Origin of the sequence: Terribacillus saccharophilus (assembly GCF_000725365.1) — a bacterium.
Lineage (GTDB): Bacteria > Bacillota > Bacilli > Bacillales > Amphibacillaceae > Terribacillus > Terribacillus saccharophilus.
In genome coordinates this window covers 3296950-3488643 of the sequence record NZ_CP008876.1, presented here as the reverse complement: position 1 = coordinate 3488643, position 191694 = coordinate 3296950, and the positions used below count along the sequence as shown (strand labels likewise).

The window sequence follows — 191694 nt, the reverse complement described above, 5'->3', positions numbered from 1 at the left end:
CCTATCTACCTCATCGTCTCTGAGGGATCTTACTCATTTAAAATGATGAGAAGTCTCATCTTGAGGGGGGCTTCATGCTTAGATGCTTTCAGCACTTATCCCTTCCGCACGTAGCTACCCAGCTATGCTCCTGGCGGAACAACTGGTGCACCAGCGGTGCGTCCATCCCGGTCCTCTCGTACTAAGGACAGCTCCTCTCAAACTTCTAACGCCCACGACGGATAGGGACCGAACTGTCTCACGACGTTCTGAACCCAGCTCGCGTACCGCTTTAATGGGCGAACAGCCCAACCCTTGGGACCGACTACAGCCCCAGGATGCGATGAGCCGACATCGAGGTGCCAAACCTCCCCGTCGATGTGGACTCTTGGGGGAGATAAGCCTGTTATCCCCGGGGTAGCTTTTATCCGTTGAGCGACGGCCCTTCCATACGGCACCGCCGGATCACTAAGCCCGACTTTCGTCCCTGCTCGACTTGTAGGTCTCGCAGTCAAGCTCCCTTCTGCCTTTGCACGCTACGAATGATTTCCAACCATTCTGAGGGAACCTTTGGGCGCCTCCGTTACTCTTTGGGAGGCGACCGCCCCAGTCAAACTGCCCACCTGACACTGTCTCCGAACCGGATAACGGTTCTGGGTTAGAATGTCAATACAGCCAGGGTGGTATCCCACGGATGCCTCCACCGAAGCTAGCGCTCCGGCTTCTAAGGCTCCCACCTATCCTGTACAAGCTGTACCAACATTCCATATCAGGCTACAGTAAAGCTCCACGGGGTCTTTCCGTCCTGTCGCGGGTAATGCGCATCTTCACGCATAGTATAATTTCACCGGGTCTCTCGTTGAGACAGTGCCCAAGTCGTTGCACCTTTCGTGCGGGTCGGAACTTACCCGACAAGGAATTTCGCTACCTTAGGACCGTTATAGTTACGGCCGCCGTTTACTGGGGCTTCGGTTCACAGCTTCGGGACGAAGTCCCTAACCATTCCCCTTAACCTTCCAGCACCGGGCAGGTGTCAGCCCCTATACTTCGCCTTACGGCTTTGCAGAGACCTGTGTTTTTGCTAAACAGTCGCTTGGGCCTTTTCACTGCGGCTTCTCCTTAAAAGAAGCACCCCTTCTCCCGAAGTTACGGGGTCATTTTGCCGAGTTCCTTAACGAGAGTTCTCCCGATCATCTTCGGTTACTCACCGTGCCTACCTGTGTCGGTTTGCGGTACGGGCACCTATTTCCTCACTAGAGGCTTTTCTTGGCAGTGTGAAATCAGGAACTTCGGTACTAAATTTCCCTCCCCATAACCGCCTGGAATTAGTGTTGAGTGGATTTGCCTGCTCAACTTCCTCACGGCTTGGACGCGCATAACCAGCAGCGCGCTTTCCTTATCCTCCTGCGTCCCCCCATCGTTCAAGCGGATTTAGGTGGTACAGGAATATCAACCTGTTGTCCATCGCCTACGCCTTTCGGCCTCGGCTTAGGCCCCGACTAACCCTGAGCGGACGAGCCTTCCTCAGGAAACCTTGGGCTTTCGATGAAAGAGATTCTCACTCTTTTTTCGCTACTCATACCGGCATTCTCACTTCTAAGCGCTCCAGCCGTCCTCACGATCGACCTTCACTGCCCTTAGAACGCTCTCCTACCACTGACATCGTAGATGTCAATCCGCAGCTTCGGTGGTGTGTTTAGCCCCGGTATATTTTCGGCGCAGCGTCACTCGACCAGTGAGCTATTACGCACTCTTTCAATGATGGCTGCTTCTAAGCCAACATCCTGGTTGTCTAAGCAACGCCACATCCTTTTCCACTTAACACACACTTTGGGACCTTAGCTGGCGGTCTGGGCTGTTTCCCTTTCGACCATGAACCTTATCACCCATGGTCTGACTCCCAAAGTAGATTGATTGGCATTCGGAGTTTGACTGAATTCGGTAACCCGATGAGGGCCCCTAGTCCAATCAGTGCTCTACCTCCAACCATCATCCTTTGAGGCTAGCCCTAAAGCTATTTCGGAGAGAACCAGCTATCTCCGTGTTCGATTGGCATTTCACCCCTACCCACACCTCATCCCCGCACTTTTCAACGTGCGTGGGTTCGGGCCTCCAGTCAGTGTTACCTGACCTTCACCCTGGACATGGGTAGATCACACGGTTTCGGGTCTACGACCACCTACTATATCGCCCTATTCAGACTCGCTTTCGCTGCGGCTCCGTCTATACAACTTAACCTTGCAGGGGATCGTAACTCGCCGGTCCATTCTACAAAAGGTACGCCGTCACCCATTAACGGGCTTCGACTACTTGTAGGCACACGGTTTCAGGATCTATTTCACTCCCCTTCCGGGGTGCTTTTCACCTTTCCCTCACGGTACTGGTTCACTATCGGTCACTAGGGAGTATTTAGCCTTGGGAGATGGTCCTCCCGGATTCCGACGGAATTTCACGTGTTCCGCCGTACTCAGGATACACTCCGGAGGAAACCACATTTCAAGTACAGGGCTCTTACCTTCTATGGCGGGCCATTCCAAGCCGCTTCGTCTATATGGTTTCTTTGTAACTCCAAAGGAGTGTCCTACAACCCCAGAAGGCAAGCCTTCTGGTTTGGGCTAATTCCGTTTCGCTCGCCGCTACTCAGGAAATCGCATTTGCTTTCTCTTCCTCCGGGTAATGAGATGTTTCAGTTCCCCGGGTCTGCCTCGTATTACCTATGTATTCAGTAATACGTACTATCCAATAACGGATAGCGGGTTCCCCCATTCGGAAATCTTCGGATCAAAGCTTACTTACAGCTCCCCGAAGCATATCGGTGTTAGTCCCGTCCTTCATCGGCTCCTAGTGCCAAGGCATCCACCGTGCGCCCTTCTTCACTTAACTAATAACGCATGATAAATCTATAAATCGCGACAATAAATTGCCGGCTTTAAAGTTTGATGTTTTGGCATTGTTGTTTCTTATCTAGTTTTCAAGGTTCACATAAAAAAAATGGTGGAGCCTAGCGGGATCGAACCGCTGACCTCCTGCGTGCAAGGCAGGCGCTCTCCCAGCTGAGCTAAGGCCCCAGTAAAAATATAGATGGTGGGCCTAAGTGGACTCGAACCACCGACCTCACGCTTATCAGGCGTGCGCTCTAACCAGCTGAGCTATAGGCCCATCTAAAGGATATGCTATTTACAGCTTGATCCTTCAAAACTGAACAAACAACCAATCACGATATCTACTACGAAGTAGTAGTTCCAATTATCCTTAGAAAGGAGGTGATCCAGCCGCACCTTCCGATACGGCTACCTTGTTACGACTTCACCCCAATCATTGATCCCACCTTCGGCGGCTGGCTCCTAAAAGGTTACCTCACCGACTTCGGGTGTTACCAACTCTCGTGGTGTGACGGGCGGTGTGTACAAGGCCCGGGAACGTATTCACCGCGGCATGCTGATCCGCGATTACTAGCGATTCCGGCTTCATGCAGGCGAGTTGCAGCCTGCAATCCGAACTGAGAATGGTTTTATGGGATTTGCTTAGCCTCGCGACTTTGCTGCCCTTTGTACCATCCATTGTAGCACGTGTGTAGCCCAGGTCATAAGGGGCATGATGATTTGACGTCATCCCCACCTTCCTCCGGTTTGTCACCGGCAGTCACTCTAGAGTGCCCAACTTAATGCTGGCAACTAGAATCAAGGGTTGCGCTCGTTGCGGGACTTAACCCAACATCTCACGACACGAGCTGACGACAACCATGCACCACCTGTCACGCTGTCCCCGAAGGGAACGTCTTGTCTCCAAGATTGTCAGCGGATGTCAAGACCTGGTAAGGTTCTTCGCGTTGCTTCGAATTAAACCACATGCTCCACCGCTTGTGCGGGCCCCCGTCAATTCTTTTGAGTTTCAGCCTTGCGGCCGTACTCCCCAGGCGGAGTGCTTAATGCGTTAACTTCAGCACTAAGGGGCGGAAACCCCCTAACACCTAGCACTCATCGTTTACGGCGTGGACTACCAGGGTATCTAATCCTGTTTGCTCCCCACGCTTTCGCTCCTCAGCGTCAGTTACAGACCAGAGAGTCGCCTTCGCCACTGGTGTTCCTCCACATATCTACGCATTTCACCGCTACACGTGGAATTCCACTCTCCTCTTCTGCACTCAAGTTCCCCAGTTTCCAATGACCCTCCACAGTTGAGCTGTGGGCTTTCACATCAGACTTAAGAAACCGCCTACGAGCCCTTTACGCCCAATAATTCCGGACAACGCTTGCCCCCTACGTATTACCGCGGCTGCTGGCACGTAGTTAGCCGGGGCTTTCTGGTTAGGTACCGTCAAGGTGCGAGCAGTTACTCTCGTACTTGTTCTTCCCTAACAACAGAGCTTTACGACCCGAAGGCCTTCATCGCTCACGCGGCGTTGCTCCGTCAGACTTTCGTCCATTGCGGAAGATTCCCTACTGCTGCCTCCCGTAGGAGTCTGGGCCGTGTCTCAGTCCCAGTGTGGCCGATCACCCTCTCAGGTCGGCTATGCATCGTCGCCTTGGTGGGCCATTACCCCACCAACTAGCTAATGCACCGCGGGCCCATCTGTAAGTGACAGCCGAAACCGTCTTTCCATTTCCAATCAGGAGAAAGGAAATACTATCCGGTATTAGCTCCGGTTTCCCGAAGTTATCCCAGTCTTACAGGCAGGTTGCCCACGTGTTACTCACCCGTCCGCCGCTCATTCCGCCAGAATCACCCCGAAGGGGTCATCTGGTTTCCTGCGCTCGACTTGCATGTATTAGGCACGCCGCCAGCGTTCGTCCTGAGCCAAGATCAAACTCTCCATGAAAGTTTTGATGCTTTTGCTCGTTAGAGCTGACGTTGATCTTACGATCTTGTCGTTTAATTCGTAATTGGTTGTTTTGTTCAGTTTTCAAGAATCAAGTTGTTGTCGCTTGTTTCGGCGACTAGAACATCTTATCATGTCTCGGTTGTTTCTGTCAACAACCTTTTTTAAAAAACTTGATAATCTGTTTGGCGTGTTTTTTCGTCTTATCTTAGCGCCGTTTAACAGTATACGATCTATTTCGATATACGTCAACATCTTTTTTCTATTAAAATTCAAAAGCCACCGAGAGACCCTTCTACGGGGCTCTCAAGCAACGGATCGCAGCCTCGTTCCAGGCACACATTAACCCATTTTATCACAAAGAAAAGCCCCGTTTAGAACGGAGCTTTCCTAGTTATTATCTTCTATTACGTATAGCTTTTATAATCTCCATCAATATGACAGCCGCTAGAGCAAGCCCAGTTGCGATGGACCAGTCTCTCCAACCAAATGCATCCGGAATGGAAAAGATACTGCGTACTCCTGGCAATACTGTGACCCCATAAAGCAGAAAACAAATTGCCACTGCACCGAGTACATATTTGTTAGTAAGAAAACCAACTTTGAAAATGGTCTGCGTATTGGACCTCGCAGAAAACGTTTGTAGTGTTCTGGCTAAGATAAGTGTCGTAAAGGCCATCGCTATTCCCATTTCGGTAGAATGCTGCAATCCAATATAGAAGGAAACAATGACTGCCGCTCCTATCAGCACTCCTCGAACGATTACACTTTGCAGCGTGCCGCCAGAGAATATTCCCTCGTTTATATCACGAGGTTTTCGTTTCATCACATCTGGCTCTTCCTTCTCCATACCAAGAGCTAGTGCCGGTAAAGAGTCATTGATTAAGTTAATGAACAGCAGCTGCAAAGCTGTGAATGGATTTGGCATATTGAGAAAGACAGCGAAAAGGATAGCGATAATTGCACCAAGGTTCCCAGCAAATAAATAGCCTATCGCCTTTTTGATATTATCAAACACCGTGCGTCCTACTCCGACAGCATTGACTATAGAGACAAAATTATCATCTGCAAGTACCATGGCAGATGAATCTTTAGCTACATCCGTTCCGCTTCCCATAGCTATTCCTATATCTGCTTGCTTCAGTGCAGGTGCATCATTCACACCGTCTCCGGTCATCGCAGTAATAGATCCTTTATTCTGCCACGCTCGGACAATTCTGATTTTGTTTTCCGGTGATACACGGGCATAGACAGAGATTCGACCAAGCTTCTCATCCAATTCTTCTTCAGATAATTTATCCAGCTCCTTACCCGTAAGAGCAAGATCTCCTTCTTCCATCAATCCGATTTCTTTCCCGATTGCCTGAGCTGTAGTTTTATGATCACCGGTAATCATGATACTGCGTATACCCGCACTTCTTGCTTCCGCAATGGATGCAGGAACAGCTTCGCGCGGAGGGTCAATCATAGCCGTAAGTCCAACTAGTACAAGATCTTGTTCATCCTGTTCCTCCAATGAATGCTTATCGTCAGGTATCTTTTTGTAACCATAAGCCAGTACACGAAGCGCATTATCGGAGAATTTTTCGTTTTGATCCATTACTTCTTTAAGACGCGTCTCATCCAATGATTGTTCTTCTCCATCAATTAGGATGTGGGTGCATCTTTCGAACATCACATCCGGTCCGCCCTTAGTCAGCATCAGCCTATCTCCATCTAAACGATAGACAGTGGACATCATTTTTCGATCCGAGTCGAAGGGCAGCTCCATTTCCCGCTCCTTCTCTTTTCGCAGCCGAGCTGGGTCCAGCCCCATCTTCTTTCCAAAGTGGATCAACGCTGTTTCGGTCGGATCTCCGATTTCCGCGCCTTCCTCACTGACACTAGAGTCGTTGCAAAGAACAGCGATATTTAGAAGTAACTGCTCCGATTTGCTCCGTGCTGATTCATCTTCTGATATCCCTTCACTTTTACCAGGGACGAATGTATCTGTTACAGTCATCTTGTTTTGCGTCAGAGTTCCTGTCTTATCTGTACAAATTACACGAGTAGAGCCTAGTGTTTCTACTGCCGGCAGCCTGCGAATGATTGCTTGTTGCTTAGCCATCTTGGTCGTACCTACTGCCATGACGATCGTAACTATAGAAGATAGTGCTTCTGGAATTGCGGCCACCGCCACTGCTACAGAGAAAGTAAAGGCATTAAGAAAGCCTTGGGTCATATCAGCCTGACCATCTCCAAACCAAAGGCGCGCGGCTTGAGCTGCAAAGATCAAGATACACAGCACCAAGACACCAATTCCGAGTCTTTTACTGAATTCATCCAGCTTTTTCTGTAAAGGCGTCTGCTTGGATTCTGCTGTCTCGATCATATTGGCAATCTGTCCAATTTCAGTTTCCTGGGCAATCGCTGTCACGATGAAGCTTCCTCGACCGTTCACCACCAGCGATCCGCTATGTACCATATTGATACGATCTCCAATAGAAGCTTCTTCCTCAATCACTTCTATCTTCTTATCCGCAGCCTCTGACTCTCCTGTCAGCATCCCCTCGTTGATCTTTAGAGATTCGCTGCTGATTAGTCTACCATCTGCTGGTACATAATCCCCTGCATCCAGCTGCACAATATCTCCTTTTGTCAGTTCCTTAGCCGGCACCGTCTTACTCTCTCCGCCACGCACCACTTTAGCTGATGGAGCTGACATCTCCTGCAATGCCTCTAATGAACTTTCCGCCTTCTTTGTCTGAACAACACTGATAACACTATTGAGCAAAATAACCAGAAAAATAATAATGGATTCTACCACTTCTCCAAGTGCCAGTTGAACAGCTGCCGCTACAAGCAGAACAATGACCATAGCATCCTTGAAAGTGGCAAGAAATAGCTTCCACACTGGATCCTTTTCCTTACTTTTCAATTCATTGTATCCATCCGCTTCTAGTCTCCGCTGAGCTTCTTCCTGCGATATACCGTCGTGTGAGGTCCCCAGTTCCTTTAAAACCTCTTCTGCATCCATGCGGTAAGCCTTCACTCCACGCGCCCCTTTCCAGATTCTTTCCTAATTGGTTTCCCCCAAATAAGCATAATGGAATCAGTTTTTTTGTAAAAATGTTGTCATTTCTATTAACAGATAACAGACAAGCATCATGTTCACGGACAGGCATGCATAGAATGGAACTACATTACGGAGACAGCGAAGGGAATGATAAGCATGCAGCACTTTTATGTATTCCGTTTCAACAAATGGAAAAGGTGGGCATTTGTCGTAGCAGCAGCAATGTTCACAGCCTTGATCATCTGGATGGAGACGAGCAGCTCGCTTTCCGTCTTTTCCTCAAAGGAAAAACCAGCAGCATTGACACAAGGGAGTAAGGAAGCTCCTAATATTGCACTCACCTTCAATATAAGCTGGGGAGATACGCAAGCTATTCCTATATTGGATGAATTGAAGGAACAAAATGTAAAAGCAACCTTCTTTGTGAGCGGCGAGTGGGCCGAACGCCATCCGCAAATCATTGACCGGATTGTCGAGGATAAGCATGAATTGGGAATGATGGGCTACCGGTATAAGAGCTATATCGATCAAGAGCCTGCTCAAATAAGAAAAGACCTCTCTTATGCAAAAGAGATATTCCGTAAACTCGGTCATGAAGATATTGAGCTGCTCCGAGCGCCGACAGGAGATTTTAATACTGAAATCATCCAGTTATCAGAGACACTCGGATTAAAAGTCATTCAATACAGCGTTAATCCGCAGGACTGGCGTAACCCAGGAACACAGCTTATCGTAGATGAAGTCATGGAAGAAGCAAGTAATGGCGACATCATCCAGCTGCACGCTTCCGATTCAGTCAAACAAACGGAAAAAGCTCTAGAGACTATTCTGCCCGCACTGAAGAACAAAGGATATCATTACGTAACTGTCAGTGAACTGATTGCTGGAGGAACCCCTGAATTGAATGAAGTGAATTAATGCATAAACACTGCTCCTTCTGCGCAAAGTAAGGGTACTTAATACAGTGGAAGGAGCACATGTTTATGTTTGTACGGTTAGTGCCGATCTTGTTATTATCCCTATTCGTGCTTACTTCATGCACGGGCGGGCAAGCCGCAGAAAGCAGTCAGCCGGATTATGATACGACCAAACAAATGGTCGCCGATATATTGAAAACAGACGAAGGCAAAAAAGCCATCTCGGAAGTAATGTCTGATGAGACAATGCAGGATTTGGTCTCCTTGGATGCCAGCAAAGTAGAAGATGCTATCAATAAATCATGGACTTCAGGAGAAGGACAGAAATTCTGGAAAGAGCGTTTTGAAGATCCGGATTTCGTCGCAGCCTTCGCGAAAAACATCGGACCTGAGCAGAAAAAGCTCGTTAAAGATCTGATGAATGATTCCGATTTCCAAAAGCAGATGCTGCAGCTCTTACAGGATCCAAAGGTACAAGAGCAAATGCTCAATGTCATGAAAAGTCAGGATTTCCGCAAGGAGCTGGAGAAAACAATCCAGGAATCTGCGGAAACACCAATGTTTGAGCAAAAGCTAATGCAGACTGTCCAAAAAGCATTGGAAGAAGCCCAGTCCAAACAAAAAGAAAAGTGATTCTAAAAGCCCTGTAGCAGCAAGCTCGCTCAGGGCTTTCTCTCTTTTCTATTCGCTCAAGCCAGAGTGACTCAATACTCCATCTGCTGTGTCAATTCTTCCCAACGAAATGATTGAATGTGCGAATCACTTCTATATTTGGAGGAAAATTGCCCTGCCTCTTGTGAAGCCGGCACTGGCAACAGTAGCCATCTTCTCCTTTAACGGTGCATGGAATGACTTCCTCGGTCCTTTACTATACGTGAATGATGAAAGTCTTTATACGCTGCAAATCGGATTGCAAGTATTCAAAGAGCAGGCGAGCACGCAATGGAATTACCTGATGGCTGGTTCCTTGCTTGTATTGCTGCCTGTAATTATTCTATTCTTCGTCTTCCAGAAGTACTTTATCAAAGGTGCGAATATTACAGGATCAAGCAGCTTCGACAAATAGAAAAAGCTGAGAGCAAATGCTCTCAGCTTTTTATTGCATGTATTTCTCTAAAATCGCTCTTGCCAAGTCATCATACGCATCTCCGAGCGGATGACTTTCTTGATAAACAGCGGGAGCAAAGACTCCTTCTTCTTTATATGGCTGTGCGAGCGGCAAGCGTCCGATAACTTCTGTTTCAAGTGCATCCGCTAGCTTGTCTCCCCCACCTTGGCCGAAGACGTATTCTTTCTCACCAGTTGCCTGTACCTCGTAGTACGCCATGTTTTCTACAACACCAAGGATTTCATGCTCTGTGCGAAGCGCCATTTGACCAGCACGCGCAGCAACAAACGCTGCATTAGGATGCGGCGTTGTGACGATAATTTCCTTAGAGGATGGCAGCATTGTGTGGATGTCTAAAGCCACATCTCCTGTTCCCGGCGGTAGGTCGACAAGCAAGTAATCCAAATCATCGCCCCATTGTACTTCTTTGAAGAAGCTTGTCAGCATTTTACCGAGCATTGGTCCGCGCCAGATGACTGGTCCGTTATCTTCCACGAAGAAGCCCATCGAGATAATCTTCACGCCAAAACGCTCTACCGGTGTAATTTTGTCATCAACCACTTCCGGCCGTTTCTCGATACCCATCATTTCGGGAACACTGAAGCCGTAAATATCCGCATCAATGATACCGACTTTGAAGCCGATACGCGCAAGCGCTACTGCCAAATTGACTGTAACAGTTGATTTACCGACACCGCCTTTACCGCTGGCGATGTTGATGAATTTCGTCTTTGTATCCTTGTCCAGTAAAGATTTCTGTTGCTTACCGGAGGATTGTGTCTGGCTGTAGCGGTCCACAATCTCCTGCGGCAGCTGATCAAAGCGCAATCCTACTGTTGCAGCCCCTGCACTCTTCAGGACATTGACAATTTCTTGCTGCAGCTGCATCTGTTCTGCAGTATTCGTCTTACCAACCAAAATCTTCACGCTGACATGCCGTTTCTCTTCCTTGATCCGGATGTCCGCGATAGCGCCAGTTTCTCCTAGCGTCGTATGTAGAAAAGGATCTTCGATTTCATTCAGAAGCTCCCGTACTTTTTCTTCTGTTACCATGTGAACGCCCCCTACCTAGCTTGTTCCGGAAAACGTTTTCCAGATTGCTTTTACCGCTAGTATAACACATTCTCAAGACAGCTAGGCAAGCGGCGCTCGGTCATTCATCTTCCGGTATCTTTTCGGTTGTATAACGAAGGATTCCCTCATAAATACTGAAAGCCATCTGGTCCTGATAAGGGGTATCTTTCAAGAGCTCAAGCTCCCGCGGATTTGACATGAATCCAATTTCGACAAGCGCGCCGGTCGGCTTCGTATGCTTCAGCAGATACATCGTATTCAACGCCAGCGGTACCCGCGTCGTATTTTCCAAGTTACGTTTGATTTCATCCTGGATAAAAGTTGCTAATGCTTTACTGCCTGCATTATCTTCATTGAAAAACGTCTGAGCTCCGGACCATCTGGAAGAAAGCAATGCGTTCGTATGAATGCTAATATAAAAGTCTGCTTCCTTTTCTTCTATGAAGGCTACCCGATTCCTTATGTCTTCTGATTTCCGACGGGAAAGCCCTTTTGTCTCTTCATCCGCCAGATCCACATCCTCTTCACGTGTTAGATAGACGAGTGCACCTGCCTGCTGCAAATAGTCCCGCAGCATTTTTGAGACTGCTAATGTAATTCCCGCTTCCTGTGTCCCATCAGAACCTTCCGCCCCACCATCGACACCACCATGCCCCGGGTCTATTACAATCGTCTTGCCAGCTAACGGCAAGGACCAGGAATGAGAAGATTCCTGTGTGGTGACAATCTTCGGTACGTAGTAAGCGAGCAGCATAATAAACAGCGCAGCTGCTATTGCTCCTGCAATCCATCTTCTAGTCATTCGTGCTTCCTCCCATACCGCGCATTTGTACACTATATGGGACAACCAATCCGGATATACGCTCTTCTTTTGAATTTATGCGAGCACTGGTATAATGAAGCTAGTAATACAATTAGAGCTAATAATACAATTAAAGCTAGCAATACGATTAAACATAGCTATACAAAGTATGACAGAAAAGGACGTACAAAATGAATTTCGATAATCAGACGAAACGCTTATATTTGAATGTTGGTATTTATATCGTGCTGGGTGGAATAAGCGCACTGCTATATTTGCTTCATCACAATCTAATCATTATTGGCATCTGCTTACTCGTCAGCTACTTGATCAGCTACGGTATCTCCAATACTCTTTTCCCTCGCAGCAAAGATACCTTCTACCCGAAGGATGAAAGGAAGTAATACGTTGGCCAACTATATTATGGACTTACGTGAAACAGTCGGAACCCGCCCGCTAGTCATGGCTGGTGCCGGCGTCATTGTACGGAATGAATTCGGCCATCTGCTCTTACAGCTCAGAGCAGATACAAAAGATTGGGGACTTCCAGGCGGCGCTTTGGAGCTCGGAAAATCACTGGAAGACACAGCCAGACGAGAGCTTTTTGAGGAAACTGGACTGCATGCAGAGCGCTTCAGCTTCCTGCGTATGTGTTCAGGATCTGAGTTCTATGCCAAGTATCCAAATGGTGACGAGGTGTATAATGTCATCTCTGTTTATGAGGCTTACGACGTTTCAGGAGAATTCACTATGCTTGATGGGGAAAGCCTGGATTTGCGGTACTTCCCTCTAGATGAACTGCCCGAACTCAACCACATCACCCAGAAGATGCTTTCTGGCCTACTTATTCCATAAAGGGGCACGATTATGACAAGAAAAACCTGGATGTACTTATTCATTATGCTAACCGGCTTATCCATTGGAGTGTACAACAATTTCACCAATATAGGTACGTTGCTGCTGATGACCGTCCTTATTGCGGCTGCAGTGATAATGATCCTCTTCAACCTCAGCGTATGGCTCAAAAACCGGAGTCGAAAAAAACAATAGGAGTGTGTGCCGAAATGAACCAGATCAATTTAATTTGCTTAGGTGTTAACGACATGCAAGCATCACTTGCATTCTATCGCGATGGCCTGGATTTCGAGACGAGCGTAAAAGAGAACTCACCGAATATTGTCTTTTTCAACAACAGAGGAACGAAGCTGGAGCTGTTCCCGCTTGATGCATTACGCAAGGATATCAATGCGGATAATCCGCCAGAAACAGGAACCGGATTTCCTGGATTTACACTCGCTTATAATGCCAAGACGGCACAGGAAGTCGATTATGTAATCGAAAAAGCGGCACGAGCTGGTGCTACAATCGTCAAACAGCCGCAGCGTGTCGATTGGGGCGGCTACAGCGGTTATTTCACTGATCCTAACGGCTATTATTGGGAAGTAGCGTTCAGTGAGCATTGGAAATTCGATGAAAACAACATGCTCATCATTGAGTAAAGCAAAAAAGCCAGAAGCATTCGCTTCTGGCTTTTTATTGTGGTTCAACATGGACATTTACCCAATAGACGTCATGCTCTCGCTTCAGCGTCTTCTCGACAGTTGTTGCTACATCATGGGCTTGCCGGATGTCCAGCGTGGAATTGACCAAGATCTCTGTATCGACGATGGCATTATTGCCATAGCTTCTCGCTTTCATCGTCTTTATACCTTTTACACCTTGGATTTGCATTATCGTCTCCGTATACGAAACCATTAGTGTTTCGTCAAATCCATCGGTCAGCTGATGGGAAGAAGAAGTGAAGATTTCCCAAGCTGTTTTACAAATAATCAAACCAACAATGATTGCTGCCAGCGGGTCCAGCCAAGGCAAACCGAGCTGAGAGCCAACGATACCAACTACAGTACCAACACTTACAAGTGCATCTGATAGATTATCCTTTGCTGCAGCTTTTACAGATTGACTGTTTATTTTCGTACCCAGCCGCATATTATATCGATAGACAAAAAACATAACGATTGCCCCGAATACGCCTGTCCAGGCTGCCATCATATCTGGTGCCTCATTAGAACCATCAAATACATTCAGCACAGCCGTATACAGTACTTGCAGACCGACTGTCATCATTATGAAGGAAGCAATAAGACTTGCGACCGTCTCTGCTTTCCAATGACCGTATGGATGATCTGCATCAGGTGGCTTCCTCGCCAGTTTCAGCCCAATCAGTACAGCAACAGAAGCGACGATATCTGTAGCATTATTTAAACCGTCTGCCCGTAAAGCAGCCGATCCACTTAAAAATCCAACAATTAGTTTCAAAGAGGACAAGACAAGATAAGCACCGATACTAATATAAACTCCGCGCTCTCCCATCTTCAGTTCCTTGTATTTTTCATTCTCCAACGCCTCGTCAGCCCTTTCATTCCAGTTCCATCATCATATCAGCCCAGCATTGGGTGGGTCTACAGCAACGTTTTTTCAAGATGCCATATGAATAGCCGCAAGCTAATAGTTTTTCCCTGAGCAAAAGCGCAGATAATTCACAAAAGGGAAGCTAATCAAACGATTGATCAAGATAGGCACCATCCGCCCATAGGTGCATAAGCTAGCGTGAGGAAGGAGCGATGATAAGTTGAATAACTACAATAACAATAACAACGATGCTGTCATTGTCGAAGAGGAAAGATATGAGTTCATCGCCACGGTGATATCTTATATAGGTCTAATTCTATCCCTGATCGGAGCAACAATTGCACTTTACATTTCTTACACATCCTATAAAAGATCTATACAGAATGCTGGAAGCGGAAACGGATATGGCGCTGTTACAGCTGCTGTTATTGCATAAGCATGAAAAAGCCTCTGGGTTACTACAATGGTACAGAGGCTCTTTTATTAAGAGTTCTGAAGACAAGCCTAAGGAGGATGATGGATGAAAGAAGATCTGGATCAGCGCATCCGACTGCTCGAGCTGGAAGTGGAAAAAATAAAAGAGGAAAACAAACGATCCGGACACAGCTGGATATGGGCTTTCGTTCCGATACTTGCGTTGCTTATCCCGATAGCAGCCATCCTTCGCGATACATTCAATTAAAAAAACCTAATTATTTTAGGCTGCTGTCCTGCGCCTTCCGCTCTTGCCCGTCATACACTGGCACAGAAAGGAAGGTGTTTTTCATGCAAGAACAAAATCAACATCTTGTACCTTACCAAGCTGACGAGCAAGTTCAATATTCTTATCCTGTTTATACGGATGAATACCGACGCCGTCCTGGATTTGGCTTCGGCGGCATCGGTCGCCCTGGATACGGCTATGGCCGCCCTGGGTTCGGCTACGGCGGCGCACCATTTCTTGGAGGTGTCGTCGGCGGACTGATCGGCAGCAGTTTACTTTATCCGCCTTATTATAACCGTCCTCGACCTTACCCATACCCATATTATCCTTATCCGTACTATCCGTACTATAACTATCCTTATTACGGTTACGGGTATTAATATACGAAGAGGGATGACAATCCCTCTTTTTTAGTTTTGTGTTGTGTTTATGACTTTGTCCAAGACATGCCCCACGTTATTTAATTCCCTAATAACGAATAGATGATCTGCCTCATCTGCAGAAGGTTCCTCCATCCTACCTATCCTCAACTGTCTATCCAGGACCTGTTCAAAACTAGAAGATGTCCGGAGTATGCCCATATCCCTATTCCCTATAGCAATCCGCTTTCTTAACAGACTTTCAGGCAGGTCAAAGTAAACAATTATACTGGTGAAGCCCCGATCCAGATAATAATTAAGGAGTCTTGTACGTGATGAGCGGTTAAGGTTAGCGTTGCTTAGTATAAGATGAGCGTCTGTATCATTTACAGTGTAATCGACTATAGTTTGAGTGATTGCATGTTTTAGATCATTTGGTCCTGTCTTAGGAACCAGTTTTTGATAATGATCTTGCAGGAATAAAGCATGTGTATCTTGGTCAATCATAACAGCCTGCTCTACCCTATCTTCTAATTCTTTCGCAAATGACGTTTTACCACTATGTGTTTTTCCGACCATCATGATGACGAATCGTTTCATATGTCACCCTCTCTCAATCCGGACTTATTATCCACTATTTGGTTTTTAATGATATATTTAGTGTATCAGAGAGGGGAACACCTATGAAACGATTTCTACTATTCTTTATTCCATTATTCTTGCTTGCCACGTACTTAGGTATTGGCAGCCAAGATCTTGCATACTGGATGCAAGACCATGTATATGATACATGGCCTCTTTATTACGTAACAGCTTTCAGTATTATGAGTATTGCTTTGTATTTAATCACAATGCTTATTGTAATTTTATTCTCGCGCAAAAAGAAAGGCGATACACCTGCTTACATAGTATTAATGTTATTCATAGCCGGACCTGTCTCTCTATGGTCTACCTTTGTAACCCTAATGTGGTGGGGATAAGGCCATGCAGCAGCTGTTTATCAACTTTGATTTCAGATCGGATTTTAAGCATCTATCTGCCCGAGAGAGAAGACAGTTTGGTAACTTCCTTTATGTAGAAGGCTTGTTGGAAATTAAGATAAATGGTGCCACTTATTTTTATGAGGAGGCTTGTCCTCTATTGGAATTTTATCTTCAATTAGAAAAGTGGCTAAAGAAGCCTTTTTCGAAACGTGGGGACTTTCTTTATCATACTTTGGAGCTTGATGAAGAGGTACCTTTTTTAGCTGTTCTCCACTTTCAAGATCTCGCCCGTCTGCGTGTCATTTGGCCAGAAGCTGAATTGTACAATGTTTTTCCTGTTGGTTATCTTCATAAGAAACTGGAAGAACTTCGAGACCGACTCGGGCCCGCAATAGAGCAGCATTATCAACTCAAATTAAAGCATTTCTACTAAAGAAAGCACACCGCGGATAGCGGTGTGCTTTCTTTAGTAACGGCTTCCTTTGCGCGTCATTTTGACAAATGCAGCGATAAGCATCAGTACACCGGGTAAGAGGAAATATAATAGCACTGCATATATACCTACTGCTGCCGCTACAATGAGGAGAACACTAGCAAGCTTTGATTTCCGGTCAAGCAAGAATGCAGCAACAATACCTAGGATACCAGCTGCAATTCCAAGTAATCCGAAGTTCCCGACTGTATACGTATTTTCAATTAAGGTAAAGAACATAGCTAGAAGTGAGGCAATGATACCAAAAATGCCTCCTACAATTGCGATTGTTTTCATAGTTAAAACTCCCTTCATTGCTGCATTGACTTCTTATCTCTATATCACCCCAGCATGAAGCTAAACATTTGGACGCAAAAAAAGGAATATATCACTAGTTGTGATTACTCCTTCTTCTCCACTTTACTTGCCAAAAAGGCCGGATCATCTGAGAAAATGCCATCCACTTCATATTGAAGCATCTCCTCTGTCCATTTCCTTTCATCTCCTCGGTAATAGGCATGGATTTCGAGATCACGATGTTGTATCTGATTTACCGTTGTTTCTTCTAAAATGCCAGCGTAGATACCTACGCCCATCGCTATATCTTTTATTTCCTGAAGATCTTTCTCATCCAGCTTCTCCACATTTTTCTTCTTCAGCAATTGGACCAATGTAAGGTCGGGATCTAATTTGTGCAGTGCACGAATGCTGTCTTTGCTGAATGATTGCAGTATGACTTGTTCCTTCGGGATAGCATACTGCTTTAGCAATTGCAGTAGTTGCTCCTCCATGACAAGCTCTCCCTCATCATCTTCGCGTGTCTCGATATAATAATGTACTTCGCTGCCATACCGTTTCAGAATCTCTTCCATAGTAGGTACTGTCTGCCCTTTTCCAGCATCAAGTGCCTTTACCTTCTTCAAAGTAAGCTCTTCGACCAATCCCTTTCCCTCAGTTGTCCGATCCACCGTATCATCATGCATTGCAACCAATTCACCATCCGCTGTCCTGCGCAAATCGATTTCAATATAATCCGCTTCATCATCCAATGCTTTATCATAGGAAAGAAACGTATGCTCAGGTTCTACAGCTGATGCTCCTCGATGGGCGATGATTAGTGGGCTATAGTCAGAACCATTGGCAGCTTCTGTATGGATTGATGAGCAGCCCGCCAGCAACAGCATACATACCAATAAAAATGTAATAGATTGTCTCATACAGCTAACTTATAGGAGGTAGATATAGATTACCATGCAGCTATTGTTAAGAATAAAAGCAAAGATCGATTGCCTATTTACACTGTCTTTATGTTTGGATGGTATGTATCGACCCATGGGGAGAACATGGTGCAAATTCCCCCTAACTTCTTCTGGTCTGTCATGACCAAATCGAACACATCCGCACTTATATATAAAATACGATCCTCTGTGCAGAACATAAGATTGGAACATCTCCAGCCCTGAGCAGTTTGTTTACACAATGCAAACACATCCTGTGATGTAATATCCTTCACCGTCATGGCCATGTATTGTGTTCCTTCCTCGTCCACCAAATATGTTTCCTTCCAATTAGAAAGTCTGACCACACCCTTCAAGTGCTGCTTATCCCAAATTCGTGTCGAGCCAATATAGTAACCAATAATGCCTGTCATAGTTATTTGTGAATGTACAGGAAAGATAGAATGAACAAATTCCCGTAGAGTAGGCAAATTCAAATTATTTTCGAAATCGGAAGTCAGTAGCCGCAGCCGGTGAGAAGCTGGTGTTTGGAAATAAATTGTAGAATCAGTATTGAATAAATCCAGTTGTTTGATGGAAAAGTTCATATAGGACTCCTTGTTAAAGTAAAATATATTATGTTGCTAGTAAGGGAGAAATGATCCTGACCACGTCCGAATGCTGCAAGCTCAAGGGCTTAATCTGAGACTGTGATAGCGCTATGAACAAGGTTTGTTGAATGAGGAACAGTTATTGATACTAATGCATAAGCATTTTCCTCAGAAAATTTACCGCACTTCTTCAGAGCTGACACTGTACAACTTCAATAAACTTCTTAAAGACAACATTATTAGCATTGATGGCCGAGAAATCATCCGCCGATACAAAGATCAGGGATTTTGCATAACATTTACTTCTACACCCCTTTGAGATAAAATTTTCGGCCTGAGAAAAGACATCTTTTTAGACTGCTTCAAAAGAAAGCCGTCAAACAATCGGTCGACAGCTTTCTCAGTCCCTTCATCATATTAATATGTACACCAAAATACACTATCAGCTCTTGGATGTTCCGATGTAGACTTCGATACCTTTTTGAAAATCAGCTGTATGTCTACATCACTCCGCCCTGTATATTCGTCATTATCAACATCATAATATTGCACAACTTGCACTCTGTAATTGCCCTTTTCAATAGGGATGTGGTATCTTCTGCAATTCTTATCGGGTACTTTATGTTGTCGAAATTGTGCAGCCATTGTAAGACAATCATAATCAACTAAGTATAGTTCATTACCGGTCACTTCCATGTAACCATCGGCTGTTCTATAACAGTCTGGATATACCAATTCTTTATTTACTTCTACATCCACTTTCCAGGAATGTTCAATACCTTCCTCAGTCATTTGAAATATTAAAGCATTCCCGCGTCTCATCTCTTCCCCGAAGTGTTTTAAAAGGGCATCAAATTCCCAATCCTGATCCACAAATGAGTTGTATTGTTCTGCATTTGCTACTCCAATGAAATTGGTATCGCCAAAATTCATCAAGTATTCCATCTTCATCCTCCTTAAAAGTAGTTATAGTACCGTACTCCCCCATATTTAGGATGGCATAGCGACTTTATCACGTCCAGCAAGCAGCCTTAGCCTCAATAATGTTGCTAGCTGTTTAAAAATACAAAAATGCCCTACATCCTAATATGTTATATGGGTTATTAATTAAATACTTATATTACGTTGAAAATCCTATTGACTATTCAGTTCAACTGTATTACCTTATTATTAAGTTGAACTATATAGTCGAACTGAATAAAGGATGAGAATATGAAACACAAATTACTACCGTTGTCTGAAACCATGCACTATATTTTATTAGCTCTGCGTGAGCCGCTCCATGGCTACGCTGTAATGCAGAAGATAGAAAAAACAAGTGACGGTTCAGTCATTTTAGCAGCTGGAACGTTATACGGCGCAATTGAGAACTTGCATAAGCATGGTTGGATTGAACCTGTTGGAGAGTCAGGCCGGAGAAAAGTCTATATGATAACTTCAGAAGGACGTAATATTTTGAAAATGGAACAAAACAGGCTATTGCACATTTTATCTCTTTACGAAAGAAGTGAATAGAATGAAGAAATTCAAGATGTTTTTAGATATTGAAAAAGCAGAACAATGGCTGAACAAGCAGTTACAAAAAGGATATCGTTGTACCCATATTAGCGGATTAGGAATATACACGTTTGAGAAAACCGATAAGAGATATGTAATACGACTGGATTATCAAGACCACTTATCAAAGAAAAAGTTTAAAGATTATAAAGGGTTATATGAAGACTTTGGTTGGGAGTATATAGGTGGCTCTTGGCTTGGTGATCGGTATTGGCAAAAAGAAGATGGTAACCAAAATGAGATTTTCTCGGATCGCCAATCATGGAGTAATCATTATAGAAGGTTGATGAACTATTCAGCTAGCTTTGGTTTAATGTTTCTATTCATTTCTTATTTAATCTACAATGATTCAGGATTATATTTAACCGAGGGTCTTTGGAGTATGGAAGGTGCATTATTTTGGTTAGCGTTATTATTTGAAACACCATTTGTGCTCTTGAGATCGCTTCCCTTCCTGATGGCTGTTTTATTAGGCTGCAGTTTCTTTAAAGCTTTTCGAAAGTATTCTATGTTAAAAGAAGCATGATGCAATAAATTAGTTAAGCACGCATTTTTTTGGTTCTCGTTGTATTAAAAAAAGACTCCCAACCAATAGGTTGAGAGTCTTTTGTAAGTGCCCAAAATTAACGTTTTGAGAACTGTGGAGCGCGACGTGCACCTTTAAGACCGTATTTTTTACGTTCTTTCATACGTGCGTCACGAGTTAGGAAGCCAGCTTTTTTAAGTGTTCCGCGGTATTCTGGATCTGCTTCAAGAAGCGCACGAGAGATACCGTGACGGATAGCACCTGCTTGTCCTGTGAATCCACCACCCTGTACAGTTACAAGAACGTCGTAGTTGCCTGCAGTTTCTGTTGCAACTAGAGGTTGGTTGATGATTGTACGAAGTGTTTCGTATGGGAAGTAATCTTCCGCACTACGGTTGTTTACTGTTACTTGACCTGTGCCTGGTACTAGACGTACGCGGGCAGTAGAGCTTTTACGGCGACCGGTGCCGTAGTATTGTACTTGTGCCACTATCGTTTACCTCCTTTTTAATTAACCGCGAAGTGTGTAAACTTCTGGTTGTTGTGCTTGGTGTTTGTGCTCAGCGCCACGGTATACGTGAAGCTTTTTGATCATTTTACGTGCAAGTGGTCCCTTAGGAAGCATGCCTTTAACAGCAAGCTCAAGCATTTGCTCAGGGTATTTTGTACGCATTTCGTCAGCTGTACGTTGTTTCAAACCACCTGGGTGGTTAGAGTGACGGTAGTAGATCTTGTCAGCAAGTTTGTTACCAGTAAGTTCGATTTTCTCAGCGTTGATGATGATTACGTTATCACCAGTGTCGGCATGTGGAGTGTAAGTTGGTTTGTGCTTACCACGTAGGATAGCAGCAACTTCACTTGCAAGACGACCAAGAGTTTGGCCTTCTGCATCCACAACAAGCCATTTGCGTTCGATATTGCTTTCGTTCGCCATGAATGTTGTACGCATGTCATTTCCTCCATTTTTTCGATTGAATCGTTCATTTATTATTCTACACAATTAGTCTTCCGGGGCTAATCGTGGTATAGAAATAAAATGCCATAAACCATAGTATATCATCATAGACCCTCATGTCAAGAGCATGTAACACCCGAATGCGTTGTTTTACAAAAAAGTTTTCAGTAGTCCACTTTCCAAAGGCAAAGTCCGCTCGCAGCAGCGGTTTTACTCGCCAGCTTCCGGTCCTTCGACTCTAGTATTCTAGCCATATCTTCTGGCTCCTTGCGTGCGTTTGCAATGTCGATTAGTGTACCAACAAGTATGCGCACCATATTATACAGAAAGCCACTTCCCGTGAAGGTAAAAACAAGCATGTCGTCCTGCTTTTCACACACAGCTTCATAGATGGTCCGGATCTTGTCGCCTTTGACTCCTGTACTTGCGGAACAAAAAGCGCTGAAGTCATGCGTCCCCTCAATAGCTGTGATAGCTTGCTGAATCCTATCTAGCTCAAGATTATAAGGTACATGATGCACATAATGACGCTTGAACACATCTTGTTCAGGAGCATTGAGGACAAAGAACTTATACTGTTTCCGCTTTACACTATATCGTGCATGGAAATCTTTATCCACTTGTGCTATGTCTATTATCCGCACATCATCCGGCAGCAAGGCATTGAGCGCCTTACGCCAATTATACTCTCCCATACGAAGTTCCGTATCAAAATGAATAATCTGCCCTCTGGCATGCACGCCTGCGTCCGTACGACCCGAGGCTTGAATCCTTATTGTCTGTCCTTTATGAATCGTCATAAGTGCCTTCTGCAGCTCTCCTTGGACTGTTCGTTGGTTGTCCTGGACCTGGAAGCCAAAAAAGCGTGTCCCGTCATAGCTGACAGTCGCTTTTATACGTTGCGTCATCTTTGTAACTCCTAACTATAATCTCTCGTTATCAAGGCTGCTGCAACCACTATAATGAAGATGACGAGTGCCGCAACATCCCGCCTCATCACTTGCAACTCCCGAAGCTTCGTACGTCCTTCTCCGCCACGATAGCCTCTTGCTTCCATCGCCATAGCAAGCTCCTCTGCCCGTTTAAAGGCGCTGACAAATAAAGGCACCAGCAATGGAATTACAGCCCGTACACGCTCCCTGAATGGCCCTGTACGGAAATCCACACCTCTGGAAGCCTGTGCGTTGGAAATTTTCTCGGTTTCCTGGAGCAAAGTCGGGATAAAACGTAATGATATAGACATCATCAGCGCCAGTTCGTGTACAGGGAACTTGAATCGGCGCAGTGGTCCGAGTAGGGACTCAACTCCGTCTGTGATTTCTATCGGTGTAGTCGTTAACGTCAGCAGAGATGTCAAAAGGATAAGCAAAAAGAAACGCAACGAGATGACAGCTCCTTGTTCCAGTGCTCCGCTGTAGATCGGCAATCCGAATACATTTACCAATACAGTGCCTTCCTTTGTAACGAATAAGTGCAAGATAAACGTAAACACAATCAGAAACCATACTGGTGTCAGCCCCTTGGCGATAAACCGCCACGGTACTTTCGTCAGAAGTGTACCTCCAACCGCAAACACTGTGAACAGCGCATAACTGACGATGTTATTGGCAAAGAAAATGAAAATCACATAAAAGAAGATGATCAGCATTTTGATTCTCGGATCCATCCGGTGAACGATGCTATTGGTCGGAACATACTGACCGACAATCAGCAGATTATTCATGTTTATCACCTGCCAAATCTGCCAGCTGCTCAGCGAGCCTGTCAACGTTCTCTCCCTCATAAGCTACCTGTTTGCCGAAGCGCTCGGATGTCTTCTGAAGAAACTGGAATATCTCCGGCACATCAAGCTGAACTTGCTGAAGAGCTTGCCGATCTTGAAAGACTTCAACAGGAGTTCCTTCCATATACTTTTCCCCTTTATCGAGTACAAGCATATGATCGGCATAAGTCAGCGCATCCTCCATACTGTGTGTTACCAATATAGTTGTCAGCTGCTGTTCTTTATGAAGCCGGTAAAACATATCCATAATCTCCTGCTGACCGCGTGGATCTAACCCTGCTGTCGGTTCATCCAGAACAAGTACACGAGGTCGTACAGCAAGCACACCTGCAATCGCAACACGACGCATTTGCCCCCCACTTAACTCAAATGGCGATCTACTTAATAAAGATAGATCCAAACCTACCGCCGCTGCGCTTTCTTTAACACGCTTGGCTATCTCTTTCTCTGCTACACCGAAGTTACGCGGGCCGAAGGCGATATCCTTCTCTACTGTTTCTTCAAATAGCTGATGCTCAGGGTATTGGAATACAATGCCTACTTGTTTACGCAGCTCTTTTGCTTGCTTAGGCTTCTTCTTTGGCTCCAACGTATGCTCACCAATCTGTACATTTCCGCTTGTAGGTCTGACTAGTCCGTTCAAGTGCTGCAATAGAGTAGACTTACCGCTGCCAGTATGACCGACAATAGCAGTGAAGCTCCCTCCTGGCAGATGGAATGACAGATTCTTTAACGCTTTATGCTCAAACGGGGAGTTTGCCTGATACGTATAATCTACTTGTTTGAATGTAATGTCCATAATGCATCTAACAACTCCTCGTGATCAATCGGCTGCTCATCCAGGGTAATACCTTGTCTTTCCAAAGCATGAGCAAGCTGCGTTACAAATGGCACGTCTAAACCGATCTGCTGCAGTTCGGTCTGCCTTTTCACTAATTCCCTCGGTACAGTAGTCGTCCATATTTCTCCATCATTCATAACCATCACCCGATGCGCCTGCATCACTTCATTCAAGTCGTGAGTAATAGTAATTAGACCAAGCTGCTGCGCTGCTTGAACACGATGAACAGTATCAAGGATTTCTTTCCTGCCAAGTGGGTCCAGCATCGCTGTTGCTTCATCCAGGATAATAACACTAGGAGATATAGCAAGTACACCTGCTATAGCCACACGTTGCTTCTGACCGCCAGATAGTCGGTATGGTTCATGTAGCAAGTAATCCTGCATACGTACCTGTTCTAATGAAGAAGTAATTCGATCCATCATTTCCGCACGAGGCACACCACAGTTCTCCAAGCCAAAAGCTACATCATCACGAACAGTCGTACCAACGAATTGATTGTCTGGGTTTTGAAAAACCATGCCTACTTGGCGTCGTATCTCCCATATATTCTCTTCGTTCAGTGGTATGCCGTTAATAATGATTTCCCCTTCAGTTGGAAACAGCAGTCCATTCATCAGCTTGGCAATCGTCGACTTGCCTGAGCCATTGTGACCGATGATTGCCAGCCACTCCCCCGCTTCTACTTGGAAACTGACATTGCGAAGTACATAGGGCTGCTCTTCCTCATATCGGAAAGAAACATTCTTAAATTCAATCGCGTACATGCTTTTCGAGCTCCTTCGTCATTACCCGACTATTTCCGGGGAAATACTAAACGTGTTTGTCCGTTCCTGTCATTTCTATAGCTAGTATAAAGAATCCAGACAAAAAAGAAAAGCAAGCGCTAGTAGTGGCGCTTGCTTTATCTGCAAAAGAAAAAGGGCCGGAATACACCTCGTGGTAGAGATTTTCCTGCCCTTGTTAATACATTATACTAGTTCAATGATTGCCATAGCGGCACCGTCACCACGACGCTGTCCAAGTTTCAACACGCGTGTGTAACCTCCTTGACGTTCTTCATAACGTCCGGCGATATCGCTGAATAGTTTTTGAACTGCATCTTGGTTCTCGTCCGCTTTAGTACCGTACAAGAATGAAGCAGCTTGACGACGAGCGTGAAGATCTCCACGTTTGCCAAGAGTGATCATTTTTTCAACTGCAGAACGAAGCTCCTTAGCTTTCGCCTCCGTTGTTTCCAATCTTTCGTGAACGATAAGATCAGTTGCAAGGTTACGCAAAAGCGCCATACGAGCATCCGTAGTACGTCCTAACTTTCTAGCCATAGGTTATCCCTCCCTTTCCTGGTGTCAAATGCTCCGCTAGGCGGGATCAGTCTTCTTTACGAAGACCAAGTCCTAAATCGATTAGTTTCTTTTTAACTTCTTCTAATGATTTACGTCCTAGGTTACGCACTTTCATCATGTCTTCTTCAGATTTATTAGCAAGTTCTTGTACCGTGTTGATTCCAGCACGTTTCAGACAGTTGTAAGAACGAACAGACAAGTCCAATTCTTCGATAGTCATCTCAAGAACTTTCTCTTTTTGGTCTTCTTCTTTTTCAACCATGATTTCGGCATTCTGTGCTTCATCAGTAAGACCTACGAAGATATTTAAATGCTCCGTATAAATCTTAGCACCAAGAGACACTGCCTCTTCAGGTCGGATACTGCCGTCAGTGAATACATCTAACGTCAGTTTGTCGAAGTTAGCCAACTGGCCAACACGCGTGTTTTCCACTTGATACGTCACTTTTGAAACTGGCGTAAAGATGGAGTCAATTGGAATGACACCAATCGGCTGATCTTCATGGTTATTCTGATCAGCTGGACGGTAGCCACGGCCGCGTTCTGCCGTAAGCTTCATATGCAAGTGAGCATTCTTGCCCAAAGTTGCAATATGAAGATCCGGATTCAGCACTTCTACATCACTATCGAAAGTGATATCAGCAGCAGTTACTTTCCCTTCACCTTGTACATCGATCTCTAATGTTTTTTCTTCATCAGAGTAGATTTTAAGAGCCAGTTTCTTCAAGTTCAAAATGATGGTTGTCACGTCTTCTACTACGCCTTCAATCGTAGAGAATTCATGGAGCACGCCATCAATTTGAATGGAAGTTACAGCAGCGCCAGGAAGTGAGGATAATAGGATACGACGCAAGGAGTTTCCTAGTGTAGTACCATATCCACGCTCAAGCGGTTCTACAACGAACTTTCCAAATGTAGCATCATCGCTGATCTCAACCGTTTCAATCTTTGGTTTTTCAATTTCGATCATTATAAAGCCCTCCTTTAAAACGTCGAAACCCCGGTTAGAATTACTCCTAACCGAAATTCCCCATATTGGTTCCCGTTTCTGCATCTTGACGATACGTTTCTTACTGTATGACCTGATCGCTTTTAAGCTATCATAACCCATTATAGACAGGGATACAAATTCTATACAGCAAGCAGGAAAAACTTATACGCGACGACGTTTAGGCGGACGGCAGCCGTTATGTGGAACTGGAGTGACGTCACGGATCGCAGTTACTTCAATACCTGCAGCTTGAAGTGAACGGATCGCAGCTTCACGGCCAGCACCAGGGCCTTTAACTGTTACTTCCAAAGTCTTCATGCCGTTTTCTACAGCAACTTTGGCAGCAGCTTCAGCAGCCATCTGTGAAGCGAATGGAGTAGATTTACGGGATCCTCTGAAACCAAGGGAACCTGAGCTGCTCCAGCTGATTACGTTACCTTGTACATCAGTAATCGTAACGATTGTGTTGTTGAAAGTAGAACGGATGTGAGCAATACCAGTTTCGATATTCTTTTTCACACGACGTTTACGAGTTTGTTGTTTACGAGCCATGTTTGTTTACCTCCTTACTTATTTTTTCTTGTTAGCGATTGTACGGCGTGGGCCTTTACGAGTACGAGAGTTGTTCTTCGTTTTCTGACCACGAACCGGCAATCCACGACGGTGGCGAAGACCACGATAAGAACCGATTTCGATTAGACGCTTGATGTTAAGAGATACTTCACGGCGAAGATCCCCTTCAGTAGTGTAGCTGTCAATTGTTTGACGAATTCTGGATAGTTCGTCTTCTGTAAGATCACGAACACGTGTATCTTCAGAAACGCCAGCTTCTTTTAGTACCTTTTGCGCTGTGTTTTTTCCAATTCCATAGATGTATGTTAGGGAAATAACAACGCGTTTGTCACGCGGAATATCAATACCTGCTATACGTGCCATTAGCTACGTGCACCTCCTTGTATTATCCTTGTTTTTGCTTATGCTTAGGATTTTCACAGATTACCATTACTTTGCCTTTACGACGAATGACTTTACATTTTTCGCAAATCGGCTTTACAGATGGTCTTACCTTCATCATCTATTCCTCCTTTAGTATCGGAGCTAGTCAAATTATTTATAACGGTACGTAATACGTCCTTTAGTTAAGTCATAAGGGGAAAGCTCTACCGTTACTTTATCTCCAGGAAGAATTCGAATAAAGTGCATACGAATTTTACCGGAAACATGTGCTAAAACGGTGTGGCCATTCTCTAACTCCACCTTAAATTGCGCATTAGGCAATGTATCGGTGACAGTTCCTTCTACTTCAATTGCATCATCTTTCGCCATCGGTCTATCTCCCTTCTTCAAATCTCTTCACGGTATGATTGACATAAGTAGATATCGCAAATCGCAGTTTACCATTGGTTACGCGACCAGCTTCTAGAAGGCTGCGGCGAACTTCCGGTGATACATACGGCAGTGGATCCACATGACGCAATGCTTTGCGCTTCGGTGAATCAAACTTTCGTTTCTCTCCGTCAGCAAGCAACACAAAACGACTGTCAATTTTTCGAATGACAATCGCAAGCTCACCTGCTTCTCGCCCATGTGCGATACGAACAACCTGACCAATCCGTGGACTTGTATCCGTTTCGCTCAAACATGATCACCTTCATCATAGCTTATTTCGAAGCTGTGCGTAAGTTAGCATTCTATGCTGCAAACAAGGAGCATATTCTACCACTTTTCTGTCTGAAAGTCCAGGTTAGAAAAGCTGCATGTTAGGGAATCTATATTAAGTCCACAAATTGAGTCACAATTTGTTTCATGATTGTTCATATTCAGCCTTGTCAATTAGCGTCAGGATATCAGTAAGGCACGGTTCCGATGATGGAAGCTTGAACGAATTGCGAAAGCAAACTCGTTTCAACTCTACCACGAGGTCTATTATACTCTATCAAGGGATAGAATGCATCCTTACGCTATCTCGAGCCTAAAGAGCAATTCCACCCGTACTAAAAGAGTATAGCTTGCACACCTGTATCAGCGAAGATTATTCAAGCGCTGATCGATGTCGTGGAAGACCTGATCGATTGCTTGGTCACCGTTCACTGTTACAAGATAGCCCTTATCGTTGTAGAAGTCCAATATCGGTTTCTGTTGCTCGATATTGACTTCCAAACGTTTTTTCACCGTTTCCGGCTTATCGTCGTCTCGCTGGATCAGCGCAGTACCATCCTTGTCGCATACCCCTTCTTCTTTCGGAGGGTTATAGACGGTATGATACGTAGTGCCGCATGTCGGACAAACCCATCTGCCAGATAAACGCTCCACCAAATTCTCCTGCGGAACTTCTACATGTAAGACGTAATCTACATTAGCATCCAAATCGTCCAGCAATGCGTCAAGCGCTTCTGCCTGAGCAAGCGTACGAGGAAAACCGTCAAGTAAAAATCCGTTGTTGGTGTCATCCTTACCTAAACGGTCACGGACTATACCAATTGTTACTTCATCCGGAACTAGTTTCCCCTGATCCATGAAAGCTTTCGCTTCACGGCCAAGTTCCGTTCCTTCTTTTATTGCAGCTCGGAACATATCTCCTGTTGAGATATGAGGGATGCTATATTTATCTACAATCTTCTCTGCCTGTGTACCTTTACCGGCACCCGGCAGACCCATAAGAATTAAGTTCAACGAAATTCCCCTCGCTCTCGTCTGTTTGTAGACTGTTCTCTATTTCATGAAGCCTCGGTAATGACGCTTCACTAACTGGCTTTCTAGCTGTTTCATCGTCTGCAACGCTACCCCTACCACGATCAGCAGGCTCGTTCCTCCGATTTGGACAGAAGTCGGCAAGTTGGCAATAGAGCCTAAGATAATAGGCAATACAGCTACAGCAGCCAAGAAGAGAGACCCAACGAAGGTTAAACGATACATCACACTGGTGAGGTACGTTTCCGTGCTTTTCCCTGGGCGAATACCCGGGATGTAGCCACCTTGCTTGTTTAAGTTCTCTGCCATTTGTTCCGGATTAACCTGAACAAATGTATAGAAATAACTAAATGCAAGAATCAGGACTACATAGATTACCATCCCAATTGGTTGCGTATAATCGAATACGTTCTCGATCGTAGTTGCTACATTTCCTTCAAAGAAACTCGCGATTGTACGCGGAGCATAGATAAAGGAAACTGCGAAAATTACAGGGATTACTCCAGCAGCGTTTACTTTAATCGGCAAGTGAGTGGATTGACCGCCTACTTGTGAACGACTAGTGGTACGCTTCGAATACTGGATTGGAATTTTACGAAGTGCTTGTGTGATATAAATCACACCAACAATTACGGCAATGATCACGATAGCGATAATTGCAACGATCACGACATTTAGGAATAAATCATCACCAGGATTGCTGAAGTACTGCTCCCAAAGCTGGTTTAAACCATTTGGAATTGCTGCAGCGATACCGGCGAAGATAATAATGGAAATACCATTACCTACACCATGAGCTGTGATCTGTTCTCCTAACCACATCAAGAATGCTGTTCCTGCAGTCAATACGATTGTAATGACAGCGAACTTATAAAAACTTGGATCGGAAATGAGCATACCGCCGGATAACTGATTGAATCCGATGGACATACCTACCGCCTGAATTAACGCTAGCACGATAGTGGCATAACGAGTCACCTGTGCCAACTTACGACGTCCCATCTCTCCTTGCTTTTTCCACTCACTGAATGTCGGAATGACATCCATTTGCAGAAGCTGCATGATGATCGAGGCAGTGATGTACGGCATAATACCCATCGCAAGGATGGAGAAGTTCTGCAATGCACCTCCGCCAAAGGTATTCAGAAATCCGAATACGTTCTGCTGATTCATAAAGTCGATCGCGGAACGATCGGTAAATGGAACAGGGATGAACGTACCGAGTCTGAAAATGATCAGCATAAGCAATGTAAAGATGATTTTATTTCGTATATCTTTTACACGCATAAAATTGGAGATTGTACGAAACATTAGATCACCTCTGTTTGACCGCCCGCTGCCTCAATCGCTTCTTTAGCAGAAGCAGAGAACTTGTGAGCTTTAACAGTAAGTTTCTTTTCGATGTTTCCGTTTCCTAGAACTTTAATACCGGCTCTCAATTTGCTAACAACTCCGCTTTCAAGTAGAAGCTCTGGAGTTACCTCTGTACCCTCTTCAAAGCGGTTAAGGGTTTCAAGGTTAACAATTGAGTACTCAGTACGGTGGATGTTTGTGAATCCACGTTTAGGAAGACGTTGGAATAGTGGCATTTGGCCACCTTCGAAACCTAGACGTACACCGCCGCCAGAGCGTGCATTTTGTCCTTTATGTCCACGGCCGGATGTTTTACCGTTACCTGAAGACATACCACGACCTACACGATTGCGAGTTTTACGTGTTCCTTCTGCTGACTTCAATTCATGAAGTTTCATAATGGCACCTCCTCTTTTACATTTAAATCATTATACTTCTTTAACTGATACTAGATGAGAAACTCTGTTGATCATACCGCGAACAGTTGGATTGTCTTCCAAAACAACTGACTGACGGATCTTTCTAAGGCCTAGAGCTTGAACAGTTTTGCGCTGTTTTTCTAGTCTTCCGATCGTACTGCGCGTGAGGGTGATTTCTAATTTGTTAGCCATGTGCTTTCCCTCCTTATCCTAACAGTTCTTCTACAGACTTTCCACGAAGTTTCGCAACTTCTTCTGCACGTTTCAATCTGCTAAGTCCGTTAAGTGTTGCACGAACCATGTTGATTGGAGTGTTAGAACCAAGTGATTTAGAAAGGATGTCTCCGATACCACCAAGCTCAAGTACGGCACGTACAGGTCCACCGGCGATAACTCCAGTACCTTCTGCAGCTGGCTTCATCAAGATGTTGCCGGCGCCGAATTCACCGATGATTTCATGTGGAATAGTTGTACCAACGATAGGTATAGTAATAAGATTTTTCTTCGCGTCTTCGATAGCTTTACGGATCGCTTCTGGTACTTCTTGTGCTTTACCAGTACCGAAACCTACATGGCCGTTTTTGTCGCCTACTACTACAAGAGCAGCGAAACGGAAACGACGACCACCTTTTACTACTTTAGCAACACGGTTAACCGTTACTACGCGTTCTTCAAGATCAAGTTTGTTCGGGTCAATTGTTGTACGCAAGTTGTGTCCCTCCTTTTTAGATTAGAATTTAAGACCAGCTTCACGAGCTGCTTCAGCCAATGCTTTAACACGTCCGTGGTAAAGGTAGCCTCCACGGTCAAATACAATAGTTGTTACGCCAGCTTCTTTTGCACGGTTAGCAACTGCTTCTCCGACCTTTTGAGCTGCTTCAACATTGCTTGTAGATTCTAGGCTAAGGCTAGCATCCTTAGTAGAAGCACTTGCAAGTGTTTTACCAGTTGTATCATCAATCAACTGTGCGTAAATGTGCTTGTTAGAACGGAAAACGTTCAAACGTGGACGCTCAGATGTTCCTGAAATGCTTTTACGAACACGATTATGTCTTCTCTTACGCGATTCGTTTTTTGCAACTTTTGTAATCATTCAGGTCACTCCTTTCTGGTTTAACGAAAACCTTATTTCGCTGTTTTACCTTCTTTACGACGTACGAATTCGCCTTCGTAACGGATTCCTTTACCTTTATAAGGCTCTGGAGGACGGATTGCACGGATGTTAGCAGCTACTGCGCCAACAGCTTCCTTATCGATACCTTTAACAACTACACGAGTGTTAGAAGGAACTTCGATTTCAATACCATCACGGTGTTCAACTTCAACTGGATGAGAATAACCAGCGTTGATCACGACTTTGTTGCCTTGTTTAGTAGCACGATAACCTACACCGATGATTTCAAGAGCTTTCTCATAACCAGCGTGTACGCCTTGTACCATGTTTCCAAGGATAGAACGAGTAGTTCCGTGAAGAGCACGGTGTTCCTTGCTGTCAGTTGGGCGTTCAACAGTAAGAACGTTCTCTTCAACTTTGATCACCATATCTTGGTGGAATGTACGAGTCAATTCACCTTTAGGACCTTTTACAGTCACAGTGTTGTTTTCATTTTTGAATTCAACGCCTGCAGGGATTTCAAGAATCTTTTTACCTACGCGGGACATATGTGCACCTCCTTACTAATTGTTGGGAATTACCAAACGTATGCTAGCACTTCGCCGCCGACAGCTTGCTCACGTGCTTCTTTATCAGACAATACGCCTTTAGAAGTTGAAACAACTGCGATACCAAGTCCGTTAAGGACACGTGGAATTTCAGTAGATTTCGCGTAAACACGAAGACCAGGTTTACTGATACGTTTGATACCAGTGATAACACGCTCGTCGTTTTTACCATATTTCAAAAAGATGCGTAGAACACCTTGTTTATCATCTTCAACGAATTCGTAATCGCGAATAAAGCCTTCACGTTTAAGGATATCAGCAACATCCTTTTTCAACTTAGAAGCAGGAAGCTCCAGTTTTTCATGACGAACAGTGTTTGCATTACGAATACGAGTTAGCATATCTGCGATAGGATCTGTCATAACCATTAATCATTACCTCCTTCCCTGATTTAGGGGATTACCAGCTTGCTTTTTTAACGCCAGGAATTTGACCTTTATAGGCTAGTTCGCGGAAACAAATACGGCATAGCTTGAATTTACGTAGTACAGAGTGTGGACGTCCGCAACGTTCGCAGCGTGTATACTCTTGTACTTTAAATTTCTGTGGGCGTTGTTGTTTCACGATCATAGATTTTTTAGCCACAATATTCCCTCCTTTTTACCTTTATTTTTGGAAAGGCATGCCTAGCTGAGTAAGTAGCTCACGAGCTTCTTCGTCAGTGTTGGCTGTAGTTACGATAACGATGTCCATTCCACGTACTTTGCTTACTTTATCGTAATTGATTTCTGGGAAGATTAGCTGTTCTTTAACACCTAGTGTATAGTTACCACGACCATCAAACGCTTTGTTTGAGATACCACGGAAGTCACGTACACGTGGAAGGGAAACTGCGACTAGTTTTTGAAGGAATTCATACATACGCTCTCCGCGCAATGTAACTTTCGCTCCGATTGGCATACCTTCACGAAGACGGAAACCTGCGATAGATTTCTTAGCTTTCGTGATGATTGGCTGCTGACCAGCAAGCAAAGACAATTCCTCTACTGCAGAATCAAGTGCTTTAGAGTTTTGAACGGCGTCACCGACACCCATGTTAATAACGATCTTTTCGATCTTTGGTACTTGCATTACAGATTTATAGCTGAATTTTTCCATTAGAGATGGAGAAATCTCGCCTTGATATCTTTGTTTCAATTCATTCATCGAGTAGCCCTCCTTTCAGAAGAAATTATTTATCGATAGCTTGACCGGATTTCTTAGCGATACGGACTTTTTTGCCGTCTTTCACTTCGTAGCCTACGCGAGTTGGCTCTCCAGTTTTAGGATCGATCAGCATTACGTTAGAAACGTGAATCGCTGCTTCGATTTCAAGGATTCCGCCCTGCGGGTTATCCTGAGAAGGTTTCGCGTGTTTTTTGACGATGTTTATTCCTTCGACAAGAACACGGTCTTTCTTCGGATAAGCTTCAAGGATGGTACCTTCTTTACCACGATCTTTACCAGTGATTACTTTAACTTTGTCACCTTTTTTAACATGCATGTGTACTGCACCTCCTTAACAAGGCATTGAGAGTTTTTACAATACTTCAGGAGCAAGGGAAACGATCTTCATGAACTTAGCGTCACGCAATTCACGTGCAACTGGTCCGAAGATACGAGTTCCTCTTGGGCTCTTGTCATCTCTAACGATAACAGCTGCGTTTTCGTCGAATTTGATGTAAGAACCATCTTTACGACGAACACCGCTTTTCGTACGTACGATTACAGCTTTAACAACTTCACCTTTTTTGACAACGCCACCAGGTGTTGCTTGTTTCACCGTACAAACGATTACGTCACCAATGTTAGCTGTTTTACGACCAGATCCGCCTAGCACTTTAATTGTTAGGACTTCACGAGCACCAGAGTTATCAGCGACTTTCAAACGAGTCTCTTGTTGAATCATACGAGTGGTACCTCCCTTCGGAATCCTTCCGAGCGATCTTAAATTAGATAATTACTGCTTCTTCTACTACTTCAACCAAACGGAAACGTTTCGTTGCAGATAAAGGACGAGTTTCCATGATACGGACCAAGTCACCAGTTTTTGCTGTACCGTTTTCATCATGCGCTTTAAGTTTTTTAGAATACTTAACACGCTTGCCGTACAGCTTGTGAGTTTTGTAGGTTTCAACAAGAACAGTGATTGTTTTATCCATTTTATCGGATACAACACGTCCAACGTAGACTTTACGATTGTTACGTTCACTCATGTCGCGAACCTCCTCTCGGAATTTAGTTATTTACGCTTAATTCTCTTTCACGAACAACTGTCTTCATGCGAGCAATTGTCTTACGGACTGTGCGAATACGTGCTGTATTCTCAAGCTGTCCAGTAGCTAATTGGAAGCGCAGGTTGAAAAGTTCTTCTTTAAGAGACTTAACTTTTTGTTCAATTTCGGCAGTGGTCAGTTCTTTGATTTCATTAGCCTTCATTGATTTCACCACCAATTTCTTCACGTTTTACGATCTTAGTTCTAATTGGCAGTTTATGAGAAGCAAGACGCAATGCTTCGCGAGCCACCTCTTCAGATACTCCAGCAATTTCGAACATGATCTTACCAGGTTTCGTTACAGCAACCCAGCCTTCAGGAGAACCTTTACCGGAACCCATTCGGACTTCTAGAGGTTTTTTAGTGTATGGCTTATCTGGGAAGATTTTAATCCATACTTTACCGCCACGTTTCATGTAACGAGTCATAGCGATACGAGCAGATTCGATTTGACGGCTAGTGATCCAAGCTGGATCAAGAGCTTGTAAACCCCATTCACCAAATGCGACTTCTGTACCGCCTTTAGCACGGCCATTCAATTTACCACGGTGTTGTCTACGATATTTTACGCGTTTAGGCATTAACATAATGCTTTTCCCCCTTCCTTATCGGTTGTTTTTAGTTGGAAGGACTTCGCCACGATAGATCCATACTTTAACGCCAAGCTTACCATAAGTTGTATCAGCTTCAGCTGTGCCATAGTCGATGTCAGCACGTAGAGTATGAAGTGGAACTGTTCCTTCGCTGTAAGATTCTGCACGAGCGATATCTGCTCCGCCTAGACGACCGGAAACTTGTGTACGGATACCTTTAGCACCAGCACGCATTGCGCGTTGCAATGTTTGTTTCTGTGCACGACGGAATGAGATACGGTTTTCAAGTTGACGAGCGATGTTGTCTGCTACCAATTTAGCATCAAGATCTACACGTTTCACTTCAACGATGTTGATGTGAACACGTTTGCCAGTCAGGCTGTTCAATGCTTTACGAAGTGCTTCTACTTCGGAACCGCCTTTACCGATTACCATACCAGGTTTACCAGTGTGAATAGAGATATTTACACGGTTAGCAGCACGTTCGATCTCCACTTTAGAAAGTGCAGCATCTTTCAAACGTTGTTCTAGATAATCACGAATTCTGATATCTTCATGTAGTAAATCAGCGTAATCTTTGCCACCGTACCACTTGGATTCCCAGTCACGGATGACGCCGACGCGAAGACCTATCGGATGTACTTTTTGACCCACTGCTTAACCCTCCTTCTTTTCTGTAACAACCACTGTAATGTGGCTAGTACGTTTGTTGATTTGGCTTGCGCGGCCTTGAGCGCGTGGACGGAAACGTTTCAATGTAGCACCTTCGTTAACGAATGCTTCAGAGATAACAAGGTTATCCGTATCCATTTCATAGTTGTGCTCTGCGTTAGCAACTGCAGAACGAAGTACTTTTTCTACTGCCAATGATGCACCACGCTGAGTGTGACGCAAAATCGCAACAGCTTCTCCGACATTTTTTCCTCGAATTAAATCAACAACTAAGCGGACCTTACGAGGAGCAATGCGAACTGATTTTGCCATAGCTTTTGCTTGCATTTAGGATTGCCTCCCCTCTTAGCGTTTTGTTTTCTTGTCGTCCGCTGCGTGTCCTCTGTACGTGCGAGTTGGCGCGAATTCACCAAGTTTATGACCTACCATATCTTCAGTAACATAAACAGGTACGTGTTTACGGCCATCGTACACAGCGATTGTGTGTCCAACGAATGTTGGGAAAATAGTAGAACGACGGGACCAAGTTCTGATAACTTGTTTCTTGTCGTCTTCGTTCAATTTGTCGACTTTCTTAAGCAAATGATCATCTGCGAAAGGTCCTTTTTTCAAACTGCGACCCATACATAAACCTCCCTTTGCGATATCGAGACGGGTGATAATCCCCGCCTTGCTACCACATTATTTTTTACGCTTACGTACGATAAATTTATCGGACTGCTTATTACGTTTACGTGTTTTGTAACCAAGTGTTGGTTTACCCCAAGGAGACATTGGTGATTTACGTCCGATTGGAGCGCGTCCTTCACCACCACCGTGTGGGTGATCATTAGGGTTCATTACAGATCCGCGGACAGTTGGGCGTTTGCCTAACCAGCGAGAGCGTCCTGCTTTACCAATTACGATTAGTTCATGTTCCAAGTTACCAACCTGACCTACTGTAGCACGGCAAGTACCTAGTACTAGACGCACTTCACCAGAAGTTAGTCTTACAAGAACATATTTACCTTCACGGCCAAGGATTTGAGCTTGTGCACCAGCAGAACGAGCTAGCTGAGCACCGCGGCCTGGTTTCAATTCGATGTTGTGGATGATCGTACCAACTGGGATTGTAGCAAGCTCCATAGCGTTACCCACTTTGAAGTCAGCACCTTCACCAGAAATGATCTCAGTTCCTACTTCCAAGCCTTTTGGAGCAAGGATGTAGCGTTTTTCACCATCAACATAGTGAATTAGAGCGATGTTCGCAGTACGGTTTGGATCGTACTCGATTGTAGCAACGCGTCCTGGTATTCCATCTTTGTCGCGTTTGAAGTCGATAATACGGTATTGACGTTTGTGTCCACCACCTTGGTGACGTACAGTCAATTTACCTTGGTTGTTACGTCCGCCACGTTTGTGAAGCGGTGCAAGCAATGATTTCTCAGGCTTGTCAGTTGTAATTTCGGCAAAATCCGATACAGACATGTTACGACGTCCGTTAGTAATCGGTTTATACTTTTTAATCGCCATCGTTGTTTCCCTCCTTCTCTATTATTTCTTAAACACCTTCGAAGAAGTCAATTTCTTTGCTGTCTTCTGATAGTGTTACTACTGCTTTTTTACGATCTGGGCGGTATCCGCCGTAACGACCTTGACGTTTGAATTTACCTTTAAGGTTTTGAGTGTTCACTTGTTCCACTTTTACACCAAAGATTACTTCAACCGCTTGTTTGATTTCGATCTTGTTAGCACGTTTGTCAACTTCAAACGTGTACTTCTTATCAACCATTAGGTCGGAAGAATGTTCCGTAATTACAGGGCGCTTAATAATATCACGTGGTTCTCTCATTATGCAAGCACCTCCCCTGCTTTTTCAGCTGCCTCTTTCGTTAAGATCAGCTTATCATGCGTAAGCAAGTCAAGAACGTTAACTTCGCTTTGTTTCAACACTTTAACATTTTTAAGGTTGTTTGCAGAACGTACAACAGTTTCGTCTTTATCTGCAGTAACGATCAACACCTTTTTATCAACGTTAAGTGCATTAAGCATAGCAACGACATCTTTTGTTTTAGGAGCATCAAATGCAAGGCTCTCTAGAACTACGATGTTTTCTTCTTGTACTTTAGAAGATAGTGCTGATTTAAGCGCTAGACGACGAACTTTTTTAGGTAGTTTGTAGCTGTAGCTGCGTGGAGTCGGTCCGAAGACTGTTCCACCGCCAACCCATTGTGGTGAACGGATGGATCCTTGACGTGCGCGGCCAGTACCTTTTTGACGCCATGGCTTTCTTCCACCGCCTCGTACTTCAGAACGTCCTTTAACTTTATGCGTACCTTGACGCATAGAAGCACGTTGCATTAGTACTGCTTCGTGTAATACATGTGTGTGTGGCTCGATACCGAAAACGGAATCGTTCAATTCGATTTCTCCGACTTGAGATCCGCTCTGGTTGAATAGTGCTACTTTAGGCATGATATATCCTCCCTTCGTATTGTGAATTAGTTACCTTTTACGGCACCTGATACTTTCACGTAAGATTTTTTCGCACCAGGTACGTTACCTTTAACAAGGATAAGGTTGCGCTCAGCGTCAACTTTAACGATCTCAAGGTTCTGAACAGTGATTTGCTCTCCGCCCATTTGTCCTGGTAGTGCTTTACCTTTGAAAACGCGCATAGGGTCAATTACACCCATGGAACCTGGTCTTCTGTGGTAACGTGAACCGTGTGACATAGGTCCGCGGGATTGGTTGTGGCGCTTGATAGAGCCCTGGAATCCTTTACCTTTAGAAGTACCTGTTACATCCACTACGTCTCCAGCTGCGAAAATCTCTACGCTAACCTCTTGTCCAACTTCGTGTTCGTCAAGAGCAGCGTCACGGATTTCACGAATGTAGCGCTTAGGTGTTGTGTTTGCTTTCTCAGCATGGCCTTTAGCAGGTTTGTTAGCGTTGTTTGCTTTCTGATCAGCAAATCCTAGTTGCAATGCGTTGTAACCGTCAGTTTCAACAGTTTTCTTTTGAAGAATTACGTTTGGTTCAGCTTGGATAACTGTTACAGCTTGAAGTTCACCACTTTCAGTGAATAGCTGTGTCATGCCGATCTTGCGTCCCAAGATTCCTTTCGTCATCCGTTACACCTCCTATTTTGTGTAAAATTATAGTTTAATTTCGATGTCCACACCGGACGGTAAGTCAAGTCTCATCAATGAATCAACTGTTTGCGGTGTAGGACTAACGATATCGATAAGACGTTTGTGAGTGCGCATTTCGAACTGCTCACGAGAGTCTTTGTATTTGTGCACCGCACGTAGAATTGTGTATACAGATTTCTCTGTAGGAAGCGGAATCGGACCTGATACGTTAGCACCAGAACGTTTCGCTGTATCTACGATTTTTTCTGCAGACTGATCAAGGATTCTATGATCGTATGCTTTTAGACGGATTCTGATTTTCTCTTTTGCCATTATTTTCCCTCCTTTATCGCCCTTATTCTTTAGGACATTCTCAGCGGAAATTAACTTGACCACCCTGCCATGGCAAAGGGGCCTGGTGTGCCAACAACCTCCCGCATCATCGCCTTTAAATGACCAACATTATAATTATATAGAAAAAATGCGGTCAATGCAAGTCTTATCTAGTTTTACAGCTTAAAAGTCTGTATTCCTTCATAAGATGACACTTTATGTATTATACATAGGCTTTATACTGTTTTCAAGTCATTTCAGCTTTTTTTACAATTTACTGGCGCTGCCAATCTTTGGGACTAAGTATATAAAAAAACAGACAGCACGTCTGCTGTCTGTTTCTTCTATATTGTTATATCAGCTTACGCTTCGATAACAGATACAACGCCTGATCCAACAGTACGTCCACCCTCACGGATAGAGAAGCGAGTACCATCTTCGATAGCGATTGGAGAGATAAGCTCAACAGACATCTCTGTGTTATCGCCAGGCATGATCATTTCAGTACCTTCTGGAAGGTGAACTACGCCAGTTACGTCAGTTGTACGGAAGTAGAACTGTGGGCGGTAGTTAGTGAAGAATGGAGTGTGACGTCCACCTTCTTCTTTAGAAAGAACATAAACTTCAGCTTTGAACTTTGTGTGTGGAGTGATTGTACCTGGTTTAGCAAGTACTTGTCCACGGCTGATGTCATCACGGGATACACCACGAAGTAGAGCACCGATGTTATCGCCAGCTTCAGCGTAATCAAGAAGTTTACGGAACATTTCTACACCAGTAACGATTGTTTTCTTAGGAGCTTCGTTAAGACCGATGATATCAACTTCGTCTCCAACTTTAACTTCTCCACGCTCAACGCGGCCTGTAGCTACAGTACCACGACCAGTGATAGAGAATACATCCTCAACTGGCATCATGAATGGTTTTTCTTTGTCGCGTTCTGGAGTTGGGATGTACTCATCAACAGCGTCCATAAGTTCGAAGATTTTAGCTTCGTAATCAGCATCACCTTCAAGAGCTTTAAGAGCAGAACCTTTGATAACTGGTACATCGTCACCAGGGAAGTCGTATTCGCTTAGAAGATCGCGAACTTCCATTTCAACAAGTTCAAGAAGTTCTTCATCGTCAACCATGTCGCATTTGTTTAGGAATACAACGATCGCAGGAACACCTACGTTACGAGAAAGAAGGATGTGCTCACGAGTTTGTGGCATTGGACCATCAGCAGCAGATACTACTAGGATAGCTCCGTCCATTTGTGCAGCACCAGTGATCATGTTTTTAACATAGTCAGCGTGACCTGGGCAGTCAACGTGTGCATAGTGACGAGTATCAGTTTCGTACTCTACGTGTGCAGTAGAGATAGTGATTCCACGTTCTCTTTCTTCTGGAGCACCATCGATTTGATCGTAAGCCATAGCTTGACCAGAACCTGATTTCTTATGAAGTACAGTTGTGATAGCTGCAGTTAGTGTTGTTTTACCATGGTCAACGTGTCCGATTGTACCAACGTTAACGTGGGATTTGGAGCGGTCGAATTTTTCTTTACCCATTAGTAATTCCTCCTTAAATATGGAAATATCTCATGTATTAGATAGTATGTTTCTTGTACTGCAGAAGCATGCGTGCACGCACGCTTCCAATACAAGTTATACTCGATTACTGGCCAAAAATCAATTATTGTCCAGCGTTTTTCTTGATAATTTCTTCTCCAACGCTTTTCGGCACTTCTTCATAGTGGTCGAATGTCATTGTATAAGTTCCACGGCCTTGTGTGTTGGAACGCAACGCTGTTGCGTAACCGAACATTTCAGCAAGTGGCACAAATGCATTAACTACCTGAGCAGGTCCGCGTGTATCCATACCTTCAACACGTCCGCGACGGGAAGTGATATCGCCCATGATGTCTCCCATGTATTCTTCTGGGATAACAACTTCCACTTTTACAAGTGGTTCCAAGATGACAGGGTTACATTTGTTCTTAGCGTTTTTAAGCGCCATTGAAGCAGCAACTTTAAATGCCATCTCGTTGGAATCGACATCGTGATAGCTTCCATCAAATAGTGATGCTTTAACGTCGATCAGCGGATAACCAGCCAATACACCGTTTTGCATTGATTCTTTGATTCCAGCTTCAACAGATGGGATGTATTCACGAGGAACTACACCACCAACGATTTTATTCTCGAACTCGAAACCAGCGCCTTCTTCGTTTGGCTCGAATTTGATCCAAACGTGTCCGAACTGACCGCGACCACCGGACTGACGTACGAATTTACCTTCGACTTCAGCAGATGCACGGAATGTTTCACGGTATGCTACCTGTGGAGCACCTACGTTAGCTTCTACTTTGAATTCGCGACGCATACGGTCAACGATGATATCCAAGTGAAGCTCACCCATACCGGAGATGATAGTCTGACCAGTTTCTGGGTTAGTTTCAGTTCTGAATGTAGGATCTTCTTCAGCTAGTTTACCAAGTGCAACGGACATTTTATCTTGGTCCGCTTTTGTTTTTGGTTCGATCGCTACAGAGATAACTGGCTCTGGGAATACCATAGACTCAAGGATAACTAGTGATTTTTCATCACATAACGTATCACCAGTCGAAGTATCTTTCAAACCAACTGCTCCTGCGATATCACCAGCGTAAACTTTGGAAATCTCTTCACGAGTGTTTGCGTGCATTTGTAGGATACGGCCTACGCGCTCACGCTTGTCCTTCGTAGAGTTTTTCACGTAAGAACCTGCTTCCAATGTACCAGAGTACACACGGAAGAAAGTAAGTTTACCTACGAACGGGTCAGTTGCAACTTTGAAAGCAAGTGCACTGAATGGCTCGCTGTCGCTGGATTTACGTACGATCTTCTCTTCAGTACCAGGAACGATACCTTCGATAGCTGGTACGTCAGTTGGTGCCGGCAAGTAATCAACAACACCGTCGATTAGAAGCTGAACACCTTTGTTTTTGAATGCTGAACCACAGAATACTGGGTAGAATTCAACACTTAGAGTAGCTTTACGAACAGCTTGTTTAAGCTCTTCGTTAGAGATCTCTTCCCCTTCAAGGTAGCGTTCCATAAGATCTTCATCTTGTTCCGCTACTGCTTCGATAAGGTTTGTACGGTACTCATCCACAAGATCTTGCATATCTGCAGGGATCTCACGAGTCTCGTACTTTTGTCCAAGATCATCAAGGTAAAAATGAGCTTCCCCAGTGATTAGGTCGATGATTCCTTCGAAATCATCTTCTGCACCGATTGGGATTTGTACTGGGTGCGCGTTAGCGCCCAGACGCTCATGCATCGTCTTAACTGAATAAAGGAAGTCTGCACCTGTTTTATCCATTTTGTTGACGAATACGATACGTGGTACACCGTAAGTTGTAGCCTGACGCCAAACAGTTTCTGTTTGAGGCTCAACACCAGACTGTGCATCAAGCACAGCTACCGCACCATCAAGTACACGTAGGGAACGTTCTACTTCAACAGTGAAGTCTACGTGTCCTGGTGTATCGATGATGTTAATACGGTGGTTTTTCCATTGAGCAGTTGTTGCAGCAGATGTGATAGTGATACCACGCTCTTGCTCCTGCTCCATCCAGTCCATTTGAGAAGCACCTTCGTGAGTTTCTCCAATTTTGTGGATACGTCCTGTATAGAATAAAATACGCTCTGTTGCAGTTGTTTTACCGGCATCGATGTGAGCCATGATACCGATATTACGCGTATTTTCTAAGGAGAACTCTCTAGCCATACGGTCTTTCTCCTTCCTAGAGTGAATTTAAGATATATTTTACCAGCGGTAGTGAGCAAACGCTTTGTTTGCTTCCGCCATTTTATGCATATCTTCACGTTTCTTAACAGCAGCACCTGTGTTGTTAGACGCATCAAGAATTTCGTTAGCAAGACGCTCTTCCATTGTTTTTTCACCGCGTAGACGGGAATAGTTAACAATGTAACGAAGACCTAGTGCTTGACGACGCTCTGGGCGTACTTCAACTGGTACTTGGTAGTTGGAACCACCAACGCGGCGTGCGCGTACTTCAAGTACAGGCATAACGTTCTTCATGGATGTTTCGAAAACCTCCATTGGATCGTTTCCACTACGTTCTTTAACTAGTTCGAATGCTGCATAAAGAATCTTTTGAGCTTTACCGCGTTGTCCGTCAACCATGATTTGGTTGATCAAACGAGTTACCAATTTAGAGTTGTACAACGGATCTGGCAACACGTCACGTTTAGCTACAGGACCTTTTCTTGGCATATATTCTCCTCCTTTCTGATGATGGTTATATTATGTTAGTCTTATTTTTTAGGGCGTTTAGTACCATATTTAGAGCGACCTTGTGCGCGGCCGTCAACACCTGAAGTATCAAGCGCACCACGTACGATATGGTAACGTACACCCGGTAAATCTTTTACACGTCCGCCGCGGATCAAAACAACACTGTGCTCTTGCAAGTTGTGTCCGATACCAGGAATGTAGGCAGTAACCTCGATTCCGTTTGTCAAACGTACACGTGCATATTTACGCAATGCGGAGTTTGGTTTCTTCGGAGTCATTGTACCAACACGAGTACAAACACCACGTTTTTGTGGAGAAGACTGGTTAGTCAAAGATTTCTTGAAACTGTTGTACCCTCTGTTCAATGCTGGAGAGTCAGATTTCTTTGTTTTGCTTACGCGACCTTTGCGTACTAATTGGTTAATAGTAGGCATGTTTTTTCCTCCTTTCAAAGCTTTTTCGTAATACCACACATCCAGGTGGTTCATTTTTGGGCAAAAAACAAAGCTTTCACGAGCTGAGCTAGCATCAGCTTCGCCAAAACTATCTTTTAATTGCCACAGTAGCTGTCCCTACATCTATGCCACAAGCTTCACCTAAGCGTTTCATAGAATCCACTTGGATCGCTGGTATGCCTAATTCTTCTGCCAGCTTTCTTACCTGGCTGGTAATATGCTCGGCAGCGTCATTTGCAATGACAACTGAGTTCACTTGGCCTTGCTTCATGGCCTTGAGTGTTTGTTTGGTTCCGATAACGATTCCCGTATTAGCTTGCGCTACTTTTTCATAAGACATATGCATATCCTCCAAAGTAAACAAGGAGAATCGGAAGCACCTTGATTATAGTATCACTCTAGTAAGCTGATGTCAATCACCTTAACAAGAGATTTACAGTGCTTCCGACAAATTATTTTGTTTCCTTGTGTATTAGGGTCACCGTTATGGTGTTACAGATTCGATTTCCTGACCTTCTGTTACTTCTTCAGGTGTATCAAGTTTCGCTTTGATTTTGCGATACTGCGGCATACCAGTACCAGCAGGAACAAGCTTACCAATGATAACATTCTCTTTCAAGCCGAGAAGTTCATCGCGCTTACCTTTGATAGCTGCATCGGTAAGGACACGAGTTGTTTCCTGGAAGGAAGCGGCAGACAAGAAGGAATCCGTTTCTAGAGAAGCTTTCGTAATACCAAGCAATACTGGTTTACCACTTGCTGGCTGGAAGCCTTCTCTTAGTACTTCACGGTTTGCTTCCCGGAATTGATGGATCTCAAGAAGTGAACCTGGCAATACATCTGTTTGACCAGAATCGATAACACGTACTTTACGAAGCATCTGGCGAACCATTACTTCAACGTGTTTATCGCCGATTTCTACCCCTTGCATACGGTATACTTTCTGCACTTCTTTTAATAGATACTGCTGAACGCCAGCTACACCACGAACTCGAAGAAGTTCTTTCGGATCTACAGAACCCTCTGTCAGCTCTTGACCAGCTTCGATTGCGTCACCTTCTGCAACACGCAAGCGTGCACCATAAGGAGCTGTGTAAGTCTTCGTTTCAACTGTACCTTGAATCGTAACTTCTTGTTTCTCTTTAACATCATTTACTTCAATAACTGTACCTTTGATCTCGGAGATGACAGCTTGACCTTTAGGGTTACGCGCCTCGAACAACTCCTGGATACGCGGCAAACCTTGTGTGATATCGTCACCGGCTACCCCACCTGTGTGGAACGTACGCATTGTAAGCTGTGTTCCTGGTTCACCGATGGATTGTGCAGCGATGATACCGACTGCTTCGCCGACTTCGACGTCACTGCCAGTTGCAAGGTTACGGCCGTAACATTTCTTACATGCACCATGCTTCGTGTTACATGTGAAGACAGTACGGATCGCCACTTCTTCGATACCAGCATCTACGATTAGTCTTGCTGTATCTTCGCCAATCAATTCGTTCTTAGCAACGATTACATCACCTGTTTCAGGATGTTTGACATTCTCGAACGCTGTACGTCCTACAAGGCGGTCATACAAAGGCTCGATCATTTCAGTTCCTTCAGTCAGGGCACGGACTCTTAGGCTGCGGTCAGTACCACAATCTTCTTCACGGATGATAACATCCTGTGCTACGTCAACAAGACGACGAGTCAAGTAACCGGAATCGGCAGTTTTCAGTGCTGTATCGGCAAGACCTTTACGCGCACCGTGTGTAGAGATGAAGTACTCGAGTACTGTCAGACCCTCACGGAAACTGGACTTGATCGGCAACTCGATGATTCGTCCAGCCGGGTTGGCCATTAGACCACGCATACCAGCAAGCTGAGTGAAGTTAGATGCGTTACCACGGGCACCGGAATCACTCATCATGAAGATAGGGTTACGGTTGCTCAAGGATTTCATCAGGCGCTCCTGAATATCATCCTTCGCTTTAGACCAGATAGAGATAACACGGTCATATCGCTCTTCTTCCGTAATCAAACCACGACGGAACTGTTTCAACACTTTATCCACGCGGGATTGTGCTTCATCAAGAATCTCTGTTTTCTCTTTCAATACGACGATATCAGAGATACCAACCGTAATACCTGCTTTAGTGGAATAACTGAATCCAAGATCCTTCATGCGGTCAAGCATTTTGGACGTTTCACTGATCTTGAAGCGTTTGAACACTTCTGCAATGATGTCGCCCAGGAAGCCTTTCTTGAACGGGGAGATAATGTCGCGTTTTGCGATCTCCTCTTTGATATTCGCACCCTTCTCAACGAAGTAGTGAGCAGGTGTTTTTTCTTCTAAGTTCTCACGAGTCGGTTCGTTCATGTAAGGGAACGAGCTCGGCAAGATTGTATTGAAGATAAGTTTACCTACTGTTGTAAGCAGGATTTGGTTTTTCTGTTCTTCTGTGAATGTTTCATTGTTCAATGAACCGGCATCTACTGCTACACGAGTGTGCAAATGTACATAACCGTTCTGATAAGCAAGCATTGCTTCGTTTACATCTTTGAAGACTTTACCTTCGCCGATAGCATCTTCACGCTCAAGTGTAAGGTAGTAGTTACCTAGTACCATATCCTGAGATGGAGTTACGACTGGTTTACCGTCTTTCGGGTTCAAGATGTTTTGTGCAGCAAGCATAAGGATACGAGCCTCTGCCTGTGCTTCTGCTGATAAAGGAACGTGGACAGCCATCTGGTCACCATCGAAGTCAGCGTTATAAGCTGTACATACTAGCGGGTGAAGACGGATTGCGCGACCTTCTACCAATGTCGGTTCGAATGCCTGGATACCTAGGCGGTGAAGCGTAGGTGCACGGTTTAAGAGTACCGGATGCTCACGGATTACTTCTTCAAGCACATCCCAGATTTCCGGATGCAGACGTTCGATTTTCCGTTTTGCAGATTTGATGTTATGAGCAAGGCCTTTTTCCACCAATTCTTTCATGATGAATGGTTTGAATAGCTCAAGCGCCATTTCTTTCGGAAGACCACACTGATACATCTTCAAATGCGGACCTACGACGATTACGGAACGTCCGGAATAGTCTACCCGTTTACCAAGCAAGTTCTGACGGAAACGTCCTTGTTTACCTTTCAGCATGTGAGAAAGAGATTTCAATGGACGGTTACCAGGACCTGTAACAGGACGACCGCGACGACCGTTATCGATTAACGCATCAACAGCTTCCTGAAGCATACGTTTTTCGTTTTGTACGATGATGCTAGGTGCACCAAGGTCAAGCAAGCGTTTCAGACGGTTGTTCCGGTTGATCACTCGACGATAAAGATCATTCAAGTCAGATGTAGCGAAACGTCCACCATCAAGCTGTACCATTGGACGAAGCTCAGGAGGAATGATTGGAAGTACATCCAACACCATCCAAGAAGGTTCGTTTCCAGAGTGACGGAATGCTTCCATTACTTCCAAGCGCTTGATCGCACGCGTTCTGCGCTGACCTTGTGCTGTTTTCAATTCTTCGCGAAGTGCTTCCACTTCTTTCTCCAATTCGATATCTTGAAGAAGTTTACGAATTGCTTCCGCACCCATTTGAGCTTGGAACGTATTACCGTATTTTTCACGATAGAGGCGATATTCTTTCTCAGAAAGAAGCTGCTTCTTCTCAAGTGCTGTATCACCAGCATCTGTCACGATGTACGCTGCGAAGTAGATAACTTCTTCCAACGCACGAGGAGACATATCCAGTACAAGACCCATACGACTCGGAATACCTTTGAAGTACCAAATGTGAGACACAGGAGCTGCTAGCTCGATGTGTCCCATACGCTCACGGCGTACTTTGGCTTTGGTAACTTCTACGCCGCAACGATCACATACAACGCCTTTATAACGAACGCGTTTGTATTTACCGCAATGACATTCCCAGTCTTTTTGCGGACCGAAGATGCGCTCACAGAACAAACCGTCTTTTTCAGGCTTTAACGTACGGTAGTTGATCGTTTCTGGCTTTTTAACTTCTCCGTAAGACCATGAACGAATCTTATCAGGTGAAGCCAAACCTATTTTCATAAACTCAAAATTATTTACATCTATCAAGGGGCCTACCTCCCTTTTAGTATCCCGTTACTGCTATGCAGTCGATGTTGTGCCGCCTTAGCCTTCCTGTACATCAAGATTGATGCGGTCAGGTGCTTGCGTCTCGTCTTCATCTTCGAGTTCTCTTAATTCTACTTCTTCTTCTTCACCGTTGAGGATTTTAACATCCATACCAAGACTCTGAAGCTCTTTGATTAATACTTTGAATGATTCTGGTACACCTGGTTCTGGTACATTATCACCTTTAACAATAGCTTCATAAGTCTTCACACGACCAACAACGTCATCGGACTTAACTGTAAGAATCTCTTGCAAAGTATATGCCGCACCATAAGCTTCAAGTGCCCAAACCTCCATCTCACCGAAACGCTGTCCACCGAATTGTGCTTTACCACCAAGCGGCTGCTGCGTTACTAGTGAATATGGACCTGTAGAACGTGCATGCAGCTTGTCATCAACCATGTGCGCAAGCTTGATCATGTACGATACACCGACAGAAACACGGTTATCGAATGGTTCACCGGATCTTCCATCATAAAGAACTGTCTTCGCGTCACGCGGCATACCAGCTTCTTCGAGCGTTTCCCAAACATCTTCCTCACGCGCACCATCAAATACTGGTGTTGCAACGTGGATGCCCAGCGCACGAGCTGCCATACCTAAGTGAAGCTCAAACACCTGTCCGATATTCATACGAGATGGTACCCCTAGTGGGTTAAGCATGATATCAACTGGTGTGCCATCTGGCATGAATGGCATATCTTCTTCTGGAAGTATCTTAGAGATAACCCCTTTGTTACCGTGACGTCCAGCCATCTTATCCCCTTCAGAAATCTTACGTTTCTGAACGATATAAGCACGTACAAGCTGGTTTACGCCTGGTGGTAATTCATCGCCATCTTCACGGTTGAAGATCTTAACATCCAATACGATACCGCCGGCACCATGAGGTACACGAAGAGAAGTATCACGGACTTCACGAGCCTTCTCACCGAAGATCGCATGCAATAGACGTTCTTCTGCTGATAGCTCAGTTACACCTTTAGGCGTTACTTTACCAACAAGCAAATCACCATCGGAAACTTCGGCACCAACACGGATGATTCCACGCTCGTCAAGGTTCTTCAGTGCGTCTTCCCCTACGTTAGGGATATCGCGTGTGATTTCTTCTGGTCCTAGCTTCGTATCACGTGCTTCAGACTCATATTCCTCGATATGGATAGATGTGTAAACATCATCTTTCACAAGGCGTTCGCTCATGATGATAGCATCCTCGTAGTTGTAACCTTCCCATGTCATGAAGGCAACAAGAACGTTACGTCCAAGTGCAAGCTCTCCATCCTGCATGGAAGGTCCATCAGCAAGGATTTCACCTTTTGTCACACGGTCGCCTACGCTGACGATCGGACGCTGGTTATAGCAAGTTCCTTGGTTGGAACGATTGAATTTCTGCAGACGATAACGATCTGTATCGCCTTTCACTTCACTGCCGCCTACTTCAGTTACACGGCGTACAATGATTTCTTTTGCTTCAACGCGCTCTACAATACCTTCTGCGCGGCAGATAACAGCTGCACCGGAGTCTTTTCCGGATACATATTCCATACCAGTACCTACGATTGGTGCTTCTGGCTGCATCAACGGAACTGCTTGTCGCTGCATGTTCGCACCCATCAATGCACGGTTGGAGTCATCGTTTTCCAAGAACGGGATACATGCTGTCGCAGCAGATACAACCTGCTTCGGTGATACGTCCATGTAATCGATACGTTCACGAGCTACGATTGTGTTCTCCTCACGGAAACGAGCAACGACTTCTTCGTTTGCGAAGCCGCCATCTTCTGTTAGCGGAGAGTTTGCCTGTGCGATAACATAGTTATCCTGCTCATCAGCAGTAAGGTAATCAATATGTTCCGTTACAAGGTTCGTCTCCGGATCAACGCGACGGTAAGGTGTCTCGATGAAACCGAATTTGTTCACTTTCGCATATGTTGAAAGGGAGTTGATCAAACCAATGTTCGGACCCTCTGGCGTTTCGATCGGACACATTCTTCCATAGTGGGAGTAGTGTACGTCACGCACTTCAAAGCCAGCACGTTCCCGAGTCAAACCACCAGGTCCCAAAGCAGAAAGACGACGTTTATGCGTCAATTCACCAAGCGGGTTTGTCTGGTCCATGAACTGAGAAAGCTGGGAGCTTCCGAAGAATTCTTTAATAGATGCAATCACTGGTCGGATATTGATCAGCTGCTGCGGCGTGATAGCTGACGTATCCTGAATAGACATACGCTCACGTACCACACGTTCCATACGGGATAGACCAATACGGAATTGGTTTTGCAGCAATTCACCTACAGAACGTAATCTTCTGTTACCAAGGTGATCGATGTCATCTGTGTCGCCAACTTCATACAATAGGTTAAAAAAGTAGCTGACTGCTGCCACAATATCGGCAGGGTCCAGATTCTTCACACTGTCATCTACTGTAGCATTACCAGTGACACTTAGTGTACGTTCGCCTTCTGGATCAGTTGGGTCGACAATTTTAATTGTTTGCACGACGATTTGATCTTGTACTACGCCATCATGCGGCTCCAAAATATTCTCGCCGAACTTGCCGTTTGAACCGTCAAGATAAGGAAGAATCTTATCAAGCAGACGACGATCTAACTTGTCGCCTTTTTGTGCAAGAACTTCACCAGTCTCTTCATCAACGATTGGCTGTGCCAATGTTTGGTTGAACAAACGGTTTTTAATATGAAGCTTTTTGTTCATTTTGTAGCGGCCTACATGTGCTAGGTCATAGCGTTTTGGATCGAAGAAACGGGAAACAAGCAAGCTTTTCGCGTTCTCTACAGTAGGCGGCTCTCCTGGACGAAGACGCTCGTAGATTTCAAGCAATGCTTTTTCAGTAGTTTCCGTGTTATCTTTCTCCAATGTGTTACGCAAGTACTCGTTTTCACCGATCAAATCGATGATTTCCTGATCACTTCCGAATCCAAGCGCGCGAAGCAGGACAGTGATAGGAAGCTTACGCGTACGGTCGATACGGACGTGGACTACATCCTTCGCATCCGTTTCGAACTCAAGCCATGCACCACGGTTCGGAATAACAGTTGCCGTATGGCCACGTTTTCCGTTCTTGTCGAATTTCTCACTGAAATAAACACTAGGGGAACGAACAAGCTGTGATACGATAACGCGTTCAGCACCGTTGATGATGAACGTTCCTGTATCTGTCATCAATGGGAAGTCACCCATGAATACTTCCTGTTCTTTTACTTCGCCTGTCTCGTTATTCAATAAACGGACTTTAACACGAAGCGGAGCGTTATAGGTAACGTCTCTTTCTTTTGCTTCATCTACTGGATATTTCGGTTCGCCAAGGCTATAGTCGACAAATTCCAGCGATAAATTACCCGCGAAATCCTCGATCGGGGAAATATCCTGGAACATCTCTCGTAATCCTTCTTCTAAGAACCATTCATAAGAAGCGGTTTGAATCTCGATAAGATTCGGTAACTCTAGCACTTCACTAATACGTGCATAGCTTCTGCGCTGGCGGTGTCGTCCATACTGAACTACTTGACCTGTCAACAGCTTCACCCCTCAAATCAAACATTAGTAATGTATTCAAGCTGCAATCCGTAGACTGCAGTAAATCAACATCCTGCAGCAGAAATCTCCTGCTGTGAGTCTCTCACTTGACCAACCTTTTTCGGATAAAGGTCTGCCTGAATTGCCGGAATGCCGATTGACTTTCCAGGCAATAAATTATATATTGTAGCTAACATAAATGAATCGCCACAATATTTGCATTGTTCACATCTTCTGTTTACATAGAAAAGCATTCGCATAAATACGAATGTGATGTGAATGTTGTAATGAAACGGGCTTCCCTTCCTGTTTAACAAAAATCAGAAAGTGGTATAGTTCCAACAGCGTAACTCTCCTATTGTCCTTCCTGCGCCGCCTTCAAGCTAAAAACGAAAAAGGTTTTTACATAAAAACCGTTAAAAATTCAGCTTGCTAGCTCCTCCGAATGGCGACATAACCCTGATCATACATATTTAGATAAAATCGACGAAGGCAAAAACATAATAATGATAGCAGTCTTGCCAAGCGGCCGACAGTTTAAACACGATTCTCTAAGAAAATTATAATCTTCTCCGAGTATCGTTATCTATTGGCATTTTACAATACTACCACAAGCTTTTATGCGAGTCAATCTTTTTTGGCTACTAGAATATAATAGCCTTTTTCCTTCTTGACGATTTCACACGAGCCGAATAGCTGATTCAATTTTTCCTGAGCAGATGGGGCACCTTGTTTCTTTTGAATAACAACCCAGAGCTCTCCTTGAGGAAGCAGCGCTTGGTAACTTTCTTCAAATAACTGATGTACAACCTTCTTGCCTGCTCGGATTGGAGGGTTAGTAGCAATTGCCGCGAACTTCCGGTCCGAATAAGCGGTTAAGCGATCACTCACATAAAAATGCGTGTTATCTGCTCCATTCGCCTCAGCATTCTGTTTCGCAAGTGATACTGCGCGCTCATTGACGTCACTCATCACAATCGCGCGATTTGCGAATGCTTTCGCAAATGAAATGCCGATCGGTCCATATCCACAGCCAAGATCCAGTATGTCCCCTTCTATTTCAGGCTCCCTGAAGACATCAATCAAAATCCTGGAACCGAAATCCACTTCTTTCTTGGAAAATACCCCGGTATCCGAAGTGAAAACAAGTTCATTGCCTTTTAAAGTGAATCGCCATGTAGTAGGAGCACTTTTAGATTGCGGCTGATTGGTATAATAATGATCCGACATAATTGGTCACCTTCTTTATTCAGGATCCATTCACGATTGCCATGGAGAATAGATAAAAGGAAAGCTCGCCCGAAGGCGAGCTTTCTTTTTATTACTTAACTTCTACAGAAGCTCCAGCTTCTTCAAGTTTAGCTTTAAGTTCTTCAGCATCAGCTTTAGAAACGCCTTCTTTGATGTTTCCAGGAGCGTTATCTACAAGATCTTTAGCATCTTTAAGACCTAGGCCAGTTGCTTCGCGTACAGCTTTAACAACTTTGATTTTAGAAGCGCCAGCGCTTGTAAGAACAACGTCAAATTCAGTTTGCTCTTCAGCAGCTTCAGCAGCACCGCCACCAGCAGCAGCTACAGGAGCTGCAGCAGTTACGCCGAATTCTTCTTCGATAGCTTTAACAAGATCGTTCAATTCTAGAACGGACATACCTTTAATCTCTTCAATGATTGTCTCTTTAGACATGATATTTCCTCCTTGGGGAATGTTTTATTTTGTTTTGAAGCCTCAGGCAGCCTTAAGCGCCTTGCTCTTCTTTTTGTTCTGCGATTGCTTTCGCAGCGTAAGCGAAGTTGCGAACTGGTGCTTGTAGCACGCTAAGCAACATAGAAAGCAAACCTTCGTAGTTCGGTAGATCTGCAAGTTCTTTAACTTGTTCTACAGAAGCCACGTTGCCTTGGATGACACCAGCTTTGATTTCTAGTGCTTCGTTCTTTTTCGCGAAGTCGTTCAAGATCTTAGCAGGAGCAATTACATCTTCATTACTGAAGGCAATAGCAGTTGGGCCTGTCAAGTTCTCGTCTAGTTCTGTCAAACCAGCAACTTCCGTAGCACGGCGAGTCAATGTGTTTTTGTAGACTTTGAAATCCACACCAGCTTCACGAAGCTGTTTGCGTAGTTCAGTCACCTCAGAAACAGTAAGACCACGGTAGTCTACTACGATTGTAGATTGGCTCGCTTGGAATTTCTCAGCGATTTCAGTTACAACCTGTTGCTTTTGTTCGATGATCTTGGACATATGTTCCACCTCCTGTTAGCTTGTTCACCATTATACCTGGAGTTAACATGAAAAATGCCTCCATTCGACATGGAGGCATGATCACAAGGAACAGTCGGAACAGACTGCCTTTATATCTCACACACCTCGGCAGGAGATTAAGCCCTAGGGCACCTGCTGTCTTAGGTATAACGTTTATTAGGTTTTAACCACAGTTGATTATATAGTGTTTCCAATTAGATGTCAACAGACAATTAACGGAATGGTGCTACGTCAACTTTGATTCCAGGACCCATAGTAGAAGCGATTGCTACGTTCTTCATGTAAAGGCCTTTGGAAGCTTGTGGTTTAACTTTAATAAGTTGTTCAATCAATGCAACAAGGTTTTCTTCCAATTTCTCTTCAGAGAAGGAAGCTTTACCGATTGGTACATGGATGTTGGACTGTTTGTCAACGCGGTACTCAACTTTACCAGCTTTGATTTCCTGGATAGCTTTTTCTACGTCAAATGTAACAGTTCCAGTTTTAGGGTTAGGCATAAGACCTTTTGGTCCTAGTACGCGGCCCAATTTACCAACTTCAGCCATCATGTCCGGAGTTGCAACGATAACGTCGAAATCGAACCAGCCTCCGTTGATTTTCGCGATTAGATCTTGTTCGCCTACGAAGTCAGCGCCAGCAGCTTCCGCTTCTTTTGCTTTATCGCCTTTAGCGAATACTAATACGCGTTGAGATTTACCAGTACCGTGTGGCAATACCATTGCTCCACGAATTTGCTGGTCAGCTTTCTTAGGGTCTACTCCCAAACGGAAAGCAGCTTCGATTGTTTCGTCAAATTTAGCAGTAGCTGTCTTTTTGACAAGCTCAACAGCTTCTTTTACTTCGTACAAGTTCGTACGATCAACAAGCTTAAGTGCTTCTTGTTTCTTTTTGCTTTTTACAGCCATTTCCTTTTCCTCCTCGGATTGTGGTTTTAACGGTAGGACCTCCCACTTGTTAAAGCGGAGCGGACGAGTGTCCGCTGATAGCCGGGAAATGCCGGCTTTTAAAAAGGCTGCGAAATGGTATACTCCATTCACGCAACCTCGTCAGTTTCTATGATTGAATCAGAATTAGTCTTCGATGACAATTCCCATACTGCGAGCAGTACCTTCAACCATACGCATTGCTGATTCAACGTTTGCAGCATTCAAGTCAGGCATTTTAGATTCCGCAATCTCTTTTACTACATCGCGTTTAACTGTAGCAACTTTGTTACGGTTCGGTTCGCCTGAACCTGATTCGATACCAGCTGCTTTCTTAAGCAAGACTGCAGCAGGCGGAGTTTTAGTGATGAATGTAAATGAACGGTCTTCGAATACCGTGATTTCTACTGGAATGATCAAGCCAGCTTGCTCTTGCGTGCGGGCGTTAAATTCCTTACAGAATCCCATGATGTTCACACCTGCCTGACCTAGTGCCGGTCCAACTGGTGGAGCTGGATTCGCTTTAGCTGCAGGGATCTGCAATTTTACAACTTTGATTACTTTTTTAGCCACGAGACACACCTCCTTAAGTCCGTGATGTGGTAATAGGGTTTTTCACCCTCCCACTCAACATGTCTGTATAGCTATATATTATAGACTATAGTCATTAACATTAAGATTCTAGCATTTATCTATAAACAATGCAAGGGGCTTCCAAATAAATTCCGATTACCGGATTATAATTTTTCGATTTGGGAGAAATCAAGCTCAACTGGAGTTTCCCGCCCGAACATATTAACATGAACTTTCACTTTCTGTTTATCCATGTCGATATTTTCGATTGTTCCAGTAAAGTCGTTGAACGGTCCATCAGTAACACGAACACTTTCCTTCTCTTCGAAATCGAATTCTGTAAGTGTCTCTTCCATGCCCATACGTTTGAGGATTACTTCGACTTCTTCCTCCAAAAGCGGTGTCGGCTTGGAACCTGAACCGGTGGATCCGACGAAACCAGTTACGCCCGGTGTATTACGAACAACATACCAGGAATCATCCGTCATGACCATTTCAGTCAATACGTAACCAGGGAAGACTTTCTTCATCGCTGTCTTACGTTTACCGTTCTTGATTTCTGTCTCTTCATCCTCAGGAACAACGACGCGGAAGATTTTATCTTCCATTCCCATGGAGTCGAGTCTTTTCTCAAGGTTGGCCTTTACTTTATTTTCATATCCAGAATAAGTGTGTACGACATACCATCTTTTTTCCATGATTTCAGGACAAGCGCTTGTCCTTCCCTCCCTTTGGTTTAGTTATTGTCGATGCTGGGCAAAAAGACCAATTTAAAAAACCCGTACGGAACGGGTTTTTTTCTACGAGCAATATTTAATACCATTATAGCATATATCAGCGGGCATTATTCAAAAGAATAAATTTAAAATCTCAGAGATCCCTAAATCAACTAAACCGAAGAATATAGCAGCGAACACAACTGTTAAAACTGTCACGATCGTATAGCGATATAGTTCTTTACCGGTTGGCCAACTGACCTTCTTCATCTCTTTAGATACATTTTTCAAAAACGTAACAGGATTCATGGTACTACCCCCAAACTCTCGCCGACAGGCATTGTTGTCTATTTCGTCTCCCGATGGACAGTATGCTTGTCGCATCGTTTGCAGAATTTCCTAGTCTCTAAGCGTTCTGATTGATTCCCACTTTTTGCTGTGGAATAATTACGGCTCAAACATTCCGAGCACGCTAATGTAACTGATTTACGCAAAAATCTCCACCCTCTCGGGTATTTTGACACAATTTTACTGTAGCACGCATGAAAAGGCTTGTCAACGAAGCTTATAACGTTACTTCACTGATTTCTAGATATCGCTCAAGCTTTCGCTTTACACGCTGGAGGGCATTATCAATCGATTTGACATGCCGCTTCAATTCCTCAGAAATCTCTTGATAAGATCTGCCGTCCAGATAGAGAGCCAATACCTGTCTCTCTAGTTCACTGAGCAGCTGTGCCATCTTCTCCTCCATATCAAGGAACCGCTCTTGATTGATCAAGACGTCTTGCGGATCACCTGCTTTGGAGCTGACTATGATATCAAGCAGAGTCCTATCGGATTCCTCATCATAGATTGGCTTGTCCAACGATACATAAGAATTAAGCGGAATATGCTTCTGTCTTGTCGCCGTCTTAATTGCTGTAATAATCTGCCTGGTTACACAAAGTTCGGCAAACGCTTTGAAGGAAGCGAGCTTCTCTCCATTAAAATCACGAATGGCCTTGTAAAGGCCAATCATCCCTTCCTGGACAATGTCTTCCCGGTCGGCTCCAATCAGAAAATACGTACGAGCTTTCGCTCTGACAAAGTTTCGATACTTGTTAATCAGAAAATCTAGGGCATCAACATGACCTGCTTTAACTAAATCTACAAGAACACTATCTTCCATCACTGCGTAATCCTGGCCTACCGTCCGCTGTTTGACAATTGTCACTTAAGGATTCCCCCTGACCATATATACCGCGAATTTATAGGGTCATTATACAGGCGGTCTAAATAACCGTCAATATACTACTTTGGCTATTTCTTCCTTCTGCGCCATGCTTCGAGTGTTTCCCTCACTTCGGGTTTTAAGGGGATTTTTGGCGGAAATTGTCGAGTATTGTACTCCCTGATTTCCTGGTCTATCTCCCGCTCGATTTGCTTTATCTCCAGATATAGTTCTCTGGATGATTTACGAAGTGCCCCTTGCCCAAATATAGTACGCTGTTCTGCATAATCAGAAGTTGCAACGTAAACTTGCGTCTTGACATTTTTCAACGTTTTAATCAGTTTTTCGATACGGTCATCTGCGGTCTCTTTTTCTTTTGTATAAAGAACTTCTACTTTATAATTTTCGTATTTTTTCTCCAATCCCCTCACATGGTAGGCATCGAATACGACAATTACCCGATGACCTGTGTAAGCCTGATACTCGGCCAGCTTCTCAATCAGCAGCTGGCGGGACTGTTCAAAATCTTTATCGCGGAGTGCATGCAGTTCTTCCCATGCCCCGATGACGTTATAGCCATCGACCACTAATATGACCATCCTTATTCCCCTAGAGGATGACGCTGACGGTTTACTTCATACATGAGAAGACTTGCCGCGACACTTGCATTAAGGGAAGTGACTTTACCATGCATAGGAAGCGAGACTGTCCAATCACATTTCTCCCGGACAAGTCTGCTGATACCTTTTCCTTCATTTCCGATTACAAGGGCAATTGCTCCGACTGCATCCAGACGGCGATAATCAATCGCACCTTCTGCTGCCGTACCAGCAACCCATACATTCCGTTCCTTCAAATGATCAATTGTCTGCGCCAGATTCGTCACGCGGGCTACAGGAATATACTCGATAGCTCCTGCAGACGTCTTGGCTACCGTAGCTGTCAGGCTGACTGAACGCCGCTTCGGAATGATAACGCCATGAGCTCCGACTGCATCTGCTGTACGCAGTATGGATCCAAGATTGTGTGGATCCTCCATTTCATCAAGGATGATGAAGAACGGCTGCTCTCCCCGTTCCTCCGCTACACGGAATAGGTCATCCACTGAGCTGTATTCATATGCTGCAACCGAAGCAACAATGCCTTGATGAGCTCCCTCGATCAACTGATCTAATTTACGTTTCGGTACTTTCTGTACGATTGTACCGCTTGCTTTTGCAAGTTCCTGTATCGACTGCCATGTTTTTGGCTGCAAATGCTCCGAAACCATGATTTTGTTAATTGAACGGCCAGACCGCAATGCTTCCGTTACAGGGTTTTTCCCGATTATCCATTCATCTGCCATGCTGCTGACTCCTTCCTTCTACATGTTTGATAGCTGCTTGTATAAGGGTTTCCAGACGATCTGTATCTTCTAGCAGATAGTGATACCCAATAAGTGCTTCAAAGCCTGTGCTGTATTTGTAAGTCTGTACATCCGTATTTTTAGGCACTGTACCGGACTTGGCATTACGCCCTCTCCGAAAGACCGCCTGTTCTTCCTCTGACAGCATGTCATGCTCAAGCCAATCCCGGACCACCTTAGCTTGTGATTTTGCAGAAACGAAGGTGACCGCTGCGTGATGCAGCTGATTCGGTTTTACCTCTCCTTTTTGAAGGAGATGCCGGCGAACATAGATCTCATAAACAGCGTCTCCCATATAAGCGAGTGCCAGACTTTTCATTTGTTTCACGTCCATGAGTTATCCTCTTTTCCAGCGCGTACCCTGCGATGTATCCTCAAGGATGATATTTTTCTCCTTAAGCAAATCACGAATTCGGTCTGCTTCCTGGAAGTCACGATTCTTACGGGCTTCCACACGCTGCGTGAGCAAGCCTTCAATTTCATAATCCAGCAATTCTGCCTCTGCAGCGAATTTGATACCAAGTACACTGCCAAGCTCTTCGAATACTTTTATAAAAGCTTCGATAACCTGCTCGGATGTTTGCTCCTGCTGCAAGTAAACATTTGCTTCTTTAGCTAAATCGAATAAAACGGAAATAGCGTTGGCAGTGTTGAAATCATCATCCATTTCTTCCTCGAAGCGAGTTCTAAGTTCCTGGATCGTTTCCATTACACCATTCGCATTATTATCTTGATTTGTGCTCGCTGCTTTTCTGTGCTGCAGATTATCATAAGCATTTTTAATTCGTGCCAAGCCAGTCTTTGCGCTTTCCAATAATTCATCTGTGAAATTGATTGGGTTGCGGTAATGAACGCTTAGCATGAAGAATCGCAATACTTGCGGATCATGCTTTTTGATCAAATCATGAGCAAGGATGAAGTTTCCCAGTGACTTGGACATTTTCTCGTTATCAATGTTGATGTGCCCATTATGCATCCAATAGTTCGCAAATGACTTCCCATTAAGGGCCTCTGATTGAGCTATTTCATTTTCATGGTGCGGGAAAGTAAGATCAGTTCCGCCTGCATGAATATCAATTGTGTCACCAAGATGCTTTTTAACCATCGCGGAGCACTCGATGTGCCAGCCCGGGCGCCCTTCGCCCCATGGCGTTTCCCAAGAAATCTCTCCCGGCTTTGCATTTTTCCATAGAGCAAAATCAAGAGGATCGTCCTTCTGCTCACCAACACGGATGCGTGCACCTGAGCGCAATTCATCGATGGACTGATGCGACAACTTACCATAACCATCAAAGGAACGGGTGCGGAAGTAGACGTCACCTTCGGATACATACGCATACCCTTTATCGATCAAGCCTTGCACAAAATCTATAATCTCTTCCATACTCTCTGTTACACGAGGGTGGAGCGCACCTTCTTTGACTCCAAGTGCAGATGTATCTTCTTGATAAGCCTGGATGAATTTCTCTGCAACCGCGTAAACATCTTCGCCCATCTCTTTCGCTGCATTGATGATTTTGTCATCAACATCTGTGAAGTTCATGACATATGTGACATCAAAACCGCGATATTCAAGATAGCGGCGTACTGTATCAAATACGATCGGTGGTCTTGCGTTACCTATATGAATATAGTTATAAACAGTTGGGCCGCAAACGTACATGCTTACCTTTCCTTCTTCAAGCGGAACGAATGGCTCCTTCTTACGGCTCAATGTGTTATAAATTTTTACCGACATGCTGCTTCTCTCCTTTTGCTGCGGCTAATTCCCGCTGTAATTCTTTAATTTCCAGATCCATTTTCCTTAGCTTCTCCGCAACTGGGTCCGGCAAATCCTGATGATTTAGATCTCTTCTAATACGTTCACCGTCTTTGATGACGACACGTCCAGGGATTCCGACTACAGTCGAACACTCCGGAACATCATGCAGGACAACAGAACCTGCACCTATCTTTGAGTTTGCGCCAATCGTAATCGAACCTAACACTTTAGCTCCTGTCGCGATTAGTGCATTGTCTTTGACGGTTGGATGTCGTTTGCCTTTTTCTTTCCCCGTACCCCCTAAAGTCACGCCCTGGAAGATCGTTACATTATCACCGATTTCGCACGTTTCACCTATGACAACACCCATGCCATGATCGATGAAAAATCGTCTGCCGATCGTAGCTCCAGGATGTATTTCGATACCGGTAAAGAAACGGCTCACTTGTGAAACAACACGGGCAAGGAAATAGAATTTATGCTTGTAGAATTGGTGTGCAATTCGATGTGCCCAAATGGCATGCAAGCCGGAATACGTTAGGATAACTTCCAGATAAGAGCGAGCAGCTGGATCCTGGTCGAAGACTACCATAACATCCTCTTTCAGCATCTTAAAAAATCCCATTTTCCCCTTCCTTTCCGCTTCTACCGTTTCACGAAAAAAAGCGCCCCTGTACAATGACAGAGACGCTTTTTGCGCGGTTCCACTCTATTTGGGCGAGCCCATATGGCTTCCCCAGCTTCACTCAGATAACGGTGAGAACCGCTTTTACCTACTGTTATTTCGGCAAAAGACTCCGAGGCGCATTTCAGCAAAAGCTCTCCAAAGCCGCTCGCAGCGTGTGCGGCTCTCTCTGAATGGAAAGGCAGATGCATACTTCTCCTCTTCTACGTTCGAATGTGTAGTACTACTATATTATATTTCAGCAAAAAAGTGAATATTTTACTTTGTCAGCTGTTCGATTGCTGCAGAAAGACGATTTTGGACAACTGTCTCGCCAAGCAAGTGAATGGAGTCAGGCAGCTCTGGACCGTGTGTTACACCTGTTGTAGCAACACGGATCGGCATGAAGAGCTTCTTACCTTTTTGACCAGTCTGTTTTTGAGTAGCTTTAATTGCACCTTTGATCATATCAGGCTGGAATGCTTCCAACGCTGAAAGTTGTTCGGAGAATGCTTTCAAGACTTCTGGTACTTGTTCATCCTGAAGTACTGCCATTGCTTCTTCATCATAAGTGATTTCTTCTTGGAAGAATAACTCCGTCAACTCGACGATCTCCGCACCATAGTTCAACTGGTCTTTGTAAAGAGCGATAAGCTCAGCTGCCCAGTCACGGCGGGAATCTTCCATGTTCTCAGGCAGTTTGCCAGCTTGAATCAAATGCGGCAATGTCAATTTCTCAATACGACCAGCATCTTCTGATTTAATGTATTGGTTGTTCATCCATTTCAGCTTCTGCGGATCGAAAATTGCAGCAGAAGTGGAAAGACGATTCGGATCGAAAATCTTGATGATTTCATCTTTAGAGAAAATCTCTTCTTCTCCGACTGGTGACCAGCCAAGCAAACTGATGAAGTTGAACATCGCTTCCGGCAGGTAACCTAGGTTCTTATATTGCTCGATGAACTGCAGGATATGCTCATCACGTTTGGACAGCTTCTTGCGGTTTTCGTTAAGAATCAATGTCATATGTCCGAATTGCGGCGCTTCCCAACCGAATGCTTCATAAATCATGAGCTGCTTCGGTGTATTAGAGATATGCTCTTCTCCGCGAAGGATATGTGAGATCTCCATTAGATGGTCATCGACTGCCACAGCAAAGTTATACGTTGGGATACCGTTCTTCTTCACGATAACCCAGTCGCCGAAGTCACTGGACTCGAAACTGATCTCATCACGTACAATATCATTAAATTTGTATGTTTTATTTTCCGGCACTCGGAAACGGATACTCGGCTGTCTGCCTTCCGCTTCAAATTTCTCTTGCTGCTCTGGTGTTAGATCACGGTGAACTCCAGAATACTTAGGAACTTGTCCATTTGCCTTTTGTTCTTCGCGCTCTTTCTCTAATTCCTCTTCTGTCACGTAGCATTTGTAAGCAAGGCCACGATCCAGCAATTCATCTACATACTTTTTATAGATATCCAGACGCTCCAATTGACGGTATGGTCCGTATTCGCCGCCGATATCGGCACCTTCGTCCCATTTGATACCAAGCCATTTCAAATAGCTGAACTGGCTTTCCTCGCCGCCTTCAACATTTCTTTTTTGATCCGTATCTTCTGTGCGGACGATGAATTTACCATCATGATGACGGGCATATAAGTAGTTGAATAGTGCAGTTCGTGCGTTTCCAATATGCAAATGTCCAGTCGGACTCGGCGCATAGCGCACACGTACAGGTTTTGACATATGAATAACTCCCTTTCGATTATGTTAGGCTTGCTGCAGGAGGACAACTGCTTGCGCAGCAATTCCTTCCTTACGACCAGTGAAGCCAAGCTGTTCTGTCGTTGTTGCTTTCACATTGATCTGACCCGGTTCTGCATCGAGCATCCCCGCTACGTTTTCACGAATCTGATCGATATATGGTGCCATTTTTGGCGCTTGTGCAATAACTGTGCAATCCAAGTTACCTAGTTTATATCCTTTTTCTTTTACAAGCTGCCATACATGCCGCAGCAATACTTCTGAGTCTGCATCCTTGAAAGCAGGATCAGTATCCGGGAAATGCTTGCCGATGTCACCCAGTGCCAAGGCACCAAGACACGCATCCGCAATCGTATGTAATAGTACATCCGCATCTGAATGGCCTAGCAATCCAAGTTCGTAAGGGATTGTAATCCCGCCGATGATACACGGTCTATCCTCTGCAAATGCATGTACATCAAAACCTTGTCCAATTCGAAACATAATGTGACCTCGCTTTATTTACCATTTAAAAATGCTTCCGCTTTGTATAAATCCTCTGGTGTCGTAAGCTTCATATTATCATAGCTGCCTTCCACGATGAACACATCCTGATCGAGGCGTTCCACTAATGAGGCGTCATCCGTTCCCAGCACCCCATCAACTTTAGCCGATACATGCGCATCATATATAAGCTGGTAATCAAAAGCCTGCGGTGTTTGAGCAGCCCACAGAAGCCCTCGATCCATTGTTTCCAAACGATTACCCCGGCGGAGCTTGATTGTGTCTGTAACAGGCACCGCAAGAATTGCTCCGCGATGCTCCAGACATGCCTCAGCCAAGGCATGAAGTCTCTCGATTGTGACAAATGGCCGTGCACCATCGTGTATGAAAATAATACCGGACTTATCAGGCAGTGCTTCCAGACCCATCAGGACACTCTCTTGCCGCTCGCTTCCGCCTTCTGTTAGGTTGATCGGCTTAGTCCATTTCTGTGCAGCCAATAGCTGCTGCATCAATTCACGATCTGATTTGCTTACCACAAGCGTGATTGATGCACACCATGGATCCTGATCGAAAACATTCAGCGTATGAACAATGAGCGGCTTTTGCCCGATTGTAAGGAATTGTTTGTTATGACCTGCCTGCATCCGTTTTCCTTGCCCAGCAGCTAACACGATAGCTTGATAGTGCATCTATTTTACCGCCTTATTTAAAGTCGAATCCAAACAAAAGCGATAACATCCCATGTTATCACTTTTGTCTACTTCTATCATGTTATACTTTTTTACAATGCTTTTTCAAGTAATTTCGGCTTAGCAAAGATCATTCGGCCGGCAGAAGTCTGCAATACACTCGTGATGAGAACCTCGATTGTCTTACCGATATAATTCTTGCCTTCCTCAACGACGATCATTGTACCATCATCCAAGTAAGCCACACCTTGATTATGTTCTTTCCCGTCCTTGATTACCTGGACAGTCAATTCCTCACCTGGAATGACGACTGGCTTCACGGCATTCGCCAAGTCATTGATATTCAACACTGGCACGTTTTGGAACTCACATACCTTGTTCAAGTTGAAATCATTTGTTACGACAATACCATCGATAACTTTTGCCAATTTAACAAGCTTGGAATCCACTTCCGGAATATCCTCGAAGTCACCTTCGTAGAATTCCACTTTTACACTTGGCATTTCTTTTTGGATGCGATTCAGGACATCGAGACCGCGACGGCCGCGGTTACGCTTCAATGCATCAGATGAATCAGCGATATGCTGGAGTTCATTCAATACAAATTGCGGGATGACAATCGTACCTTCTAAGAAATTCGTTTCGCAAATATCTGCGATACGTCCATCGATGATAACACTCGTATCGAGCAGTTTTGACTTAGGCTGAACAGCCTGGACACTATCTTCTCCAGCTTCTTGCTCATCCGCAGTCTTCTTCTTATCCTTTTTCGCCAAAGTCATCATATTCAAGAACTCATCTCGGCGCTTGAATCCGACCTGGAACCCGATGTAGCCAAGGAAAATTGTAACGAACAGCGGCAGAACCTCTGAAACAAGCACAAAACCAATACCGCGGATTGGAATCGTAATCAAGTAAGCTACGACCAATCCGATAATGAGCCCGATGCTGCCAAAGAATAAATCAGCAGCAGGTGTCTTGACTAGTGAGTCCTCCACCCAATGGATGAAGCCGACAATATAATCGACCACCCAAAACAGTAATAAGAATAATAGAATAGCTCCGCCAATCAATCCGACGATCGGGGAATCCAGCCAACCAATGTTGGTAAGGTTCACTAGATCCATCAATCTAGGAATGTAGAGAAACCCAACCATACCGCCTGCAACGATAATAAATAATTGCACGATTCGCTTTAACATTACTGTCACCTCCTAACAGAAAGTATTACCTGAAATAAAATATATTAGACGTAAAAATAAATAATTGCAGTTTAACCGTAGCATGTTTTAGATGCCTAGTCAATTTAGGAAACATTACATAGTAGCATAGTTTCAGAGAAAATGTCAAAAAATATTACCAATTAAGGAGAGGTTAATCCTCTCCCAAAACAATATGAAGTGCTTCACTAACAGAGTTGACTCCAACTACTTTAATACTTGACGGGACCGTCCAGCCATCCAAATTCTTCTTCGGTACGATTGCTCGCTTGAAGCCGAGCTTAGCCGCTTCTTGGACACGCTGTTCAATCCTGGATACGCGTCTCACTTCACCTGTCAAACCCACTTCCCCGATCAAGACATCATCTGGCTTGGTCGGCTTGTCCTTAAAGCTGGATGCGATACTGGCAGCTACCGCCAAATCGATGGCAGGCTCGTCCAATCGCATACCGCCGGCAATCTTGACGTATGCATCTTGATTCTGCAGCATAAGTCCAACCCGTTTCTCAAGCACCGCCATTAAAAGCGGCACCCGGTTATGATCTGTACCGGTAGCCATACGGCGTGGGTTTCCGAAGCTTGTAGGAGAGATAAGCGCCTGAATCTCGACAAGAACAGGGCGTGTCCCTTCCATCGACGCTACAACTGTAGATCCAGCTGCCCCCTGCGATCTTTCCTCCAGGAAGATTTCAGACGGATTCGTCACTTCCCTTAATCCTTCTTCCTTCATCTCGAAGATACCCATTTCATTCGTACTTCCAAACCGGTTCTTTACACTTCGCAAGATTCGGAATGTATGATGACGTTCCCCTTCGAAATAAAGAACCGCATCCACCATATGTTCAAGCATTCTAGGACCGGCGATGGCGCCTTCTTTCGTTACATGACCAACGAGGAAAATCGGAATGCCATTTGTCTTAGCAACCCGCATCAGCTCACTTGTACATTCCCGTACCTGCGTAACACTTCCTGGTGCGCTGGTGACTTCTTCCCGATACACGGTCTGAATGGAATCGACTACAACAAACGCCGGCTTCACTTCTTCAATATGCCGTGTGATGTCCTGCAGATTTGTCTCTGATAACACATAGAGCTGATCTGCCTTTACACCGAGACGATCTGCTCGGAGTTTCGTCTGACGGGCTGATTCCTCTCCGGAAATATACAGAACCGGCAATTCCTTCTCTGCCAGCTGTGCACTGACTTGCAAAAGCAAGGTAGATTTACCGATACCAGGGTCACCCCCGATAAGCACAAGCGATCCTGCTACGATTCCGCCGCCGAGCACCCTGTTGAACTCCGGGAGATCCGTTGTTACTCTTGGTTCCTTTTCGGAGTGAATAGCTGTAATCGACTGAGGCTTTGCAGCTGTTGTTGTTGTATTTGAATGACGGAAGGCTGCGCTGCTAGCCGGTGTAACAACTTCTTCCGTAAAGGTATTCCAATTATTGCAGCTCGGGCATTTGCCCATCCACTTGGCGGATTCATATCCGCATTCCTGACATACATACTTTGTCTTTCTTTTTGCCAAACCTATCAAATCCTTCTTCATCATTTTATACGATAATTACGGCATAAAAGTTACAGAAATATATCAAACAAAATTATTATTATAGAAAAAATTACACAAATCAAAGCAAAAAGGGAGGCGAAAACACCTCCCTATTCATTATTTGCCGGTAACGACATACTTACCTTCTTTATCTACATCAATATTCACTTGTTGTCCTTTGCTGATGTTCTCGCGCAGGAGTTCCTCTGATAATAGATCTTCGATATTCTTCTGGATTGCACGGCGTAATGGTCGAGCACCATATTCCGCATCGAATCCGTCATTAGCGATCTTCTCAATAACAGCATCAGTCAGCGTGAATTCAATATCTTGCTGAGCAAGACGTTTCTTAAGCTGATCTGCCATCAACGTCACGATATCTTTCATATGTTTCTTCTCAAGCGGATGGAATACGATCGTTTCATCAATACGGTTCAAGAACTCTGGACGGAAGGCTTTTTTCAGCTCTTCTGTCACTTTCGCTTTCATATCCTTGAAGTTCTGATCTTCGCTATCCATTGTGAAACCAAGTGATTTGCTGCGTTTCAGCTCACTAGCACCTACATTGGAAGTCATGATCAGAATCGTGTTGCGGAAATCGACTAAGCGACCTTTTGAATCTGTCAAACGGCCATCTTCCAATACTTGAAGCAGGATGTTGAATACTTCAGGGTGCGCTTTTTCAACCTCATCAAGTAATACAACAGAGTATGGTTTACGACGGACCTTCTCAGTAAGCTGTCCGCCCTCTTCATACCCTACATATCCTGGAGGAGAACCGACAAGACGTGCAGTGGAATGACGTTCCATGTATTCCGACATATCGATACGAATCATCGCATCTTCATCACCGAACATGGAATCAGCCAAAGCCCGCGCCAATTCCGTCTTACCGACACCTGTAGGTCCAAGGAAGATGAATGACCCTATCGGGCGTTTCGGATCCTTAAGACCAGCACGTGCACGACGAATTGCTTTAGAGATAGCAACAACTGCTTCGTCTTGTCCGATGACACGTCCATGCAGTGTCTGTTCCATATTAAGCAAACGTTCTGACTCATCCTTAGTCAGCTTGGCAACAGGTACACCAGTCCAGATGGAAACAACAGAAGCAATATCTTCTACAGTAACTTCACTGCTCTCCTGACCTTGCTTTTCTTTCCACTGATCCTTCGTCTGATCTAGCTGATCACGCAAACGCTGCTCTGTATCGCGCAGCGAAGCCGCTTTTTCGAATTCCTGACTTTGGACAGCTGCGTCTTTCTCTTTGCGTACTTCCTCTAGCTTTTGCTCAAGCTCTTTCAAGTTTGGCGGAGCTGTGTAAGAGCGCAAGCGCACTTTGGAAGCTGCTTCGTCAATCAAGTCGATTGCTTTATCCGGAAGGAAGCGGTCTGTGATATAACGATCAGAGAATTCCGCTGCTGCACGGATAGCTTCATCCGTAATCGTTACACGGTGATGGGCTTCATATCTGTCACGCAGACCAGTAAGGATCTGAACAGATTCTTCCACAGATGGTTCATCAACTTGGATCGGCTGGAAACGACGCTCAAGCGCTGCATCCTTTTCGATATATTTGCGATATTCATCCAGTGTAGTTGCACCGATACACTGCAGTTCACCGCGTGCAAGGGATGGCTTCAGAATATTGGAAGCATCAATTGCTCCTTCTGCACCACCTGCACCGATAAGTGTATGCAGTTCATCAATGAAGAGGATGATATTCCCCGCCTGGCGAATCTCTTCCATGACTTTTTTCAAGCGATCCTCGAATTCCCCGCGATATTTCGTACCAGCTACGACAGTACCCATATCAAGCGTCATGACACGCTTATCCCGAAGAATTTCCGGTATCTCGTTATTGATAATCTGCTGCGCAAGTCCCTCAGCTACTGCTGTCTTACCGACACCCGGCTCCCCGATCAAAACAGGGTTATTTTTAGTTCGGCGGCTAAGTACTTGAATAACACGCTCGATTTCTTTCTCACGTCCGATAACTGGATCGATATTACCTTCTTTGGCAATCGCCGTAAGATCCCTTGCCAAGCTATCCAGTGTAGGTGTATTCGCTCTAGCAGACTGGCTGCCACGCTGTTTCCCAGCAGAAGACTCATTGCTGCCCAATAGCTGCAGCACTTGCTGACGAGCTTTATTTAAGCTTACACCAAGGTTATTCAGCACGCGTGCTGCAACACCTTCGCCCTCGCGAATCAAACCTAGAAGGATATGCTCCGTGCCCACGTAGGAATGACCAAGTTTTCTTGCTTCATCCAATGAAAGCTCAATTACTTTCTTCGCACGTGGTGTGTAATAAGGTGTACCTGTGATTTTCTGGCCGCGCCCGATCAGCTGCTCGACCTCTTCCTGAATACGTTCTGTTTCCAATCCTAGTGTCGTAAGAGCTTTAGCGGCAATACCTTCCCCTTCGCTCACAAGACCCAATAGGATATGTTCTGTACCGATATTGTTATGTCCCAGACGCACTGCTTCTTCTTGTGCCAGCGCAAGGACCTTTTGTGCTCTTTCAGTGAAACGTCCAAACATCATAGGAATTCCTCCTTGGTCAGTCAGTTATTTTCTAAATGCAACCTCTCTCTAATGAGGGAAGCACGTAATACATCTCGTTCTCTGCCAGATAAGCTTCTTTTTGCATAATGCTGCAGGAAGCCTGGCTGTATTAATACCATTAATTCATTAAGTATGGATTGAGGCATATCTTGTATATACCCAATATCAATGCCTAATCTAACATCCGATAAACAGGTTGCTGCTTCTTTTGATTCAATAATGCGGCTGTACCGCAATGTTCCATAAGAACGGAAGATCCGATCCTCCAGCTGGATACTCAGCTCCTCTGTTAAAGTCTCGCGAGCCTGCCTTTCCTGCTCAACCAACTGACTCACTACACTCTCCAGATCCTCGACGATATCCTGTTCTGATTTCCCCAGAGTAATCTGATTGGAAATCTGATAGATATTGCCTTGAGCTTCGCTGCCTTCACCATAGATACCGCGTACGACAAGTCCCAGCTGGTTAATTGCTGGTGTCAGACGATTCATTTGGTGTGTCATGGTCAATGCTGGCAGATGCATCATTACCGAGGCCCGCAGTCCAGTTCCTACATTCGTTGGGCAAGTAGTAAGATAACCTCTTTCCTCATCGAACGCATAAGTTATCTTCTGCTCAAGCCAATCATCCACTTCAAATGCTTCTGAAAGTGCTTTTCGCAGCTGGAAGCCTGGCAGATACAGCTGAATGCGCAGGTGATCCTCTTCATTTACCATGATAGAGACTTGTTCGCTTTCGGATAGCAAAACTCCTGCCTCCTCCGCATGTTCTGCTAAATGAGGACTTATCAAGTGTTTTTCGACGAATACCTTCTTCTCAATCGGGGACAAATCTGCAATACGTAAGAATTGCAACTTCCCTCGATCATTAAAATCAGCATCCTGATAGCTTTCCTGGAAGAAATCAAGTACGTCATCCAAATCTTCTGCCTTAGCAATCAAAGGAAAAGTGCGATTTTCAAAGTTTCTGGCCAGTCGGATTCGGCTGCTCATGACAATATCACAGTCCGGTCCGTTTTCTTTCATCCAAGGGCTGATGGCATCACTCATAAAATTCTCTAGTGACATTAGCTATCACCCTCTTCCTGTTCATCTGACTGCTGCTCCAGCAAACGAATCTTATCTCGGAGCTCTGCTGCTTTTTCGAATTCTTCTTCCTGGATGAATTGCTGCATAGATTCCCGGTACGCTGCGATCTTCCTTTTTTTCTCTATACCGCTGCCCATCCGCTTCGGTATTTTACCTTCGTGCTTTGTGTTGCCACTGTGTACACGGCGGAAGATAGGATTGAGATTGTCTTCGAAAGTTTCATAGCAGGAAGCACAGCCAAATTTCCCTATTCGGGTGAACTCATTATATGTCAGCCCGCACTTCGGGCAAGCAAGTGCTGCTGGTGCTTGGGAGAAGTGTTTATGTCCTTGAACAGTAGATGGGTTCATATGGAATAGACCAGATAATAAGTTATGCAGGGAATACCCTTCTTGGCCGTAAGAGACATATCCATTCTCTTTCGCACAATGCTCGCAAACATGCATTTCCGTCTTCTGTCCGTTTACGACATTTGTTAAATGCAAGGTTGCTGGTCTTATATGACACTCTTGACATTCCATCCTAATACCTCCTTATCTGACTAGTACTTGATAGCAGTCAGCATTGAAACCAAAATACGGGTCCTGACTTCATCACGAAGCGGGAGAGGGAAGGCTAGTGTCTCCCGGCTGGTTGCTCTAATCATGATCTTCGCTTCCCGTTCAGTCAGTATCTTCTCTTCAGCAAGCCGTTCGATGATACTATTAGCAGTCTGCTGTGAAACTCGTGGCTGTATCATATCAATTACGTCGTCTATCAAACTTGCTTCTGTATGATGCTTTACCCGAATGATACGAATATAACCGCCGCCGCCACGCTTACTCTCGACAAGATATCCTTTCTCAACAGTGAATCTCGTCTTTATTACATAGTTGATTTGTGAAGGCACGCACTGAAAACGATTAGCTACTTCACTTCTCTTTATTTCCACTTCCTGCGCATCTGTTGATTGGAGAATCTGCTTTAGGTAAGCTTCAATTATGTCCGATATATTGCTCACACAAGTCGCCTCCCTTCCTTTGACTTTGACTATCTTTGACTTTATTATATACATTTTGAAGGAGGAATGCAAAGCTCTTCTCCCCTAGCATAGCCTCTAATAACAGAAAAAAACCCTTAAAAGGGTTTTAACTTTTTACTGTACTAACTGATCGGATATTTGATAGGTTAGTTAGTTCCTCAAACAGTTCCATTTCATTTATCGCGTAACGTGTTGCCAGCTCAACATGTAACATCCTGCTGTCATGATGATGTTTCCTCATCTTCATGTTAGTTAATGCCAGATGATGACGTTCAAGTATTTCCATGATAGGTGCTACACCTTCATCTCTATCGAGTTCAATTTCCAGACGATATGCTTTTTGCTTTTTACTTGATAAAAACAGCTTCTCAAAATTATTCAAGAAAATAAGAATCAGTAAGATGATAATAGTAGTGAAAACTGCTTCCATGTACATTCCTGCACCAATAACGAGTCCAAGTCCTGCTACCGTCCAGACCGAAGCAGCTGTCGTAAGCCCTCGCACTGTCGTACCATTTACCAGTATTGTTCCAGCACCTAAGAAACCAATACCGCTGATTACATATGAAGGTATACGCGCGGGATCAAATTGTACATAGTCATGCTCCTCGCTGAAGGCTGTAAAACCATATAAAGATAGAATCATCATCAGACAAGACCCTACACCAACAAGGATATGTGTGCGCAAACCAGCATGGTGATTGCCCAACCCTCGTTCCATCCCGATAGCCCCGGAGAGGAATACTGCTATTATAATTTTCATCATTACAGTTAAAAATTGATCATCAAAGTATTGCTCCATCTGTGCTTCCCTTCTTTCTCTCATTACATTATATGAATATCGACATATTAGTATGAAGTATTTATATCCCCTAATCACCAGAAGTATAAAGCAAGACATACAAAAAGCTCCTGATAAGTTATTGAATAACCTATCAGGAGTTTTTATTCTTGCCTGGCAACGTCCTACTCTCGCAGGGCGAACCCAACTACCATCGGCGCTGAAGAGCTTAACTACTGTGTTCGGCATGGGAACAGGTGTGACCTCTTCGCTATTACCACCAGACAATTCAAGAATTCAATTGAATGAACCCTCAAAACTAGATAAGAAACATGTCTTGCCAGACATCTCATGCGGCCAAGCACCGGAGTGCTTGGACTTTGGCGTTGACTTAAGTTTAGTTAAGTCCTCGATCGATTAGTATTCGTCAGCTGCACGTGTCACCACGCTTCCACCTCGAACCTATCTACCTCATCGTCTCTGAGGGATCTTACTCATTTAAAATGATGAGAAGTCTCATCTTGAGGGGGGCTTCATGCTTAGATGCTTTCAGCACTTATCCCTTCCGCACGTAGCTACCCAGCTATGCTCCTGGCGGAACAACTGGTGCACCAGCGGTGCGTCCATCCCGGTCCTCTCGTACTAAGGACAGCTCCTCTCAAACTTCTAACGCCCACGACGGATAGGGACCGAACTGTCTCACGACGTTCTGAACCCAGCTCGCGTACCGCTTTAATGGGCGAACAGCCCAACCCTTGGGACCGACTACAGCCCCAGGATGCGATGAGCCGACATCGAGGTGCCAAACCTCCCCGTCGATGTGGACTCTTGGGGGAGATAAGCCTGTTATCCCCGGGGTAGCTTTTATCCGTTGAGCGACGGCCCTTCCATACGGCACCGCCGGATCACTAAGCCCGACTTTCGTCCCTGCTCGACTTGTAGGTCTCGCAGTCAAGCTCCCTTCTGCCTTTGCACGCTACGAATGATTTCCAACCATTCTGAGGGAACCTTTGGGCGCCTCCGTTACTCTTTGGGAGGCGACCGCCCCAGTCAAACTGCCCACCTGACACTGTCTCCGAACCGGATAACGGTTCTGGGTTAGAATGTCAATACAGCCAGGGTGGTATCCCACGGATGCCTCCACCGAAGCTAGCGCTCCGGCTTCTAAGGCTCCCACCTATCCTGTACAAGCTGTACCAACATTCCATATCAGGCTACAGTAAAGCTCCACGGGGTCTTTCCGTCCTGTCGCGGGTAATGCGCATCTTCACGCATAGTATAATTTCACCGGGTCTCTCGTTGAGACAGTGCCCAAGTCGTTGCACCTTTCGTGCGGGTCGGAACTTACCCGACAAGGAATTTCGCTACCTTAGGACCGTTATAGTTACGGCCGCCGTTTACTGGGGCTTCGGTTCACAGCTTCGGGACGAAGTCCCTAACCATTCCCCTTAACCTTCCAGCACCGGGCAGGTGTCAGCCCCTATACTTCGCCTTACGGCTTTGCAGAGACCTGTGTTTTTGCTAAACAGTCGCTTGGGCCTTTTCACTGCGGCTTCTCCTTAAAAGAAGCACCCCTTCTCCCGAAGTTACGGGGTCATTTTGCCGAGTTCCTTAACGAGAGTTCTCCCGATCATCTTCGGTTACTCACCGTGCCTACCTGTGTCGGTTTGCGGTACGGGCACCTATTTCCTCACTAGAGGCTTTTCTTGGCAGTGTGAAATCAGGAACTTCGGTACTAAATTTCCCTCCCCATAACCGCCTGGAATTAGTGTTGAGTGGATTTGCCTGCTCAACTTCCTCACGGCTTGGACGCGCATAACCAGCAGCGCGCTTTCCTTATCCTCCTGCGTCCCCCCATCGTTCAAGCGGATTTAGGTGGTACAGGAATATCAACCTGTTGTCCATCGCCTACGCCTTTCGGCCTCGGCTTAGGCCCCGACTAACCCTGAGCGGACGAGCCTTCCTCAGGAAACCTTGGGCTTTCGATGAAAGAGATTCTCACTCTTTTTTCGCTACTCATACCGGCATTCTCACTTCTAAGCGCTCCAGCCGTCCTCACGATCGACCTTCACTGCCCTTAGAACGCTCTCCTACCACTGACATCGTAGATGTCAATCCGCAGCTTCGGTGGTGTGTTTAGCCCCGGTATATTTTCGGCGCAGCGTCACTCGACCAGTGAGCTATTACGCACTCTTTCAATGATGGCTGCTTCTAAGCCAACATCCTGGTTGTCTAAGCAACGCCACATCCTTTTCCACTTAACACACACTTTGGGACCTTAGCTGGCGGTCTGGGCTGTTTCCCTTTCGACCATGAACCTTATCACCCATGGTCTGACTCCCAAAGTAGATTGATTGGCATTCGGAGTTTGACTGAATTCGGTAACCCGATGAGGGCCCCTAGTCCAATCAGTGCTCTACCTCCAACCATCATCCTTTGAGGCTAGCCCTAAAGCTATTTCGGAGAGAACCAGCTATCTCCGTGTTCGATTGGCATTTCACCCCTACCCACACCTCATCCCCGCACTTTTCAACGTGCGTGGGTTCGGGCCTCCAGTCAGTGTTACCTGACCTTCACCCTGGACATGGGTAGATCACACGGTTTCGGGTCTACGACCACCTACTATATCGCCCTATTCAGACTCGCTTTCGCTGCGGCTCCGTCTATACAACTTAACCTTGCAGGGGATCGTAACTCGCCGGTCCATTCTACAAAAGGTACGCCGTCACCCATTAACGGGCTTCGACTACTTGTAGGCACACGGTTTCAGGATCTATTTCACTCCCCTTCCGGGGTGCTTTTCACCTTTCCCTCACGGTACTGGTTCACTATCGGTCACTAGGGAGTATTTAGCCTTGGGAGATGGTCCTCCCGGATTCCGACGGAATTTCACGTGTTCCGCCGTACTCAGGATACACTCCGGAGGAAACCACATTTCAAGTACAGGGCTCTTACCTTCTATGGCGGGCCATTCCAAGCCGCTTCGTCTATATGGTTTCTTTGTAACTCCAAAGGAGTGTCCTACAACCCCAGAAGGCAAGCCTTCTGGTTTGGGCTAATTCCGTTTCGCTCGCCGCTACTCAGGAAATCGCATTTGCTTTCTCTTCCTCCGGGTAATGAGATGTTTCAGTTCCCCGGGTCTGCCTCGTATTACCTATGTATTCAGTAATACGTACTATCCAATAACGGATAGCGGGTTCCCCCATTCGGAAATCTTCGGATCAAAGCTTACTTACAGCTCCCCGAAGCATATCGGTGTTAGTCCCGTCCTTCATCGGCTCCTAGTGCCAAGGCATCCACCGTGCGCCCTTCTTCACTTAACTAATAACGCATGATAAATCTATAAATCGCGACAATAATTGTCGGCTTTAAAGTTTGATGTTTTGGCATTGTTGTTTCTTATCTAGTTTTCAAGGTTCACAAGAGAGGTTGATCTCTCAAAACTGAACAAACAACCAATCACGATGTCTACTACGAAGTAGTAGTTCCAATTATCCTTAGAAAGGAGGTGATCCAGCCGCACCTTCCGATACGGCTACCTTGTTACGACTTCACCCCAATCATTGATCCCACCTTCGGCGGCTGGCTCCTAAAAGGTTACCTCACCGACTTCGGGTGTTACCAACTCTCGTGGTGTGACGGGCGGTGTGTACAAGGCCCGGGAACGTATTCACCGCGGCATGCTGATCCGCGATTACTAGCGATTCCGGCTTCATGCAGGCGAGTTGCAGCCTGCAATCCGAACTGAGAATGGTTTTATGGGATTTGCTTAGCCTCGCGACTTTGCTGCCCTTTGTACCATCCATTGTAGCACGTGTGTAGCCCAGGTCATAAGGGGCATGATGATTTGACGTCATCCCCACCTTCCTCCGGTTTGTCACCGGCAGTCACTCTAGAGTGCCCAACTTAATGCTGGCAACTAGAATCAAGGGTTGCGCTCGTTGCGGGACTTAACCCAACATCTCACGACACGAGCTGACGACAACCATGCACCACCTGTCACGCTGTCCCCGAAGGGAACGTCTTGTCTCCAAGATTGTCAGCGGATGTCAAGACCTGGTAAGGTTCTTCGCGTTGCTTCGAATTAAACCACATGCTCCACCGCTTGTGCGGGCCCCCGTCAATTCTTTTGAGTTTCAGCCTTGCGGCCGTACTCCCCAGGCGGAGTGCTTAATGCGTTAACTTCAGCACTAAGGGGCGGAAACCCCCTAACACCTAGCACTCATCGTTTACGGCGTGGACTACCAGGGTATCTAATCCTGTTTGCTCCCCACGCTTTCGCTCCTCAGCGTCAGTTACAGACCAGAGAGTCGCCTTCGCCACTGGTGTTCCTCCACATATCTACGCATTTCACCGCTACACGTGGAATTCCACTCTCCTCTTCTGCACTCAAGTTCCCCAGTTTCCAATGACCCTCCACAGTTGAGCTGTGGGCTTTCACATCAGACTTAAGAAACCGCCTACGAGCCCTTTACGCCCAATAATTCCGGACAACGCTTGCCCCCTACGTATTACCGCGGCTGCTGGCACGTAGTTAGCCGGGGCTTTCTGGTTAGGTACCGTCAAGGTACGAGCAGTTACTCTCGTACTTGTTCTTCCCTAACAACAGAGCTTTACGACCCGAAGGCCTTCATCGCTCACGCGGCGTTGCTCCGTCAGACTTTCGTCCATTGCGGAAGATTCCCTACTGCTGCCTCCCGTAGGAGTCTGGGCCGTGTCTCAGTCCCAGTGTGGCCGATCACCCTCTCAGGTCGGCTATGCATCGTCGCCTTGGTGGGCCATTACCCCACCAACTAGCTAATGCACCGCGGGCCCATCTGTAAGTGACAGCCGAAACCGTCTTTCCATTTCCAATCAGGAGAAAGGAAATACTATCCGGTATTAGCTCCGGTTTCCCGAAGTTATCCCAGTCTTACAGGCAGGTTGCCCACGTGTTACTCACCCGTCCGCCGCTCATTCCGCCAGAATCACCCCGAAGGGGTCATCTGGTTTCCTGCGCTCGACTTGCATGTATTAGGCACGCCGCCAGCGTTCGTCCTGAGCCAAGATCAAACTCTCCATGAAAGTTTTGATGCTTTTGCTCGTTAGAGCTGACGTTGATCTTACGATCTTGTCGTTTAATTTGTAATTGGTTGTTTTGTTCAGTTTTCAAAGATCAACAACTGCCTTACGACAGTAACTAAATACTATCATCATATTTCGCGACTGTCAACACTAGTTTCGAAGAAAGATAGAATATTAAAGAGGAAAACGTCGGAACGCCTTCCTCACTCAGGTTCTCTATGCCTTATTTAAAGACAAGTTCACCTTTCCATTCTAGCATTCCGCCATCCATATTAATCACGTCATAACCTTGGTTTTCCATAAACGCAGCAGCATTCATGCTTCTGTGACCGCCACGGCAGACAAGTACATATGTGTCATCCGCCGACAATTCAGGCAGCTTTTCAGGTATTTGCTGCAGCGGGATATGAATCGCACCAGGAATCATACCTTGCTCTACTTCTTCATCTTCCCGAACATCGATTACTTTATAGGAGGAAGTGCCTTTTTCAATTAGATCATCCAATTCTTCCGGTTGTATATTGCGCATTTATAGTTCCCCTTTATTTAAAATAGAATCCCTTCCGTAAAACAGAAGGGATTCGCCGCCAATTAATTTGCTACTACATTAACTAGCTTGCCCGGAACGACAATCACTTTACGGACTGTCTTTCCTTCCAGCCAGCTTTTCATTTGTTCGTCGTTTAATGCGATTTTCTCAAGCTCTTCTTTAGAAGCATCATGAGGCACCATAACTTTTGCACGTAGCTTGCCCATGGCCTGTAATACAATTTCAATTTCCTGTTCTACAAGCTTCGACTCATCATGAACGGGCCATTCAGCGTACGTAATTGTTTCATCATGACCAAGCTTAGTCCATAGTTCCTCCGCAATATGCGGCGCAACTGGGGAAAGTAACTTCATGAATCCTTCCGCAAATTCGCGCGGGATGACAGGTGCTTTGTAACAATCATTGATGAATACCATCAATTGAGAGATACCTGTATTAAAGCGCAAAGCTTCAAAGTCCTCTGTCACTTTCTTCACAGTTTCGTGATACGTTTTTTGCAGGTCTTCAGATTCTGTGTCTTGTACTTTCTCTGAAAGTTCGCCAGTTTCTGTGATGAACAAACGCCAAATACGATCAAGGAATCGACGGGAACCATCTAATCCATTTTCAGACCAAGCGATGGAAGCATCCAACGGCCCCATAAACATTTCGTATAGACGAAGTGTATCTGCACCATGGGATTCGATAACATCGTCAGGGTTAACCACGTTACCTTTGGATTTACTCATTTTTTCATTATTTTCTCCAAGGATCATCCCTTGGTTATATAACTTTTGGAAAGGTTCTTTAGTTGGTACAGCACCGATATCAAATAAGAATTTATGCCAGAAGCGCGCATACAGCAAATGAAGAACAGCATGTTCTGCTCCACCGATATATACATCAACCGGCAACCATTTTTTCAGTGTTTCAAAATCAGCAAGCTTCTCTGGATTCTTCGGATCGATATAACGAAGGAAGTACCAGCAGCTGCCTGCCCATTGAGGCATTGTATGTGTTTCGCGTTTCCCTTTCTTGCCTGTTTCAGGATCAGTGACATTCACCCAATCCGTAATATTTGCAAGTGGAGATTCACCTGTACCTGATGATTTAATTTCATCGGTTTTCGGCAAAACAAGCGGAAGCTCTTCCTCCGGCACACTTGTCATTGTGCCATCTTCCCAATGGATTACAGGAATCGGCTCACCCCAGTAGCGCTGACGGCTGAAAATCCAGTCACGCAGACGGTAGCTGATTTTTTTCGAACCTTGTTTGTTTTCTTCCAGCCAAGCGATTGCTGCAGAAATTGCTTCTTGTTTATTCATACCATCAAGGAAATCAGAATTGATATGTGCTCCCTCTCCAGTATAAGCTTCATTTTCTATATCAGCACCTTCGATGACTGCTTTTATCGGCAAATCGAAAGTCTTCGCAAATTCATAGTCGCGTTCATCATGCGCAGGTACTGCCATGATAGCTCCGGAACCATAGCTCATAAGTACATAGTCTGCGATCCAGATCGGCATTTTTTCGCCATTAACTGGGTTGATTGCATACGCACCAGTAAAGACACCTGTTTTCTCTTTTGCAAGATCTGTACGCTCCAAATCACTCTTCGCTGCCACTTCTTGTTTGTAGCTTTCAACTGCTTTCTGCTGCGCATCAGAAGTAATCTTATCAACTAGCGGATGCTCTGGAGACAGTACCGCAAATGTAGCACCAAACAAAGTATCCGGACGAGTTGTAAACACATCAAAACTTTCCTCAGTTCCTACTATACGGAAAGTCACTTCTGCACCTTCCGAGCGTCCGATCCAGTTGCGCTGCATTTCTTTCAAGCTATCTGGCCAGTCAAGTTCATCCAAGTCTTCCAAAAGGCGATCGGCATAGGCAGTAATACGAAGTACCCATTGCTTCATTGGCTTGCGGATAACAGGATGCCCGCCGCGTTCGCTCTTTCCGTCGATAACTTCTTCATTGGAAAGTACAGTACCAAGAGCAGGACACCAGTTCACTGCTACTTCATCCACATAAGCAAGACCCTTTTTATACAACTGAAGGAAAATCCATTGTGTCCATTTATAGTATTCTGGATCTGTTGTATTAACTTCACGATCCCAATCGTAAGAGAACCCAAGTTCCTTGATCTGTCTTGTGAAGGTTGCGATATTCTTTTTCGTAAATTCTTCTGGGTCATTCCCTGTATCTAGCGCATACTGCTCCGCAGGTAATCCGAATGCATCCCAGCCAATTGGATGCAGCACTTCAAAGCCTTGCATTCGCTTCATACGAGACAAAATATCTGTAGCTGTATAACCTTCAGGGTGTCCTACATGCAGACCTGCACCTGACGGATAAGGAAACATATCCAAGGCATAAAACTTTTCTTTTTCAGAGGAAGTATCTGTTTTGAACGTTTTGTTTTCTTCCCAATAAGCTTGCCATTTCTTTTCTATTTCATGGTGATTGAATGACATATCGTGTGCCTCCTGTACTCTCTTCAACTTGAACAATTCTGACCGTGAAGCAAAGAAAAAAGCCCCTCATCCCAATAATGGGACGAGAGACTTCTCCCGCGGTACCACCCAACTTTAGCGCAAATGCGCTCGCTCGACATTCCTTAACGCGGAAAACGGCAAAAAGTACTGGTAGTTCCCTTTTGCAATTATGAAGGCGAGTTCACAAGATGCCGGGACGGCTTGCACCAAAATGCCGTCTCTCTTAAGCCAAGCAGAGCTTGCTACTACTCCTTCTCCTCATCGTTCACAGTATTGTTGTGTCCAGTGTACGGAAATGCGCTGCATTTGTCAAGATTCGGCAGCTTCCGTCTGGAACACCGAAACAGCATCCTGCAATTCGCGTGTAACGCGGTCAAGCTGACGGACTGTCATTGCCAACTGTTCATAAGCACCATACTGTTCATTGGTAGAATGATGTACTACATCTATTTTTGCAGTATTTTCCTGAAGAGTACTGCTGATTTGTTCTACCCTGCCAAGAACCTCTGTACCCAATCGCTCCGATTGGACACTGCCGCTTTGAATTTGGTGCAGTCGATTCGAAATGGACTGAAACTTCTCTTCTATTTCCATAAATGAGCTTTCCATACTTTCCATAGAAGCAGTTTCTGCTTTGGCCACCTCATGACCAAACTGCACAGCTTCGGATAAACTCATCGTACCCTGGCGAATTGCTCCCACTGTTTGATAGATAGCATCAGCAGATGATTTGGACTCATCCGCAAGCTTGCGAATCTCATCTGCTACAACAGCAAAGCCTTTCCCTGCTTCACCAGCTCTTGCAGCCTCAATTGCGGCGTTTAGCGCAAGCAAATTGGTCTGTTCAGCAACCGAGGATACCGATGCTACCATTTGCTCGATCTGCTGAGAATATTGGATGAAATCTCGCAGCGACGCTTCCATCAAATCTCTGCTCTCTCCATTCTTGACCGTGAGCTGCTGCTGGTTATGTACAGTTTCCCTTCCTCGTACCGCTGCTTCTGATGCAAGCTTGCCAAGTGCGACTGTTTCGGTTGCAAAAGTACTGTTAGCACTTCCTTGCTTGTCCATTTGTTCTATTAGTGTCACCGTTTGCTGCAAATCTGTAGAAATAAGCTGCGAACCGGATGTGATTTCCCCAACGGAAGCAGCAATTTCTTTATGCAGCCCCTGCAGATTCTGATTGTCCTTATCAATTTCAGCAGACATTCCAGCTACTTCATCGCCTGCCTTTTCTATAGAGCCAATCAAGTTCTTCAGCTGTTCTGTCATTTGCCCAAAGGCTTGATTCATTTCACTGATTTCCAGACTGCCCGTCTTTTCTAACGGCTCTACCGTTAAATCACCTGCTGCAATTTGGTTCGTTCTGGACGCAAGCGCCAATAAGGGATCTGCAATCGATTTACTTGTTCTTCGAGATGTATAGTTAGTAATGAGTATGAGCAGCAGCACTCCTATAACAGAAACCACAATTACAAATGTAATCTGATTTTGCAAAGCAAGCTGTTCATCCTCATATGCTGCTGTACTATATGCGTTCGCCATATAAATATCATTCAGCAGCCCTTGAACACGGCTTGATAACCGCAGCGCATCCATCTCATTTACATTAGTCAAAAGACTCGTAACTTCCCCTTGCCAGTCATCATACTTTGCTTTTCCTGCTTCAAGATATGCTGCTGATTGTCCTTCTGATGATTGCAAAAGCTGTTTGAAGCTCGAATTGCTTTGTTCCATATAAGACCGTAAATCCGCTGCTGATGAATCGGTACGGATTGTAGTTGTATTTCTCAGTACCTGTCCGGCATTGTTCAGCTGGCTGTCCAGCTGCTGAAGCTGGAGAAGATGCTGAACTTGCTCATAACTTGAAGCATTAATTCTTATCATACTGAAAATGATAAAAGCAATGAGCACCAATGCTAATGCACTAGTCCCTGCTGCCTGCAGGAATAGTTTCCGTGTCAGTTTCATTTAGCTCACTCCGATTCTAACAGCTTTTGTGTCGCTGTGTGGACTTTCCCTTCAACTGTGTCTGTGATACTGACAACAGCAACAGGGCTTAAAGCCACAGCCTGCTCCTTCAAGCCGATCATATTGTCTTCAGGCAGCTCATTGCCTTTTGAGTCCTGTTCCAGAAAATCGAATATGACATGATCAATTTGCAGCAAAGCAGACGTGACGACATTATCAGGAGCGATATAGCTCTGGTCACTTCCAGCACCGATTGCATAAACATCCGCTAGTGATGCTTGCTCCAGTACTGCCTTTCCAGCTTCACCAGGCTCGGCAAAAAGAATCTCCGCTTCCTCTGCAATCAATTCCTTCGCGACTTTGCTGCCTGATGATGTATCGTCCGGTGATGCCTCTCCAACGAGCAGTTCAGTATCCTTGGATGTAGCTGCAATTCCTTGTTTGAAACCTTCAAGGTAAGCACTGGAAGACTCCCCAATGAAACCTGCTTTACCAGACTGCGATACAGTAGCAGCTGCCACCCCAGCTAAATAACCTGCCTGCTCTGTATCGAAAGTGTAGCCGAATAGATTATCACCTTTCAGCTCTGTCTCAAAAGCTATGTATGTAATAGAAGGATTGGCCTTTGCCTGGCTTGTTACAGCATTTTCTGCCGCTGCTTCCAAAGTGATAATCGTATCCATTCCTTCATCGGCTAAATCCTGTAATGCTTTCTCATAAGTAAGTTCTGGAGTAATTTCTTTATATGTATAGTTAATATCAAGCCGGTCTCTCGCTTTCGTCAATCCTTCGATCGCCAAATCATTCCATTCCTGATCTCCGAGTCCTACTTCTGTCAAAACGATACCGATGCGTTTTTCTTCATCCAGCTTGGCTGCAGCCGGGTTTGCGGCGCACCCAGATAAATAACATAAAATCAAGGCACAAATAGGTATTAAGATGCGCTTATACATGTCGATATACTCCCTTCTCTTTCTTCACACTACTACTATGGTCCTTATATCGACATGTTTCTACATTTATTTGGTAAATTAATTGTAAATTTTCCTTTACATTAAAGAGATTTGATTTGCTAAATAAGCACAGGTAGCGTAAAAATAAGAGAGAACAATTTGTTAGAGAGAGGATTCAAGAAATGCTAAAACATGTTATCGCTTATGCACACGAACTGATGGAGCAAGTGATTCATCCAGGAGATACAGTCATTGATGCCACATGCGGCAATGGGAATGATACACTCGCACTGAGCCGTTTTGTCGGAGAAGAAGGTAAGGTGCTAGCATTCGATATACAGGAGCAAGCTATCGAAATGACGAGCAAGCACTTAAGCCTGCATGATGTAACGAATACGACTTTAATTCTGGACAGCCACCAGCGTGTCGATCATTATATAACACCCGAAGATGAGGGAAAGCTTGCTGGAGCCATTTTCAATTTAGGCTATTTGCCCGGTAGCAATAAAGCCATTACCACTAATGCAGAAAGCACGATTACTGCAATTGAGAAAATTCGCCATGCGTTGAAACCCGGCGGAAGAATCGTGTTGGTTGTTTATCATGGTCATCCGGAAGGCGCTATTGAAAAAGAAGGATTGCTTGCCCACGTAAAAGATTATGATCAAAAACATTACGCCGTCTTGCAGTATCGCTTTCTAAACCAGAAAAACACCCCGCCATTCATAATTGCTATCGAGAAGAAAAAATAAAAGAAGCGCGAGCCCCTAACTAACCGGGGTACGCGCTTCTTTCATTTTGTTATATGCTTTTATATTCAAATGGAAAAACTTCGATTTGTTTCCACTTGCCTTGAGCAGTGTTTTGATCATCTGCTTTCCATCTGAGAGGAGACTTACCTTGCTATCCGCCAAGTACAGTCCAACAAGTCCGTGATGGACCATTTCATGGAATGAAGCATGCGGAAGGCGCTGCACGCTTTCGTTCGTCCGCTCTATGAAGTACAGAAGTCTTTCACGCATTTCCTCTGCATCTCGGTAATAATGGCAGAAATTAAGATCCCCTTCTTCTTCATCTTCCATCTGATCGATATAGTAATCCAGCAAAATGTGCAGACCTTGCATATACGGGAAATAGCTTTGATAGATATCGTCGGCCAATTGGTGGTCGAGTTCCATCCCCATTCCATAAGATACGAAACAGAAGATGCCGAGCGTTGATCCACTGCACGCCGAGAATTCATACCACGTAAGATCCCGGTGCTCTTCTTGATGATGTGAAAACCAGGTTGTCAGTCTTTCGATCCGCTCTTCCTTTGCCACATGCTTGTGTACTTGTAAATCTCCGTATAAACCGGAAAGTTTCAATAAATACGGCTGCAGAACTTGCAGATTTGACTGTTTGCTAAGGATGGTCTGACAAGTGAAAACAAGTGAGTGCAAGTATCCGCCGTCTTCCCGCTCGTCACGTAATGCGTAATAATCCTTTAGCTTTTCACCGGGCTGAAGTGCATCGAGCATTGATTGATGTAATAGACGAAAATCTTCTGGGTCAAGAGAAGTACTGCGATCACATAGATTATCAAGATAGTCACTGATAGTTTGATAGGCAATAATGAATTTTATCGCTTGCTTCCACGCATCTCCAGCAAGCAGACTGTATACAGCCCCGCCCTGACAATGGAAGCGTTTGGTCCGAATACTCTCCAGCGCCTGCTTGCGCAGTTCCGGATCCGGTATCGCTTCTGCCCGCTGCGTCCATAGTTCCAATTCTTTATGTACTTCCGGGAATATTTTCCGATATACTTGATGCATAAGTAAAACTGATGACTTTGGTATTTGTTGGGCCATAATGTGATTTCGCTCCTCGAATCCGGGATTGTCTTCTTTCCAAAAAATCTATTAATTCTATAAGAACATAAACGAAGGGAGTATTCAAATGATATACGAATACGACAAGAAACGTCCACATGTTCACAAAGAAGCTTATGTAGCTCCTGACGCCGTTATTACAGGAGACGTCACGATTAAAAAAGATGCCAGTATCTGGTTCAAGACAGTGATACGCGGTGATGTTTCACCAGTTATAATCGGAGAAGGTGCCAATGTGCAGGATCTTTGTGTTCTTCACCAAAGTCCTGACCTTCCTCTTATTATAAAGCAAGGAGCTACGATAGGTCACCAAGTAACGCTGCATTCTTGCACAATCGGAAAGAATTCCCTTGTAGGCATGGGGTCACTTGTACTTGATGGTGCGGTTATCGAGGACGGTGCTTATGTAGGCGCAGGTTCCCTAGTTCCTCCAGGCAAGACGATTCCTTCCGGCAAACTCGCATTCGGCAGACCTGCCAAAGTAATACGTGATTTGACTGAAGCTGATTTCCAAGACATGGAGCGTATACGAATGGAGTATATTAAGAAAAGTAAACAGTATAAAGAAACAATATAAAAAGCCGTTCCTCTCACAGGAACGGCTTTCTTATTATGTGGTCTGCAGTTTGCTTTCCACTCTGTCGACTTTTTGGAATTCCGCAAAGTCATACTTACGTTCAACGTAAATCTGATGCCATAGCATGAAGGCAAGTACAGTCCAGATTTTACGGCTGTAATCCCCTTTACCTTGACAATGTGCATCTAACAGATTCAGGATATAGTCTTTATGCAAAAGATGGTCTGTTTGGCTTTCATGGATGAGTGTCTTCGCCCACCCATTCAATTCATTTTTCAGCCAGTGACGCATAGGTACTGGGAAACCAAGTTTTTTACGATGCAAAACATGATCCGGTACAATACCTTCTACTGCTTCACGAAGTAAGCTCTTCGTTGTGTTGTTGGCGATTTTCAAATCTTCCGGAATCTCGCGGGCAACACGGAATACTTCTTTATCCAAGAATGGTACACGAAGCTCGAGTGAATGTGCCATTGTCATCTTATCTGCTTTTAAGAGAATGTCTCCGCGCATCCAAGTATGGATGTCGATATACTGCATTTGATCAACAAGCGATTCTTTTTTCACATTCTCATACAATGGAGCTGTGATCTGCTGGTAGTGGACCGCATCATTGTATGTTTTCAAAAGCTTCAGCTTGTCTGCATCCTCAAACATTTTAGCATTACCGATATAACGATCCTTCAATGGTGTTGTACCACGCTCTAGGAAGCTCTTACCGCGTACACCTTCAGGCAATATTTTAGCTACTCTTGCAAGCAGTGCTTTTGCAGGTCCTGGAATACTATCGAACATGCGCAAGGACTCAGGTTCACGGTAGATATTGTATCCGCCGAATAGTTCATCCGAACCTTCACCGGAAAGTACAACCGTTACATGTTTGCTAGCTTCCCTTGCAACGAAGTAAAGTGCCACAGCAGATGGATCCGCCAATGGATCATCCATATGCCACATGATTTTCGGAAGTTTTTCTAAGTATTCTTCAGGTGTAATGATATGGGAATAGTTTTCTACGCCGAGTTTCTCAGCTGTTTCTTTCGCCACATCCACTTCGGAGAATCCTTCACGTTCAAAACCGACAGAGAATGTCTTCAAATTCGGATTGAATTGCTTCGCAATGGCTACAATGATGGAAGAATCAATTCCACCAGAAAGGAAGGAACCAACCGGAACATCACTTCGCATATGCTTGCTTACGGAATCATGAAGAACATCCTGGATACGAGTGATCCAAGCTTGCTTGTCCATGATTTTCGGTGAGAATGTCGCATGCCAGTAACGATGGAATTCTATCGGTTCACCTTCACGCTTCACGAAGTAATGACCAGGTTCAACTTTCTTAATACCTTCTGTCATCGTGAACGGTTCCGGTACATACTGGTAGCTCAAATAATGCTGCAGCGCTTCTGTATCGACTGTCTCTGATTCTTCCAGAAGAGTGATGCTCTTCTTCTCAGATGCGAAGAAAATCTCATCATCTGTCTCTTTATAGAAGAGTGGTTTAATACCAAATGGGTCACGTGCTCCGAAAAGTGTCTTCTTCTCTTTATCCCATAGCAAAATGCTGAACATACCGCGAAGCTCTTTGAATGCTTCCGTCCCGTATGTATGGTACATCGCTGCGATGACCTCGGTGTCGGATTCTGTCTTGAACTCAGCGCCTTTTTTCAGCAATTCTTCACGAAGCTCTACATAGTTGTAGATTTCCCCGTTGAAAACCATCCAGATTCTTTCATCATCATAGCTTAATGGCTGAACACCAGCCTCGATATCGATAATACTCAAGCGGCGGAAACCGAATGAGACATGTTCGTCATGATAATATCCTTCATCATCCGGACCGCGGTGCGTGATGATGTTGTTCTGTTGTTTGAATTTATCCTTATCAGCTTGCGTTAATTGTTTTACGTTTTTTCTGATTACGCCAATCAAACCACACATTTAATGTTAGCCTCTCTTTCATTACTTCTAGCCATTAATTATAGCATAAAACAATTCGGTTCTTGAAGGGAGATTATGGGTGCCGACACAAAAAAAGCAAGAGCGAAGTTAACGCTCTTGCCTTCAAGCAGCTTATGCAAATGTATAGCTTTCCAGCTGTACTGCTTTGTCAGTCTGCTCCCAAGGGAAGTTTTTATCTGTACGTCCAAAGTGACCATATGCAGCTGTATCTTTGTAGATTGGCTGACGTAGGTTCAGCATTTTAATGATGCCGGCAGGACGAAGGTCGAATAAATGACGTACTGCTTTCACCAATGCTTCTTCGGACTCTTTACCTGTTCCGAAAGTATCTATACTGATGGAAACTGGTTCAGCAACACCGATCGCATAAGCAAGCTGTACTTCACATTTCTCAGCAAGACCTGCTGCCACGATGTTTTTCGCAACATAACGTGCTGCATAAGCACCGGAACGATCTACTTTTGTAGCATCTTTTCCGCTGAATGCACCGCCGCCGTGACGAGCATAACCGCCATACGTATCAACGATAATTTTACGTCCAGTCAGACCTGCATCACCTTGTGGCCCGCCGATAACGAATCGTCCCGTCGGGTTGATGATGTACTTTGTATTCTCATCCAGCAATTCAGCTGGAACGACAGGTTTGATAACAAGCTCTTTCAAATCGGAATGAATCTGAACTTGCTCCACTTCTGGGTGATGCTGTGTGGAGATGACAATCGTATCAATCCGTACAGGTTGATCGTTTTCATCATATTCTACTGTTACTTGTGTTTTCCCATCCGGGCGCAAGTAATCGACAGTTTCATCTTTCCGTATCTTCGCCAATTGCTTGGATAGACGGTGCGCCAATGAAATTGGCAGCGGCATATACTCCGGTGTTTCATTGCTTGCATAACCAAACATCAATCCTTGGTCACCTGCACCGATTGCATCGATTTCTTCATCCGTCATCAGCCCTTCACGAGCCTCAAGCGCCTGATCGACACCGCCTGCAATATCAGGAGATTGCTCATCGATTGCTGTCAATACAGCACATGTATCAGCATCAAAGCCATATTTCGCACGTGTATAACCAATTTCCTTGATTGTTTTACGCACGATGCTTTGGATATCTACATAAGCGCTTGTTGTAATTTCACCTGCAACGAGTACAAGACCAGTCGTAACTGTCGTTTCACAAGCAACACGGGCATTCGGATCTTTAGCTAGGATTTCATCTAATATAGCATCCGAGATCTGGTCACAGATTTTATCCGGATGACCTTCAGTAACGGATTCTGAGGTAAATAATCGACGATTAGCAGTCATTCTGCCAAATCCCCCTTCAACTACGATTAATACGGAAGTTTTACTCTTTCCAAGGTATGTTATTAAGAAACTTGATAATGGGTGAAGGTTGAAAGAGCACTATCAATAGTATTGCTCTTTTTCAGTTATTAAGCCGTTACATGAAAAAAACCTTCCATCATAACAGAAGGCTGGCTTATTCCCTCTCTTATCGTTCAAGGTATCCCTTGCTCAGGTTGAGCACCATTTCACAAAATGTGACGGTTGCCGGGTTTCTTAGGGCCTGTCCCTCCGCCTACTCTGAATAAGAGTGTTTTCCGTTCGCAACTATGTTATCGGAACAGCCTCCAGAAGTCAACAAAATCATGTAAATACCGACTAAAACTCTCGGGATTATTTACTAATAAAGCACGCACTTATTGATTGCATTTTATAATAGTATGTATTAATATCTTAATGTGTTATACTAATTTAAAACTTCTAAAAAAAGGCGGGATCCAGATGCGAATGATGCACGCGTTAACAGCGCTAGAAGAAATGCGCTCCCAATCCAATGTAAGAAAAAACCTATCCGCGGCTCAGCTGACGGAGGCGGCATTGTCCCGCCAGGAAGCTCGTTTGACAAAGACTGGTGCTTTACGAGCTGCGACTGGAAAATATACAGGCCGCTCACCAAAGGATAAATTCATCGTTAAAGACGAGCTTTCCGAAAACAAAGTAGACTGGGGAATAGTCAACCAGCCTATCAGCGAAGAAACATTCGAGCACTTATTAGGTAAAGTCGTCGACTACTTACAGGCACAAGAAGAAGTATTCTCATTCCAAGGTTTTGCCGGAGCTGATGAACGCTACCATCTTCCTATACAAGTAATTAATGAATACGCTTGGCACAATTTATTTGCTCATCAATTGTTCATTCGTCCGAGCGAAGATGAGCTGGCTGCACATAAACCTGCATTCACTGTCATCTCTGCTCCTGGTGTAAAAGCAGATCCGTTAGTCGATGGTACTAATTCAGAAGCATTTGTCATCGTCTCCTTCAAACAGCGCGTAATCGTGATAGGCGGTACGGAATATGCTGGAGAAATGAAGAAATCCATTTTCTCCGTAATGAATTTCCTCTTGCCGCAGCAGGAAATCCTGCCAATGCACTGCTCTGCTAACGTAGGAACTGATGGTGATACAGCCCTCTTCTTCGGTTTATCCGGAACAGGTAAAACTACGCTATCCGCTGATCCGAACAGACCTCTGATCGGAGATGACGAACATGGCTGGTCTCCTGATGGCATTTTCAATATTGAAGGCGGCTGTTATGCTAAATGCATCAATCTGTCAGCTGAAAAAGAGCCAGAAATTCATGGCGCCATCAAATTCGGTACAATTCTTGAAAATGTAGCTGTTGATGAAGCTGGCATTTGTAACTATGATGATGGTTCTGTGACAGAAAATACGCGTGCAGCTTACCCGATTGATTACATCAAGGGCAGCCTGTCCAAGAGCTTAGCTGGTCATCCAAAAACAATCGTTTTCCTGACCGCAGATGCTACTGGCGTGTTGCCGCCAATCAGTAAATTAACAACCGAACAGGCGATGTACCACTTCCTAAGCGGATATACGAGCAAACTTGCCGGAACAGAGCGCGGCGTAACAGAACCTGAAGCTACGTTCTCGACTTGCTTCGGTGCTCCTTTCCTGCCGCTGGCACCTTCTGTTTATGCAGAGATGCTCGGCGAAAAAATCAGTGAACATCAAGCCGAGGTGTATCTCGTTAATACCGGCTGGACTGGCGGAGACTACCATACTGGTTCCCGTATGAAGCTTGCCTATACAAGATCCATGGTTCAGGCTGCCCTCAGCGGAGAACTGCGTGATACAGAAACTACTCAAGATCCAATTTTCGGTCTGCATGTTCCTGTTTCCATTGCAAACGTCCCAGCAGAGCTACTTATGCCGGAGAATGCATGGGAAGACAAAGCCGCTTACAAATCGACGGCACAAGAACTTTCGGTGAAATTCCATCAGAACTTTTCAAAATTTGATTTCATCGATGATGCCGTCCGCCAAGCCGGACCATTATATAAGTAAAAAAAGAACTGCCCCGAAAGCTGTTATTAGCTTCGGGGCAGTTTTGTTACATTGTCTTTTCAAACTTATCTATATGATGCAATGCACTAGGCAGCACCTTATCTTTCATCATAAAGCTGTATTCAGCATGCTGCGCCAGATGGGAAGGGAACTTTTCGACCAGAACCGGTCCATATGTTTCCATGTAATTGGATTTCTTCTTCAGTTCTGAGATGATGGCATAATAGACGTTCTTTACGATATGCCCTGCCTTGCCTGCTACGAAGTACTGACCGACATACTTCAATTGCTGGACTACACCGCCAGTCTCCTCCATTACTTCCCGCAAAGCCGCATGCTCTGCCGTTTCCCCTTTTTCCACCTTGCCACCAGGGAACTCCAATCCCCGATCCTTATGACGTGTGAGCAACCATCTGCTTCCGTATCTGCAAATCACCCACACATGTTTAGGATGATCAGAAAATGGATGATCGGCGAAAGACATCTTCACTTCATTATTGTAGTAATCTCTGAACGTAATCATCTTCCCACTGCCTTCTTCACATCAAACCTACAAGTATTTGACTGCTGCTATCTTCCAGCCTCCGTCATACAAGAATTTGATCTCGATTGTATAGTTACCGTGCAAATCATCGGTATTGCTTTGTGTAATTGTAACATACTTATCGGAGTCTGTTTCCTCTTTGTATGAATTATCAGGATTGAACCAAGCTGGAGTCTCAGTCGGCAGAATGTACAAGCCATCTTCTTCCTCTGTGAAATAAAAATCAACGATCGGTCCGCTTACATCTCTTGTAGCCACTTCGTCAAAACTTTTTAGTAAATCTTCCTTCGTATTATAATTTAGAACTTTGTAATTTGTATCAATGTCTTGTGTGACTTTATCCATAAACGCAGCTGTCAGCTGTTCAATTTGTTCTTTATCAAGCTCCGGCTGCTCGGCAGCCTCATTTTTTTCTGCGTTTACTTGTTCAGCTGTTACAGCAGATATATTGTCTGATTGGTATGATAGCGCGAATGTAAATGGGACTAGGAGCGTGATGATAGCAGCTATTGCTTTTTTCCAAGTTGGTTGAAGCATAATTAGTCCTCCTTATGTAGTCATGTTATAGGTATTCCTCATCTGCCAGCTTTTAAAACCCCGAATATTTGTAGGATTTTCTTACTGTTTGTCGGTTTCTGACACTTCACTTCAATTTAGTATTTATTTACAAGTGTTACCCCCAAAATAAAAGAGATAAGTTTCATTTGTAAATTTAAGGGAAATAAGCATACGAATTACAAATGGCTTGATGAAGAAATACATACAACACGTCTAACTTAATATCCTCTCTATCTGGCCAATAAAATAATATTGGAGGTTTAGCCTTGAAAAAGAACTGCATCTAAGTTGGTTAATACCATTCATCGCCGAAGCTAAAATCATTCGAAGTAATGGTAATCGTCGAAAACAATTGAAGGATCGGCAATTCACTTCAACAAAAGAGTGGACCTTTTTCTCCCTAGTACTGACGTCTCATTTCCTTCTGGGTATTATGCTCCTCTTTTGTAAACATTTGAAAAAAAATCGTAGTAACTTCTTACTGAATGTAGTTTTTTGTAGGAAATTGTGAAGCAAATTCATGTAAAATACGTAATGAATTGATAAGCTTTCCATACGGACTAATTTTTTACATCTAAAGTAATAAGACATACTCTGTTTCTAATAAGGTAACGGGGTCCGTGAAAAGCAAATTATTTTGGAGGGATTAGATGAAATCGGTAAAACACCTTGGCTGGTTAGTATTAGCACTAGCACTATTTTTAACAGGATGCGGAACAGACAGCGCTTCGACAGACGCTGAAGGGAAAGAGCAACAAGGCCCAACGCCGGAAGAAATTCTGCAAAAATCCGCCGAAGCTAATGAAGACTTGAATAGCTATGATATGGATATGACAATGGATATGGACGTCAAAGCTTCCGGACTGGATCAAACCATGACTACAGCAGCAGACGGTACTATCGTGATGGATCCACTTTCTTCAAAACTTAGCATGGAATCCATGGGACAGCAGTTCGATATGTATATCAAAGACAATATGATTTATATGTATGAGCCCGCATCTGATATGTGGATGAAGATGGATGCTGAATCAGAAATCGGCGCTTCGCTTGGAACTGATCAAGTTGCTCAGCCTTTGGATGAGCAGGTTCAGCAAGTTAAGGATCTAGCGGAAAGTATCAAAGTATCTGAAACTGATACTGAATATGTACTTGATGTAGTAGTAGCAGAGGATAAAATGATGAGCTTTATGGAAGAGCAGATGGGTGCAGCAGGCGAAAGCCTTGAGAGCATGGGTAACTTCACTTTCGATAAATTCAACTATACAATCTCCATTGATAAAGAGACAAATTATCCGAAGAACATCAAATTGGATATGGTCATGAAAATGGAAGAAGCTGGTGAGGAAGCAACTGTCAATGCATTGATGGATATGAACTATGAAAACTACAATGCAACAGACAGCATTGAAATTCCAGCTGAAGCAGAAAGCGCAGTAGACATTTCTGATCAAGCAGCTGCAGCTTACTAAAAAAAGGCACCAGGATATCCTGGTGCCTTTTTTGCTTAAATATTATATTTCACATCTGCATCTTTCTCGAGCTCGTCCACTTTATCAAGCATAACAGTCTGCAAGTTCTGCTGTTCCATTGTCGCTTTCAACTGATCCTTGATGTCATCGTATTTCGGCAGGCTGTCTTCTTGATTACTTTCTTTAGCCTGTTTTTCCATCTCTTCGTAATATGTCTTCATATCGTCTTCTGTCACTTCTTTCGGTGACAGCTCGCTATCGACATATTTCGTTACAAGCAAGCCTTCCTTCAGCTGCTGCTTATACTCATCTTCTGTAGAGCCTGTAGCTTCCAGTGCTTGATTGAATTGGTCTTCATCTTCAAACTGTTCTTTAGCAGATTTAAGTTCATCATCCACTTCTTTATCAGTAACCTCGTAGTCTTTATTCTCTGCTTCCTGCAAAAGCAGTTCATTCCCTACAAGACTTTTCAATACTTGATCCTTCATTTCTTTCGCAGCATCATCCGTTGTCGGATCAGAACCGCTAGCTTGTGATTGCTGCTGAGCAGAGGATAGAAGGGAGTTATACTCTTCTCCTTTGATCTCGGTGCCATTAACAGTCGCAACTGTTTCGTCCGGATCTACTTGCTGTTCTTCCATCTTCTTCTGCATTTCTTCCATTTGCTTTTGCGCTTCTTCCTGGTCAGCATTGGAAGCATTATCAGATGATTTATCCTCATCATTCCCGCATGCAGCCAATACAATAGCTAGTACTAGCATCAGGCATAGGGTTGTAATACGTTTCATAAAATAGAAACCCCTCTCTTCGTGTATGGTTACGAATGTAACATCTATTAGCACTCAACTCAAGTATACCACGTATTTTTAGTAGAAAAGTAAGAGAAAGGCGCCCGGGTAAAGGGCGCCTTTCTTACGCATACTGCTTCTTGCTATTTTTATGGTCTTTCACAACCAGGGCAGCATGTACAGCTCCCGGAACGAAAAAGATTAGCGTTAAAACTAAATTCAACAGCGCCTTAAATGGCTTACCGGTAAACAATACGGCCACAGGCGGCAATAAAATCGCCAATAGGTACATAAACATAGGTATTCCTCCTCTAAAGCTCCATTACTTTAGAAATACCCTTATTTGGTTCATTTGACACCTATTTTCCTTCTAATACCTCACTGGATACATAATGTAAAAATTCCACATCCACGTCTACCCCGATACCTGGTCCATCTGGGATTTGAATGCTTCCTTGTTCCACTCGCAGAGGCTCGATGAGCAAGTCACGCTCAAAATAACGGTCAGATCCAGACAAATCACCAGGGATTGAAAAGCCGGGCAAGGAAGCGAGCGCGAGATTATGTGCCTTTGAAATACCTGTTTCCACCATTCCGCCACACCAAACAGCTAAACCAGCTTGATGGCACAAATCGTGAATTCGGATAGCTTCCGTCAAGCCTCCTACCCTTCCAATCTTAATATTGATAGTCCTACATGCACCTAACTCGAGAGCCTGCCAGGCATCTGAAAAGCTCTCCACTGTTTCATCAAGACAAATAGGTGTTTTCATCTGCTGCTGCAATCGATGATGCAGGACAAAATCACCTGGAAGAAACGGCTGTTCAATCATCTGCAGGTTCAAGCTGTCCAATTCGGCAAGTAAGGAGATATCCTTTTCCGAGTACATGCCATTCCCATCGATCATGAGCGGCAGTTTCAGATCGATTTCCTTAACCAGCTCAATAGCTCTACGCTCGTTATATTTTGTCACTTTCAGCTTGGCACGCTCAAAGCCCTGGCTGCGTATCATCTCAATTGTCTGTTCTAGATCATCAGACAGACTTATGACCCCTCCTGCTTTTGCTTTTGTTCTTGTACCGCCGATACAAGAAGCAAGGCTCTTGCCCTGCTGCTTGGCGTATAAATCCCATACAGCACCTTCCACAGCAGCCTTAGCCATTTGGTTGCCGACGATACCAGCAAACAGCTGTGGAACCTCTGTTGGATGATTTACTTTTTTAGCGAAAAGAAGCGGAAGTAATGTTTTCTGCAACAAAATCCAGCTGGATTCAACTGTTTCACTCGTATAAAAAGGAATCGCAAAAGCAACACCCTCACCAAAGCCAAAGCGACCATCATTATCCTGCAGCTCGACAATGATTCCTTCTCTTTCATTCAGCGCACCGGCATGTGTCGTAAAAGGCTGTTTAAGCGGCAGCGTGTATCGGAATAAACGATAGCTTTTTAGCTCCATCACGAACTACCCTCATCGAGCAGCTGCTGCAGCTTATAGCGCATCAGTTTATTACTGGCGTTACGAGGAAGCTCATCCATCCAATGCCAGTACTTCGGAATTTTATAGCGGGCCAGTTTTTCCTGGCAATACGCCTGTAATTCTTCGACACTCACTTCTGCATTTTTCACAAGGTATGCAACAGGTACGGCTCCCCATTTTGTATCAGTTTTTCCGATGACAGCTGCCTCTTGTATGTTTGGATGACTCGATAATATGCCTTCCACTTCAGCAGGATAGATATTTTCACCGCCGGAAATTATCAGATCCTTCCTTCGGTCAAGCACATACAAATAACCATCTTGGTCTGTGTAACCAACATCTCCTGTTGCCAGCCAGCCTTCCTGGAAAGCTCCTTCTGTTGCACCTGGATTCCGATAATATCCTTTGGTGATCATTGGACCTTTCACTTGAATCTCCCCGGGCTCTTCTGGCTTGGCAAAACCATTTTCGGTCATAATGCGCAGCTGGGCAGGAACAAGCGCTTTACCGGCAGATCCTAGCTTGCGAATGCTATCCTCAGGGCTTAACGTCACAATTTGTGACGCAGTTTCGGTCATCCCATACGATTGAAATACAGGAATAGCACGGGCCTTTGACTCTTCCAGCAGATGGAGCGGAGCAGGTCCTCCTCCTAAAAGCATGCAGCGGAACTTCTCGGGATATGTGACACCGTCTTCCTCTTGCAGCCGCAACAAACGCTGTAGCATGACCGTCACCACAGAGACTATTGTCACACTACGCTCAATGATTGCCGTCTGTACTATTTTTTCATCAAAGCTTTCGGTCACGTAAAGCGGCATCCCATAAATGGCGCTTTTGAAAATGGTCGATAACCCACCCACATGGAACATTGGCAGAGGAGACAACCACTTATCTTCCTGTGAAAGACCAAGATTCAAGGCAGAACCAATTGCACTCCACCAGTGATTGCCGTAAGTATGCTCGACACCTTTCGGATTACCTGTTGTACCAGAAGTATAAATGATACTGAACACATCATCTAATCGAAGCTCTGTGCAGCTTGTATACTCCTTTTCAGGTAGTTCGTTCAGCATTTCAATTGTTTGTAAAGCTACACTAGTATCCATCGCCTGTTTCTCGAATCTTTCCGCTGTGAGAAGTAAATCCGCTTCACTATCTTGCAGCTGGAATGACCATTCAGACGCTGTCAGTCTCGTATTAAGCAGGATCAGTGTTGCTCCAATATAGCTAAGCGCATGGACAAGCACCACCATCTCCACGCTGTTGTGAGACAGCACAGCAACACGGGATCCTTGCTGAACACCTAGAGAAGCGAGCTTACGCGCCCTGATATCGACAGCTTTATGCAAATCGCCGAAAGTAATCGTCGTGCCCTCCGGCGTCTCTAAAGCTAAGCGCCCCGGATTAAGGTCGGCCTGCTTCTGCAGCCAATGCGGGATGATTTCCGTCATGTTACATCCATTCCTTTCTGTCATAAAGAAGAACCTTTGCAATATGCTGCAAAGGTTCTTGATGGTATCTATTAAGGGAAACGCGGGAATTTCTTGAAGTCAGGTGTACGTTTTTCTTTGAACGCATCACGGCCTTCCTTCGCTTCATCCGTTGTATAGTAAAGCAATGTTGCGTCTCCGCCCATTTGCTGCAAACCAGCAAGTCCATCTGTATCTGCATTAAGAGAAGCTTTCAAGAAACGCAATGCTGTTGGAGACATGGAAAGCATCTCTTCACACCATTTAACTGTTTCTGCTTCCAGCTGATCCAATGGAACGACTGTATTGACTAAGCCCATATCCAATGCTTCTTGTGCATTGTACTGACGGCATAGGAACCAAATTTCGCGAGCTTTCTTCTGACCGATATTACGCGCTAGAAGACCAGCACCGTATCCAGCGTCGAAGCTTCCGACACGAGGACCTGTTTGGCCAAAGATTGCGTTATCAGCAGCAATAGTCAAGTCACAGACTACATGAAGAACATGTCCGCCGCCAATTGCATAACCAGATACTTCCGCAACAACTGGTTTAGGGATTACACGAATTAAACGCTGTAAGTCAAGTACATTCAAGCGAGGAATTTGGTCTTCTCCCACATAGCCACCATGACCGCGTACTTTTTGGTCTCCGCCGGAACAGAATGCTTTATCGCCGACACCAGCAAGCACGATAACACCGATGTTAGAGTCGTCACGAGCGTATGTAAACGCATCGATCAGTTCATTTACCGTTTGCGGACGGAACGCATTGCGAACTTCCGGACGATTGATCGAAATTTTTGCGATTTGATTGTATTCTTCGTACAAAATATCTTCATACGTACGAGTAGCTTCCCATGTAATTGCCATTATGATTCCTCCAATATATCCGCTTCAATATGAAGCAAGTATCTTCTTACTATTTTATCAAAGATTCGCGGTTGTTCAACATGGACACAGTGACCGGCCGCCGCAACGATGTGTAATTCTGCTGCTGGCAGCCGTTTTTCCATCTCCTGATTGATACCAACGAATTTATGATCCATTGATCCAGCAACTAAAATTACTGGTTTATCCAAGTAGGACAACTTGTCCCAATAGGAGTCTTGTTTGCCTGTTCCCATAGTCCGGAGTGAACTTGCCAAACCGGTCGCTTGCTGCGATAAGCGTTCTTCCCTAATGATCTGCTGGATAAACTTCGGCAAGTTTTTTTGTGTATCAAACAGCGGGATGTTCTCCCAGAAGTCAATAAACTGCACTAGACCATCCGTCTTAAGCCGACTGGCCAGACGCTCGTCCTGCATTTGCCTGGACAGACGTTCCTCTTCTGTTCGCAACCCGGGTGATGCACTCTCCAGCAACAGCTCGCTTATTCTGTCAGGATAGCGGCAGGCAAAAGCAAGAGCTGCTCTTCCTCCCATTGAATACCCGCACAGCTTGACGCGAGCAACTCCATGTTGATCCAGAAATGCAGCAACATCATCCGTGAAGCGGTCCATGGTCAGGTCATCCTGAATGGCTGTCTGACCATGGCCTGGCATATCTACAGCGATTACGTGATGTTTTTCACTCCATGATTCCAAGAAAGGCAGCCACGTTTGATGAGTGCCAGTAAATCCATGAAACAGCAGGAGTGTATCTGGTGCATTAGCACTGCTACTTTCGATATAGTGAAACTTAGGCATGACTAGCATCCAAATAATCCATCAGCTGCCTCTCGGCTTTATGCCATTTTTCACGGTGCCAGCTGACATTGGCATCCCGTTCGGTACGCACCTCGATGATATGCATTCCTTTTCTATTATAACTCTCCTGCAACGCATCGGAAAATGCTGTACGATCATCTGCCAGTGTATAAGGCAATTGATATAGACTAGCTGCATGCGCGAAATCCATGTTCGTTGGTGTTCCGAAAAGCGCCTCGAAATGAGCTGCTTCTTGAGCCTGCGGCAGGAAGGAGAAGATGCCTCCTCCATTATTATTGATTACAACAATAGTGAGATCGAGGCCGTAGTTACGGCCTAGCATCAGCCCGTTCATATCGTGATAGAAAGAAAGATCTCCGATTACGAGTGTAGTGCGTTTACCACTGGCTGCAACACCTAGTGCTGTTGAAACAACACCATCAATTCCATTAGTTCCGCGGTTGCACCATGGCTGGATTTGTTTATCTGTTGCAAAGAAGAAGCTGTCCAAATCACGGATCGGCATACTGTTACCAACGAACACGTTACTATCCTCCGGTGTTACACGAAGCATGTCCTGCACAGTTATTCCCTCAGTCAGCTCTTTACTTTCCATATCGTCATGCAATACTTCTTGCGCAATTCGGTTCATTTCCTGCCATGTTGGCAGCCATGTTTCTGGCTTAGCGGCAGGAATTGATGCTAATGCTTCGCAAAGCATAGCCGGATCTGCGTAGATAAATTGTGTGTCCATACCAACTGGTTCACGATAGCCTGCGTGTTTCTCCACGACAATATGATCATTGCCGGTATATTCTTTCATAAGAAATAGATACGGCTTGGAAACAGGCATTGCACCAAACCGAATAATAAAGTCCGGCTGCAGTTTCGCACGTACAGATTCCGATTTCAGGATCGTATCATATGTCTCAATAATAACATCCTTCGCGTGTGTTCCGCTTCGCAATTGTGATAGTGGATCTGCCAATATTGGCAACTGCCATTTTTCTGCAAAATGAACAACTGCATTCGCAAACTCCTTATCCTCTTGAGGACCGACTACGATCAAGCCTTTTTTAGAGGTTTCCAGCATTTCAGCAAGCTGCTGTATGTGGTTTGCATCCAATTGTGCTGTACCATACAGAGAAGGCTTTACAGCTGTTTCTCCTGAAGACCACATGTTCTCGATCGTAAAGTCAGGCGTAAGCGGCTCACGGAACGGAAAATTAAGATGCACAGGTCCTGGATTTCCTTCCATTGCCTGCTGCATGACTCTGCCTGCTTGCTGCTGTACATATCGCAATGCTGCTGGATTCGCTTCCGGCAGCATCATCTCATGGAACCATTTAACGAAGCCACCATACATTTGAATTTGATTGATGGCCTGCGGCGCACCTACATCCCGCAACTCATGCGGGCGATCGGCTGTCAAAAGAATCAAAGGGATTCGACTGTAAAAAGCCTCGACAACAGCAGGCATATAGTTCGCTGCTGCAGTTCCTGACGTACAAACAAGCGCTACTGGTTTTTGACTTTCCTTCGCAAGGCCAAGCGCAAAGAATGCAGCAGATCGCTCATCCAAATTCACCCATTGTTTCATTTGCGGATGCTCTGTCATCATAAGGGCCAGCGGAGTAGAACGAGATCCAGGTGAGATTACGACCTGCTCCACACCATTTCGCCAAAGTGCATCCACAAAATGTCCGACGTATTTGGTCAGTGTTTCTATATGACTCATTCTGATACCTCCAAAGCTTCCAGCATTGGACGGAATTTGATTGCCGTCTCTTCGAATTCCATATCTGGATCCGAATCCTTCACGACACCGCAGCCTGCAAACAACACAGCCTGCTTCCCGTCCAGCAGACCAGAACGGATGGCAACGGCGGTATCTCCATTACGATAGCTGTCCATCCAGCCTACCGGCGCACCGTACCAGCCCCGTTCAAGCGGTTCTTTATTTTCAATAAAATCCAACGCTTCCTGCTTAGGCAGACCGCCTAAGGCAGGTGTTGGATGTAGTTCCTGTACAATCTGCTGCAGCGAGGCTCCAGGCAGGAGTGTGGCAGAAACCGGAGTATGCAAATGCTGAAGCTGCCGCAGTTTTAATAGCTGCGGTCCATCAGGCAGAAGCAAGTCCTTACTGTATTTGCCGATCACATCGGTAATCATTTTTACAACGTATTGATGTTCTTCACGATTCTTACTATCTTGAAGCAGCGCATCTCCAATCATTTGATCATCGGTCTCGTTGTTACCACGCGGTGCAGTTCCTGCGACACAGCTTGTATGCAGTATGCCTGACTCAACACTCACTAGACGCTCCGGCGTTGCCCCAAGGAAACACGCTGATCCATTTTCGACAGCAAAAATAAAACTGTCCTTTTGGGTGTCCAGCAAATTGCGAAGCACACCAGCTGCCTGAAGTTTCTCTTCAAATTCAAGTTTCATCGCCCGTGCCAGCACGACTTTATCCAATTCAGTCGACTTTATTGTATCCGTTGCTTCTTTTACTAATCGCTTCCACGCTTGTGACTCCAGCTCTTCCTTGCTAACGAGCTCTGTCTTTAAAGTTGGAAGACTTTTTTCAGCGAACAGCTGCTCTAGCTTCCCAAGTGTATTAGTGATTTGACTCTCAATATTTGAACCATCCACTAACTGATTGATTGTTACATAATATTCTTTCTCCGTTTTGGTCAAAGTAAAAGCAGGTATGCGATATTGTGTTGCAGGAAAGTCCTGCCACAGTTCACGTTCACGCTCCTGCTGAAAGTTCATTCCACTGAAAGCAACAGGGCCTGTTCCAGCTTTAGAAGAAAGATTGTGAACAACTGCACTTTCTATAACATGCTCCCATTCCTCAGCAGTACGCATATCCAATATTGCCGGTCCTGCACCAACCAAGCAAAGATCATCTTTTTGGCTGTACCAGAAATGGCGGTTTCCTTCTAAAGAAGAACCATTGGCAAAGAAGCGGAGTGGATCTATCGCTCCGACTTTCTCAGTCCAGCTGACCAGTATTTGCTGTTGCTGCTCATCAGCAGCTTTACGAAGAAAAGACTCGAAATCTGTCTTATATTGTTGAATCATATTTTCCGACCTCCACATTACTGCAAGGACAATTAAAGTTCGTTTACGTTCATTTTCTGATGTCCTTCCCTATTCTATTCCCTTTTTCGCCGATAAACAAGGAGTAGCACTTGATAACTTATTTTAAGTAAGCAATTAACGTTGACATGCTATCTTTGTTTCCCTAAAATTAATATGATATAATGCCCTGCATTTTTAAGGAGAGAAAGTATTATGCAATCTATCGGGAACGATAACGTGCGACAAGCACTTAATGAGCGCGAAGGCTTCCAAATATGGTGGCGCCTCATGCGTCCTCATACTTTGACGGCTTCATTCGTGCCTGTCTTTATAGGAACAATGCTCGCTGCATTGGATGGCAAGATTAACTGGCTGCTTTTCGGAGCTATGCTGCTTGCATGTATGTTGATCCAATGTGCGACGAATATGTTCAATGAGTACTATGATTTTGTCCGCGGACTGGATAATGAGCAGTCTGTTGGAATCGGCGGAACGATCGTACGCGACGGTATCAAGCCGAAAACCGTTTTGTCACTAGCACTGACGTTTTATGCTATCAGCATGCTGTTAGGCGTATATATTTGCATGGAATCCAGCTGGTATATCGCATTAATCGGACTAGCATGTATGCTTTGCGGTTATTTGTACACTGGCGGTCCTTATCCGATTTCCTATACACCTTTCGGGGAATTGACATCTGGGGTTTTCATGGGTGCCATCATCATTTGCATCACATACTACATCCAGACACTGACACTTACTGGTAATGTCGTATTAATCAGTATTCCAGTGACTATTTTCATTGCGTGTATCAATTTCGCCAATAACCTGCGCGACCACGACGGTGATAAAGTAAACGGCAGAAGAACAGTTGCTATCCTACTTGGCCTTAAAAAAGGTGTTACCTTCCTTGGAATTTGTTTTATTATCAGCTATGTCATTACTGCTGTATTTATCGCTGTTGGATTACTTCCAATTTGGGCTGTTATCACATTCTTAAGCATTAAGAAAGCTCGTGATGCTTACCGTGGTTTCATTGGCAAGACAATGCCGCTTGAAATGATGCCTGCGATGAAAGCAACAGGACAAACAAATACGATTTATGGTCTATTGCTTGTGATCGCTTTACTGATCCAGCAATTCGTACCACTTTCATTCTAATTTTAAAAGCGGGCATCCAGCCCGCTTTTTTATATAGGTTTAATACATACTAGTACGGGAAATACATTACATACAGAAAGCAGGTTACTATTATGAACTTCTCAGATACATTAATGGAGCAGCTGCAAATGCGGGTGGTCGAAGCAAATAAGGATCAGGTTGTAATGGAGATGCCCGTCGGACCGCATAACAGACAGCCCATGGGATTTTTGCACGGTGGCGCCAGTGTAGCACTTGCAGAAACAGCAGCAAGTATCGGCGGCAACCTGCATGCAGATCCTGCAACTCAGGCCGTGTTTGGCCTCGAGATTAACGCAAACCATATTCGCAGTGTTCGATCTGGCATCGTAACTGCGGTTGCTTCCCCGATTCATGTTGGAAAATCGACAATGGTTTGGCAAATATCCATTTCGGATGAGAACGAGGACCTGCTCTGTATCGCCCGCTGTACGCTGGCTATTAAAACGAGAAGGCAATAAAGGAGATGGATTGAAAATGGATAAAAATAAATTGGATTATTTCCGTAATCAATTACTTGCAATGAAGGAAGAAGCAGAAGAACAAATTAAAGGGAACGATAGCTATAATAGCGCAAAAGAATTCCCTAATGATTCTACTGGTGAGCTTTCGACAATTGTCAATCACCCAGGCGATCTTGGCACAGAAATGCATGATCGTGAAACAGCCGAAACATTAAAAGAAGCAGCACGTGAGCGACTTCGCGATATTGAAGATGCACTAGATCGAATTGAAGAAGGTACGTATGGAGTAAGCGAGAAATCCGGCGAACCTATTCCAGAGGAACGGCTGAAGGCTGAACCTACTGCCCGCTTGCTTGTAGAGGAACAAGCTGAAGTTGAAGAGACAAGAAGAGCTTAAAAAAATGCATAAGAAAAGGCACCCTCGCAGGGTGCCTTTGTTAATTGCGGCGTGTAAAGCCGTGCGGCCACATCCACACGTGTCTAAGACGCGCTTTACCGACTTATGCAATTCAGCTCATCGCTAGACTATTGTAGCATGGACTATCTTTCTTTGCAACAACTGTTTTTAGTCATATAAAAAAGCTACCTAACCGGGAACTTTTCTTATGCTGCAGCTGTTCTTTTTCGCTTCGCGAACCAAGGTTTCAGTTTTGCAAATAGCGGAATGAAAACAATCGCAATAATGATACCTTTCAAAAGGTTGAAAGGCAGAATACCACCTATGACTGCTATCCATTTCGCATCAGCACTCATTACAGGAGATCCTAAGAAAATGCTATATAATGGCAGAACAACAAAGTAATTCAGTACACCCATTCCGACAGCCATAGCAACTGTACCTGTAGCCAATCCTGACACGAGTGTTTTTTTGCCTGCTTTAAATTTATGATAAAAATATGCAACTGGCATTACGAAAAGCATGCCTGCCAGGAAATTCGCCACGACGCCTACCGGGTCTCCAGCTCCTGTGAAAATAAGATACAATAAGTTCTTGATTGCTTCGACAGCAACACCTGCAAGCGGTGAAAACAGCAGTGCTGCAATCAGTACCGGAATCTCACTGAAGTCTATCTTCAAGTAAGGCGGCAGGAATGGAAGCGGGAAATTCAACAGCATAAGCACCATGCTGATCGCTCCCAGTAAAGCGAAAGTAATTGATTTTGTTAACTTGGATGAACGCATAATCGTTCTCCTCCTTCATCTTGTTTATCGATTCTAACTCTTGATGAAGGGGAAGCAGCCTATCTACGTTAAAAAGCCCCGGAGCATTATGCTCTGGGGCTTGGAATATACGCAAATAAGCATGAAGATGTTAAACATACGAACATCGTATGGAAACAAGGATAGCCCGTTCGGCATCCCTCTTCTGCTTCGTATCTTCTCCCATCCAGACTTTCACTGTCGGTCCCGGACTTACACCAGATCAGCCGCAGAACTAAGTTCTGCGGGTCACGGACTTCAGCAGTATTTCCTGCTGTCACCGTCGGTCGGGAATTGCACCCTGCCCCGAAGATAGAATCGATTTAGTTTTGTTATTATATTATAACTGCTTTCTGTGCATTTGCAACCCTTATGCTCACAAGTCCAATGGATTCAAGCTTTCTTCACCTGTCAGGTTTGTCAGGAATTTTACCAAAAGATCAATTTCCTGCTGAATAACCTGCAGACTGACTGTTTCTACCGGCGAGTGCATATAGCGAAGCGGCAAAGATACAAGCGCTGTTGATACACCTTTTCCTGAATAGCGCATCTTATCAGCATCAGTACCAGTAGCGCGGGGCGTTAATTCGTATTGCAGCGACATATCTAGTTCCTTCGCTGCTTGCTCAAGCAAGATATTAGCTTTTCGGTTGATTGGTGCCCCTTTAGCCAGCACAGGACCTCCGTCCAAGCTGACATCCACTGCTTTCCGTTTGTTAACACCTGGATGATCGGTTGCAAATGTAACGTCGCAAGCAATTGCTAAATCCGGCTCGAGACCAGCTGCTGCGAAATAAGCACCACCCATATTTGTTTCTTCATTCACTGTGCTGACTGCATATACACCAACGTTGACTTTCTCTTGCTTAAGCCGGCGGACAACTTCTCCTACGATGAATGAACCTGTACGGTTATCTAATCCTCGTCCAGTCAAATAACGGTCCATCAACACTGAAGGCTGTCGCTGGTAGACGATCAAGTCACCTACTTGCACATATTGTTCCATCTCCTGCTTAGACTTTGCTCCGCAATCAATATACAGATCCGGCAGTTCAAAGTCTCCCTTCACTCCTCCAAGATGCATCGCATTTACACCAACCACACCTGGAATCGTCTTGTTGTAACCTATAACCTGGACGGTCATACCCAATGCTGCTTTTGCATTAAAGCGACCCATCTCATCAATTTGCAGGAAACCATTCTGATCGATTCCGGTAACGACCATTGCGATTTCATCACAATGTCCAGCAAGAAGAACTTTGAACTCCGCATCTGGATTTACGACCGCAATGGCATTACCTGACACATCGGTACGCATTTCATCTGCATACGGAGCGTATTCTTTCATCCACTTTTTCTGTATGTCCATTTCATAGCTGGACGGAGATACCGTCCGCAGTAATTCCATTAAAAATTCTTGATTATCTAGTTGCATATCTATTCCGCCTTTGTATGTAGTCTTCTATCACTGTAGCATAATCAGAGGCTTATTTGTTTAGTTTATCCTACCGCTCGGGTAAACTAAACATCAGAAAGGATGAGACACATGACGACATTAAATGAATGGTTCGAAAAAGGAATAAATATCGATGCTTATTTGGACTCCATGCAAACACATAAAGAAAATACAATGCATATCTACGATCACTACGAGCTTCCAGCCGACACGGAATTTTTCAACACACTCCGTTCCCAAAAACTACGTGCTATCGTACTGACAGAAGACTGGTGCGGCGATGCTATGCTAAACCTGCCAGTCTTTTATCATATTGCACAGGCCGGAGCTATTGATGTCCGCATCCTACACCGTGATGAGAACCTGGAGCTGATGGATCAATACCTGACTAACGGGAAAAGCCGTTCCATTCCAATCATCATCTTTATCAACCAAAATGGCGATGAAGTAGCGAAATGGGGTCCCCGTGCTCCCGAACTACAAGTATATATAGATGAATCCTTCAGCAGTCTGCCCGATAAGGATGCACCCGAATATGAAGAAAAGCGCAGCCAAATGCTCACTTTTATTACAAAATCCTATCGTGACAATACAGACTTCTGGCAGCGCGTCTATGCAAGCCTGAAAAGAGGCCTTGAAGAAGCTTAAAAACATCCATTATGGATGTTTTTTTGTTTTGCAGATCTTACACACGATATGTGTTGCACCTCACAAACTGACGCTCCATCTCTGCTGCTAGCTTACAGCTAGGACCATATTCGAGCAGCTCATAATACAGCCCTAATTTAGCTAGTTGGTCTGCCCGCTGACAGATTTCCTCCTTATTAGCAACATCATACTTGCTCAGTACTTGATTTAAGAAATCTGAGCTTATCTGGCTGATTCCTACAAAGTCGATGGCAGGATCACCTACATGCATATCACTAAAATCGATGATTCCGACCTGAGACGTCGATTTCTCCCACAATATATGCGCCGACCTTAAATCACCATGTACCACAGCCGTACATACTGGCTGCAGTTCAGCAAATAATCTCTCCGTGTGTTCAATGACGACAGCAGGTAAATCTGGATAAAAGCTTCTTATTTTTTCATAAAGCGCATCATAATATAATCTGTCTCTTTTTGGCAAGCTGTAACTGGCTGCTTCTAGTTGATGGAGATTTGTGAGAAAGGCGCCTAGCTGACTGGCAGCAATTTTAAGTGCTACATCCGACATATTTAAAGAAATCGGATCACCTGATATGTATGGATAAAGCATTGCTTCGTTGCCATCCGGAGTCGTACAGATAGTAAATGTCGGCAGCACAATATTTGTTTTGGACTGCAAATTCTTCAGTAACTTCTCCTCTTCCCGGTTAACTGTGATAGCTTTTTTTGGCACTCGAAATACCCAGCTGTCATTCAATATACACACATCATGATCCCATCCAGTATGGACGGCTCTTACTTGTCTGATTGGTTCATGCAAGTGTCCTTCCAGCCATGCTGCCGTCATTTTATCCATCCCTGTTCCCTCCTGTTCGTTTAAAGCACGTGAATATACATATACTAACAAAAAAGATGAGGAGGGATAATATGGTCACACAGTTTCTGCGACGTTTTTATTTCCGCCTTCCTATTTTCATTCGCCTCTTCTCTACTGTGCTCGTGGTAATGATATCATTCGGTATCTGTATGCATCATATAGAACCAAAACAATTTCCTACTTATTTTGATGGTATTTGGTGGGCATTCGTGACTGCCTCCACTGTAGGCTACGGTGATTTGATTCCTGAAACGCTTTATGGCAAAATCCTTGCCATTGTGCTCATCCTTTCAGGTGCAGGTCTTGTAACCTTTTATTTGGCTACTATCGCTGCTGGGACTGTTAAGTATACCCAGGATCTTTCAAAGGGACTTACCCAATTCAAAGGGAGCAATCATATTATCATCATCGGCTGGAATGAGCGGGCCAGGACATTACTTGGAAAGCTGAACGAAAAACACCCGGAACAGTCCGTTGTTTTGATAGATCAGTCATTGACTATGCTCCCCTATCGAGAACATCCTTTACACTTCATTCGCGGTGATGCATCTGAGGACAAAACTCTGCAAAAAGCGAATATCAAACATGCTAAGACTGCAATCATTACTGCAAACGCTGGTAAAAATGAAAAACAGATTGATTATATGACGATTTTGACAACGATTGCCTTGCGCGGCAACAATCCAAATCTTCATATCGTTGCTGAAGTGCTGACACATACGCAAAAGGAAAATCTCCGTCGTGCAGGAGCAGATGTCGTCATCCGGTCAAATGATTTTGTAAGTACATTGTTTTTCCACGAAGTGTATCACAAAGAAAAGAAAAATCACCTAGAACTGCTGCTTCATTTTCTGAAAGAGCAAGAAATCCGAGTCATGTCTTTACCAGATGAACTAGTTGGTAAAAGTTTCTTTGAAGCTAGTCGTTATTTTGCACGCAAGGAAAAGACCGCGATCGGCTATATGCGCGGAGAAAGCATGGATATGAGCCCAGACTTCCAGGAATCGATGCATCAGGAGGACTGCATCATCACCTTGCAGCATATCGAATAAAAAATCCCTTCTGCCAATAAGGCCAGAAGGGATTTTTTATTATAATCTTTTTTCTAGTTTTGCTTTTTCTTCTTCATATCCAGGCTTGCCAAGCAGAGCAAACATGTTCTTCTTATATGCTTCTACTCCTGGCTGATCAAACGGATTTACACCAAGCAAGTATCCGCTGATTGCGCATGCTTTTTCGAAGAAGTATACCAGATACCCGAAGCTGAAAGAATCCAGCGCCGGAACTTCTACGACTAAGTTCGGTACGTTACCGTCTGTATGAGCAAGCAGTGTACCCTGGAAGGCTTTGTAGTTCACTTGATCAACTGTCTGACCTACAAGATAGTTCAATCCATCAAGGTCTTCCTCTTCCGCTTCTATGGTCACATCAGATACAGGCTGTTTCACAAGTACGACTGTTTCGAACAAATCGCGGCGGCCTTCCTGTACATATTGACCAAGAGAATGTAAATCTGTAGAGAAGTTAGCAGACGCCGGGAACAATCCTTTCAAATCCTTCCCTTCACTTTCTCCGAACAATTGCTTCCACCATTCACTGAAATATTGCAATGACGGCTCATAGTTCACAAGCAGTTCGATATTCTTGCCTTTGTTATAAAGAACATTACGTATAGCTGCGTATTGATATGCCGGATTCTCCTTCAGATCAGATACAGACAGTTCTTCCTGCGCTTTTTGTGCACCTGACATGATGCTGTCGATATCGATACCTGCCGCTGCAATTGGCAATAGCCCCACAGCTGTCAGCACAGAGAAACGGCCGCCAACATCATCAGGAATGACGAACGACTCGTAGCCTTCTTTGCTTGCGAGTGTTTTCAAAGCGCCTCTTTCTTTATCCGTTGTAGCATAAATACGTTTGCGCGCTTCATCAACTCCGTACTTCTCTTCCAGATACTTCTTGAAGATACGGAAGGCTATTGCTGGTTCAGTTGTTGTACCACTTTTAGATATAACATTCACACTGACTTCTTTACCCTTAATTGCATCAAGCAGCTGATTCAAATATGGAGCACTGATGCTATTTCCGACAAAGAATACCTGTGGTGCTTTTCGGTCTTCTTTAGAGAGTACGTTGAAAAAGCTGTGCGTCAGTGCTTCAATTGCCGCACGAGCACCAAGATAAGAGCCGCCGATTCCGACAACGAGTAAAACATCTGAATCAGATTTTATTTTTTCTGCTGCCTGCTTGATACGAGCAAATTCTTCTTTGTCGTAATCAGTCGGCAAATCAAGCCAGCCTAGAAAATCATTGCCGGCACCTGTTTTATTATGTAATTGTTCATGCGCAGCCTGCACGAGCGGTGCAAGGTAATCCAGTTCCTGCTCCCCGATATATGGTAACGCTTTCTTATAATCAAAACCGATGTGTGTCATATTCATCCTCCTTGAAACTGCTTACTACTGCAACTTTACCGAAACTGGACAAGTAAATCAAGAAATGTTGTAGGAATATAATCGGCTAACAAAGGCATGCTAAGAAAGATTTATCATCTCGCTTCATGAAATGGAGGTTATGCAGTTGAATATGGTACAGCGTATCGCTCTTGTTCTTGTCATAATTGGCGCGATCAACTGGGGACTAGTCGGTTTATTCAACTACGACTTGGTTGCAGGTATCTTTGGTAATGGCAGTCAGGCGGCTGCTTTCCCACGGATCATCTACAGTCTTGTTGGCTTGGCTGGTCTTGTGTCAATTTCCGCTCTGTTCCTAGAGCGTAAAGAAGTGGAAGAAGCGACAACAACCAAGGCATAAATGGATAAATCAAAAAAAGACCCCCTAATATGGGGGTCTTTCTAATTATTTACCTTCAGTTTGTTTGATCCAATCCTGAAGTTTGTCTTTCAACGTATTGAATCCTGCTGGAGCATCCTCAGAAACAGCTTGCTTTTGAACGTTAGCTTGCTGCTGTTTTGCAGGTGCTTCTTCTGTAGCACGGATAGAAAGGGAATATTTACCGCTTTGTTCGTTAATATCAAGGATTTTAACTTTAACTTCATCGCCTACAGATAGGTGTTCATTGATATCTTTTACGAAACCATGAGTCACCTCAGAAATGTGAACCAAACCTTGAACCTGCTCATCCAATGCAACAAAAGCACCGTAAGGCTGGATTCCTGTTACTTTACCTGTCAATACTTGTCCTGTTTCAAACTTCTCTGCCATACTAAACAACTCCTGATTTTTTCTACTTTTATACGCAATAAATAATTCTATCACAGTAAGTTGGTTTCGGCAAAAATTTATATATGTATATTTTTTTTATTAGAATAGGTTTGCTAGTAAGCTTTTTTGGTAATACATAGTTCTGTAAGACTTTCTCGTATTCCCCCTGTAGGCAAAGCGATGCGTATCGCTTTGCTATTTTTTTTGCATATAAAGTCCAATATGACTGAAACTAGAACTAATTGCAGGCAAAGGGGCAAGCTAGAATGTCTTACTCGAACCATACCTTCTATTACGAAAAAATAGCTATAGATTATCGCATTTATTCTTCATACAGTCATGACAACTCCCGCACAATCCTACTTCTTCACGGTTTCCTTGCCTCCGGAAGCTGCTTTCACCGTATGATTCCGGAGCTGCGCCGACGTTACCAAGTAGTGACATTAGATTTTCCTCCCTTTGGAAATAGTCAAAAATCAGCTGAAATAGCTTTTTCCTATGAGGACTATACCAGTCTTGCCGCGTCTCTTCTTGATCATTTGCAGATAGAAAAGATAGATATTGGCGGTCATTCAATGGGTGGTCAAATTGCCATGCGCCTTGCGTATAGCTACCCAGATCGGATAAATAAACTGTATCTGTTTGCACCATCAAGCTATATGCTGCCGACAGACGCATTCTCAAGCTTGATCGCTTCGGCAAGCATCTTTCCTGCAATTATGCAGCTTGCTTTCGAAGCCAGCAGTGTAGTCGGTTTCCTGCGCCATCTTGTTGCTGATCCTGAAAAAGTTACGCTGCGGATGGTAGTTGCGTACAGCATTCCCTTTATGGCCAAGGAACTTTTTCCAAGTCTGGCTCATTTTATTCGATCTCGTGGCGGTGATTTGCCGAATGACAGCCTCCAGCAAATAAAAGCACAAACAATCATTTTCTGGGGAAATGAAGATCCGTTATTGCCTCCATCTATTGGTTATCGACTGCTCGCCGAGCTGCCCCATGCGACGCTCCATATCCTTCCTGATGCCGGGCATCTTTTGCCTGAGGAAACGCCGGAAACAATTGTCTCGTATATACAATGATCAAGCCTTTCGCTTTTCGAAGCATTTCTTTATATAATGAAAAAAGAAATGATGAAAGGAGTACGGACTATGCATAATTTCGAAACAGTTCATGACCGCAGAAAGACTCGTTCCGTGAAATGGGACAATCTTAAAGCATTATATGGAGGAGAAGATGTTCTGCCGATGTGGGTGGCAGATATGGACTTCCAATCACCTCGATCGGTAATAGACGCCTTGAAGAACAGAGCTGAACACGGCATCTATGGCTACACAATTACTGATGCGAGTATTTCTAAAACAGTATCCAATTGGGTTGAAAAACGTCATGGCTGGCGCATTAAGCCAAGCTGGCTTCTATACAGCCCCGGCGTTGTAACCAGTCTGCATATGGCTATCCAGACGTTTACAAAACCTGGTGAAGAAGTCGTCATCCAGACACCTGTTTATGCCCCTTTTTACAGCGTAGTCACTGCACATGATCGCAAAATCGTCGAAAATCCTTTGCTAGAAGAAAATGGTACATACCAGATGAATTTCGAACACTTGGAGACATGTTTCCAAGAAGGCGCAAAGACGATGATACTTTGCAATCCACATAATCCAGTTGGGCGTGTTTGGACAAAAGAGGAGCTGGAGCGCTTAGCGAAGCTGTGCCAAACGTACGATGTTTTACTTCTGTCAGATGAGATCCATGCCGATTTGATTCATGAAGGATATCAGCATATACCTGTTGCTTCCTTGTCTGAAGACATGAGCAAACGAACGATTACATTCCTGTCTCCGTCAAAAACATTCAATTTAGCAGGATTGCAGGTATCTTACAGTATCGTGGAGCAGGAAGATATGCGTCTGCAGCTGCAAGAGACATTCTCGAAGCAAGGTTTCCATATGCTGAATACGATGGCAGTTGCTGCAATGGAAGCTGCCTATACGGAAGGTGAGGAATGGCTGGATGGTCTGCTGGACATATTGGCAGTCAATCGGAAGCTGACGGAAGAAGCATTAGCTGATACTCCTTTGATTCAGATTGCCCCGCTCGAAGGCACCTATTTGATGTGGCTGGATTGCCGCCAGATGCAATTGGAACAAAAAGAACTGATGGACTTTTTTGCCCAAAAAGCGAAACTCGGATTCAACGATGGCATTCAATTCGGAGAAGCAGGTGCTGGATTTGTTCGGATGAACATTGCCTGCCCGCCTGAAACGATGAAAGATGCCCTTTCTCGGCTGACAAACAGCCTCAAAGAATTCGAGGCAGCAAAATGACGATAGATATCGGCAGCGTTGTCAAAGCACGCTATAAAACTGGTTCTTATGTCGGAAGAATCAAAGAAGAACGCGGCAAGTTTTATTTGGTGGAGATACTGGCTGTTCTCAAGCATCCGCAGCAAGGTGATTTACATCATCCAAAGGAAACAGAAGATGTTTTCTTCCATGAACGCCGAGCGCTCGCCCAGCACGAAAAAGCGAATATACCAAAAACTGCAGTCTCAGCATATATGGATACTGTACCGGATTATTCCGATTCTTTGCGGGCAGCAGTTCAGCAGCTAAAGCACGATTTGGAGCAACAGCCCGCCTCACGCTATCAAGAACTCGCTCTAGCAAACGTGGAGACACTGAAGAAGGATTACTTCAAATAATACGAAAAAAGGCAGGAAGCCTAGCTCCTGCCTTTTTTCATTATCCTGTGCTATTATGCCGATGATATAGGATTATTCAGTTTGAAAATAACTTATAAGAGTGACTATAATCAATGCAGCTATTGAGGAAATTAACAAGGAAGAGCTTAATGCTATCATTCCAACTCCACCCCATCCTCCAATAAAGAAACTACTCATAAATAAAATCATACTAATTGCCACTAAAGAGATAGGAACCAAATACATAAAGGGTTTCTTCTTAATAAAAATCAAAGAAATACCTATAATCACTACTGTTAGAAGTACAGTTGCAAAAAAGAAGTTCATGAATTAACCCCCTTGGTAAATATAATATGATTTTATATGCTCCTTTAACTTACCATTTTCATGCTCTTTGTGGAAATTGATTACAACCTTCACTTTTTCTTACACCTATTAAAAGTATAAAAAAAGCCGGAGAAAATCTCCAGCTTCCTCAATCAGCTCAAATGGTTTTCCAGGACTTCCTGGATACCTTCTAATGCTGCTTCCTCATCATTACCATCTGCTGTAATAACAACCTGTGCTCCTTGCGGGACACCTAGTGACATGACACCCATGATAGATTTTAAGTTCACTTTTCTTTCTTTGAATGCAAGTTCAATCTCAGAGTTGAACTGGCCGGCTTTATTAACAAGCAGCGTTGCAGGTCTAGCATGGATTCCTGTTTCGCTTGTAATAGTGAATGTTTTTTCTTGCATCGTAATTCCCTCCAAAGCATATTGCTCATGTATGTAAATGTGAAAGTAGTAACATAATTATTATAGGAGAAAAGAAAGCGTTTTTAAATAAATATCCCACTTTTTTAAGTTTAAAAACAGCTTTACGGCAGAAGATTGAGTTTATCTTGTATTTATGGTAATTTTGACACATCTAGCAAAAAGGAGTGCTGTCATGAGTGTACATATAAATGCTGAAGCTGGCCAGATTGCAGACAAGATCCTGCTTCCAGGCGATCCGCTTCGTGCAAAATACATCGCAGAAACATTTTTGGAAGATGCAAAGCTATATAACGAAGTAAGAGGAATGTATGGTTATACTGGTACATACAAAGGAGAAAGAATCTCCGTTCAAGGTACAGGTATGGGTGTCCCTTCCATCAGCATCTATGTGAATGAATTGATTCAAAGCTACGGCGTGAAAAAACTGATCCGTGTTGGTACTGCAGGCGCTATCCAGAAAGACGTAAAAGTCCGTGATGTGATTTTAGCGTCTACTTCTAGCTCTGATTCCCAAATAAACCGTCAGGAATTCGGTACAGTCGATTTTGCACCTACAGCCGATTTTGATTTGCTGCTGAAAGCATATCAGGCTGGACAAGCAAAAGGCTTGAATATCCGTGTTGGAAACGTCTTTACAAGCGATCGCTTCTATCGTGACAACACATTGGAATTCTACGGAAAATTGGCAGATTACAAAGTCTTGGCTGTCGAAATGGAAACAACCGCACTTTACACAATAGCTGCGAAACATGATTGCCAAGCACTATCTGTGCTTACAGTGAGCGATCACATCCTCACTGGTGAAGAAACAACTGCCGAAGAGCGTCAGACTACTTTTGGCGATATGATGGAAATTGCATTAGATGCAGCAATCCAGGCATAAAAAAAGGCTTTTATGCCTTTTTTTATGCCTACATTGTAAACCTCGATAAAAATTAAGTTGACAATAAAGAGGGTGTCGTTTACTATTTCTGCAAGGAGTTGATAAGTTATGAGTCGTACTGGTAAATTGACTGCAAGCGCGATGTTTGTTGGTCTGATGACAGTTGGAGCAAACATATCGGTCTGGCTTCCTTTTCTTGCTGTACCAATCGGAGGTCAAACTGTGCCGTTATCATTGCAGCCGTTTTTCGCATTACTTGCCGGTTTGCTGTTAGGTTATAAATGGGGAGCCTACAGTATGATCTGTTATGTACTGCTTGGACTAACTGGTCTGCCGATCTTCGCAGATCTTTCTGGAGGATTTGGTGTCTTTGCCGGACCTACCGGCGGTTTCTTGCTATCTTTCATACCTATTGCCTTTATTGCTGGTTTTATTATGGAAAAAACATCTATGCGTTATCGCGTTTTCGTGGCGGTAATCGCTGGTATCATTGTCAATTATCTCTTTGGAGTCACCTATATGTATGGCGCCATGCAGCTGTGGATGGGTGTGGATATAAGCTATTTGGCCGCTTGGATCAGCATGATACCGTTCTTTATCAAAGATTTCTGTTTCGCAATACTTGCAGCCTTGTTTTACCCTAGAGTGGCTCATGCTTTCAGAAAAGGTAAAGTGACATATAATACTTCGTTTAAATGACATTTTATCAGGGAAATTTAGTTATAATGAGTACATCATATATTATAGCTTTTTCTCTGAAAGGATGTAGCAGTACATGTCATTGTTACAAAATATGCCCCTATGGAGTGCGCTGATTGCCATCGTTTTCGCACAAATAATAAAAGTGCCCATCCGTGCGATAGCAGATAAGCGCATCCAGGCCGACCTTGCATTCAGTACGGGCGGTATGCCGAGCAGTCATTCAGCAGCCGTGGCTGCCCTGACAACCTCGATCGGTTTCGAAAGCGGACTTGATTCCCCTATTTTTGCCGCATCCTTTGTCTTTAGCATCATCATCATGTTTGATGCATCCGGTGTAAGAAGACAAGCCGGTGAACAGGCAATATTGCTGAATCTGCTTCTGAAGGATTTCCAGCGCTTTGTAGATGAAGCGAAAGTGTGGGGCAGTAAGCAGGAGTTCGAAAAGAATCGCGAAATCCGAGAAATGCTCGGACATCAGCCGATCGAAGTCTTTTTCGGCGCTCTAACCGGCATCGGTATTTCTCTAGTCATCTATTTGCTGTTTTAATTGCAGATGCAGCTGCTTGCTTCCGAAATCACGCACAGGAAGCTGCCGCTGTTCATATTGGATGACGTCCTCTGCTGTTAAATTAGTCAGCTGGCTCCAGGTCACATACATAGCTGTTAGCCAGAGGGTACAAAGCAGTGCTCTTATGCACCATCGTCGCATCATATCTTTCACCTCTGGTAACAGCATCGACAAATGAGATTAACACTATACAAAAGAAAAGCAGCCAGATGGCTGCTTTTTGTTTAGCTAAATATATTGAACTTCCCTTTTTTCAATACTAGTCCAACACCGCCAAGCTGATAGAGATAGCGATTATCTGACGCTTTCTTCATGACGTCTGCCGGTTTTCCGAACAGCTTCTTACCCATTACCATCCCCATGGCATCACCGCCCCCTAAGGAAGCGAGTGTACCCTTGATATCTGGCACGAATTTCTGAGTGTTGCTTTCCTTGCGAATGAGTGCTTTTAGATTATGGGCACAGTTATAACCCATCTGTGTAGCTATTTGCGCTGTTGGCGGATATGGCTTGCCGGTTTCGTCATTTATAATTGCAGCACAATCACCGACAATGAAGATATCATCATGGTTCGGATCACGCAGATCCTCTGTCACCATCACCTTGCCGCGGTTTACTTCGAAACCGGATTCCTCCAGAATTGAGTTCCCTTTCACACCAGCAGCCCATACCGTTGTATTAGTTTTGACCGTATGTCTTTCGCCAGCTTTTTCATAAACGATGCTATTAGCCGTAACTTCTTTAAGGAAAGCATTTGTCTGGAATTCGATTCCGCGGGATTCTAAGGAATTCAAAGCATATTCTACAAGCTGCGGATCGAATCCCATCATGACGGATGCGCCAGCCTCTACAACTATGACTCTTACTTTATCTCGGTCTATATCGTATTCCTTGCACAGTTCTGGTACACGTTCTGCCAGTTCTCCGGCAAACTCGATGCCCGTGAAGCCGCCTCCGCCAATAACGATATTAAGGCGCTCTTCTTTCTTTTCCGATTCATTGTTATACACTGCAAAATTGTGCTCGATATGCTCTCGAATCAAACGGGAGGAATTGATGCTTCGGATCATATATGCATGATCCAGAAGGCCTTCGATTCCAAAATTCGCTGGCTCAAAGCCTAAGCCTACAACAAGATAATCATAGGAGATTTCACCGTTTTGCATAACTAGCTTTTTTTCATCTGGTTTGATTTTCGTTACCGTATCTTGGACAAAATTGACTTTTTTTGCATCAATAACGTCCTTGATTGCAATCCGCGTCTGATCATGATGGCGCGTCCCTGCCGCATTCTCATGGAGCCATGTTGTCTGATAATGGTAGTCATGCTTGTTTACGAGCGTGATGCTCGCCTCGTCCGCTCCAATCAGTTTCTGAAGTTTCACTGTCGTGATCAGGCCACCGTAACCAGCACCTGCAATCACAATTTTTGGTTTGCTCATCTTCGATCACATCCATTAATATAGTTTGGTTTTTCCTAAGCTTGTTGCAACCTAACAACTCATTAATTTTTTTGTTTGTGATACTATTCACTTTATAATGCAGATGAAAACATAAAACTGTCACAAAACCGTCATCAATATTATGGTAAACGTTTTCTTTCCTTTTATCAACCAAAAAAGGGGAAGCTTATCATGTTCAAGGGCATACTACTATACATTAAAAATCCTTCTTCTTACTCATATTTCAGCAACTATGATAAAATACCAATTGTTACGTTTAAAAATACTAGGAGGAACCGGTATGTCAGATCAAATATATGATGTGACCATCATCGGTGCAGGTCCAGTCGGACTTTTCACCGCATTCTATGGTGGGATGCGTCAGCAAAGTGTCAAAATCATTGAAAGCCTTCCCCAAGTGGGCGGACAGCTTTCTGCTTTATACCCAGAAAAATACATCTATGATATAGCTGGCTTCCCCCAAGTCCGCGCACAGGAACTAGTGGACAATCTTATGGAACAGCTGAAACGCTTCGACCCTACTATCGCACTCGGAGAATCAGTCGATAAAGTCGAGCGTTTAGAAGATAATACATTCCGCATCGAAACAGATAAGGGTGTACACTTCTCAAAAACAATCATTATCACAGCAGGAAACGGCGCCTTCCAGCCTCGTCGCCTGACAGTTGAGCGATGTGACGAATTCGAGGGTGTTAACTTGAATTACTATGTGGATAATATGCAGAAATACGCTGGCAAGCGTGTTCTATTAGCAGGTGGCGGCGATTCGGCTGTTGACTGGGCGCTAATGCTTGAACCAATTGCCAAAGAAGTCATTCTCGTGCATCGCCGTGATGAGTTCCGTGCTCATGAGCACAGTGTAGAACGACTCATGCAATCCAATGTAAGAATCATGACTCCTTATACACCAGTTGAGATGCTGGGTACGGACCGCATTGAACAGGTTGTTCTGCAGAAGGTAAAAAGCGAAGAAACTGAAACGATCGATGTGGACGAAGTTCTCGTCAATTACGGTTTCATTTCTTCCTTAGGACCAATCAAGCAATGGGATTTGGAAATCGAGAAAAACAGCATTGTTGTTAATACAAAACAAGAAACAAATATCCCTGGTATTTACGCAGCTGGTGATATTTGTACGTACCCAGGTAAAGTCAACCTGATCGCCTCTGGTTTCGGCGAAGGCCCGACTGCTATCAACAATGCCAAAACATACATTGATCCAGACGCTCGTGTACAGCCTAAACATTCCACAAGCATGTTTTAATTAACACCGCACCGGTTACCTTTATGGAAACCGGTGTTTTTTTATACTTTTTGTATAAGGAAGCCCGTCTATCACACACTAGTATCGATAAAGGAGGAGCTGTATGGAAAACGAATATGAACATCGCTTAATTCCGCTTGCCTCAATAAAGAGCGGAAAGGAAACAACCGTCTCCCCAACTGTTCATGGCTATCTAGACAGAATAGTAAATGTCTTTTTCATTGAGAATCCTGATACAAAAGAATGGGTGCTTGTAGATGCCGGTGTTCCTGATACAGCAGGCAATATTAAGCAAGCAGCTGAAGAACTATTCGGAGAAGGCGCTAGACCAGCATGCATTCTCCTCACACATGGTCACTTCGACCACGTGGGCAGTATCGTCGAGCTAGTGAAGGAATGGGATGTGCCTGTTTATGCGCATGAACTGGAGCTTCCCTATCTGACTGGACAGCTTGACTATCCAGAAGGAAAGACAGATGCTGGCGGGGGACTTATTACTAAGCTGTCCAAGACCTTTCCGAATACAGGAATCGATTTAAGCAAGCATGTAAGGCTTATACCGCTTGACCATAAAGTACCGCACCTGCCAGGCTGGGAATGGATCCACACACCTGGGCATACTCCAGGGCATATCAGCTTATTCCATACAGAAGATAAAGTCTTGATTGCCGGTGATGCGTTTACGACTGTACAGCAGGAATCTCTTCACAAAGTGCTTACGCAGCAAAAGGAATTCAACGGCCCACCACGCTACTTCACAATGGACGAACAGGAGGCCTTCCGCTCTATCCGCAAGCTGCAGGAGCTGCATCCGCAAGCTGCTGGTACTGGACATGGAATGCCTGTCTTCTTCGATGAATTGGAAACAGGCTTAAAGAAACTAGTTGAAACAAAAAAATAGGAGAAGGGATTATACCCTTTCTCCTATTTCTGTTTTCTTCTTCAATTTTGGTACTGTTTTGCGAATAGTCATCTGACGGAAATCCTGCTCCAATTCTTCCAGTGTTCGATCCTTTGTTTCTGGAAGGAACTTTTGTATAAAGAGAATTGCAGCAATCCCCAGGACAACGAAGATTAGGAACGTACTAGATAGACCAATCGCACTTAAAAGCACTGGGAAAGTCAAACTGATAGTGAAGTTTGTCATCCATTGGAAGAATACAGCGATTCCCATCCCCATACCGCGCAGCCTGGAAGGGAAAATCTCTGCTAGCATCAACCATGTGACTGGTGAAACAGCCCCCTGCTGGAAGGCAAGGAATGTGACTGTCAGAGCTAGTACCATATACGGAAGAGCTGTTGTCCCTTCAAAGAAAGTAGCAGCAATCGTAATAAGCAGCAGCGCACTCGTTGTTCCGATAAAACCTACCGTCAGCATCTGCCTGCGTCCTACTCTGCCTAGCAGCCAGATACCAACAAATGTAGCAAGCACCGAGATGACACCATTTGCAATGTTACCAATCAGTGCTGCTTGTGTACCAAAACCAGCATTACTCAGAATTTCTGTTCCATAATACATAATGGAGTTAACACCGGTGATCTGCTGGATAATACCTATACCCATACCGATAAAAACAATTTTTCTAATCCATGGTATCGCAAGGTCTTTGTACGAAGCCTTATCCAGTTTCTCTTCTTTTTCCACTGTCTTGCGAATTTCCGCCATTTCTTGTTTTGCCTGATTTTTGCGGCGAATCTTCGAAAGAATTTGGAAAGCAGTTTTCAGCATACCTTGCTGTGCAAGCCAACGCGGACTTTCCGGCATGACCAGCATCCCGAACCAAAGTATGATAGCTGGCAAGGTTGCGATAACCAGCATATAACGCCAAATATGACCTGTATCGGCGAATAAATTTCCGAGTGCAGCATTGGATGTATAAGCAAGCAATTGACCAGTTACGATCATCAATTCATTTTGTGTTACCATACGTCCCCGTTTTGCTGCTGGAGACATCTCAGCGAGGTAAGCCGGTACAGTTACAGAAGCACCACCAACAGCCAGGCCAAGCAGCACTCGGAAGACAACCATCGTCTCCGTATTCGGTGCGAATGAACAGCCTAATGTCGCAATAAAGAATAAAACAGCAAGATACAAAATGATACGGCGACGACCTATTTTATCAGAAAGCTTTCCGCCAAATACTGCACCAAATGCAGCTCCTAGCAACAGAGAGCTTGCAACAACACCTTCTGTCAGCGGTGTTAGATTCAGCTGATCCTCCTGTCCCATAAACGGCAGTGCACCATTGATGACACCTGTATCATATCCAAACAATAATCCTCCGAAAGTAGATATGATGGCAATCCATCTCAGCCTCCGCTTCGAGCTTTTTCCATCATCCTCAATCTGTGGGACATGCCCTTTTCCAGCCTCATGTTTGTCCATATTTTTCTCCTCCATTTACGCATTTGACTGCTGAATGAATAAAGCTTTTACCCTTGTGTATGTATTGGGTTGGTAAGATTTATATACCCGTCTTTTGTCAAAATAATCACTTTTGTTATATTACAACTCTGTTTCAACTGAACAGTTGTACCACAGCATTCATGATTATCACCATTTTCGCCAATGAAGACAGCATAACAATTTCTTTCTTTATACAAGAAAATCCCTTCCTGTCAGCCAGGAAGGGATCGTTTAGTTTACACTCTTTCACTTAGTTCAGTTTTCTTGTTCAACTTTGGAACAGTTTTGCGGGTCTTCTTATCACGGAAATCTTGTTCCAATTCTTCCAGTGTGCGACCTTTCGTTTCCGGAAGGAATTTCTGGATAAAGAGAATCGCAGCAATACCAAGAACAACAAAGATAAGGAATGTGCTGGATAGACCAATCGCACTAAGCAATACTGGGAATGTCAAACTTACTGTGAAATTTGTCATCCAATGGAAGAAGATCGCAATCCCCATCCCCATACCGCGAATACGTGACGGGAAAATTTCAGAAAGCATTAACCATGTGACAGGTGATACAGCTCCTTGCTGGAATGCGAGGAAAGTTACCGTTAGACTCAGCACTAAGTATGGAAGTGCAGCGGAACCTTCAAAGAATGTCGTTACAATCGTTAGCAATAGCAATGCCGTTGTTGTACCTATAAATCCGACCGTCAGCATTGGTCTGCGTCCTACTTTACCTAGCAGCCAGATACCAAAAATAGTAGCTGCTACGGAAATGATACCATTGGCAATGTTACCTACAAGAGCCGCGTCTCGACCGAATCCTGCGTCACTTAAAATTTCGGTACCATAGTACATGATAGAGTTTACACCAGTTATCTGCTGGATTACTCCAATCCCTAAACCTATAAGAACAATTCTTCTAATCCAAGGAATAGTCAAATCTTTGAAAGAAGCTTTGTCCAGCTTCTTCTCTTTTTCTACTGTTTTCTTAATTTGTTCCATTTCTTGCTTCGCACGATTTTTACGGCGAATCTTCATAAGAATTTGGAAGGCAGTTTTTAACATGCCTTGCTGTGCAAGCCAGCGCGGACTCTCTGGCATAACAAGCATTCCGAACCAAAGTATAAGAGCTGGTATTGTAGCAATAACAAGCATATAACGCCAGATATGCCCAGCATCTCCGAACATATTCCCAAGAAATGCGTTAGAAGAATAAGCAAGAAGCTGACCAGTAACAATCATCAAATCATTCATCGTTACCATTTTTCCGCGTGACTCGGTAGGAGAAACCTCCGCCAAGTAAGCAGGAACAGTCACCGAAGCACCACCGACAGCTAGTCCAAGCAGTACGCGGAAGATAACCATTGTCTCCACATTAGGTGCAAAAGAACAACCTAAAGTTGCTAAGAAGAATAATACAGCTAAGTATAGAATCACACGACGTCGACCGACTTTATCTGCGAGCTTCCCGCCGGATACAGCACCGAACGCTGCTCCTAGAAGCAAGGAACTTGCTACCATTCCTTCTGTTAATGGTGTTAGATTCAATTGGTCTTCCTGCCCCATGAAAGGCAATGCCCCATTGATTACACCTGTATCATAACCGAATAATAATCCACCGAAGGTAGAAATAATAGCTATTAATCTTAATCTTCGCTTCGAACTTCGACCATCGTCCTCTGTATGAGGGACATGCCCTTGTCCATTCGCTTGTTTGTCCATCGTTCTCTCTCCTCCATTTTATGCATGTTGACTATTGTACAAACAATGCTGTTACCCTTAGTTTTATGTAGGGGTTGGTAGGAGTTATATACCCGCATTTTATTAATATAATCATATTTATTTTATTGGATTTTGTTTTTACGCTTAACAATGGCACTACGGAGCGTTTTTACTATGTTATAGCTTTTTGGTCATAAGAGCTGTTTCTACTTGTTTCCCATCAGATTTTATAACCGTTCTCTTCTCACTTATATAAAATCCGTTATTTTTGTATAATGCAATATTTTTAGCAACTGACAGTCTAACTTGACACTGAAGCACACCAAAATTGTGAGTTATAGCATACTCCTCCAGTGCCTGAAGCAGCTGCCCTGCTATTCCTCTTCCTCTTTCTTCTGGGCATACAGACAAACGGAAGAAATATAAAGCCTCATCCTGTTCCTTAAAACGTACAGTTCCTACCGCTCTATCATTTTTCCAGTATACAAAAGCTATTTCTTCTCCCTCTACCAAGCTAGTTCTGATTAACTCCACTTTTTCCTCCAAAGCACTGGAAGGAACCGACGAATTCTTATACTCTTCAAATGCAGCGAGCATAATACGATGAATTTCTGATGCATCTGCAGGTGTGGCAAGTGTGATCATATTAGTCCTCCTGTAAAGATGTTATTTTCATTAGTATAATCAAGACTATTTTGCTGTGGTATCTAGTATTTGAAATATCTGATAGACGATCACGCCAAGTACTCAAATTAAGTTTATTTCCCATACAAGCATTCTGCGTTTTTATGATACGATTTCTATATAAAAAGGAGGCAATAACAATATGAAAATCATTGTTACTAGTATCTTCGTACAAGATCAAGAGAAGGCTTTGGAGTTTTATACAAAAACGCTGGGCTTTGTAAAAAAGCATGACGTTCCTGCTGGGGAATATAGATGGATAACTCTTGTTTCTCCAGATGACCAGGCTGGTACCGAGCTTTTACTCGAACCGAATGTCAACCCGACCGCTAGAGAGTATCAAGAGAAGTTATTTGCCGAAAACATCCCTGCAACAATGTTTGGCGTTGCAGATGTTCGTGAAGAATACAGTCGATTAATAAATCACGGAGTGCGCTTCACTACAGAGCCGACAGAAATGGACCAAGTCACATTGGCTGTCTTCGATGATACATGCGGCAACCTTATTCAGATTGTGCAGAACTAACTTAATTTCCCTATTATTGAATGACGTCGACATAAATAAAGATTACTAATACTTTGTATAAAAATACGACCTTCTTAACGAAAAATAATCCGTTAAAAAAGTCGTTAATCTCAATTTAGAACAGTCCAGCTTGGGCTGTTTTTTATTCGTTTTAAGATTGTAATCTGTAATTATCAGCAATTCTCAGGCGTTCCGGCATTCGTCGCTGTCTTAAATGACGAACCGCACCCGCAGCTGACGATAGCGTTCGGATTTTCGATTGTAAACCCTCCGCCCATCATATTTTGTTTGAAATCGATAGTAGTTCCTTGGATAACCGGAATATCCATAGAACGGATGATGACCGGAATATCGTTGACCTCTTCGAATGTATCTAACTCTTCATTCTTTTCATATTCAAAGCCAAGGCTGTAGGAAAGGCCGCTGCAGCCGCCGCCTTTTACGCCAAAGCGCAGCAGGACTGTTTCTGCTTCTTCTTCCTTCATCATTTCCTTGATCTGAAGGCTGGCAGTGTCAGTAATATTCAATACCATTTTATGTTACCTCCCCATTTTAATCTTACTTTCAGTATACGCTCCTATTCACCGATGCTCAAGCACTGTGCTCCCAATGGAAGATCCCGGTTACTGTCTTTTCCGCTGCACCGCGCATCCAGACAGAACCATCTTTTTCCCATCGGATGAACAGATCACCGCCGCTAAGATGCACGGTCACTTCTTCTCCGTATGGTGCTTTGTCATTTTGTATAGCTGCAACGACTGCCGCACAAGCGCCAGTACCACATGCCTGTGTAACACCAGAGCCGCGTTCCCATACACGGAAATGCATTTCTTTATTGGAGACCATTTCGATGAACTCGACATTAACTCCTTCTGGGAATCGAGGATCATTCGTAATAACGGGACCTTGTGTATAAAGCGGTGCATCATCAATATTATCAACAAAGAATACTGCGTGAGGATTTCCCATGCTTACTGCTGTAACATGAAGCTGTTCTTTTCCTGCTTCAAAAACTTCATCGACGACTTCCTGTCCAGCCTCACCGAGCATTGGAATCAGTTCACGCTGTAAAATCGGCGCTCCCATATCAACTGTCACTTCATGTACATGCTCTTTTGTTCCATGCACTTTCGCTTCTACTTGGCCTGCCTTCGTTTGAATGGTGAATGTATCACTATTCACCAAATCATTTTCAAAAACATATTTGGCAACACAGCGCAGACCGTTTCCGCAATTCATCGCTTCGGAACCGTCCAGATTGAAAACGCGCATGCCTACATCACATGTTTTGCTTGGGTGAATAAGTATTAAACCGTCAGAGCCGATTCCAGTATCTCTGTCTGCGACAGCTACTGCAAGCGGCGCGAGCATTTCCTCCTCCAACTGGAATTGGAACAAATCCACGAAAATATAGCTGTTTTTTAAGCCATGCAGTTTTACAAACGGTATATCCATTGTCTCTTCTCCTCTACTATAAAAAAAGCCGAGGCCTGCGAAATGCAGACGCACGGCCAATTAAAATAACGGATTTTCTTCGATGAACTTGTAAACATTTTCGACAAGCTCATCAGGTGTCTCAGCTGTCACTGGTTCACCGTTCACAAGAGCGAACATGTGCTGGGCACAAATGCCGCAAAAGCTTGTACAGCCGTATTCTATCACATCAAGACCTGGGTCACTGTCCAGCTTTTCAAAAGCCGCCTGCGAGCCGGAGGCCAGATTGTTTACACAAAACTCAATGATCGGATTCATCCCGCTCACTCCTATTCTAGGATGTAACACTATCAAGTGATAATCCTACCATAAGGCGGGATATCAGCACAACTAGGTTGCGCTGACTGTCTCGACAGCTTTTGTAACTGCCTTAAGGGAAATGATTCCTTCCCCTGCTATCTCACCGTTAACGAGTACAACAGGATAGAACAGATCTTCTTCTATCACTTTCGCTGAGAACTGTTTATGCTTTTCTACTTCAGGCGGTTCATTAATGTCGATGTACTCGAATTGAAACTGCTTGTTTTCGAACTTCCTTGCCAATGCAGCCTGCAGCCATTCATACGTGTCTTTAGAACTTGGTGCATTCACACAGCTTGCACAGATGATATCAGCTCCATAAACGGTAATATTAGTGGTCATTCTGCTCCATCCTCTCGTATGCTGTTAGCTTCAGTTTACCGTAACAAGCACAATGTTGGAATTTATTTTTTAATTGATAGAATTTCTCAGTTAGCCAGCGTGGATTTTTTCCCGGAAAGGATTTATAATGAATATATAATCGTAAGGGGGATAATGGATGATGGAAAACCAAGTACAAGAAGTTTTGAATAAATTGCGTCCATTCTTGCTGCGTGATGGCGGCGACGTCGAGCTAGTCGATGTTGATGAAGGTATCGTACGTCTGCGTCTTATGGGAGCATGCGGTAACTGCCCAAGCTCTACGATCACATTGAAAGCCGGAATCGAACGTGCCTTAATGGCAGAAGTTCCTGGAGTGCGTGAGATCGAGCAAGTATTCTAATATAATGATAGAACCACGGAAAAGTGAAAACTTTTTCGTGGTTCTTTATTTACGCAAGATAGTTCTTGAATTAACAACCCACAGAAATCAACTGGTTTCTGTGGGTTTTATTATGCTTCGACAGCTAACTCTTCTGCGCAACTCCCTTTTGCAGCACAAGAAAGTAAAAGCCATTCAAAGTTAGGGTACATATTCTGATAGTAGGCGTGGACAGCATCTGCTCGGGTTTCATCGATTAAAGCTATCATAGTGGGGCCAGCTCCGCTTAAGTAGACGCCGTATGCTGCTTTCTGGAGAGAAGCAGCAACCTCCTCATAATGAGGAATCATTGACTGCCGGTAAGGCTGATGAAAAAGATCCTTCGTCATCATTTCTCCGAGCAGCTTCCAATTTTGCTGCAGCAGAGCAGCAACGGCTACATTTGCAATACCGCTTGCCTTTACAGCATCTTTATACAGGAGCTGATCGGGAAGTACAGCTCTAGCATCTGATGTTGCAAGTTTGAATGATGGAATAACTGCTAGAAAGCGCACATCTTTAATTGGTGTCTGTATATAATGAACTTTGTCATCATAATAGCCAATCACACATCCCCCTAAAATGGATGGTGCTGCGTTATCAGGATGTCCTTCCAAGCTAACAGCGATATCTAGCTTTTCTTCATCACTCAACTGAAGGGACAAAAGACAATCAGCCAGTTCAATACCGGCGACAAGAGCAGTAGCACTGCTGCCAAGTCCTCTAGCTAAAGGAATATCACTATTCATGCGTACCGTACATGCTGGCAGATCACTATATCCATAGCGATCTGCTACATAAAGGGCTGTTTCATAGATCATATTGTCTTTGCCAGCCGGAAGACCTTGAACGGCATCTGACATCGGAATGAATTCCCACTCAGGCCCAGCTTGGACTTCCAACTCCAAATAAAGATCCAAAGCGATACCAACTGAATCGAAGCCAGGTCCGATATTAGCAGTGCTTGCGGGTACGCTTATTTGCCAGCGTTTCATTTACATCCGCTCCCTAATAGCGTCTGCAATTACCTGTTCTTCATTCGGTAGGACAACAGGCTTGATTGTACTGTACTCGATAGCTGTGTTCGGATCCTTCAATCCGTTTCCAGTCAGTACACTCACAACTGTTGATCCTTTAGGTACTTCCCCTTGCTCTAATGCTTTTAGCAAACCAGCAAATGAAGCACAAGATCCTGGTTCAGCGAAAATACCTTCCTCACTAGCGATTTTCTGATAAGCAGCGATTATCTGCTCATCTGTCACTTCGTCAATTGTTCCGCCTGATTCATCCCTTGCAGCAGTAGCTTTCTGCCAGCTTGCAGGATTTCCAATACGTATAGCAGTACCGACGGTTTCAGGATTTTCGAATACCCGGTCATGCACGATCGGAGCAGCTCCGCTTGCTTGGTAGCCTTTTAAAACTGGAAGACTGTAGCCTTTTTCTACCTCATATTCCTTGAAGCCTTTCCAATAGGCACTGATATTACCTGCATTGCCGACCGGAATGAACAGATAATCCGGTGCTTGTCCTAATTGTTCGCACAGCTCGAAGGCTGCCGTTTTCTGCCCTTCGAGACGATATGGGTTGACGGAATTAACTAGCGCCACCGGCTCCGTTTCACTTAAGTTTCGCACCACACGCAATGCGTCGTCGAAGTTGCCCTCTATTGAGAAGATTTCCGCTCCGTACATAACAGCTTGCGCAAGCTTCCCTTGTGCAATTTTACCTTCAGGAATAACAACGAAGCAGCGCATACCAGCGCGGGCTGCATAAGCAGCTGCTGAAGCAGATGTATTGCCTGTTGATGCGCAAATGACTGCCTTAGCCCCTGCTTCTTTTGCCTTGGCAATTGCCATGACCATACCGCGGTCCTTGAAGCTTCCCGTCGGGTTTGCTCCTTCGATTTTGGCGTATGCCTCAATACCGTATGCTGCTGACAGCTTTTCAAGTTTTACTAAAGGTGTATTTCCTTCTCCCAGACTTACGGCAGGTGTTTCCTCTGAAAGCGGCAAATATTCTTTGTATGCTTCTAAAAGTCCTTTCCATCCCATACTTCTCAATCCTCTCCGTCTACACGATAGCAGCTGATTACGCGTTTTACGACGCTCAATTGCTCGAGCTGCTGTATGCTGTTTTCGATTTGCTGCTTGCTATGTTTATGTGTCACCATGACGACTTCTGCTGTTTTCGATTTGCTATGAGGCAGCTGGAGGATTTTTGCAAACGAGACATTCTGACCCGCGAACACATTTGTGACGGCGTGAAATGCACCTGTCTGATCCTCTGCTTCAACACGAATGAAATATTTGGCGTGCTTTTCGGTATTATCTTTTAAGGCAGTTTTATATTGCGGCTGCACATAAGCCTTACCGCTGACACCTAAGCGGATATTCTTGATGACTTCCATCAGATCCGAAACGACGGCTGTCGCTGTCGGTAGCCCGCCAGCTCCCGGACCATAAAACATCGTCTCCCCTACTGCGTGTCCATACACATAAACAGCATTGAACTCATTTTTCACCTGCGCCAAAGGATGTGCTTCCGGCAGTAAAGTAGGCTCAACGCTCACTTCAACTTTCCCCTCATCAATTGCAGCGATACCGATCAGCTTCACAATATAGCCTAGCTTTCCGGCAAACTCGATATCTTCCTTAGAGATGGAAGTGATACCAGCAACTTGGACATCGCTATATGCCACAGGCATCTTGAAAGCTAAATTTGCCAGCAATGTCATCTTACGGGCAGCATCCAAGCCTTCTACATCCGAAGTCGGATCAGCCTCTGCAAATCCAAGTTCCTGCGCTTCCTTTAGTACTGTTTCAAAGGATAGGTTTTCATCTGTCATTTTTGTAAGGATGAAATTCGTCGTTCCATTGACGATCCCCATTACTTTTTCAATCTTATCTGAAGCAAGACCATCACTGAGTGAACGAAGAATCGGTATGCCGCCGGCCACACTAGCCTCGTAATAAATATCCGTATCATATTCCTGAGAAAGTGCAAACAGCTTTTCACCTTGCTCTGCCATCAAGTCCTTATTGGCAGTCACGATATGTTTGCGATTGCGGATACTGCGTTCCAGCAACTGATACGTGTCTTCCATACCGCCCATTACCTCGACAACAATATCAATTTCAGGGTTATCTGTAATATCAGCAGCCTCCGTCGTAAGGATAGAATCATCTTTGATATATTCTCGTTTCTTCTCCTTATTTTTAACGAGCACTTTCGCTACTTCTACTTCACAGCCAAGCTTATAACGAATCTGCTCCTGGTGATCCTGTAAAATCTGAACCACACCGCTTCCGACTGTACCAAGGCCGCATAAGCCGATTTGTACCTTTTGTTTCATCTCATTCAGCCTCCTGTCCACCTCAAATAAACAAATGTTTTTATATAAAGGACATTATAACTCTATCAATCTACTATCGCAACCAACTTTACAAATAATTTTCCAACATAGGTATCTCAAGAGAGCGCGTATCGACCTGCATCTGATCGAATAATCCGGCTAGACGCTGCTCATACCTGCTTTGCTGCATGATAAGTGTTTCATACGCTTTTCCAGTCAGACCTTTCTCGATTTGATCGAAAAGATGAAGTGGCATAATCAGCCTGGCATACAACAGCCTCATTCCAAACACAGAGAGCGGGCGCTGCTGCATATAAGATTGCAGAAATTCACCCGTTTCCTTGTCTTCCTCCTTACAAAAGGCATTCCTCATATATTCGGCCAAGTCACGAGCTGGATGGTCATAAATGATGCTGTGAGGCAGCACATATGTATCTGCCAGTTCAGATTGATATTTTGTGAATACTGTGGTCGGCTGATCATAGTCTGTGAAGCGGAACTCATTGCTTGTTTCATTCAAGTATTGAATGGCAAGCTCCGTCCTGCCGATTACATAATAAAAGGTGTCCAGAAATACTCGTTCTTCATGAACAAGTGGCCGTTTTTGATAGATATCCGAATAAAGCCTTTCCGCCTGCGACAGACGCGCAGTCCATAAATCACTCCATTTCCCGTAGCTGGATAGTGTATCTGGTGCAAACGGACAGCCGGCACCTAGCTGATGGAAGGCAGCCAACTCTGCACCATGCGCATCAAGGCTCCTTGAATAAGGCGGCGGCATTTCTACCACGAGATAAGCTGTATTTTCATAAACCGTTAATATCTGTCCATCTGTTGTCAGCATCGGCTGAGCTAGACGCGGAAAGCCTGCTTCCTGCATATAAACGGTGATAGCAGCCAGTTCATAATAACTGTCTTGATCCGTCCTTGCTGGTATAATGACATATAGCCGATCTGTTGTCTGATAAGCGTGATAATTCCGGTAAGAAACCGGCTTCCCGGTGAACCCTGGTATATATTGCTGCATCAACTGCAACACGAGCAAACACCTCCTGATACATTTTATGAAGCATCGGTAAAAAACATGTTCCAGAGCTGACGGTTGGCGCATAGGTTAGAAGGGTATACTGCTAACAGAATTATACATAGGAAGGCGAAGTGATTTTATGACTGCTGAATTAGAGAAAAAAGCGCGGGAATGGCTTATCGAACGGGGTGTACAAGTAGAAGACATCGCGGAGCTGGTACTTTTTTTGCAAGAGAAATATTATCCTGGCCTAACAATGGACCGGTGCATTTATAATGTGGAACGCGTATTGTCAAAAAGAGAAGTACAAAATGCCATCCTGACAGGAATCCAGCTTGACGTACTAACCGAACAAGGAAAACTGGAACAGCCGCTGCAGGATAATCTTGCGAGAGATGAGAGTCTGTATGGGATTGATGAAGTAATTGCACTCTCCATCATTAACTTATATGGATCAATCGGATTCACGAACTACGGCTATATCGACAAACAGAAACCCGGTATCTTGGCCAAGCTGAATGATAAAAGCAGCGGAGAATGCCACACTTTCTTAGATGACATAGTAGGCGCTATCGCTGCAGCTGCTGCCAGCAGACTTGCGCACAGTCAAAACGAAGAAGAAAATATTGATGGTTAAATAAAAGGAGCAGCCTTATCAAAGGCTGCTCCTTATTTGAATTCCCATTCAGTTAACGTATCAATCGTATATGTTGGCTTCGGATTAAGTAAAGGAAGTTCCTCTCTTCTTGTAAAACCGGTACAAACCATCAGTGTATCCATACCTGCTCGGATACCTGCGGTTATATCAGTCAAGTAGTTATCCCCTACCATAAGAACTTGTTCCTTGTCCAAATCCAATAGTTTTCTTGCTTGTTCCATCATGATATTCTCAGGTTTGCCGATGAAAGTCGGTTCAATACCAGTACTGACAGAAATGACAGATGTAATCGCTCCATTACCCGGCATCAAGCCGCTATCAGTAGGAAGTGCTCTGTCACTGTTCGTAGAGAGGAAAGTTGCTCCTGCGCGAACAAGCAAACAAGCCTTCGCCAGCTTCTCATACGTAATCGATGTATCAAGACCGATAACAACATAATCACAGTCTTCTTCCGCTAAAGTAAGCTCCTCTTTCGCCAAGGCATCAAACAAACCTTCCTCACCGATGGCAAATACCCGTGCAGCTGGATTATGTTCTCGTATGTACGCTGCTGTTGCCATACTCGTCGTAAACACATCTTCCGGATTTGCTGCAATATCCATTTGGCGAAGCTTAGCAGCTACTTGCTCCTGTGTACGTGTTGAATTATTCGTCACGTAAAGATGCTTTTTACCAGCATCCTTTAGTCTCTGAATGAATCCCGGGGCAGCTTCAATCCGCTCCTTACCAAGATACATCGTTCCATCTAAATCAATCAGATACCCATCATATGCTTTCATCTTGGCTGCTCCTTGCAAAAGCGGAAGCTGTCCGCGTCTCGTCCACCAAATATGCTCTTACCCACTCTACGTATTGTCCAAGCAAATCATGATGTTTTTTCATCGTATCTGAAAGTCTTTGGTAATCCACTTGCTGATATTCTGCGGTCAGCATTTTACGCAGCGCAATCACTTCTTTAAAGGCTGGTGCAGTATCTTCCGCAATTACCTTTTCATCAGCAAGGATATCGATAATATCATCATAGCTGCCTGGATCACGCATAATAAATCCGTCAATTACACTGTTTCCAGTATCAAGTATACCTTCAATCAAGAGCTGCGCCCGCCGTTCTGCAGCAAGCTTGTCTGTTAGCCCTGAATGGTGTATCTCTACTGCAAGCAGCTCTTCCATATATGTAAGGATCGCTTCTATTTTTCTTTTATCCACAAAGTACATCGTATATGCCCCTCTCTTACACATTCACTTTGCCGAAACTTTTTTCACGACAAAGTATGCGCAGCCAAAATTGCAATACTCATACAAATAATCTTCCAATGTGCTGATTTTAGTATCGAAGGTGGATTTTGGGTTATCGTCATCAAAGAATCCTTTTAGACGAAGCTGCTCATATCCCCAGTCACCGACAATGTAATCATATTTCGTCAGGATTTCGCTATAGCGGTTTTGGAATGCCTGTTCCTGAAAGGCTCCCTTTACATCCTGCACCACTTCATAGTGCTTGCCTTGTACTGTTGTTTTCACCATCTATCGACTCCCCTATCTTGCTTCTAGTGTAGCATATTTCTTTTATATTTTCGCATTCCTTCCTCTCAACTAATGAATAGTACTCATGAAATTTTGATCTCTGTACAAACTAACAGCAAACGTGTAAGGAAAGGTGAGCAGCACATGAAAAAGATACACATTGCCATGTTGCTAATTCTACTGTTAAGCAGTTTCCCGTTCTCCGCCTCTGCAAAAGGAGAAGAAAACGTGAATAAAGCAAAACAGGATCGCATGGCGCTTTATAAGAAAACAGCAGCTGCCACAGGACTTCCTTGGTATTATTTAGCTGCAATCGATCAGTACGAGCATAATCTCCCGACACAATCCAAAGAAGAGAAACTGATTGCGATCGAAATCCCTGAAGAAAAATGGTTCGGAGCTGCTGCACACGGACAGCTGGCAGACGAATCCTCTATTCTTTGGTTTCAAGGATTAGGGCGTGATGGGGATGGAGACAAACAGGCTGATCCAGATAATCCAGAAGATGTACTCTACACGATGGCCTCTTTTATACAGCAAACTGGAACTACGAAAAACGATATTAAGATAGCCCTATGGCATTATTATGAGCGTGATCTTACTGTACAAACGATCATGAATACTGCCAAGCTGTATGAGAAGTTCGATACAATAGAGCTGGATAATCGTTCATTCCCGCTCCCACTCCATCATAATTATAGTTACCGCAATACATGGGGAGATGCACGCGGATTTGGCGGCAGAAGGATTCATGAAGGTACAGACATCTTTGCTAACTACGGAGTCCCCGTTTACGCGACCACATATGGTGTTATTGAATTAAAAGGCTGGAATTTATATGGCGGCTGGCGTATTGGTCTTCGAGACAGCAATAATATTTATCACTACTATGCCCATTTGAACGGATTTGAAAAAGGTGTATCCGTCGGGAATGTTGTTAAACCTGGAGATGTAATTGGGTATGTAGGCGCCAGCGGCTATGGCCCACCAGGAACATCTGGCAAATTTCCGCCGCATTTACATTACGGGATGTATAAGGACAATGGACGCTCGGAGTTTTCCTTTGACCCTTATCCTTATCTTCGAATTTGGGAACAAAAATCTAAACAGCAAAAAAAGGAAGGCTGAATTTATTCGCCTTCCTTTTGCATTGGGATGGAGAAAGATGGAGATGATCCGGACTCTCCTCCATTGTTATAAAATTCCGGCACTTGCCCTTGGATGACTGTGCTTCCCAGCAGCACATCCTGCGTTACAGTTGTTGTCTTCGTCGAAAATGGAATGATGATCCGAACATTCGCTTTGATTTCGACCATGAAAACAAACATCGCATTGTTTATGCCATATTCCTCCACCTTTACATCAACACCAGATTCTACATAGCCGATCATTTCGAATTTCACCGGAATACGAGGACCTAAGTTAGCAAGCAAAGCATTATTGCTTGCTTGACCGAGCGGTATATCGACGAGTGTCGGATCCTCCTCCAATTTCTCTTGAATAACGTCAGCTGCTGCTTCCTCAGCCAGCTGTTCCTCGCTGACAGCCGGCATTTGGCCATCCTCCATCAGCCGAAGATAGTTCTGTACACGAAAGGTCACTTTCCGCAGTACTTCGTTCACCGTTGCCGCATCCCAGCTGGCATGTGTTACATTTCCGTTGGTATCCTTCTCTACTTGTACAAAAGCATTCAAGTCCAAATCAGCTTCCTTCTCTGCCTGTACAGCCTGGTTTATAGCCTGTTTGGCAAACTGCTCTGTCTTTGTTTCTGCAATAGCCATAAGTGTCGGCTCCAAGCCCCTATTCACAAGCCAAAGGCTTAAGCTAGTGAACAGCAGGAAAAGCAGCAAGCTCATCAGGAGCACATGACGAAAGGAAGGTGATGCTTTAGAAGCTCTACGCTGCCATGGACGCATGAAAAAAACCCCCTCGATCAAGCATATGCTTGACCAAGAGGGCTTAGAATAAGCTAGTTCGTCTCAGCTGATGTCGAACAAGCTACAACTGTTATATTCAAATGCTCATATAAGTCCACTTCATACGGTGCAGGTTCTGTACCGTCCGATTCTTGGAGAATCCGGATAATCGGCCTCGTATTGATGTCCTCATTTTGACGGATCACGATACCCATACGCCCATCACTCAGGCGGACAGTAAGTCCAGTCGGATAGATTGCGACGCTTCGCTTGAAGGCCTCAACCATCTCCATATCGAACTGATCCCCTGCACCTGCAAACAATATTTCCAATCCTTCATGTGGCAGCATGGCATCCCGGTAAACACGATTACTCGTCACAGCATCAAAGACATCTGCTATGCCAATGATTTTGGCATATAGGTGAATATCCGACCCGCTGATGCCGCGTGGATACCCGGAGCCATTCATCCGTTCATGATGCTGATACGCACAATGCGCGACCACAAGTGGAATATTGTTCATCTTGCGCAAATAATGGAACCCCTTTGTCGTATGTTCCTTTATTTGCTTAAATTCCGAGTCAGTCAGTTTGCCGGTCTTTTGTAATACTTCCTGCGGGACAAACATCTTGCCCACATCATGCAGGATTGCGCCAAAACCAATCTCCTCTACAACGGAAACAGGAAGTTTCATTTCATTAGCGATAGCCATCGCATATAATGCGACATTTACCGAATGAGAGAAAATATAATCATCATATATAAGCATATCGGAAAGAATCGTCAATGTTTGGCGTTTCGGCCTTAGATTGCTGACCATCTCTTGGATAGAGCTCGTAATTTTATCAGTCATTTTTTCGGTCAAATATCGACCATTATCATTCTTCTTGATTTCCTGAAAGCTCTTATGGATAACTTGCATTGCTTTAAGTCTTTTTTCATTGGAAGTGGAGAAGTAAAGCTCGATGTCCTGGAGTCTGTCATCTCTGATATAGACATAGGTATATCGCAACTCTCGTAAGCGATCGATAATATTTACGGTCAACTCCACATCCCGCTGGATGAGAACACTGCCTTTATCATTATAAACGGGTTGAGCGAGCTTACTGCCGGGCTTTACCGATTTTGTCGAAACTAGTCTCATTGACGTACCCCTTATCTTCTCCGACATTCCATTCTGATAAAATAGTACCAGAAAATCGGAAAACAATCTAGATTGAGGGGCACACTTCGACATTTTTTTTAAGCTAAGAGAAGTAAAGCGTCTTTTCCTTTGATCCCTGGTTTCCAGCCATACGCTGCTGATGCTTCTGTCACCTTTTCAAGCGGTGCTGCTAGCAGCTGCTCAATCGTCTTAACTCCGACCGCCCTGCCAGATATAATATTGCGATCTGCAAGCTTTTCATTCAGCAAATCTACATCCAGGGCACCGCACATAATATATCCGACATCATTCGACACAACGAGCAAGGTTGTTTTCGGCAATACGACAGTCACAGCAGTAAAAGGCTTGCCTTCTAGAAATAAAGGTTCAACAGTCATCAATTTAAATACACCTCCGTTATATCCTATGTAGGAGTAACGGAGGTGTTTGCTTATTTTTCTATTTCTTGAAATGCTTCCAAAAGTAAATCCCGCAGCATTTCCGGCATGAAATATTTCTTGCCTTCTGCTTGCTTTATATTGGGCAGCAAGCTGCCGAAAGTGAAGGTATCCGCCATTGCTGTTGTATAAAGCTTCTTAGGATCCAGCGGCCTACCATGTATCTTCAAGTTCTTAGCCACCGGTTTTGCTTCTGTTCCTGTAATATCAAACGTCAATCCGCTGTAGATCATCTTTCCAATTACCTTTCCGCGGAATCCAAAGCCTTTAAGAGGGAATGAAACGAAATCAGGCTGCAATGCAGCATTTACGATTTGCTCCAATGATTCTCCAGTTAACGGAACTGTTGCCGGATTAATCGGATGCGGGCAGATCCGGTGAATATCCATATAAGAAACAGCTCCTGCCGGAAAGCTATCCAGCAGCACCCCTGCGTTTAGAAAAGCAAGATCTGCCTTCGTCCATCTGCGCAGATAATCGGTCAACAGATCCATTGCACGAGAATCTTCATAAGGACCACAAGGCATCGGATCTGGCAGAACGACGGCAGGACGGTGCATTGCTTTTGCTGCGTTTTCCGAATAGACAGCAACCTGCTCAGCTGTGTCTGCATCATCCTCCAGATCTGCTACAGGAATGGCTCTGGCATGCTTCCCGGTAATGCATTCCTGCTCTGTATCCCAGATAATCTCCACTTCACCCATGTAGAAGCCCTGCTTACCTGCAGTCGTAATCAGACATTGGTTCACGTATTCCCCTTCATGAAGCAAATGATGGGTATGACCACCAATGATCACATCGATCTCCGGAAAAGCAGCAGCTATGTCTCTATCAGCATAAATTCCGAGGTGGGAGAGCAAAACGACCACATCACAAGAAGACCGTAGCGGACCAATCTCCTGCTTCAGAATTTCCATCGGATCCTGAACATCCCAGCCAATCAGATTATAGAAATCCGGAAAAGGTGCAGTCAGGCCTATCATGCCGACTTTTACACCACCAGTTGTTTCGACCACCCAGGACGGCTCCATCCAGCTCGGATCCTTTCCAGTCTTTGTATGAAGATTTGCGACTGCAACACGGAATTCCGCTTCATCGTATAAATGATAAAGGTCATCATAATCAAGTGTGATTCCTTCATTATTACCGATTGTTGCGAAATCATAGCCGGCTTCATTCAGCAGGCTGATATTCGCCTTGCCTCTGAATGCCTCAGCAATCGGGCGTGACCGATCGACATGATCGCCGATATCAACCAGCCAGCACGTCTCACCTGCATCCTGCAGCTTTTGTTTATTTCCCTTCAAGTACCCGGCAATCTTCGGCCAGTTCTCGAAATAGCTATGCAAATCATTTGTGTAGTTGATAGTCAGCTTTTCCTGCATCCTTCTCTACTCCTTTATGACGACAAACCGTCCCAAATCAAACGGACAGCAACTAATACGAGCATGATGCGCAATATCCAGACGACTGTATTCCCCTTCAGCATTTGGTTGATCTTTGCACCGAGGAACCCTCCAATAATCGCTCCTGGAATAAAGGCCCATACAACGTTCCATTCCACATGTCCAAGGGAAATATGCATAACGGTACTAACGATACTGAGGAAAAATACCATAAGCATACTTGTGGCAACAGCAATATGTGCTGGAAATCCGAATAAGAGGATCATCGCAGGCACCATAAAGCTGCCTCCGCCAATTCCGAACATACCGGAAAGCAATCCGACGAACAAGGACAGCACAAATGCCGCCATGAACCGGAAGCTATATGTATAAGTGGTACCGTTAATCTCTTTTGTAACAATGATACCTTTTGGATTAATCATTTCACGTTCCTTACGTTTTACGAAGAACATGAAGAAAACAAGCAGCACAAGTATGCCAAAGTATAACGAAAAACCATCACCCGAGATAAAACGATTCAGGAAGGAACCAAGAATAGCTCCTGGCATTCCTCCTGCCAAGAAAATGAGTCCGCTCTTGTAATCACCCCGTCCGCTTTTCATATATGTCAGCGTAGAAGTCAGGCCAGTAAAAATCATAAAGATAACTGAAACGCCAACAATCGCTTGCGGTGTTGCCCAGCTGAATGCATCCCAGAAGCTGCCTAGAATCAACAGCGACGGAACGAGGATGATTCCTCCCCCTAAACCTACAAGACTGCCGAGTGCTGCTGCAAGAAGTCCTATTAGTAAACTTACGGCAAATACCATGTGTATCCCTTCCATCTTTTCAACTGTAATAAAAAAAGTATGACTGCATACCGCAGTCATACCATTATAACAGAATTTATTTATATTTGACCGACCCGCCGTTCACCGGAAATTCGGCTCCAGTGACATACGTCGCTTTGTCAGATGCTAGAAAGACGATAACATTGGCAATCTCTTCAGGTTTCCCAATCTCCCCGCGCGGAATCTGACGGACTTCTTTCGCGAAGTAGCTGACAGCTTCCTCTCCTTCTTTATCGAACATATCACTGAGCATATCGACCATGCCGCCTGGTTTATTCCACATCGTTGTACGAGTCGGACCTGGGGACACGACATTCACACGAATATCTCCGCCAAACTCATCTGAAAGGGCTTGTGTAAGATTCAGAATAGCTGCTTTACTACCGCTATAATCAATCGCAAACGAATCAGGCACATGTCCGCTCTCAGATGCCACATTGACGATGCTTGCTCCTGGCTGTTTCTTCAGCTCAGGAATAGCGGCTTTTGTTAATGCTACAACCGCAAACACATTCGTCTCGAAAGTCTCTCTCCAAATATCCAATGTTACATCCATGAAACTATCTTTATAAGTTGCAATCCCTGCAACATTCGCTAAGATGTCAAGCTTTCCAAAATGAGAAACAGCTGCTTCGACCACTTTGTCAGCAGCACCTTCTTCTGTCAGATCTAGCTTCAGTGGCAGAAAGGAAGAACGATCTGCGATGTCCTGCACATCATCCAGTGTCAAACTGACACCAACAACCTTTGCTCCCTCATTTAAGAATGCTTTCACTGTCTCCAATCCGATACCATCGTTGGCACCAGTCACGATTGCTACTTTGCCTTGTAAATTATAACTCATGGACTTCATCTCCTTTGATACATTACATAAAGGAAATGTTCCCAGTAGAAGGTATAGCCAAACATTTGCTAAATAAATTTATGTGGTTCTCCCCTTAAACTTTTTCAGCGTCGCTACAATAAGGAAGCTGACTATCACCAATAAAAGCCATGAACTCACCTTGCCTAAATGAACAAGACTCCATGCTTCCGTTTGATTCGGATATTCCCAAGCTCCGAAGAATGTAGCAATGTTCTCAGCTACCCAGATAAAGAAGCCAATGAGTACAAAAGATAACGCCAGCGGCATTCGGTAACGAATCCCGCCAACCTCATAGGTAACCCAAGCCCGCCAAAAGACGATAATAACCAGTGCAGATAAGACCCATCGAATATCTAACCAGAAATGATGCGTGAAGAAATTCAAGTAAATTGCAGCTGCAAGAGGAACAACAACGAGATACGACGGCCACCTTACAAGATCGACTTTAAGCCTTCTCCAAGCCTGGCAAAGATAACTCGCAACACTTGCATACATGAAACCACTATATAAAGGAACGCCGAATATTTTGGAATAGCCTTCCTCAGGATAAGACCAGGAACCCATATGTACCTTGAATAGCTCAAGCGCTAGACCAATTAAGTGGAACACCGTAATGACCTTCAGTTCATCCCGCGTTTCAAGTCCAGAACGCAACATGAGCCATTGCATGAAAAGACAGATGATTAAAAGCCAATCATATCGCGGCAGAAAAGGCAGCGGAATAATTTGAGTTAAAGCCAAAGAAGCAAAAATCACGACAGGAAACAAACATGATAAAGCCTGCCCCCAACCAAAACGTATAAGCTGAGTCAATGCTCCAAGCATTCTCGAAGCTAACGTTCTCTTTTGGAATGCCGGTAATTCCTGTCCTGCATAGTAAGTTATGTTTCGGTTTCTATACATAGCTATATCCCTCCAATACTTTTTTCCGCTTACCACATCTTCGCTATTTCATTATTCTTCGTCACTTCTGTATTCCAGGATATCTCCAGGCTGACAATCCAAAGCCTTGCAAATCGCATCTAAGGTTGATACTCGGATCGCCTTTGCTTTTCCGTTTTTTAAAATGGACAGGTTCGCCATCGTAATTCCGACCTTCTCTGAAAGCTCCGTTACACTCATTTTCCTTTTAGCGAGCATTACATCGATGTTGATTATAATAGCCATGTTGTTCACCTCAGACCGTCAAGTCATTTTCAGATTTTATATCGATGGCATTTTTCAATAGCTTCTGCAGGACAGCAGCAAATATTGCTACCACTAACGGTGCGAAGATAAGCGCTATTCCTACCAAAATAAGTCCAGGGGCATCGTCTCTCTCAGCAACTATATAAATTAGCGGCAGAAGTATTACGTAAACAATACTTATCGTTATGGCACATAGTTTAATTTTCTTTAATGCCTTAACAGACAAATCGGAAAAAGCTATATTTTTGTCAATATAACCAAGCAACCGGAAAGACTGATAAAGAGCTAGAAAATACGCCAATGCCGTCATATACAATCCAACCAAAGCAGGATATTTTAAAAATTCTACTTCTGGATAATAATCTGCCGAACCAAAAGCTATATTCGGAATTGCAAAAATACATAATGCAAGAACCGGCAATGCCATTAGAAAGACAGCTAGCTTTAAGAATAGCGTTTCACGTTTCATTAATAAGCACCTCACTTGTTTTCTTATTTACGATTCTAATATATAATTTATTGTTTTACAATAAATACTTATCGTTTTATAAATTATTAGTTTGAGATTCACTTGTTGCTTTAATTTGTTCTAAAATTACAATCCTAACTATCACTCCTCTTTGATATAAGATATTTGTTATATAAAAAAAGTTAAAATTGAGTTCAAAAAAAAGACAATACCGAATTGTTCGACATTGTCTTTTTTAAAAAATAATAAATAATTCACTTCAAAACTATAATGACCCGAAAGATTGAATTTCTTAAAATTAGAATTCAAACAATATATTACTATTAGTCTCCTTTAGGACCCATTTTTTTTTGAAGTCATTATAGTAAGTCCTAGAGGAATATTTTCATGTTGTTTCAGTATTAAATTTTCTTCGCTTGTAGTTAAATCATAAATAATCATTCTACCTTTAGGTGTCCCTTTAGATATATAAACTTCTAAGTCAATATTATTGTCATTCACAAATGAAAATTGCTTTATCCATTTCATAGAAACTTTTTTAAAATTGTCTATATCCTTATAGGTTTGCTCTTGTTGTTTAATGTAGGATTTATTAGACAACCAATAATAAACTCCAGAGATTATAATAGTTAATATAGGTAGTATGACCAGAAAAATTACATCCACACTTTTTAAAAGACCAAAATAATAAAAGGTTATACCCAATAATACCGATGATAACAGCCAACACAATGGAAGCAAATATAAGAACAATATTTTCATGGAAGTTTTTTTGTTAAAAGGCGCACTAAGTGTCCAGGATTTATTGTAATAAACAAAGAAATACAAACATCCCAAAATAACCAATAATATCCCATGAATTAACATCCAATTTGGCATAATTATCACCCTTTATTCATTATCCTCATCTAACAAGAGCGGGATTTCTCTTAAAGGAGGTGTAATATTTTTAACGTCAGTTATTATTAACTTATGTTTATAATTCTGAAAGTTGTTACCAACTGTGAATTTCCCACTGAAAACTCCATTCTCTTCAACTAAATGAATAATGTCGTCAGGGAGACTTGGAGCTCTTAATGGGTGCAACTTAGCCCTTGGGTTAGTAGTTGTCACACTCTCATTAGTTCTCTCCGTTTTTAACTCAAACGAAAATTCATACTCCTGCCCTAATTTTAACAGCTCTGTTGGTGGTCCACTAAAGAATAAGGAATATTTTTCTGAAAACATCACTTCAACGGTAAGTATTTCTGACTCGAAGCAAATACCTTTAACATTATTACTAATAATATCATCGATTCTAATATCTGTGTACTTCCTATGAATTAATTGATTTACCTTGTATTCACTTAGACTTAACAATCCGTGCTGGAAAATATTCTGCCAAATTATTGAAGGAGACACAGTTTGATTTGTATCTTCCCACATTAATCTTGGGATTTCACCTAAGTTGAATTCCAGTATATTTTTAGGTTCTTCAAATCCAAATTCAGTATTAATAGTATAAAATTCTATTTTTATCTTATTATTAGGATCTTCAAGTAAATATGAACGGTGCGAACTTGGAATAGCAATATCAATATTCGTTCCTGTAGAGTCCCACTCAACATCATCTACATTATTTTCATCTCTAATAAAACGATAGAATGTTTTTACATTTGAATTATTACTAATTCCCTGAAATGAGCAAAAAATACCTTCTGGTTCAATTAATAATTTTGCTCTGGTTCTAGGAGCTTCATTGTCAATATATAGCTTTGCAAAACTAGAAATTAAAGGTCGACTGTAAATATCTTTCCCAAACAGTTCAATATTATGTTCACCACTACTTAACGATATAATAGCACCTTCACTATATTTTTGTATATTTTCCCCATCGACAGAATAAAAAAGCTCTTCAATATTATCTTTAAAATCTGATTCAACTGTTAATATTACAGGACCTGAAAATGTTGTTTTATACGGCACCTTTTTAACACCTTCAGTGGGCTCAAATCCTATTTTTATTTTAGGTATTGGAACTTGCTGAACAATGTCATTACCAACAACATTTTTTTCAGTAGGTTTTATTTCTTCACCCTTATAATTAAGCACTGCATTTTCAATATCTTCTTCAGCAGGAATAATTAATTTCGCAGAACTTCTATTATTGACTGGTATAGTTTCAAAGTTTAGTTCGGTACTTCCTTCTTCGTTAAATACTTGGATAGAAACTGATGCGATTCCTTCTTCATATGCACGAATATCAAAAGTTAAATCTTGTTCTTTTTGATCAGCTAGGTAAATGTGCTTAGAATCACCTATACTGAAGAATTTAACATTTTCATCCCCAGCTAAATCACTAATTGCGCTTATACTTGTATCAAAAACACCAGCTATATATTTGCCATCTTCGTCAAGAATAGTAGATTCCACAGGACACATTATTTTAGCAATAAATCCAGCCTTCAAATTGGAATTTACGGGTAGTTGTTCCTTTGTGCCTGCAATAATTCCTGGTGGCATTGCATCTTTGTCTTCTTCAATCACCCATTTTATAAACTCTAATACCTCTGGAGAAGAACAAAGTTTAGAATGTTCGCCTTTTACAAAATACAAATTTGCATCGTGATCAGGAACAGCACTATGTATTGGTACAACTCCGTCTCCGTTCATAAAACTGGAAGATAATTTATATCTCTTTATACCAAGACCTATTTTGCTAGTATCGGGCACTTTGTATAATGTAGGATTTGAGTGACCAATTAAACATTCATGGACTACGCCAGGAGGCAAGCTAGCTTGCATAGCTTTATGAAGAGGCTCCATATATGTGTTCCATGCATCGAGATAGTCATTTGCATCTTTATCTTTATCATGAATATAGTTAATATTTGTTATAAACGATTCATAAGTCATATCGTCCATTTCCTGGGACAAAATAAATTTCCCATCTGGATGATCAAAATACTTTCTAGAAGGTAGTAATTGATATACAGATGGCATATTTCTTGCTAATTCTCTAGTATTCTCAACTTTAAGAAATTGTAATATCTCCTTAAAATTCTCAAAAATACCAGGCTCACCATATAATAATGCTTTATATGAATCCGGTGCACCGTGCCAAGGAGTTCCTACTGTTACAAACTTCTCTAGTCTTTCTATTTCTCCCCGACTATAAATTTCATTAATTGCTAATTTAGAGATCATTCCACCCATACTATGAGCGATTAATACAATTTTTTCGCCACTTGTCTCCGATAAGTTGATTATTCTGTCTACTAACCTATCAACGTGTGTAAACACTGAAAGGCGCCAGTCATACGGAAACACTGACAATATACTAGGATCAAACTCATCCAGAAGACCCTGATAAATTACGTGATCTAATTTCTCTATGCCATATGGTCTTACTCTTCCTATAATGGATTCAGATCTCAATTCTTTCTTTATATCTAATAAGTCTACGTCTTTTTTTGTAGAAGGGAACCACCTTTTATTATCTCCTTCATAAAGTTCACTTCCCTTAATTCCTGGTACAAAGATAATCATCTTTATCCCCCTAAAGCAATTTTATTATTCCACTAGATATATAATACTACATTTTTTATATTTTTATCTAAATCATGCATTTTTTTCTATGTAATTATTCCTCATATATATACGCTCAAACTAAAATTTCACTTCATGCATATTCTATATAGCAAGATTACTATTTACATAAAGCAGTAACAATATAAACCTGAAGAAATAAAAAGACAAACCCTTGTATTTTAAGGGTTTGTCTTTTATTAACCGATGGAACCTTCCATCTCGAATTTAATCAGACGGTTCATTTCAACGGCATATTCCATTGGAAGTTCTTTCGTGAATGGCTCGATGAAGCCCATTACGATCATTTCTGTTGCTTCTTCTTGAGAGATACCACGGCTCATCAAGTAGAACAATTGCTCTTCGGATACTTTAGAAACTTTCGCTTCGTGTTCCAAAGAGATGTTCTCATTGAAGATCTCGTTGTAAGGAATCGTATCGGAAGTGGATTTGTTATCCAGGATCAATGTATCACACTCAATGTTAGAGCGTGCGCCGTCTGCTTTCTTACCGAAATGAACGATTCCGCGATACGTTACTTTACCACCTTGTTTGGAGATGGATTTCGAAACGATCGTAGAAGATGTGTTTGGTGCCAAATGATGCATTTTCGCACCGGCATCCTGATGCTGCCCTTTACCTGCAAGTGCGATGGACAATGTCATACCGCGTGCGCCTTCACCTTTTAGGATGATTGCAGGGTATTTCATTGTAAGTTTGGAACCGATGTTGCCATCAACCCATTCCATCGTACCATTTGCATCAACGGTCGCGCGTTTAGTAACTAGGTTATATACGTTATTTGCCCAGTTCTGGATTGTTGTATAACGGCAGTAAGCATTTTTTGCTACATAGATCTCAACAACCGCACTATGCAAGGAGTTCGTTGTATACACTGGAGCAGTACAACCCTCAACATAGTGTATAGACGCATCTTCATCAACGATGATAAGCGTACGTTCGAACTGACCCATATTCTCAGAGTTGATACGGAAGTATGCTTGCAAAGGAATGTCTGTCTTAACGCCCTTCGGTACATAGATGAAGGAGCCTCCGGACCATACTGCTGAGTTTAAAGCTGAGAATTTGTTATCGGAAGGCGGGATAAGCTTACCGAAATATTCACGGAACAAATCTTCATTTTCTTTAAGCGCAGTATCTGTATCTTTAAAGACGATACCCATATCCGCCAAGTCTTCCTTCAGGTTATGGTAAACAACTTCTGATTCGTACTGTGCGGAAACACCAGCAAGGTATTTCTGTTCAGCTTCTGGAATACCTAGTTTATCAAATGTGTTCTTGATTTCTTCCGGTACCTCGTCCCAAGAACGCTCGGAACGCTCGGATGGTTTCACGTAATATGTGATTTCATCGAAGTCAAGCTCAGCAAGATCTCCGCCCCACTGTGGCATTGGCTTCTTATAGAACTGCTCCAAAGATTTAAGACGGAAGTCAAGCATCCATTGTGGTTCTTCTTTCATCTTAGAGATTTCTTCAACGATTCTAGGTGTAAGGCCTTTTTCCGTACGGAAAATGGAAACATCACGATCACTGAAGCCATACTGGTAATCTCCAATTTCAGGCGCTTTTTTAGCCATGGTAAAACCTCCTTATAGGATTACATCTATATTTCACACGACAGTGTTCAAGTATTATTTCTTTTCGACGCCTTGCTCCATTGCCTTCCAGGCGAGTGTCGCACATTTGATACGTGCCGGGAATTTCGCAACTCCCTGCAATGCTTCCACATCACCCATTTCCAGGCTACCAGGGTCAATTTCCTTCCCTAGCATCATGTCGGAGAACAGCTGTGACATACGAAGTGCATCTTCGACGGATTTGCCTTTGATGGCTTGTGTCATCATAGAGGCAGAAGACATGCTGATAGAGCAGCCCTCTCCTTCGAATTTTGCATCCTTCACCTTGCCATCCTCCACCTGGATTTGCAACTGGATACGGTCTCCACACGTCGGGTTGTTCATATCGACCACAAGTGCGTCTTCTTCCAGCTTACCACGATTCCGCGGATGTTTATAGTGATCCATGATCACTTGACGGTAGAGTGTATCAAGGTTATTAAAAGACATTTCCGAAAAACTCCTTCGTTTTTGCCAGTCCGCTGACAAGTTTGTCGATATCGTCTTCGGTATTGTAAACGTACATGCTTGCACGGGCAGTAGCTGTGACATCAAGCCAGCGCATAAGCGGCTGCGCACAATGATGTCCGGCACGGACAGCGATACCTTCTGTATCAAGTGCAGTCGCTGTATCATGCGGGTGGACACCATCAATATTGAAAGTGACCACTGCAGAGCGTTTATCTTTTGAAGGACCATAAATGGTCAGTCCCTCGATTTCGCTCATCCGTTCCATTGCATATGCAGTCAGTTTTTGATCATGCGCTTCAATTTTATCCAGACCGATTTCAGTTAGGAAGTCAATCGCAGCGCCAAGTCCGATTGCTCCTGCAATGATTGGAGTACCTCCTTCAAACTTCCAAGGAAGCTCCTTCCATGTTGAATCATACAGATGTACGAAATCAATCATTTCCCCGCCAAATTCGACCGGCTCCATGTTTTCAAGCAGTTCCTGCTTCCCATAAAGCACACCGATTCCAGTTGGGCCACACATCTTATGACCGCTGAAGCAATAGAAATCACAATCGATATCCTGCACATCTACTTTCACATGCGGAGCACCTTGTGCGCCATCAACGAGAACGACAGCATTCTGCCGATGAGCAAGCTCGACGATTTCTTTTATAGGATTAATGGTTCCAAGTACATTAGAGATATGAGTCAAAGCAACGATCTTCGTTTGAGGACCAATTGATTTCTTCACATCTTCCATGTTCAAAGTTCCATCTTCGTTTAGTTCAAAATATTTAAGTGTTGCTCCAGTCGCTTTGACCGCCTGCTGCCACGGGATAATATTACTGTGGTGCTCCATCGGTGTAATAATTACTTCATCACCAGGTTCCAAGTTCGCACGGGCGTAACTGTGAGCAACCGTATTGATCGCTGTCGTTGTACCGCGTGTGAAGATTACTTCCTTGGTGCTTCTGGCATTAATGAATTGCTGCACCTTTTCTCTGGCACCTTCATATTTATCCGTAGCCCGGGTTCCTAGCGTATGCACACCGCGGTGTACATTGCTGTTGTCATTCCGGTAATAGGCATCCACAGCTTCCAATACCTTAATTGGCTTATGGGAAGTTGCGGAGGAATCCAAGTAGACCAGCGGATGTCCGTTGACTTCCTGATGCAGGATCGGGAACTGTTCACGGATAGAGCGGGCATCCATTAGTTTACTTTCCCTTCGATCACCTGAGTCAGCTGATTTTTAACAGTTTCAATCGGCAGCTGATTAACAACAGGTGCTAGGAATCCATGGATGATTAAACGTTCAGCTTCATGCTTCGTGATTCCGCGGCTCATCAAGTAATAAAGCTGAAGCGGATCAACACGGCCTACAGAAGCAGCGTGTCCAGCAACTACATCATCTTCATCAATTAGAAGAATCGGGTTAGCGTCACCACGTGCACCTTGGCTAAGCATTAAGACACGTGTTTCTTGAGTGGCATCAGATTTGCTGGCACCATGCTCAATTTTACCAATACCGTTGAATACAGAGCTTGCCTGGTCTTTCATAACACCATGGGACAAGATGCTTCCAACAGAATTTTTACCGAAATGCACGATATTCGTTGTGAAGTTCTGGATTTGTTTCCCTCTTCCAACAACTACACTTTTCGCTTCGGAACCGGAGTTATCACCAATCAAGTGTGTGATATGCTCACTGATTGTGTTACCATCGTTCATTTGACCGATAGCCCAGTCGATGCGAGCATCACGGTAAGCTACACCGCGGCGTTTTGCATAGACAGTCGTACCTGCTGCATAGTTATCAACCGCGCCATAAGAAACGTTAGCATTGTCCGCTGCAACGACTTCTGTTACAACATTTGCGAATGTTGCTTGATCTGCGTTATGAGAGATGCTGTTTTCAACATATGTTACAGCACTGTTCGCTTCGGCAACGATCAAAATATGATTAAAGGAAGCGACTTTATCATCTTCCTGCCAGAAAATAGTTTGAAGTGGTTCGTCCACTACAATATTTTTCGGAACATATACGAACACTCCGCCGTTCATCAAAGCTGCGTGCAGAGCAGTCAAACGATCTTCATCAATGCTTACAGCATCCTTCATATAGAATCGCTTCACCAAATCACCATGCTGCTGCAGAGCAGTGAAAATATCCGTGAAGATAACACCTTGCTCGCTCCATTTTTCATTAAGGGCAAGGTATGCTGCACTATTATTGCGCTGAATGTAAAGGTTTGGAGCATTATCCGCATCGATAAGTGCCGCCACACTTGCTGGCAGGCTACCCAATGAGCTGATTTTCTCCCCTTCTACTTCATGCACGTACGTATCAAAATCCCAGTTCTTAATCCCAGTCTTATCAGGCTTTGGCATGTCCAAAGATTCCGATTGGGAAAGAGCTTGCTGGCGAAGTTCCTTCATCCATTCAGGCTCGTTGCGGGAACTGGAAAAACGGCTGATATATTCATCATTATATTGTTGCTTCGTTTCAACAGTCATAAGATCCCTCCTCCAGTTTACGCGTTAATTGTTTCGTCTTCGATGTTTAGCTCTTTTTTAATCCAATCGTAACCTTCCGCTTCCAAACGCTGAGAAAGCTCAGAACCACCGGATTTAACAACACGGCCTTGCATCATAACGTGTACGAAGTCAGGCTCGATGTAGTTTAGCAAACGCTGGTAGTGGGTAATAATTAGGCAACCGAAGTTTTCGTCGCGCAATTTGTTGATACCTTTTGCAACTACTTTCAGTGCATCAATATCAAGACCCGAGTCGATCTCGTCAAGAATACCAATTTCAGCTTTCATCATCATAAGCTGAAGGATTTCGTTACGCTTCTTCTCACCGCCGGAGAAACCTTCGTTCAAGTAACGCTGTGCCATGTTCTTATCCATTTCAAGGAAGTCCATAGCTTCGTCCATCTCTTTGATAAATTTCATCAATGGAATCTCGTCGCCTTCTTCGCGGCGAGCGTTGATAGAAGAACGAAGGAAGTCAGAATTTGTAACGCCGCTGATTTCACTTGGATACTGCATTGCAAGGAACAGACCAGCACGAGCACGCTCGTCCACTTCCATTTCCAAAACATCTTCTCCGTCCAAAGTGATGCTTCCGCCTGTCACTTCGTATTTAGGATGTCCCATGATTGCGGATGCCAACGTAGATTTACCAGTACCGTTTGGTCCCATTACCGCATGGAATTCCCCGCTCTTTATCGTAAGGTTTACACCTTTTAGAATTTCCTTATCTTCAATCGAAACATGTAGGTCTTTAATTTCTAAAACTGAACCTGCCATTTATAAACCCTCCGATAGCTGCTATTTTATAAGTTTCGATAATACGTTATTTAAACACATTATCAATTTATTCTCATTACAATCTTAAAGCATTATTCGACCATTATCAACTTTTTTACTGGATAAAAACACAGTTTTAACATGATCTTCTCCTATTGTATCACACATCCATTTCAACCCAAAAATAAAGCCTCTGCTGAGAATTCCAGCAAAGGCATGAGAATACTAATTTTTATTTATCGACAGGAAGAATTGCTCCGTCATAATTGTCTTCGATGAACTTTTTGATTTCATCAGAATGAAGTACATCCATCAATTTCTGCAATGCTTCATTGTCTTTATCTTCAGCACGTGCTGCTACGATGTTGCCGTAAGGTGAATCAGTACCCTCAAGGATCAATGCGTCCTCAGAAGGCGTAAGACCTGCTTGCAATGCATAGTTCGTGTTGATTACAACAAGCGCATCCTCTTCTGACTCATACGTATCTGGCAAGAAAGCAGGATCAACATCCATGCTGAATTTCAAGTTTTTCGGGTTATCTGCAATATCATCCAAAGTAGCATCTACAGGCTCAACACCATCTTTGATTTTGATTAGTCCCGCTTCTTGGAAGATGGATAGGATACGTCCTTGCTCGGAGACGTTACGTCCCATGATTACTTCTGTACCATCTTTAATATCGTCGACTTTCGCAATGTTCTTAGAATATACACCCATTGGCTCCAAGTGAACTGCTCCAAGGCTGATCAAGTCATAGCCAGTATCTGCGTTGGAAGTTTCTAGATAAGGGATGTGCTGGAAGTAGTTCGCATCCAAGTCTCCGCTTTCTAAGTCATCGTTCGGAAGTACATAATCCTGATACTCTTCAATCTCTAGATTAACGCCTTCTTTTTCGAGGATAGGCTGTGCTTCTTTAAGAATTTCCGCGTGCGGTGTGCTGGAAGCACCTACTTTGATTGTTGTTGTTTCTTCATCGCCTGAGCCGCTGTCAGATGAACCGCAAGCTGCCAGGAAGATCATGAATACTGCCGATAGGATAACTAATAATGACTTTTTCAAATGAATCTCTCCTTTATCGTTTATCTAATTTATTTGAAATCAAGTCTCCAATAAATTGGAAGACAAATACCACAATAACGATTAGTAGCGTACAGATGAATACAACATCAAACTGACGACGCTGGAAGCCATAGAAGTAAGCAAAGTCACCTAATCCGCCTGCTCCGATAACGCCTGCTACTGCTGTAGAACCGATTAGCGCAATTGCCGTTACAGTAAGACCAGAAACAAGTGCCGGCATAGATTCTTTTAATAGTACTTTGAACATAATCGTACTGTTCTTTGCACCCATTGCCTTAGCCGCTTCTACTACTCCGTTATCTACTTCCTTCAATGCAATCTCAACTAATCGAGCATAGAAAGGTGCAGATCCGATGATAAGTGCAGGCAATGCTGCCTCTGGTCCGCGGATCGTACCGACGATAAAATCGGTAAACGGGAATAGAAGTAAGATAAGGATGATGAACGGAATCGCCCGGAATATGTTTACAACCGCCGCTACAATACCGTAGACAACTTTATTTTCCCAAAGCTTGCCCTTACTAGTCAGGTAAAGCAAAAGGCCTAGGATAATACCGATGATGAAAGTACCGATCAAGGAAAGGATCGTCATATAGAATGTCTCATAGATGGCTGTGTTCAAATCTGCAATATCTACATTCGGAAACCACTTCTCAAACAAGTTCCTGCACCTCCGCTTTCACGTTCGCTCCGCGGATGAAGTCCAGTGCCTTCTCCACTTCCGATTCATTACCCACCAGCTGTAAGAACAGGTTTCCTACTGCTCCGGTTTGTGTCTGCAATACACTGCCCTGCAGGATGTTGATATCAACATCGAATTGTTTAGCAGTCTGACTGACAACTGTTTGATTCACGTTTTCTCCAGAGAAGGAAAGCTTCACGATTGTGCCTGTACCTTCTTTTACTACTGCAGCCGATAAGGAATTATACTGTTCGCTTCCATCCAGCTGCTGAACGAAGCGTTTCGTGATAGCTTGCTGCGGGTCCTGGAATACATGCGCTGCATCGCCTTGTTCTACAACTTTTCCGGTATCCATAACAGCTACACGGTGGCAAATTTTTCGGATAACATTCATCTCATGTGTAATCAATACGATAGTCAGTCCGAGGCGTTTGTTAATGTCCACGAGCAAGTCAAGGATAGAGTCAGTAGTTTCCGGATCCAGCGCAGATGTTGCTTCATCACAAAGCAGAACTTTCGGATCGTTGGCCAATGCCCTTGCAATGCCGACACGCTGTTTCTGTCCGCCGCTCAGCTGAGATGGATACGCATTTTCGCGCCCTTTTAGTCCGACTAGCTCAATCAGACGATCAACTTTTTCTTTTCTTTCTTTTTTCGGTACACCTGCGATTTCCAATGGAAAAGCAATATTTTGATGTACAGTACGGGACCATAGCAGATTGAAGTGCTGGAAGATCATCCCGATTTCTTGTCTGGCTAGACGAAGTTCGTTTTTACGCTGTTTAACGATATCCTTGCCATTGATTATTATTTCACCAGCTGTCGGTTCTTCTAAGCGGTTTAAAAGGCGAACAAAAGTACTTTTTCCAGCACCGCTGTAACCAATCACGCCGAAAATCTCACCTGACTCAATTGTAAGATTAAGCTCATCGACTGCTGTAATATTCTGTTTTTTTGTGCGATATATCTTGGAGAGGTTTTTGATGGTGATCAATATCCGCTCCTCCTTCCTCGTGTTGCTTTATAAGCATAAAAAAGCGCCTTTTTGTTCTGAGAACAAAAAGACGCAGTTGCGTTCGATAATTGTTCTCTCATCTGTACAGGTTTCCCTGCAGGAATTGGCACCATACAGGAAAACCTGTGGTTGCCGGGCTTCATCGGGCCAGTCCCTCCGCCACTCTTGATAAGAGTTTGGTATATGATTGCTAAAAGGAGTTTAGCATCTAGTCAATATTCTTGTCAACATATTTCACAGACTTCCTTTACCTCCCAGAAATAGAAGGGCCTCTACAAGCAGAATATGCTGATAATCGCCGTCCACTACTTGCTGCTTGCGGATACTGCGAAGCTGTACCTCACCATCAAGAAGCTCCTGCAGTGTCTGCTCATCGGTACGTATATGTAAAATACCATAAGGCTTAGAAGCTGGGGTCGTGAGGCTGCTTCTATCTATATGCAAATCGAAGTGTGCATCTCCCCATTCAATGAAGACCTTGAGCCGCTTATCATTACATAAAGGCAGCAGATCCTCTCTTACCTCGATCTGATGCTTGAGCTTTGTCAGTTTTTCGATGATCATCCGCCATTCCCCCCTACACTGTATTTGGCTCTTCTTGTTCTGATTTCCTGCAAGAAAAAACAGCTTTCCAGATTGGAAAGCTGTTTTATTCGCTCAGCGTCTTCGCCAGCATATGCTGAACGGAATGAAACGCATATATTTTTTCCTGAACTTCTCCCTGTTTGAAGGTAATGAGACAAGGTACACTTTCAATCTTATTCTCCTGCATAAAATCAGGAAAAAGAGAGGCGTTCAGTTTGTGATAATATTCCTGGCCTGTCACGGCCTCCACTGCAAGGAGCATTTTTTCTGCAAGCTGACATGTACCGCAAAAAGGCGTGTGTACAAATATTCTTGCTTGCTCCTGTTGTGTGACTGTCTGGACCTCGGTTTTAATAACGTTGATATTCATCCCTTCTTTCTTCAGACGAGGAAGAATGGATGCACCATGATACTTCTGCTAAGCAGGGCTGTGGCCAATTCAGGGGCCGGGGTCGCCGCTACCTCTCGATAGGTTCTGTCTACGTAAATATGCTGGGCATGCGGCAGCTCTCGTGCTAACTGTTTTCGCAGCTTATGACCAGCGCTATCCTCATCCACCATAATATATACTTGCTTGTGATCCAAGTCATAGTCATACAACAGCTGTTCCAGCCGCTCGATGCCCAATGTGCCATTGGTGCAGATGATCGTCACTTCCTCATCGATGATCTTCCTTATCTGCTCTTTGTCCGAGCGTCCTTCTACAATAATGACTTTTTCTTCATCACCCATACTGGCATCACCTATTCTGATCGATATTTGATTGCTTCCTTGCCCGTGCCCCGATAAAGGCTTAGCAACGAACGCTTGCCATAGTATATGAAAAGAGACCGCTGCCCTTGCTAACAGATATCAACAAGGACCCAAAAAATTAATCCTCTTTAATCCGTCCTTCGTAATCTTCTACAGATAGCAAGCTTTCATAAGCTGCATCGTCATCTGCTTCCACTACAATCATCCATGCTTTCTCGTATGGGGATTCATTTACGAATTCAGGGCTGTCGTCTAAATCATCGTTCACAGCTACGACTTTTCCGCTGATCGGAGCATACAGCTCGGACACTGTTTTTACAGATTCAACGCTTCCGAATGGCTCGTCTGCTTTCAGTTCGTCACCGACGGACGGAAGTTCCACGAATACGATGTCTCCGAGTTCATCCTGGGCGAAGTCGGTAATACCGATTCGGTACTGATTGCCATCTTCTTTTTTAATCCATTCATGTTCCTCAGTGTAACGTAGATCTTTCGGTAAGTTGCTCATTTTTATTCCTCCACCTATTTTCTACAAGAATAGCTAACATATTTACTATAAGAGGTAATAGATAAAATTACCACTGTTTCAGCTTAATTCGAAGCAGTTACAGTCTCATATGCTTCTGGCTTGAAACCGACTGCCGCTGACTTCTCACCAATTAAAAGCGGACGCTTAATCAGCATACCGTTTTCGGATAGCCATGACTTGAGCTGGGCATCATCTGCTTCTTTGATTTTCTCCTTATAGCCGCCCTCTCGGTATACTTTCCCGCTCGTATTAAACAGTTTCGTAAGCGGCAATCCGCTTTTATCCGCTGCTTCCTGCAGGATTTCCGGACTCGGCGGATTCTCTACGATATGTATCGCTTCATAGGATACGTCATTCGCATCCAGCCAATTCTTTGCATTTTTGCATGTACTGCAATTCGGGTACCAATAAAATCGGAACATACAGATCACCTTCCTTTTCATACTGCTATTTTAGCATAGTCCTTTACATCTTTCTCACAGAATAATCGACAGGATCCCGGGTACGATAGAAAGGAAAAAGAGGAGGGATCCCATGCCAGCAGAAAACCCGCAAAATGTTATGCTGCAGCCGCCGGAGATGATTTCAGGAAAAGATTTGCTGTACTTGAGTGATATGTTGAACTGGAACTTGAATGCAGCAAAAAAAGCACAGCACGCTGCCGGTGAAGTGCAGCTGACAGATGCCCAGGAAGCACTGCACACTATCGGCCAGATGCATCAGCGCCATTATGATATGTTACTGGAGCATTTGCAGACAAAACCGCTTAATTAAGGAGGGAACGCTATGCCAGAGAACCAAAAGATACAAAACCCCCAGACACCAGTCCCGACAACGCAGGAAATGAATGACAGAGATCATGTGACTGATTTGCTTGCTACGGAAAAATATATGACAGCTTCTTATAGTACGGCGCTAAATGAGATGAGCAATCAATCGTTATACGAAACAGTAGCGCGTATATTCAAGGAAACACAGGATTCACAGCGCAATTTGTATAATCTAATGTTCCAGCATGGATGGTACAGCTTGGAACAAGCACCACAGCAAAAAGTAGAACAAGCTTATCAGCAATTCAGCAAAACACGACAAGTGCTTCCATATATATGAAACAGACGGACAATCAGCTGCTGGTTGTCCTTTTTTGAGCTCAATCCAAAAAAATTATTGACGTACCGATTTCAAATTTGTAATATACTTGCATGTGCAACTATTTGAGCTATCTGAAAGGAGCGGACCATGAGCAGAACACAAGACGAGTTAGGACTGCTTTTATCCCGGACTTACCTATCCTTGAAACGGGAAACGTCCCGCATGCTTCAGGAGTTTGAACTGACACCGGAACAATTCTCCCTTATTGCTGAATTGGACAAGCAGGATAACATCACCCAAAAGGAACTTGCCGACTTAACGGAAAGAGAACAGACAACCGTTACGAAGATTGTCGATAAGCTTGTCAAAAAGGGACTGGTCACCCGCGGACATGACCCGCATGACCGAAGGGCTATCCGCTTGCAAATCACAGCAGAAGGCCGGGAACTGGTTAAAGATATCAAACCGAAGATAGAAGAAATCGAAAATCATGCTTATATAGGTTTCCAACGGAAGGATATAGAATTGCTGCATACTCTGATTCGAAAGCTGCATCAGAATTTGCAGTGATTTTTTTCGCTAAATACATGCACGTGCAACTAATATAGAATGGAGTTTTTTATTTTGCGTTTACAACCTTTAAGGGAAATGCTTAAAATCCCGAATACGAAAGTGGGCATGGCTTTTGCCATACTTGTCCCATTACTTTTTTCCATCATCTGGCTGACAGGCTATCATAATGCAACAGATCACCTGGATCGTTTGCATGTTGCTGTTGTCAATGAAGATGGCGAACAAGCCAATGCATTAGCAGAACAAATGATGGATAATATGCCATTTGATGCGGACCTTGCTTCTTATGATGAAGCAAAGGAACAGCTCGCTCAAAATGATATTACGATGCTGGTTGTTATACCAGAGGCCTTCACAGAAAACTTGTCTAAACAGAGCGATACATCATTACAATTCTACTTGAACAGCTCTAACTCACAGGTTGCTTTGTCGATAGCTGAAAGTACAGCAAGACAAATGACAGACTCAATAGCTGGTGGCAATGTACAAGCAGAAATCATTAAAGAAAATCATATCGGCAATTTCGCAACCAGCATGGTACCGATGATCCTTGGATTCATTATTTTCATCGCTGTTATGACGATGAACATTCAAATGAACATTGTCACACAAATTCTAAGCCGTAAATTCGGTAAATGGCAGCTCTTCTGGAATAAGCAGTTGCTTTTACTAATTATTGGTCTTGTCGTAACAACGATTACCGTCACGATCCATGCACTTGCAAACGACACTGCTGCTTCCTACATGCAGCTATGGGGATTCGAGCTGCTAGTTGTCTTTGCTTGCATTAGTTTCACACAAATGAGCTTTGCTATTTTCGGCAATGCCGGTGCTTTGTTCAACGTTGCCATGATTCCGTTCCAGTTAATGGCTGCTGGAAACATCATTCCGACAGACCTATTGTCACCTGTATTCCGTGTCATAGGCTCTGCACTGCCAGCTTCTAATGGAGTGCAAGGCTTTACTCAGCTGATTTATGCTGGAGAAAGTGTTTCATCAGCTATTCTCCATCTAGTATTGATTTTGGTTATCACCTTCCTGATTACTTGTTTAGTTTTGAAACTTAAGAAACAGCAGCCTGTTCAATTCGTCAAAAAAGACGAAAAAGCTGCAGCAGTATAAAAAGAAGACCTCCGCATTCTGAATACGGAGGTCTTTCTTATGCCACTACATCATAGCCTTGTTCTTCGATTGCTTCTTTCATCTCATTTTTCGTCACAAGTGAGTCATCATACACGACGTCGACTTTACCGCTGGCCAAATCCACGTCTACTCCTTGGATTCCTTCTAATTCACCTAGAGCTCCTTTGACTGCTTTCTCACAATGTCCGCAAGTCATCCCGTTTACTTGTAATGTCATTTCCATATCTTATCTCTCCTTTAATTGTCTTTTCAATCGTAATGCGTTTGCTACAACACTGACAGAACTAAAGGCCATTGCTGCTCCTGCAAGCCATGGTGCCAGCAGCCCGATAGCTGCTACTGGTATTCCTGCACTGTTATAGGCAAGCGCCCAAAATAAGTTCTGCTTTATGTTCCGAATTGTTTTTGCACTATATCCTAATGCTTTCGGTACAAGTCTCAGATCTCCTCCAAGGATGGTTACGCCTGCTGCTTCGATTGCAACATCTGTTCCAGTGCCGATGGCAATTCCGATATTTGCTGCTGCTAAAGCAGGTGCATCATTGATCCCATCCCCTACCATCGCAACTGTAAACCCTTCTCGCTGCAATGCAGCAATTTGACCTGCTTTACCAGCTGGAAGCACCCCAGCGAATACTGTGTCAATGCCAACTTTGGCTGCTATACTGTCAGCTGTTCGCTGATTGTCTCCTGTCAGCATAACAGTTCGGATACCTTGCGTTTTCAATAGTTTAATTGCTTCGGCAGCATCAGGTTTGACTGCATCACTTACGGCAATGATTGCCTCGACTCTGTCTTCTGCAGCAAGATACATGACAGTCTTTCCGTCTTTTTCTAGCAAATCAGCCTGCAGCTTAAAGTCCTCGAAAGGCAACTTCTGTTCCGACATGAACGCACTATTTCCTATCAGAATAGCAATGCCTTCTACTATTCCTTTGATACCCCTGCCAGGTATATTCTCAAACGTTTCCACTTCCATAGCTAAAAGACTATGTTCTTCTCCATATTGAACAAAAGATTGAGCGAGTGGATGCTCTGATTGCTTCTCAAGCGCAATTGCTTCAGACAAGTGCTGCGCGTCGCCATAAATATCTGTCACCTGTGGTCTTCCTTGGGTGATTGTGCCAGTTTTATCGAAGACGACAGCATCTACTTTATATGCAGTTTCCAGTTGTTCGCCGCCTTTGAACAGTATACCCGCTTCCGCTGCTTTGCCGGTACCGACCATGATGCTCGTCGGAGTAGCAAGTCCCAGCGCACAAGGACAAGCGATTACCAGTACGGCGATAGCTGCCGTCAAGGCCTGAGCCATCTCTCCTGGATTCACTAGCAAGATCCACACAGCAAAAGTAATAATACTGATCACGATAACTACAGGAACGAAAAACGAAGACACACGATCAGCAAATCTTTGGATAGGTGCTTTTGAGCCTTGAGCACGCTCTACTGCTTGAATAATTTCTGCTAGCACGGACTCTTCATTTGAATGTGTCACCTGTACTTGAATTGTTCCATTTGCATTGACTGTAGCACCTGCTACATTGTCACCAATATCTTTGCTGACTGGAATACTTTCTCCTGTGAGCATCGATTCGTCAACATGGGTACTGCCCTTCACGATGATGCCATCTGCTGGAAGTTTCTCTCCTGGACGGACAATAACGATATCACCCTGAACTAGCTCTGCAGCCGCAATTTTCTGTTCCTTAGCCTCTCGCAAAACGGTCGCTTCTTTCGCTTGTAAACCGACTAAAGCAGTGATGGCTGTAGTTGTACGTCCTTTTGCCACTTTCTCCATATATTTACCGAGAAGAATTAAGGTGATTAAAATGGCACTTGTCTCGAAGTACAGTTCAGGCATGTGACCGCCGCCTTGAAAACGAATCACTTCATATAAACTGTAGAAATATGCCGCACTTGTGCCGAGCGCAACAAGCACATCCATATTGGCTGAACCGCTGCGCAAGCTAAGATAGGCTCCCCGGTAAAACTGCCATCCGATTAAAAATTGAACGGGTGTTGCCAGCAATAGCTGTACCCATGGATTCATAAGGATATGCGGTACTTCATATAAACCTAAATGTCCGCCCATTGTTGCGAGCAGCGGCAAAGACAATAAAGCAGATATCAGAAGTTTCATTTGCATCAGGCGGATACCTTTATCCTTGGCTTTCGCATTTTCTTCCCTGGATTTTCGCAGACTTGCGTCATAGCCTAATTTCCGGATACGTCCGATAAATTCATCTGTACCTGTAAGCAGCGGATTATAGCGAATGCTAGCTGTTTCTCCAGCTAAGTTGACAACTGCCTGCTGGATACCTTCCTGCTTGTTCAGCACCTTCTCGATTCTTGCTGAGCAAGCAGCGCAAGTCATTCCTGTTATATCAAGGGAAACCTCCTCAGATTCCACCCCATATCCAAGCTTTTCGATCTTACCTGTTAAATCTGTTTCATCCACCTGGTTCGGATCAAAAGAGATTGCTGCCTTTTCTGTTGCCAGATTGACATTGGCCTCTACCGTATCCATCTTGTTCAGCACTTTTTCAATACGGGTGGCACATGCAGCACAAGTCATACCAGTAATAGGTACTGTTACTTGCTTTTTCTCCATATGGACCGCCTCCTATTTGCCGAATTGCTGCAATACTTTCATCAATTCATCAATGGCCTCTTCGCCATCTCCATGCTGGATTGCATGGGAAACGCAATGCTTCATATGTCTTTCGGTTACTGCGGCTCCTGTTTTCTTCAGTGCTGCCTGAATAGCAGATATCTGAACAAGGATGTCCACACAATATCTATCTTCCTCGACCATATTCTGAAGTCCTCTAACCTGTCCTTCAATTCGTTTTAGACGATTAACAAGGGCTTGCTTTTCTGTCGTAGTTCTTGGTTTGACCGGCTTTTTATTTGAATGCTCCATAGCGCACCTCCTTCATATACCCCCTATAGGTATACATTCATATTATACCCCCACCAGGTATATGTCAACAGATTGATTTTAAATCGAAACGATTATGATTTACAAATCGAAATGATTACGATAGAATAGTTCCTTGTGAAGAAGTACGTGATTAGAAAGGTGATAGAAAATGACATCTATCCTTCAAATAGATACTATTAATTTCTCATATGAACAGAAGGCTGCCTTGCGAGAGGTATCTCTTCAAGTTAAAAAAGGTGACTTCCTCGGTCTGATCGGTCCAAATGGCGGAGGCAAAACAACATTGATCAAGCTGGCACTCGGCATGCTGCAACCGAATAAAGGCTCCATCGAGCTATTTGGACAGTCTATATCCTCCTTTAAGGATTGGAATAAAGTCAGCTTTGTATCCCAAAAAGCGAATGCATTCAATAAAGGTTTCCCAGCTACTGTTTTCGAAGTTGTCGCAATGGGACTTACCCCAAAAATCGGTTATTTCCGCAGATTCTCTGCTAAGCACCGGGCAGCTGTTAAGCAAGCTGTAGCTCAAGTGGACATGAGTGAATATCTGCATGAAAATATTAGCAGTTTGTCCGGAGGTCAGCAGCAGCGGGTTTTCATAGCCAGAGCGCTTGTAAGCCAGCCGGAATTGATCATACTTGATGAGCCGACTGTTGGGATCGACCACGCCAACGTGAAAGGCTTCTATGAATTATTGCAGCGACTTAATGAGGAAAAAGGACTTACCTTAGTGATGATTACACATGATTTAGCAGGGATTGCACAATATGCATCCAAGCTGGTTTATTTAGATCAGCAAGTCCAATACGAAGGCAGCCCAGAACAATTCAGCCTGCCTGAGTCCGATTTACATGTATTGCGAGGTATTCATGCATGATTGCCGATTTCCTTCAATTTGAATTTTTACGAAACACACTATATACCGGTCTGCTGATCGGCTTGATTGCCCCATTACTGGGCTGTTTTATCGTCGTACGCAGACTATCCTTGATTGCAGATGCACTATCGCACGTAACGTTAGCTGGTATTGCATTTGGTCTGTTGCTGGAGAAGAAACTGGCAACACCTGTGATTTCCCCGTTTTATGCAGGCCTCGGGTTCTCAGTCCTTGCTTCCCTGCTAATTGAGAAGCTTCGGAATATGTTCCGCAATTTCCAGGAAATTGCGATTCCGATCATCCTTTCTGGCGGAGTTGGCTTGAGTGTCATTTTCATATCTTTGGCCAATGGTTTTACGACAGATCTGTTTTCCTATTTATTCGGTTCTGTATCTGCTGTCAGCAGTGAAGATTTGCGTGTTATTGTGATCATCTCGGTCATTGTCCTGCTTGTAATCGGTGTTCTCTACAAGCAGCTGCTCGTGCTTTCCTTTGATGAAGAGCATGCGCGCGTCAGCGGTTTGCATGCTAAAGCGATCCATTTCATCTTCATGCTGCTTGTTGCGCTTGTTATCGCAGCGAGCATACGGATCGTAGGTGTGCTGCTTGTCTCTGCTCTAATGACAATACCTGTAGCAGCAGCCATCCGGCTGGCCAAAGGGTTCAAACAGGCAATGGTACTGGCCATTATCTTTGGAGAGACTTCCGTAATTGTCGGTCTGTTTTCTGGTTATTATTTCGAAATACCACCAGGGGGTACCATTGTTGTCGTATCCATCCTGATTCTTTTGTTAAGTTTTATCGTTCAAAAGCTGCTGCTTGCAAACAAACGAAAAACTGCATTCGAGAAAGGAGTTTCCTAAAATGCAAGTGAACGAGGGAATTGCAATTCTGAAAGAAAACGGTCATAAATATACCGATAAAAGAGCGGATATCCTCACCTATTTCATTCATGCCAAAGGCTATCGAAGTGCAAAAGCCCTTCTTGCTTATATGGAAACCAGCTATGCTGGCATCAGCTTGGATACCATCTATCGCAATCTTCGGCTTTTCGAACAACTGGAGCTGTTGGAATCTCGTGAGAAAAACGGAGAGAAGCTGTTTAAGATCGCTTGTAAAAGCGGTACGCACCACCATCATTTCATCTGTGAAAGCTGCGGGCTGACCAAACCGCTCCAGAAATGCCCGCTGCCAGTTTACACAGAAGAACTTGCAGATTATCATGTAAATACACACGCTTTCGAGCTTTATGGTCTTTGCCCGACGTGTCACAATCGCTAAGGAGTCGATATATATGCCAATCATTACAGTTAAAATGCTGGAAGGCCGTACGGATGAACAAAAAGAACAAATGATCAAGAAAATGACCGACGTGATGGTTGAAACAACAGGCGCACGTGCCGAAGCAGTTTCTATTATCATCGAGGAAATGAACAAAGCAAATTATGGTGTCGCAGGAAAGCGTCTATCTTAACGAAAAAGCAGCATACCCCTTGGGCATGCTGCTTTTTTTATAAAATCACTTCCTCCAGCACTTTCCGTTCCTCTTGCTCGAACAAGTTCTTACCTTCTGTGCGCTGGACCTGTTTCTGCATATAGCTTTCAATCAATTTGGCTTCATCTTTATTTCCGACGAGATGGATGCTTTTCCATTCTTTATCTTTTGCAAGCTTATCAAGATCTGGTGCCAGCGATTTATACCAACGCTTCTGGTTAGCTTCCAAACGGTTTTCGATCGTCTCCTTCTTCGATCCTTTTCCGCCCTTACCTTTAATAGATAACGCCCGCTGCGGACTTGCTTGCACCTTCCATTTCTCTGTATCTAAATCCATTTCATATAGCTTTGTATCATTTATTTTTCCTAAAACGGCATCAATTACTTTGACTTGATTTCTCTGTACCAGAATGACTCCTGATTCCGGGAATTTTTCATACAACGTTTGGAATTGCTGGAGCTTCGGCTCATCTTCCCAGTGAAACTCAGTCGTCACTGGCATCTGGAGACATTCAGCAAACCAAATATCATCCGCAGATGCAAATACGACACAGCTTTTCTTCATACTTTGGCCGTTATCCTCCAAGAACAATTTCACCTTTTCTTTTACTTTCAAGAATTGCTCCAGCTCATCAGGGTCATTCTTGAGATATGTTTCGAAATTCTTCAAACCATTCTTTACGTGAATCTTCCATTCGCCACCCGTCTGATCGCGGTTGGCAGGATCGGTATTCACATACATACTAAGTACTTTCTGAGGATGGCGCTTGGCTTTTTGTGCGAGAGTCTCCATATTCTTTGCGTAACACAAACTGCAATCACTCCTCTTACAAATTTGCTTAGTGAAGTAAAACTAGCATATAGCTCTACATACCACATATAAGCTGCTTGAAACGTTAAAAAGGAATGAAATAAGGGAATGATGTTAAGATCGAACTATGTAACTCGAAGGCTGTGATAAATCATGTTAAAGAGAACCCGTACACAAATCCTGCAATTTACGTCTATTGGCGTATTAAACGCTGCAGTCGACCTAGTCACGCTCAATTTATTACTACTTATCTGGCCAACGAAGAATAATCTCCTGCTGCTGCTCTTCAATACGATCAGTTATTTAGTTTGTATCTGGAACAGTTATTATTGGAACACAAGATTTACATTCCGCAAGCAGAAGAGATCTAGTAACACCGAAAAAGGTCTGTTCTTCGCCCAAGCGTTGGTTGCATTAGTAATCAGCAATCTTGTGTTCATTGCAGGTCTAGCTGTCCTGCGCTCTATCACATTCGTGTCCTTCCCGGCATACATTGATAATAATATAGCCAAAGGAGCAGCGATGTTCCTCTCGTCGGCCAGCAGTTTTCTATTTATGAAGTATCTTGTGTTTAAAAGAAAAAAATAAGTTGAACTTAATTAAAATGAAAGTAACACTCCTTAGCACCACTCCGGCAGAACACTCCGCTTTCCACGGGCACGGCCTCAGCCTCCTCGTGGAAAAACACCACTGTGGGGTCTTCAGCTCGTGCTGTTCCCGTAGGACAAGGAATACTTCGACAGCTTTACATCGCACGAAGAAAATTGTTTTGTATTTTTGAGGAGTCTCCGTATTCTGCCTACGCTAGTATAGACTAGCATCGAAAAAACCCGAACTAACGAAAATCTTTGTTTGAAGATTCACGTTATAGTTCGAGTTTTCTAGCTGAAGAACTTTTGCCCCAGGCTTATTTTCATGCTTGGATATAAGTTGCACGTCGATCGACGAGTGCCTGGCTTGAATGGTCGAGATTACGAACATCTACTTGAATGCCGTATTCTCGGTATTTGAGCACTATCTTGTCTAGTGCTCCTACAGCTGAATCGTCCCATAATCTTGCTTCTTGGAAGTCCAGGACGATATGCTTGGTATTTTCCTGCTTCGGATCAAAGGAAGCAATGAAGTCGCTCACTGACACGAAGAACAGTTGTCCTCTAACGATATAGACCTTTTGTTCTCCTTGTATCGTTTCTTTAATATCCACTTTTGATATTTTGGCTGCAAAGAACACAGCGCTCATCAGTACTCCGATAATAACACCGACGGACAAGTTGTGTGTCCAGAGCACTGCTGCTACTGTCACAATCATGACTGCGGCATCTGTCAGCGGCATCCGATGCAGATTACGCACCGATGACCAGTCAAACGTTCCGATACTGACCATGAACATGACTGCAACGAGTGCGCCCATCGGGATTTGGACCAAAACATCCTGAAAGACAATTATAAGCAGCATAAGAAAGGCACCTGCAATAAAGGTAGACAGACGGGTTCGGCCTCCTGCTTTTACATTAATGACAGATTGTCCAATCATCGCACAGCCAGCCATTCCGCCGAAAAAGCCTGCAGCAATGTTGGCAATACCCTGACCGCGCGCTTCACGATTTTTATTACTGCCTGTATCTGTATATTCATCGAGCAGCTGGGCAGTCAGAAATGTCTCCATCAGCCCTACGATTGCTAAAGCAATAGCATACGGAAAGATAATCTGCAATGTTTCCATGTTAAATGGAACGTCCGGAATCAGGAAAGAAGGCAATGCTTGCTTAAGCTCGCCCATATCCCCTACCGTTTTTGTCGAACTATGTGTGAGTGCCGCAATTATAGTCATAATAACAATTGCAATAAGCGGCGATGGAATAGCTTTTACAAAACGAGGCAGTACATAGATAATGACTAGTGCACCTGCTACGAAAGCATAGATTTGCCATGACTCTCCCTCAAAATGGACAAGTTGCGCAATAAAAATCAAAATGGCTAAACTATTAACAAAGCCAATCATGACTGGTCGAGGAATAAAAATCATCAATCTAGAAACTTTGAAGACACCAAAGAAAATTTGGATGATACCGGTCAATATTGTCGTTGCAAAAAGATATTGTAACCCATGATCAGCGACAAGACTCCCCATTACGAGTGCCATCGCTCCAGTGGCTGCAGATATCATCGCTGGACGTCCGCCTGCAAACGCAATAACGACCGCAATACAGAAGGAGGCATATAATCCTACCATCGGATCTACGCCGGCAATAATGGAAAAAGCAATTGCTTCCGGGATAAGTGCTAAAGCAACTAAGACACCTGATAAAACATCCTTCGGGACATTGGAGAACCAAGCTTCTTTTATATTTGTAATCATGTACGACATAAACTCCTATCTCTTAACTTACAGCAGGTTATTATACCATATTCTCTAGAACTGTTGCAGCTGTGTATACCAGTTACCGAAACTGGACATATTGTATAAAAAAAGCAGCAGGTGAACAATGATGAAACATGTCAAAGCCATACTTCTGAAAGGAATATTCGCCTTCGCGATCCTTTATCTCTTCGCAGGTTTAATCTATCAATTATCTTTTACGAAGGTAGTCCAGCTGACAGCGGTTCTGACTGTTATCAGCTACTTGATCGACATGCTATTACTGCCAGGCAAAACAAACAAGGCGACTGGATGGCTTGATTGTATTTTCTTTACCATTGTCAGCTGGATGCTCATCGTTTTAGCGGCTGATGGAAGCGTACATCCATTGATAGGCGCAATTCCAGCAAGCTTGATCCTAGCTTGGATGGATGGGACATTTTTGCATGCTTACGTACGTAAATATGTGATCAGAAATGGCAGAGACCAATATTATAATGTCATATTTATGGATCAGTTTCGTGCGAAAATCGCTGGGGATCTGCCTATACGCGGTCCACATAAAGATTCCTGAAGCAAGTGCATGAAGAAAGCCCGTGGAGATTACTCCACGGGCTCTTTTTTATGCTTTTGGATCCCATTTGATGATGATACCACATTCGGTTAGACCGCCGCCGAATCCGTATAATAACATTGTATCGCCATCTTTGACTTTGTTTTCCTGTAAAGCGAAATCAAATGCCAATGGAATTGTCGCAGAAGATGTATTACCTGCGTATGCCATACTTGTCAGTGTTTTCTCAACTGGATAGTCCAGACGATCACAGATAGATTCTACCATCCGCATATTGGCGCTATGCGGGATGAACCAATCAATATCATCCAGTGACATATTTGCTTCTTCAACTAGTTTCTTAACACCCTTTGGCACACCAGAAACGGCCCATTTATACACTTCACGTCCGTTTTGAACCAATTTCCCTGGGTTAGTAAGCTCTTCACCGTTCAATTTTGTGGACAGGCCTGTTTGGTAGAGATGGCGGCCGCCCTCTCCTTTCGTTCCCATATGGAAACCAAAGAAGCCAGGATTTTCAGCATCGTACTCTACTAATGCAGCTCCAGCGCCGTCTCCAAATAGAATACAGCTTGTACGATCCGTATAATCTGTAATTTTAGACAATGTTTCTCCGCCCAATACAAGCACTTTCTTATGCAAACCGGAAGTTACTAATCCGTTAGCCATATGCAGACCGTAAACAAAGCCGGCACATGCGCCGCCCAAATCGATGGCACCCGTGTTTTTCAATCCAAGTCTTGCTTGCAGCTGACTGGATACACTAGGGAATTTATATTCACCTGTCACCGTAGCAACAAGGATTAAGTCCACATCTTCTAGTGACTTGTTGAAGTTCTTAGCAAGGTTTCTTGCAGCATTTTCACATAGATCTGTTACATATTCATCTTCAGCAGCAATTCTTCTTTCTTTGATACCTGTACGCTGCACAATCCATTCATCGGAAGTATCGACCATTTTTTCAAAATCTGCATTGGTCAATACCTTTTCCGGGATATATGTTCCTATTGCTGTTACACGTGCTTTGGATTCCATATTATCTGCCTCCTTCACATCTGCCTCTATTATACCATCTAGTTTTAATACCTGGTACTAAAAAGCGAAATTTAATTATCTTTTTTCTCGGCATGGGAAGCCAGAAGCTCTAAAACTGCATCGTCCATTGGCGGGTTATGCAATCCAGCACGCACGTCTCGATAATGCTGTTCAAAGGGTTGAGTCTTGGAAAGTCCTCTGCCGCCAGCAATACGCATTGCCAAGTCAACAACCTTAACAGCAGCTTTTGTTGCATTCACTTTTACTGCTGCAAGCTCCGGCCCCATTGTATGCCGCTTCTCAGGATAGCTATCCCACAAGCTGGCAACATGATACATAAAATGTCTGGCTTGCATTAGTTCTAAGTCCATTTCTCCTATTTTCTCACGCACATGAGCTACGCTGATAATTGGTTTATCCAAAGTGTTTGGCTGAAACTCTTTAGCAAATCGGACAGCTTCATCGCGTGCACTTTTGGCAATACCTAAATAACAGGCTGGTATATGCAGTAATGATCCCTTGGGTCCAGGTTTTTTTCTGCCTCTTTCTACGTAGCAATCTGCCGGTACTCTTACTTGCTCTAAAATTAAATCGTCACTACCGGTTGCACGCATACCCATCGGGTTCCACGTTTTTTCGACACGAACACCATTTATTTCCCTGGCAATTAAAAAGCTTCCGACAGCATCATCTTCTTCTACATAAGCTGTAACTAAATAATAATCCAGATCAGCTGCCATAGATGTGAATGTCTTACGTCCAGTAAGTATATATTCATTGCCTTCCCGTACTGCTTTCGTTTCAGGAACACCGCCTCTTGTAGGACTTCCTGTTTTCGGCTCGGAGGCTGCACGATTGACAATTTTACGCTCTTGAATAACTTCTTTCAGGAACTTTTCAAACATACCCTCTGGCCAATTCGAATTTTCGCATAAATCCTGCATCGTACTCAAGTGCCACCCTATGGATAGTGCTGCAGCTCCATCACCGGTGGCTACTGCCTCCTGAGCTAATAGAAAATCATGAAGATTCGCTCCATCTCCTCCTTGTGCTTTCGTGACAGTCAGCAAAGTATAAGCTGTTGTTCGGAAAGCATCCACCACTTGTGGCGCCAGCTGTGCCTGTTCATCACCTATCTGTTTATATTTCTTTGCCACCTCGGCTACTTGTTTCGCTTTAGTAAGTATATGTTCTTTATTAGCAATAATCATACCGAACCTCCTCATCTATCTTCTCTATTTTAGTGAAAAGAATAAGAGAATACAAAAAAACCCGCTCAAGAGAGCGGGTTTTATGTGTTACATACTCATACCCATGTGCATGTGACCAGAAGTCATCAGCCAGTATGTGCCGACAATGATGACGATAGCGATGAAGAATCCGAAAAGTGTGTTCCCGGAAATCAAACCACCGTCTTCTCCTTCAGTCATGTGCATGAACATAACAAGCTGCAAGGCAGCCTGGATAACAGCGAAAATCAAGATAATGATGAAGATCGTTGTTGATGACCAGTCTGTCCATAGCGCTGTTGCGAAGGCTACAAGTGTCAACGCGATTGAGATCAAGAATCCGATGATATGCTTCCAAGGGAAATGTCCTTTTTTCGTTTGTTGACTCATATTAATTCACCATCCCCATCAAGTAAACGCATGTGAAGATAAAGATCCACACAACATCTAAGAAGTGCCAATAGAGACTAGAGATAAAGACTTTTGAAGCAGTTTTTGGTGTAAGTCCTCTTCTTGCAAGTTGGATCAAAAGAAGAATGATCCAGCCAATACCGATTGATACGTGTAAACCGTGCGTACCAAGTAAGATGAAGAACATAGACCAGTGTGCACTAGTTCCTAGTGTAACACCTTCATGTACGTAATGTACGAATTCATAAAGCTCATAGCCAATAAATCCTGCACCTAGGATGAGTGTAATGATCATCCAGGCAATAACGCCTTTTACATTGTTCGCACGCATTTCGTGAATCGCTAGTCCGCAAGTGAAGCTACTTGTAAGAAGCAACATTGTCATAATCATGACTAGGCCAGCTTCGAACATCTCAATTGATGTTGGTCCGTCGCCTACACGTGATTGTAACGCGAAATAAGACGCGAATAGTGTCGAGAACAAGGCGATCTCTGCACCAAGGAAGGTCCAGAAACCGGTGATGTTCAATCGGCCGGCTTCTGATTGATATTCCAATGGAGCGTTGGGGTTCACATTGTGATCATGTGCCATTTCTTCACAACCTCCTTTATTTATTCGCTTTCGCTTCTGTTTCTTTTATTTCTTCCACGCTGACATAGTAACCATCATTGTAATCGAATGAACGTACAATCATTGTGATGAAGATACCGACAGCACCTACGATTCCAACCCAGTACCATTGGAATACAAGTCCGAATGCAGCCATACCCATCAATGCAGACATGATTGCCGGTGTAGAAGAGTTGCTAGGCATGTGAATCGGTTTATAATCCGTGTTCTTCTGTTGATCAAGACCTTTTTCCTTCATATCCCAGTAAGGATCAAGACCTGTCACTTCAGGAAGTACAGCGAAGTTGTAATGCGGCGGGATAGACGATGTTGTCGCCCATTCCAAGTTACGTCCAAGACCCCAAGCATCACCAGTTTTCTCTCTTGGTGAATATCTCCAGCTATAGTAAATGTTATATACGAAGATAAGGAATGCAAGACCCATCATGAATGCACCGATTGTGGAGATCATGTTCAATCCTGTCCAACCATCTTCTGGCAAATAAGTAGAAATACGTCTTGGCATACCGTCCAACCCTAGGAAATACTGAGGGAAGAAACATACGTTGAAGCCGATAACGAAAATCCAGAATGCCCATTTACCGATTTTTTCGTTCAATTTATGACCGAACATTTTTGGATACCAGTAAATCAAACCTGCGAAACAAGCAAATACAGTACCAGAGATCAGCACATAGTGGAAGTGAGATACTAGGAAGTACGTATTATGGTACTGATAGTCAGCTGCTGCCATCGCAAGCATTACTCCTGTTACCCCACCGATAACGAAGTTCGGGATGAAAGCAAGGGACCATAGCATCGGAGTCGTAAAGGTAATACGGCCTCGATACATCGTGAATAGCCAGTTGAATATCTTAACCCCGGTCGGGATAGAGATAGCCATTGTTGTAATAGAGAAGAAACTATTCGCTTCAGCGCTATTACCCATTGTGAAGAAGTGGTGAACCCATACAAGGAAGCTCAATACAGAAATTGTCACAATGGACACAACCATCGCTTTGTAAGCGAAAAGCTGTTTTCTTGCGAATGTCGAGATGATCTCAGAGAAGATCCCGAACGCAGGAAGAATAACGATATATACTTCAGGGTGACCCCATACCCAGAATAGGTTGACCCAAAGCATTGGGTTACCATCACCTTGTAAGGTGAAGAGTACGGAACCGAATAAACGGTCAAATGTCTGCATAGCAAGTGCAACTGTAAGCACTGGGAATGCGAAGATGATGATCAACATAGTGATCAATGATGTCCATGTGAACATGGACATTTTCATTAATGTCATACCTTTCGTACGCATCTTAAGGATGGTAACGAAGAAGTTAATACCTGTCATCAATGTACCAATACCAGCAATCTGGATAGCTAGCAAGTAGTAGTTCTGACCAGGTCCTGGGCTGAATTCATTCGTCGCAAGCGGCGTATAACCAGTCCAACCAGCATCAGGTGAACCACCGATGATGAAGGAGATGTTGAATAGAGCCATACCGACAAAGAATGTCCAGAAGCTCAAGTTGTTCAAGTAAGGGAATGCAACGTCACGTGCACCGATTTGCAACGGTACAATATAGTTGATCAAACCGATCAAGAATGGCATCGCCATGAATAGAATCATGATTACACCGTGCGTAGAGAATACCTCGTTGTAATGCTGCGGATCAAGGAATTCCATACCTGGCTTAGCAAGTTGCGTACGGATCATCAAACCATCGATACCGCCGCGGAAAAGCATTAATAGGGCACTAAGGATATACATGATACCCAGTTTCTTATGGTCAACAGAAGTCAGCCATTCTTTCCATAGCCAGCTCCATTTCTTAAAGTAAGTAAGGGCAGCTACAACGGCGATTCCACCAAGCAAGATGCTGATTTGGGCACCAAGAATCAATGGGTCGCCGGTAATGATAAACTCATTCCATTTTAAGTCCAAAACTCTTCCCCCTCTCTCTGTTACTCATGACTCGCATGTTCTTCAGAGTCCATGTTTTCATCCGAGTAGTCTACAGTATTGTCTTGCTGATAGTAAGGAATTTCGTCTTCAGTCAAGAGATTTTGAGATTTGTCTTTTGCATGCGGATTCTTCGGCTCATAGCCTAAGCGATCCCACGCTTCCAATGTGTAGTTTGCATCTTTAGAATGGTCGATCCATTGCAAGTGCGTACCATTGAATTCAGCTGTTCCATCATCTGTTTTATCGTAGACACCAGGAATCAGAAGATTGTCATACTCGTATTGTGTCAGTTCTGGAGCGGAGTTCTGTACGTCTTCCACCCACTGTTGGTAATCCGCTTCTTCATCAGCGTAGACTTTGAATCGTTGTTCATTGAAGCCTTCACCTGTGAAGTTAGCGTTTCGTCCATCGTACGTGCCAACGTGGTCTGCTTGCAGATAAAGAGTTGTCTGCATGCCTGCCATGTTATATTTCTGACCGCCTAGGCTTGGTATCCATAGAGCAGCCATAGAATCAGCAGATGTCAATTTGAATTCCACCGGACGGTGAATCGGAATGTGCAGATAGTTCACTGTTTCGATGTCTTCATCTGGATAGGTGAATACCCATTTCCAGTTGATGGATGTTGCATGTACTACTAGAGGATCTTCATTCGCTGCTTCTGCCGTTTTCGGCTGAGGCGCTTCCTCCAATGAATAGATCGTTCTGACAGTTGGAACAGCCAAAATGACTACGATGATAATCGGGATGATCGTCCAGATTGTCTCAAGCAGCATGCTGCCGTGTAGTTCAGGGCTGTACTTGTCGTGATCCTTTCTTTCTCTGTACTTGACAAGGATAATCGTCAAAAGTACGAATACAACCGCAACGATTGTAAGCATAAAGATGATTGATAGAATAATAAGGTCACTCTGCTGACTTGCCACTGGTCCTTTCGGATCAAGCACTTCCGGTGTAGAACAGCCGGCGAGCATTAGCGGCAGGGCAAGGAACAATAGAAGACTTAAGGGTTTCAATTTTTTAAGCATGCGCCTGCTTCCCTTCCTTTCTTTACCTGAATTCACGAAAACGCTTGTTTTCCCTCTGCATAGGAAAACAACCATATCCGCTATAATAGGGTTTTGATAAGTATTTCACAATGAGGCTTCGCAATTCCCGCAGGAGTGGCAAAATCTCAGCTAGAAACACACTATCCCACTGTCTAATAGACAGCGTCTGACAACAATCCAGAAACTAGTGTAATACAAAGCAGCCAAAAAGACCAGACTTGCCTGGTAAGTAAACAGTTCAATTTTCATTCTAACACCGGCCAAAAGAGAGGATAAGAATAAGTAGTGAACAAAATTTGAACGTTTTATGTAAATCGCCAATAATTTTTGGTTTACTCACCATTATCTGGTCTTGCTGTAATACGCCGTATTGCGAATAGTCTTTCCATCTACATGAAGGCTGTCAAAATAATGTATTCCTTCCAACTGATAGCCGAGCCGCTCTGGAACAGCCCGGCTTGCATTGTTGTCTTCGTCACAGAGTATCTGGACCCGCCGTACACCGAGCTCTGAGAAGGCATATTCCGTCTGAGCCTCAACGGCTTCCGTCATAAATCCCTGACCGGTATGACGAGTGTCCATCCAATATCCGATTTCGACTTTCGGAACATCCCAGTCTATCCCGTGAAACCCACTAGATGCAATAAATTCTCCTGTATCTTTGCGGAAAATGAGCATGCGCAGATTAGTCCGATTAATCCAGTTAGCAACTGACTGTCGGATATTTTCTTCTGTCTCTTCCGGAGTGGGCAATTCCTGCGCGAATGGCATCCAGAGCTTCAATTCCGCCATGGAAGCTTTAATTGCATCATTTACTGCTTTTCCGTCGCCAATTTTAGGTGCCCTAATGAAAAGACGATCTGTTTCGATAGTAGTCTTGAAGTCTCTTAATATTGGATTCATACCCTGCTTCCCTCCTAGAAATTTATTCTAGTATGAAGGAAGATATTGGGACTTGCAATACAATTTAGGCTACTTCTGGGTGCTTCTTCTCTTCTCGATAAGATAAAGCGGATAACAGAATTCCAATGATAGAAATGCCAGCTCCAATGACAGAAAGCCATGTATAGCCAAGATTTGCATCCAGTACAAGTCCGCCTATATAAGCACCTCCCGCATTCGCCAGATTGAACGCTGAAACACTGGCTGCTGCCGCGATTGTTGGACCTTCTTTTGCTGCCATGACTATTTTCGACTGCAATAGTGGTGTTGTCCCGAATGCACCTGCACCGAACAGACCAATTATTAAGACAGCTGTTATGCTATATGGTGTTGCCAGCGGGAACAATAAGAGAATGGCAGTCAGCGTTGCAAATACATAGATAAGTGTTTTAGTCACATTACCCGCAGCTAATCGCGGCGTTGAAAAGTTTCCGATTACGCTCCCCACTCCAAAGAAGAAGAGACTGATCATAATGCCGACGCCTCCGAAGCCTGTAACTGACCGCAGTAGCGGTTCAATAAACGTGTAGGCTGTGAATACACCTGAGTAGCCAAAGATGATAATAGCAATCGTTAAAAGCACCTGCTTATGTTTGAATACACTAAGCTCCTGCTTGATACGCGGTGTTTCTGCCGGTTTTGTATTCGGAGCAAAAATAAGCAGCCCGATTAGGCCTATTACTCCAAGCACTACAATCAGCCAAAATACGAGACGCCATTCAATGAGTGAGCCGAGATAGGCTCCGAATGGGACGCCAATCATAATGGCAATTGTGAGCCCGCCATTGACGGCTGCAATTGCCTGTACCCGTTTGCGCGGTTCCACGAGATCACTTGCCATGACAAAAGCGAGCGCAAAAAATGGCCCATGCATGAACGCGGAAGCGACACGTGAAACAAGCAGCACTGTAAAACTTGGTGCTGTCGCACTAATAATATTACTGATGATGAATAGCAGCATAAACAGAAGCAGCATCGGCTTCCTCGGCAATTTGACAGATAATGTTGTCATAAGCGGACCGAATACCGCCACTCCAAGTGCATACATGCTGACAACAAGACCCGCGGATGCAATCGTCACACCGAGATCCGACGCAATATGAGTAAGTACGCCAGTGACAACATATTCCGTCGTCCCGATGGAAAAAGCACAGATCATCAAGACTGCAATCACTGTCGTTGGTTTAAATTGTCTGCCTGCTAGAGACATGATAACTCCTCCTTTTATCTGACATAACATCCGCTAACGATACAATAGAAAAGCCTTCTATTCAAACCATAACATGGTCGATCAACAAAAAAATTATAGGAAGCGCATCCAAATAATTTAACAGGTTTTGAGTGTATGCCAGAGGGGTAATCTTTAAAGTTTAATAGCATTTAATACTGGAAGTATTTTTAAGATTAGTATATAAAAAAAGCGGCTCGCTGGCCGCTATAGGATTACTTCGTGAAGTTTTGCTGAATATCCTGTGTGATGGCAGTCACTTCCTGCATACTCGCTGCATTCTGTTCTGCAACAGATACAATACTATTGATACTGTCTGTTACACCACGAGTGTTATCGAGAACCTCATACATTGCTGCGGCAATCGTCTCGATTTGATTGCTGGTTACGGTAATCTCTGTATGCAGTTGATCAAACGTATTTTGGGTAGTAGTGATTTTATCTGATCCTGCAACAACTGCTTCCTGACCTGCATCAAGAGCATCAACAGCTTCCTTTGATTCGGTCTGGATAGCTTGAAATACACCTGTTATATCCGCTACAGCAATACGTACTTGATCAGAAAGCTTGCGTACTTCATCTGCCACTACTGCAAACCCGCGCCCTTGGTCCCCTGCCCGGGCTGCCTCGATAGCAGCATTGAGCGCAAGCAGATTCGTCTGTTCAGCGATATCCTTGATTGTCTTCAGCAACGTACTTATTTGATCTGTCTTACCATTCAGTCCTCTGACTTTCTCATAAGAAAATGTCATTTTGCTCGTTATCGTCTCCATATGACTGACAGAATCATGCATATGAGATGCACCTTCTTTGGTCAATGCATCCATTTCGACAGCAACCTGTTTCGCATCTTCCCCTTTAAGGGCCACCATCATGACATTCTCAGCGAACTTCTGCATCGTTGCAGCTAACTCTGATGACGCTTGAGACTGATTTTCTGAGCCGATAGTCACTTCCTCTAAAGCGGTTACAATTTGATTCAGAGCTTCACCTGTCTGTTCTAGCTTAATCAACGCAGACTCTGTTTCTGGTTCAACTACTGGCTCAACTGTCGCTGCTGCTTCCTGAGAAATAGGAATTTCAACTAGTTGCTCAGCCGGCGGCTCAACTGCTTCCTTCATATATAATAGAACATATATAATGCTTCCCCCTACCAAAATGAGCCCTATAATAAGATTAATCCACCAATCGAATAAGAAAACCCTTTCATTTTGAAGAAACAGCAAACCCGTATAAAGATATCCCGCAATCAGCAAACTTAGAACATGGCTTTTTTTCATCATTATTCTCCTTTCCCCTCTTTTCTTTTTATCGGCTACTATTCGACGTTCATGAACCTTTTTCTACATTTTCTTCCTTATAACGTCTTTTAACTTCACACATGCTATACTACTAGCTGACTAAAGGAGGCAGCTGCCTATGAAAGAACTATTGCAAGAAGCTACAGAGTTTATTCAAGAAAGCTATCAAGAACTCGGGAAATCAGATATAGATATGCACCAGCGCCTGTCACACATCAAAAATGAAATAACCGAAACCTCTACATATACCCATTCGACAGAAGAGCTGACACATGGTGCAAGAATGGCGTGGCGAAATTCAAATCGCTGTATCGGCCGCTTGTTTTGGAATAGCCTTCATGTTATTGATGCAAGAGAAGCTACAGAAGCAGAGGAAGTACTGGAGAAGCTGCTCAGTCATATTGAACAAGCAACAAATGCTGGAAAAGTAAAGCCGATGATCACTGTCTTCTCACCGAATAATAATATTCGTATTTGGAATCATCAATTACTTCGTTATGCTGGATATGAGACAGATCATGGTATTATCGGAGATCACGCTTCTGTACGTTTCACAAGTGTTTGCAAAACTCTTGGCTGGGAAGGCAAAGGAACGATGTATGATATTTTGCCACTCGTCGTGCAAGTGGGTGATCAGCCGCCTGTACTTCAAGAAATACCAGCAGATCTAGTGAAAGAAGTTCATATTGAACATGAGGAGTATCCTGCAATTGCTGACTTAGACTTACGTTGGTATGCGGTTCCAATTATTTCAGATATGAAATTAGAAATTGGCGGTATTACTTATAACGCAGCCCCCTTTAATGGCTGGTATATGGGAACCGAAATTGGCGCGCGAAATTTGGCCGATGAAGACCGCTATCATATGCTGCCGAAAGTAGCAGAGGTCCTTGCACTTGATCAAAGCAAGTCGTCTACACTTTGGAAAGACCGTGCACTAGTTGAGTTGAATATCGCTGTGCTGCACTCATTCCAAAAAGCAGGTGTTACAATTGTCGATCACCATACAGCCGCTAAGCAATTTGCTCATTTCGAAAAGCAGGAACAAAGAGCGGGCCGTGATGTGACAGGTATGTGGAGCTGGCTCATTCCTCCAATGTCGCCTGCAGCGACGCATATCTTCCATAAACCTTATAAGAACAAAATCATCAAGCCAAATTATTTCCATCAAGAAGATGTATACTGAAAAAGCGCAAATGCTGTGTGGCATTTGCGCTTTTCTTCTTTTCTTATTTTAATGCATCAGATACTTCTTTCACTTTCTCCATTTCAGACTCCAAACCGCCACCGGATAGGTACCAGTAATCCGGACTCAAGTACGTGATATGGTTTTCTTTAGCCGCATTTGTACCGTTCACCAATTCATTGTCTAATACTTTTTCAGCTGAAGATGTTTCGTTACCTACAACTGCTCCGCGATCGACCACAAACAGATAATCCGGGTTCTTATCAGAGATATATTCAAAACCGATGCTTTGACCATGAGTTGAGGATTCAATCGTTTCATCAACAGCAGGTACATTATAAACATCATGGATTACACCAAAACGGGAAGCTTTGCCGTAGGCACTCACGCTGCCGTCATTCACAAGTGTAATCAATGCTTTACCATCTATGCTCTCTGCCTTCGTTTTCAGGTCAGCAATAGCATCATCAATTTCACCTAACGCTGTTTCTGCTTCTTTTTCTTTACCTACGATTTGTGCGATTGTTTCTGTGTTCTTCTTAAATGAGTTCATATAATCTGTCGTATCAACACCGATGTAAATAGTCGGTGCAAGTTCACTAAGCTGTTCATAATAATCGCTTTGACGTCCTGAAATGAAGATGACATCCGGCTGCATTTCAGCAATTTTCTCTAAATCCGGCTCTTTCAGACCGCCGACATTTTCATAGTCGCTACTGCTGTACTTGGAAAGATAATCTGGGAGGTTCTCCTGTGGAACACCTGCTACATCAGCACCAAGCTTGTCCAATGTGTCCAAAGCCCCCATATCGAATGCAACAATCTTCTCGGGATTTTTTGTTACTTCAGTTTTCCCAAGCTCATGCTCGATTGTTAGTTTCTCTTCCTCTTTATCTGCACCGCTTGCACTATCGGAATTACTTCCGCATGCTGCTAGTAATAGAACGAATAGTAGACCTGTCATTAGCAAAGTTAGTTTTTTCATTTTATCTGATCTCCTTTTTCTTTTTTGTGTATGATATGCTGGCCAAGAAAGGCAGTTAGCTTCATAACGGCATCACCCCTTTAACCTGTACGGGTTTTAGAAATAGACACATATACGATTACAGCTTATATTGTGGACATCGATATCCAAATCATAAATGGATTTAAGCACATCAGATTGAATGATATCTTCAGTAGGACCTTCTGCTACAATCTTGCCATCCTTCATTGCCACGATTCGGTCTGAATACACAGAAGCGAAATTAATATCATGGATAACAAGCAATATCGTTTTGCCAAAATCCTCTACCAGCTTCCGTAGCAGCTTCATCATTTGAACGGCATGCTTCATATCAAGATTATTCAGCGGTTCGTCAAGCAGGATATAATCTGTATCCTGTGCCAGCACCATCGCGATGAATGCCCGCTGCTTCTGACCGCCGCTGAGTTCGTTCAAATAGTTATCTTCCATTTCCTCCAGATTCACGTACGCAATAGCTTCACTAACCTTTTGCTCATCTTCATCAGTTAGACGCCCACTGGAATAAGGAAAACGGCCAAAGCTTACCAACTCACGGACTGTCAGTCTCATCTGGACGACATTGGACTGACGCAGAATAGCAATTGTTTTCGCTAAGTCCTTGCTCTTTTGTTTATGTACGTCTTTTCCATCTAAGTAGACGATGCCATCATCTTGTTTCAATAACCGGCTCACCATGGAAAGTAAGGTACTCTTCCCTGCACCGTTTGGACCAATGAAGCTAGTGATCGCACCGCGTTTCACTTCGATGGAAACATCCTGAATGACTTTCTTAGATCCGAAATACTTGGAAAGCTTTTCTGCAACAATCATATTTTCTTACTCTCCCTTACTAATAAATAAATGAAATACACGCCACCAACAAAATTGATGATGACACTGATTGGCGTAGAGAAGGAAAAGATTCTTTCAACAACCAGCTGGCCACCAAGCAATGCGATAACACTGAGCAGACTTGCTGCTATCAGCAGGTACGTATGCCGGAATGTTTGGAGGAATTCTCGTGCCAGATTGGCAGTCAGTAAACCGAGGAATGTAATAGGACCGACTAATGCAGTAGACACGGCAACTAGTACTGCAATCACTAAGAACATCCGTTTTACGATCTTTTCGTATGGCACCCCTAGATTCACCGCATGATCGCGACCAATGGACATGACGTCAAAATAATGACGATAACGGAATATGTAAATACAAAGCACAATGATAATCACTGCTGAAATAAGCAGGAGATTCGTGTTTACATCCGTGAAGCTTGCGAACATGCTATCTTGAATCAGAAGAAACTCGTTCGGATCGATTATCATTTGCATGAATGAGGAAAGACTGCTGAAAAATGTCCCTAGCACCAAACCAACAAGCAGCAGTAGAAACAGATTACTTTGTCCTCTGCGGAACAGCAGCTGATAAAGTCCGAAAGCAAATCCGACCATCAGCAGAATAGTAAGGAAGAAATACGCATCACTTTGCATGATTACAAACGTTCCTGAACCAAATAAGAAAACGACGATTGTTTGAATAAACATATAGACACTATCCAGCCCCATAATGCTCGGCGTCAGGATTCTATTATGCGTTATGGTCTGGAACACAACAGTAGAAACTCCAATCGATACAGCACATAAAATCATGGCTAGTATTTTTTCTAAGCGTGTGCGCATCAGGTACTCCATCGCTTGGAAATTCATATGAATAAAAAGGTAAAGACCAGCTAAAGACAAGGCGATAACGACAAGTAATATAATCTTTCGTTTAAGCATAGGCGTTTCTCCTTAACAGCATATAAAGGAAGATACCTGTGCCAATGACGCCAACCATGAGACCTACCGAGATTTCATATGGATAGATGATCAAGCGCCCTGCTATATCACATACGAGCAGGAATGCTGCACCAAGAACAGCTGTATGCCAAATGCTGTTCTTTAAATTGTCACCGCGATATATACTTACGATATTTGGGACAATCAAACCGAGAAAAGGAATGACACCTACTGTCAGAATGACCACTGCTGTAATAATTGCGACAATAATCAAACCTACGTTCACTACATATTTATAAGGAAGACCAAGATTTGTAGCGAAATCTTCTCCCATTCCGGCAACTGTGAACATATTTGCAAATAAAAAAGCAATAATTAGAAGCGGTACACTTATGTAAAGAAGCTCATAGCGTCCTTCCATAATCAAAGAAAAATCTCCTTGAAGCCAAGAGGACATATTTTGAACCAGATCAAACTTGAGTGCAAAAAATGTTGCAATGGAACTGACCACATTTCCCAGCATAATTCCGACCAGCGGTATGAAAATCGTATCCTTCTGCTTCAGTCTCTGGAGAATTCCCATAAAGAGCAAGGTGCCGAATAAAGCAAAAGCAGCTGCGATACACATTTTCCATATCGGGCTTGCATCGGTGAAGAATAGCAAGGAAACAAGAATTCCTAATCTAGCCCAATCCATCGTCCCCGCAGTTGTCGGAGATACGAATTTGTTCTGCGTAAGCTGCTGCATTATCAGTCCGCATATGCTAAGACTTGTACCAGCCATGATGATGCTGAGCATCCGCGGCAAGCGGCTGATCATAACAATATTCCAGGCTTCCTCATCCATGTTCCACAATGCAGAGAAGGATACGTTTTCCACTCCGACAAACAGGGAACAAACTGCTAATAGAACGGTAATAATAAACAAGTAAATCAACTTCATACGCGTCAAACCTCTTTGGCAGCATCAATGATACTGATATTCATTATCAATTAGATTCTTGCTTTAGTATAGTAAATGGAAAAAGACACGTCAATAGGATTTTTGTACTGCCAAAAATGTCACGATAACTAATCATCTTAAGGAGTGTATATATGCTGCCGCTTTTAAAGAAAGAAGACATCAGTACTTCAAACCAACAACTTCCGACCTGGGCTCTTGATGCTTACCAGCCTTTTGCTGATACAGTCGCCAAAAAGGATTTCCCTTGCTATTTTGGGATTGCTGCCCAGAAGAAAGGTGATTTGCGTTATGGATTTGTCCCTCACGACAACTGGGATGATGCACTACAAATTATCAATGACTTCACAAAACTGATGCATACACAGGAAAAAGCTGTACGTCGAGGTTTATTCCTTTTCTTTGAGCCAGAGGAAACTGAACAGGATTTGGAATATTACCGAGATTACTTCTGGCGTTTTCTTCAGCGTTTGCATGAAGTGGACGACATAGCTTGGCCAGCAGAACGCCCTCGAGATCCAGATCACTTTCTCTTCGATTATCATATCGGCGGGGAAGCTTACTTCTTATTCGGGAATGCTCCAGCATATAAACAGCGAATCACACGTGATTTGGGTCCTTCTCTTGTCATAGGACTGCAGCCCCGCAGTATCTTCGACGGGCTGGAAGGCGACAAACCTGCCGGTACGAAATCTCGTGGTTCCGTCCGGGACCGGGTAGAAAAATGGGATCAGCTGCCAAAACATCCGGATATCGGACACTTCGGTGATCACAGCCACAATGAATGGAAGCAATATTTCATTGGAGATGATGCAGAGCCAATAAAAGGCGGATGTCCTTTCCATCACAAAGAGCTAAAGCATACATAACTTCTCTTTCGAGGCAGATACTATTTTATATCTGTTCTGAAAAGGAGGTCCATGAATGCCGAACCCAGATAATCGCGCAGATAATGCGGAGCGTATTGAGGATACAATCCAGCATACCCTGCAGAATGTTCATCAAACAGAGGATTTTGTCAAAGCGAACAGTGAGCATTTGACAGATGAAGAAAAGTCATTTCTGAAAGAAAAGAACGAGCGACGTGCTGCAAGTGTAGACAGTCTTCGTCATGAGTTAAAAGAAGAAGCAAATTATCAACAGCAAAAAGACAAATAAAAAGGTCCGCCATTATGGCGGACCTTTTTATTAATGCGTTTGATTCAACGGAACTGTATCATAGCTCTGCATCATCGCTGCCTGATCGGCTGGCTGCAGCTGCGGCACCTGATAATAATGGTGTTTGTTTTGATACAAGAAGATTTCATAGCTCATTTCAATCAGGTTCGGTACAGTATCTGCAACAACGCGACGAAGAACCGGGTTCGTGATTTCACATGCACTCATTGCACACAAGGAAGACATCCCTTTTACTTGTGCCAGCATATAAGCAGATAAACCTTGCTCATTTACTTCGCTAACAGAAGTGTTAGGCTTTTTCGGCTGAGATGGTGTAATACCATAAACAACATCATTACCTTGCTGCATATTGTATTGTTTAGTCGGCTGGGTTGGATCCTGACCTGTTTTAAACGCCTCCACCATTGTGTTGTACGTCTGCTTCAGAAAATCGCACTGATTATGCGCAATTGTTTTCAGCTCCTGATCCTGCATATGCTGCTCAAAGATTTGATATTGGTCCATCACACTAATCATACCAGCTAAAATTTCATGTGTATCAAAAATTTCATGACCACCATGGTTTTGCTTGCCATGCAAAGTTGTCGGCTGATTCATCTGTGCAGTCTGCATCTGGTTTTCCAATGTGATAACCCCCTATGAAATGTCGTGCCTTCTTAGTATGCTATCAGGACCAAGCACTTATGACCGGTTATTTATGCCTTTTGGCTACTCGAGCATCTGCTGCATCGGAACGAGCCTGCGCTTCTAAATCATCAACATCTGCTTCCTCTTGGGAGAAGGAGATATCTTTCCCATCCCCATCTAAATCGGTATAACGCATATAATAATCTTCCAATGATTTATCTTTGTCATTCACGGGCTTTTCCTCCTTAACGGTGCTTCAGATTTTCTTCCGCCATCCTTACAAGTTCACGAACCATATTACCGCCAATGCTGCCGCCTGTTTTGCCATTCTGCCTGCTCGTTCTATTGCCAAGATCATCCGCCTGCTCTGTCTGGTAAGACTGGTTCGCATTCTGAATAATCTTATGTTTAAGTTGATCAAGACCTTCTCGCGCCTCGGGCACGAGTATTTTGTTACGTCTTGTCATCGATAATGCCCCAGTGTATGTGCGTCACCTGTATCGCCTTCATAGTCGGCACGCACATGCTTCTTGTTTGAATCCTGTTCATCTCGTTTGGCTGTAAGACCTTCTTCCATGCCTGGCTGATACGTATCGTCAATCCAGATTCCGCCGTCAACACGATGCTTTTTCATGATGCTTCTCCTCCTTTCTGCATTAGTTTCTGTCTTTGACGCCATAATATGAAAGGCACTTCTAGCCAAAAAAAAGACCCCTGTACAAGACAGGGATCAGTTAATGATCAAGAAAATCACGATTACGATCGCCAAAGCAATACGGTAGTAGGCGAAAGGAACAAGCTTATATTTGGAAATAATTTTTAAGAACGTACGGATAGCAATTAGTGCAAAAACAAATGCGCTAATGAATCCGACGATAAAGAATGGAATTACATCTGGCGTGAAAGCATGCAAATGGTTACGCAGTGAGACAAGACTCGCACCAGCCATAATAGGAACTGCCATGATGAAAGTGAAGTCTGATGCAACACGGTGGTTCAATCCAAGAATGACACCGCCAGAGATAGTTGCTCCGGAACGGGAAAAACCAGGCCATAAAGAGATACACTGGAATAACCCAATCAGAAAGGCTTTCTTATACGTTAGGCCATCCAATGAATCGATTGTTTCTGTCTTTTTGGATGATACTTTATCTGCAAAGATCATGAATAGTGCTCCAACGACCAATGCTACGATAACGTACCATACGGAAAATAGATACTTATCGATTACATCATCGAACAATAGCCCAAGAACCCCAGCCGGCAGCAAGCCAACAATAACGATTCCAAGATTGAACTTGTTTTGTTTCCCTGGCATCGATTCTGTTTTTCCTTGCAGCTTGCGAATACCAAGAATTTGCATGAACTTGTCCCAAAAAACGATGACAGAGGCCAAGATGCTTCCTAGCTGAATAACGATAATAAATGTATTCGCTACCTCGTTGTTAAACAATTCGTGGATCTTCAACCACATATCATCAATGATGATTAAGTGACCTGTAGATGATACCGGGGCGAACTCTGTCAATCCTTCGACCAGCCCCATGATCAAGGCCGAAAAGAACTCAATGATACTCATGCCTCTACTCCTCTAGCTACTTTTTTTCTTTTTATTCCGTCTGATGAACCAAATGACGAACAAGACAATAATAATCGCCAGTACTACGATAACGACATCCTGATAATAACCAAGATATGTTTCCACTGATGTCCAGGACTCACCAAGCCAGAAACCGAGCAGTACTAATACTGTATTCCAAATGAGCGTTCCTAATGTCGTAAAGATAAGGAACAGTGGGAAATTCATATTAGACATCCCGGCCGGTATGGAAATCAAGCTCCGAATCACGGGTACAAATCGGCAAAGGAAAATTGTCCATACGCCATACTTATCGAACCAAGCATCCGCTTTATGTATGTCTTCTTTTTTAATTCGTAAAATATGTCCCCAGCGATCTACGATTTTCTCCAGACGTTCAACATCTAAAAGAAGCCCGATGCCGTAAAGGATAATAGCTCCAATGACTGCACCGATCGTTGCTGCGATAATAACACCGACTACAGTGACACTACCAGAAGTGGTTGTCAGGAAGCCGCCGAACAGCAGGATGATCTCTGAAGGAATTGGCGGGAATACGTTTTCGCCTGCCATCAGCAATACGATCGCAAAATAACCGAATTGTTCCATAAACTGCGTTATCCAATTATCCATTTTACAACTCCAAACGTAAATTATTTACCAAATCATTATAGCATCCTGTACCCGAAAAGGTGGATTTTTTTACGTATTATTAACATTCTAACAGACAGCACTCAAGAGGTTAATAGAAACAGAGACTTAGTTTCCACTAGGCTCAAGTCCTAGGTTCGCATTGTCGCGCCTTTTACCTTATCTGTGATATAGTCTATAGGAAGAAAATGATTATTATATATAGGGGGGAATACGATGAAAATCGTGACAATCGAGCCTACCCCGAGTCCATACTCGATGAAGATCGTAGTGGATGACATGCTGCCGATGGGCAGCAGTTTCGATTACAAACGAGAGACCTATTCTTCTGGCGATCCTGACTACGTCCAGGCGTTATTTCAAATCGAAGGTGTGAAAGGTATTTACCGTGTGGCAGACTTCCTTGCACTGGAAAGAAGCCCAAAATCAGCTTGGGAAACCATATTGCCTGCTGTACGCGAAGCATTCGGTGAGAAAAGTCAAGGTGCATCCGCAGAAGCTGGCATCCAAGAGCCGCATTTTGGCCAAGTGGATGTTCAGGTTCAGACAATTCATGGTGTACCGATGCAAATTAAGCTTCTATTTGATGAACAAGAGAAGCGGATTGGACTTCCTGCATTGTTTACGGAAGCAGCGATGGAAGCAGCCGGGGACGACAATATTGTGTTTGCCCGCAAATGGGAAGAACAGTATCCCCGCTATGGTGATCCGGATCAGGTAGGACAAGATATTTATGAAGAATTGCTCGCAAGCTATAGTACAGAACGGCTGCAGGAACTCGTAGCACGTGCTAAGAACCCCCAAGCTCCAGCTGCGAAACGACAGCAGCCGACGATGGATGTTTGGAATGAAGATGATTGGCGCGTACGCTATCGCGCATTGGATACGCTGGAGCCTAGTATTGAGTATCTTCCTTTCTTGGATAAAGCTCTGCAGGATCCGAAAGCATCCATTCGCCGGCTGGCAACTGCATATCTCGGTATGATAGAAGATAAAGCTGCATTGCCGCTGTTATACCGCGCTTTACAGGATAAAGTCGTAACAGTTAGACGAACAGCCGGCGACTGCCTATCCGATCTTGGGTTCAAAGAAGCTACACCGGCGATGGAAGCAACACTTGCCGATTCGAATCGGATCGTCAGGTGGCGAGCTGCAATGTTTCTATATGAACTTGGGGACAGCGAAAGCCTGCCGATGCTAGAAAAAGCAGCAAGACAGGAAAATGAATTCGAAGTTAAGCTGCAGCTTAACATGGCAATTGAGCGGATAGCCGGCGGCGAAGCGGCCAAAGGATCCGTCTGGAAACAAATGACGGAAGCAACCAAACAAAAGGAGGAATAAAACATGAATGCATACGAAGAATATATGCGCGGTATTGTCCAGCCAATGCGGGATGAGCTGACACAGGCAGGATTCCAGGAACTAACAGATGGTGAACAGGTTGAAAAATATGTAGATCAAACAAAAGGCAGCACACTAGTAGTTGTCAATTCTGTATGCGGCTGTGCAGCAGGTCTTGCACGACCAGCAGTAAGAGAATCTTTACAGAACGCTAAAAAACCAGATAATCTTGTAACTGTATTTGCAGGCCAGGATAAAGAAGCTACAGAAAAGATGCGGGAATACTTCACAGATCAGCCGCCATCCTCCCCTTCTGTCGCATTGATGCAGGACGGAAAATTGGTTCATTTCATCCCTCGCGAGCAAATTGAAGGCTACGATGTAGAAGAAATCGTAGAAAATCTTACAACTGCATATAATAACCATCTGTAAAAAGCTGCTTTTGCAGCTTTTTTTTGTTCATCATTCAGTTCATAATTCTTTGTTTCATTCCCCTTTCCTACAATGTGTTAAGAATCAAAGAAAATGGAGCTTTCTGTCTGGTTATGTAGTACACTATCTAAAAAAAGTGAAGGAACAATTCATGAAGCAGATAAACGTTTTCGATACACATCATCAGTTACTCCTGTCACACAGGCTAAAGCTGAGTTCCATTACACTTCTTGCTTGTTATCCGCTATTCCTTATTGCGGATATCTCTCTATATAGATCATTAGATAATCCAAATTACGTAATTCCACTGGCTCTTGTACATCTAATTGGCATGCTGATGTCCGCTTGTTACCTTCTCTTTTTCAAATCAGTACATTCAAGGTTTCTAAGTGTCAGTTATATAGGGCTGTATATCGCCCAAGGTGCGTTCTCTTCCTTCAACAGCTTTCAGCAAGAAGGAAATATGTATGCATATCTCATCATCCTGCTTGCCTGTGCCTCCCTTTTACCGATACAGCCGGTAATTTATGCTCTCTTGGCAGGTATTGCACATATCATGCTGCTGGGCGGTCTGTTCTACTTTCATCCCGGTGCTGTTTCGCTTATTATGCTTATCAATTTCACAGGTGGATTGGTCGTAAGCGTAGTGATCAATCTCAGTTTCTATCACTACTTGAGAAAAGACTACAGCAGCCAAGTTCAATTGGAGGAAGAAAAACGCAACTTTAAAAGCCTGTTTTTTGCCAATCCACAGCCTGTAGTACTCATCTGTTTGGATAGCGAAAATATAATTCTTTACAATAAACAAGCTGGACATTTTTTTGGTATTAACCCACAAACTGTCAGCAGTTTTTCTCTCAATTCCTTCTTTCCTGACAAAAAAGAGCAGGAAGCATTATTAGGAAAACTAAAAAATGAAGTAAAAATTGAGAATTATATCACCCATAATCTGGTACATCATGCAAACTGGATGATGCTGAATTTTGAGTTGCTCAGCTATAACAAAAAAGATGCGCTTTTAATCAGTGTAACGGACGTAACAAGCTTTAAACGGATTGAAAAAGAACTCCAGGAGCATGCCAGCCGAGATGTGTTAACAGGGGTATTTAACCGTCGTGCCGGTATCCAATTTATCGAGGATCTTCTCCAGCAAGGCAAGGACCCATTCTGCCTCTGTTTTGTAGACGTAAACAACTTGAAACGCGTCAATGACGAGCATGGTCACAATGAAGGCGACCAGCTAATTCAGCTTATCGCTTCTACAATAACCTTGACCTTGACAGAAGATGAATATCTTTTCCGACATGGCGGTGATGAATTCATTATCTTGCTGCCGCAAACAGTTCGCCAGCAAGCAGAAGAATTCCTCGTTAAACTGCACGAGAAACTAACCCGGTTGAATGACTCAAAAATAAAAGTTTATCCTATCGCAGCAAGCTTCGGCATCCATGACTATGCACCAGGCTCTACCCTGACAGTCACAGAAATGATAGAAATCGCAGATCAGGAAATGTACAAATCCAAACAACAGCTCAAAGAAGCTCAATTCCAATAATTGGGCTTTCTTGCATATTGAAAACCCTTTCATATTTTGATAGAATTAAGTTATCGAAGGAGGAGGGGTGCCAATGTGGAAAACAAACTTGTTAATCAGCGGTAGCATAGTAGGATGTGCTTTAGTCACATGGGTAGCTTCTTTATAATATTAATTGAAAACGGTATCATTCAGATAAAAGGGTAAACCAGCCAAAAGGCAGGTTTACCCTTTTTTATTTATCCTTATAATAACTTTATAATAATTATAAATAAGTATTGATTTTTAATAAAAAGATGTTACTATGTTTATAGATTTACTAAACAATACTTTTCTGAGGTGATTTTCTTGGCAGACAAAAAACTAACTACTAGCTGGGGTGCTCCAGTTGGAGATAACCAGAATTCACAAACTGCTGGCTCACGTGGACCTACACTGATCCAGGATGTGCATCTTCTTGAGAAACTAGCACACTTTAACCGTGAACGCGTTCCTGAACGTGTTGTACACGCAAAAGGTGCCGGTGCACATGGTTACTTCGAAGTCACCAATGATGTTTCTAAATATACAAAAGCAAACTTCCTATCTGAAGTTGGTAAAAAAACAGATATGTTCATCCGTTTCTCTACTGTAGCTGGTGAGCTAGGTTCTGCTGATACAGTACGCGACCCTCGCGGTTTCGCTGTTAAATTCTATACAGAAGAAGGTAACTATGATCTAGTCGGTAACAATACACCTGTATTCTTCATCCGCGATGCAATCAAGTTCCCTGACTTTATCCATACACAAAAAAGACATCCGCAAACACACTTAAAAAACCCTGATGCGGTTTGGGATTTCTGGTCTCTTTCTCCAGAGAGCCTGCACCAGGTTACTATCCTTATGTCTGACCGCGGTATTCCGGCAACATTGCGCAATATGCACGGTTTCGGTTCCCATACATTCAAATGGGTTAACGAAAAAGGCGAAGGCTTTTGGGTGAAATATCACTTCAAGACACAGCAAGGCGTTAAAAACATGGATCCGGCTGTAGCAGCTAAAATTGCTGGTGAGCATCCAGATTATCATACAGAAGATTTATTCAACGCAATCGAAAACGGCGATTTCCCTGAATGGAAGCTTTATGTTCAAATCATGCCAATGGAAGATGCAAACACATATCGCTTTGATCCATTCGATGTAACAAAAGTATGGTCTCAAAAAGATTACCCGCTAATCGAAGTTGGCCGCATGGTATTGAACCGCAACCCTGAAAACTACTTCGCGGAAGTAGAACAAGCTACGTTCTCTCCAGGAACACTTGTACCGGGTATTGATGTATCTCCTGATAAGATGCTTCAAGGTCGTCTGTTTGCTTACCATGATGCACACCGTTATCGTGTGGGTGC

At 43.9% G+C, this 191694-nt stretch carries 216 protein-coding genes, 2 tRNA genes, 5 rRNA genes, 1 pseudogene, 3 riboswitches and 3 other annotated features (1 of these 230 only partly in view); of the genes and pseudogenes, 52 read left to right on the top strand and 172 right to left on the bottom strand.

The features are described 5' to 3' along the window. From GZ22_RS00005 to GZ22_RS17425, 5 genes are all read right to left on the bottom strand, one after another. Positions 1 to 2862, bottom strand: a 23S ribosomal RNA gene (locus GZ22_RS00005). A 109-nt stretch (positions 2863 to 2971) separates the two neighbouring features. Further along, a tRNA-Ala gene (locus tag GZ22_RS17440) sits at positions 2972 to 3047 on the bottom strand. A gap of 14 nt (positions 3048 to 3061) precedes the next feature. Next, positions 3062 to 3138 (bottom strand) — tRNA-Ile (locus tag GZ22_RS17435). Between the two features lie 97 nt (positions 3139 to 3235). Further along, positions 3236 to 4798, bottom strand: a 16S ribosomal RNA gene (locus GZ22_RS17430). Together the 16S and 23S rRNA genes with 2 tRNA genes alongside form the textbook arrangement of a ribosomal RNA operon. 397 nt (positions 4799 to 5195) lie before the next feature. Continuing rightward, on the bottom strand, positions 5196 to 7829 hold the full coding sequence (locus tag GZ22_RS17425) for a cation-translocating P-type ATPase (protein WP_038565319.1): 2634 nt from the start codon (positions 7827 to 7829) through the stop codon (positions 5196 to 5198). A gap of 180 nt (positions 7830 to 8009) precedes the next feature. Between GZ22_RS17425 and pdaB the strand changes: the two genes are divergently transcribed. The 3 genes from pdaB to GZ22_RS17410 all read left to right on the top strand — a co-directional run bounded on the left by pdaB (position 8010) and on the right by GZ22_RS17410 (position 9836). Then, positions 8010 to 8771: a polysaccharide deacetylase family sporulation protein PdaB gene (gene pdaB, locus GZ22_RS17420; RefSeq protein ID WP_038566370.1), complete on the top strand. Its 762-nt coding sequence runs from the start codon at positions 8010 to 8012 to the stop codon at positions 8769 to 8771. 65 nt (positions 8772 to 8836) lie between these two features. Then, positions 8837 to 9403 carry a spore germination lipoprotein GerD gene (gene gerD / locus GZ22_RS17415; RefSeq protein ID WP_038565316.1) on the top strand — a complete coding sequence of 189 codons (567 nt, stop codon included), beginning with the start codon at positions 8837 to 8839 and terminating at the stop codon, positions 9401 to 9403. An 88-nt stretch (positions 9404 to 9491) separates the two neighbouring features. Further along, positions 9492 to 9836 carry an ABC transporter permease subunit gene (locus GZ22_RS17410; protein WP_245609690.1) on the top strand — a complete coding sequence of 115 codons (345 nt, stop codon included), beginning with the start codon at positions 9492 to 9494 and terminating at the stop codon, positions 9834 to 9836. A 30-nt stretch (positions 9837 to 9866) separates the two neighbouring features. On the opposite strand, the gene GZ22_RS17405 is transcribed toward GZ22_RS17410, so the two are convergent. Continuing rightward, entirely contained in the window at positions 9867 to 10931 is a 1065-nt protein-coding gene (locus GZ22_RS17405) for an Mrp/NBP35 family ATP-binding protein (RefSeq protein ID WP_038565313.1), read from the bottom strand. A gap of 100 nt (positions 10932 to 11031) precedes the next feature. Then, complete coding sequence (gene cwlD / locus GZ22_RS17400; RefSeq protein ID WP_038565310.1) at positions 11032 to 11754, bottom strand: N-acetylmuramoyl-L-alanine amidase CwlD; 723 nt, start codon at positions 11752 to 11754, stop codon at positions 11032 to 11034. Positions 11755 to 11945: 191 nt separating this feature from the next. Here cwlD and GZ22_RS17395 point away from each other — a divergent pair, with 191 nt between their 5' ends. The 3 genes from GZ22_RS17395 (at position 11946) to GZ22_RS17380 (ending at position 13253) form a co-directional block, all read left to right on the top strand. Then, the gene (locus GZ22_RS17395) at positions 11946 to 12158 is read left to right on the top strand and encodes a hypothetical protein (RefSeq protein WP_038565307.1); all 213 of its coding nucleotides are present in this window, start codon (positions 11946 to 11948) and stop codon (positions 12156 to 12158) included. Positions 12159 to 12177: 19 nt separating this feature from the next. Beyond that, the gene (locus GZ22_RS17390) at positions 12178 to 12609 is read left to right on the top strand and encodes an NUDIX hydrolase (protein WP_245609737.1); all 432 of its coding nucleotides are present in this window, start codon (positions 12178 to 12180) and stop codon (positions 12607 to 12609) included. Positions 12610 to 12818: 209 nt separating this feature from the next. Continuing rightward, a complete protein-coding gene (locus GZ22_RS17380) occupies positions 12819 to 13253 on the top strand; it encodes a VOC family protein (protein ID WP_038565299.1) in 435 nt (144 codons plus the stop codon). A 34-nt stretch (positions 13254 to 13287) separates the two neighbouring features. Here the strand turns inward: GZ22_RS17380 and GZ22_RS17375 are convergent, their stop codons facing one another. After that, complete coding sequence (locus GZ22_RS17375; protein WP_038565296.1) at positions 13288 to 14157, bottom strand: cation diffusion facilitator family transporter; 870 nt, start codon at positions 14155 to 14157, stop codon at positions 13288 to 13290. Positions 14158 to 14386: 229 nt separating this feature from the next. Between GZ22_RS17375 and GZ22_RS17370 the strand changes: the two genes are divergently transcribed. The 3 genes from GZ22_RS17370 (at position 14387) to GZ22_RS19065 (ending at position 15249) form a co-directional block, all read left to right on the top strand. Then, positions 14387 to 14602, top strand: coding sequence for a hypothetical protein (locus GZ22_RS17370; protein ID WP_038565294.1), 216 nt, complete (start codon positions 14387 to 14389; stop codon positions 14600 to 14602). 84 nt (positions 14603 to 14686) lie between these two features. Then, entirely contained in the window at positions 14687 to 14848 is a 162-nt protein-coding gene (locus GZ22_RS18690) for a hypothetical protein (protein WP_164072111.1), read from the top strand. Positions 14849 to 14931: 83 nt separating this feature from the next. After that, the gene (locus GZ22_RS19065; protein ID WP_038565291.1) at positions 14932 to 15249 is read left to right on the top strand and encodes a hypothetical protein; all 318 of its coding nucleotides are present in this window, start codon (positions 14932 to 14934) and stop codon (positions 15247 to 15249) included. Between the two features lie 30 nt (positions 15250 to 15279). On the opposite strand, the gene GZ22_RS17360 is transcribed toward GZ22_RS19065, so the two are convergent. Beyond that, positions 15280 to 15828 carry an ATP-binding protein gene (locus tag GZ22_RS17360; protein WP_038565289.1) on the bottom strand — a complete coding sequence of 183 codons (549 nt, stop codon included), beginning with the start codon at positions 15826 to 15828 and terminating at the stop codon, positions 15280 to 15282. Between the two features lie 83 nt (positions 15829 to 15911). On the opposite strand from GZ22_RS17360, the gene GZ22_RS17355 reads away from it, so the two are divergent. Both GZ22_RS17355 and GZ22_RS17350 read left to right on the top strand, forming a co-directional pair. Continuing rightward, the gene (locus tag GZ22_RS17355) at positions 15912 to 16208 is read left to right on the top strand and encodes a hypothetical protein (RefSeq protein ID WP_038565286.1); all 297 of its coding nucleotides are present in this window, start codon (positions 15912 to 15914) and stop codon (positions 16206 to 16208) included. A 4-nt stretch (positions 16209 to 16212) separates the two neighbouring features. Then, on the top strand, positions 16213 to 16644 hold the full coding sequence (locus GZ22_RS17350) for a DUF7878 domain-containing protein (protein WP_051748423.1): 432 nt from the start codon (positions 16213 to 16215) through the stop codon (positions 16642 to 16644). Between the two features lie 33 nt (positions 16645 to 16677). Here GZ22_RS17350 and GZ22_RS17345 read toward each other — a convergent pair whose 3' ends face one another. The 4 genes from GZ22_RS17345 to GZ22_RS17330 form a co-directional block, all read right to left on the bottom strand. After that, positions 16678 to 16980 carry a hypothetical protein gene (locus GZ22_RS17345; protein WP_038565283.1) on the bottom strand — a complete coding sequence of 101 codons (303 nt, stop codon included), beginning with the start codon at positions 16978 to 16980 and terminating at the stop codon, positions 16678 to 16680. Positions 16981 to 17084: 104 nt separating this feature from the next. Then, positions 17085 to 17900: a glycerophosphodiester phosphodiesterase family protein gene (locus tag GZ22_RS17340; RefSeq protein WP_038565280.1), complete on the bottom strand. Its 816-nt coding sequence runs from the start codon at positions 17898 to 17900 to the stop codon at positions 17085 to 17087. 77 nt (positions 17901 to 17977) lie between these two features. Beyond that, positions 17978 to 18508, bottom strand: a complete 531-nt coding sequence (locus GZ22_RS17335; RefSeq protein WP_038565278.1) for a hypothetical protein — start codon at positions 18506 to 18508, stop codon at positions 17978 to 17980. A 420-nt stretch (positions 18509 to 18928) separates the two neighbouring features. Beyond that, complete coding sequence (locus tag GZ22_RS17330; protein ID WP_084160846.1) at positions 18929 to 19444, bottom strand: hypothetical protein; 516 nt, start codon at positions 19442 to 19444, stop codon at positions 18929 to 18931. Positions 19445 to 19723: 279 nt separating this feature from the next. Here GZ22_RS17330 and GZ22_RS17325 point away from each other — a divergent pair, with 279 nt between their 5' ends. Together GZ22_RS17325 and GZ22_RS17320 are read left to right on the top strand one after the other, a co-directional pair. Continuing rightward, a complete protein-coding gene (locus tag GZ22_RS17325; RefSeq protein WP_038565272.1) occupies positions 19724 to 20026 on the top strand; it encodes a PadR family transcriptional regulator in 303 nt (100 codons plus the stop codon). A 1-nt stretch (position 20027) separates the two neighbouring features. Continuing rightward, positions 20028 to 20594, top strand: a complete 567-nt coding sequence (locus GZ22_RS17320) for a DUF2812 domain-containing protein (RefSeq protein WP_038565269.1) — start codon at positions 20028 to 20030, stop codon at positions 20592 to 20594. Between the two features lie 97 nt (positions 20595 to 20691). Here GZ22_RS17320 and rpsI read toward each other — a convergent pair whose 3' ends face one another. The 75 genes and pseudogenes from rpsI to GZ22_RS16950 all read right to left on the bottom strand — a co-directional run bounded on the left by rpsI (position 20692) and on the right by GZ22_RS16950 (position 83797). Then, positions 20692 to 21084: a 30S ribosomal protein S9 gene (gene rpsI / locus GZ22_RS17315; RefSeq protein WP_038565267.1), complete on the bottom strand. Its 393-nt coding sequence runs from the start codon at positions 21082 to 21084 to the stop codon at positions 20692 to 20694. 21 nt (positions 21085 to 21105) lie between these two features. Next, positions 21106 to 21543, bottom strand: a complete 438-nt coding sequence (rplM, locus tag GZ22_RS17310; RefSeq protein WP_038565265.1) for a 50S ribosomal protein L13 — start codon at positions 21541 to 21543, stop codon at positions 21106 to 21108. Positions 21544 to 21713: 170 nt separating this feature from the next. Next, the gene (gene truA, locus GZ22_RS17305; protein WP_038565263.1) at positions 21714 to 22457 is read right to left on the bottom strand and encodes a tRNA pseudouridine(38-40) synthase TruA; all 744 of its coding nucleotides are present in this window, start codon (positions 22455 to 22457) and stop codon (positions 21714 to 21716) included. A gap of 11 nt (positions 22458 to 22468) precedes the next feature. Then, positions 22469 to 23272, bottom strand: coding sequence for an energy-coupling factor transporter transmembrane component T family protein (locus GZ22_RS17300; protein ID WP_038565261.1), 804 nt, complete (start codon positions 23270 to 23272; stop codon positions 22469 to 22471). Further along, on the bottom strand, positions 23265 to 24131 hold the full coding sequence (locus tag GZ22_RS17295) for an energy-coupling factor ABC transporter ATP-binding protein (protein WP_038565260.1): 867 nt from the start codon (positions 24129 to 24131) through the stop codon (positions 23265 to 23267). The genes GZ22_RS17300 and GZ22_RS17295 overlap by 8 nt, the downstream gene beginning before the upstream one ends. Beyond that, positions 24107 to 24940: an energy-coupling factor ABC transporter ATP-binding protein gene (locus tag GZ22_RS17290; RefSeq protein ID WP_038565257.1), complete on the bottom strand. Its 834-nt coding sequence runs from the start codon at positions 24938 to 24940 to the stop codon at positions 24107 to 24109. Before GZ22_RS17290 ends, GZ22_RS17295 begins: the two co-directional genes overlap by 25 nt. A 204-nt stretch (positions 24941 to 25144) precedes the next feature. Beyond that, complete coding sequence (gene rplQ, locus GZ22_RS17285; protein ID WP_038565254.1) at positions 25145 to 25498, bottom strand: 50S ribosomal protein L17; 354 nt, start codon at positions 25496 to 25498, stop codon at positions 25145 to 25147. 46 nt (positions 25499 to 25544) lie between these two features. Then, positions 25545 to 26489 carry a DNA-directed RNA polymerase subunit alpha gene (locus GZ22_RS17280; RefSeq protein ID WP_038565251.1) on the bottom strand — a complete coding sequence of 315 codons (945 nt, stop codon included), beginning with the start codon at positions 26487 to 26489 and terminating at the stop codon, positions 25545 to 25547. Between the two features lie 183 nt (positions 26490 to 26672). Further along, positions 26673 to 27062: a 30S ribosomal protein S11 gene (gene rpsK / locus GZ22_RS17275; protein WP_038565248.1), complete on the bottom strand. Its 390-nt coding sequence runs from the start codon at positions 27060 to 27062 to the stop codon at positions 26673 to 26675. 18 nt (positions 27063 to 27080) lie between these two features. Next, positions 27081 to 27446: a 30S ribosomal protein S13 gene (gene rpsM / locus GZ22_RS17270; RefSeq protein ID WP_038565245.1), complete on the bottom strand. Its 366-nt coding sequence runs from the start codon at positions 27444 to 27446 to the stop codon at positions 27081 to 27083. A 22-nt stretch (positions 27447 to 27468) separates the two neighbouring features. Next, complete coding sequence (rpmJ, locus tag GZ22_RS17265; RefSeq protein ID WP_003156543.1) at positions 27469 to 27582, bottom strand: 50S ribosomal protein L36; 114 nt, start codon at positions 27580 to 27582, stop codon at positions 27469 to 27471. A 35-nt stretch (positions 27583 to 27617) separates the two neighbouring features. Next, positions 27618 to 27836: a translation initiation factor IF-1 gene (gene infA, locus GZ22_RS17260; protein ID WP_038565240.1), complete on the bottom strand. Its 219-nt coding sequence runs from the start codon at positions 27834 to 27836 to the stop codon at positions 27618 to 27620. Positions 27837 to 27840: 4 nt separating this feature from the next. Beyond that, entirely contained in the window at positions 27841 to 28149 is a 309-nt protein-coding gene (locus GZ22_RS17255) for a KOW domain-containing RNA-binding protein (RefSeq protein ID WP_038565238.1), read from the bottom strand. 383 nt (positions 28150 to 28532) lie between these two features. After that, positions 28533 to 29183 (bottom strand): adenylate kinase, encoded by a 651-nt coding sequence (locus tag GZ22_RS17250; protein ID WP_038565236.1) that lies wholly within the window; start codon positions 29181 to 29183, stop codon positions 28533 to 28535. Between the two features lie 39 nt (positions 29184 to 29222). Further along, the gene (gene secY, locus GZ22_RS17245; RefSeq protein ID WP_038565234.1) at positions 29223 to 30512 is read right to left on the bottom strand and encodes a preprotein translocase subunit SecY; all 1290 of its coding nucleotides are present in this window, start codon (positions 30510 to 30512) and stop codon (positions 29223 to 29225) included. Then, the gene (gene rplO, locus GZ22_RS17240) at positions 30512 to 30952 is read right to left on the bottom strand and encodes a 50S ribosomal protein L15 (protein WP_038565232.1); all 441 of its coding nucleotides are present in this window, start codon (positions 30950 to 30952) and stop codon (positions 30512 to 30514) included. Before rplO ends, secY begins: the two co-directional genes overlap by 1 nt. 30 nt (positions 30953 to 30982) lie before the next feature. Next, positions 30983 to 31165: a 50S ribosomal protein L30 gene (gene rpmD, locus GZ22_RS17235; protein WP_038565229.1), complete on the bottom strand. Its 183-nt coding sequence runs from the start codon at positions 31163 to 31165 to the stop codon at positions 30983 to 30985. 13 nt (positions 31166 to 31178) lie between these two features. Beyond that, on the bottom strand, positions 31179 to 31682 hold the full coding sequence (gene rpsE, locus GZ22_RS17230) for a 30S ribosomal protein S5 (protein ID WP_038565226.1): 504 nt from the start codon (positions 31680 to 31682) through the stop codon (positions 31179 to 31181). Between the two features lie 21 nt (positions 31683 to 31703). Next, positions 31704 to 32066, bottom strand: a complete 363-nt coding sequence (rplR, locus tag GZ22_RS17225) for a 50S ribosomal protein L18 (protein ID WP_038565223.1) — start codon at positions 32064 to 32066, stop codon at positions 31704 to 31706. 32 nt (positions 32067 to 32098) lie between these two features. After that, positions 32099 to 32635 (bottom strand): 50S ribosomal protein L6, encoded by a 537-nt coding sequence (gene rplF, locus GZ22_RS17220; protein ID WP_038565220.1) that lies wholly within the window; start codon positions 32633 to 32635, stop codon positions 32099 to 32101. Between the two features lie 29 nt (positions 32636 to 32664). Further along, positions 32665 to 33063: a 30S ribosomal protein S8 gene (gene rpsH, locus GZ22_RS17215; RefSeq protein WP_038565217.1), complete on the bottom strand. Its 399-nt coding sequence runs from the start codon at positions 33061 to 33063 to the stop codon at positions 32665 to 32667. 31 nt (positions 33064 to 33094) lie between these two features. After that, the gene (locus GZ22_RS17210) at positions 33095 to 33280 is read right to left on the bottom strand and encodes a type Z 30S ribosomal protein S14 (protein ID WP_038565213.1); all 186 of its coding nucleotides are present in this window, start codon (positions 33278 to 33280) and stop codon (positions 33095 to 33097) included. A gap of 21 nt (positions 33281 to 33301) precedes the next feature. Further along, positions 33302 to 33841, bottom strand: a complete 540-nt coding sequence (rplE, locus tag GZ22_RS17205; RefSeq protein WP_038565210.1) for a 50S ribosomal protein L5 — start codon at positions 33839 to 33841, stop codon at positions 33302 to 33304. A gap of 25 nt (positions 33842 to 33866) precedes the next feature. Further along, positions 33867 to 34178, bottom strand: a complete 312-nt coding sequence (gene rplX / locus GZ22_RS17200; protein WP_038565207.1) for a 50S ribosomal protein L24 — start codon at positions 34176 to 34178, stop codon at positions 33867 to 33869. Positions 34179 to 34214: 36 nt separating this feature from the next. Then, positions 34215 to 34583 carry a 50S ribosomal protein L14 gene (rplN, locus tag GZ22_RS17195; RefSeq protein ID WP_038565204.1) on the bottom strand — a complete coding sequence of 123 codons (369 nt, stop codon included), beginning with the start codon at positions 34581 to 34583 and terminating at the stop codon, positions 34215 to 34217. 43 nt (positions 34584 to 34626) lie between these two features. Beyond that, on the bottom strand, positions 34627 to 34890 hold the full coding sequence (rpsQ, locus tag GZ22_RS17190; RefSeq protein ID WP_038565201.1) for a 30S ribosomal protein S17: 264 nt from the start codon (positions 34888 to 34890) through the stop codon (positions 34627 to 34629). A 22-nt stretch (positions 34891 to 34912) separates the two neighbouring features. Beyond that, the gene (gene rpmC, locus GZ22_RS17185) at positions 34913 to 35113 is read right to left on the bottom strand and encodes a 50S ribosomal protein L29 (protein ID WP_038565198.1); all 201 of its coding nucleotides are present in this window, start codon (positions 35111 to 35113) and stop codon (positions 34913 to 34915) included. Further along, positions 35103 to 35537, bottom strand: a complete 435-nt coding sequence (gene rplP / locus GZ22_RS17180; RefSeq protein ID WP_038565195.1) for a 50S ribosomal protein L16 — start codon at positions 35535 to 35537, stop codon at positions 35103 to 35105. Before rplP ends, rpmC begins: the two co-directional genes overlap by 11 nt. After that, a pseudogene (rpsC, locus tag GZ22_RS17175) lies at positions 35531 to 36197 on the bottom strand (30S ribosomal protein S3). Before rpsC ends, rplP begins: the two are co-directional and overlap by 7 nt. A gap of 3 nt (positions 36198 to 36200) precedes the next feature. Then, positions 36201 to 36542 (bottom strand): 50S ribosomal protein L22, encoded by a 342-nt coding sequence (gene rplV, locus GZ22_RS17170; protein ID WP_038565189.1) that lies wholly within the window; start codon positions 36540 to 36542, stop codon positions 36201 to 36203. A gap of 18 nt (positions 36543 to 36560) precedes the next feature. Further along, a complete protein-coding gene (gene rpsS / locus GZ22_RS17165; protein WP_038565186.1) occupies positions 36561 to 36839 on the bottom strand; it encodes a 30S ribosomal protein S19 in 279 nt (92 codons plus the stop codon). Positions 36840 to 36896: 57 nt separating this feature from the next. Next, the gene (rplB, locus tag GZ22_RS17160) at positions 36897 to 37727 is read right to left on the bottom strand and encodes a 50S ribosomal protein L2 (protein WP_038565183.1); all 831 of its coding nucleotides are present in this window, start codon (positions 37725 to 37727) and stop codon (positions 36897 to 36899) included. 28 nt (positions 37728 to 37755) lie between these two features. After that, a complete protein-coding gene (gene rplW, locus GZ22_RS17155; protein ID WP_038565180.1) occupies positions 37756 to 38046 on the bottom strand; it encodes a 50S ribosomal protein L23 in 291 nt (96 codons plus the stop codon). After that, positions 38046 to 38669 (bottom strand): 50S ribosomal protein L4, encoded by a 624-nt coding sequence (rplD, locus tag GZ22_RS17150; protein ID WP_038565177.1) that lies wholly within the window; start codon positions 38667 to 38669, stop codon positions 38046 to 38048. The genes rplW and rplD overlap by 1 nt, the downstream gene beginning before the upstream one ends. A gap of 26 nt (positions 38670 to 38695) precedes the next feature. After that, positions 38696 to 39325: a 50S ribosomal protein L3 gene (rplC, locus tag GZ22_RS17145; RefSeq protein ID WP_038565174.1), complete on the bottom strand. Its 630-nt coding sequence runs from the start codon at positions 39323 to 39325 to the stop codon at positions 38696 to 38698. Positions 39326 to 39352: 27 nt separating this feature from the next. Beyond that, the gene (rpsJ, locus tag GZ22_RS17140) at positions 39353 to 39661 is read right to left on the bottom strand and encodes a 30S ribosomal protein S10 (protein WP_038565171.1); all 309 of its coding nucleotides are present in this window, start codon (positions 39659 to 39661) and stop codon (positions 39353 to 39355) included. Positions 39662 to 40023: 362 nt separating this feature from the next. After that, complete coding sequence (tuf, locus tag GZ22_RS17135) at positions 40024 to 41214, bottom strand: elongation factor Tu (RefSeq protein WP_038565169.1); 1191 nt, start codon at positions 41212 to 41214, stop codon at positions 40024 to 40026. A 124-nt stretch (positions 41215 to 41338) separates the two neighbouring features. Next, a complete protein-coding gene (gene fusA / locus GZ22_RS17130; RefSeq protein WP_038565167.1) occupies positions 41339 to 43417 on the bottom strand; it encodes an elongation factor G in 2079 nt (692 codons plus the stop codon). A 39-nt stretch (positions 43418 to 43456) separates the two neighbouring features. After that, positions 43457 to 43927, bottom strand: a complete 471-nt coding sequence (gene rpsG, locus GZ22_RS17125) for a 30S ribosomal protein S7 (RefSeq protein WP_038565166.1) — start codon at positions 43925 to 43927, stop codon at positions 43457 to 43459. Between the two features lie 41 nt (positions 43928 to 43968). Beyond that, positions 43969 to 44382 carry a 30S ribosomal protein S12 gene (gene rpsL / locus GZ22_RS17120; protein WP_038565163.1) on the bottom strand — a complete coding sequence of 138 codons (414 nt, stop codon included), beginning with the start codon at positions 44380 to 44382 and terminating at the stop codon, positions 43969 to 43971. Positions 44383 to 44491: 109 nt separating this feature from the next. Continuing rightward, complete coding sequence (locus GZ22_RS17115; protein ID WP_038565160.1) at positions 44492 to 44743, bottom strand: 50S ribosomal protein L7ae-like protein; 252 nt, start codon at positions 44741 to 44743, stop codon at positions 44492 to 44494. Between the two features lie 144 nt (positions 44744 to 44887). Further along, entirely contained in the window at positions 44888 to 48499 is a 3612-nt protein-coding gene (gene rpoC / locus GZ22_RS17110) for a DNA-directed RNA polymerase subunit beta' (RefSeq protein WP_038565157.1), read from the bottom strand. A 57-nt stretch (positions 48500 to 48556) separates the two neighbouring features. Beyond that, on the bottom strand, positions 48557 to 52096 hold the full coding sequence (gene rpoB / locus GZ22_RS17105; protein WP_038565154.1) for a DNA-directed RNA polymerase subunit beta: 3540 nt from the start codon (positions 52094 to 52096) through the stop codon (positions 48557 to 48559). A 65-nt stretch (positions 52097 to 52161) separates the two neighbouring features. Then, positions 52162 to 52293 (bottom strand): hypothetical protein, encoded by a 132-nt coding sequence (locus GZ22_RS19030; RefSeq protein ID WP_281176664.1) that lies wholly within the window; start codon positions 52291 to 52293, stop codon positions 52162 to 52164. 430 nt (positions 52294 to 52723) lie between these two features. Next, positions 52724 to 53326 (bottom strand): class I SAM-dependent methyltransferase, encoded by a 603-nt coding sequence (locus GZ22_RS17100; protein WP_038565151.1) that lies wholly within the window; start codon positions 53324 to 53326, stop codon positions 52724 to 52726. 91 nt (positions 53327 to 53417) lie between these two features. Next, positions 53418 to 53780, bottom strand: coding sequence for a 50S ribosomal protein L7/L12 (rplL, locus tag GZ22_RS17095; protein ID WP_038565148.1), 363 nt, complete (start codon positions 53778 to 53780; stop codon positions 53418 to 53420). 52 nt (positions 53781 to 53832) lie between these two features. After that, positions 53833 to 54333 (bottom strand): 50S ribosomal protein L10, encoded by a 501-nt coding sequence (gene rplJ / locus GZ22_RS17090; RefSeq protein WP_038565146.1) that lies wholly within the window; start codon positions 54331 to 54333, stop codon positions 53833 to 53835. 39 nt (positions 54334 to 54372) lie between these two features. Continuing rightward, positions 54373 to 54517: a sequence feature (ribosomal protein L10 leader region), on the bottom strand. Positions 54518 to 54566: 49 nt separating this feature from the next. After that, entirely contained in the window at positions 54567 to 55259 is a 693-nt protein-coding gene (gene rplA, locus GZ22_RS17085) for a 50S ribosomal protein L1 (RefSeq protein ID WP_038565143.1), read from the bottom strand. 165 nt (positions 55260 to 55424) lie between these two features. Next, positions 55425 to 55850, bottom strand: coding sequence for a 50S ribosomal protein L11 (rplK, locus tag GZ22_RS17080; RefSeq protein ID WP_038565141.1), 426 nt, complete (start codon positions 55848 to 55850; stop codon positions 55425 to 55427). A gap of 164 nt (positions 55851 to 56014) precedes the next feature. Further along, positions 56015 to 56548, bottom strand: coding sequence for a transcription termination/antitermination protein NusG (nusG, locus tag GZ22_RS17075; protein WP_038565138.1), 534 nt, complete (start codon positions 56546 to 56548; stop codon positions 56015 to 56017). A gap of 150 nt (positions 56549 to 56698) precedes the next feature. Continuing rightward, complete coding sequence (secE, locus tag GZ22_RS17070; protein WP_038565135.1) at positions 56699 to 56875, bottom strand: preprotein translocase subunit SecE; 177 nt, start codon at positions 56873 to 56875, stop codon at positions 56699 to 56701. A 38-nt stretch (positions 56876 to 56913) separates the two neighbouring features. Then, complete coding sequence (gene rpmG / locus GZ22_RS18335) at positions 56914 to 57060, bottom strand: 50S ribosomal protein L33 (protein ID WP_084160788.1); 147 nt, start codon at positions 57058 to 57060, stop codon at positions 56914 to 56916. Positions 57061 to 57131: 71 nt separating this feature from the next. After that, on the bottom strand, positions 57132 to 57782 hold the full coding sequence (gene sigH / locus GZ22_RS17065; protein WP_038565132.1) for an RNA polymerase sporulation sigma factor SigH: 651 nt from the start codon (positions 57780 to 57782) through the stop codon (positions 57132 to 57134). An 86-nt stretch (positions 57783 to 57868) separates the two neighbouring features. After that, positions 57869 to 58378 (bottom strand): NYN domain-containing protein, encoded by a 510-nt coding sequence (locus GZ22_RS17060; RefSeq protein ID WP_038565129.1) that lies wholly within the window; start codon positions 58376 to 58378, stop codon positions 57869 to 57871. Between the two features lie 2 nt (positions 58379 to 58380). Beyond that, positions 58381 to 59124: a 23S rRNA (guanosine(2251)-2'-O)-methyltransferase RlmB gene (gene rlmB, locus GZ22_RS17055; RefSeq protein WP_038565126.1), complete on the bottom strand. Its 744-nt coding sequence runs from the start codon at positions 59122 to 59124 to the stop codon at positions 58381 to 58383. Continuing rightward, positions 59114 to 59518, bottom strand: a complete 405-nt coding sequence (locus GZ22_RS17050) for a Mini-ribonuclease 3 (RefSeq protein ID WP_038565124.1) — start codon at positions 59516 to 59518, stop codon at positions 59114 to 59116. Before GZ22_RS17050 ends, rlmB begins: the two co-directional genes overlap by 11 nt. Before the next feature lie 3 nt (positions 59519 to 59521). Continuing rightward, the gene (cysS, locus tag GZ22_RS17045) at positions 59522 to 60922 is read right to left on the bottom strand and encodes a cysteine--tRNA ligase (RefSeq protein WP_038565120.1); all 1401 of its coding nucleotides are present in this window, start codon (positions 60920 to 60922) and stop codon (positions 59522 to 59524) included. Continuing rightward, on the bottom strand, positions 60903 to 61571 hold the full coding sequence (gene cysE, locus GZ22_RS17040; RefSeq protein ID WP_038565116.1) for a serine O-acetyltransferase: 669 nt from the start codon (positions 61569 to 61571) through the stop codon (positions 60903 to 60905). The genes cysS and cysE overlap by 20 nt, the downstream gene beginning before the upstream one ends. Positions 61572 to 61626: 55 nt before the next feature. Next, positions 61627 to 61846 (bottom strand) — a binding site (T-box leader). A gap of 43 nt (positions 61847 to 61889) precedes the next feature. After that, a complete protein-coding gene (gene gltX, locus GZ22_RS17030; RefSeq protein WP_038565109.1) occupies positions 61890 to 63359 on the bottom strand; it encodes a glutamate--tRNA ligase in 1470 nt (489 codons plus the stop codon). Positions 63360 to 63383: 24 nt separating this feature from the next. Further along, positions 63384 to 63860: a 2-C-methyl-D-erythritol 2,4-cyclodiphosphate synthase gene (gene ispF / locus GZ22_RS17025; protein ID WP_038565107.1), complete on the bottom strand. Its 477-nt coding sequence runs from the start codon at positions 63858 to 63860 to the stop codon at positions 63384 to 63386. Between the two features lie 14 nt (positions 63861 to 63874). After that, a complete protein-coding gene (ispD, locus tag GZ22_RS17020) occupies positions 63875 to 64552 on the bottom strand; it encodes a 2-C-methyl-D-erythritol 4-phosphate cytidylyltransferase (protein WP_038565104.1) in 678 nt (225 codons plus the stop codon). A 92-nt stretch (positions 64553 to 64644) separates the two neighbouring features. Further along, positions 64645 to 65754 carry a PIN/TRAM domain-containing protein gene (locus tag GZ22_RS17015; RefSeq protein WP_038565101.1) on the bottom strand — a complete coding sequence of 370 codons (1110 nt, stop codon included), beginning with the start codon at positions 65752 to 65754 and terminating at the stop codon, positions 64645 to 64647. Between the two features lie 172 nt (positions 65755 to 65926). Next, positions 65927 to 67303, bottom strand: a complete 1377-nt coding sequence (radA, locus tag GZ22_RS17010) for a DNA repair protein RadA (RefSeq protein WP_038565099.1) — start codon at positions 67301 to 67303, stop codon at positions 65927 to 65929. A gap of 138 nt (positions 67304 to 67441) precedes the next feature. Next, complete coding sequence (gene clpC, locus GZ22_RS17005; RefSeq protein ID WP_038565097.1) at positions 67442 to 69871, bottom strand: ATP-dependent protease ATP-binding subunit ClpC; 2430 nt, start codon at positions 69869 to 69871, stop codon at positions 67442 to 67444. Between the two features lie 20 nt (positions 69872 to 69891). Continuing rightward, a complete protein-coding gene (gene mcsB, locus GZ22_RS17000; RefSeq protein WP_038565095.1) occupies positions 69892 to 70959 on the bottom strand; it encodes a protein-arginine kinase McsB in 1068 nt (355 codons plus the stop codon). Then, positions 70959 to 71501, bottom strand: a complete 543-nt coding sequence (mcsA, locus tag GZ22_RS16995) for a protein-arginine kinase activator protein McsA (protein WP_038565093.1) — start codon at positions 71499 to 71501, stop codon at positions 70959 to 70961. The genes mcsB and mcsA overlap by 1 nt, the downstream gene beginning before the upstream one ends. Before the next feature lie 20 nt (positions 71502 to 71521). After that, on the bottom strand, positions 71522 to 71980 hold the full coding sequence (locus GZ22_RS16990) for a CtsR family transcriptional regulator (RefSeq protein WP_038565092.1): 459 nt from the start codon (positions 71978 to 71980) through the stop codon (positions 71522 to 71524). A 127-nt stretch (positions 71981 to 72107) separates the two neighbouring features. Further along, complete coding sequence (locus GZ22_RS16985) at positions 72108 to 72803, bottom strand: MgtC/SapB family protein (protein ID WP_038565090.1); 696 nt, start codon at positions 72801 to 72803, stop codon at positions 72108 to 72110. A 151-nt stretch (positions 72804 to 72954) separates the two neighbouring features. Next, positions 72955 to 73067, bottom strand: a 5S ribosomal RNA gene (gene rrf / locus GZ22_RS16980). A gap of 112 nt (positions 73068 to 73179) precedes the next feature. Then, a 23S ribosomal RNA gene (locus GZ22_RS16975) occupies positions 73180 to 76105 on the bottom strand. Between the two features lie 178 nt (positions 76106 to 76283). Beyond that, positions 76284 to 77846 (bottom strand): 16S ribosomal RNA (locus tag GZ22_RS16970). Between the two features lie 223 nt (positions 77847 to 78069). Next, on the bottom strand, positions 78070 to 78375 hold the full coding sequence (locus GZ22_RS16965) for a rhodanese-like domain-containing protein (RefSeq protein ID WP_038565087.1): 306 nt from the start codon (positions 78373 to 78375) through the stop codon (positions 78070 to 78072). Between the two features lie 62 nt (positions 78376 to 78437). Next, on the bottom strand, positions 78438 to 80852 hold the full coding sequence (leuS, locus tag GZ22_RS16960) for a leucine--tRNA ligase (RefSeq protein WP_038565083.1): 2415 nt from the start codon (positions 80850 to 80852) through the stop codon (positions 78438 to 78440). Positions 80853 to 80927: 75 nt separating this feature from the next. Continuing rightward, positions 80928 to 81141, bottom strand: a binding site (T-box leader). A 41-nt stretch (positions 81142 to 81182) separates the two neighbouring features. After that, a complete protein-coding gene (locus GZ22_RS16955) occupies positions 81183 to 82844 on the bottom strand; it encodes a methyl-accepting chemotaxis protein (protein ID WP_038565082.1) in 1662 nt (553 codons plus the stop codon). Positions 82845 to 82849: 5 nt separating this feature from the next. Beyond that, positions 82850 to 83797, bottom strand: a complete 948-nt coding sequence (locus GZ22_RS16950; RefSeq protein ID WP_038565080.1) for a BMP family ABC transporter substrate-binding protein — start codon at positions 83795 to 83797, stop codon at positions 82850 to 82852. A gap of 182 nt (positions 83798 to 83979) precedes the next feature. Here GZ22_RS16950 and mnmM point away from each other — a divergent pair, with 182 nt between their 5' ends. Next, complete coding sequence (mnmM, locus tag GZ22_RS16945; RefSeq protein WP_038565078.1) at positions 83980 to 84549, top strand: tRNA 5-(aminomethyl)-2-thiouridylate-methyltransferase MnmM; 570 nt, start codon at positions 83980 to 83982, stop codon at positions 84547 to 84549. A 15-nt stretch (positions 84550 to 84564) separates the two neighbouring features. On the opposite strand, the gene GZ22_RS16940 is transcribed toward mnmM, so the two are convergent. Then, entirely contained in the window at positions 84565 to 85647 is a 1083-nt protein-coding gene (locus tag GZ22_RS16940; RefSeq protein ID WP_038565076.1) for a tetraprenyl-beta-curcumene synthase family protein, read from the bottom strand. 88 nt (positions 85648 to 85735) lie between these two features. Between GZ22_RS16940 and GZ22_RS16935 the strand changes: the two genes are divergently transcribed. Beyond that, positions 85736 to 86245, top strand: a complete 510-nt coding sequence (locus tag GZ22_RS16935) for a gamma carbonic anhydrase (protein ID WP_038565074.1) — start codon at positions 85736 to 85738, stop codon at positions 86243 to 86245. 33 nt (positions 86246 to 86278) lie between these two features. Here the strand turns inward: GZ22_RS16935 and asnB are convergent, their stop codons facing one another. Continuing rightward, positions 86279 to 88186 carry an asparagine synthase (glutamine-hydrolyzing) gene (asnB, locus tag GZ22_RS16930; RefSeq protein ID WP_038565071.1) on the bottom strand — a complete coding sequence of 636 codons (1908 nt, stop codon included), beginning with the start codon at positions 88184 to 88186 and terminating at the stop codon, positions 86279 to 86281. A 132-nt stretch (positions 88187 to 88318) separates the two neighbouring features. Further along, positions 88319 to 89518 (bottom strand): methionine adenosyltransferase, encoded by a 1200-nt coding sequence (gene metK, locus GZ22_RS16925; RefSeq protein WP_038565068.1) that lies wholly within the window; start codon positions 89516 to 89518, stop codon positions 88319 to 88321. A 184-nt stretch (positions 89519 to 89702) separates the two neighbouring features. Next, positions 89703 to 89808, bottom strand: a riboswitch (SAM riboswitch). 196 nt (positions 89809 to 90004) lie between these two features. On the opposite strand from metK, the gene pckA reads away from it, so the two are divergent. After that, complete coding sequence (gene pckA, locus GZ22_RS16920; protein WP_245609736.1) at positions 90005 to 91582, top strand: phosphoenolpyruvate carboxykinase (ATP); 1578 nt, start codon at positions 90005 to 90007, stop codon at positions 91580 to 91582. Positions 91583 to 91628: 46 nt separating this feature from the next. Here pckA and ytkD read toward each other — a convergent pair whose 3' ends face one another. Then, the gene (ytkD, locus tag GZ22_RS16915) at positions 91629 to 92105 is read right to left on the bottom strand and encodes an RNA deprotection pyrophosphohydrolase (protein WP_038565062.1); all 477 of its coding nucleotides are present in this window, start codon (positions 92103 to 92105) and stop codon (positions 91629 to 91631) included. Between the two features lie 27 nt (positions 92106 to 92132). Continuing rightward, a complete protein-coding gene (locus GZ22_RS16910) occupies positions 92133 to 92663 on the bottom strand; it encodes a hypothetical protein (protein WP_038565058.1) in 531 nt (176 codons plus the stop codon). A gap of 671 nt (positions 92664 to 93334) precedes the next feature. On the opposite strand from GZ22_RS16910, the gene GZ22_RS16905 reads away from it, so the two are divergent. Beyond that, positions 93335 to 94156 carry a DUF6612 family protein gene (locus GZ22_RS16905; protein ID WP_038565055.1) on the top strand — a complete coding sequence of 274 codons (822 nt, stop codon included), beginning with the start codon at positions 93335 to 93337 and terminating at the stop codon, positions 94154 to 94156. A 35-nt stretch (positions 94157 to 94191) separates the two neighbouring features. Here GZ22_RS16905 and GZ22_RS16900 read toward each other — a convergent pair whose 3' ends face one another. The 8 genes from GZ22_RS16900 to GZ22_RS16870 all read right to left on the bottom strand — a co-directional run bounded on the left by GZ22_RS16900 (position 94192) and on the right by GZ22_RS16870 (position 102671). Then, complete coding sequence (locus GZ22_RS16900; protein WP_038565052.1) at positions 94192 to 94944, bottom strand: SurA N-terminal domain-containing protein; 753 nt, start codon at positions 94942 to 94944, stop codon at positions 94192 to 94194. A 124-nt stretch (positions 94945 to 95068) separates the two neighbouring features. Next, positions 95069 to 95236 (bottom strand): YqaE/Pmp3 family membrane protein, encoded by a 168-nt coding sequence (locus tag GZ22_RS18330; RefSeq protein ID WP_245609735.1) that lies wholly within the window; start codon positions 95234 to 95236, stop codon positions 95069 to 95071. Positions 95237 to 95303: 67 nt separating this feature from the next. Next, on the bottom strand, positions 95304 to 96401 hold the full coding sequence (menC, locus tag GZ22_RS16895; protein WP_051748418.1) for an o-succinylbenzoate synthase: 1098 nt from the start codon (positions 96399 to 96401) through the stop codon (positions 95304 to 95306). Further along, complete coding sequence (locus GZ22_RS16890; protein WP_038565046.1) at positions 96401 to 97876, bottom strand: o-succinylbenzoate--CoA ligase; 1476 nt, start codon at positions 97874 to 97876, stop codon at positions 96401 to 96403. The genes menC and GZ22_RS16890 overlap by 1 nt, the downstream gene beginning before the upstream one ends. A 71-nt stretch (positions 97877 to 97947) precedes the next feature. Next, positions 97948 to 98766 (bottom strand): 1,4-dihydroxy-2-naphthoyl-CoA synthase, encoded by an 819-nt coding sequence (gene menB, locus GZ22_RS16885; RefSeq protein ID WP_038565044.1) that lies wholly within the window; start codon positions 98764 to 98766, stop codon positions 97948 to 97950. Continuing rightward, positions 98766 to 99581, bottom strand: a complete 816-nt coding sequence (gene menH, locus GZ22_RS16880; protein ID WP_245609689.1) for a 2-succinyl-6-hydroxy-2,4-cyclohexadiene-1-carboxylate synthase — start codon at positions 99579 to 99581, stop codon at positions 98766 to 98768. The genes menB and menH overlap by 1 nt, the downstream gene beginning before the upstream one ends. Beyond that, a complete protein-coding gene (menD, locus tag GZ22_RS16875) occupies positions 99574 to 101319 on the bottom strand; it encodes a 2-succinyl-5-enolpyruvyl-6-hydroxy-3-cyclohexene-1-carboxylic-acid synthase (RefSeq protein ID WP_038565038.1) in 1746 nt (581 codons plus the stop codon). Before menD ends, menH begins: the two co-directional genes overlap by 8 nt. After that, a complete protein-coding gene (locus tag GZ22_RS16870; protein ID WP_038565035.1) occupies positions 101316 to 102671 on the bottom strand; it encodes an isochorismate synthase in 1356 nt (451 codons plus the stop codon). Before GZ22_RS16870 ends, menD begins: the two co-directional genes overlap by 4 nt. 213 nt (positions 102672 to 102884) lie before the next feature. Here GZ22_RS16870 and GZ22_RS16865 point away from each other — a divergent pair, with 213 nt between their 5' ends. The 3 genes from GZ22_RS16865 to GZ22_RS16855 all read left to right on the top strand — a co-directional run bounded on the left by GZ22_RS16865 (position 102885) and on the right by GZ22_RS16855 (position 104711). Next, positions 102885 to 103832, top strand: coding sequence for a 1,4-dihydroxy-2-naphthoate polyprenyltransferase (locus GZ22_RS16865; RefSeq protein ID WP_038565032.1), 948 nt, complete (start codon positions 102885 to 102887; stop codon positions 103830 to 103832). Positions 103833 to 103924: 92 nt separating this feature from the next. Then, entirely contained in the window at positions 103925 to 104311 is a 387-nt protein-coding gene (locus GZ22_RS16860; protein ID WP_038565029.1) for a hotdog fold thioesterase, read from the top strand. Positions 104312 to 104327: 16 nt separating this feature from the next. After that, entirely contained in the window at positions 104328 to 104711 is a 384-nt protein-coding gene (locus GZ22_RS16855; RefSeq protein WP_038565026.1) for a TraR/DksA C4-type zinc finger protein, read from the top strand. A 206-nt stretch (positions 104712 to 104917) separates the two neighbouring features. Here GZ22_RS16855 and GZ22_RS16850 read toward each other — a convergent pair whose 3' ends face one another. Together GZ22_RS16850 and GZ22_RS16845 are read right to left on the bottom strand one after the other, a co-directional pair. Beyond that, a complete protein-coding gene (locus tag GZ22_RS16850; protein ID WP_038565023.1) occupies positions 104918 to 105496 on the bottom strand; it encodes an ECF transporter S component in 579 nt (192 codons plus the stop codon). Between the two features lie 189 nt (positions 105497 to 105685). Beyond that, positions 105686 to 105832: riboswitch (FMN riboswitch) on the bottom strand. A gap of 58 nt (positions 105833 to 105890) precedes the next feature. Beyond that, positions 105891 to 106949, bottom strand: a complete 1059-nt coding sequence (locus GZ22_RS16845; RefSeq protein ID WP_038565021.1) for a M20/M25/M40 family metallo-hydrolase — start codon at positions 106947 to 106949, stop codon at positions 105891 to 105893. A gap of 111 nt (positions 106950 to 107060) precedes the next feature. Between GZ22_RS16845 and GZ22_RS16840 the strand changes: the two genes are divergently transcribed. Continuing rightward, entirely contained in the window at positions 107061 to 107618 is a 558-nt protein-coding gene (locus tag GZ22_RS16840; protein ID WP_038565018.1) for a thioredoxin family protein, read from the top strand. 37 nt (positions 107619 to 107655) lie between these two features. Here GZ22_RS16840 and GZ22_RS16835 read toward each other — a convergent pair whose 3' ends face one another. Continuing rightward, positions 107656 to 108477, bottom strand: a complete 822-nt coding sequence (locus tag GZ22_RS16835) for a phosphotransferase family protein (RefSeq protein WP_038565015.1) — start codon at positions 108475 to 108477, stop codon at positions 107656 to 107658. A 71-nt stretch (positions 108478 to 108548) separates the two neighbouring features. On the opposite strand from GZ22_RS16835, the gene GZ22_RS16830 reads away from it, so the two are divergent. After that, entirely contained in the window at positions 108549 to 109550 is a 1002-nt protein-coding gene (locus GZ22_RS16830; RefSeq protein ID WP_038565012.1) for a potassium channel family protein, read from the top strand. Between the two features lie 39 nt (positions 109551 to 109589). Here GZ22_RS16830 and GZ22_RS16825 read toward each other — a convergent pair whose 3' ends face one another. Then, complete coding sequence (locus GZ22_RS16825) at positions 109590 to 110936, bottom strand: glucose-6-phosphate isomerase (RefSeq protein ID WP_038565009.1); 1347 nt, start codon at positions 110934 to 110936, stop codon at positions 109590 to 109592. A 145-nt stretch (positions 110937 to 111081) separates the two neighbouring features. Here GZ22_RS16825 and GZ22_RS16820 point away from each other — a divergent pair, with 145 nt between their 5' ends. Beyond that, on the top strand, positions 111082 to 111315 hold the full coding sequence (locus GZ22_RS16820; RefSeq protein WP_038565006.1) for a DUF378 domain-containing protein: 234 nt from the start codon (positions 111082 to 111084) through the stop codon (positions 111313 to 111315). Between the two features lie 45 nt (positions 111316 to 111360). On the opposite strand, the gene yugI is transcribed toward GZ22_RS16820, so the two are convergent. After that, positions 111361 to 111726, bottom strand: a complete 366-nt coding sequence (gene yugI, locus GZ22_RS16815; protein WP_038565003.1) for a S1 domain-containing post-transcriptional regulator GSP13 — start codon at positions 111724 to 111726, stop codon at positions 111361 to 111363. Positions 111727 to 111992: 266 nt separating this feature from the next. On the opposite strand from yugI, the gene GZ22_RS16810 reads away from it, so the two are divergent. The 3 genes from GZ22_RS16810 to kapB all read left to right on the top strand — a co-directional run bounded on the left by GZ22_RS16810 (position 111993) and on the right by kapB (position 114430). Beyond that, positions 111993 to 112805, top strand: coding sequence for an alpha/beta fold hydrolase (locus GZ22_RS16810; protein WP_038565000.1), 813 nt, complete (start codon positions 111993 to 111995; stop codon positions 112803 to 112805). A 69-nt stretch (positions 112806 to 112874) separates the two neighbouring features. Next, a complete protein-coding gene (locus GZ22_RS16805; protein WP_038564997.1) occupies positions 112875 to 114053 on the top strand; it encodes a MalY/PatB family protein in 1179 nt (392 codons plus the stop codon). Next, entirely contained in the window at positions 114050 to 114430 is a 381-nt protein-coding gene (kapB, locus tag GZ22_RS16800; RefSeq protein ID WP_038564994.1) for a kinase-associated lipoprotein KapB, read from the top strand. Before GZ22_RS16805 ends, kapB begins: the two co-directional genes overlap by 4 nt. Positions 114431 to 114502: 72 nt before the next feature. On the opposite strand, the gene GZ22_RS16795 is transcribed toward kapB, so the two are convergent. After that, a complete protein-coding gene (locus GZ22_RS16795) occupies positions 114503 to 114757 on the bottom strand; it encodes a YesK family protein (protein ID WP_038564991.1) in 255 nt (84 codons plus the stop codon). A gap of 152 nt (positions 114758 to 114909) precedes the next feature. After that, positions 114910 to 115170 carry a phosphocarrier protein HPr gene (locus GZ22_RS16790; protein ID WP_038564989.1) on the bottom strand — a complete coding sequence of 87 codons (261 nt, stop codon included), beginning with the start codon at positions 115168 to 115170 and terminating at the stop codon, positions 114910 to 114912. A 193-nt stretch (positions 115171 to 115363) separates the two neighbouring features. On the opposite strand from GZ22_RS16790, the gene deoD reads away from it, so the two are divergent. The 3 genes from deoD to GZ22_RS16775 all read left to right on the top strand — a co-directional run bounded on the left by deoD (position 115364) and on the right by GZ22_RS16775 (position 117323). Then, complete coding sequence (gene deoD / locus GZ22_RS16785; protein ID WP_038564986.1) at positions 115364 to 116074, top strand: purine-nucleoside phosphorylase; 711 nt, start codon at positions 115364 to 115366, stop codon at positions 116072 to 116074. Between the two features lie 108 nt (positions 116075 to 116182). After that, the gene (locus tag GZ22_RS16780) at positions 116183 to 116773 is read left to right on the top strand and encodes a biotin transporter BioY (protein ID WP_038564983.1); all 591 of its coding nucleotides are present in this window, start codon (positions 116183 to 116185) and stop codon (positions 116771 to 116773) included. Between the two features lie 76 nt (positions 116774 to 116849). Next, positions 116850 to 117323: a divergent PAP2 family protein gene (locus tag GZ22_RS16775; RefSeq protein WP_038564980.1), complete on the top strand. Its 474-nt coding sequence runs from the start codon at positions 116850 to 116852 to the stop codon at positions 117321 to 117323. Here GZ22_RS16775 and GZ22_RS16770 read toward each other — a convergent pair. Continuing rightward, the gene (locus tag GZ22_RS16770; RefSeq protein ID WP_123921915.1) at positions 117300 to 117488 is read right to left on the bottom strand and encodes a hypothetical protein; all 189 of its coding nucleotides are present in this window, start codon (positions 117486 to 117488) and stop codon (positions 117300 to 117302) included. The genes GZ22_RS16775 and GZ22_RS16770 overlap by 24 nt on opposite strands. 80 nt (positions 117489 to 117568) lie before the next feature. Continuing rightward, complete coding sequence (locus GZ22_RS16765; protein WP_038564976.1) at positions 117569 to 118786, bottom strand: NAD(P)/FAD-dependent oxidoreductase; 1218 nt, start codon at positions 118784 to 118786, stop codon at positions 117569 to 117571. 301 nt (positions 118787 to 119087) lie between these two features. Here GZ22_RS16765 and GZ22_RS16760 point away from each other — a divergent pair, with 301 nt between their 5' ends. Then, positions 119088 to 120071 (top strand): NAD(P)/FAD-dependent oxidoreductase, encoded by a 984-nt coding sequence (locus tag GZ22_RS16760; RefSeq protein WP_038564973.1) that lies wholly within the window; start codon positions 119088 to 119090, stop codon positions 120069 to 120071. Positions 120072 to 120174: 103 nt separating this feature from the next. Further along, positions 120175 to 120972, top strand: a complete 798-nt coding sequence (locus GZ22_RS16755) for an MBL fold metallo-hydrolase (RefSeq protein WP_051748416.1) — start codon at positions 120175 to 120177, stop codon at positions 120970 to 120972. A gap of 9 nt (positions 120973 to 120981) precedes the next feature. On the opposite strand, the gene GZ22_RS16750 is transcribed toward GZ22_RS16755, so the two are convergent. From GZ22_RS16750 to GZ22_RS16740, 3 genes are all read right to left on the bottom strand, one after another. Beyond that, positions 120982 to 122457, bottom strand: coding sequence for a sugar porter family MFS transporter (locus GZ22_RS16750; RefSeq protein WP_051748413.1), 1476 nt, complete (start codon positions 122455 to 122457; stop codon positions 120982 to 120984). Between the two features lie 257 nt (positions 122458 to 122714). Further along, positions 122715 to 124190: a sugar porter family MFS transporter gene (locus GZ22_RS16745; protein ID WP_084160783.1), complete on the bottom strand. Its 1476-nt coding sequence runs from the start codon at positions 124188 to 124190 to the stop codon at positions 122715 to 122717. Between the two features lie 177 nt (positions 124191 to 124367). Beyond that, on the bottom strand, positions 124368 to 124835 hold the full coding sequence (locus GZ22_RS16740) for a GNAT family N-acetyltransferase (RefSeq protein WP_038564970.1): 468 nt from the start codon (positions 124833 to 124835) through the stop codon (positions 124368 to 124370). A 181-nt stretch (positions 124836 to 125016) separates the two neighbouring features. Here GZ22_RS16740 and GZ22_RS16735 point away from each other — a divergent pair, with 181 nt between their 5' ends. Continuing rightward, on the top strand, positions 125017 to 125400 hold the full coding sequence (locus GZ22_RS16735) for a VOC family protein (protein WP_038564967.1): 384 nt from the start codon (positions 125017 to 125019) through the stop codon (positions 125398 to 125400). 173 nt (positions 125401 to 125573) lie between these two features. Here the strand turns inward: GZ22_RS16735 and GZ22_RS16730 are convergent, their stop codons facing one another. The 4 genes from GZ22_RS16730 to GZ22_RS16715 all read right to left on the bottom strand — a co-directional run bounded on the left by GZ22_RS16730 (position 125574) and on the right by GZ22_RS16715 (position 127536). After that, positions 125574 to 125933, bottom strand: a complete 360-nt coding sequence (locus GZ22_RS16730) for a HesB/IscA family protein (protein WP_038564964.1) — start codon at positions 125931 to 125933, stop codon at positions 125574 to 125576. Between the two features lie 58 nt (positions 125934 to 125991). Next, the gene (gene dapF / locus GZ22_RS16725) at positions 125992 to 126855 is read right to left on the bottom strand and encodes a diaminopimelate epimerase (protein WP_038564961.1); all 864 of its coding nucleotides are present in this window, start codon (positions 126853 to 126855) and stop codon (positions 125992 to 125994) included. Between the two features lie 60 nt (positions 126856 to 126915). Next, on the bottom strand, positions 126916 to 127152 hold the full coding sequence (locus GZ22_RS16720; RefSeq protein ID WP_038564957.1) for a YuzB family protein: 237 nt from the start codon (positions 127150 to 127152) through the stop codon (positions 126916 to 126918). 72 nt (positions 127153 to 127224) lie between these two features. Continuing rightward, positions 127225 to 127536 carry a YuzD family protein gene (locus GZ22_RS16715; protein ID WP_038564955.1) on the bottom strand — a complete coding sequence of 104 codons (312 nt, stop codon included), beginning with the start codon at positions 127534 to 127536 and terminating at the stop codon, positions 127225 to 127227. Between the two features lie 157 nt (positions 127537 to 127693). Between GZ22_RS16715 and GZ22_RS16710 the strand changes: the two genes are divergently transcribed. Continuing rightward, complete coding sequence (locus tag GZ22_RS16710; RefSeq protein ID WP_038564952.1) at positions 127694 to 127918, top strand: NifU family protein; 225 nt, start codon at positions 127694 to 127696, stop codon at positions 127916 to 127918. Between the two features lie 110 nt (positions 127919 to 128028). On the opposite strand, the gene thrB is transcribed toward GZ22_RS16710, so the two are convergent. The 4 genes from thrB to GZ22_RS16690 form a co-directional block, all read right to left on the bottom strand. Then, positions 128029 to 128931 carry a homoserine kinase gene (gene thrB, locus GZ22_RS16705; RefSeq protein ID WP_038564948.1) on the bottom strand — a complete coding sequence of 301 codons (903 nt, stop codon included), beginning with the start codon at positions 128929 to 128931 and terminating at the stop codon, positions 128029 to 128031. Next, positions 128932 to 129987, bottom strand: coding sequence for a threonine synthase (thrC, locus tag GZ22_RS16700; RefSeq protein ID WP_038564945.1), 1056 nt, complete (start codon positions 129985 to 129987; stop codon positions 128932 to 128934). A 5-nt stretch (positions 129988 to 129992) separates the two neighbouring features. Then, positions 129993 to 131288, bottom strand: coding sequence for a homoserine dehydrogenase (locus GZ22_RS16695; protein ID WP_038564942.1), 1296 nt, complete (start codon positions 131286 to 131288; stop codon positions 129993 to 129995). Between the two features lie 88 nt (positions 131289 to 131376). Further along, positions 131377 to 132327 carry a protein kinase family protein gene (locus GZ22_RS16690; protein ID WP_038564939.1) on the bottom strand — a complete coding sequence of 317 codons (951 nt, stop codon included), beginning with the start codon at positions 132325 to 132327 and terminating at the stop codon, positions 131377 to 131379. A gap of 127 nt (positions 132328 to 132454) precedes the next feature. Here GZ22_RS16690 and GZ22_RS16685 point away from each other — a divergent pair, with 127 nt between their 5' ends. Then, on the top strand, positions 132455 to 132952 hold the full coding sequence (locus GZ22_RS16685) for a phosphatidylglycerophosphatase A family protein (protein ID WP_038564936.1): 498 nt from the start codon (positions 132455 to 132457) through the stop codon (positions 132950 to 132952). Between the two features lie 32 nt (positions 132953 to 132984). On the opposite strand, the gene GZ22_RS16680 is transcribed toward GZ22_RS16685, so the two are convergent. The 3 genes from GZ22_RS16680 to GZ22_RS16670 are packed head-to-tail and all read right to left on the bottom strand — an operon-like array spanning position 132985 to position 134497. Next, the gene (locus GZ22_RS16680; RefSeq protein WP_038564933.1) at positions 132985 to 133752 is read right to left on the bottom strand and encodes a TIGR01457 family HAD-type hydrolase; all 768 of its coding nucleotides are present in this window, start codon (positions 133750 to 133752) and stop codon (positions 132985 to 132987) included. After that, positions 133739 to 134188, bottom strand: coding sequence for a DUF86 domain-containing protein (locus GZ22_RS16675; protein ID WP_038564930.1), 450 nt, complete (start codon positions 134186 to 134188; stop codon positions 133739 to 133741). Before GZ22_RS16675 ends, GZ22_RS16680 begins: the two co-directional genes overlap by 14 nt. Before the next feature lie 24 nt (positions 134189 to 134212). Further along, a complete protein-coding gene (locus GZ22_RS16670) occupies positions 134213 to 134497 on the bottom strand; it encodes a YutD family protein (RefSeq protein WP_038564927.1) in 285 nt (94 codons plus the stop codon). Between the two features lie 144 nt (positions 134498 to 134641). Between GZ22_RS16670 and GZ22_RS16665 the strand changes: the two genes are divergently transcribed. Next, positions 134642 to 135625 (top strand): M23 family metallopeptidase, encoded by a 984-nt coding sequence (locus tag GZ22_RS16665; RefSeq protein WP_038564924.1) that lies wholly within the window; start codon positions 134642 to 134644, stop codon positions 135623 to 135625. Positions 135626 to 135627: 2 nt separating this feature from the next. Here GZ22_RS16665 and yunB read toward each other — a convergent pair whose 3' ends face one another. The 24 genes from yunB to GZ22_RS16545 all read right to left on the bottom strand — a co-directional run bounded on the left by yunB (position 135628) and on the right by GZ22_RS16545 (position 156812). After that, positions 135628 to 136413, bottom strand: coding sequence for a sporulation protein YunB (gene yunB, locus GZ22_RS16660; RefSeq protein ID WP_038564921.1), 786 nt, complete (start codon positions 136411 to 136413; stop codon positions 135628 to 135630). A gap of 53 nt (positions 136414 to 136466) precedes the next feature. Next, on the bottom strand, positions 136467 to 137558 hold the full coding sequence (locus tag GZ22_RS16655) for an HD-GYP domain-containing protein (RefSeq protein ID WP_038564918.1): 1092 nt from the start codon (positions 137556 to 137558) through the stop codon (positions 136467 to 136469). 98 nt (positions 137559 to 137656) lie between these two features. Further along, on the bottom strand, positions 137657 to 137959 hold the full coding sequence (locus GZ22_RS16650; protein ID WP_038564915.1) for a YunC family protein: 303 nt from the start codon (positions 137957 to 137959) through the stop codon (positions 137657 to 137659). Between the two features lie 50 nt (positions 137960 to 138009). Continuing rightward, positions 138010 to 139401, bottom strand: a complete 1392-nt coding sequence (locus GZ22_RS16645) for a bifunctional metallophosphatase/5'-nucleotidase (protein WP_038564912.1) — start codon at positions 139399 to 139401, stop codon at positions 138010 to 138012. A 14-nt stretch (positions 139402 to 139415) separates the two neighbouring features. Then, positions 139416 to 140231, bottom strand: a complete 816-nt coding sequence (locus GZ22_RS16640) for a sulfite exporter TauE/SafE family protein (protein WP_038564909.1) — start codon at positions 140229 to 140231, stop codon at positions 139416 to 139418. A 76-nt stretch (positions 140232 to 140307) separates the two neighbouring features. Then, positions 140308 to 141096 carry an SDR family NAD(P)-dependent oxidoreductase gene (locus tag GZ22_RS16635; protein ID WP_038564906.1) on the bottom strand — a complete coding sequence of 263 codons (789 nt, stop codon included), beginning with the start codon at positions 141094 to 141096 and terminating at the stop codon, positions 140308 to 140310. A 78-nt stretch (positions 141097 to 141174) separates the two neighbouring features. Continuing rightward, on the bottom strand, positions 141175 to 141942 hold the full coding sequence (locus GZ22_RS16630; protein ID WP_038566353.1) for a DUF817 domain-containing protein: 768 nt from the start codon (positions 141940 to 141942) through the stop codon (positions 141175 to 141177). Positions 141943 to 142071: 129 nt separating this feature from the next. Beyond that, complete coding sequence (locus tag GZ22_RS16625) at positions 142072 to 142284, bottom strand: helix-turn-helix domain-containing protein (protein WP_038564903.1); 213 nt, start codon at positions 142282 to 142284, stop codon at positions 142072 to 142074. A gap of 10 nt (positions 142285 to 142294) precedes the next feature. Continuing rightward, on the bottom strand, positions 142295 to 142774 hold the full coding sequence (locus tag GZ22_RS16620; RefSeq protein ID WP_038564900.1) for a DUF2975 domain-containing protein: 480 nt from the start codon (positions 142772 to 142774) through the stop codon (positions 142295 to 142297). Positions 142775 to 143107: 333 nt separating this feature from the next. After that, positions 143108 to 143653, bottom strand: coding sequence for a hypothetical protein (locus GZ22_RS16615; protein WP_038564898.1), 546 nt, complete (start codon positions 143651 to 143653; stop codon positions 143108 to 143110). A 12-nt stretch (positions 143654 to 143665) separates the two neighbouring features. Further along, positions 143666 to 146302: a lipase/acyltransferase domain-containing protein gene (locus GZ22_RS16610; protein WP_038564895.1), complete on the bottom strand. Its 2637-nt coding sequence runs from the start codon at positions 146300 to 146302 to the stop codon at positions 143666 to 143668. 239 nt (positions 146303 to 146541) lie between these two features. Further along, entirely contained in the window at positions 146542 to 147939 is a 1398-nt protein-coding gene (gene sufB, locus GZ22_RS16605; protein WP_038564892.1) for a Fe-S cluster assembly protein SufB, read from the bottom strand. A gap of 54 nt (positions 147940 to 147993) precedes the next feature. Beyond that, positions 147994 to 148428, bottom strand: a complete 435-nt coding sequence (gene sufU / locus GZ22_RS16600) for a Fe-S cluster assembly sulfur transfer protein SufU (RefSeq protein WP_038564888.1) — start codon at positions 148426 to 148428, stop codon at positions 147994 to 147996. Beyond that, the gene (locus GZ22_RS16595) at positions 148418 to 149644 is read right to left on the bottom strand and encodes a cysteine desulfurase (protein ID WP_038564885.1); all 1227 of its coding nucleotides are present in this window, start codon (positions 149642 to 149644) and stop codon (positions 148418 to 148420) included. The genes sufU and GZ22_RS16595 overlap by 11 nt, the downstream gene beginning before the upstream one ends. Next, complete coding sequence (gene sufD, locus GZ22_RS16590; protein ID WP_038564882.1) at positions 149644 to 150948, bottom strand: Fe-S cluster assembly protein SufD; 1305 nt, start codon at positions 150946 to 150948, stop codon at positions 149644 to 149646. Before sufD ends, GZ22_RS16595 begins: the two co-directional genes overlap by 1 nt. Before the next feature lie 17 nt (positions 150949 to 150965). After that, the gene (sufC, locus tag GZ22_RS16585) at positions 150966 to 151745 is read right to left on the bottom strand and encodes a Fe-S cluster assembly ATPase SufC (protein WP_038564879.1); all 780 of its coding nucleotides are present in this window, start codon (positions 151743 to 151745) and stop codon (positions 150966 to 150968) included. A gap of 232 nt (positions 151746 to 151977) precedes the next feature. Then, a complete protein-coding gene (locus GZ22_RS16580) occupies positions 151978 to 152805 on the bottom strand; it encodes a MetQ/NlpA family ABC transporter substrate-binding protein (protein ID WP_038564876.1) in 828 nt (275 codons plus the stop codon). Positions 152806 to 152818: 13 nt separating this feature from the next. After that, positions 152819 to 153487 (bottom strand): methionine ABC transporter permease, encoded by a 669-nt coding sequence (locus GZ22_RS16575; RefSeq protein WP_038564873.1) that lies wholly within the window; start codon positions 153485 to 153487, stop codon positions 152819 to 152821. Then, positions 153480 to 154502 (bottom strand): methionine ABC transporter ATP-binding protein, encoded by a 1023-nt coding sequence (locus tag GZ22_RS16570; RefSeq protein WP_038564872.1) that lies wholly within the window; start codon positions 154500 to 154502, stop codon positions 153480 to 153482. The genes GZ22_RS16575 and GZ22_RS16570 overlap by 8 nt, the downstream gene beginning before the upstream one ends. A 94-nt stretch (positions 154503 to 154596) precedes the next feature. Beyond that, positions 154597 to 154698, bottom strand: a riboswitch (SAM riboswitch). A 59-nt stretch (positions 154699 to 154757) separates the two neighbouring features. Beyond that, positions 154758 to 155087 carry a hypothetical protein gene (locus GZ22_RS16565; protein WP_038564871.1) on the bottom strand — a complete coding sequence of 110 codons (330 nt, stop codon included), beginning with the start codon at positions 155085 to 155087 and terminating at the stop codon, positions 154758 to 154760. 85 nt (positions 155088 to 155172) lie between these two features. Further along, positions 155173 to 155478 carry a thioredoxin family protein gene (locus GZ22_RS16560; RefSeq protein ID WP_038564870.1) on the bottom strand — a complete coding sequence of 102 codons (306 nt, stop codon included), beginning with the start codon at positions 155476 to 155478 and terminating at the stop codon, positions 155173 to 155175. 11 nt (positions 155479 to 155489) lie between these two features. Beyond that, positions 155490 to 155840, bottom strand: a complete 351-nt coding sequence (locus GZ22_RS16555) for a ribonuclease M5 (protein ID WP_038564869.1) — start codon at positions 155838 to 155840, stop codon at positions 155490 to 155492. 139 nt (positions 155841 to 155979) lie between these two features. Continuing rightward, entirely contained in the window at positions 155980 to 156369 is a 390-nt protein-coding gene (gcvH, locus tag GZ22_RS16550) for a glycine cleavage system protein GcvH (protein ID WP_038564868.1), read from the bottom strand. An 83-nt stretch (positions 156370 to 156452) separates the two neighbouring features. Beyond that, a complete protein-coding gene (locus tag GZ22_RS16545) occupies positions 156453 to 156812 on the bottom strand; it encodes an arsenate reductase family protein (RefSeq protein ID WP_038564867.1) in 360 nt (119 codons plus the stop codon). Positions 156813 to 156924: 112 nt separating this feature from the next. Here GZ22_RS16545 and GZ22_RS16540 point away from each other — a divergent pair, with 112 nt between their 5' ends. The 4 genes from GZ22_RS16540 (at position 156925) to GZ22_RS16525 (ending at position 159177) form a co-directional block, all read left to right on the top strand. Continuing rightward, a complete protein-coding gene (locus tag GZ22_RS16540; RefSeq protein ID WP_038564866.1) occupies positions 156925 to 157164 on the top strand; it encodes a hypothetical protein in 240 nt (79 codons plus the stop codon). A gap of 12 nt (positions 157165 to 157176) precedes the next feature. Beyond that, entirely contained in the window at positions 157177 to 157500 is a 324-nt protein-coding gene (locus GZ22_RS16535; protein ID WP_038564865.1) for a spore coat protein, read from the top strand. 129 nt (positions 157501 to 157629) lie between these two features. Then, the gene (locus tag GZ22_RS16530; protein ID WP_038564862.1) at positions 157630 to 158052 is read left to right on the top strand and encodes a MarR family winged helix-turn-helix transcriptional regulator; all 423 of its coding nucleotides are present in this window, start codon (positions 157630 to 157632) and stop codon (positions 158050 to 158052) included. 54 nt (positions 158053 to 158106) lie between these two features. Further along, complete coding sequence (locus tag GZ22_RS16525; RefSeq protein ID WP_051748411.1) at positions 158107 to 159177, top strand: YhgE/Pip domain-containing protein; 1071 nt, start codon at positions 158107 to 158109, stop codon at positions 159175 to 159177. Positions 159178 to 159214: 37 nt separating this feature from the next. Here GZ22_RS16525 and copZ read toward each other — a convergent pair whose 3' ends face one another. The 3 genes from copZ to GZ22_RS16510 are packed head-to-tail and all read right to left on the bottom strand — an operon-like array spanning position 159215 to position 162121. Next, entirely contained in the window at positions 159215 to 159421 is a 207-nt protein-coding gene (copZ, locus tag GZ22_RS16520) for a copper chaperone CopZ (protein ID WP_038564859.1), read from the bottom strand. Positions 159422 to 159424: 3 nt separating this feature from the next. Next, complete coding sequence (locus GZ22_RS16515; protein ID WP_038564856.1) at positions 159425 to 161809, bottom strand: heavy metal translocating P-type ATPase; 2385 nt, start codon at positions 161807 to 161809, stop codon at positions 159425 to 159427. 12 nt (positions 161810 to 161821) lie between these two features. Then, entirely contained in the window at positions 161822 to 162121 is a 300-nt protein-coding gene (locus GZ22_RS16510; RefSeq protein ID WP_038564853.1) for a metal-sensing transcriptional repressor, read from the bottom strand. 169 nt (positions 162122 to 162290) lie between these two features. Between GZ22_RS16510 and GZ22_RS16505 the strand changes: the two genes are divergently transcribed. From GZ22_RS16505 to GZ22_RS16490, 4 genes are read left to right on the top strand one after another with little or no spacing between them, the layout of a single operon-like run. After that, positions 162291 to 163019: a metal ABC transporter ATP-binding protein gene (locus GZ22_RS16505; RefSeq protein ID WP_038564851.1), complete on the top strand. Its 729-nt coding sequence runs from the start codon at positions 162291 to 162293 to the stop codon at positions 163017 to 163019. Then, a complete protein-coding gene (locus GZ22_RS16500) occupies positions 163016 to 163882 on the top strand; it encodes a metal ABC transporter permease (protein WP_038564848.1) in 867 nt (288 codons plus the stop codon). Before GZ22_RS16505 ends, GZ22_RS16500 begins: the two co-directional genes overlap by 4 nt. Position 163883: 1 nt before the next feature. Beyond that, a complete protein-coding gene (locus GZ22_RS16495; RefSeq protein WP_038564845.1) occupies positions 163884 to 164300 on the top strand; it encodes a Fur family transcriptional regulator in 417 nt (138 codons plus the stop codon). A gap of 13 nt (positions 164301 to 164313) precedes the next feature. Continuing rightward, a complete protein-coding gene (locus GZ22_RS16490; protein ID WP_038564843.1) occupies positions 164314 to 164493 on the top strand; it encodes a 2-hydroxymuconate tautomerase in 180 nt (59 codons plus the stop codon). Between the two features lie 37 nt (positions 164494 to 164530). Here GZ22_RS16490 and GZ22_RS16485 read toward each other — a convergent pair whose 3' ends face one another. Next, entirely contained in the window at positions 164531 to 165325 is a 795-nt protein-coding gene (locus tag GZ22_RS16485) for a VLRF1 family aeRF1-type release factor (protein ID WP_245609688.1), read from the bottom strand. A 153-nt stretch (positions 165326 to 165478) separates the two neighbouring features. Between GZ22_RS16485 and GZ22_RS16480 the strand changes: the two genes are divergently transcribed. Continuing rightward, complete coding sequence (locus tag GZ22_RS16480) at positions 165479 to 165913, top strand: GtrA family protein (RefSeq protein WP_038564842.1); 435 nt, start codon at positions 165479 to 165481, stop codon at positions 165911 to 165913. 325 nt (positions 165914 to 166238) lie between these two features. Here GZ22_RS16480 and GZ22_RS16475 read toward each other — a convergent pair whose 3' ends face one another. Next, positions 166239 to 167684, bottom strand: coding sequence for a SulP family inorganic anion transporter (locus GZ22_RS16475; RefSeq protein ID WP_099046374.1), 1446 nt, complete (start codon positions 167682 to 167684; stop codon positions 166239 to 166241). 127 nt (positions 167685 to 167811) lie between these two features. On the opposite strand from GZ22_RS16475, the gene GZ22_RS18115 reads away from it, so the two are divergent. Beyond that, entirely contained in the window at positions 167812 to 168258 is a 447-nt protein-coding gene (locus tag GZ22_RS18115; RefSeq protein ID WP_051748409.1) for a DUF2512 family protein, read from the top strand. A gap of 48 nt (positions 168259 to 168306) precedes the next feature. Here GZ22_RS18115 and GZ22_RS16465 read toward each other — a convergent pair whose 3' ends face one another. From GZ22_RS16465 to GZ22_RS16425, 9 genes are all read right to left on the bottom strand, one after another. Further along, positions 168307 to 169293 (bottom strand): ketoacyl-ACP synthase III, encoded by a 987-nt coding sequence (locus tag GZ22_RS16465; RefSeq protein ID WP_038564838.1) that lies wholly within the window; start codon positions 169291 to 169293, stop codon positions 168307 to 168309. Positions 169294 to 169364: 71 nt separating this feature from the next. Continuing rightward, positions 169365 to 170504, bottom strand: coding sequence for an acyl-CoA dehydrogenase family protein (locus GZ22_RS16460; RefSeq protein WP_245609687.1), 1140 nt, complete (start codon positions 170502 to 170504; stop codon positions 169365 to 169367). A gap of 87 nt (positions 170505 to 170591) precedes the next feature. Then, positions 170592 to 170912 carry a cytochrome aa3 quinol oxidase subunit IV gene (qoxD, locus tag GZ22_RS16455; protein WP_038564835.1) on the bottom strand — a complete coding sequence of 107 codons (321 nt, stop codon included), beginning with the start codon at positions 170910 to 170912 and terminating at the stop codon, positions 170592 to 170594. Between the two features lies 1 nt (position 170913). Then, the gene (gene qoxC, locus GZ22_RS16450) at positions 170914 to 171525 is read right to left on the bottom strand and encodes a cytochrome aa3 quinol oxidase subunit III (RefSeq protein ID WP_038564833.1); all 612 of its coding nucleotides are present in this window, start codon (positions 171523 to 171525) and stop codon (positions 170914 to 170916) included. 16 nt (positions 171526 to 171541) lie between these two features. Continuing rightward, on the bottom strand, positions 171542 to 173491 hold the full coding sequence (gene qoxB / locus GZ22_RS16445; RefSeq protein WP_038564832.1) for a cytochrome aa3 quinol oxidase subunit I: 1950 nt from the start codon (positions 173489 to 173491) through the stop codon (positions 171542 to 171544). Between the two features lie 20 nt (positions 173492 to 173511). Continuing rightward, complete coding sequence (gene qoxA / locus GZ22_RS16440) at positions 173512 to 174540, bottom strand: cytochrome aa3 quinol oxidase subunit II (protein ID WP_051748407.1); 1029 nt, start codon at positions 174538 to 174540, stop codon at positions 173512 to 173514. 363 nt (positions 174541 to 174903) lie between these two features. Continuing rightward, complete coding sequence (locus GZ22_RS16435; protein WP_038564828.1) at positions 174904 to 175464, bottom strand: GNAT family N-acetyltransferase; 561 nt, start codon at positions 175462 to 175464, stop codon at positions 174904 to 174906. 64 nt (positions 175465 to 175528) lie between these two features. Beyond that, entirely contained in the window at positions 175529 to 176713 is a 1185-nt protein-coding gene (locus GZ22_RS16430) for an MFS transporter (RefSeq protein ID WP_038564825.1), read from the bottom strand. A 233-nt stretch (positions 176714 to 176946) separates the two neighbouring features. Next, positions 176947 to 178014, bottom strand: a complete 1068-nt coding sequence (locus GZ22_RS16425; protein ID WP_084160780.1) for a methyl-accepting chemotaxis protein — start codon at positions 178012 to 178014, stop codon at positions 176947 to 176949. A gap of 136 nt (positions 178015 to 178150) precedes the next feature. Between GZ22_RS16425 and GZ22_RS16420 the strand changes: the two genes are divergently transcribed. Next, on the top strand, positions 178151 to 179218 hold the full coding sequence (locus tag GZ22_RS16420; protein WP_038564823.1) for a nitric oxide synthase oxygenase: 1068 nt from the start codon (positions 178151 to 178153) through the stop codon (positions 179216 to 179218). 43 nt (positions 179219 to 179261) lie between these two features. Here GZ22_RS16420 and GZ22_RS16415 read toward each other — a convergent pair whose 3' ends face one another. The 4 genes from GZ22_RS16415 to GZ22_RS16400 form a co-directional block, all read right to left on the bottom strand. Continuing rightward, entirely contained in the window at positions 179262 to 180203 is a 942-nt protein-coding gene (locus GZ22_RS16415; RefSeq protein ID WP_038564820.1) for a siderophore ABC transporter substrate-binding protein, read from the bottom strand. Positions 180204 to 180299: 96 nt separating this feature from the next. Then, positions 180300 to 181055, bottom strand: coding sequence for an iron ABC transporter ATP-binding protein (locus GZ22_RS16410; RefSeq protein WP_038564818.1), 756 nt, complete (start codon positions 181053 to 181055; stop codon positions 180300 to 180302). Next, positions 181052 to 182002, bottom strand: coding sequence for an iron chelate uptake ABC transporter family permease subunit (locus GZ22_RS16405; protein ID WP_038564815.1), 951 nt, complete (start codon positions 182000 to 182002; stop codon positions 181052 to 181054). Before GZ22_RS16405 ends, GZ22_RS16410 begins: the two co-directional genes overlap by 4 nt. Then, a complete protein-coding gene (locus tag GZ22_RS16400) occupies positions 181995 to 182945 on the bottom strand; it encodes an ABC transporter permease (RefSeq protein ID WP_038564812.1) in 951 nt (316 codons plus the stop codon). The genes GZ22_RS16405 and GZ22_RS16400 overlap by 8 nt, the downstream gene beginning before the upstream one ends. Before the next feature lie 152 nt (positions 182946 to 183097). Between GZ22_RS16400 and GZ22_RS16395 the strand changes: the two genes are divergently transcribed. Then, positions 183098 to 183832, top strand: coding sequence for a YqcI/YcgG family protein (locus GZ22_RS16395; protein WP_038564810.1), 735 nt, complete (start codon positions 183098 to 183100; stop codon positions 183830 to 183832). A gap of 55 nt (positions 183833 to 183887) precedes the next feature. Continuing rightward, entirely contained in the window at positions 183888 to 184121 is a 234-nt protein-coding gene (gene tlp / locus GZ22_RS16390) for a small acid-soluble spore protein Tlp (protein ID WP_038564808.1), read from the top strand. Between the two features lie 30 nt (positions 184122 to 184151). On the opposite strand, the gene GZ22_RS16385 is transcribed toward tlp, so the two are convergent. The 6 genes from GZ22_RS16385 to GZ22_RS16370 form a co-directional block, all read right to left on the bottom strand. Beyond that, positions 184152 to 184754: a spore coat protein gene (locus tag GZ22_RS16385; protein WP_051748569.1), complete on the bottom strand. Its 603-nt coding sequence runs from the start codon at positions 184752 to 184754 to the stop codon at positions 184152 to 184154. Positions 184755 to 184833: 79 nt separating this feature from the next. Then, positions 184834 to 184965, bottom strand: a complete 132-nt coding sequence (locus GZ22_RS18325) for a YfhD family protein (protein ID WP_084160843.1) — start codon at positions 184963 to 184965, stop codon at positions 184834 to 184836. A 49-nt stretch (positions 184966 to 185014) separates the two neighbouring features. Then, positions 185015 to 185236 carry an alpha/beta-type small acid-soluble spore protein gene (locus GZ22_RS16380; RefSeq protein ID WP_038564806.1) on the bottom strand — a complete coding sequence of 74 codons (222 nt, stop codon included), beginning with the start codon at positions 185234 to 185236 and terminating at the stop codon, positions 185015 to 185017. Continuing rightward, positions 185233 to 185403, bottom strand: a complete 171-nt coding sequence (locus GZ22_RS18685; RefSeq protein WP_164072109.1) for a hypothetical protein — start codon at positions 185401 to 185403, stop codon at positions 185233 to 185235. Before GZ22_RS18685 ends, GZ22_RS16380 begins: the two co-directional genes overlap by 4 nt. Positions 185404 to 185499: 96 nt before the next feature. Then, positions 185500 to 186348, bottom strand: coding sequence for an undecaprenyl-diphosphate phosphatase (locus tag GZ22_RS16375; protein WP_038564803.1), 849 nt, complete (start codon positions 186346 to 186348; stop codon positions 185500 to 185502). Positions 186349 to 186360: 12 nt separating this feature from the next. Continuing rightward, on the bottom strand, positions 186361 to 186981 hold the full coding sequence (locus GZ22_RS16370; protein ID WP_038564801.1) for a DedA family protein: 621 nt from the start codon (positions 186979 to 186981) through the stop codon (positions 186361 to 186363). A gap of 234 nt (positions 186982 to 187215) precedes the next feature. On the opposite strand from GZ22_RS16370, the gene GZ22_RS16365 reads away from it, so the two are divergent. From GZ22_RS16365 to katA, 4 genes are all read left to right on the top strand, one after another. Then, positions 187216 to 188340 carry a conserved virulence factor C family protein gene (locus tag GZ22_RS16365; RefSeq protein WP_038564798.1) on the top strand — a complete coding sequence of 375 codons (1125 nt, stop codon included), beginning with the start codon at positions 187216 to 187218 and terminating at the stop codon, positions 188338 to 188340. Between the two features lie 3 nt (positions 188341 to 188343). After that, positions 188344 to 188772, top strand: coding sequence for a BrxA/BrxB family bacilliredoxin (locus GZ22_RS16360; protein ID WP_038564795.1), 429 nt, complete (start codon positions 188344 to 188346; stop codon positions 188770 to 188772). Between the two features lie 151 nt (positions 188773 to 188923). After that, positions 188924 to 190327 (top strand): sensor domain-containing diguanylate cyclase, encoded by a 1404-nt coding sequence (locus GZ22_RS16355; RefSeq protein ID WP_038564793.1) that lies wholly within the window; start codon positions 188924 to 188926, stop codon positions 190325 to 190327. 327 nt (positions 190328 to 190654) lie between these two features. Next, a protein-coding gene (gene katA / locus GZ22_RS16350; protein ID WP_038564789.1) for a catalase KatA crosses the window boundary here: on the top strand, positions 190655 to 191694 show its 5' portion. Its footprint extends 412 nt past the window's final position; 1040 of the gene's 1452 nt are visible here — the first part of the coding sequence; the start codon lies at positions 190655 to 190657; its stop codon lies off the right edge, out of view.

Excerpts from the sequence above, each read along its gene's own strand:
- pdaB (WP_038566370.1), top strand. The coding sequence starts at position 8,010 with ATGCAGCACTTTTATGTATTCCGTTTCAACAAATGGAAAAGGTGGGCA.
- gerD (WP_038565316.1), top strand. The coding sequence starts at position 8,837 with ATGTTTGTACGGTTAGTGCCGATCTTGTTATTATCCCTATTCGTGCTT.
- GZ22_RS17405 (WP_038565313.1), bottom strand. The coding sequence starts at position 10,931 with ATGGTAACAGAAGAAAAAGTACGGGAGCTTCTGAATGAAATCGAAGAT.
- cwlD (WP_038565310.1), bottom strand. The coding sequence starts at position 11,754 with ATGACTAGAAGATGGATTGCAGGAGCAATAGCAGCTGCGCTGTTTATT.
- GZ22_RS17395 (WP_038565307.1), top strand. The coding sequence starts at position 11,946 with ATGAATTTCGATAATCAGACGAAACGCTTATATTTGAATGTTGGTATT.
- GZ22_RS17390 (WP_245609737.1), top strand. The coding sequence starts at position 12,178 with ATGGACTTACGTGAAACAGTCGGAACCCGCCCGCTAGTCATGGCTGGT.
- GZ22_RS17380 (WP_038565299.1), top strand. The coding sequence starts at position 12,819 with ATGAACCAGATCAATTTAATTTGCTTAGGTGTTAACGACATGCAAGCA.
- GZ22_RS18690 (WP_164072111.1), top strand. The coding sequence starts at position 14,687 with ATGAAAGAAGATCTGGATCAGCGCATCCGACTGCTCGAGCTGGAAGTG.
- GZ22_RS19065 (WP_038565291.1), top strand. The coding sequence starts at position 14,932 with ATGCAAGAACAAAATCAACATCTTGTACCTTACCAAGCTGACGAGCAA.
- GZ22_RS17360 (WP_038565289.1), bottom strand. The coding sequence starts at position 15,828 with ATGAAACGATTCGTCATCATGATGGTCGGAAAAACACATAGTGGTAAA.
- GZ22_RS17355 (WP_038565286.1), top strand. The coding sequence starts at position 15,912 with ATGAAACGATTTCTACTATTCTTTATTCCATTATTCTTGCTTGCCACG.
- GZ22_RS17350 (WP_051748423.1), top strand. The coding sequence starts at position 16,213 with ATGCAGCAGCTGTTTATCAACTTTGATTTCAGATCGGATTTTAAGCAT.
- GZ22_RS17345 (WP_038565283.1), bottom strand. The coding sequence starts at position 16,980 with ATGAAAACAATCGCAATTGTAGGAGGCATTTTTGGTATCATTGCCTCA.
- GZ22_RS17340 (WP_038565280.1), bottom strand. The coding sequence starts at position 17,900 with ATGAGACAATCTATTACATTTTTATTGGTATGTATGCTGTTGCTGGCG.
- GZ22_RS17335 (WP_038565278.1), bottom strand. The coding sequence starts at position 18,508 with ATGAACTTTTCCATCAAACAACTGGATTTATTCAATACTGATTCTACA.
- GZ22_RS17330 (WP_084160846.1), bottom strand. The coding sequence starts at position 19,444 with ATGAATTTTGGCGATACCAATTTCATTGGAGTAGCAAATGCAGAACAA.
- GZ22_RS17325 (WP_038565272.1), top strand. The coding sequence starts at position 19,724 with ATGAAACACAAATTACTACCGTTGTCTGAAACCATGCACTATATTTTA.
- GZ22_RS17320 (WP_038565269.1), top strand. The coding sequence starts at position 20,028 with ATGAAGAAATTCAAGATGTTTTTAGATATTGAAAAAGCAGAACAATGG.
- rplM (WP_038565265.1), bottom strand. The coding sequence starts at position 21,543 with ATGCGTACAACATTCATGGCGAACGAAAGCAATATCGAACGCAAATGG.
- truA (WP_038565263.1), bottom strand. The coding sequence starts at position 22,457 with ATGACGCAACGTATAAAAGCGACTGTCAGCTATGACGGGACACGCTTT.
- GZ22_RS17300 (WP_038565261.1), bottom strand. The coding sequence starts at position 23,272 with ATGAATAATCTGCTGATTGTCGGTCAGTATGTTCCGACCAATAGCATC.
- GZ22_RS17295 (WP_038565260.1), bottom strand. The coding sequence starts at position 24,131 with ATGGACATTACATTCAAACAAGTAGATTATACGTATCAGGCAAACTCC.
- GZ22_RS17290 (WP_038565257.1), bottom strand. The coding sequence starts at position 24,940 with ATGTACGCGATTGAATTTAAGAATGTTTCTTTCCGATATGAGGAAGAG.
- rplQ (WP_038565254.1), bottom strand. The coding sequence starts at position 25,498 with ATGGCTAGAAAGTTAGGACGTACTACGGATGCTCGTATGGCGCTTTTG.
- GZ22_RS17280 (WP_038565251.1), bottom strand. The coding sequence starts at position 26,489 with ATGATCGAAATTGAAAAACCAAAGATTGAAACGGTTGAGATCAGCGAT.
- rpsK (WP_038565248.1), bottom strand. The coding sequence starts at position 27,062 with ATGGCTCGTAAACAACAAACTCGTAAACGTCGTGTGAAAAAGAATATC.
- rpsM (WP_038565245.1), bottom strand. The coding sequence starts at position 27,446 with ATGGCACGTATAGCAGGTATTGATATTCCGCGTGACAAACGCGTTGTT.
- rpmJ (WP_003156543.1), bottom strand. The coding sequence starts at position 27,582 with ATGAAGGTAAGACCATCTGTAAAGCCGATTTGCGAAAAATGTAAAGTC.
- infA (WP_038565240.1), bottom strand. The coding sequence starts at position 27,836 with ATGGCGAAAGATGATGCAATTGAAGTAGAAGGAACTGTCACCGATACA.
- secY (WP_038565234.1), bottom strand. The coding sequence starts at position 30,512 with ATGTTTCGTACAATCTCCAATTTTATGCGTGTAAAAGATATACGAAAT.
- rplO (WP_038565232.1), bottom strand. The coding sequence starts at position 30,952 with ATGAAACTTCATGAATTGAAGTCAGCAGAAGGAACACGTAAAACTCGC.
- rpmD (WP_038565229.1), bottom strand. The coding sequence starts at position 31,165 with ATGGCTAACAAATTAGAAATCACCCTCACGCGCAGTACGATCGGAAGA.
- rplR (WP_038565223.1), bottom strand. The coding sequence starts at position 32,066 with ATGATTACAAAAGTTGCAAAAAACGAATCGCGTAAGAGAAGACATAAT.
- rplF (WP_038565220.1), bottom strand. The coding sequence starts at position 32,635 with ATGTCCCGCGTAGGTAAAAAGATTCTTGAAATCCCTGCAGGCGTTGAA.
- rpsH (WP_038565217.1), bottom strand. The coding sequence starts at position 33,063 with ATGGTTATGACAGATCCTATCGCAGATATGCTAACTCGTATTCGTAAT.
- rplE (WP_038565210.1), bottom strand. The coding sequence starts at position 33,841 with ATGAATGAATTGAAACAAAGATATCAAGGCGAGATTTCTCCATCTCTA.
- rplX (WP_038565207.1), bottom strand. The coding sequence starts at position 34,178 with ATGCATGTTAAAAAAGGTGACAAAGTTAAAGTAATCACTGGTAAAGAT.
- rplN (WP_038565204.1), bottom strand. The coding sequence starts at position 34,583 with ATGATTCAACAAGAGACTCGTTTGAAAGTCGCTGATAACTCTGGTGCT.
- rpsQ (WP_038565201.1), bottom strand. The coding sequence starts at position 34,890 with ATGAGTGAACGTAACAATCGTAAAGTCTACGTTGGACGTGTTGTATCC.
- rpmC (WP_038565198.1), bottom strand. The coding sequence starts at position 35,113 with ATGAAGGCTAATGAAATCAAAGAACTGACCACTGCCGAAATTGAACAA.
- rplP (WP_038565195.1), bottom strand. The coding sequence starts at position 35,537 with ATGTTAATGCCTAAACGCGTAAAATATCGTAGACAACACCGTGGTAAA.
- rplV (WP_038565189.1), bottom strand. The coding sequence starts at position 36,542 with ATGCAAGCAAAAGCTATGGCAAAATCAGTTCGCATTGCTCCTCGTAAG.
- rpsS (WP_038565186.1), bottom strand. The coding sequence starts at position 36,839 with ATGGGTCGCAGTTTGAAAAAAGGACCTTTCGCAGATGATCATTTGCTT.
- rplB (WP_038565183.1), bottom strand. The coding sequence starts at position 37,727 with ATGGCGATTAAAAAGTATAAACCGATTACTAACGGACGTCGTAACATG.
- rplW (WP_038565180.1), bottom strand. The coding sequence starts at position 38,046 with ATGAGAGAACCACGTGATATTATTAAGCGCCCTGTAATTACGGAACAT.
- rplD (WP_038565177.1), bottom strand. The coding sequence starts at position 38,669 with ATGCCTAAAGTAGCACTATTCAACCAGAGCGGATCTCAAGTCGGAGAA.
- rplC (WP_038565174.1), bottom strand. The coding sequence starts at position 39,325 with ATGACGAAAGGAATCTTGGGACGCAAGATCGGCATGACACAGCTATTC.
- rpsJ (WP_038565171.1), bottom strand. The coding sequence starts at position 39,661 with ATGGCAAAAGAGAAAATCAGAATCCGTCTAAAAGCATACGATCATAGA.
- tuf (WP_038565169.1), bottom strand. The coding sequence starts at position 41,214 with ATGGGTAAAGAAAAATTCGACCGCTCCAAATCCCACGTTAACGTTGGT.
- fusA (WP_038565167.1), bottom strand. The coding sequence starts at position 43,417 with ATGGCTAGAGAGTTCTCCTTAGAAAATACGCGTAATATCGGTATCATG.
- rpsG (WP_038565166.1), bottom strand. The coding sequence starts at position 43,927 with ATGCCAAGAAAAGGTCCTGTAGCTAAACGTGACGTGTTGCCAGATCCG.
- rpsL (WP_038565163.1), bottom strand. The coding sequence starts at position 44,382 with ATGCCTACTATTAACCAATTAGTACGCAAAGGTCGCGTAAGCAAAACA.
- GZ22_RS17115 (WP_038565160.1), bottom strand. The coding sequence starts at position 44,743 with ATGTCTTATGAAAAAGTAGCGCAAGCTAATACGGGAATCGTTATCGGA.
- GZ22_RS19030 (WP_281176664.1), bottom strand. The coding sequence starts at position 52,293 with ATGTTAGCTACAATATATAATTTATTGCCTGGAAAGTCAATCGGCATT.
- GZ22_RS17100 (WP_038565151.1), bottom strand. The coding sequence starts at position 53,326 with ATGTCGGATCATTATTATACCAATCAGCCGCAATCTAAAAGTGCTCCT.
- rplL (WP_038565148.1), bottom strand. The coding sequence starts at position 53,780 with ATGTCTAAAGAGACAATCATTGAAGAGATTAAAGGTATGTCCGTTCTA.
- rplJ (WP_038565146.1), bottom strand. The coding sequence starts at position 54,333 with ATGTCCAAGATCATCGAACAAAAGCAACAGGTTGTAACTGAAATCGCT.
- rplA (WP_038565143.1), bottom strand. The coding sequence starts at position 55,259 with ATGGCTGTAAAAAGCAAAAAGAAACAAGAAGCACTTAAGCTTGTTGAT.
- nusG (WP_038565138.1), bottom strand. The coding sequence starts at position 56,548 with ATGGAAAAAAGATGGTATGTCGTACACACTTATTCTGGATATGAAAAT.
- secE (WP_038565135.1), bottom strand. The coding sequence starts at position 56,875 with ATGAATCCTGTTACGTTTTTGAAAAATGTATCTAAAGAGATGAAGAAG.
- GZ22_RS17060 (WP_038565129.1), bottom strand. The coding sequence starts at position 58,378 with ATGGTCATATTAGTGGTCGATGGCTATAACGTCATCGGGGCATGGGAA.
- rlmB (WP_038565126.1), bottom strand. The coding sequence starts at position 59,124 with ATGGCAGATGAATGGATAATCGGGAAAAACCCTGTAACGGAAGCATTG.
- GZ22_RS17050 (WP_038565124.1), bottom strand. The coding sequence starts at position 59,518 with ATGGACGTGAAACAAATGAAAAGTCTGGCACTCGCTTATATGGGAGAC.
- cysS (WP_038565120.1), bottom strand. The coding sequence starts at position 60,922 with ATGTCGGTAAAAATTTATAACACATTGAGCCGTAAGAAGGAGCCATTC.
- cysE (WP_038565116.1), bottom strand. The coding sequence starts at position 61,571 with ATGGGATTTTTTAAGATGCTGAAAGAGGATGTTATGGTAGTCTTCGAC.
- gltX (WP_038565109.1), bottom strand. The coding sequence starts at position 63,359 with ATGTCAAAACCTGTACGTGTGCGCTATGCGCCGAGTCCGACTGGACAT.
- ispF (WP_038565107.1), bottom strand. The coding sequence starts at position 63,860 with ATGTTTCGAATTGGACAAGGTTTTGATGTACATGCATTTGCAGAGGAT.
- ispD (WP_038565104.1), bottom strand. The coding sequence starts at position 64,552 with ATGCACTATCAAGCTATCGTGTTAGCTGCTGGGCAAGGAAAACGGATG.
- GZ22_RS17015 (WP_038565101.1), bottom strand. The coding sequence starts at position 65,754 with ATGTTAAAGCGAATCGTGCAATTATTTATTATCGTTGCAGGCGGTATG.
- clpC (WP_038565097.1), bottom strand. The coding sequence starts at position 69,871 with ATGATGTTTGGACGTTTCACTGAAAGAGCACAAAAGGTCCTTGCGCTG.
- mcsB (WP_038565095.1), bottom strand. The coding sequence starts at position 70,959 with ATGTCACTAGAGAATTTTATGAGTGATGCCATCAGCCCTTGGATGAAA.
- mcsA (WP_038565093.1), bottom strand. The coding sequence starts at position 71,501 with ATGGAATGTCAAGAGTGTCATATAAGACCAGCAACCTTGCATTTAACA.
- GZ22_RS16985 (WP_038565090.1), bottom strand. The coding sequence starts at position 72,803 with ATGGAGCAATACTTTGATGATCAATTTTTAACTGTAATGATGAAAATT.
- GZ22_RS16965 (WP_038565087.1), bottom strand. The coding sequence starts at position 78,375 with ATGCGCAATATACAACCGGAAGAATTGGATGATCTAATTGAAAAAGGC.
- leuS (WP_038565083.1), bottom strand. The coding sequence starts at position 80,852 with ATGTCATTCAATCACCATGAAATAGAAAAGAAATGGCAAGCTTATTGG.
- GZ22_RS16955 (WP_038565082.1), bottom strand. The coding sequence starts at position 82,844 with ATGAAACTGACACGGAAACTATTCCTGCAGGCAGCAGGGACTAGTGCA.
- GZ22_RS16950 (WP_038565080.1), bottom strand. The coding sequence starts at position 83,797 with ATGTATAAGCGCATCTTAATACCTATTTGTGCCTTGATTTTATGTTAT.
- mnmM (WP_038565078.1), top strand. The coding sequence starts at position 83,980 with ATGCTAAAACATGTTATCGCTTATGCACACGAACTGATGGAGCAAGTG.
- GZ22_RS16940 (WP_038565076.1), bottom strand. The coding sequence starts at position 85,647 with ATGGCCCAACAAATACCAAAGTCATCAGTTTTACTTATGCATCAAGTA.
- GZ22_RS16935 (WP_038565074.1), top strand. The coding sequence starts at position 85,736 with ATGATATACGAATACGACAAGAAACGTCCACATGTTCACAAAGAAGCT.
- asnB (WP_038565071.1), bottom strand. The coding sequence starts at position 88,186 with ATGTGTGGTTTGATTGGCGTAATCAGAAAAAACGTAAAACAATTAACG.
- metK (WP_038565068.1), bottom strand. The coding sequence starts at position 89,518 with ATGACTGCTAATCGTCGATTATTTACCTCAGAATCCGTTACTGAAGGT.
- pckA (WP_245609736.1), top strand. The coding sequence starts at position 90,005 with ATGATGCACGCGTTAACAGCGCTAGAAGAAATGCGCTCCCAATCCAAT.
- ytkD (WP_038565062.1), bottom strand. The coding sequence starts at position 92,105 with ATGATTACGTTCAGAGATTACTACAATAATGAAGTGAAGATGTCTTTC.
- GZ22_RS16910 (WP_038565058.1), bottom strand. The coding sequence starts at position 92,663 with ATGCTTCAACCAACTTGGAAAAAAGCAATAGCTGCTATCATCACGCTC.
- GZ22_RS16905 (WP_038565055.1), top strand. The coding sequence starts at position 93,335 with ATGAAATCGGTAAAACACCTTGGCTGGTTAGTATTAGCACTAGCACTA.
- GZ22_RS16900 (WP_038565052.1), bottom strand. The coding sequence starts at position 94,944 with ATGAAACGTATTACAACCCTATGCCTGATGCTAGTACTAGCTATTGTA.
- GZ22_RS18330 (WP_245609735.1), bottom strand. The coding sequence starts at position 95,236 with ATGTACCTATTGGCGATTTTATTGCCGCCTGTGGCCGTATTGTTTACC.
- menC (WP_051748418.1), bottom strand. The coding sequence starts at position 96,401 with ATGGAGCTAAAAAGCTATCGTTTATTCCGATACACGCTGCCGCTTAAA.
- GZ22_RS16890 (WP_038565046.1), bottom strand. The coding sequence starts at position 97,876 with ATGACGGAAATCATCCCGCATTGGCTGCAGAAGCAGGCCGACCTTAAT.
- menB (WP_038565044.1), bottom strand. The coding sequence starts at position 98,766 with ATGGCAATTACATGGGAAGCTACTCGTACGTATGAAGATATTTTGTAC.
- menH (WP_245609689.1), bottom strand. The coding sequence starts at position 99,581 with ATGCCTAAGTTTCACTATATCGAAAGTAGCAGTGCTAATGCACCAGAT.
- menD (WP_038565038.1), bottom strand. The coding sequence starts at position 101,319 with ATGAGTCATATAGAAACACTGACCAAATACGTCGGACATTTTGTGGAT.
- GZ22_RS16870 (WP_038565035.1), bottom strand. The coding sequence starts at position 102,671 with ATGATTCAACAATATAAGACAGATTTCGAGTCTTTTCTTCGTAAAGCT.
- GZ22_RS16865 (WP_038565032.1), top strand. The coding sequence starts at position 102,885 with ATGCAATCTATCGGGAACGATAACGTGCGACAAGCACTTAATGAGCGC.
- GZ22_RS16860 (WP_038565029.1), top strand. The coding sequence starts at position 103,925 with ATGAACTTCTCAGATACATTAATGGAGCAGCTGCAAATGCGGGTGGTC.
- GZ22_RS16855 (WP_038565026.1), top strand. The coding sequence starts at position 104,328 with ATGGATAAAAATAAATTGGATTATTTCCGTAATCAATTACTTGCAATG.
- GZ22_RS16850 (WP_038565023.1), bottom strand. The coding sequence starts at position 105,496 with ATGCGTTCATCCAAGTTAACAAAATCAATTACTTTCGCTTTACTGGGA.
- GZ22_RS16845 (WP_038565021.1), bottom strand. The coding sequence starts at position 106,949 with ATGCAACTAGATAATCAAGAATTTTTAATGGAATTACTGCGGACGGTA.
- GZ22_RS16840 (WP_038565018.1), top strand. The coding sequence starts at position 107,061 with ATGACGACATTAAATGAATGGTTCGAAAAAGGAATAAATATCGATGCT.
- GZ22_RS16835 (WP_038565015.1), bottom strand. The coding sequence starts at position 108,477 with ATGGATAAAATGACGGCAGCATGGCTGGAAGGACACTTGCATGAACCA.
- GZ22_RS16830 (WP_038565012.1), top strand. The coding sequence starts at position 108,549 with ATGGTCACACAGTTTCTGCGACGTTTTTATTTCCGCCTTCCTATTTTC.
- GZ22_RS16825 (WP_038565009.1), bottom strand. The coding sequence starts at position 110,936 with ATGACACACATCGGTTTTGATTATAAGAAAGCGTTACCATATATCGGG.
- yugI (WP_038565003.1), bottom strand. The coding sequence starts at position 111,726 with ATGGCAGAGAAGTTTGAAACAGGACAAGTATTGACAGGTAAAGTAACA.
- GZ22_RS16810 (WP_038565000.1), top strand. The coding sequence starts at position 111,993 with ATGTCTTACTCGAACCATACCTTCTATTACGAAAAAATAGCTATAGAT.
- GZ22_RS16805 (WP_038564997.1), top strand. The coding sequence starts at position 112,875 with ATGCATAATTTCGAAACAGTTCATGACCGCAGAAAGACTCGTTCCGTG.
- kapB (WP_038564994.1), top strand. The coding sequence starts at position 114,050 with ATGACGATAGATATCGGCAGCGTTGTCAAAGCACGCTATAAAACTGGT.
- GZ22_RS16795 (WP_038564991.1), bottom strand. The coding sequence starts at position 114,757 with ATGAACTTCTTTTTTGCAACTGTACTTCTAACAGTAGTGATTATAGGT.
- GZ22_RS16790 (WP_038564989.1), bottom strand. The coding sequence starts at position 115,170 with ATGCAAGAAAAAACATTCACTATTACAAGCGAAACAGGAATCCATGCT.
- deoD (WP_038564986.1), top strand. The coding sequence starts at position 115,364 with ATGAGTGTACATATAAATGCTGAAGCTGGCCAGATTGCAGACAAGATC.
- GZ22_RS16780 (WP_038564983.1), top strand. The coding sequence starts at position 116,183 with ATGAGTCGTACTGGTAAATTGACTGCAAGCGCGATGTTTGTTGGTCTG.
- GZ22_RS16775 (WP_038564980.1), top strand. The coding sequence starts at position 116,850 with ATGTCATTGTTACAAAATATGCCCCTATGGAGTGCGCTGATTGCCATC.
- GZ22_RS16770 (WP_123921915.1), bottom strand. The coding sequence starts at position 117,488 with ATGATGCGACGATGGTGCATAAGAGCACTGCTTTGTACCCTCTGGCTA.
- GZ22_RS16765 (WP_038564976.1), bottom strand. The coding sequence starts at position 118,786 with ATGAGCAAACCAAAAATTGTGATTGCAGGTGCTGGTTACGGTGGCCTG.
- GZ22_RS16760 (WP_038564973.1), top strand. The coding sequence starts at position 119,088 with ATGTCAGATCAAATATATGATGTGACCATCATCGGTGCAGGTCCAGTC.
- GZ22_RS16755 (WP_051748416.1), top strand. The coding sequence starts at position 120,175 with ATGGAAAACGAATATGAACATCGCTTAATTCCGCTTGCCTCAATAAAG.
- GZ22_RS16750 (WP_051748413.1), bottom strand. The coding sequence starts at position 122,457 with ATGGACAAACATGAGGCTGGAAAAGGGCATGTCCCACAGATTGAGGAT.
- GZ22_RS16745 (WP_084160783.1), bottom strand. The coding sequence starts at position 124,190 with ATGGACAAACAAGCGAATGGACAAGGGCATGTCCCTCATACAGAGGAC.
- GZ22_RS16740 (WP_038564970.1), bottom strand. The coding sequence starts at position 124,835 with ATGATCACACTTGCCACACCTGCAGATGCATCAGAAATTCATCGTATT.
- GZ22_RS16735 (WP_038564967.1), top strand. The coding sequence starts at position 125,017 with ATGAAAATCATTGTTACTAGTATCTTCGTACAAGATCAAGAGAAGGCT.
- GZ22_RS16730 (WP_038564964.1), bottom strand. The coding sequence starts at position 125,933 with ATGGTATTGAATATTACTGACACTGCCAGCCTTCAGATCAAGGAAATG.
- dapF (WP_038564961.1), bottom strand. The coding sequence starts at position 126,855 with ATGGATATACCGTTTGTAAAACTGCATGGCTTAAAAAACAGCTATATT.
- GZ22_RS16720 (WP_038564957.1), bottom strand. The coding sequence starts at position 127,152 with ATGAATCCGATCATTGAGTTTTGTGTAAACAATCTGGCCTCCGGCTCG.
- GZ22_RS16715 (WP_038564955.1), bottom strand. The coding sequence starts at position 127,536 with ATGACCACTAATATTACCGTTTATGGAGCTGATATCATCTGTGCAAGC.
- GZ22_RS16710 (WP_038564952.1), top strand. The coding sequence starts at position 127,694 with ATGATGGAAAACCAAGTACAAGAAGTTTTGAATAAATTGCGTCCATTC.
- thrB (WP_038564948.1), bottom strand. The coding sequence starts at position 128,931 with ATGAAACGCTGGCAAATAAGCGTACCCGCAAGCACTGCTAATATCGGA.
- thrC (WP_038564945.1), bottom strand. The coding sequence starts at position 129,987 with ATGGGATGGAAAGGACTTTTAGAAGCATACAAAGAATATTTGCCGCTT.
- GZ22_RS16695 (WP_038564942.1), bottom strand. The coding sequence starts at position 131,288 with ATGAAACAAAAGGTACAAATCGGCTTATGCGGCCTTGGTACAGTCGGA.
- GZ22_RS16685 (WP_038564936.1), top strand. The coding sequence starts at position 132,455 with ATGACTGCTGAATTAGAGAAAAAAGCGCGGGAATGGCTTATCGAACGG.
- GZ22_RS16680 (WP_038564933.1), bottom strand. The coding sequence starts at position 133,752 with ATGAAAGCATATGATGGGTATCTGATTGATTTAGATGGAACGATGTAT.
- GZ22_RS16675 (WP_038564930.1), bottom strand. The coding sequence starts at position 134,188 with ATGTACTTTGTGGATAAAAGAAAAATAGAAGCGATCCTTACATATATG.
- GZ22_RS16670 (WP_038564927.1), bottom strand. The coding sequence starts at position 134,497 with ATGGTGAAAACAACAGTACAAGGCAAGCACTATGAAGTGGTGCAGGAT.
- GZ22_RS16665 (WP_038564924.1), top strand. The coding sequence starts at position 134,642 with ATGAAAAAGATACACATTGCCATGTTGCTAATTCTACTGTTAAGCAGT.
- yunB (WP_038564921.1), bottom strand. The coding sequence starts at position 136,413 with ATGCGTCCATGGCAGCGTAGAGCTTCTAAAGCATCACCTTCCTTTCGT.
- GZ22_RS16655 (WP_038564918.1), bottom strand. The coding sequence starts at position 137,558 with ATGAGACTAGTTTCGACAAAATCGGTAAAGCCCGGCAGTAAGCTCGCT.
- GZ22_RS16645 (WP_038564912.1), bottom strand. The coding sequence starts at position 139,401 with ATGCAGGAAAAGCTGACTATCAACTACACAAATGATTTGCATAGCTAT.
- GZ22_RS16640 (WP_038564909.1), bottom strand. The coding sequence starts at position 140,231 with ATGGTATTTGCCGTAAGTTTACTAATAGGACTTCTTGCAGCAGCACTC.
- GZ22_RS16635 (WP_038564906.1), bottom strand. The coding sequence starts at position 141,096 with ATGAGTTATAATTTACAAGGCAAAGTAGCAATCGTGACTGGTGCCAAC.
- GZ22_RS16630 (WP_038566353.1), bottom strand. The coding sequence starts at position 141,942 with ATGCTTGGAGCATTGACTCAGCTTATACGTTTTGGTTGGGGGCAGGCT.
- GZ22_RS16625 (WP_038564903.1), bottom strand. The coding sequence starts at position 142,284 with ATGGCTATTATAATCAACATCGATGTAATGCTCGCTAAAAGGAAAATG.
- GZ22_RS16620 (WP_038564900.1), bottom strand. The coding sequence starts at position 142,774 with ATGAAACGTGAAACGCTATTCTTAAAGCTAGCTGTCTTTCTAATGGCA.
- GZ22_RS16615 (WP_038564898.1), bottom strand. The coding sequence starts at position 143,653 with ATGCCAAATTGGATGTTAATTCATGGGATATTATTGGTTATTTTGGGA.
- GZ22_RS16610 (WP_038564895.1), bottom strand. The coding sequence starts at position 146,302 with ATGATTATCTTTGTACCAGGAATTAAGGGAAGTGAACTTTATGAAGGA.
- sufB (WP_038564892.1), bottom strand. The coding sequence starts at position 147,939 with ATGGCTAAAAAAGCGCCTGAAATTGGAGATTACCAGTATGGCTTCAGT.
- sufU (WP_038564888.1), bottom strand. The coding sequence starts at position 148,428 with ATGTCTTTTAATAACCTTGATACACTCTACCGTCAAGTGATCATGGAT.
- GZ22_RS16595 (WP_038564885.1), bottom strand. The coding sequence starts at position 149,644 with ATGGATGCCCGCTCTATCCGTGAACAGTTCCCGATCCTGCATCAGGAA.
- sufD (WP_038564882.1), bottom strand. The coding sequence starts at position 150,948 with ATGACTGTTGAAACGAAGCAACAATATAATGATGAATATATCAGCCGT.
- sufC (WP_038564879.1), bottom strand. The coding sequence starts at position 151,745 with ATGGCAGGTTCAGTTTTAGAAATTAAAGACCTACATGTTTCGATTGAA.
- GZ22_RS16565 (WP_038564871.1), bottom strand. The coding sequence starts at position 155,087 with ATGATCATCGAAAAACTGACAAAGCTCAAGCATCAGATCGAGGTAAGA.
- GZ22_RS16560 (WP_038564870.1), bottom strand. The coding sequence starts at position 155,478 with ATGAATATCAACGTTATTAAAACCGAGGTCCAGACAGTCACACAACAG.
- GZ22_RS16555 (WP_038564869.1), bottom strand. The coding sequence starts at position 155,840 with ATGGGTGATGAAGAAAAAGTCATTATTGTAGAAGGACGCTCGGACAAA.
- gcvH (WP_038564868.1), bottom strand. The coding sequence starts at position 156,369 with ATGAGCAACTTACCGAAAGATCTACGTTACACTGAGGAACATGAATGG.
- GZ22_RS16545 (WP_038564867.1), bottom strand. The coding sequence starts at position 156,812 with ATGTTCCGATTTTATTGGTACCCGAATTGCAGTACATGCAAAAATGCA.
- GZ22_RS16540 (WP_038564866.1), top strand. The coding sequence starts at position 156,925 with ATGCCAGCAGAAAACCCGCAAAATGTTATGCTGCAGCCGCCGGAGATG.
- GZ22_RS16535 (WP_038564865.1), top strand. The coding sequence starts at position 157,177 with ATGCCAGAGAACCAAAAGATACAAAACCCCCAGACACCAGTCCCGACA.
- GZ22_RS16530 (WP_038564862.1), top strand. The coding sequence starts at position 157,630 with ATGAGCAGAACACAAGACGAGTTAGGACTGCTTTTATCCCGGACTTAC.
- copZ (WP_038564859.1), bottom strand. The coding sequence starts at position 159,421 with ATGGAAATGACATTACAAGTAAACGGGATGACTTGCGGACATTGTGAG.
- GZ22_RS16515 (WP_038564856.1), bottom strand. The coding sequence starts at position 161,809 with ATGGAGAAAAAGCAAGTAACAGTACCTATTACTGGTATGACTTGTGCT.
- GZ22_RS16510 (WP_038564853.1), bottom strand. The coding sequence starts at position 162,121 with ATGGAGCATTCAAATAAAAAGCCGGTCAAACCAAGAACTACGACAGAA.
- GZ22_RS16505 (WP_038564851.1), top strand. The coding sequence starts at position 162,291 with ATGACATCTATCCTTCAAATAGATACTATTAATTTCTCATATGAACAG.
- GZ22_RS16500 (WP_038564848.1), top strand. The coding sequence starts at position 163,016 with ATGATTGCCGATTTCCTTCAATTTGAATTTTTACGAAACACACTATAT.
- GZ22_RS16495 (WP_038564845.1), top strand. The coding sequence starts at position 163,884 with ATGCAAGTGAACGAGGGAATTGCAATTCTGAAAGAAAACGGTCATAAA.
- GZ22_RS16490 (WP_038564843.1), top strand. The coding sequence starts at position 164,314 with ATGCCAATCATTACAGTTAAAATGCTGGAAGGCCGTACGGATGAACAA.
- GZ22_RS16480 (WP_038564842.1), top strand. The coding sequence starts at position 165,479 with ATGTTAAAGAGAACCCGTACACAAATCCTGCAATTTACGTCTATTGGC.
- GZ22_RS16475 (WP_099046374.1), bottom strand. The coding sequence starts at position 167,684 with ATGATTACAAATATAAAAGAAGCTTGGTTCTCCAATGTCCCGAAGGAT.
- GZ22_RS18115 (WP_051748409.1), top strand. The coding sequence starts at position 167,812 with ATGATGAAACATGTCAAAGCCATACTTCTGAAAGGAATATTCGCCTTC.
- GZ22_RS16465 (WP_038564838.1), bottom strand. The coding sequence starts at position 169,293 with ATGGAATCCAAAGCACGTGTAACAGCAATAGGAACATATATCCCGGAA.
- GZ22_RS16460 (WP_245609687.1), bottom strand. The coding sequence starts at position 170,504 with ATGATTATTGCTAATAAAGAACATATACTTACTAAAGCGAAACAAGTA.
- qoxD (WP_038564835.1), bottom strand. The coding sequence starts at position 170,912 with ATGAGTCAACAAACGAAAAAAGGACATTTCCCTTGGAAGCATATCATC.
- qoxC (WP_038564833.1), bottom strand. The coding sequence starts at position 171,525 with ATGGCACATGATCACAATGTGAACCCCAACGCTCCATTGGAATATCAA.
- qoxA (WP_051748407.1), bottom strand. The coding sequence starts at position 174,540 with ATGCTTAAAAAATTGAAACCCTTAAGTCTTCTATTGTTCCTTGCCCTG.
- GZ22_RS16435 (WP_038564828.1), bottom strand. The coding sequence starts at position 175,464 with ATGAATCCAATATTAAGAGACTTCAAGACTACTATCGAAACAGATCGT.
- GZ22_RS16430 (WP_038564825.1), bottom strand. The coding sequence starts at position 176,713 with ATGTCTCTAGCAGGCAGACAATTTAAACCAACGACAGTGATTGCAGTC.
- GZ22_RS16425 (WP_084160780.1), bottom strand. The coding sequence starts at position 178,014 with ATGATGAAAAAAAGCCATGTTCTAAGTTTGCTGATTGCGGGATATCTT.
- GZ22_RS16420 (WP_038564823.1), top strand. The coding sequence starts at position 178,151 with ATGAAAGAACTATTGCAAGAAGCTACAGAGTTTATTCAAGAAAGCTAT.
- GZ22_RS16415 (WP_038564820.1), bottom strand. The coding sequence starts at position 180,203 with ATGAAAAAACTAACTTTGCTAATGACAGGTCTACTATTCGTTCTATTA.
- GZ22_RS16410 (WP_038564818.1), bottom strand. The coding sequence starts at position 181,055 with ATGATTGTTGCAGAAAAGCTTTCCAAGTATTTCGGATCTAAGAAAGTC.
- GZ22_RS16405 (WP_038564815.1), bottom strand. The coding sequence starts at position 182,002 with ATGCTTAAACGAAAGATTATATTACTTGTCGTTATCGCCTTGTCTTTA.
- GZ22_RS16400 (WP_038564812.1), bottom strand. The coding sequence starts at position 182,945 with ATGAAGTTGATTTACTTGTTTATTATTACCGTTCTATTAGCAGTTTGT.
- GZ22_RS16395 (WP_038564810.1), top strand. The coding sequence starts at position 183,098 with ATGCTGCCGCTTTTAAAGAAAGAAGACATCAGTACTTCAAACCAACAA.
- tlp (WP_038564808.1), top strand. The coding sequence starts at position 183,888 with ATGCCGAACCCAGATAATCGCGCAGATAATGCGGAGCGTATTGAGGAT.
- GZ22_RS16385 (WP_051748569.1), bottom strand. The coding sequence starts at position 184,754 with ATGCAGACTGCACAGATGAATCAGCCGACAACTTTGCATGGCAAGCAA.
- GZ22_RS18325 (WP_084160843.1), bottom strand. The coding sequence starts at position 184,965 with ATGCGTTATACCGATTTAGATGGGGATGGGAAAGATATCTCCTTCTCC.
- GZ22_RS16380 (WP_038564806.1), bottom strand. The coding sequence starts at position 185,236 with ATGACAAGACGTAACAAAATACTCGTGCCCGAGGCGCGAGAAGGTCTT.
- GZ22_RS18685 (WP_164072109.1), bottom strand. The coding sequence starts at position 185,403 with ATGAAAAAGCATCGTGTTGACGGCGGAATCTGGATTGACGATACGTAT.
- GZ22_RS16375 (WP_038564803.1), bottom strand. The coding sequence starts at position 186,348 with ATGAGTATCATTGAGTTCTTTTCGGCCTTGATCATGGGGCTGGTCGAA.
- GZ22_RS16370 (WP_038564801.1), bottom strand. The coding sequence starts at position 186,981 with ATGGATAATTGGATAACGCAGTTTATGGAACAATTCGGTTATTTTGCG.
- GZ22_RS16365 (WP_038564798.1), top strand. The coding sequence starts at position 187,216 with ATGAAAATCGTGACAATCGAGCCTACCCCGAGTCCATACTCGATGAAG.
- GZ22_RS16360 (WP_038564795.1), top strand. The coding sequence starts at position 188,344 with ATGAATGCATACGAAGAATATATGCGCGGTATTGTCCAGCCAATGCGG.
- GZ22_RS16355 (WP_038564793.1), top strand. The coding sequence starts at position 188,924 with ATGAAGCAGATAAACGTTTTCGATACACATCATCAGTTACTCCTGTCA.